Here is a 202,852-nt window from a genome sequence, read left to right on the forward strand (position 1 = left end):
GCCCAGAGCAGGCCCGGGGTACCCAGGGTCGGCGCGGGCAGCGCTTCAGGGAAGAACAGGCGGTCGAGCGAGCCACCCAGCACATAGACGAAGAAGCCCAGGCCGAACACGCCGTAAACGATCGCCGGAACACCCGCCAGGTTGTTCACCGCAATACGAATCAGGCGGGTCACCGGGCCCTGACGCGCATACTCACGCAGGTACACCGCCGCCAGCACGCCGAACGGGGTGACGATCACCGCCATGATCAGGGTCATCATCACGGTACCGAAGATCGCCGGGAAGATCCCGCCTTCGGTGTTGGCTTCACGCGGGTCGTCGCTGAGGAATTCCCAGACCTTGGCAAAGTACACGCCCAGCTTGGTGAACACGCCCATGCCGTTCGGCTGGTAGGCGTGCACCACCTTGCTCAGGTTGATTTCCACCTCACGACCATTACCGTCCTTGGCTACCAGGCTGTCGCGGCCGAAGTCCTGGTGCAGGCCGCCCAGGCGCTCTTCGATGGCCTTGTAGCGGTTGTTCAGCTCGGCGCGCTCGGCTTCGATATCGGCCTGGGCAGCGGCATCCAGCTTGCCATCCAGTTCCAGCTTGCGGGTCTGCAGGCGCAGGCGCTCAAGGCCGTAGTTGATCGCACCGATGTCTTTCTTCTCAAGCTTCTGCAGTTCGCCGGCCAGTTTGTCGGCACGCTTGAGGCGGTTTTGCAGTTCGTTCCAGGCCGCCTGGCCTTCGGCGACAACCTTGCCGTTTTCCTTGACGCTGACCAGGTAACCGTAGAAGTTGCCCCACTCGCGGCGCTCCAGGGCGATCAGCTCGACCGGCTTTTGCTGGTCGGCCAGCCATTCGCCGACCACCCAGGTGAAGTCGCTGCCGTTGAGGTCGCGGTTACCGACCTTGATCAGTTCGCGGGTCATGAACTCCGGGCCTTCGTCAGGCACCGGCAGGCCGGCGCCCTTGAGACGGGCACGAGGTACTTCTTCCTTCTGTACCACTTCGCCCACGACGATGTGATTGGCCTGGCCAGGCACGTTGTAGCTGGCTTGCAGCAGGTCGGCCGGCCAGAAGTGGCCGAGGCCGCGCACGGCGATCACGGCGAGCAGACCGATGGTCATGATCACCGCGATGGCGACCGCGCCACCGCTCATCCAGACGCCGGGGGCGCCGCTCTTGAACCAGCTTTTGAGGGAATCCTTTTTCACGGATCGCTACCTTTCTATCAAAGCGACGAGTATTTCTTGCGCAGACGCTGGCGAATCAGCTCGGCCAAGGTGTTCATCACGAAGGTGAACATCAGCAGCACCAGCGCGGCGAGGAACAGCACGCGGTAATGACTGCCACCGACTTCCGACTCGGGCATCTCCACCGCAACGTTGGCCGCCAGGGTGCGCATACCTTCGAACAGGTTCATTTCCATGACCGGGGTGTTGCCGGTGGCCATCAGCACGATCATGGTTTCACCCACGGCGCGGCCCATGCCGATCATCAGCGCCGAGAAGATCCCCGGGCTGGCGGTCAGGATGACCACACGGGTCAGGGTCTGCCACGGCGTGGCACCGAGCGCCAGCGAACCCAGGGTCAGGCTGCGCGGCACACTGAACACGGCATCTTCGGCGATCGAATAGATGTTCGGGATCACCGCGAAGCCCATGGCGATACCGACCACCAGAGCGTTGCGCTGGTCGTAGGTGATGCCCAGATCGTTGGTGATCCACAGGCGCATGTCGCCGTCGAAGAACCAGGTCTCGATGAACGGGCTCATGTACAGGGCGAACCAGCCGGTGAACAGGATCACCGGGATCAGGATCGCCGCTTCCCAACCGTCCGGTACCCGCAGGCGCAGCGACTCGGGCAGACGGCTCCAGGCAAAACCAGCCACCAGAACACCCAGCGGCATCAACAGGAACAGGCTGAACACGCCCGGCAGGTGCCCTTCAAGGAACGGCGCCAGGAACAGGCCGGCGAAGAAGCCGAGAATCACCGTCGGCATCGCTTCCATCAGCTCGATCACCGGCTTGACCTTGCGGCGCATGCCCGGGGCCATGAAGTAGGCGGTGTAGATGGCGGCGGCAATGGCCAGCGGCGCGGCGAGAATCATCGCGTAGAACGCCGCCTTCAGGGTACCGAAGGTCAGCGGCGACAGGCTCAGCTTGGGTTCGAAGTCGGTGTTCGAGGCGGTCGACTGCCAGACGTACTTCGGCTCATCGTAGTTCTCGTACCAGACCTTGCTCCACAGCGCGCTCCAGGACACTTCCGGGTGCGGGTTCTTCAAAGTCAGCGGCAGCAGCTTGCCGCCTTCTTCGATGATGATGCGGTTGGCCCGTGGCGACAGCGCCAGGACGCCCGCGCCTTCAGCGGCCGGCTCGACCAGCAGGGTACGGTGCGCGGTGCTGTGGAACACACCGAGCTCGCCATCGGCATCGAGGGCGATGAAGCCCTTGCGGCGTTCTTCAGCATCGATCTGGACGATCGGCGCCTTGCCCATCTGGAACTCGCGAATGCGCTTGAAGCGCTGCTCGCCGTCCGGATCACGGGCCATGAACCACTGGGCCAGGCCACCTTTGGAGTCACCGATGATCAGCGAGATACCGCCCACCAGCTGAGTGCTGGCAGTAACTTCGGCATTGCCGTCGTCGAGCAGCTTGTAGCGGCCGTTGAGGCTCTTGTCGCGCAGGCTGAAGACGTCGGCCTGGGCGCGGCCGTTGATTACATACAGCCACTGCTGGCGCGGATCGATGAAGATGGCTTTGACCGCTTCGGTCATCTGCGGCAACTCGATACGGCTCTGCTCGCTGGTGACTTCGCCGGTCATCATGTTTTCTTCGCGGCTCAGCGACACAACCTGCAGGTGCGCACCGGTAGAGCCGGCCACCACCAGGGTCTCGCCATTCACGTTGAGGCTGACATGCTCCAGCGCCCGGCCCTGTTCATCCAGGGTGAACGGCGCCTGGCCGTAAGGGAAGTCGATGCCCGGGCTGATGGTTTTCTTGTTGTCCGGGTAGGTGATCTTGTAGCTGTGGCTGAACGCCAGCGCCTGACCGTTGGACAAACCCAGCACCACCAGCGGGTTGCCCGGCTGATCGGCACCGATCGAGGTCACCTGGGTACCGGCTGGCACCGGCAACTCGACGCGCTTGAGCTCGGCACCGGTCTTGGTGTCGAAGAACAGCGCCTGGCCCTTGTCGGAAACCCGCATGCCGACCAGGTTCTGTTCTTCCAGGGCGATCATCAGCGGCTTGCCGGCGTCCTGCTGCAGCCAGGTCGGCTCCAGGGCCTTCTTGCTGGTCAGTTCGGCGCCCTGGAACAGCGGCACGACCACGTAGGCCAGGTAGAAGAAGATCAGGGTAATTGCCGCCAGCACGGCAAGCCCGCCCACCAGTACATACCAGCGGGTCAGGCGGTCCTTGAGCGCACGCATGCGCCGCTTGCGTTGCAGTTCGGGCGTATTGAAGTCAATCCGCACGGGGGGAGAATTTTGGGTCATTGTGGAGTTGGCCAGATCATTCATGCGCACACCCTAGCGGTCCCGTATGACAAAAACATGACAATGCAGTGACGCAAAAAAGCCCGCCGCGCAGATACCCCTGGCAGCGGACTCGCAATTTGTGGCGAGACCAGGTCAAAACCTGACCCCGCCGGTCTTTCAGTTACTTCTTCGCAACGTTGCCGTTGTGATTCAGACCCAGGTCCGCCAGGGCTTTATCAACCACTTTGGCAGGGAGCGGGATATAACCGTCCTTGACCACGACTTGCTGGCCGGCTTGCGACAGGACCAGTTTGACGAACTCGGCTTCCAGCGGGGCCAGAGGCTTGTTCGGTGCCTTGTTGACGTAGACGTAGAGGAAGCGCGACAGCGGGTAGGTGCCGTTCAGGGCGTTGGCTTCGTTGTCTTCAACGAAAGCACCGCCTTCCTTCTTGGCCAGTGGCACGGTCTTGACGCTGGCGGTCTTGTAGCCGATGCCCGAGTAACCGATGCCGTTCAGCGAGCTGCTGATCGACTGCACGACCGAAGCCGAGCCAGGTTGTTCGTTGACGTTAGGCTTGAAGTCGCCTTTGCACAGGGCTTCTTCCTTGAAGTAGCCGTAGGTGCCGGACACCGAGTTACGACCGAACAGCTGCACTGGCTTGTTGGCCAGGTCGCCGGTCACGCCCAGGTCGCCCCAGGTTTTGACGTCGGCCTTGGCGCCGCACAGGCGGGTCGAGGAGAAAATTGCATCGACCTGGGCCATGGTCAGGCCTTTGATCGGGTTGTCCTTGTGCACGAATACGGCCAAGGCGTCGACGGCAACCGGGATGGCGGTTGGCTTGTAGCCGTATTTCTGTTCGAAGGCCTGCAGCTCGACGTCCTTCATCTTGCGGCTCATCGGGCCGAGGTTGGCGGTGCCTTCGGTCAGCGCGGGTGGCGCGGTGGAGGAGCCGGCAGCCTGAATCTGGATGTTTACGTTCGGATATTCCTTCTTGTAGGCCTCGGCCCACAGGGTCATCAGGTTCGCCAGGGTATCGGAACCGACGCTGGAGAGGTTGCCCGACACACCGGTGGTCTTGGTGTAGGTCGGAATAGCTGGGTCAACAGCGGCAACCGCATTGGCGGTGGCAACGCCAGCGGCGACGAAAGTCAGGGCCGCCATCAAACGCTTCAGTTTCATGCCTTGCTCCTAGCAGGAATTGGGGTGAGATGGATCGGGCCCAAGTATCTGCAGGCCGTATGACTACTCTATGAATCGAATGTGACAATTAGATGAAAGGCCATCACCGGCTAGCGGTGATGGCCTTTTCAAAATGTTGCGAGGGTTGTGTTAGAGCGGTTTCAGCGCTTCTTCGCCGTCAGATAAATACCCACGAGCAGACCAATGGCACAGATGCCAGCAACATAGTAGGCCGGTGCCATCGGGCTGAACTTGAGCAACGCGGTCACTACCATCGGCGTCATCCCGCCAAAAATCGCGTAGGCCAGGTTGTAGGAAAACGACAGTCCGCTGAAACGTACGACAGGCGGGAAGGCTTTGACCATGACGTAAGGCACGGCGCCGACAATGCCGACACACAGTCCGGTCAGGGCATACAGCGGGAACAGCCACTCCGGGTGGGTAGGCAAGGTGTGATAGAAGGTCCAGGACGTGACCAGCAGCGCCAGGCTACCGACGATGAATACCCGGCCGGCGCCAAAGCGGTCGGCCAATGCACCGGTGCCGATGCAGCCGAGGCTGAGCAGGACGATGGCCAGGCTATTGGCCTTCAGCGAGTCGGTCGGGCTGACCTGGTAAAGACTCTGCAGCAGCGCCGGGGTCATCAAAATCACCACGACGATGCCAGCCGACAGCAGCCAGGTCAGCAGCATCGACAGGACAATGGCACCACGGTGGTCACGCAACACCGCGCGCAACGGCACCTCTTCGGCCAGCGCCTTGCGCGCCTGCATCTCGGCAAACACCGGGGTTTCATGCAACCAGCGGCGCAGGTACACCGCGAACAGGCCGAACACCCCGCCGAGCAGGAACGGGATACGCCAGGCGTAATCGGCGACTTCCTGCTGGCTATAAACAGTGTTGATCAGCGTTGCCACCAGCGAACCGAGCAGGATCCCGGCGGTCAGGCCCGCCGTCAGCGTACCGCAGGCGTAACCGGTATTGCGCGCCGGCACGTGCTCGGAGACGAACACCCAGGCGCCCGGCACTTCACCACCAATCGCCGCGCCCTGGATCACACGCATCACCAGCAACAGGATCGGCGCCCACAGGCCGATCTGCGCGTAGGTCGGCAGCAGGCCCATGATCAGCGTCGGCACGGCCATCATGAAGATGCTCAGGGTGAACATCTTCTTGCGCCCCAGCAGGTCGCCGAAGTGGGCCATGACGATGCCACCCAGAGGCCGTGCCAGGTAGCCGGCGGCGAAGATGCCAAACGTTTGCATCAAACGCAGCCATTCAGGCATTTCGGCGGGAAAGAACAGCTTGCCGACCACCGTGGCGAAGAACACGAAGATGATGAAATCGTAGAACTCCAGCGCACCGCCCAGGGCGGAAAGCGACAGGGTCTTGTAGTCACTGCGGGTCAGCGGCCTCGAAGGCTGCGCGATACTGCCGGGCACGGAGGTCATAGGTCTCTCTTGTTGGCATTTCTTATTGGGGTGCAGGCCGCCTGGCACGCGGGTTTCGGCCTGGGAAGCATCGAAAGATAGCAAATTGGCGGAAAAAGCACATAGCAGTACAAATTCAATACAAGTATTCATGACTGCATGGTCGTCGCTGCGCTTTCGGCTCTATATACTGGCCGCTTGTAGGAAAAGGTTGGGTCTTCTGAAGGATGTTGTGCGAAAACGCCGCTAGGTATGCTTAGTCGGTTTCGCAGAGTTTCCCTTCGCCGCCTGGCAAAGCGAAAGCAGCGTAGAATAGTTGTGCTGAATCGTTTTTCGAGGCGTCTGTCATAGCGCCAACCAACGAAGCGTCATGGGTCAGAGGCACCCCCGGCATGATTGAACTCGAACAAGAAGATCCTATCCCGCAAGGCGACCTGGCCTTGCAGATCACTGCATTGCCCCGTGAAACCAACGGTTTTGGCGATATCTTCGGCGGCTGGCTGGTCGCTCAGATGGACCTGGCCGGTACCGCCATGGCCAGCCGCGTTGCGGGTGGCAGAGTGGCTACCGTAGCCATCGATCGCATGGCATTCCTGGTGCCGGTGGCTGTCGGCGCGCAGTTGTCCTTTTATACCCAGACCCTGGAAATCGGCCGCAGCTCGATCCAGATGATGGTCGAGGTGTGGAGTGACGATCCGCTGTCCAGCGAATGGCGCAAGGTTACCGAAGCCGTATTCGTGTTCGTCGCCATCGACGGCAGCGGTCGCACCCGTTCGGTTCCTCCTCGTCGCTGAGACCGCTGCGCGGTAAACTCGAAGGCATGCAAGCGGTCCAAGGCCGTACGGCAAACCAACGAGATAAAGCGCATGTCCACACCCAAGGTCGAATCCGAAAAGCACGGCGAGCTCAATTGCTGGCGCATCACCAGCGACACGGCTGAATTGCTGGTCGCCCAGCAGGGCGCGCAGGTGCTGAGCTATCAGCGCCTCGGCGAGCCGCCTTTGCTGTGGCTCAGCGAACAAGCCATCTTCAGGCAGGGTAAATCCGTGCGCGCCGGGGTTCCGGTGTGCTGGCCCTGGTTCGGCATTTTCAAGCGCAACCCCGAAGCCGTGCAGGCCATGTATCACGGTGAAGACGGCCCGGCCCATGGCCTGGTGCGCGGCCGTGACTGGCAGTTGCTGGGCATCGACAGCAGCGGCGACAGCGTGCGCGCCGAGTTCACCCTGCCCGCCAGTCAGGGCGATCTCCCCGGCTGGCCCCACATTGTCGAGCTCAAGCTGACCATCGTCATGGGCGAACAGCTGAGTATCACCCTCTCCAGCTACAACCTCGACAACGTTCCGGTCACCCTGAGCCAGGCGCTGCACAGCTACTTCGCCGTCAGCGATGTGCGGCAGGTGCAGGTCGAAGGTGTCGATGGCCTGAGCTACATCGAAACCCTGGCCAACTGGGAGCAGCGCCAGCAGCAAGGCGCGCTGGGCTTTGCCGGTGAAACCGACCGCATTTATCTGCAGGCGCCCGAGCAACTGAGCATCGTCGACCCGGCCTGGAACCGCCGCGTGGTGATAACGGCCAAGGGTTCGCGTACGGCAGTGATCTGGAACCCCTGGACCGAGCGTGCCGCCGAGTTGCCGGACATGGCCGAGGATGGCTGGCAGCGCATGCTCTGCATCGAGACCGCCAACGTGGTGGATGACCTGGTGACACTGGCGCCAGGGGCGACCCATTCGCTGAGCCTGACGATCGGCAGCCAGGCGCTCTAGATCGCTATCGCGGGGCGCATGCCCCGCGATCATTCACAAATCTGCGTCTTCAACCACTCGCACCTTGGCCGCATCCATTGCATAAGCGGCATCGGCCAGGTCATTGCTGACCGTTTCCACCTTCAAGGTGCCGTTGACCCATAGCGGCGTGTAGATATCGTCGAGCTTCAGGCCCTTGGGGTAGCGCACCAGCACCAATTGGTTCGGTGGCGGTGGCGGCACGTGGATGCAGGCGCCCGGGTAAGGCACCAGGAAGAACAGTGTGCTGTTGCCCTTGGCGTCGGTTTCCAGCGGCACCGGATAACCGCCCAGCCGGATGTGCTTGCCGTTCATGGCCGGCACGGTCTTGGTCGAATACATCACCGCCGGCAGGCCCTTGCTCTGCTTAAGGCCACCCTTGTCGGTGAAGGTGCCCATGGCTTCCGGGGAGTTGTGGTCGATTTCGGGCATCTGCTCGAGGGCTTTCTGGTCCGACTTGGGCATCAGTTCCAGCCAGTCGGTTTCCGGCATTTCAGCCCGGGCCAGGCCGCTCAGCAGCAATAGGGAGAGAAGTAATACACGGTGCATGAAAAAGCTCGGCAACGAAGGAGTTCGGTGCCGAGCATTCTAGCCTGCCGTCAGCTCTTTTTGACGACCAGGCCGTAGATCACCAACAGGACAATCGCGCCCACCAGCGCGCCGAGGAAACCCGCACCCTCTCCGGCCTGATAGATGCCCAGCGCCTGGCCGCCGTAGGTCGCGGCAAGCGAACCGGCAATACCCAGCAGAATGGTCATGATCCAGCCCATGCTGTCGTCGCCCGGCTTTAGAAAGCGTGCCAGCAGACCGACGATCAGGCCGATGAAGATGGTTCCGATGATACCCATGGCAATCCCTCTGAGTTGAATGGCGCATGCCAAAGCCTAGTCAGCGCTTTGGCATCCTGCCATCAGAGGGATAGAGCAGCGGGAAGGTTCCCTTCAGCCCTTGATCAGGGCTTCGACTTGCTGGATTTTTTGCTCCAGGGTCGCCATGTCGTCGCAACGCAGGGTGGCATGGCCGACCTTGCGCCCGACCTTGAAGGCCTTGCCGTAGTGGTGCAGGTGGCATTCGTCGATGGCAATCACCTTGTCGACCGCCGGCACTTCACCGATGAAGTTGAGCATGGCGCTTTCGCCGACCTTGGCAGTCGAACCCAGCGGCAGGCCGGCAACGGCGCGCAGGTGGTTTTCGAACTGGCTGCACTCGGCGCCTTCGATGGTCCAGTGCCCGGAGTTGTGCACCCGCGGGGCGATCTCGTTGGCCTTGAGGCCGCCATCGACTTCGAAGAATTCGAAGGCCAGCACGCCGACATAGTCAAGTTGCTTGAGCACGCGGCCGGCGTAGTCTTCGGCCAGGCTCTGGAGCAAGTGGTCTTCGCTGGCCACCGACAGGCGCAGGATGCCGCTCTCGTGGGTGTTGTGCACCAACGGGTAGAAACGGGTTTCGCCATCACGGGCGCGCACGGCGATCAGCGACACTTCGCCGGTGAACGGCACGAAACCTTCGAGCAGGCACGGGACGCTGCCCAGTTCGGCGAAGGTGCCTACAACATCCTCGGCAGTTCGCAGCACTTTCTGACCTTTGCCGTCATAACCCAGGGTGCGGGTCTTGAGCACGGCAGGCAGGCCGATGCTGGCAACGGCGGCATCCAGGTCGGCTTGCGACTGAATATCGGCGAAGGCCGGAGTGGGAATGCCCAGGTCCTTGAACATGCTCTTTTCGAACCAGCGATCGCGGGCGATGCGCAGCGACTCGGCACTCGGGTAGACCGGCACGAACTGCGACAGGAAGGCCACGGTTTCAGCCGGGACGCTTTCGAACTCGAAGGTCACCAGGTCAACTTCGTCAGCCAGCTGCCGCAGGTGATCCTGGTCACCGTAATCGGCGCGCAGGTGCTCGCCCAGAGGCGCCGCGCAGGCGTCCGGAGCCGGGTCGAGGAAAGCGAAGTTCATGCCCAGCGGGGTACCTGCCAGGGCCAACATGCGGCCCAGCTGGCCGCCACCGATTACACCGATTTTCATGTTTTTGACCTCAGGCCTGGCGCGGATCTGGATGGTCCAGAACGTTGTCTGTCTGTTCAGTGCGGAACTGTTTGAGCACAGTGTGGAACTGCGGGTGCTTGGCGCCGAGGATGCTCGCCGAGAGCAGCGCGGCGTTGATCGCACCGGCCTTGCCGATGGCCAGGGTGGCTACCGGAATACCGGCTGGCATCTGCACGATCGACAGCAGCGAGTCGACACCGGAAAGCATCGACGACTGTACCGGCACGCCCAGCACCGGCAGGTGGGTCTTGGCCGCGCACATGCCTGGCAGGTGGGCAGCGCCACCGGCGCCGGCGATGATCACCTCGATGCCACGGCCTTCGGCCTCTTCGGCATACTGGAACAGCAGGTCCGGGGTCCGGTGGGCAGACACCACCTTGACCTCGTAGGGAATGCCGAGTTTTTCCAGCATATCGGCGGTGTGGCTAAGGGTGGACCAATCGGACTTGGAGCCCATGATCACGCCAACCAGTGCACTCATCGTCGAGCCTCTTCTCTTGGGCGCCCGCAGGCGCGTCAAAAAACAACAAGCCACGCGGGACGACCAGCGTGGCTTGTTATACGAATTAGGGCCGGGCATACCGACCAAAGGCCGCGCAGTATACCGCAAAGGAACGTCTTGGATGCACCCTGACGACCAACTGTCGGCCTTATTTTTCGGGGCTTTGGCTGACTTTCGGGTCAAGCCCCGGCGGCTGGCGAACCGCCCTCCAGCTTGCGCCACAGCAGGCGCACGTTGGCCTTGCGCACCAGGGCGCAGCGATACAGGCGGATTTCCAGTGGTACGTGCCACTGGCTGCCGCCGCAAATCACCAGCTCACCGCGCTCAAGCTCGGCCCGCGCCGACAGCCGTGGTACCCAGGCGATGCCCAGGCCTTCAAGGGCCATGCTCTTGAGGCTGTCGGCCATCGCCGTTTCATAGACAGTGGTAAAACGCAGGTTGCGCTGGCGCAGCAGCAGATTGACCGAACGGCCGAGGAACGCCCCAGCGCTGTAGGCCAGCAACGGCACACTGCCCTCGCCTTCCAGGTCGAACAGCGGCTTGCCCTCGGCATCGGCGGCGCACACCGGCAACATCTCGGTGTGGCCCAGGTGCAGCGACGGGAAAATTTCCGCATCCATCTGCAAGGCTGCATCCGGGTCGTAGAAGGCCAGCATCAGGTCGCAGCCGCCTTCGCGCAGGGCATGCACGGCGTCGCCGACGTTGGTCGCCACCAGGCGCGTGGCAATGTTCAGGCCGTCGTTACGCAGTTGCGCAATCCAGCGTGGAAAGAACCCCAGCGCCAGCGAGTGCGCCGCCGACACCTGGATCACCTCGCCCTGCCCGCCTTCCAGGTGATGCAGATGGCGCAGCACCTCGCCCAACTGATCAACCACCGTACGCGCCGTCACCAGAAACAACTGCCCCGCCGCCGTCAGCTCGATAGGCGTGCGTGAGCGGTTGACCAGGGTCAGCCCCAGCGCCGCTTCCAGGCTGCGAATCCGCCGACTGAAGGCCGGCTGGGTGACGAAACGGCGCTCGGCGGCCTGGGAAAAACTGCGGGTCGCGGCCAGGGCGCTGAAGTCTTCCAGCCATTTGCTCTCAAGGTTCATGGGCTCTCCAGGCATGCACCAAAATTGAACACGCTCGATCGGCAGTTGGCGTCACACCAACCTGTATGCCGTTTGTGCATAGGTTAGCGCGCAACAGCATTGGCCGCAAAATCGGCGCAAGCCTAGGATTGGCGCCATTCCGGCATGTGCCGGGCCAAACTCGAGATGATATCTATCATGTCCGCTGCTGCATCGTTCCGTGTCGAAAAAGATCTGCTTGGCACCCTCGAAGTCCCTGCTGATGCCTACTACGGTATCCAGACTCTGCGTGCTGCCAACAACTTCCACCTCTCCGGCGTTCCGCTGTCGCACTACCCTAAACTGGTTGTGGCCCTGGCCATGGTCAAGCAGGCTGCTGCCGACGCCAACCGTGAGCTGGGTCACCTGAGCGATGCCAAGCACGCTGCCATCAGCGAGGCTTGCGCCCGCCTGATCCGCGGCGACTACCACGAGCAGTTCGTGGTCGACATGATTCAAGGCGGTGCTGGTACTTCTACCAACATGAACGCCAACGAAGTGATCGCCAACATCGCGCTGGAGGCCATGGGCCACCAGAAAGGCGAGTACAAGTACCTGCACCCGAACAACGACGTGAACATGGCGCAGTCGACCAACGACGCCTACCCGACCGCGATCCGTCTGGGTCTGCTGCTGGGTCACGACGCCCTGCTGGCCAGCCTCGACAGCCTGATCCAGGCCTTCGCTGCCAAAGGTCAGGAATTCGACCACGTACTGAAGATGGGCCGTACCCAGCTGCAGGACGCCGTGCCGATGACCCTGGGCCAGGAATTCCGCGCCTTCGCCACCACCATGACCGAAGACCTCAACCGTCTGCGTTCCCTGGCGCCAGAGCTGCTGACCGAAATCAACCTGGGTGGTACCGCCATCGGTACCGGCATCAACGCCGACCCAGGCTATCAGCTCCTGGCCGTACAGCGCCTGGCCACCATCAGCGGCCAGCCGCTGGTACCGGCTGCCGACCTGATCGAAGCCACCTCGGACATGGGCGCCTTCGTCCTGTTCTCGGGCATGCTCAAGCGTACCGCGGTCAAGCTGTCGAAGATCTGCAACGACCTGCGTCTGCTGTCCAGCGGCCCACGCACCGGCATCAACGAAATCAACCTGCCGGCGCGTCAGCCAGGCAGCTCGATCATGCCAGGCAAGGTCAACCCGGTAATCCCGGAAGCGGTCAACCAGGTGGCCTTCGCCATCATGGGCAACGACCTGGCCCTGACCGTCGCGGCCGAAGGTGGCCAGTTGCAGCTGAACGTCATGGAGCCGCTGATCGCCTACAAGATCTTCGACTCGATCCGCCTGCTGCAACGCGCCATGGACATGCTGCGCGAGCACTGCATCGTCGGTATCACCGCCAACGAACAGCGCTGCCGCGAACTGGTCGAACATTCGATCGGCCTGGTCACTGCCCTGAACCCGTACATCGGCTACGAAAACGCGACCCGTATCGCTGCCATCGCCCTGGAAAGCGGCCGTGGTGTGCTGGAACTGGTACGTGAGGAAGGCCTGCTGGACGAAGAGATGCTCAACGACATCCTGCGTCCGGAAAACATGATTGCTCCGCGTCTGGTGCCGCTCAAGGCGTAACCGATGCTGTAACACGCTCACCAGGTCGAGGGACTAGACACCTCTCACCTTTTGAGGGCCCAGGGATCACTCCCCGGGCCCTTTTTTTATGCCCTCCTGCCGCACCTTCTATCCCTGTGGGAGCCGGCCTTGCCGGCGATAAAACCCGCACGGTTTCAGCTACTGCGCGGCGCCCGCATCGCTGGCAACGCCAGCTCCCACAATGGCAAGCACAGGGCATATCCGCCACGCCAAGGCAGACGCGCGGCGCTCGCATCGGTATAGTGCCCGCCCTCTTGCGTGCCAGCACCCCGGCGCTACACGCAGTAAAAGCCATTAAAAGCGAGGAACACTCCATGCTTGAAGTCATTAACGACTTCCTCTCGGGCAAGGTACTGATCGTGCTCATTGTCGGTCTGGGCAGTTACTTCACGATCCGCTCGCGTTTCGTTCAGTTGCGTTACTTCACCCACATGTTTTCGGTATTTCGCGACAGCCTGCGCAGCAGCAGCGAACAGCTCAGCTCGTTCCAGGCGCTGATGCTCAGCCTCGCCGGCCGCGTCGGTGCGGGCAATATTGCCGGTGTCGGCATCGCCGTGACCCTCGGCGGCCCCGGCGCGGTGTTCTGGATGTGGGTGACGGCGCTGGTGGGTATGTCCAGCAGCTTCATCGAATGCACCCTCGGCCAGCTGTACAAGCGTTGCGACAGCGAAGGCCAGTACCGCGGCGGCCCGTCGTATTACATCGAACATGGCCTGGGCAAACGCTGGCTGGGCATGGTCATGGCGTTCCTGCTGCTGATCACCTTCGGCTTCGCCTTCAACGGCCTGCAAGCCCACGCCGTGACCCACTCGCTGAACAACGCCTTCCAGTTCGACACCACCTATACCGGCATTGCCCTGGCCGTGCTGCTGGGCCTGGTGTTCATCGGCGGCATCAAGCGCATCGCCGCCGTCGCCGACCTGCTGGTACCGGTCAAGACCCTGGCCTACATCGCCGTGACCCTGTACGTGATCGTGCTGCAGTTCGACCAGGTACCGGACATGCTGATGACCATCGTCAAGAGCGCCTTCGGCCTGGATCAGGCCTTCGGTGGCCTGGTCGGCAGCGCCATCATCATGGGCGTCAAACGCGGCGTGTTCGCCAACGAAGCCGGCCTTGGCAGCGCACCCAACGTCGCCGCCGTGGCCCAGGTCGACCACCCGATTGCCCAGGGCGTAGTCCAGGCGTTCTCGGTGTTCCTCGACACCTTCATCATCTGCACCTGCACCGCCTTGCTGATCCTGCTCTCGGGCTTCTATACCCCGGGCTTCGAAGGCGACGGCATCGCCCTGACCCAGAACTCGCTGGCTGCCGTAGTCGGTGACTGGGGGCGGATCTTCATCAGTGTCGCCCTGGCGCTGTTCGTGTTCACCTCGATCCTCTACAACTACTACCTGGGCGAGAGCAACCTGCGCTTTCTGGTCGGTGACAACCGCAAGGCCCTGATCGGCTACCGCGCACTGGTGTTGCTGCTGATCTTCTGGGGCGCGGTGCAGAACCTGGGCACGGTGTTCGCGTTTGCCGACATCACCATGACCTGCCTGGCCTTCGTCAACCTGATCGCCCTGGCCCTGTTGTTCAAGGTGGCCATGCGCGTGCTGCGCGACTACGACGACCAGCGCGCTGCCGGGGTGAAAACGCCGGTGTTCGATTCGGCCAAGTTCGCCGACCTCGACCTCGACACCAAAGCCTGGCCAGCCAAGGTCGAAGACTCCAAGCGCTGACAGCCTGCGCGGTGATGGCGTACTGTGGTCGGTCTTCCTCAAGCTGACCACGGAGACAGGCGATGGCAACTGCGCAACCGGCCCGCAACATCATGGTGCTGTACACCGGCGGCACCATCGGCATGCAAAACAGCGCCAATGGCCTGGCCCCGGCCTCGGACTTCGAGCAAAGGATGCGCGAGCATCTGGCCGGGCAGGCCGACCTGCCCGCCTGGCAGTTCCGAGAACTGCTGCCACTGATCGACAGCGCCAACATGACCCCGCAGTACTGGCAGCGCCTACGCGCAGCGATTATCGAGGCGGTCGACGGGCAAGGTTGCGATGCCGTGCTGGTGCTGCATGGCACCGACACCCTGGCTTACAGCGCCGCGGCGTTGAGCTTCCAGTTGCTTGGCCTGCAGGCCGCGGTGCTGTTCACCGGCTCCATGCTGCCAGCCGGCGTGGCCGACAGCGATGCCTGGGAAAACCTCACCGGGGCACTACAAGCCCTGGCTGCCGGCGTCCCGCCGGGTGTGCAACTGTACTTTCACGGTGAACTGCTGGCCCCGCACCGTACGGCCAAGGTACGCAGTTTTGGCCGTCATCCATTCGTCACCCTGAAGCGCTTTGCAGGTTCTGCCACGCCGCAGCCCTTGCCGGCAGCGCTCGACTATCGCCAGCCAAAACAGCTCGCCAATGTCGCGGTGCTGCCCCTGGTGCCGGGGTTTGGCGCGCCGCTGTTGCAGGCCGCGCTCGCCAGCGGTGCACAGGGCCTGATCCTGGAGTGCTTCGGCAGTGGCACCGGCCCATCCGACAACCCCGACTTTCTCGCGGCCCTGGCTGAGGCTCGGGCACGTGGCATCGTCGTAGTCGCCATCACCCAGTGCCATGAAGGCGGGGTCGAACTGGATGTCTACGAGGCCGGCAGCCGCTTGCGTCAGGTCGGCGTGCTGTCGGGGGCCGGCATGACCCGTGAGGCATTGTTCGGCAAGTTGCAGTTGCTGCTGGGCTGTGGCTTGCCGGTTACCGAGGTACGCCGCCTGGTCGAACAGGATCTTTGCGGTGAATTGCTATAAGCGGCTGAAGGCATACAAATTGCTCGACTTGTTCGGCCAACCTGTCGAAAGAAGCCGAGCATGCTCCATTCACACCTCACCACCCTGAACGCCGTGTCGTTGGTTCTACAAGCCTTTCAAGGCCAGGGCCCTGGCGATGAAGCCTTGCTTGCCGGCAGCGGCATCAGCCCGGCAGACCTGGGCCGCGCCGACTCGCGCATCACCACCCGCCAGGAGATGCTGGTGTGTGCCAATGCCGTGGCCCGGCGCCGCGAAGTGGGGCTGGAGTTAGGCCGGCGCATGCATGTTTCCTGCTACGGCATGCTCGGTTACGCCCTGCTCTCCAGTGCCACCTTAGGTGACGCTTTGCGTCTGGCGATGCAATACCCGGCGCTACTGGGAACACTTTTCCAGCTGCGCTTGATCGACGATGGCGAGCGGGTCTGGTTCAGCGCCAGCGATTATCGCGAAGAACCACAGCTGGCAGCCTTCAATGCCGAGTTCTGCCTGACCTCGCTGAAAGTCATCTGCGACGACCTGCTTGGCCAGCCGCTGCCACTGCTGGCTGCACGCTTCGCCCACCCGACCCCGGATTACCATGCGCTGTATGGCGACAGCTTCGCCTGCCCGTTGCGCTTCGACGCCGCGGACAATGCCTTCGCCTTCGCCCGCACATGGCTGGACCAACCTCTGCCGCTGGCCGACCTGATCACCCACCGGGCCATGAGCGAGCGCTGCCGGCGGCTTAACCTGGAATTCACCGGCCGCCAGGCCTGGCTCGGGCGGATCCGCCAGCTGCTGCTCGACCAACTCGATGCAGCTCCCGGCCTGGAAGGCCTGGCGCGACAGATGAACTGCTCGTCACGCACCTTGCGCCGGCACCTGCAGGAGCTGGGCAGCAGTTATCAACAGCTGCTCGATGAACTGCGTTTCGAGCGAGCCAAGCAGCTGTTGGCCGAAGATCAGCTGCCCATCTACCGCATCGCCGAACTGCTGGGCTTCAGCGAAACCGCCAGCTTTCGCCACGCCTTCATACGCTGGAGCGGGGTTGCACCGAGTCACTTCCGCGCCTGAATACAACGGTTGCACCGCCAGGGGGCGAAATCCGGACAACCAGGTTGGCCATATTGATCCCCTTTTGGCCGTTTCCGTCGTTCTGCCCCGGACCCGCGCCACCAACAATGGAGCGACGCCAGTGACCCGGAGAACAACAAAATGCTGACGATCTATTCCGATGACCACCGCCTGCACCACGGCCGCTGCGAGCTGATCGACGGGCAACTGATGCCCTGCTTCGAGATGCCCTCGCGCGCCGACCATGTTCTGGAGCGGGTAAAAACCCGCGAGCTGGGCGCAATCAAGGGCCCTGCCGATTTTGGCCGCGCGCCCTTGCTGCGCGTGCACAGTGCCGATTACCTGAACTTCTTCGAAGGTGCCTGGCAGCGCTGGACCCAACTGGGCCACGAAGGCGACCTGCTGCCCTTCACCTGGCCGGCGCGCACCCTGCGCAGCGTCAAACCCACCGGCCTGCATGGCGAACTCGGTTACTACAGCTTCGATGCCGGCGCGCCAATTACCGCTGGCACCTGGCAAGCGGCCTACAGCGCCGCGCAAGTGGCCCTGACCGCCCAGGCTGCGATCCAGGCCGGCGCCCACAGCGCCTTCGCCCTCTGCCGACCACCGGGACATCACGCCGCCAGTGACGTCATGGGTGGCTACTGCTACCTGAACAACGCCGCCATTGCCGCCCAGGCGTTCCTCGACCAGGGCCGGCGCAAGGTGGCAATCCTCGATGTCGACTACCATCACGGCAACGGTACCCAGGAAATCTTCTACCAGCGCCGTGACGTGTTCTTCGCTTCGATTCACGGTGATCCGCAGGCCGAGTTTCCATTTTTCCTCGGCTATGCCGACGAGCAAGGCGAAGGTGAAGGCCTGGGCTGCAACGTCAACTATCCGCTGCCTGCCGGCAGCGACTGGCCGACCTGGAGCAAGGCCCTGGATGAGGCCTGTGAACGCATCGCCGCCTATGGCCCGGACGTGCTGGTGATTTCCCTGGGCGTCGACACCTTCAAGGACGACCCGATTTCCCAGTTCAAGCTCGACAGTCCCGACTACCTGAAGATGGGCGAACGCATCGCCCGCCTCGGCAAGCCGACGCTGTTCGTCATGGAAGGTGGTTATGCCGTCGAGGAAATCGGTATCAACGCGGTGAACGTACTCGAAGGTTTCGAACGCGCCCAACAGGAAGCTCAAGCATGACCCGACTCAAGCGCCTGCTCGCCCCCCTGCTCTGCAGCACCCTGCTCGCCGGTAGCCTGGAAGCTGCCGAACAACGCACTCTGCGGGTCTACAACTGGTTCGACTACATCACCCCGCAAACCCTGGTGGACTTCCAGAAAGACAGCCAGGTCAAACTCATCTACGACATCTTCGACACCAACGAAGCCCTGGAAGCCAAGCTGCTGACCGGCAACTCCGGCTACGACGTGGTGGTGCCGTCCAACGTGTTCCTGGCCAAGCAGATCGAAGCCGGGGTGTTCCAGCCGCTGGACCGCAGCAAGCTGCCGAACTGGCAGCACCTGGACCCGAAACTGATGAAGCTGATCGAGGCCAACGACCCCGGCAACAAGTTCGCCGTGCCGTATATGTACGGCACCGTGCTGATCGGCTTCAACCCGGCCAAGGTCAAGGCGGCGCTGGGCGACAATGCTCCGGTCGACAGCTGGGACCTGATCTTCAAAGAAGAGAACATCGCCAAGCTCAAGCAGTGCGGCGTGGCCTTGCTCGACTCGCCGTCGGAGATCCTGCCGCTGGCCTTGCAGTACCTGGGCCTGCCACCGAATAGCACGAAGCCGGCGGACTACAAAAAGGCTGAAGAACTGCTGCTGAAAATCCGCCCGCACGTCACCTACTTTCACTCCTCGAAGTACATGGCCGACATAGCCAATGGCGACATCTGCGTGGCCGTGGGCTACTCCGGCAGCTTCTCCCAGGCGGCCAACCGCGCCACTGAAGCGAAGAACGGCGTGGTGGTCGATATGCGCCTGCCCAAGGAAGGCGCGCCGATCTGGTTCGACATGCTGGCGATCCCCAAAGGAGCGGCCAATGCGCAAGATGCCTACACCTTCATCAACTACCTGCTGCAACCGAAGGTGATCGCGCCCATCAGCGACTTTGTCGGTTACCCGAACCCGAACAAGGACGCCACCGAGTTGGTTGCCCCGGCCATCCGTAACAACCCCAACCTTTACCCGACAGAAGAGGCCATGGCCAAGCTCTACACCCTGCAACCGCTGCCGCGGGATGCCGAGCGGGCGCGCACCCGCGCCTGGACCAAGATCAAGGCCGGGACCTGATCGTCACTCACACCAGGCCCGGCGCAAGCGGGCCAGGGCGTCGGCAATAGCGGCTTCGTCCACTGCGGCGAAGCCCAATACCAGGCCAGCACGCTTATCCACAGGGGTGAGCGAGTCCGGCAGCCAGTAATCGCTCAGGGCGTTGAGCTCGACGCCCACCGTTTCTGCACGGGCAATGAGTTCCTGCTCGCGGGCGAAACTCTCGACATCGACTTTCACATGCAGCCCCGCTGAAACTTCGGGCATCGGCCCAAGACCGGGAACATCAACCGCCCAGCCGGCCTTCAATGCGTTGCGCCGGTTCAACGCAGCTCGGCGCATGCGCCGGATATGCCGCTGAAAATGCCCCTGGGCCATGAACTGCGCCATTACCGCCTGGGTGCCCACCTCCGAATGCCGCACCGCCAGCGCCCGGCAGCGGGAAAACGCCTGCACCAGTTGCCTGGGCAATACCAGGTAGCCCAGGCGCAGCGCCGGGAAGGCAATCTTGCCGAAGGTCCCGACGTACAACACCCGCCCGGTACGATCCAATGCCGCGAGCGGCGCCAGTGGGTCACCGCTGTAGCGGTACTCGCCGTCGTAGTCGTCCTCGATGATCCAGCCGTCCCTGCGCTCGGCCCAGGCCAGCAGTTCCAGGCGTCGGGCCAGGCTCATGGTGACCCCGGTCGGGTACTGGTGGGACGGCGTCACGTAACTGAGGCGGCAATGTTCCACGGCATTGAGCGCTGTGCAGTCCAGACCTTCGTGATCCACCCCTACACCCTGCACCTTTGCCCCGGTCAGCGCGAAGGCATTGCCGGCGGCACGGTAACCGGGGTTTTCCACAGCCACTACCTCACCAGGCTCCAGTAGCAGCTGTGCACAAAGGCTGATTGCCTGCTGCGCGCCACTGGTGATCACAATTTGTTCACCCGTGCAGGAAAGCCCACGAGATCGGCGCAAATAGGTGGCGATCAGCTCTCGAAGTTGCGGCTCGCCTGCAGGATCACCATACCCAAGCGCAGCAGCTCCGGGATTTCGCCAGAAACCCGCCTGCAGCTTGGCCCAGACGTCGAACGGGAACAGGTCGAACGCCGGCAACCCGACGCGAAAAGCCCGCGGCGGACCGCTTTTAGGTTCCGGCAAATGGTTATTTTCCAGGCGGCTCAAAGGACCACTGTGGATAACTTTACTGGATAAACCCTCAGTGCTTTCAGCGGTTTTTGTGGATAACCCTGTGGAAAAACCCAGGGATAACCCTGTGGATACTTTTGTGGATAATTTTGGCAGCTGACTGACATAGGTGCCATCGCCGACCCGGCTTTCGATAAAGCCTTCGGCGTACAACTGGTCATAGGCGCGCACCACACTGTTGCGTGACAGCGCCAGCGCCGCCGCCATGTCGCGGCTGGCCGGCAGGCGCGTACCACTGCTCAGGCGGCCGTCCAGCACCCGCATGCGCAGGGCCTGATAAAGCTGGCGGCTGAGTCCCTGGCGGCGATCAAGAACGATGCCCGTTGGGTCGAACGGCAAGGTGAAGGGACGCTCGCTCATGACAATGGACCTATGAAATTAGCTGGAAATGGCTCTTACCATAGGCCAATAGCCTGCCTAGGATTGAGCCATTCGCCAAGGACAATCCATATGTTCACACCTTCGAGCCACAAGGAAACCGATCTCGACCGCCTGCATCAGCAGATCGAACAAACGCGCCTCGCCGTGCTGGTCACCCACGGCGCCCAAGGTTTGCAGGCCAGCCACCTGCCCTTGCTGCTGGATCGCAGCCAGGGCAGCAACGGCACCCTGTACGGCCACTTCGCCCGCGCCAACAAGCAATGGCAGGAGCTGGCCAACGGCGCCGAGGCGCTGGTGGTGTTTGCCGGGCCTGATGCTTACGTCAGCGCCGGCTACTATCCCAGCAAAGTCGACGACCCGCGTACGGTGCCGACCTGGAACTACGTGACGGTGCACGCCTGGGGCAAGGCCGAGGTGTATCACGACGCCGAGCACCTGCTGGCTATCGTCCAGCGCCTGAGCGATCACCATGAACAGCGCCAGTCCAAACCCTGGTCAGTGGATGAGGCGCCGGCCGACTACATGGCCGGCATGCTCAAGGCGATCGTCGGCTTCGCCCTGCCCATCGAACGCCTGCAAGGCACACGCAAACTCAGCCAGAACCGTTCGGCCATCGATATCGAAGGCGTGCGCAACGGCCTGGCCAACAGCACCGACCCCCTGGACAACCAACTGGCCGCCCTGATGGGCCAACCTTGAAGGAACATACCTATGCCTGGCGTAACCATCCGTCCCGTCACTGCCGATGATCACACTGCCTGGCTGCCGCTGTGGCAGGCTTATCAACGCTTCTACGAAACCCGGATCGCCGACGAGGTCAGCGCCGTGGCCTGGGAGCGTATGCTCGACCCAAACGAACCCACCAACGCCGCGTTGGCCTGGGTCGACGGCAAGGCGCTGGGCATGGTTCACTGGATCTATCACCGCTCCAACTGGAGCATCGAGAATTCCTGCTACCTGCAAGACCTGTACGTGCACAGCGAACAACGGGGCCTGGGTGTCGGCCGCCAACTGATCGAACACGTCTACGCTACGGCAAAGGCGGCAGGTTGCGCCAAGGTGCACTGGCTGACCCACGAAACCAATGCCACGGCCATCAGCCTGTACGAACAGGTTGCCGAGCGGCCCGGCTTCATCCAGTTCCGCAAACCGCTGTAAGCCAGAGGAGCCACCATGAGCAGCCCATTGAACTGGCATCCGGCCAAGCGCCCACAACCTGCAACACTGACCGGGCGCTTCGTGCGCCTGGAGAAACTCGACCCCAAACGCGACACCGAAGACCTCTGGGAAGTGTTCCAGGGCCCCCGGGCCGATAACAAACTGTGGGATTACCTGGCCTACGGTCCGTTCAGCGAACGCGAGGATTTCGATCACTGGCTCGACACCAACGCCGCCAGCAGCGATCCGCTGTTCTATAGCGTCATCGACCTTGCCAACGGCCAGACCCAGGGCATCCTCAGCCTGATGTCGATCGTTCCTGACCAGGGCCGCATCGAGATTGGTCATATCGCCTTCGGCGCCGCCATGCAACGCACGCCCAAGGGCAGCGAGGCCGTCTACCTGCTCGGCAAGCTGGCGTTCGCGCTGGGCAACCGCCGCCTGGAATGGAAGTGCAACAACGACAACGCCCGCTCCAAGCGTGCCGCGCTACGCTTTGGCTTCACCTTCGAAGGGGTGTTTCGCAAGCACATGGTGATCAAGGACCGTAACCGCGACACGGCCTGGTTCTCGATTACCGATGATGAATGGCCGGCGATTGCGGCGGGGTTCGAGCGCTGGTTGGCGGAGGATAACCAGCGGCCCGAGGGGCAGGTGCGAACACTGCAAGCGTGCCGCTAGGAGCGGGCAAAAAAAGGGGAGCATACGCCCCCCAGAGGTTAACCGCTTGTAGATGAGGGCGTGAAAATCAGCCCTCGATCTCGATCAGGATCTCGCCCGGGTTGACCCGGTCGCCCTTGGCCACATGAATGGCGGTGACCTTGCCGGCAATCGCGGCCTGCACTTCGGTCTCCATCTTCATTGCCTCGGTGATCAGCACTGGCTGGCCGGCCTTGACCATGTCGCCTTCCTTGACCAGCACATCGACGATGTTGCCCGGCATGGTGGTGCTGACATGGCCCGGCGCGCTGGCCTGTTTGCGTTTGCTGCTGCCGCCGCCGACGAACTCGTTGAGCGGCTCGAACACCACTTCTTCCGGCATGCCGTCGATGGACAGGTAGAAGTGGCGCTTGCCTTCGGCCTTGACGCCAACACCGGTGATGTCCACCCGGTAGGTTTCGCCGTGCACGTCGATGACAAACTCGGTCGGTACGCCTTCGCCACCAGCCGAAGCCACAGCGCCTGCTTCCGGAATCGGCAGCAGCACTTCAGGGGTCAGGGTGCCGGCCTCACGCTCCTCGAGGAATTTGCGCCCGATGTCCGGGAACATGGCGTAGGTCAGTACGTCTTCTTCCGACTTGGCCAGGGCGCCAATGTCGTTGCGCAGCTTGGTCATTTCTGGCTTGAGCAGGTCAGCCGGACGGACGTCGATGACTTCTTCGCTGCCGATGGCCTGGCGCCGCAGGTTTTCGTCGACCACACCCGGGGCCTTGCCGTAGCCGCCTTGCAGGTACAGCTTCACCTCGTTGGTGATGGTCTTGTAGCGCTCGCCGGCGAGCACGTTGAAGAACGCCTGGGTGCCGACGATCTGCGAAGTCGGGGTCACCAGTGGCGGGAAGCCGAGGTCTTCGCGGACCCGCGGGATTTCCGCCAGCACTTCGTTCATGCGGTTGAGCGCGCCCTGCTCCTTGAGCTGGTTGGCCAGGTTGGAAATCATCCCGCCCGGAACCTGGTTGACTTGCACGCGGGTATCGACAGCGGTGAACTCGCTTTCGAACTGGTGGTACTTCTTGCGCACGGCATAGAAGTACAGGCCGATTTCCTGCAGCAGTTCCAGGCTCAGGCCAGTGTCGAATTCGCTGCCCTTGAGGGCCGCGACCATCGACTCGGTGCCCGGGTGGCTAGTGCCCCAGGCAAAGCTGGAGATGGCGGTGTCGATATGATCGGCGCCGTTCTCGATAGCTTTGAGCTGGCACATGGCAGCCAGGCCGGCGGTGTCGTGGGAGTGGACGAACACCGGCAGCGACTGCTCGGCCTTCAGCGCCTTGACCAGCTCGCCGGTGGCGTACGGGGTCAACAGGCCGGCCATATCCTTGATCGCCACCGAGTCGCAACCCATCGCTTCCATCTGCTTGGCCTGGGCGACGAAAGCTTCGATGGTGTGCACGGGGCTGGTGGTGTAGGCGATGGTGCCTTGGGCATGCTTGCCAGCGGCCTTCACCGCTTCGATGGCCACGCGCAGGTTGCGCACGTCATTCATGGCGTCGAAGATGCGGAACACGTCAATGCCGTTGACCGCCGCCTTGGCGACGAAGGCTTTGACCACGTCATCGCTGTAGTGGCGGTAGCCGAGCAGGTTCTGCCCGCGCAGGAGCATCTGCAGGCGGGTGTTGGGCAGTGCCGCGCGCAGCTTGCGCAGGCGCTCCCACGGGTCTTCCTTGAGGAAGCGCACGCAGGCGTCGAAGGTTGCGCCACCCCAGACTTCCAGCGACCAGTAGCCGACCTTGTCGAGCTTGTCGCAGATCGGCAGCATGTCTTCGGTACGCATGCGGGTGGCCAGCAGGGACTGGTGGGCGTCGCGCAGGATTGTGTCGGTAACAAAGATCTTCTTGGACATTCTTATCTCCTCATAGCGGCAAGTTTTAAGCTACAAGCCGCAAGAAAAAGCCGATCCGCTTCTACTTGCAGCTTGCCGCTTGCAGCTTGCAGCTGCATTCATAGGCCTGCGTGGGCGGCGATGGCGGCAGCGATGGCCAGGGCCAGCTCTTCGGGTTTGCGCTTGATCGAGTAGTTGGTCAGTTCCGGGTGGCTTTCAACGAAGCTGGTATTGAACTGACCGCTGCGGAATTCCGGATTGCGCAGGATTTCCTGGTAGTAGGCGGCGGTGGTCTTCACCCCTTGTACGCGCATGTCGTCCAGGGCACGCAGGCCACGGTCCATGGCTTCTTCCCAGGTCAGCGCCCAGACCACCAGTTTCAGGCACATCGAATCGTAGAACGGTGGAATGGTGTAGCCGGTATAGATCGCCGTGTCGGTGCGCACACCGGGGCCGCCGGGCGCGTAGTAGCGGGTGATCTTGCCGAAGCTGGGCAGGAAGTTGTTTTTCGGGTCTTCGGCATTGATCCGGAACTGCAGGGCGAAGCCGCGGTGCTGAATGTCTTCCTGCTTGACCGAGAGCGGCAGGCCGGAGGCAATGCGGATCTGCTCGCGAACGATATCGATGCCGGTGATTTCTTCGGTGATGGTGTGTTCCACCTGCACCCGGGTGTTCATCTCCATGAAGTACACCTCGCCATCGGCGAGCAGGAACTCCACGGTGCCGGCGTTCTCGTAACCCACGGCCTTGGCCGCGCGTACCGACAGGTCGCCGATGTAGGCGCGCTGTTCGGGGGTCAGTTGCGGGCTCGGGGCGATTTCGATGAGTTTCTGGTTGCGCCGCTGGATCGAGCAGTCGCGCTCGAACAGGTGCACGACGTTGCCGAAGCTGTCGCCGAGAATTTGCGCCTCGATGTGTTTCGGGTTGACGATGCATTTTTCCAGGAACACTTCCGCAGAACCAAAGGCCTTGGTCGCTTCGGAGATCACCCGCGGGAAAGCCTGTTCCAGCTCTTCACGACTGTTGCAGCGACGAATACCACGGCCGCCACCACCGGAAGTGGCCTTGAGCATCACCGGATAACCGATGCGGTCGCCTTCGAGCAGCGCTTCATGGATGTCGGCGACGTTGCCCTCGGTGCCCGGGGTGACCGGCACGCCGGCCTTGATCATGCTGCGGCGGGCTTCGGTCTTGTCACCCATGCGGCGAATGACTTCCGCCGAAGGGCCAATGAATTTGATTCCACGTTCGGCGCAGATGTCCGCAAGTTCAGCGTTCTCAGACAGAAAACCATAACCGGGATGCAGCGCATCACAACCGGTTTCCACAGCCAGGTTCACCAGCTTGCGCGGGTTCAGGTAGCCGGCCAGGGGCTCGGCACCAATGCTGTGGGCCTCATCGGCACGTTTGACGTGCAAGGCATGGCGGTCGGCGTCGGAGTAGATCGCCACGGAACGGATGCCCATCTCGGCGCAGGCACGCACGATTCGAACAGCAATTTCACCGCGGTTGGCGATCAGGATCTTTTTTATCACTGGAGTATTCCCAAGGCCGCTAGAACAAACGAGCCGGCAACGCCGGTCGGCGCGTGACCAATCGTCGCTGGCCAGTCGCATCTTTACCCTAGCGCTGTCTCTGGATAAACAAAAATCAATATTTATTAGGGTGTGCATAAGCAAAAGCTTATAGTGCTGTTACAAGGTTTTGCCGGGGCTTGAGAGAAATGCGTAAGTCATTGATGCGTATGACATTGCGTCAACTTCAGATCTTCAATGAGGTCTGTGATTTGCGTTCCTACAGCCGGGCGGCCGAGGAGATGAACCTGACGCAACCCGCCGTTAGTCTACAAATCCGTCAACTCGAAGAACTGGTTGGCCAGCCGCTGTTCGAGTACGTCGGCAAAAAGCTCTACCTGACCGACGCCGCCGAAGCGCTGCAGCGCGCTAGCCGCGACATCTTCGGGCGCCTGGAGAGCCTCGACATGCAGCTCTCGGACATGCAGGGCTCGCTGCAGGGGCAACTGAAGCTGGCGGTCGAATCCAGCGCCAAGTACTTCGTTCCGCACCTGTTCGCCGCCTTCAAACGCCTGCACCCGGAGGTCAATCTTACCCTCACGGTAGTCAACCGGGCCCAGGCCATCCGTCGCCTCTCGGACAACCGTGATGACCTGATCATCATGTCCATGGTGCCCCAGGACATGGGCCTGGAGTTCCTGCCGTTCCTGAATAATCCGATCGTTGCCGTGGCACCGCCCGACCACCCGCTGTGCAAGCTCGACAGCCTGCGCCTGCAGGACCTTGAGCCGCACACGTTATTAGTGCGCGAACAGGGCTCGGGCACGCGCAAGGCTTGCGAAGAGTACTTCAAGGAAAAGCGCGTGCACTTCACCCAGACGTTGGAGGTGGCCTCGGCCGATGCCCAGCGCGAATGCGTGATCGCAGGCCTGGGTATCGCCCTGCTGACCCGTCACGCCCTGAACCTGGAACTGGCGACCGGCGTGCTGCGCGAACTGCCGGTCGAAGAGCTGCCACTGTACCGCAGTTGGTGCGTGGTGCAGTCCAAGGCCAAGCGGCAGTCGCCGGTGGCCCTGGCCTTTTTAGCGTTCATTCGTAGCGAACGTGCACAGATCAGCGGGCTTGTTGAGCGTTTCTCGGGGATTCTGCCGCCGATACCTGCCACACGCTGAGGGTCTGCAAGTCGGCGTAATCGGTGATCTCCTGCAGCAGGCGGCGCTGCTCGGAGTAGCTTTCGATCGCGCGGCGAAACTCCATGCGGCGCTGGTCTTTTTCCTGCTGTTTGCGGGATTTGGCGTTGGGTTGGTACGAGCCATCGAATTCACGAGCCATTGCATATCTCCCTTTTCGAGTGCGGGAGCTTCAGCCTGACGTCGTGGCATTACGGTTTGGCGGCGGGCCAATGACAAATCAATGAACCTCTAGGAGCGGGCTTGCCCCGCAATTCGCGGGGCAAGCCCGCTCCTAGAGGATGTATCAGTCGTCCATCGCCTTGATCGACTTGGGCGACAAACGCAGGCTGCGCAAGCTGCGCTTGACGCTCTTGAGGTGGTTGACCAGGCTCGGCCCGCGGGCCATGGCCACGCCCATGGCCAGCACGTCGATCACCACCAGGTGGGCAATGCGCGAGGTCAGCGGGGTGTAGATCTCGGTGTCTTCGTGCACGTCGATGGCCAGGTTGACGGTCGACAGCTCCGCCAATGGCGTCTGGCTCGGGCACAGGGTAATCAGCGTGGCGCCGCTTTCACGCACCAGGTTGGCGGTGATCAGCAGGTCCTTGGAGCGCCCCGACTGGGAAATGCAGATGGCCACATCGCCAGGCTTGAGAGTAACCGCCGACATTGCCTGCATATGCGGGTCGGAATACGCCGCCGCCGTCAGCAGCAGGCGGAAGAACTTGTGCTGGGCATCGGCCGCTACCGCGCCAGAGGCACCAAAACCGTAGAACTCGACGCGCTGGGCCTGGGCCATGGCGGTCACCGCACGCTGCAAGGCCTGTGGATCGAGGTGCTCGCGCACTTCCATCAGGGTATGCAGGGTGGTGTCGAAGATCTTCAGGCTGTAGTCGGCAACCGAGTCGTCCTCATGAATGGCGAACTGGCCGAAACTCGCGCCCGCCGCCAGGCTCTGGGCCAGCTTGAGCTTGAGGTCCTGGAAGCCGGAACAACCGATCGCACGGCAAAAACGCACGATGGTCGGCTCGCTGATGCCGACGCTGTGGGCAAGGTCGGCCATGGAGCTATGCATGACGGCCGCAGGATCAAGCAGCACGTGATCGGCAACCTTGAGTTCCGATTTGCGTAGCAGATGGCGCGACTGGGCGATGTGTTGCAACAGATTCAAGGGCAGGACTCGGTTATGATCGACTGACCGGGTTGTAGCTTTCTTGTAGTTATACTACATGACCGGCGACCCGCCCAGCTAAACGAACTAGGAGAGTGGTGGTATTGACTATCCCTTGCGACATCATGGTGTTCGGCGGCACCGGTGACCTGGCCCTGCACAAACTGCTTCCGGCGCTCTACCACCTGTATCGCGAGGCTCGCCTACACCCCGCCGTGCGCATCATCGCCCTGGCCCGCAGCAATCTGCCACGCAATGAATTCCTCAAGCTCGCCGAACGCCGTTGCCGGGCGCAGATCGCCCGTGCCGACTTCGATGAAGATGTCTGGGCGCGCTTCTCTGCCCGCCTCGACTACTTCCCCATGGACGCCTCGCAAAGCGCCGATTTTGTCCGTCTGGCACGGTTTCTGGGTGAGGCCGGCGGCCTGACCCGGATCTACTACCTGGCCACCGCACCCAACCTGTTCGTGCCAATTGCCAACCACCTCAAAGTCGCAGGCTTGGCCGATCACGATGCGCGCATCGTGCTGGAAAAACCGATCGGCCACTCGCTGGAGTCGGCGACGGCAATCAACGAGGCCTTCGGCGCCGTTTTCGCCGAGTCGCAGGTGTTTCGTATCGATCACTACCTGGGCAAGGAAACCGTGCAGAACCTCATGGCCCTGCGCTTCGCCAATGCCCTGCTCGAGCCCGTGTGGCGCAACAACCAGGTCGATCATGTGCAGATCAGCGTCTGTGAAACCCTCGGTGTAGAGAACCGCGGCGCCTACTACGATCGCGCCGGCGCCACTCGCGACATGCTGCAGAATCACTTGCTGCAGCTGCTCTGCCTGGTGGCCATGGAGCCACCGGCACAGTTCGAGGCCGAAGCGGTACGCGACGAGAAGGTGAAGATCCTCAAGGCCCTGCAACCGATCACTGGCCAGGATGTGCAGGACAAGACCGTGCGCGGCCAGTACAGCGCCGGCAAGATCGGCGGCCAGGAAGTTCCGGCCTACTACTTCGAGAAAGATGTCGACAACGACAGCGATACCGAGACCTTCGTCGCCGTAGAAGCGCATATCAACAACTGGCGCTGGGCCGGCGTGCCCTTCTACTTGCGTACCGGCAAGCGCCTGGCCAAGCGTTCGTCGCAGATCGTCATCCAGTTCAAGCCGGTGCCCCATCGCCTGTTCGAAGGTGATCAGGCCAACCAACTGCTGATTCAACTACAACCCGATGAGCGCATCAGCCTGCAGATGATGACCAAGACCCCCGGCAAGGGCATGCGCCTGGAGCCGGTGGAACTGAACCTCAACCTGGCCCAGGTGTTCGGCCAGACCCGTCGCTGGGACGCCTATGAGCGGCTGTTGCTGGATGTGCTCGAAGGCGACTCGACGCTGTTCATGCGCCGTGACGAGGTCGAGGCGGCCTGGGCCTGGATCGACCCGATCCTCACTGGCTGGCAGGAGCACTTCCAGGCCCCACGCCCCTACCATGCCGGCAGCAACGGCCCGGACCAGGCGCACAGCCTGCTGGCGCACCAGGGCCGCGCCTGGCACCTTTAAAAGCTGTAGCGGCTGGCCAGTAACCCGGCCAGCTCCTGCGCCGGTACCGGTCGGCTGATCAGATAGCCCTGCACTTCATTGCAGCCTTGCTTGCGCAGGAAATCCAGCTGTTCATGGGTCTCGACGCCCTCGGCCACCACCTGCAGGTCCAGGCTCTGGGCCATGGCGATGATTGCCCGGGTAATGGCCGCGTCTTCGCTACCCTCGCTCAGGCCACGGATAAAGGCCTGATCGATTTTCACGTAATCCACCGGGAAGCGCTTGAGGTAGCTGAGCGATGAATAGCCGGTGCCGAAGTCGTCGATCGCCAGCTTTACCCCCAGTTCGTGTAACTGGCGGAAGGTGGCGATGATGTGCTCGACGCTGTCGAGCAACTGGCTCTCGGTCAGCTCCAGTTCCAGCAGGTGCGGGGCCAGGCCGCTTTCCTCCAGCACCTGGCGCACCAGGCTGACCAGCTTGCCCTGACGCAACTGATAGACCGACAGGTTCACCGACACGCGGATCGGCTCCAGGCCCATGCGCTGCCACTCGCAGGCCTGCCAGCAAGCCTGACGCAAGACGAACTCGCCCATCGGCGCAATCAGCCCGGTTTCTTCGGCCAGGCCGATGAAGTCCGACGGCGGCACCATGCCCCACTGCGGATGCTGCCAGCGCACCAGCGCCTCGGCTGCATGCAGACGGCCAGTGGCCAGACACAACTTGGGTTGGTAGTACACCTGCAATTGGCGCTCTTCGATGGCCTTGCGCAGGTGGTTCTCCAACTGCAGGCGCTGCAGGGTGCTGGCCTGCAGGCTCTCGGTGTAGAACTGGAAGTTATCGCCCCCCAGGTGCTTGGCGTGTTGCATGGCGGTATTGGCCTGGCTGACCAACACCGTGACATCCCGCGAGGTGTCGGCCAGCAGGCTGATGCCCACCGAAGCGCTGATCACCAGCTCGTGGCCATCGACCCGCAGCGGCACACGCAATTTGTCGAGCAGGCGGCTGGCGACCCGCACCAGGCTCGACAGGTTGCTATAGGCATCGAACAGCACGGCAAACTCGTCGCCGGAAAGCCGCGCCACCGTGTCGGCCTCGGGCATGGCATTGCTGATGCGCTGGGCCATCTGCTTGAGCAAATGGTCGGCAACTTCATGGCCAAGGCTGTCATTGAGCAGCTTGAAGCGGTCCAGGTCGATGTGCAGCAGCGCCAGCCCGCGCCCGCTCTGACGCAGGCGCTCACCGGCCTCATGCAGGCGCAGGCGGAACAAGGCGCGGTTGGCGAGGCCCGTCAGCTCGTCATAGTGGGCCAGGTAACGCAGGCGCTCCTCGGACTCGCGGCGCGCCGACAGGTCGGTAAAGAAGCCGACGATGCTGGTCAGGTTGCCGCGGGCATCGCGCACGCCGTTAAGCTGCAGCCACTGTGGATAAAGCTCACCGTTCTTGCGCGCCTCGACCAGCTCACCCTGCCAGCTGCCCTGCTGCTCCAGCGCCAGTTCGATGGCCTGGGAATGCCGGCGTGCATCCCGGCTGCACGGCAGCTCCAGCAAACGGCCCTGGAGCAGTTCTTCACGGTTGTAGCCGGTAACCCGGCAAAAGGCCTGATTGACCGCCAGCAACACATAGTCAGGATCGAGAATCACGATGCCTTCGCTGGCCGCTTCGAATACGGTGGCGGCCAGGCGCTGTTGTTCTTCCTGGGCTTTTTGCGCGCTGATATCGCGGCGGGTACCGAGCATACGCAACACCCGCCCGCTGGCATCGCGCTCCACCGCCCGACCACGGTCTTCGATCCAGCACCAGTGGCCCTGGCGGTGACGCACCCGGTAGTCGATGCGGTAATCCTCGCTGCGACCCTTGAGGTGTTCGACCAGGGTGCGCTTGAGCAGCGGCACGTCATCGGGATGCAGCCGTGGCTTGAGGTGCGCGAGCATTTCCTGGACCTGTTCAGGCTCCAGGCCGAACAATTCACGCAATTGGGTATGGTGGATCTCGTCGGTTTCCAGGTTCCAGTCCCACAGCCCCAGTTCGCTGGCCTCCAGGGCCAGGGCCAGGCGCTGTTCGCTCTTGCTCAGCGCCTGGTTGGCAACATCGAGCTCCTGGCTGCGCTGGGCGACGCGCGACTCAAGTCCCACTTGCGCCTCGCGCAGTTGTTCCTCGATCAACCGACGCTGCTCGACCTCCCCGGCCAATGCCTGGTTAAGTCGTTCGCTGCGGCTTTGCGCAGCTTGCAGGTGCTCGATCAGTTCCTGATTCTGAAAGCGCCGCAACAGCCCACGCTCGATCAGCCGGTTGACCTGCCAGGCCACCACTGACAAGGCGATCAATAGAATCAGCCCAAGCCAGCCCCAGCCGCGCTGCTGTTCATCGCCATTCCAGAACAGGAAGGCAATCGGCGGCAGCAGGCAGGGCAAGGTAAAACTGAGGAAGGCCGGCAGGCTGACGGCATAGGCAACGCTGGCCGATAGCGTCGCCGCCCCCAGCAGGCCAAACACCCAGGCCTGCTGCACGAAGTTATCCACAGGCACCAGGGCTATTGCCGCGCTGGCCAGGGTCAGGCCGCTGAAAGCCGAACCGAGCAGGAACATTCGCCACCAGCTGGGCTGGGCCTGACGATCGGGCATGGCGGCATCGAAGGCGGCGACCTGAATCACCCGCAACGCCACCAGGGCCATCAGCCAGACGATCCACACGCTGACCAAAAGGTAGCGCGCCGGGCTCCAGAGCAACCAGGCACAGACCAGACCATTGAGCAGCATGAACAGGGTCGGCAGCAACGAGCCCTGGTATAGCAGGCGGGTGCGCTCGACAGCCAGTTGGGTTGCGAAGTGTTTGCGAATACTCCGGCGCGCTTCGGAAGGGGCGCTCATGGAGTCGGAACCGAGTGTCATAGGCAGTGTTCTTGTAATGGTTAGCCTTAAACGTGCACGGAGCATACACAAGCAAGCCCCCGGGCCAAACTGCTCTGGATCATAATTATTTCATCGCATTTCCCGACGGCAGGCGCTCAAGCGCGCAGGCCTTGGGCTGCAGCCGGTGACCGGCCGGTCGTCAGTGGCAAGTTTTTCTACTGTATATTTGCCCAAGGGTCGTCTGCGCCCCTAAAATGGCCGGATGCGCGATGATCTCTCTCTCCTGTTGAACTCTCTCAACGACGCCCAACGCCAGGCTGTAGCTGCGCCGGTCGGTCGTCAGTTGGTCCTGGCCGGTGCCGGCTCCGGCAAGACCCGTGTGCTGGTGCACCGCATCGCCTGGTTGATCCAGGTCGTGCAGGCCTCGCCGCACTCGATCCTGTCGGTGACCTTCACCAACAAGGCCGCTGCCGAGATGCGCCAGCGTATCGAACAGCTGATGGGCATCAACCCGGCCGGCATGTGGGTAGGCACCTTCCACGGCCTGGCGCACCGCCTGTTGCGCGCGCACTGGCAAGAGGCGGGGCTGAACCAGAACTTCCAGATCCTCGACAGCGACGACCAGCAGCGCCTGGTCAAGCGGGTAATCCGCGAGCTGGGCCTGGATGAACAGCGCTGGCCGGCGCGCCAGGCGCAATGGTTCATCAACGGCCAGAAAGACGAAGGCCTGCGCCCGCAACATATCCAGGCCAGTGGTGACCTGTTCCTGGGCACCATGCGCAGCATCTATGAAGCCTACGAGGCAGCTTGCCAGCGCGCCGGCGTCATCGACTTCTCCGAGCTGCTGCTGCGCGCCCTGGACCTGTGGCGTGACCACCCCGGCCTGCTCGAACACTACCAGCGGCGCTTCCGCCATGTGCTGGTCGACGAGTTCCAGGATACCAACGCCGTGCAGTACGCCTGGCTGCGACTGCTGGCCAAGGGTGGCGACAGCCTGATGGTGGTCGGCGACGACGACCAGTCGATTTACGGCTGGCGCGGCGCCAAGATCGAGAACATCCACCAGTACACGGCCGACTTCCCCGACGCCGAGTTGATCCGCCTGGAGCAGAACTACCGCTCCACCGCCGGCATCCTCAAGGCGGCCAACGCCCTGATTGCCAACAACAGCGGGCGTTTGGGCAAAGAGCTGTGGACCGACGGTGGCGATGGCGAGCCGCTGAGCCTGTACGCCGCCTTCAACGAACACGACGAAGCCCGCTACGTGGTCGAGAGCATCGAAAGCGCGCTCAAGACCGGCCTGGCCCGCAACGATATCGCCATCCTTTATCGCTCCAACGCCCAGTCGCGGGTGCTTGAAGAAGCGCTGCTGCGCGAACGCATTCCTTACCGCATCTATGGTGGCCAGCGCTTCTTCGAGCGCGCCGAGATCAAGAACGCCATGGCCTACCTGCGCCTGCTCGAAGGCCGCGGCAACGACGCCGCCCTTGAGCGGGTAATCAACGTGCCACCGCGTGGCATCGGCGAGAAAACCGTCGAAGCGATTCGCGAGCACGCGCGCCACGCCCAGGTCTCGATGTGGGAATCGATGAGCCTGCTGATCGCCAACAAGGCGCTCAAAGGCCGCGCTGCCAGTGCCCTGGGCGCGTTCATGGAAATGATCGAAAACCTTGCTGCCAAGGTCCTGGAGATGCCCCTGCACCTGATGACCCAGACGGTTATCGAGCAGTCCGGGCTGATCGTCTATCACCAGGAAGAAAAAGGCGAAAAAGGCCAGGCCCGGGTAGAAAACCTTGAGGAACTGGTCAGCGCCGCGCGCAACTTCGAAAACAGCGAAGAAGACGCCGAGCTTTCGCCATTGGCGGCGTTCCTCGGCCACGCCTCGCTGGAAGCCGGCGACGCCCAGGCCGACGAGCACGAAGACAGCATCCAGCTGATGACCCTGCACAGCGCCAAGGGCCTGGAATTCCCCCATGTGTTCCTGGTCGGCATGGAAGAAGGCCTGTTCCCGCACAAGATGAGCCTGGAAGAACCCGGCCGCTTGGAAGAAGAGCGCCGCCTGGCCTACGTCGGCATCACCCGCGCCATGCAGCAGTTGGTGATGACCTACGCCGAAACCCGCAGGTTGTATGGCAGCGAGACCTACAACAAGGTCTCGCGCTTCGTACGCGAGATTCCGACCGGCCTGGTTCAGGAAGTACGCTTGTCCAACAGCGTCAGCCGTCCGTTCGGCTCGGGCCAGCAGCAGAACTCGAGCAGCCTGTTTGCCAACGCCAACATCCCGCAGACCGCCTTCAATCTGGGCCAGCGGGTGCAGCACGCGGTATTCGGCGAAGGCGTGATCCTCAACTTCGAGGGTTCCGGCGCCCAGGCCCGGGTCCAGGTCAACTTCGCCGAGGGCAGCAAATGGCTGATGCTCGGTTACGCCAAGCTTGAGGCCCTGTAGGAGCGGGCTTGTCCCGTGATGCAATGTGACTTGCAAACCGCAAATCGCGGGGCAAGCCCGCTCCTACAGCGTATACAGACAATTCAGGCAAAAGCTGGAAACATTATGGCGCTGGTCATGTGTCCTACAACCTGTGCACCATGACGCGCGTGCAATCCACAAAACGGGAATACCCTTCTATGCAACGTTTTCTTAGCATCGCTTTGGCGCTGTGCATCGGCCTGACGATGAGTCTCGACGCCAACGCCAAACGCTTCGGCGGCGGCAAGAGCTCGGGCGCCGCGCCGACCCACCAGACCCGTCAGGCGGCCCCGGCTACTCCGGCTGCCTCGCCAACCGCGCCAGGTCGCGCACCTGCCGCTGCCAGCGGTGCTTCGCGCTGGCTCGGCCCACTGGCCGGTCTCGCCGCCGGTGGCCTGCTGGCCTCCATGTTCATGGGCGACGGCTTCCAGGGCATGCAGATCTTCGACATCCTGATCATGGCGCTGATCGCCTTCCTGGTGTTCCGCTTCATCGCCGCCCGTCGTCGCAAGCAGCAGCCACAAATGGCCGCCGCCGGCCACGCGCCATTCCAGCGTGAAGTGCACCAGCAGCCTGCCCAGCCGTCGATCTTCGGTGGTTCCGCTGCGCCTGCCGCCGCTGCCCGCCCGGTGATCAACGCCCCGGCCTGGTTCAACGAGCAGAGCTTCCTCGCGGCTGCCCGCAACCACTTCCAGTCGCTGCAGCAGCACTGGGACGCCAACGAAATGGACAAGATCGCCGAGTTCGTCACGCCGCAGATGCTGCAGTTCCTCAAGCAAGAGCGTGCTGACCTGGGTGATGCATTCCAGTCCACCTACATCGACGACCTGAACGTGCAGCTCGAAGGTGTCGACGACCGTGCCGACAAGACCATCGCCACCCTGACCTTCAGCGGTGTGTCGAAGACCTCGCGCTTCGACCAGGGCGAAGTGTTCAGCGAAAGCTGGAACATGGAACGCGCGCCGGGCGAAAACCAGCCTTGGCTGGTCGCCGGGATCCGTCAGAACGGCTGATCTTGAGGCATTGCACAAAAAAACCCCGGGCTTGTCCCGGGGTTTTGCTTTTAGCGCAGCGGGCTACTAGGGTATAACGCGCAGCGTGTCGTAAAGGTTAGAGGATAGAACCGTGGAAGAAGTCATCGAACAGCTCCGAGAAGCCAATGAACCGGTACCGGTGCCGCTGGAGTTGCCGGACGAAGACCAACTGGTCGAAATCGAAGAAGAGTTGTTCATCAACATTCCGTTCGTCTTCAAGGAATTCCTGCTGACGGTCAGCGACGTGGTCTACGGTAGCCTGGAGCCGGTCACCGTCACCGACTCGCAGTCGCATACCTACTTGCCGGACGTGGCAGCCAATGCCTGGGATGCCGGCGTGCCGCGCGACCTGATCCCGATCTGCCAGGATGGCGACGACTACTACTGCGTCGAAGAAGACGGCACCGTGGTGCTGTGGTCCGGTGAAGAAGAAATCGTTACCGAAGACAGCTGGGAATCGGTCTGGCACTGGGCGCGGGACGTCTGGCTGGAAAGCTGAATGAGAAATAACCGCATAAAATAATGGCTCTTGGCTATTAATGTTCGTAGAATCGCCACGCCTTCCTGCGCGTGGCGCTTCGCTACCGCTCCATCCCCTCGGACATTCGAACCGCCCCGCGCAGGAAGCGCCTCTTAGTGGTGGTTCTCCTGGTTGTTTTCCAGGGTCTCCAGCAAGGCGATCTGCATGCGTGTGTGCACGCGGATGAACCAGCGCCACAGCACTGCAACCACCACCGCCGCGACCACCACGATCAGTAACAGCAGCTCGCTGGTAGGCAGAATGCTGGCCGACAGCGCCGACAGCAGCAGGAAAATCACCAGCAGCGACAGCAGTGGGATCACCTCGGCAATCACCCGTCGAACCCGCTGGGTGTGCCGTCCGGCCATCTCCGGCTTGACCCCCATCTCCGCCAGCAGCATCGACAGCGCCTTGAGCTTGCGATACGCGGCGATCAGGAATGGCAGCGACAGCATCAGCGCCGCGCCCCAGATCAAGGCCTTCTGCTGGCCAACATCACTGACCCATTCGCTCAGGTAGTCACCAATGCGCGCGGCAAAATAGCCACCGCTGAAGAAGATCGCCACCACCAGCGCCAGGTTTACCCCCACCTGCAGCAGAATCCGTCGGATCATCGACGCCAGCAATGCCCCTTCGCCATGGGGCTGGATGCTGCGCAACCACTCGCCATACAGCGACAACACCCGCGACAGGCGCCCCGGCACAACCTTGGCCAGCTTCAACGACAGTGGGTCGGCAGCACGAATCAGGTAAGGCGTGAGCAGTGTGGTGATAGCCGAAACGGCTACCGCCACCGGGTACAAGAAGTCGCTGGTGACCTGCAGGGTCATGCCCAGTGCGGCGATGATGAAAGAGAATTCGCCAATCTGTGAAAGCCCCATCCCTACCCGTAGCGAGGTACGTCCGTCGTTACCGGCGATAAAGGCGCCCATGCCGCAGGACAGCATCTTGCCCAGCACCACGGCGATGGTGATGACCACGATCGGCCAGGCGTACTCGACCAGGATCGAAGGGTCGATCAGCAAGCCGATGGCGACGAAGAAGATGGCACTGAACAGGTCGCGAACCGGCTCGATCAGCCGCTCGATCTTCAGCAACTGACGCGACTCGGCCATGATCGCACCGATCAGGAAGGCGCCCAGGACCATACTGTATTCAAGCTTGACCACCAGCAGGCAGAAGCCAAAACACAGGCCCAGGACGGTGATCAGCAGCATCTCGTTGCTTTCGAAACGGGCCACGTAAGCCAACAGGCGCGGCACCAGCAAAATGCCGATGACCAGGGCGACGATCATGAACAGCGACAGCTTGCCGACTGTGGAGAACACTTCGCCGGAGCTCACCGTACCACTGACGGCGATGCCCGAGAGCAAGGCGATGATGCCGATGCCAAGGATGTCCTCGACGATCAGCACGCCAAAGATCAGCTGGGCAAAGCGCTCGTTCTTCATCTTCAGGTCATTGAGCGCCTTGACGATGATGGTGGTCGAGGAGATTGCCAGGATGGCGCCGAGGAACAGCGAATCCATGGTGTTCCAGCCGAACCAGCGGCCGATTTCGAAGCCGATCCAGATCATCAGCACGATTTCCAGGAACGCGGCGATGAACGCCGTGGCCCCGACTTTGAACAACTTGCGCAGGCTGAACTCCAGCCCCAGGCAGAACATCAGGAAGATCACCCCGAGCTCGGCCAGGGTCTTGATCGTGTCTTCGTCGTGAATCAGGCCAAACGGCGGGGTGTGCGGGCCGATGATAAAGCCGGCAACAATGTAGCCAAGCACTACGGGCTGCTTGAAGCGGTGGAACAGGATAGTGACCACCCCGGCAACCAGCATGATCACTGCCAAATCCTGAATAAAGCTGATGGCATGCACGGCGTGGGACTCCTTACCTGGTATCCAGAGACAAGCCGCAACTCACCCGATGAATTGTCTGATTGAGTTGCGGGTACATAGCGTTTTAAATGTAGGAAGCCCACGTTGCATGGGCCTCCTCAGGTTAACACCGCCGCTTGTCGCAAATAGCCGGTGCAATATGAAGAAACAGATCGACCAAAGCATCGCTGCAAATGGCACAAACAGCGTGACGGCAAGGCCGCTGTCAGCGTCCCGTCTACGTAGATGGGAATCGTATTGGGGGAAAGAAGCGTGAATAGCAATCGCCACCCCGCCTCAGCGCAACCTTACCGTGAGCACACTATGGAACCTGGAAACGCCCAGCTGTCGATGACCGTCCTGATGACCCCGGACATGGCCAACTTTTCTGGCAACGTCCACGGCGGCACCCTGCTCAAATACCTCGATGAAGTGGCCTATGCCTGCGCCAGCCGCTATGCCGGCCGTTATGTGGTGACCCTGTCGGTCGACCAGGTGGTCTTTCGCGAACCGGTGCATGTCGGCGAGCTGGTGACCTTCCTCGCCTCGGTCAACTACACCGGCAACACCTCGATGGAAGTCGGCATCAAGGTGGTCACCGAAAACATTCGCGAACGTTCGGTGCGCCACAGCAATAGCTGCTTCTTCACCATGGTCGCCGTCGACGATGACCGCAAGCCGGTAGCGGTGCCGCCGCGCCAGCCTGAAACCAGCGAGGAAAAGCGCCGTTTCCTGCAGGGCAAACAGCGCCGGCTGATCCGTCAGGAGTTGGAAAAACGCTATCAGGAGCTCAAGGGCGACGCCCTCTAAAAGGCCAGAGGCTGCGCTGCAAAGCGCAGCCGCGGGTGCACGATGCGGTCCTGGGCACGCACCAGCTCCAGCTCGTAGCTGGCGCAGGCCTGGGTTTCCAGCAGCACTTCGTGCACCGCGGCGGCGGTGAACTCAAAAGCCGCCACCCAATCCTCGCCCAACAGCAAGCGCGCCAGGAACAAGCCTGAAGTCAGGTCGCCAACGCCTACCGGCTGGCGGGCAAACGCCAGCAGCGGGCGGCGGATATGCCAGCTGCCTTCGGCAGTCACCAGCAGCATTTCAAAGTCTTCGGCACCACGCCCAGGATAAGCCAGGTGCTTGACCAGGATCGCCTTCGGGCCCCGCGCCAGCAGGCTGCGGGCCATGTCGACACAGTCTTGCAGCGACTCGGCACGGCGCCCGCAGAAGCTGTCCAGCTCCAGCTGGTTCGGGCACAGTACATCTGCGCTGGTCAGCGCTTCTTCAACCAGAAACTCGCTGACCTCGGCCGGGACGATACAGCCCTTCTCCGGATGGCCCATCACCGGGTCGCACAGGTACAAGGCGCGCGGGTTGGCGGCCTTGATCCGGGCCACGCCGCTGAGGATCGCCCGCCCCTGCTCGGCACTGCCCAGGTAGCCGGACAACACTGCATCGCAATTGCCCAGCTCACCGATCGTCGCAATCCCCTCTACCAGTGCAGGTATTTGCGCTGGAGCAAGCACTTCTCCGGTCCACTGGCCATACTGAGTATGGTTGGAGAACTGCACGGTATTGAGCGGCCAGACCTTCACCCCGACCCGCTGCATGGGAAACACCGCAGCGCTGTTGCCGGCATGGCCGAATACCACGTGGGACTGGATGGCGAGCAGATGCGGTGTACGTTTCATGCAGGTCTTCCGAAGCGTAGGAATGAAAAACAAGGCGCGCAGTATGGCGCTAAATGCCACCTGTACGACAGACCGGGGAGGCAGTTAAGCTGGGCATACCTCGTTGGAGCATATGTAAATGTTGACCCTGGGAAATCTCTTCGTGCTGATGCTGCTGGCCACGGCAGGCGCCTGGTTGTGGCATAACCACGGCTTGCGTGAAAAGGCCCTGGAGCGGGTCAAGCAGCACTGCGCCAAGCTTGACCTGGAACTGCTCGATGGCAATGTCGCGCTCAAGCGCATCGGTTTCGTGCGCGACGCCAACGGCCGCAAGCGCCTGGCCCGCGTGTACAACTTCGAATTCACCGTGACCGGCGAACAGCGCCACCCCGGTACCGTTACCCAGTTCGGCGCCCACACCATGCAGATCGAACTGGCGCCCTACCCGTTCGAGATCAAGACGCCTCAACACCACGACAATGTCGTCGAGATGAACCAGTGGCGTCAGGATCATAACCGCTGGCGCAACTAGGCGCGGCAGGCCAGCATGGCTTGCTTTAGTCGTTCAGGGTCTTGCGGCTCGACGAAGATCAGCTCCAGGCGCGAGTCGCGGCGCCATTCACTGCTGCTCCACAGCAACGAAGGCTGCCCTGCCAAGGCGTTGATCGACTGCCAGCCGTCCAGGCTGTGGATAACTGCCTTGGCGCGGCGCCAGTCCAAGCCCTTCAGAAAAAGCTCCACGCGGCCACGATCAAACACCTGACTCGGGTGCCATCGCCAACCTATGCTCCAACCCTCCGCGGCCTGCTGAATACTGCAAATAGGCTCCTGCGGATTTGTCCACAGGCTGCTGACAACCCCGGAAACATTGACCGCCGCCAGCTTATCCACAGCGCCGGAAAATGGCGCTGTAGCGCTTTCCACAGGCACTTCGGACAAGGGTATCTGGCCAAAATCGGTCCAGAACAGACGGGCAGCAGGTAGCTGAGAAGTTATCCACAAGCGCTGTTGTGTCTCCAACCCGGCGGATTTGTTCAGCACCAGCAACCCGGCGCTCGCCAGGGTGGATTGTTGTGCTTCAGGCAGGGCAAAACCTGCAGCCAGTTGCTCGGCATCCAGCACCAGCACTGCCGGTTGTACCGCCAACACCCCCTGCCAAGGCGGCAAACGCAGCTGCTCAAGCAACTGCAACGGATGGCCTAATCCGGACGGCTCGATAAACACCCGATGCGGCCTGGCCTTGCGCAGCAACCGACCCAGGCCGACCTGGAACGGCATGCCGTTGACGCAGCACAGGCAACCGCCGGCCACTTCACCCAGGGCAATCCCATCGTCATCGGTAGCCAGCAGCGCCGCATCCAGGCCGATCTGGCCAAACTCGTTGATCAGCACAGCCCAGCGCTCATCGGCGGGCCGCTGCGCCAGCAACTGACGAATCAGGCTGGTCTTGCCGGCACCGAGCGGGCCGGCAATCACGTGGGTAGGAATGTTCTGCAACATGGGACGGAGAGTGCCTGAAATTTTCACCACTATGCCGCTATTTCAGGCCATCCAGTCAAGGCTGAGGATCAGACGACGTTCGCCGTTCACCAGCATCGGCGAACGATGGACCAGCCCGGCGCCCTGATTGCCGAGCCATTTCTCGCCCTTGAGCAAAGCCACCTCGCCCACGGCCAACTGGCGGACGGCATTGGCATCCGGTTGTTCCCGGGCGAGCTGCGATCGGTCGACTGCGCCTTCTTCCAGCCATTCACTGCCCGGGCCGGCGTAGGTGCTCAGCAAACGCAGGGGGACATGATCGACATGAAACCGCGGGCACATGGCGTTGCTCAGCGCCTGTAACCGCAGTCCGACACGCCGGGCATCAAGCAGGCAAGCGTAGGCGGCTACCAGCCAGGCAACATCGGTCAGAAACGCCACGTGGCCCTCCAGGTCGGCATAACCGCCCAGCAAGCCACTGAGGTCCGGCAGCTGTTGCTGCTCATCCAGTACGATGACCCGGCTTTCACCGAGCGGTTGGTTCAGCGACAACAGCAACCGGGCAAAGTCCTCGATCTGCACCGGCAGACGCCGCTGCCACACCGCGAGGTTCACGCCATCCTGCAACGCCTCGGTGAGTACCTGAGGGGTTTCGCCGAATGCCTGGCGCATCACGCCGCTTCCTCGTCGAACCAGGGGCCAAACGGGTCGGACAACTGCCGCCAGCTGTGCACGCCTGCGGCCATTTCTGCATCGCTGAGCAGGCAGGCCGAGAGCTCGGCATCCAGCCGGGCGAAGTCGATGTTCTGCCCAATGAACACCAGCTCCTGGCGGCAATCGCCGCATTCGGCATTCCAGTTCTTGAGGATGGCTGCAGTACTCTGCTCATCCTGCGGCCAATGCTCGCGTGGAACAAAACGCCACCAGCGCCCGGCAAAACCATGGCGCATCATACCGCCCGCTTGCGACCAGCTCCCGGCGTCCTGGTGCTTGCTGGCCAGCCAGAAGAAGCCCTTGGAGCGCAGCAGCCGGCCGTTGTCCCAGGGCTTGTGGATAAAGTCGAAAAAGCGCTGCGGATGCAGCGGCCGGCGCGCTTGCCAGGTAGTGGCGGCAATGCCGTACTCCTCGGTTTCCGGCACATGCTCCCCGCGCAGTTCCTGCAGCCAGCCGGGCGCCTGGGCGGCGCGCTCGAAGTCGAACAGACCGGTGTTGAGGATCTGTTGCAACGGCACCTGGCCCATGACCATCGGCACAATCTGCGCCTGGGCGTTGAGACTGCGCAGAATGGCACTGAGCTCTTCGCGCTCGGCGCTGCTGATCAGGTCGATCTTGCTCAGCAGAATCACGTCGGCAAATTCCACCTGTTCGATCAGCAGGTCACTGATCGAGCGCTCATCTTCTTCACCAAGGGTTTCGCCACGGCTGGCCAGGCTTTCGGCTGCCTGATAATCACGCAGGAAGTTCAAACCATCGACCACGGTGACCATGGTGTCCAGGCGTGCCTGGTCGGCCAGACTGCGGCCTTGCTCATCACGAAAGGTGAAGGTCTCGGCTACCGGCAACGGCTCGGAGATGCCGGTGGACTCAATCAACAGGTAATCGAAACGCCCCTCACGGGCCAGGCGGGCGACCTCTTCGAGCAGGTCTTCACGCAGGGTGCAGCAGATGCAACCGTTGCTCATCTCCACCAGCTTCTCTTCGGCGCGGTTGAGGCTGACGTTGCGCTGGACCTCACTGGCATCGATGTTGATTTCACTCATGTCGTTGACGATCACCGCGACCCGCAGGTTGTCGCGGTTTTTCAGCACGTGATTGAGCAGCGTGCTTTTGCCGGCACCCAAAAAGCCGGAGAGCACGGTGACGGGAAGACGGTTGGGCATGGGGGCTATCCTCATCAGGGCGAGTGCATTCGAACGATGCATTGCGCAATGTTATATTATAACAATACAATCTCGCCAACCCACTTCGCTCAGAACATGACCAAAGGCCGACCTGAAAGATGAAATCGCGTTGCTTGTTTGCCTTCGCCGCATTGCTGCTGTGCGAGTTCGCCAGCGCGAACACCGCGCCCCTCAGCAACGGCCTGGCGCTCTGTACCCGCAGCGCAACACTGCTTGCCTGCAGCGATGCCCAAGGCAATTACTACAGCGTGCAAACCCAGGGCAGCACTACCTACCTGCGCGGCTTTGAAATAGAAGGTCGCAGGCTATGGGCACAAACCAACAGCCGTTATGGCCAGCTGACCTTTTACACAGGCGTGGCGAGCAACGGTGAAACCTGGGTCGGTTACAGCCGGCGCGTGGGTTGGACCACCTTGAACAGCGTGTCCAGTTCCACCGGGCAGCGTTTCAATCTGCGCTGCAATCGCCTGAGCGGCTGCCAATAGTCTTCCTTGAAAAGTGAACCACTGATGAGCGCTTTCACCCTTCCTGACATTGCTGCCCAAGCCACTAACAGCCAGTTGCCACTGGATTGGGTGGGCATGAGTGGTATTGCCCTGCCCCTACGGATCAATGGGCAGAATTTGCCAGCAAGTGCCGACGCGGGTGTCAGCCTTGATGATGGCGCCTCTCGGGGCATTCACATGTCACGCTTGTACCTGGCGCTGGAAGCTCTAGAACAACAAGCGTTGAGCCCTGCGTTAGTGAACGGAGTTCTGGAGCGGTTTCTCGATAGTCATATCGGGCTTTCCGCCAGCGCGTTCTTGACCCTTCGTTTCGAACTGATGCTCAAACGACCTGCCCTGATCAGCCCGTTGGCGGGCTGGAAAGCCTATCCGGTTACCCTGGATGCGCAGATAAAAGACGGAGTGTTCCACGTGGAACTATTTGTCGATGTGGAGTATTCCTCCACCTGTCCCTGCTCCGCTGCCTTGGCTCGACAGTTGATTCAGCAGCAGTTCCTCACCGACTTTGGCAATCGCAGCTTGAGCCATGAAGCTGTCTTGAGTTGGCTGGGCAGTGCCGAAGGTATCGTCGCTACCCCTCACAGCCAACGCAGTGTGGCGAAGCTGCAGGTTCGTTTGAGGCAAGGGATTAACGAACTGCCGCTAGAAGCGTTGATCAACCAGGCCGAAAATGCCTTGGGCACTGCGGTACAAACTGCGGTAAAGCGCGCCGATGAACAGGCCTTTGCCTTGGCTAATGGACAGAATCTTATGTTCTGTGAGGATGCCGCCCGGCGACTGCACGTGGCCTTGAAAACCCTGCCCTGGCTCGGCGGCTTCAACCTGCGCGTGGAACATGCCGAAAGCCTGCACGCCCACGACGCAGTCGCTCACAGCCAATGGCGGTGGTGAGGCGCTTCAGGTTCGCGGTTTGACCGTACCGCAATCATTACCCAGCCACACCGCACGGGTGTTCATGCTGCCTTGCTGTTGCACGCCGGAGGCATTGAAGGTGCCGTTGACCTTGGTCAAGAACTCGCGGTCGCTGAGGAACTGAGCCTCACCATTGCCCTGGGCTTTCGGGCAGCTGAAGGTGAACTTCCAGACATTGCCGTTGCGCTCGGTGATTTTTTGAGTACAGCCGGACTTGGGATCCTGCAGCGGGATGTCATTGGTTTTCACCTGCTCAGGCGTCAGACAGGAACGTACGCCCTGACCGGCCACGCTGATCCCTTGCTTGGCCAGGCCACCCTCGATCATCGCCCGTTGTTCAGGCGGCAGGTTCTTCAGTTGGCCGAGCATGAAGCCCATGTCCGGCAACGGCTTGCCATCGACCTGCATGTTGCTGGTGGTCAGCTCCCACAGGCCAGGTTGCAGCACCTGCGCATGCACCAACGGGCTTGCCAGGCCCAGCACCAGTGCCAGCAGCGGCAGACGATTCTTCATGTAATGACTCCTCGAAACTCCAGCCCCAAGCTGGAACACAGCTTAGACGTCAATTTGTGCTTTCGGTTGCAAGTGCTGCCATGAACATGCTCTGTTAGGGGCAGAGCCTTCGGACAGCAGGATGCGTATGGATTACCACAGCCCCTACTTCTTCGGTTACCTCATTGGCGTGATTCACCTGCTTGGCGCAATCGCCGCCTTGCACGCAGTGTTCACCGTGCGCACGGCTCAGGGGGCTATTGCCTGGGCGTTATCGCTGCTGTTCATTCCCTACTTCACCCTCATTCCCTATCTGGTATTCGGCAGCCGAACCTTCGACGCCTACATCCAGGCCCGGCGCCAGGCCAACCGCGAAATGCACGTGGCCATGGCCGACCTGAACTGGCGACCCTGGGTCGAGGAAGCCTTGGCCGCGCGCAACTCGGAATCCTATGGCGCACTGCGGGCGATGCCCAAGCTCGGGCGCATGCCGTGCCTGGCCAATAACCAGGTGCGCTTGCTGGTCGACGGCAAGGCCACCTTCGATGCGATCTTGCGCGCCATTGCTGGCGCTCGCGATACGGTGCTGGTGCAGTTCTTCATCATTCACGACGATACCCTCGGGCGGCAGTTGCAAACCCTGTTGCTAGAAAAAGCCGCCGAAGGCGTGAAGGTCTACGTGCTCTATGACCGCGTCGGCAGCCACGCCCTGCCTTCCGCCTACAGCCAGAAGCTGCGTGACGGCGGCGTGAACATCCGCGCCTTCGCTACCCGCCGCGGCTGGTTCAACCGCTTCCAGGTCAACTTCCGCAACCACCGCAAGATCGTCGTGGTCGATGGCCTGCAGGGGTTTCTTGGCGGGCATAACGTTGGCGATGAGTACCTCGGCGGCAACCCCAAGCTGTCGCCCTGGCGTGATACTCACGTACAGGTCAGCGGGCCGGTGCTGGCCTGCCTGCAGGAGTCGTTCGCCGAAGACTGGTTCTGGGCGTCGCGAAACCTACCGCCACTGATTCTGCCGGATACCTACCCGGAAGACGGTGTGCTCTGCCAGGTGTTGGCCAGCGGTCCGGCCGACCCACAGGAGACCTGCTCACTGTTCTTCGTCGAGGCCATACACGCGGCGCGCGAACGGCTGTGGATCACCAGCCCCTACTTCATCCCCGACGAGGCCGTGTTCGCTGCCTTGCGCCTGGCGGTATTGCGCGGTGTGGATGTGCGCATCCTGATTCCTTCGCGACCGGACCACCGCATCGTCTACGCCGCCTCCAGCCTGTTCGCCTTCGAGGCGGTGCGCGCCGGGGTGCGTATGTTTCGCTATGAGCCGGGGTTCCTGCATCAGAAGGTGGTGCTGGTCGATAGCGAGATCAGCGCCATCGGCAGCGCCAACCTCGACAACCGCTCGTTCCGCCTCAACTTCGAAATCATGCTGCTGACGGTGGACCGCGAGTTCGCCGACCAGGTCGAAGCCATGCTCGCCCATGACTTCGATCGAGCCCGGGAGATCACCGCCGAAGACACTCGCGACACGCACCGCCTGCAACAACTGGGGATGCGTATCGCCAGGTTGATCTCACCGATCTTGTAAGGCGCTTCAGCGGTAGAAGTCTGCACGAGTCAGCGGCAGGTCATGGCTGCCATCGGCGAAAGGTTTCACCGCGAGGATCTGGTGCAGGTTGATCCAGCCCTTGGCAAAGGCGTAGGAACAACCGGCCAGGTACAGGCGCCAGATGCGCAGGGCCTTCTCTGGCACCAGCGCGCCAGCCTTGTCGAGTTGTGCTTCGAGACGGTTGCTCCAATGTTCCAGGGTCCGCGCGTAATGCAGGCGCAGGCTCTCGACGTCGACGATTTCCAGGCCCGCCTCGCTGATCCGCGCACTGATCATCGACAGGTGCGGCAGCTCGCCATGGGGAAATACGTAGCGCTCGATAAAACTACCGGCGCCACGCCCGACCGGTCGTCCATCGGTGTGCTTGGAGGTAATGCCGTGGTTCATCACCACGCCGCCTTCGCGCACTGCCCCGAACAGCCGCTGGCAATACAGCGCCAGGTTGGCATGGCCGACGTGTTCGAACATACCGACACTCACTACCTTGTCGAAGCGGCCGTCCTGGGGCAGGTCACGGTAATCAAGAATCTGCAGCTCCACCTGCCCTTCCAGGTCTTCGGCCTTGACCCGTTCACGGGCCAGCTTGAGCTGCTCCTGGCTCAAGGTGATGCCGAACACCTTGGCGCCGAACTCCCTCGCCGCATAGCGCGCCAGCCCGCCCCAGCCACAACCGACATCGAGCAGGTAGTCGCCTTTCTGCAGGCGCAGCTTGCGGCACAGGTGCTCGAACTTGTTCTGTTGGGCTTGCTCCAGCGTGTTGGTTGCCGATTTGAAATAGGCGCATGAGTACGCCATGTCGCTATCCAGCCACAGCTGGTAGAAGGCGTTGGACAGGTCGTAGTGGTAAGAGATCGCTGCCGCATCGGTAGCCTTGTCATGCTCGGTACGCACCGGCTGATCGTCTTCTTCATCCTTGAGCAAGGCCACGCTGAGTTCGTCGCAGACACGGATCACCTCAGCGATGGAGCCTTCCAGTTCCAGCTTGCCTTCAACGAATGCCGCACCCAGTTCATCCAGGCTCGGATGGGTCAGCTGGGTGATCAGTTGCGGATCCTTGACCAGGATGGTGACCTGCGGCTTTGGTCCCAGATCGAACGCATGCCCATCCCAGAGCTTCAATCGCAGCGGCAGTTGCAGGCTTTGCAGAACAGGTGGAAGTTGCGCAAGCATGAAATGAGCCTCCTTTTTTCATCGGACGTCTGTCGAAAAGGGTAGTTCATCTACAGCAAGTTTCAGCTAATGCCGACCATAGTCTGAGCCTATCTGCCCCGTTCCAGACCTTGCGACGCCTGATCAAGCCCGCGATCAATTGTATACAATCAATCGAATTGCGGATTAGTCTTGGCGCCATTGTCGATTCTTCATCCTGGAGTACAACAATGAAAAACTATGATGTGGTGATCATCGGCGGCGGGCCTGGCGGCTACAACGCGGCTATCCGCGCTGGCCAGCTGGGCCTGAGCGTAGCGTGCGTGGAAGGCCGTTCAACCCTCGGCGGCACCTGCCTGAACGTCGGCTGCATGCCGTCCAAGGCCCTGTTGCATGCCTCCGAGCTGTATGAGGCGGCAGTTGGCAGCGAGTTCGCCAGCCTCGGCATCGAAGTCAAACCAACCCTCAACCTTGCGCAGATGATGAAGCAGAAGGACGAAAGCGTCAGCGGCCTGACCAAGGGCATCGAGTTCCTGTTCCGTAAAAACAAGGTCGACTGGATCAAGGGCTGGGGCAAGCTCGACGGCGTCGGCCGGGTCAAAGTGACCGACGACCAGGGCGCCGTCACCGAGCTGCAGGCCAAGGACATCGTCATCGCTACCGGCTCCGAGCCAACGCCGCTGCCAGGTGTCACTATCGACAACCAGCGCATCATCGACTCCACCGGCGCCCTGGCCCTGAGTGAGGTGCCCAGGCACCTGGTGGTGATCGGCGCCGGCGTGATCGGCCTGGAGTTGGGTTCGGTGTGGCGCCGGCTGGGCAGCCAGGTGACCGTGGTCGAGTACCTTGATCGCATCTGCCCCGGCACCGATGAAGAAGCGGCAAAAACCCTGCAACGCTCCCTGGCCAAGCAAGGCATGAAATTCAAGCTCGGCAGCAAGGTCACCCAGGCCAGCGCTTCGGCGCACGGGGTGAACCTGAGCCTGGAGCCTGCCGCTGGCGGCAGCGCCGAAACCCTCGAAGCCGATTACGTGCTGGTCGCCATCGGCCGGCGCCCCTACACCCAGGGCCTGGGCCTGGAAAGTGTCGGCCTTGAGACTGACAAGCGCGGCATGCTTGCCAACCAGCACCACCGCACCAGCGTGCCGGGGGTCTGGGTGATTGGCGATGTCACTTCCGGGGCGATGCTCGCGCACAAAGCCGAGGACGAAGCCGTCTCCTGCATCGAGCAGATCGCCGGCAAGGCTCATGAGGTCAATTACAACCTGATCCCGGCGGTGATCTACACCCGCCCGGAGCTGGCCAGCGTCGGCAAGACCGAAGAACAGCTCAAGGCCGAAGGGCGCGAGTACAAGGTCGGCAAGTTCCCTTTCAGCGCCAACAGCCGGGCCAAGATCAACCACGAGACCGAAGGCTTTGCCAAGGTCCTGGCTGACGCCCGTACCGATGAAGTGCTGGGTGTGCACCTGGTCGGCCCGAGTGTCAGCGAGATGATCGGCGAGTACTGCGTGGCCATGGAGTTCAGCGCCTCGGCTGAAGACATCGCCCTCACCTGCCACCCGCACCCGACCCGCTCCGAAGCCCTGCGCCAGGCAGCGATGAACGTCGACGGCAAAGCCATGCAGATCTGATCAGTCAGCCTGCACCCCTGCCCTGCCAGCCTGTGGCGTCAATCGCCGCAGGTTGAGCAGCCAGTGTGCGAACAGGCCGAAAATCAGCCCCCAAAACGCCGCCGACAAACCAAGAAATGACATGCCCGAAGCGGTCACGAGAAAGGTGATCAGCGCCGCTTCACGGTCACTCGGCACGCTCATCGCCCCGGCCAGTGCGCCGCCAATCGCCCCGAACAACGCCAACCCGGCCAGGGCCGCAATCAAGGCAGCGGGGAAGGCGGTGAACAGTGAAACCAGGGTCGCGCCGAATAATCCCAGCAGCAAATACAGCACGCCCCCCCAAACCCCGGCCCAATAGCGGCGGCCAGGGTCGTCATGAGCCTCGCGTCCGGTACAGATTGCTGCGGTGATCGCCGCCAGGTTAAGGCCATGGCAACCGAACGGCGCCAGCAATAGGCTGGTCAGGGCATTGCTGGCAATGATCGGGCTGGCAGGTGTGCGATACCCGTCGTTGCGCAACACCGCGATGCCCGGCACGAATTGCCCGGTCAGGGCCACCATCACCAGCGGCAGGCTGATGCTCAGTACTGCATTCCAGCTAAACGCTGGCGTGGTCCATACCGGCGTGGCCAGGCCGATCACCAGTGCCGAGCTGTTCAACTCACCGCCCAGCACAGCAATGCTCACGCCGCAGACCAGCACCGCCAGCACCGCATAGCGCGGGGCCAGACGCTTGAACAGCAGGTAGCTGACGAACATCGCCAGCACCAGGGTTGGCTGCGATTTCAGCGAAACGAACAGACCCGTGCCGAAGCTGAACAGGATGCCCGCCAGCATCGCTGCCGATATGGCTGGCGGCAGCTTGCCGACGATACGGTCGAAGGCGCCGGACAGCCCCACCAGCAGGATCACCAGGTTGGCGACGATGTAGGCACCGACGGCTTCGGCAAAGGCGATTCCCGGCAACAACGCTACCAGCAATGCCGAGCCCGGTGCCGACCAGGCAATCACCAGTGGCACCTTGTAGCGCAGGCTGAGGATTACCCCGAGCAGGCCGCTGCCGATGGAAATCGCCCAGACCCATGAAGACAGTTCGGCCGCCGACAGCTGGGCGCTGTGGGCGGCCTGGAAGATGATCACCAAGGGGCCGGCGTAGGAAATCAGGGTGGCGATGAAGCCGGCGACCAGGGCGGAGAGGGAGAAGTCCTGGAATATTGTTTTCATGAATTTATCCAGTCGTGGGCTTCTGAAAGGCATCGCTGGCAAGCCAGCTCCCACAGGGTTTGCACTGAACCTTGTGGGAGCTGGCTTGCCAGCGATGGATTCAACCCGGCCTCAAATGTCCTGCAACGCCCGCGGCCGCTGGCTGCGCTGCTCACTGGCAGGCTTGGGCGCACTCAACAGCTGGAAGTCAAAGTCCATCTCGGCAAAGCGCCCCTCCACACCACGAACATCGGCCGCCGCCGCATCCTCGACAAAGCGCAACTCGCCAATCAACCCGTCACGGGTGGCGTAGGCGAAGTCATCCCACAGGTACTCATCGCCCGCCAGGTTGATCTGGGTGGTCAGGTGCCGGTAGCCAGGGGCCGAGATGAAGAAGTGGATATGCGCTGGGCGATTGCCGTGACGACCGAGCTGAGTGAGCAACTCCTGGGTCGGCCCGTCCGCAGGGCAACCGTAGCCCGACGGCACGATACTGCGGGCGCGGTAGCGGCCTTCGGCGTCGGTAACGATGCGCCGGCGCAGGTTGAACTCGGACTGCGTGCTGTCGAAATACGAGTAGGTGCCCTGAGTGTTGGCATGCCACAGGTCGACCACGGCGCCAGCTACCGGCTGGCCCTGTTCATCCAGCACGCGGCCCTGGAGGAACATCACCGTGCCCGGGTCACGGCCATCGTCCATACGCACCTCGCCTTCGGCCAGCGGGGCACCCGCCACATACAACGGGCCTTCGATGGTCCGCGGGGTGCCGCCACTGATGCCGGCTTCGGCATCCTGGGCGTCCAGTTGTAGGTCCAGATAGTGCTCGACGCCGAGCCCGGCAACCAGCAGCCCGGCTTCCTGGCGCGAGCCGAGGCGGTTGAGGTAGTCGACCGCCTTCCAGAACTCGTCGGGGGTCACTTGCAGGTCTTCGATGAGGCGCGCCACATCGTTGACGATGCGCTGGGTCAGCAGCTTCAGGCGCGGACTGCCCTGGTCGTTGTGCAGGCCACTGACTTCTTCGAAGAATTTCTGGATATCGGCAGTGTGAGCAATCTTCACGGTCATGACGGGTTACCTCGAATTGTTGTTATCGGCGCTCGTTGTTCAGCGGTCGTCGCTGTGGATCGATGACGGGTGGCGGCACAGGCCGTCGACTTCGATGTCCATGTAGGGGAACAACGGCAGTTGCATCAGGGTGTCGTGCAGGGCTTCGACGCTGGGCAGGTCGAACACGCTGTAGTTGGCGTAATGCCCGGCGATGCGCCACAGGTGGCGCCAACTGCCTTCGCGCTGCAGGCGCTGGGCCAGTTCCTTCTCGTCGGCCTTGAGCTGCGCGGCTTTGGCCGGGTCCATGTCCAGGGGCAATTTCACGGTCATTTTCACGTGGAACAACATGGCGTCTCTCCTTGCTTACGTGCGGCTGAAGAACGCCAGGCGCTCTTCGTCCAGGGTCAGGCCAAGGCCGGGAGTGCGGGGTACCTGCAGGGCGAAGTCGCGGTACATCGGCGCATCGATCACGATTTCTTCAGTCAGCAGCAGTGGGCCGAACAGCTCGGTATGCCAGGTCAGTTGGTTGAGGGTGACGAAGGCATGGGCGGCAGCCAGGGTGCCGATCGAGCCTTCGAGCATGGTCCCGCCGTACAGGGCAATACCGGCGGCTTCGGCAATTTGCGCGGTACGCAGCACAGCGCGTGGGCCACCGTTCTTGGCGATCTTCAGGGCGAAGATGCTGGCGGCGCCGTCAGCCGCGAGGCTGAAGGCATCCTCGACGCTTTCGATTGATTCATCAGCCATGATCGGTGCCGGGCTGCGCTGGTTCAGGCGCACCTGGCCGGCACGGTTGATGCGCGAGATCGGTTGCTCGATCAGGTCGATGCCGTTGTCGCCCAGCACCTGGCAGGCGCGGATCGCCTGGGACTCGTCCCAGTACTGATTGACGTCGACGCGCACGCTGGCACGCTCGCCCAGTGCCCGCTTGATCGCGATGACATGGCGCAAGTCATGGGCCACTTCGTTGGCGCCGATCTTCAGCTTGAAGATCCGGTGACGGCGCAGGTCGAGCATCTGCTCGGCCTCGGCGATGTCGCCCCCGGTGTCGCCGCTGGCCAGGGTCCAGGCCACTTCCAGGCTGTCGCGTACACGCCCGCCGAGCAGCTCGCTGACCGCCAGGCCCTGGCGTTTGCCTTGAGCATCGAGCAAGGCGCTTTCGATCCCCGAGCGGGCAAAGGTGTTGCCCTTGATCACCTTGTCCAGGCGCTGCATGGCGGCGTTGATGTTGCTGGCATCCAGGCCGGTCAGCAGCGGCGCGAAATAGCTGTCGATATTCTGCTTGATGCTTTCCGGGCTTTCGTTGCCGTAGGCCAGGCCACCGATGGTGGTGGCTTCGCCGAGGCCTTCGATACCGTCGCTGCACTGCAGGCGGATGATCACCAGGGTTTGCTTCTGCATGGTGTGCATCGCCAGCTTGTGCGGGCGAATGGTTGGCAAGTCGACGATCAGGGTCGAGATGCGCTCAATCAGGGGATGACTCATCAAGGTTCTCCAGGGGCACTCAACCGAGGTCGCCGCCGCCGACCGGCAGCACCGTGCCGGTGATGTAAGAGGCTTCGTCGCTAGCGAGGAAGAGGATTGCGCCAACCTGTTCATCGAGGTTGCCGTAGCGTTTCATCAGGCTGCTGTCGAGGGTCTGATCGACGATCTGCTGGTACCAGACTTTCTCCTCGGCGCTCTGCTCGGCACTGTTGCGCGGTACCCGCCGTGGCGGTGCGTCGGTGCCGCCGGGCGCCGTGGCGTTGACCCGCACTCCGCGTCCGGCGGTTTCAAAGGCCAGGCAGGCAGTCAGTGCATTGACGCCACCCTTGGCCGCGCCATAGGGCACGCGATTGATGCTGCGAGTAGCGATCGAGGAGACATTGACGATCGCCCCACTGCCCTGCTCAAGCATGTAGGGCAGCGCCGCATGGCAGCACCACAGCGTGGGAAACAGCGAGCGGCGCACTTCCGCTTCGATCTGCGCCGCTTCGTAGTGCTCGAACGGCTTGGCCCAGAGGGTGCCGCCAACGTTGTTGACCAGCACATCGAGGCGGCCGAAATGCTCCACCGCAGCGGCCATCACTCGGCTGCACTCGCTGTGCTGTTCAAGATCGGCGGTCAAACTCAGCACGCCCTCGCCTTGCAGTTCATGCACCAGCTCCGAGCGATCCACGGCCACCAGCGTCGCGCCTTCTGCAAGCAGACGCTCGCACAGACGACGGCCGATCCCCTGCGCCGCGCCGGTAACCAGCGCGACCTTGTTGGTGAATCTGTTCATGACAACCTCGAATAAAAAAGGGACCGACCGTACCCGCACGATGCGCCCGGCCCCATAAAACGGCTTCAGGCAGCGGCGGCGGCGAATTTTTCGTAGTAGAAGTTCGCCGGGGTGATGCCCTGTTCGCGGATGTACTGGCTGACCGCCTCAACCATCGGTGGCGGCCCGCACAGGTACACATCGACATCGCCTTCGTTGAGGTGGCGCGGCTCGATGTGCTGGGTGACATAGCCCTTGAGCGGATGCTGGCTCTCGGGGTTGGCTACGCAGGCGCCAAAGCTGAAATTCGGGATGCGCGCAGCAAAGGCCTGCAGGCGGTCCAGTTCGACCAGGTCGAAGTCGTTGGTGACGCCGTAGATCAGGTGCAGCGGATGCTCGCTGCCCTCTTCGGCGATTTTCTCCAGCATCGCGGTGAACGGCGCCAGCCCGGTACCACCGGCCAGCAACAACAACGGCCGACGGATCTCGCGCAGGTAGAAACTGCCCAGCGGGCCGGCCAGGGTCATGCTGTCGCCCGCCTTGGCCAGGCCGGTAAGAAAGCTGCTCATCAAGCCGCCCGGCACGTTGCGGATCAGAAAGCTGACCTCACCGTCCTTTTGCAACGAGCTGAAGGAATAGGCGCGAGTCTGCTCACTGCCGGGCACGCCGAGGTTGACGTACTGCCCCGGCAAAAACGCCAGGCGGCTCAGGGCCTCGCCCTTGATCGACAGGGCAATGGTGCTGTCGGACAACTGGCGCACGGCGCTGATGCTGGCCTGATAGCTGGCCTGCTCGGTCTTGCACAGTTGCGACGAAGCCGGCACACGCACCACGCAATCGCTCTCGGCGCGCATCTGGCAGGTCAGCACATAGCCCTGGGCGGCTTCTTCCTCGCTCAAGGCGTCTTCGATGTATTCCTGACCGAGGTCGTAACGGCCAGCTTCGGCGAAACACTTACAGGTACCGCAGGCGCCGTCGCGGCAATCCAGCGGAATGTTGATGCCCTGGCGGTAAGCGGCATCGGCCACGCTTTCGTCAGCGGTGGCGTCGATGAAACGGGTGACCCCGTCCTCGAAATTCAAGGCGATCTTGTGCATGGCGCACCTCGCAGCAAAGCAGGATTCAGATGTGATAAACGTCGATGACCTGACGCACGTAGTCGTTCTTGAGCACTACCTTCTTGGCCTTGATCAGCGGCCGTTCGCCGCGGATATCGAGGGTGTAGAAGCTGGTGCCGAAGTGGCTGTCGACGGTCTTGTAGCGAAAGCTCAGGGTGTGCCAGTTGAAGCGCACCTTGCACAGGCCTTCGCCCTGCTCCAGCAGCTCGATATTGCTGATGTTGTGCGAGGTCCGGGTGTCGGGCATGGTCGCGCTGGAGCGTTCGGTCTTGATCCGGAACACCCGGTCTTCCAGGCCACCACGATTGCCGTACCAGATCAGCGAGATTTCCCGTTGCGGGTCTTCGGTGAGCTGGTCGTTATCGTCCCAGGCCGGCATCCAGAAGGTGGCGTCGGCGGCGTAGCACTCCAGCCACTGGTCCCAATGGCTGTCGTCCAGGTAGCGTGCTTCTTCAAAGAGAAAGTCGCGCACTTGCTCGAAGGAAATGCTCATTGCACGGCCTCCACGGGGATCAACTGCTGGTCGGCGGCGAGGGCCTTGAGCATGGTTTCCTGCCAGTACTTGTGTTGCAGCACGAACAGGCCTTCGTCTTCGGTGCGCACGCCGCTCAGTTGCGGATGCAGGTCGATTTCCTGCGCGGCGGCATCGGCGCCTTCGACCCAATGGGTGGCACCACGGGACATGTCGTTCCAGCCCCGCCCGCCCTGATAGCCCATCTGGCAGGAGCGGAATTCTTCCAGGTCATCCGGGGTGGCCATGCCACTGACGTTGAAGAAGTCTTCGTACTGGCGAATACGCTGGGCTCGCGCCTCGTCGCTCTCGCCCTTGGGGGCGATGCAATAGATAGTGATCTCGGTCTTGTCCACGGCGATCGGCCGAGCGATGCGGATCTGCGAGCTGAACTGGTCCATCAGGTACACGTTCGGGTACAGGCACAGGTTGCGCGAGTTCTCGATCATCCAGTTGGCGCGAGCCTGGCCGAAGTCAGCCGCCAGTTCGTCACGGCGCTCGAACAGCGGCCGGTCCTCGGGGTTGGCCCAGCGAGTCCAGAGCAGCAGATGGCCCTTGTCGAAGGAGTAGAAACCACCACCGCTCTTGGCCCAGCCGCCCGCGCTCATGGTCTTGACCTCATCACCGGCTTCACGCTGCTTGCGCTGGTTCTGGGTAGCGGCGTAGTTCCAGTGCACGGCGCTGACGTGGTAACCATCGGCGCCGTTTTCAGCGGTCAGCTTCCAGTTGCCTTCGTAGATGTACGAGGACGAACCGCGCAGCACTTCCAGGCCATCGGCCGACTGGTCGACGATCATGTCGATGATCTTCGCCGACTCACCCAGGTGCTCTACCAAGGGCACCACGTCCGGGTTGAGGCTGCCGAACAGGAAGCCGCGGTAGGACTCGAAACGGGCGACCTTGGTCAGGTCGTGGGAGCCTTCGCAGTTGAAGCTGGCCGGGTAGCCGGCGTCGACCGGATCCTTGACCTTGAGCAGCTTGCCGGAGTTGTTGAAGGTCCAGCCGTGGAACGGGCAGGTGTAGGACGAGCGGTTACCGCTCTTGTGTCGGCAAAGCATCGCACCGCGATGGCTGCAGGCATTGAGGAAGGCATTGAGCACCCCATCCTTGTTGCGCGCGATGAAGATCGGCTGGCGCCCCATGGTGGTGGTGAGGAAGTCGTTCTTTTCAGGAATCTGGCTTTCGTGGGCAAGGTACAGCCAGTTGCCCTCGAAGATATGTTTCATTTCCAGATCGAACAGACGGGGGTCGGTGAACATCTCGCGCTTGCAGCGAAAGACGCCCTTCTCCTGATCTTCTTCAAGCAGGGAATTAAGGTAATCGAATCCCAGGGACATGGCCGGGGCCTCCGTTGTTATTGTGTTCAGGCCATGTCAGGTTAGGGAGCGAGGGGCACGGTAAATATCCGCTTTGTGCAGACCTTTATCCGTTTTCTGCAAAGTGTCAGAGGCGGCGCTTGAGGGTGTCGGAGGGCAGTTCGCCGAATAGCGACTTGTAGTGTTCAGAAAAACGCCCGAGGTGGACGAAGCCATAGTCCATGGCCAGCTCGGTGATGTTGCGCACCTTGCAGTCGGGGTCGCTGAGGCTGGCGCGGATGCGTTCGAGTTTCTGCTGGCGGATATACAGCTTGGGCGTGGTGCGAGCGTTGCGCTCGAACAAGGCATACAGCGAGCGCAGGCTCATGCTCGCCTGCTGCGCCAGCTGCTCGCTGCAGATGTCCTGCTTGAGGTTGGCACTGATGTACTCGGCAATCCGCTCGAAGGATGCCGCCTGGCTGCTCAGGGCTTCACGGCTGACGTTGGTGTGCATCAGGGTCAGCAGCTTGCTGGCGACGATCTGGCTGTAGTGCTCCTGCACCCGCAGCATCGGCTCGTTGCTTTCGGCCTCCTGGCAGACCATCGCCAGCAGCCCGGCAAAGCCTTCCAGCGCCAACAGCTGGTAGTGATGATCGAGAAAGCGCACACCTTCGCTGGGGCGCTGCCAGCGTTGCTCGTCGCACACTGACTCGAGCAGGCGGGTGGGCAGCTTGAGGATGAACTTCTCGCAATCCGCGGAATAGGCCAGGTCGACCGGTTCGTCGGGGTTGATCAGCAGCAGCCCGCCGGGGGTCAGCAGACGCTCTTCACGGCCACGGCGCCAGAGGCAGTGGCCACGCAGCAGGATCTGCAGGTGAAAGACGTTCTCCAGCGCTGGCGACATCACCCGCACATCGCCGCCGTAGCTGATCCGGCAAAGGTCGAGGCTGGCGAACTTGCGATGGTTGAGGTACGCCTCCGGATGCCCGTAGCGCGGCAGGCGAATGCAATGGGGGCCGACATGCTGGTTGACGTAGGTCGACACCGCATGAGGGTCTGCACGCTCGAACACCCGGCTGCGTTCGCTGAGCAGGGGACTGTCCATACCCATATCGGCCATACCAGCCATACCAGGTCACTCGTTGTAGTTATGCGGCCAGTCTAAGCGATAGCACTGGCCGGCGAGCAACCTGGGGATGGACGGTGTGTTTCCAAAAGCATCGCTGGCAAGCCAGCTCCCACAGAGTTACCCACAACCCCGGTAGGAGCGGGCTTGCCCCGCGATATGGCCTACAACAACGTCCAGGTGTAACTCAGGATGACCCGGTTCTCATCAATGTCCGAACGGTAATTGGACCGTGCCATGGCATTGCGCAGCCGTATCCCCAGCCCTTTGAGCAGCCCGCTCTGCACCGCATAGCCAAGGTCAAGATCGCGCTCATGTTCCTTGCCCTCGAAGCCCAGCCCGGTGTCGACGTTGTTGCCCTTCAGGTAGCGAACCGTCGCGGTCAATCCGGGTACGCCCATGGCGACAAAGTCATAGTCATAACGTACCTGCCAGGAACGCTCATCGGTGTAGGAGAATTCATAGGTTGGCACTTCGTTGCCCAGCGGCGAGATGTTCGGGAACACCCGCGGGAAGGCATCGTCACCATAGATTGCCTGGTAGCCGACGCTGAAGGTGTGCCCGCCACGCTTGGCCGACAGCAGCGAATAGAACGCCCGGTTGTCGACATCACCAAGGCGCGCATCCCCCTGCTCCCTGGCGGTGAAGTAACCGAGGTTGGCGCCCAGGGTCCAGTCGCCCAGGGGCTGGCTGTGCTTCAAGCCCACGAAGCCTTGTTGATAGATATCTTCGAGGCGCCCGTACCAGAGGCTGGCGGTGGTGCGATTGGCGTTGAAGCTGTAGTCGCCACCGGCATAGTTGAAGGCATCGCTGTCGGCCTGGCGCTGGGGCAAGTGGCCGAGCATGGCGATCATTTTCTCGTCCCCGGCTTCGTTGCGCAGGCTGGTAGAACTCAGGTGGCCGGCCTGCAGGGTCAGGCCGGTTATCTCGGCCGAGGTCAGGCTGACGCCCTGGTAAGTTGGTGGCAGCAGGCGCGAGTCGTTGTATTGCAGGATGGGCAGATTGGTTTGCAGCTCGCCGACTTTCAGCTCGGTCTTCGAATAGCGCATTTTCAGCGTGGCGCCGACCCGGCTGTACTCATCGGCAGCGCGGCCATCGTCCTGCACCGGCAGCAAACCGGTGCCGGTGCGATCCGGGCTGCTGTCGAGCTTGAGGCCGAGCAGGCCAATGGCATCGACGCCCACCCCCAAGGGGCCCGGGGTATAACCGGACTTGAAGTTGAAGATAAAGCCCTGGCCCCATTCCTCAGCCTTTGATTGCTGGTTGGCACCGACAATGCCGGAAAAGTCGCGGCTGAAGTAGTAGTTACGCGCTTGCAGGGTAGCGCTGGCGTCCTTGATAAAACCCGGCTCGGCGGCATTGGCGCAGAAACTCAGGGCGCAGAGAAACAGCAACCCGCAGTGTGGGAAGTTGGTCATGGTAGTGGTGCTCTTGTTATTGTTGTTTTGGCTTGTAAATTTGTGGCGCCTGCATCGCTGGCAAGGCCAGCTCCCACAAGAACGCTATGTACTCCGACCACTGTGGGAGCTGGCTTTGCCAGCGATAGGGCCAACGCGATTATTTGGCTATGCCGCTGACTGCAACGCCGCCCTGCCCCTGGCAGCACCACGCCCGGCAAACACCATCATCGCCACCGCCGCTACCGCCCCCGGCAGCGCAAAGGCCATGAAATTCAGCGCCAGCGGCAGCTGAATCCCCAGCAGCATCCCACCCAGGATCGGCCCGATAATCGCCCCGCTGCGACCGATACCCGATGCCCAACCCAATCCCGTCGAACGGATCCCCATGGGGTAGTACTGGGCTACACAGGCATAGGCGAGAATCTGCGTGCCGATGGTGGTCGCGCCGGCAATGGCGATCAGCAGGTACAAGACCGGCGTCGGGCTCTTGAAGCCGAGCAGGCTGATCGACAACGCCGCCACGGCGAAGAACACCACCAGCACCCGATCGAGCTTGAAGCGGTCACCAATCCAGCCGCCGCCGACCGCACCGAAGATCGCGCCGAAGTTCAGCACCAGCAAAAACGCCAGGCTCGATCCCAGGCCGTAGCCGGCGTTGTTCATCAGCTTGGGCAGCCAGGAATTGAGGGCATAGACCATCAACAAGCAGCAGAAAAACGCGACCCAGAGCATCAACGTACTCAGCGCTCGCCCTTCGCGAAACAGCTGCGGTACCGAGCCACCGGCTTGAGTACCGGTCACCACCTCCAGACGATCACCCGCTTGTGGCTGATAGCTCGGCTCGACCCGCTGCAGCAACTGGCTGGCCTGTTCGGTACGGCCCTGGCGCACCAGAAACCCCAGGGACTCGGGCAGGTAACGCAGGATCAGCGGTAGCACCAGCAAGGGGATGATCGCCACATAGAACACCGACTGCCAACCGAAGGCCGGCAACAGCACGATGCCCAACCCGGCCGAGAGCATGCCGCCCACCGAGTAGCCACTGAACATGATCGCCACCAGGGTGCTGCGCATGCGTTTGGGCGCATATTCGTTCATCAGCGCCACCACGTTGGGCATCACCCCGCCGATCCCTAGCCCTGCCAGAAAGCGACAGAGGCCGAACTCGGCAGGGTTGCGGGCAAAGCCGTTGAGCACGGTAAAGCCGCTGAACAGGATCACGCAGAGGGTGATGGCCTTCTTGCGCCCGATCCGATCCGACAGCGGGCCGAACACCAGGGCGCCGAACATCATGCCGAACAGCGCATAGCTGCCCAGGGCACCGGCCTGCAGCGGGGTCATGCCCCACTCCTGCATCAAGGCCGGCAGCACCACGCCGTAGATGACCAGGTCGTAACCGTCGAAGATGATGATCAGCGCACACCAGAACAGCACACGCCAGTGAAAGGAATTGAACTTCGCCTGATCGATCAGGCTATTGATATCGATCGCTCGCATGAGGCGCGTCTCTTTTGTTGTTGTTATCGAAACCTGAATGGCGATACCTGCCGGGCGCGGGGCCGGGCAGTGTTCGCAAGGTCAGGTTAGGAGCAGCAGCAAGGCGCCAATAGCCGTTTCCTGCGAATCGCTATCCAGATTGCGCAGGGGCCGATGAGCGTTCAGCGGTGGCGTTTGAAGGTAACCGAAGGCAGCTCGCCGAAGCGCTGGCGATAGCTTTCGGCGAAGCGGCCCAGGTGCAGGAAGCCGTAGTCCAGGGCGATTTCGGTGACATTGCGGACCGGGCTGGAGGGGTCCTGCAGGGCCGCGTGAATCCGCTCGAGCTTGCGCTGGCGCACATACCCCTTGGGTGATAGGCCGGCGTGACGCTCGAACAGCGTATACAACGAACGCTCGCTGACCCGCGCCACCGTCATCAACTGGCTGACCCCGATATCCTGATGCAGGTTGACGTCGATATAGGCCACCAGCTGTTCGAACGAGTGGGTCTGCAACCCCGGCTCGCAACGATCGATGTTGTTGCCCAAAAGGCTCAGCAACTTGCTGGCGACGATGCGCCCGTAATGCTCCTGCACCTGCGGCAGCGACTGGGTGGATTCGGCTTCGTCACACACCAGCCCGATCAGGCCGATAAACCCCGCCAGCGCGCCAGTGGCATGACGCGCGCTGGTGAAGCGGATACCGCCTTCGGGCAGTTGCCAGCGCTGTTCCAGACAAGCCTGTTCGAGCAGGTTGGCCGGCAACTTGAGGATGAATTTTTCGCAATCGGCCGAGTAGGTGAGGTCAACCGGATCGTCCGGATTGATCAGCAGCAGCTCGCCGGGCACATAGTGATGCTCATCGCCGCGACAGCTTGAATGGCAGTGCCCTTTGAGCAAGATCTGCAGGTGATACAGGGTGCCCAGCGCCGGTGAAGTAATCCGCGCCCTGCCCCCATAGCTCAGGCGGCACAGGTCGAGGCTGGCAAACTTGCGATGGTTGATGCTCGCCTGCAGGTCACCGCTGCGCGGCAGGCGCAGGCTGTGGCCGCCAACGTGCTGGTTGACGTAGTCGGACACCGCATAAGGGTCGGCATGCTGGAACACACGGCTGCGCTCGCTCAACAGTTGGCTGCTCATGGGCTGGCCTCATTGTTATGGTCGTACGACGATATCCACAGGGTCTGGTTATCCACAAGGCAGCAGCTTGCGCCAGTGCCTGCAGGCAGTCCAATATCCGTTGGGTAGGCAACCATACCCTGGAGGTATCATGGAATTGCGTCATCTGCGCTACTTCCGGGTGCTCGCGCAAACCCTCAATTTCACCCGCGCCGCCGAGCAGCTGCACATTGCCCAGCCGCCCTTGAGCCGGCAGATCCGTCAGCTGGAAGAAACCCTCGGCGTCGAACTGCTGGAGCGTGGCAGGCCCCTGCGCCTGACCGAAGCCGGTCGGTTTTTCCACGAGCAGAGCGCTGCCTTGCTCGACCAGCTCGAACAGATCGCCGAAGGCACCCGGCGCATCGCCAACAGTGAACGGCAGTGGCTGCGAATCGGCTTTGCGCCGTCGACGCTCTATGACTTGCTGCCCGAGTTGATTCGCCAGCTGCGGCGCAATGAGGAAATGGAGCTGGGCCTGCAGGAAATGATCACCCTGCAGCAGGTCGAGGCACTCAAGGCCGGGCGCATCGATGTCGGCTTTGGCCGCATCCACATCAAGGATCCAGCCATCGAACAGGTGTTGCTGCGCGAGGAACCGTTAGTCGTTGCCCTGCCCTGCGGGCACCCTTTGCTCGGCCAGCCCCTGGACCTCAAACGCCTGGCCGACGAGCCTTTCGTGCTCTACCCCGCCAACCCGCGGCCGAGCTACGCCGATCACATCATGGCGCTGTTTACCGCCCAGGGTGTGAACATCAAGGTAATCCAGTGGACCAACGAACTGCAGACCGCGCTGGGCCTGGTTGCTGCTGGCCTGGGGATAACGTTGGTGCCAGCGTCCGTGCAAAGCCAGCATCGCGCCGACATTGTTTATGCACCACTGCCAGAAAAAACCGCAGTGTCACCGATCATACTCAGTCGCCGGGCTGGGGATAACTCGCCACAGGTCCGGCAGTGCTTGAGTTTAGTGGCACAGATGAATACCGGCCCCCAGGGCTGAAGGCCGGTTTATCCACAATCAGGCCAGGGCAGCCTGCTTGTTTTCCACAGCAAGCAAGTCAAAACGCTCGGCCAGGAATGGAGTGATATCCAGCGGCAGGGCTTCCTGATGCACGACCTTGTCGATCAGCACCCCGGTGATGGCCGAAGTGAGGATGCCGGTGCGAAAGTGTCCACAGGCATTCAGGTAACCACTGACTTCCGTGACCGGCCCCAGAATCGGTAGCTCGTCCGGCGAGCCCGGGCGCAGGCCGGCCCACGTGCGTTTCAGGTTGATCTGCGCCAGCTCCGGTACACAGCGAACCGCACCCTGAACCAGGCCGTTGATTTCCGGGAAGGTGTTGCTGACGTCGAAGCCTTTGTCCTCGGTGGTGCTGCCGATCAGGATCTCGCCGTTGTCCTTCTGCGCCATGTAGCAATCGCTGGTGGTCAGGCAGCCTTGCAGCAGCTTGGGCATGCGCTCGGTGAGGATGATCTGGCCTTTGACCGGCTTGACCGGAATCCGCAGGCCGGTGGCCCATTCGCTCAAGTCTGCGGCCCAGGCGCCAGCGGCGTTGATCAGGGTATCGCAGTGAAAGGTGCCCTCTTCTGCGGTTTGCACACCGCTGACCCGCGAGCCCTGGTGCAGCACGCCGGTGATGTTGGTGTTGTGGAACAGATCGACGCCGTTCTGGCGCGCCGCTTCCATATAGGAATCGGCCAGGCGGAACGGGCTGACCTGGTGATCGCAAAGGAACTCCAGAGCGCCATGGGCCTGATGGCTGACTGCCGGCTCCGCCTGGCGCAGGGCCTCGCGGTCGAGCCAGCGTACCTGGTCGGCCAGATGCGGAATCTGCGCGACGATGTGTTCGGCGTACAGGCGGTCTTCATCGTCGTAGATCACGTACTTGAGGCCGGTGCGCTCGAACTTGAAGTCCATGCCGTGGCGGTCGATCAGCTCGCGGTGCAGCTGTGGATAAAGTGCGTTGGACTGCAAGGCAAAGTCGAAGAACGACTGCGGCAGGATATGCGGCGTGCTCGAATCCACCGCCACTGCCGCGCCATGGGCTTCGCGCTTGTGCTTGGCCGACATCATGCGAAAGAAGATTACCCCGCAGCCCAGGCCCACCGACTCACCAATGGCCCACAGGCCGCCGGCCGAGGCGCGGGTGGCATTGCCGGGGCGCTTGGCATCGATCAGGGCGATCTTCAAGTTCTTGCGTTTGGACAGCTGGTAGGCGCAGGACGCACCGATCACACCGCCACCGGCGATGACCACATCATAGGTTCTGTTCATGCTTCAGGCTTCCGTGCCGAGTTGCTGGAATGCGGAGAATGGAATCGGGTCGATCGGGAAACGCGGGCGTAGCCAGCCTACGTCGGCGCGCCCGGTGGCTTCGCGCAGGCGATCGCTGCAGTAGCCGACGCACATGCGCCCCTGGCAGTCGCCCATGCTCACCCGGGTGCGCATCTTCAGCCCGGCCATGTCTTCGACGCCCTGCTCCAGGGCGCGGTCGATGTCGCTGCGGGTCACGTGTTCGCAGCGGCAGATCACCGTGTCGGGCTGCGGCAGGTCAATCTGCTTGGTGCCGCGGTGGGTGTAGCGTTCTACGCCAGCGCGAAAGCGCTTGATCGCCGCCAGTTGGCCGAGGTACTTCTCGCGCAATTCGATGGCCTGTTCAGCGTTGAGCACTTCGCGCTGCAGCAGGATCGAGACGGCGGCGATGCGCCCGGTGAGCATTGCCGCTTCGCCACCACGGATGCCGCCCATGTCGCCAGCCAGGTGGATATGCGCCTGGCTGCTTTGCTGCCAGACGTTGCTTTCCGGGCGCAGGTAGCCGTCTTCGTTGAAGCCGTGGTCCAGACCCAGTTGCTGGCTGAGTTGCGTGCGCGGGATAAAGCCGTAGCCCACCGCCAGGGTTTGCGCCGGTTCGCGTTGAGCGCGGGAGAGGTCTGGTTGCCAATCGTCACCGTAGGGTGCCACGGTCACTTCAGCCAGTTCGCCCTCGCCCTTGGCTTCGACGACGCCCCAGCCGTAGTACATGGGGATGCCATTGAGTTTCATGTAGCCGAGCATGCTCAGGCCATCGAGGAACAGTTGCGGCTTGTTCATCAGCGCCAGGCTTTCACGGGCGATCTTGCTGAACGGGCAGGCTTCATAGACACCGGCGACTTTCGCCCCGGCCGCGTGCAGTTGGCAGGCCACCAGCGGCAACAACGGCCCGGTACCGGCGATCACGGTACTGCCCAGGGGTTTGACCACGCCGCTCTTGATCTGCAGTTGCAGCCCGCCGAGCAGCATGACGCCAGGCAAGGTCCAACCGGCGAAGGGGACGTTGCGCTCATGGCAACCGGCCGACAGCAGCAGGTGGGAATAGTCGATCTCGTGTAGGGTTTCTTCGGCATCGAGCACCATCAGGCGCTGCTCGTCACCACCCACCACGCGGCTGTTCAGGCGCAGGTCGATACGATCGCCGCAGGCGGCAAAATCCTTGTGCAGTTTCTTCAGCGCCTTGCTGTAGCGGGCGCCCAGGTAACCCAGGTCGACGCCGCTGCGCAGCGGCCCGCGAAAGACCACGCCACCCGGACGCGAGGCTTCATCGAACAACAGGCTGGAAACACCGTGGTTGGCCAGCTCGATCGCCGCCGCCATACCCGCCGAACCACCCCCGACAATCACTGGACGCAGGCTCATGGTGCCTCCTGCCCGGCAAAGCGGTTGGTCCCGGTTTCGACCTGCATACCCGGCTGCACCACAGTCTGGCAGGCGCGGCGCTTGGGCCGGCCGTTGATCGACACCAGGCAGCAATGGCAGACGCCCATGCCGCAGAAAGCGCCGGTCAGTTGATCGTGATCGTTGCGCGCCACCTGGCGCAGGCCCACAGCGTTGAGCACGCTGAGCACGGTTTCACCGGCGGCGACAGCGACTGCCTGGCCGTTGAGTTCGATGGTCATGTCCGCCCGCGACAGGGGCTGGATATCAAGCTTTCGCTCCAGAGTCTGCATAGCTTTTCGTCCGTGAAAAAGAAACATGGACTGCGCACACTATGCCAAGCGCGCGCCTGGTCTATTGATCCAGGCCAGCTAATGGGTCTGCTTGCCGGACAAACCGACAAAAACACAAAACCCCCGATAAACGGGGGTTTTGGGCTTGGCAGGAGCGACCGTTACTCGACAGTCACCGATTTCGCCAGGTTACGCGGCTGGTCGACGTCGGTACCCTTGAGCACCGCCACGTAGTACGACAGCAGTTGCAGCGGGATGGTGTAGAGGATCGGCGCCAGGGCATCGATGATGTGCGGCACGGCGATTACATGGGTGCCTTCGCCATTGCTCATGCCGGCCTGCTCGTCTGCGAAGACGATCAGCTCGCCACCGCGAGCGCGGACTTCCTGCAGGTTGGACTTGAGCTTTTCCAGCAGCTCGTTGTTCGGCGCCACAGTGACCACTGGCATGTCGCTGTCGACCAGCGCCAGCGGGCCGTGCTTGAGCTCGCCGGCCGGGTAGGCTTCGGCGTGGATGTAGGAGATCTCCTTGAGTTTCAGCGCCCCTTCCATCGCTACCGGGAACTGCGCGCCACGACCGAGGAACAGGGTGTGGTGCTTGTCGGCGAACAGCTCGGCGGTCTTCTCGACGATCGCATCCATGGCCAGGGCTTCGCCCAGGCGGGTTGGCAGGCGACGCAGTTCTTCCACCAGCTCGGCCTCGACACCGGCGGCCAAGGTACCACGCACCTGGCCCAGGGACAGGGTCAGCAGCATCAGCGACACCAGCTGGGTGGTGAAGGCCTTGGTCGAAGCTACGCCAATTTCCGGGCCGGCCTGGGTCAGCAGGGTCAGGTCCGACTCACGCACCAGCGAACTGATGCCAACGTTGCAGATTGCCAGGCTGCCGAGGAAGCCCAGTTCCTTGGCGTTGCGCAGGGCAGCCAGGGTGTCGGCGGTTTCACCCGATTGGGAGATCGAGACGAACAGGGTGTCAGGCTCCACCACCACCTTGCGGTAGCGGAACTCGCTGGCGACTTCGACCTGGCAAGGAATACCGGCCAGGCTTTCCAGCCAGTAACGGGCAACCATACCGGCATGGTAGCTGGTGCCGCAGGCAACGATCTGCACATTGCGCACTTTGGCGAACAGCTCGGCAGCTTGCGGACCGAAAGCCTGGACCATCACGTGATCCTTGCCCAGGCGGCCTTCCAGGGTGCGTTGCACCACGGTTGGCTGCTCGTGGATTTCCTTGAGCATGAAGTGACGGTACTCGCCCTTGTCAGCCGCTTCGGCGCCTTCATGATATTGCACGGTTTCGCGCTGGACCTGGGTGCCGGCAACGTCCCAGATGGTGACCTGTTCGCGACGGATTTCGGCGATGTCGCCCTCTTCCAGGTACATGAAGCGGTCGGTGACCTGGCGCAGGGCCAGTTGGTCGGAAGCCAGGAAGTTCTCGCCGTGGCCCAGGCCGATGACCAGCGGGCTGCCGCTGCGGGCTGCCAACAGGCGATCAGGCTGCTTGGCGCTGATCACTGCCAGGCCATAAGCGCCGTGTAGCTGCTTGACCGCAGCCTTGAGGGCATCGGCCAGGTCAGGCAAAGATTTGAGGGTGTGAGCCAGCAGGTGAACGATCACCTCGGTATCGGTCTCGGAGCTGAATACGTAACCCAGGCCCTTGAGCTTTTCACGCAGTTCTTCGTGGTTCTCGATGATGCCGTTGTGCACTACCGCCAGTTCATGACCGGAGAAATGCGGGTGAGCATTGTGCTCGGTTGGGGCACCGTGGGTGGCCCAACGGGTATGGGCGATACCCAGGTTGCCGGCCAGCGGTTCAGCGCCGACTGCAGCTTCCAGCTCACTGACCTTGCCGATACGACGGCGGCGCTCGAGGTTGCCCTGCTGGGTGTAAACGGCCAGACCTGCGCTGTCATAGCCGCGGTACTCGAGACGCTTGAGGCCTTCGATCAGAATGGTTGTGATGTTACGTTCGGCGACGGCACCAACGATTCCACACATTAGTCATGCTCCTGGGTGATAGCGGCGCAAATCACGTTGATGCCGCGGGCTTCAATCTGTTCGCGTGCCTCGGTGGGCAGGCGATCATCAGTAATAAGGGTGTTGACGCTGCTCCACGGCAGCTCAAGGTTGGGGATCTTGCGCCCGACCTTGTCGGACTCGACCATGACGATCACTTCCCGGGCGACGTCAGCCATCACCCGGCTCAGGCCCAGCAGTTCGTTGAACGTGGTGGTGCCGCGCGCCAGGTCGATGCCGTCGGCGCCAATGAACAGTTGGTCGAAGTCGTACGAGCGTAGTACCTGCTCGGCTACCTGGCCCTGGAACGATTCCGAATGCGGGTCCCAGGTGCCACCGGTCATCAGCAGTACCGGTTCGTGTTCCAGTTCGCTGAGGGCACGGGCCACATTCAACGAGTTGGTCATCACCACCAGACCGGGTTGATGACCCAGCTCCGGGATCATCGCAGCGGTGGTGCTGCCACTGTCGATGATGATTCGTGCGTGTTCGCGGATACGTCCCACAGCAGCCTTGGCGATGGCCTGCTTATAAAGGGAGACCGGCTGGCCCTGATCAGTAAACAGTTCCTGCGGCAGAGTTACCGCACCGCCATAGCGACGCAGCAGCAGGCCGTTGGCTTCAAGGGCAGCCAGATCCTTGCGGATGGTGACTTCCGAGGTTTCGAAACGCTTGGCCAAAGCGTCGACGCTCACCTCGCCCTGCTCATTGAGCAAAGCCAGGATGTTATGACGACGTTGGGGAGTGTTACGTTTCGACATGGTGCCTTAAGTTTCGTTTCGAAAGATAATGATGCCAATCAAAACCTATAGCGACTCATGCGTCAAGGACGCTGAAAAGATTTTCTTAATGTGAACAACTTTCTCCACAGCACGACTTTATCCACAGAATGAAAAAGGCCGACTTATGCACAATCCCGTCGGCCTTCTTTTTCAGCTGTGGGTAACTCAGCTCTTCTTGATCTTCTCCGGCCGCTTCCAGCCATCGATATTGCGCTGACGCGCCCGACCGACCGCCAACTGCGCCGCTTCAACGTTCTGGGTAATAGTTGAACCCGCTGCGGTGGTGGCGCCGTCGAGGATATCCACAGGCGCTACCAGCGAGTTGTTCGAGCCGATGAACACGTCTTCACCCAGCACGGTCTTGAACTTGTTGGCGCCGTCATAGTTACAGGTGATGGTGCCGGCCCCAATGTTGGTACGCGCGCCGACCTCGGCATCACCCAGGTAAGTCAGGTGACCGGCCTTGGCGCCTTCACCCAGGTGGGCGTTCTTCAATTCGACAAAGTTACCCACATGGGCACGCGCTTCGAGCACGCTGCCTGGACGCAGGCGGGCAAACGGGCCGGCATCACTGCCTTCACCCATGATCGCGCCTTCCAGATGGCTGTTGGCTTTGACCACCACACCCTTGCGCAGGGTGCTGTTCTTGATCACGCAGTTCGGGCCGATGACGACGTCGTCTTCGATGACCACGCGACCTTCGAGGATCACGTTGATATCGATCAGCACGTCGCGACCAACGGTCACTTCACCACGTACATCGAAGCGCGCCGGGTCACGCAGGGTCACGCCCTGGGCCATCAGGCGGCGGCCTTCGCGCAGCTGATAGTGACGCTCCAGCTCAGCCAGCTGGCGACGGTCGTTGGCGCCCTGCACTTCCATCGGGTCCAGCGGCTGTTCGGTGGCGACCACCAGGCCATCGGCCACGGCCATGGCGATGACGTCGGTGAGGTAGTACTCGCCCTGGGCGTTGTTGTTCGACAGCCGGCCCAGCCAGTCAGCCAGGCGCGCGCCCGGGACGGCGAGGATGCCGGTGTTGCCTTCGTTGATAGCTTTCTGTGCGTCGCTGGCATCCTTGTGCTCGACGATCGCCGCCACCTGACCCTGGGCATCACGGACGATGCGGCCATAGCCGGTCGGATCATCCAGGGTCACGGTCAGCAGGCCAAGCTGCTGCGGGGTGACCTTGGCAAGCAAACGCTTGAGCGTGTCTACCTCGATCAGTGGTACATCGCCGTAGAGGATCAGCACGGTATCGGCATTCAGTGCCGGTAGGGCCTGGGCCACTGCGTGGCCGGTGCCCAACTGCTTGTCTTGCAGCACGAAGTTCAGGTCATCGGCGGCCAGTCGTTCACGTACCAGCTCCGCACCATGCCCGATCACCACATGAATACCCTGCGGCTGCAGTTGGCGGGCACTGTGGATAACATGGCCGAGCATGGAGTCGCCGGCGACCGGATGCAGCACCTTGGGCAGCGCCGAGCGCATGCGGGTACCTTGGCCTGCGGCGAGAATAACGATATCGAGAGACATTGACTGGCTACCAATCCTGGGGGGTCAGCGCTGTGACCAGAAGAAGAAATTCGGAAAAAGAAAAAGGGTAGCCGAGGCTACCCTTTAACTCAATCGCAACGGAAGTGACCGGCGAGCGCCAGATTACTTGCCTTTGCGCATTTGCTGGACGGTACGCAGCTGGGCTGCGGCCTCGGCCAGACGTGCGGCGGCGGCGCCGTAGTCGAAATCCGCGCCTTTCAGATTCAGGGCGTTCTCGGCAGCCTTGAGGGCTTCCTGAGCCTGAGCCTCGTCCAGGTCTGCAGCACGTTGCACAGTATCGGCAAGCACCTTGACCATGTTCGGCTGGACCTCGAGGAAACCACCAGAGATGTAGAACACCTCTTGGGCGCCACCCTGCTTGGTCAGCGTGATCGGACCTGGCTTCAGATTAGTGATCAGCGGGGCGTGGCCTGGAGCGATACCAAGATCACCCAGGTTGCCGTGCGCAATCACCATCTCGACCAGACCGGAGAAAATTTCCCCTTCCGCGCTGACGATATCGCAATGGACTGTCATAGCCATCTGCTTGCCTCAACCTGATTAGCGCCCCTTGCGGGGCGCCGGGATTACAGTTTCTTGGCTTTCTCGACGGCTTCTTCGATGCTGCCGACCATGTAGAACGCTTGTTCTGGCAGGTGGTCGTAGTCACCTTTGAGGATGCCGCTGAAGCCTGCAATGGTGTCTTTCAGGGAAACGTATTTACCTGGAGAACCGGTGAAGACTTCGGCCACGAAGAACGGCTGGGACAGGAAGCGCTGGATCTTACGAGCGCGCGATACCAGCTGCTTGTCGGTTTCGGACAGTTCGTCCATACCCAGAATGGCGATGATGTCCTTCAGCTCTTTGTAGCGCTGCAGAACATACTGAACGCCACGAGCGGTGTCGTAGTGCTCGTTGCCGATCACGTTCGGGTCCAGCTGGCGCGAAGTCGAGTCCAGTGGATCGACCGCTGGGTAGATACCCAGGGAGGCGATGTCACGGGACAGTACGACGGTAGCGTCCAAGTGGGCGAAGGTGGTCGCTGGCGACGGGTCGGTCAGGTCGTCCGCAGGTACGTATACGGCCTGGATCGAGGTGATCGAACCTTCCTTGGTCGAAGTGATACGCTCTTGCAGAACGCCCATCTCTTCAGCCAGGGTCGGCTGGTAACCTACTGCCGAAGGCATACGGCCCAGCAGTGCGGATACTTCGGTACCGGCCAGGGTGTAACGATAGATGTTGTCGACGAACAGCAGAACGTCGTTACCTTCGTCACGGAACTTCTCAGCCATGGTCAGGCCGGTCAGCGCTACGCGCAGACGGTTTCCTGGTGGCTCGTTCATCTGACCGTAGACCAGCGCTACTTTGTCGAGAACGTTGGAGTCCTTCATCTCGTGGTAGAAGTCGTTACCCTCACGAGTACGCTCACCCACACCGGCGAACACGGAATAACCGCTGTGCTCGATGGCGATGTTACGGATCAGTTCCATCATGTTTACGGTTTTGCCTACACCGGCACCACCGAACAGACCAACTTTACCGCCCTTGGCGAACGGGCAAACCAGGTCGATAACCTTGATGCCGGTTTCCAGCAGGTCGTTGCCGCCTGCCTGGTCAGCGAACGAAGGAGCGTCGCGGTGGATACCCCAGCGCTCTTCTTCACCGATCGGGCCAGCTTCGTCGATTGGGTTACCCAGGACGTCCATGATCCGGCCCAGGGTCGCTTTACCGACTGGTACGGAGATGGCTGCGCCGGTGTCTGCAACGTCCAGACCGCGCTTCAAGCCTTCGGTCGAGCCCATCGCAATGGTACGAACCACGCCGTCGCCCAGCTGCTGCTGAACTTCCAGGGTGGTTTCCGCGCCTACTACTTTCAGCGCGTTGTAAACACTCGGAACGCTGTCACGTGGAAATTCCACGTCGATGACGGCGCCGATGATTTGAACGATACGTCCGCTACTCATAGCTGGATCCTCTGAATATTTGAACCGTTAAACCGCGGCAGCGCCGCCGACGATTTCCGAGATCTCTTGGGTGATCGCAGCCTGACGCGCCTTGTTGTAGATCAGCTGCAATTCGCTGATCAGGTCACCGGCGTTGTCGGTGGCGTTCTTCATCGCGATCATCCGGGCAGCTTGTTCAGCTGCGTTGTTCTCGACCACCGCCTGGTAGACCTGCGACTCCACGTAACGCACCATCAGGCCGTCCAGCAGCTCTTTGGCGTCAGGTTCGTAGAGGTAGTCCCAGTGGTGCTTGAGTTCTTGATCCGGGGTTGCAACCAACGGAATCAACTGCTCGACCGTTGGGGCTTGCGTCATGGTATTGACGAACTTGTTCGATACCACGGACAGACGGTCGATACGACCATCCAGGTAAGCGTCCAGCATGACCTTGACGCTGCCGATCAGATCATTGATCGACGGCTCTTCGCCCAGGTGGCTGATCGCGGCTACGACGTTGCCGCCGAAGCTGCGGAAAAACGCCGCACCCTTGCTGCCAACCACGCAAAGATCGATCTCGATACCTTGCTCGCGGTTGACCGCCATGTCCTTGACCAGAGCCTTGAACAGGTTGGTGTTCAAGCCACCGCACAGACCACGGTCACTGCTCACGACGACATAACCAACGCGCTTTACTTCGCGTTCGATCATGAAGGGGTGGCGGTATTCCGGGTTGGCGTTGGCCAGATGACCGATAACCTGGCGGATACGCTCCGCGTAAGGACGGCTAGCAGCCATGCGCATTTGTGCCTTGCGCATTTTACTGACCGCCACTTTTTCCATGGCGCTGGTAATTTTTTGCGTGCTTTTGATGCTCGCAATCTTACTGCGAATCTCTTTTGCGCCTGCCATGTAACACCTATCAGGTTAGCAAGCGGGGGCCGCAAAGCCCCCGCTGCGGCTTACCAGGTTTGGGTGGCCTTGAACTTCTCGATACCGGCTTTGATGCCAGCGTCGATTTCGTCGTTGAAGTCACCCTTCACGTTGATCTTCGCCATCAGTTCGGCGTGATCACGGTTGAAGTAAGCGATCAGTGCTTGTTCGAAGCTACCAATCTTGGCGATTTCAACGTCGGTCAGGAACCCACGCTCAGCGGCATACAGCGACAGCGCCATGTCCGCGATGGACATTGGAGCGTATTGCTTCTGCTTCATCAGCTCGGTAACACGTTGACCGTGCTCGAGTTGCTTACGGGTGGCTTCGTCCAGGTCAGAAGCGAACTGGGCGAATGCCGCCAGTTCACGGTACTGAGCCAGAGCGGTACGGATACCACCGGAGAGCTTCTTGATGATCTTGGTCTGAGCGGCACCACCCACACGGGATACCGAAACACCGGCGTTCACTGCAGGGCGGATGCCCGAGTTGAACATGGCCGATTCCAGGAAGATCTGACCGTCGGTGATGGAAATCACGTTGGTCGGAACGAACGCGGAAACGTCGCCAGCCTGGGTTTCGATGATCGGCAGTGCGGTCAGGGAACCGGTCTTGCCAGTTACAGCACCGTTGGTGAACTTCTCGACGTACTCTTCGGAAACGCGCGATGCACGCTCCAGCAGACGGGAGTGGAGATAGAACACGTCACCTGGGTACGCTTCACGTCCTGGTGGACGGCGCAGCAGCAGGGAGATCTGACGGTAGGCAACGGCCTGCTTGGACAGGTCATCGTATACGATCAGCGCGTCTTCACCGCGGTCACGGAAGAACTCGCCCATGGTGCAACCGGCGTATGGCGCCAGGAATTGCAGTGCGGCGGATTCCGAAGCACTGGCAACCACCACGATGGTGTTGGCCAGGGCGCCGTTTTCTTCCAGCTTGCGAACGATGTTGGCAACGGTGGAACGCTTCTGGCCGACAGCAACATAAACACAGAAAATACCGGAGTCTTTCTGGTTGATGATGGCGTCGATCGCCATGGCGGTCTTACCGATCTGACGGTCACCGATGATCAGCTCGCGCTGGCCACGGCCGACCGGGATCATGGCGTCGACAGATTTGTAGCCAGTCTGTACAGGCTGGTCTACCGACTTACGCCAGATCACGCCCGGAGCAACTTTCTCGACCGCGTCGGTCTCGGTGTTGCCCAGTGGGCCTTTGCCGTCGATTGGGTTACCCAGTGCGTCGACTACGCGACCCAGCAGTTCCTTACCAACTGGAACTTCAAGGATGCGGCCGGTGCACTTGGCGCTCATGCCTTCAGCGAGGGTGTCGTAGGCGCCCAGTACTACCGCACCAACGGAGTCTTGCTCCAGGTTGAGGGCCATACCGAACACGCCACCTGGAAACTCGATCATTTCGCCGTACATAACGTCGGCCAGACCGTGAATCCGCACGATACCGTCAGAAACGCTGACGACGGTACCCTCGTTGCGGGCTTGGGAGGTCACGTCGAGTTTCTCGATGCGACCCTTGATGATTTCACTAATTTCGGAAGGATTGAGTTGCTGCATTGCTCTGCTGCCCCTTCAAACTCAAGATTTCAATGCTTCGGCCAGTTTCGCGATTTTGCCGCGAACCGAGCCATCGATTACCAGGTCGCCGGCGCGGATCACGACACCACCGATCAGGGTGGCATCCTCCGTCGCATGCAGGCGCACTTCCCGGCTGAGCCGTGCACTGAGAACCTTGGCGAGTTTGTCTTGCTGTTCTTGGTTCAACGCAAAAGCACTGGTGACTTCCACGTCCACGGATTTCTCTTGTTCAGCCTTGTACAGGTCGAACAAAGCCGAAATCTCCGGCAAAAGCAGGAGACGGTCGTTTTCCGCGGCAACATGAATGAAATTCTGTGCCTGTGCATCGAACTTGTCACCGCACACGTCAATAAACGCGGCGGCCTTTTCTGCGCTCGTCAGTCGCGGGGCCTTGAGCAGGCGCTGCATCGTGTCGTCTTCCGACACTGCAGCAGCCAGGCCGAGCATGGCTGACCAATTGGCCAGTTGCTGATGGGCCTGGGCGTGCTCAAAGGCCGCCTTAGCGTAAGGTCGGGCCAACGTGGTCAGTTCTGCCATGATCGCCCTCGCTTAAATTTCAGCGGCCAGTTTATTAACCAGCTCCGCATGCGCGTTTTGATCGATTGTGGCGCCAAGGATCTTTTCAGCACCGCCGACAGCCAGCAGACCCACTTGGGCACGCAGGGCGTCTTTGACACCGTTAATTTCCTGTTCGATCTCGGCCTGAGCCTGAGCCTTCACACGGTCAGCTTCGACGCGGGCCTGATCACGGGCTTCCTCGACGATCTGAGCACCGCGCTTCTTGGCTTGCTCAATGATTTCGGCTGCCTGAGCTTTCGCTTCGCGCAGTTGCTGACCCGCTTTGTCTTGGGCCAACTCCAGGTCGCGAGCTGCTCGGTTGGCAGCGTCCAGTCCATCCGCGATCTTCTTCTGACGTTCTTGCAATGCCGCGATGACCGGAGGCCACACGAACTTCATGCAGAACAGCACAAAAATGAAGAACGCAACGGACTGACCAATCAGGGTTGCATTAATGTTCACGCCAACACCTCGCTCGTTCTTTGTCCATCACACCAAACCACTCGAGAATTCGAGTGATTAGCCGGCGATTTGACCAACGAAGGGATTAGCGAAGGTGAAGAACAGAGCGATACCAACACCGATCATGGTTACGGCGTCGAGCAGACCGGCAACGATGAACATTTTAACTTGCAGCATTGGAACCATCTCTGGCTGACGAGCAGCGCCTTCCAGGAACTTGCCGCCCAGCAGGCCGAAACCAATGGCGGTACCCAGAGCACCCAGGCCGATCAGCAGAGCAACAGCGATAGCGGTAAGACCAACTACAGTTTCCATCTTTCCTCCCGACTTTTACGTCGTATTGGTTAGGTTTTTTAGTTTGAAGCGGTAAAACAAAATCGTTTGGTACAGCTGCCCTTGCGGACTTTTTCGACCCTTCCCCGTACCGGCGCAAGGGTCATCAGACACGCCAGGCGGTCTTAATGGTTATCTTCGTGAGCCATCGACAGGTAGACGATGGTAAGCATCATGAAGATGAACGCTTGCAGGGTGATGATCAGGATGTGGAACACAGCCCACGCCCACTGCAGCACCACGCCCAGGCCGCTGAGCCAGAGCAGGCCGCTGCCGAACATCACGGCAATCAGGATGAACACCAGCTCGCCGGCGTACATGTTGCCGAACAGACGCAGGGCCAGCGAGATTGGCTTGGCAATCAGGGTCACGAATTCGAGCAGGAAGTTGACCGGAATCAGCAGGATCTGAACGAAGATGTTCTTGCTGCCGAACGGGTGCAGGGTCAGCTCGCCGAGGAAGCCGCCGAGGCCTTTGACCTTGATGCTGTAGAAAATGATCAGGGCGAATACGCTGAAGGCCATGGCCAGGGTCGCGTTCGGGTCGGTGGTCGAAACGGCACGGAACGGAATGTGCGGATCACCGGAGATCAGGATGGCCAGCTGCGGAATCCAGTCGACCGGGATCAGGTCGACGGCGTTCATCAGGAAGACCCAGACGAAAATGGTCAGCGCCAGCGGGGCGATCACCGGGCTGCGGCCGTGGAAGCTGTCCTTGACGCTGCCGTCGACGAACTCAACCAGCACTTCTACGAAGTTCTGCAGGCCGCCAGGCTGACCGGAAGTCGCCTTCTTGGCTGCCATGCGGAACAGGAATACGAAAAGCAGACCCAGTGCGACCGACCAACCCAGGGTATCCAGGTGGAAAGCCCAGAAGCCCATTGCCTTGGCTTCTGCTGCGGAATGGGCAAAGCCCCAACCGCCGTCTGGTAGTTGACCGAAGGTCAGGTTCTGCAAGTGGTGCTGGATATAGCCCGAAGCGGTTTCTGCTGCCATGGTTGCCTCAAACGCCCTAAGGTCTCGAAAGTCTTATATTCATCAGCAGGGGCGCGAACCAGCTGACCAACTGGGTCAGCAGAAAGACACCGAAGACTGCTAACGGCGCCAATGGCTTCACTCCTGCGAACGTCAGTGCAAAAAGCACTGCCGTCAAAATCAACTTGCCTGCCTCGCCAGCGTAGAACGACTTGACGATGGCCTGCGCTGCCCTGGCTCCCGTGTAACGAAAAGCCTTCCAGGCGAAATACACATTCGGCAGCCAGGCAATCAGCCCTCCGCAGAGTGCCGAATATCCACTGACCGCCCCGTGCCACTGCCACAACGCCAAAGTTGCCAGCAGAAACACGACACATTGAGCCAACAGTACCGGAAAAACCGCCCAGCGATGGAAAGGCAAGCGGTTTGGCGTGCGGGTTTCCATCACAACTGCTCCTCGAAAGTCGACCAACCAGTCAGCTATGACTTGGCATAATTTGTGCCGACAAAATGCGCGCAGAGTATAGGGGCGGTTTAACCCCTATTCAACTGCCGGGTAGTGATTTCCGACTACGCGCTACAAAAGGAATTGTTTCAGCGGATGTGAGCAAGCACACCTTGCAACTCATCTAGTGAGTTGTAACGGATAACTAACTGGCCCTTGCCCTTGTTGCCGTGACGAATCTGTACGGCCGAGCCCAGACGCTCTGCCAGACGCTGTTCAAGGCGGGTGATGTCCGGGTCCGGCTTGGCAGGTTCTGCGGCCTCAGGCTTACCGTTGAGCCACTGGCGAACCAGTGCTTCAGTCTGGCGCACGGTCAGGCCGCGTGCGACAACGTGACGCGCCCCATCGACCTGCTGTTCATCCGGCAATCCGAGCAATGCCCGGGCGTGACCCATTTCCAGGTCGCCGTGGGACAACATGGTCTTGATCACCTCTGGCAACGAGATCAGGCGCAGCAGGTTGGCCACGGTTACCCGCGACTTGCCCACAGCATCGGCGACCTGTTGCTGGGTCAGCTGGAATTCCTGCTGCAGACGCTGCAGGGCGATGGCCTCTTCCACCGGGTTGAGATCTTCGCGCTGGATGTTCTCGATCAGGGCCATGGCGATGGCCGCTTCATCCGGCACATCGCGGACCATGGCCGGGATGGTGTCCATGCCGGCCTGCTGGCTGGCGCGCCAGCGGCGTTCACCGGCGATGATCTCGAATTTGTTGTCAGCGATCGGGCGCACCACGATCGGCTGCATCACGCCCTGGCTCTTGATCGAGTGGGCGAGTTCTTCCAGTGCCTGCGGGTCCATGTCCCGGCGCGGCTGGTACTTGCCGCGCTGGATCAGGTCGAGCGGCAGGTGTTGCAGTTCCTTTTGGTCGACCTGGACAGCCTGCTCTTCGAGCGCGCTGACGGTCGGACCACTGAGCAGTGCATCCAACCCACGTCCGAGACCCCGTTTCTTAACGGCCATGCGGATTCCTTAAGTTGTCTGTGCAGTGCGGGTTTGACGACGTTGGCGACGAACCAGTTCCCCGGCCAGTGCCAGGTATGCCAGGGCGCCACGCGATTGCTTGTCGTAGGCCAGGGCCGGCATGCCGAAGCTCGGGGCCTCGGCAAGGCGGATGTTGCGTGGAATCACGGTGTCGTACAGCTGGTCGCCGAAGTGTTCCTTGAGCTGTGCGGAAACATCGTTGATCAGGCTCAGACGTGGGTCGTACATGGTCCGCAGCAGGCCTTCGACCTTGAGCTGCGGGTTCAGCCGCTCGCCGATCCGCTTGATGTTATCCACAAGGTCGCTCAAGCCTTCCAGGGCAAAGTATTCACATTGCATCGGAATGATCACGCCATCGGCGGCGACCAGGGCGTTGAGGGTCAGCATCGACAGCGACGGCGGGCAGTCGATCAGGATGTAGTCGTAATTCTCGCGGATCGGCGCCAGCGCGGTGCGCAGGCGGCTCTCCTTCATCTGCATTTCCAGCAGGACCACTTCGGCGGCGGTCAGGTCGCGGTTGGCCGGCAGCAGCTGATAGCCGCCGTGCTCGGAGAAGTGCATGGCCTGGGCCAGGTCGCATTCGCCGATCAACAGGTCATAGACCGAATGTTCCAGGACGTGTTTATCCACACCGCTACCCATGGTGGCGTTGCCCTGTGGATCGAGATCGATCAGCAGCACGCGGCGCTTGGTTGCCACCAGCGATGCTGCGAGATTGATACAGGTGGTGGTTTTGCCCACACCACCTTTCTGGTTCGCGATTGCGAATACCTTAGCCATTCTTGCTTGTGTTCCCAGTCATGCCGTGCGGCGCAGTATCAGCAGATGGCGTTGGCCTTGGCAACCCGGAACGGTCAAGGCCTGCTCGCTATCCACTCTGAAATCTGCCGGCAATGCTACCAGCTCATCGGCAGGATGCAGCCCTTTCATTGCCAGCCACTGCGTCTGGGCGTCACCGAGGTGGCGCGTCCAGTTGGTGAAGTTCTCCATGCTGCTGAAAGCACGGGAAACAATTCCGGTGAAAGGCAGCTCCGGTTGGAACTCCTCTACCCGCTTGTGGATAACTGTGAGGTTATCCAGTTTGAGTTCAAGCTTTACCTGGGTCAGGAAGCGGGTTTTCTTGCCGTTGCTGTCGAGCACCGTGACTTGCTTGTCCGGATGCAGGATAGCCAAAGGAATGCCCGGCATGCCACCGCCGCTGCCGACATCCAGCCAGCGCTCGCTGTGGATAAACGGCATGACGCTGAGGCTGTCGAGCAGATGGCGGGAAACCATTTCGTCCGGATTGCGCACGGCGGTCAGGTTGTAGGCCTTGTTCCACTTGATCAGCAAGGCCAGGTAGGCCAGCAGTTGTGCCTGCTGGGCCTCGCTCAGCTCGACACCGAGCTGGCGGGCGCCTGTGGACAACTCTTCGGCGTGTTGAGGGGTGACCTGAGAACTCAAGCGCTTTGCTCCAACTCGCGGCCTGCGCCGCGTTTTTTCAGATGAATCAGCAACAGGGAAATCGCCGCCGGGGTCACGCCGGGGATACGCGAAGCCTGGCCCAGGGTCTCGGGCCGGGTCTGGCCGAGCTTGCCCTGGATTTCCTTGGACAGCCCGGAAATACCGCTGTAATCGATATCGTCGGGCAGGCGGGTGTCTTCGCTGGCGCGCAGCCGGGCGATTTCTTCCTGTTGCCGGTCGATGTAACCGGCGTATTTGGTCTTGATTTCAACCTGTTCGGCCACCTGCGGGTCGATCTCGGCACCGCCGGTCACTTCCATCAGCCCGGCGTAATCGATTTCCGGGCGAGTCAGCAGGTTGAGCAGGTTGTATTCATGGCTCAACGGCGTGCCGAATTTCTCGGCAATGGCCTGACCTTGGGTGGTGTCCGGGCGGACCCAGGTGGATTTGAGACGCTGTTCTTCCAGGGCGATGCTTTCGCGCTTGGCACTGAACGCGGCCCAGCGCTCGTCATCGACCAGGCCCAGTTCACGACCTTTCTCGGTCAGGCGCAGATCGGCGTTGTCTTCACGCAGGATCAGCCGGTATTCGGCGCGCGAAGTGAACATGCGGTACGGCTCCTGGGTACCCAGGGTAATCAGGTCGTCAACCAGCACCCCGATGTACGCTTCATCGCGGCGTGGGCACCAGCTTTCGCGGCCTTGCGCACGCAGTGCGGCGTTGGTACCCGCGAGCAGACCCTGGGCACCGGCTTCTTCGTAGCCAGTGGTGCCGTTGATCTGGCCGGCAAAGAACAGCCCGCCAATCACCTTGGTTTCCAGGCTGTACTTGAGATCACGTGGATCGAAGTAGTCGTATTCGATGGCGTAGCCCGGGCGCACGATGTGGGCGTTTTCCATGCCGCGGATCGAGCGGACGATCTGCAACTGCACATCGAACGGCAGGGATGTGGATATCCCGTTCGGATAGAGCTCGTGGGTGTTCAGGCCTTCGGGCTCGATGAACACCTGATGGCTTTCCTTGTCGGCGAAGCGGTGGATCTTGTCTTCGATCGACGGGCAGTAGCGTGGGCCAATGCCTTCGATGACCCCGGAGTACATCGGCGAACGATCGAGGTTCGAGGCAATGATCTCGTGGGTCCGGGCGTTGGTGTGGGTAATCCAGCAGCTGACCTGACGCGGATGCTGCTCCTTGGAGCCCATGAACGACATCACCGGGATCGGCGTGTCACCCGGTTGCTCGGTCATCACCGAGAAATCCACAGAGCGGCCGTCGATGCGCGGCGGCGTACCGGTTTTCAAGCGACCAACGCGCAGCGGCAGTTCACGCAGGCGGCGAGCCAGGGCAATCGATGGCGGATCGCCGGCGCGGCCGCCGGAGTAATTCTGCAAACCGATGTGGATAAGTCCACCGAGAAAGGTTCCGGTGGTCAGCACTACGGAGTCAGCGAGAAAACGCAGACCCATTTGCGTCACCACCCCACGTACCTGGTCCTGCTCGACGATCAGGTCGTCGCACGACTGCTGGAATATCCACAGGTTGGGCTGGTTCTCGAGAATCTCGCGCACCACCGATTTGTAGATGGCGCGGTCGGCCTGGGCGCGAGTAGCGCGCACGGCTGGGCCTTTGCGGTTGTTCAAAACACGGAACTGGATACCGCTCTTGTCAGTGGCCAGTGCCATGGCACCGCCGAGCGCATCGATTTCCTTGACCAGGTGGCTCTTGCCGATGCCACCGATGGCCGGGTTGCAACTCATATGACCGAGGGTTTCCACGTTGTGGGTCAACAGCAGGGTTTTTACACCCATGCGTGCAGACGCAAGCGCAGCCTCGGTACCGGCATGGCCGCCGCCGATGACGATCACTTCAAAACGGGAAGGGAAATCCACCACGCACCTCGTGCCTGTTTCGGGAATAGATAGGGATAACGCACAAGTATAGGGACTTACCCCCCTCTAAAGGAACCTTTTGCACAAAATTTAACCAGGCTGTGGATGAATGGCGAGTAATAGAAATTAAAAGAGAGAAATTTATTAAAGCTTTGTTTTTATGTTTATTCTTAGTCAGGCACCTTTCTGTGGATAAAGTTCTACAGGCCTTTATTTACCTTATGTACAGAGATTCAAAACCCTGTGGTCTACCCGGGATGAGCGTTCTGGATAAGCGCTTTAAGCCTGTGGATGAAATGGTCAGTTACCCACAAGCGTAGTTATCTCCAGCCTTGAAGGCCAGTTATCAACGGAGCTGAAGGTGGGTTTTCCACAGGGCTTATGTCAGAGAATTGTGGATAGACGCGCAGGCATCAGCGCAGCACGAGCACTGTGGCTGTACTGACCAGGAGAGGGGATTGGAGAAAAAGGCTGCTGCAGTCGGGTCCGTTGCAGACCCGACGGTAGATCAGGATGTTTACTTGCCGATACAGAAACTGGAGAAGATCCGCCCAAGCAAGTCATCAGAGCTGAATGCCCCGGTAATCTCGCCCAGGGCTTGTTGAGCCTGGCGCAGATCCTCTGCCAGCAGTTCACCGGCACCGGCAAGGGTCAACTGGGCGCGGCCGTGCTCCAGGTGTGCACTGGCCTGACGCAATGCCTCCAGGTGGCGCCTGCGTGCGCTGAAGCTGCTTTCGGCAGTCTGTTCATAACCCATGCAGGCCTTCAGGTGCTCGCGCAGCAGCTCAAGGCCCATGTCGCTGTCCTTGGCACTGAGGGTAATGGTGACATGGCCATCTTCACTCTGTTCCATGGCAATCGCGTCGCCGCTCAAATCCGCCTTGTTACGAATCAGCGTGACCTTGGCCGGATCCGGACGCAGATCGAGGAATTCCGGCCACAGGGCAAACGGATCACTGGCTTCCGGTGCTGTGGAGTCGACCACCAGCAATACCCGATCGGCTTCGTTGATAGCCTTGAGGGCGCGTTCGACGCCGATCTTTTCCACATGGTCATCGGTATCACGCAACCCGGCCGTGTCAACAACGTGCAGCGGCATGCCGTCGATGTGGATATGTTCGCGCAGGATGTCCCGGGTGGTGCCGGCGATATCGGTGACAATCGCCGCCTCGCGGCCAGCCAGAACGTTAAGCAGACTCGACTTGCCGGCGTTCGGCCGGCCGGCAATCACCACCGTCATGCCGTCACGCAGCAAGGCCCCCTGCCCGGCTTCGCGCTGCACTGTGGATAAATTGTTGCGCACGTCATCGAGCATACCCAGCACGTGACCGTCGGCGAGAAAGTCGATTTCTTCTTCGGGGAAGTCGATTGCCGCTTCCACATAAATACGCAGGCTGATCAATTTCTCCGTGAGGTTATCCACACGTCGGGAAAACTCGCCCTGCAGCGAGCGCAAGGCATTACGCGCCGCCTGGGCAGAACTGGCTTCGATCAGGTCGGCGATTGCCTCGGCCTGGGCCAGGTCGAGCTTGTCGTTGAGGAACGCACGCTCGCTGAATTCCCCCGGACGCGCCAGGCGGCAACCCAGTTGTACACAGCGCTGCAGGAGCATATCGAGCACAACCGGGCCGCCGTGGCCCTGCAGCTCCAGCACGTCTTCACCGGTGAAGGAGTTGGGCCCTGGGAAAAACAGCGCAATGCCTTCATCCAGTACCAGGCCATCTTCAGCGCGGAACGGGCCGTAATGGGCGTGCCGCGGCGTTAACGTTTTTCCACAGATGGCCAGCCCGGCTTGTTCGGCCAGAGGGCCGGATAGCCGCACGATCCCCACGCCCCCACGTCCCTGGGCGGTAGCGATGGCGGCAATGGTTTCACGCACAGTGTTCATGCTCGAAGGCCTCACGACAAAAACGACAGATAGCAAAACGCCCCACGAGGGGGCGTTTATCCACAGGTTAGCTGGCTAACCCGTCAAGCAGCGGCTTTCTTGGTAGCCTTTTCGATGCCGCGGGTGATGTACCACTGCTGTGCGATCGACAAGCAGTTGTTCACAACCCAGTACAGCACCAGACCTGCAGGGAACCACAGGAAGAAGAAGGTGAAGATGATTGGCATCAGCTTCATCACCTTGGCCTGCATCGGATCCGGCGGAGTCGGGTTCAGCTGCTGCTGGATGAACATGGTCGCGCCCATGATGATCGGCAGGATGAAGAACGGATCCTTGATCGACAGGTCAGTGATCCAGAACATCCATGGCGCCTGACGCATCTCGACGCTTTCCAGCAGAACCCAGTACAGCGAGAGGAAGACCGGCATCTGCACCAGGATCGGCAGGCAGCCGCCGAGCGGGTTGATCTTCTCTTTCTTGTACAGCTCCATCATGGCTTGCGACATTTTCTGCCGGTCGTCGCCATGTTGTTCTTTCAAGATCGCCAGTTTTGGTGCCACGGCACGCATGCGCGCCATCGAACGGTAGCTGGCAGCCGACAGCGGGAAGAACAGTGCCTTGATCAGCATGGTCAGGACAATGATCGACCAGCCCCAGTTGCCGAGCAGGCTGTGGATATGTTGCAGCAGCCAGAAGATGGGCTGGGCAATGAACCACAGAATGCCGTAGTCGACGGTCAGTTCCAGACCTGGGGACAACTCTTTGAGTTTGTCCTGAACCTTGGGACCGGCATACAACACGGTGCTGGTTTCGGCTTTACCGCCGGCGGCAACGTTCAATGCCGGGCCGGTGAAACCGATGATGTAATTGCCTTGGCTGTCCTTACGGGTCTGAACGATGTTGTTGTCAGACTTGTTAGGAATCCAGGCAGTTACAAAGTAGTGCTGCAGCCAGGCTACCCAGCCACCGGAAACATTTTCTTTCAGATTTCCCTTGTCGATGTCTTTCATCGACACCTTTTTGTAGGGCTCCGAACTTGTCCACAGGGCGGCACCCAGATAGGTCGCCGTACCGGTTGCGGTGCTCGAGGAAGGATCCGAGCTGGCGTCGCGCTTGAGTTGCGCGAACAGGTTACCGGTCCAGGGCTGGGCGCTCTGGTTGTCGATCAGGTAGGTGACGGTCAGGTCGTACTCACCGCGCTTGAAGCTGAAGCGCTTGATGTAGTTGACGCCGGCATCGCTGAACTTCAGGTCGACGACCAGTTGGTCCTGACCATCGGCCAGTTGATAACTTTTCTGATCAGCGGCATACAGCGGACGGCCAGACGAACGTGCATCCGGGCCGTTGGCGCCAGTCAGACCGCTCTGTGCCAGGTAAGTACGCTCACCACCGTTGTCGAACAACTGGAACGGAATGTCCGGATGGTCCTGACGGCGTGGGTACTTCGGCAGCATCAGCTGGGCGATGTCACCACCTTTGGGATCGATAGCCAGATCGAGGACATCAGTCTTGACCCGAATCAGGTCCTTGCTGACCACTACCGGGGCAAGTTCTGCTGGGCTGGATTCAGCGTTGGCGCTCGGTACATCGGCGCTGGCGCCAGTGTTACCGGCCTGCGCGGTGTCCGGCAGGGCCGGGGCAACGTTGCTGGCAGCAGTATTCTGAGTCGGCAGGGCAGCCTGGCCATAGTCCTGGTTCCAGTTAAGGACCATGACGTAGGACACGATTGCCAGGGCGACGATCAGGATCGTGCGTTTAATATCCATGATTACTCGGCTATCGAAGAAGTACGGGAAGAGGAGGCAGGTGGAACCGGGTCAAAACCACCGGCATTCCACGGATGACAACGCCCCAGGCGACGAACGGTAAGCCACCCGCCGCGTAAAAGGCCATGTGTTTCGATGGCTTCGTACGCATAGCAGGAGCAACTGGGGTAGAAACGACAGTGACTGGCCATCAGAGGACTAATGGCATAACGGTAAAACTGGATCGGAACGAGCGCCAGTTTACGCATCTTGACTGTCTACCCCCACAGAGTCGGTGTTAACCACTGGAGCGGGCCGACTGCGTGCAAGGCGCTTCCAGAGCTTGCCAAAATGTTGGTGCAATTCTGGGTTTTCAATCTCGCCCAACCCTTTGCGCGCGACGATCACGATATCCCAACCGGCAAGCGAATGCTGGTTCAGGCGAAACGAATCGCGCATCAGGCGTTTCAGGCGATTGCGTTGAACGGAGAGCTTGACGCTCTTTTTCCCGATCACAAGCCCCAGGCGGGGATGATCAAGACCGTTCTCGCGAGCAAGGATCAGCAGGCATTTCCCTGGAACCTTGCCGGTTGGGGAGTCGAAGACCGCTTTGAAGTGTCGGGGAATAAGCAGACGCTTTTCCCGACTGAAGTCCTGACTCACCACCAGTGCCGAAAAATCAAACTGCCAGGCGCTTACGGCCTTTGGCACGGCGACGCGACAGAACGGCACGACCGTTCTTGGTGGCCATACGGGCACGGAAACCGTGAGTGCGAGCGCGCTTGATGGTGCTTGGTTGGAAAGTACGTTTCATGGCGTGTTACCTGGTTCGTCGACAACGGGCCGGAATGGCCCCCGTTTTAAGAGACCGGCGATTCTAGAGAAAGCAGGGCCGTAGGTCAATTTCCAACCAGCTTTTCCTTATAGACGGAAAATCGGCTTCATTCGGGGGATCGCTCGGAGCGGGCTGACAGGTCGCGAATAACGGATCACTTAAACATAGAAAAAAAGAGAGGACTTATTTAAAGCTTTTTAGTGAATCTTATAAATCTTATGTGGACGATTTCTGTGGATAACAAGCTAGAGCCCTTGAAATACGTAATGTACAGAGGAAAGAAACCTTGTCGAGAAGAGGTGCTCTGACTGTGCTGTACCCTCGGAAAAGCTGTGGATCAAATGGCCTGTTATCCACAGGCAGGTTATCCACCGATTTCGACCCCCAGTTGTGCAAAGACCTCAGGCGCGGTTATCCACAGGGCTTATTCACATGGCCAGAACGACATTTTGGTCACTAAACTGCTGATTTATCGCCATCCTCGACGCACCTGCATGTGGATAACTGCGCTGGCGCTGGGTACAATGGGCGCTTGTTTTTGCCTCACCGGCTTTCAACTCAGGGGATATCCGTGTCAGTGGAACTTTGGCAGCAGTGCGTGGAGCTTCTGCGCGATGAACTGCCTGCCCAGCAATTCAACACCTGGATCCGTCCGCTACAGGTCGAAGCCGAAGGCGACGAGTTGCGCGTCTATGCGCCCAACCGTTTCGTTCTCGACTGGGTCAATGAAAAGTACCTGAGCCGTCTGCTCGAGCTGCTGGGTGAACACGGCAACGGTATTGCGCCTGCCCTTTCCTTATTAATAGGCAGCAGACGCAGTTCGGCGCCGCGTGCCGCGCCTAATGCACCGCTCGCCGCGGCTGTAGCCGCATCCCAGGCCCAGGCTGCGAAAACTGCGGTGGTCAACGAACCTGTAGCCGCACCCGTAGCAGCACCGGCACCGGTGGCCGAAGTCGAGGAAGCACCTTCGCGTGACAGCTTCGATTCCATGGGCGAAACCAATGCCGCCCCGGCGCCAAGCGGCCGCACCGAACAACGCACCGTGCAGGTCGAGGGTGCGCTCAAGCACACCAGCTACCTGAACCGCACCTTTACCTTCGAGAACTTCGTCGAAGGTAAGTCCAACCAGCTGGCCCGCGCTGCGGCCTGGCAGGTTGCCGACAACCCCAAGCATGGCTACAACCCGCTGTTCCTGTACGGCGGTGTGGGCCTGGGTAAAACCCACTTGATGCACGCTGTGGGTAACCACCTGCTCAAGAAGAACCCGAATGCCAAGGTGGTGTACCTGCACTCCGAGCGCTTCGTCGCCGATATGGTCAAGGCGCTGCAACTCAATGCCATCAACGAGTTCAAGCGTTTCTACCGTTCGGTCGATGCGCTGCTGATCGATGACATTCAGTTCTTTGCCCGTAAAGAGCGTTCCCAGGAAGAGTTTTTCCACACCTTCAACGCCCTGCTCGAAGGCGGTCAGCAGGTCATTCTGACCAGCGATCGTTATCCGAAGGAGATCGAAGGGCTGGAAGAGCGCCTGAAGTCGCGTTTCGGCTGGGGCCTGACTGTCGCGGTAGAGCCTCCGGAGCTCGAAACCCGGGTAGCGATCCTGATGAAGAAGGCCGATCAGGCCAAGGTCGACCTGCCGCACGATGCTGCTTTCTTTATCGCTCAGCGAATTCGCTCGAACGTGCGTGAACTCGAAGGCGCACTGAAACGGGTGATTGCGCATTCGCACTTCATGGGTCGCGACATCACCATCGAGCTGATTCGCGAATCGCTCAAGGATCTTTTGGCACTGCAGGACAAACTGGTGAGTGTGGATAACATCCAGCGCACCGTTGCCGAGTACTACAAGATCAAGATCTCCGATCTGTTGTCCAAACGTCGTTCCCGTTCGGTAGCCCGTCCGCGGCAGGTCGCCATGGCCTTGTCCAAAGAGCTGACCAACCACAGCCTGCCGGAAATCGGCGACGTTTTCGGCGGCCGCGATCACACCACCGTGTTGCATGCGTGCCGCAAGATCAACGAACTCAAGGAATCCGACGCGGATATCCGCGAGGACTACAAGAACCTGCTGCGGACTCTGACGACTTGATGAACGTCAGCGCAGCTTATTAAAGGCAAGGGACTAGACCATGCATTTCACCATTCAACGCGAAGCCCTGTTGAAACCCCTGCAACTGGTCGCAGGCGTCGTCGAGCGCCGCCAGACCTTGCCGGTACTGTCCAACGTACTGCTGGTGGTACAAGGTCAGCAATTATCGCTGACCGGTACCGACCTGGAAGTGGAACTGGTAGGCCGTGTGCAGCTGGAAGAGCCGGCTGAGCCTGGCGAGATCACCGTGCCTGCGCGCAAGCTGATGGATATCTGCAAAAGCCTGCCCAACGACGTGCTGATCGATATCAAGCTCGATGAGCAGAAGCTCGTGGTCAAGGCCGGCCGTAGCCGCTTCACCCTGTCGACCCTGCCAGCCAATGATTTCCCGACGGTGGAAGAAGGCCCTGGCTCGCTGACCTGCAACCTGGAGCAAAGCCGCCTGCGCCGCCTGATCGAGCGCACCAGCTTCGCCATGGCCCAGCAGGACGTGCGCTACTACCTCAACGGCATGCTGCTGGAAGTGTCCACCGATACGCTGCGCGCCGTCGCCACCGACGGTCACCGTCTGGCCATGTGCTCGATGCGTGCCGATATCGGCCAGGCTGATCGCCACCAGGTCATCGTACCGCGCAAAGGTATCCTCGAACTGGCGCGCCTGCTCACCGAACCGGATGGCATGGTCAGCATCGTTCTGGGTCAGCACCATATTCGCGCCACCACCGGTGAGTTCACCTTCACCTCCAAGCTGGTCGATGGCAAGTTCCCCGACTACGAGCGTGTACTGCCCAAGGGCGGCGACAAGCTGGTGGTCGGCGACCGTCAGGCACTGCGTGAGGCCTTCAGCCGTACCGCGATTCTGTCCAACGAGAAGTACCGCGGCATCCGCCTGCAACTGGCCAATGCCCAGTTGAAGATTCAGGCCAACAACCCTGAGCAGGAAGAAGCGGAAGAAGAAATCAGCGTCGAGTACAACGGTAGTTCGCTGGAAATCGGCTTTAACGTCAGCTACTTGCTCGACGTACTGGGTGTCATGACCACTGAGCAGGTTCGTCTGATCCTGTCGGACTCCAACAGCAGTGCCCTGCTGCAGGAAGCTGACAACGACGACTCCGCTTACGTTGTCATGCCGATGCGTCTGTAATTTGTCCAGCAGACTCTAGATGTCCCTCAGTCGCGTTTCTGTCACCGCGGTGCGTAACCTGCACCCGGTGACCTTCTCTCCCTCCCCCCGCATCAATATCCTGTACGGCGCCAACGGCAGCGGCAAAACCAGCGTGCTGGAAGCCGTTCATCTGTTGGGCCTGGCCCGCTCGTTTCGCAGCACTCGCCTCACGCCGGTCATTCAGTACGAGCAACTGGCTTGTACGGTATTCGGCCAGGTCGAGTTAAGCGAAGGCGGTTTGAGCAACCTGGGGATTTCGCGGGATCGGCAAGGTGAGTTCACCATTCGCATCGACGGTCAGAACGCCCGTAGTGCTGCACAGCTGGCAGAGATACTGCCCCTGCAACTGATCAACCCGGACAGTTTTCGCCTGCTCGAAGGCGCTCCGAAAATACGTCGGCAGTTCCTCGATTGGGGAGTGTTCCACGTGGAACCCCGCTTCATGGCCACATGGCAACGCCTGCAGAAGGCTTTGCGGCAGCGGAACTCATGGTTGCGGCATGGTACACTTGACGCTGTTTCGCAAGCGGCCTGGGACCGGGAACTGTGCCTGGCCAGCGCGGAAATAGATGAATACCGTCGCAATTACATCAAGGCCTTGAAGCCCGTCTTTGAGCAAACCCTGAGCGATTTGGTCGAGCTCGAAGGGCTGACCCTGAGCTATTACCGTGGCTGGGACAAGGATCGCGAACTCAGTGAAGTGCTCGCCTCCTCCCTGCAACGTGATCAGCACATGGGCCATACCCAGGCCGGCCCACAACGTGCCGACCTGCGCCTGAGACTCGGCGCCCATAACGCGGCTGACATTTTGTCTCGCGGCCAGCAGAAGCTGGTGGTCTGTGCATTGCGTATCGCCCAAGGCCATCTGGTTAGCCAGGCGCGTCGCGGCCAATGTATTTATCTGGTGGATGACTTGCCGTCGGAACTCGACGACCAGCACCGCCGCGCACTTTGTCGCTTGTTGGAAGACTTACGCTGCCAGGTGTTTATCACCTGTGTAGATCAAGAATTATTGAGGGAAGGCTGGCAGACGGAAACGCCAGTTGCTTTGTTCCACGTGGAACAGGGCCGTATCACCCAGACCCACGACCATCGGGAGTGAAGGCATGAGCGAAAATCAAACGTACGACTCCTCCAGCATCAAGGTGCTGAAAGGGCTAGATGCCGTGCGCAAGCGTCCCGGTATGTACATTGGCGACACCGATGATGGTAGCGGCCTGCACCACATGGTGTTCGAGGTGGTCGATAACTCGATCGACGAGGCACTCGCCGGCCACTGCGATGACATCACCGTAATTATTCACCCGGACGAATCCATCAGTGTTCGCGACAACGGTCGTGGCATTCCGGTTGACGTGCATAAAGAGGAAGGCGTTTCCGCCGCCGAGGTCATCATGACCGTCCTCCATGCGGGCGGTAAGTTCGACGACAACTCCTACAAAGTATCCGGCGGTCTGCACGGTGTAGGTGTGTCGGTAGTTAACGCTCTCTCCGAGCAGTTGATCCTCACCGTTCGCCGCAGTGGCAAGATCTGGGAACAGACTTACGTCCACGGTGTTCCACAAGCGCCGATGAAAATTGTTGGCGAAAGTGAAACCACCGGTACCCACATCCACTTCAAGCCATCGGCTGAAACCTTCAAGAATATCCACTTCAGCTGGGACATCCTGGCCAAGCGGATTCGTGAACTGTCCTTCCTCAACTCCGGCGTTGGCATCCTGCTGAAGGATGAGCGTTCGGGCAAAGAAGAGCATTTCAAATACGAAGGCGGTCTGCGTGCCTTCGTTGAATACCTGAACACCAACAAGACTCCGGTCAACCAGGTATTCCATTTCAGCGTTCAGCGTGAAGACGGCGTGGGTGTGGAAATCGCCCTGCAGTGGAACGACAGCTTTAACGAGAACCTGTTGTGCTTCACCAACAACATTCCGCAGCGCGACGGTGGTACTCACCTGGTCGGATTCCGCTCGGCGTTGACCCGTAACTTGAACAACTACATCGAGCAGGAAGGCCTGGCCAAGAAGAACAAGGTTTCGACCACCGGCGACGACGCCCGTGAAGGTCTGACCGCGATCATCTCGGTGAAGGTGCCAGATCCGAAGTTCAGCTCGCAGACCAAAGACAAGCTGGTGTCCTCGGAAGTGAAAACAGCCGTGGAACAGGAGATGGGCAAGTACTTCTCCGACTTCCTGCTGGAGAACCCGAACGAAGCCAAGGCAGTTGTCGGCAAGATGATCGACGCCGCTCGTGCCCGTGAAGCTGCACGTAAAGCGCGGGAAATGACTCGCCGCAAAGGTGCGCTGGATATCGCCGGCTTGCCGGGCAAACTGGCGGACTGCCAGGAGAAGGACCCTGCTCTTTCCGAACTGTACCTGGTGGAGGGTGACTCCGCGGGTGGCTCGGCCAAGCAAGGCCGTAACCGCAAGACCCAGGCGATCCTGCCGCTCAAGGGCAAGATCCTCAACGTCGAGAAAGCACGCTTCGACAAGATGATCTCGTCCCAGGAAGTGGGCACGCTGATCACCGCGCTGGGCTGTGGTATCGGCCGCGAAGAGTACAACATCGACAAGCTGCGTTATCACAACATCATCATCATGACCGATGCTGACGTCGACGGTTCGCACATCCGTACCCTGCTGCTGACCTTCTTCTTCCGTCAGCTGCCGGAACTGGTCGAGCGTGGTTACATCTACATCGCTCAGCCGCCGCTGTACAAGGTCAAGAAAGGCAAGCAAGAGCAGTACATCAAAGACGACGACGCCATGGAAGAGTACATGACTCAGTCGGCTCTGGAAGATGCCAGCCTGCACCTGGACGAATCCGCACCACCTGTTTCCGGCGTCGAGCTGGAGCGTCTGGTCAACGAATTCCGTACCGTGATGAAAACTCTCAAGCGCCTGTCGCGCCTGTACCCGCAGGAGCTGACTGAGCACTTCGTCTACCTGCCGGCGGTCTCGCTGGAGCAGCTGGGCGACCACGCTGCCATGCAGGAATGGCTGGGCAAGTTCGAAGAGCGCCTGCGTATCAGCGAGAAGTCCGGCCTGCTGTACAAGGCCAGCCTGCGCGAAGACAAAGAGCGCAACGTCTGGCTGCCGGAAGTGGAAATCACCTCCCACGGCCTGGCCAGCTATGTCACCTTCAACCGTGACTTCTTCGGCAGCAACGACTACCGCACCGTCACCGCCCTCGGTGCACAGCTGAGTACCCTGCTGGGTGAAGGCGCCTACGTGCAACGTGGCGAGCGCAAGAAAGCCATCACCGAGTTCAAGGAAGCCCTCGACTGGCTGATGACCGAAAGCACCAAGCGCCACACTATTCAGCGATACAAAGGTCTGGGTGAGATGAACCCGGATCAGCTGTGGGAAACCACCATGGACCCAACTGTGCGCCGCATGCTCAAGGTGACCATCGAAGACGCGATCGCTGCCGATCAGATCTTCAACACCCTGATGGGCGACGCCGTTGAGCCACGTCGTGAGTTCATCGAGAGCAACGCTCTGGCAGTGTCCAACCTGGACTTCTGATCAGGTGTAGGTTCAAAAATGCAACATCATCAAGCCCGCTCACGCGGGCTTTTTGTTGCGTTGGCTTCCATGTGTTGAGCTGCTCGGTTTAGCGCGCTTCTTCCTCGTCCTTTACTTCGCTCCAACTGCTGTCGGGGTCGAAACGCGTAATCGCAGCAGCTTGCTTGGCGCTGTCACGACCGAGGTCTTTCTCGAACAGTTCGCCGTCGTGGCTGATCATGAAACTCATCACGCCAGTGTCGCCGTAGTCTGCCGGCCAGGCGATCACGGCAAAGCCGCGCGTCATGCGATCGCCAATCATGTAGTCATAGGCGCCGCCAGGCGCCGAAGGGCCTTGGCCAGTGAGGATGCGATAGTGGTAGCCGTGCCAGTCGTCGCCAGTCGCGGTATCTCCAAAAAGCGGTCCGAGCGGACTTTCTTCGACACCGCCCTCTTCCGGCCAGTACAGGCCGTCGAACTGCCCGTCGCTACTGATGAACTTCTGCGCGTATTCGAGGACCCCATCGTCATTACGATCAATCTCGGCGTAATCCATCTGCGCGTCGTGATAGGCACGCGCCGCTTGAATTGTCGCCAGTTCGTCGCGTCCGATGCGGCGCTGGCGGATTTCCTCGGCGCCAGCTTTGGTGTCGAATGCCCAACCGCCAGTATTGTGTCTGATGGGAATCGGGAACATCCAGGGCGTGTCGCCGACGACCAGATGTGCACGCTTCGGGTTGTCGGACTGAACCTGATGTTTTTCCTTGTAGAGGGAGAGAAAGGCATCAACATCTTTACGATCGACGTTCTTGGTCGGGATATAACTCTTCCAGTCGTTGCCGAGCAAGTTCGCCAACTGTTGGCTATCGGCCTTTTCACTTCCAAGCGCCTGCACCAGTGCTTCGCCGGCGGCCTCCGGGGTTGGGAAGTGTTTCTGAGCGAAACTGCTGGATGTCCAGAACAGGAGCAGAACCAGCACAATTCGACTAGCAGCATTCATGACTGACTCTCCTCTCAACGGCGACGGCCGCCACCGCTGGGTTGCATCCGCGCGGGTCGTTGCACCTGGTGGCCCGCAGACGCTGCGGACGGTCGGCTGGCGCTCCGTTGGCTGATCTGGCCACGATTACTCGCGCTGCGTGACTGCGAAGGGTTGCGCACCCCGGCCAACGCATTGTTGCGGGGCGCCTGGGCGCTAACATGTTGCTGGCGAACTTGTTGGCGGACTTGTTGGTTGCGCCCCGGCTGCTGAGGCTGGCGGTTCTTCTGGGGCGCCTGCGCACGTTGGCGAGCCTGACCGTCATTTTTCAGTTGGCGGTCGGCGACCTGGGCGCGCTCGCGTGCGTTGCCGGACGGGTTGATGCCCTGCTTTTCCAGGCGCTGTTGGGCGCGCTCGCGGTCGGCACTCTGCACCCGTTGGCGGGCTTCAAGGTTACTGGTTGCCGGTGCTTCGATGCCGCGCTGTGCCAGGGTTTCACGGGCTCGCGCGCGATCTTCGACCCGGGCCGGCGTGTCTCCGCGGTAGGCAGTGCGCTCTGCGCTGCCGGGTAAGCGCCGGTCGAACTGGGTTCGACTGGCTTGGTCGCGGTACGGGACGCCGTCGCGATACGCAGGATTATGGCGCCAGTTGTTCTGGTTGGCATCGAGCCTGCGGTTGACGTTGTTGATATTGTTGTAGCGATTGACGTTGATATCGACGTCATGATCGTCCCAGTCACAATCCCCCCACAGTGAATTGACGATCGCTATTCCAGCACCGAAAGCCAGGCCGGTCGCTAACGCCGTGCCGATGGCATACCCCGGTGGTGGCGGATAATACGCTGGAGGGTAGGATGGCGAGGACCAACTGCCGTACACCACAGAGGGGTTGTAGCTTGGCACGTATACAACCTGCGGGTTGGTCGGCTGGATAACGATAGTCTGTGCCGGCGCGGTACCTTGCACCACCGTGGTCGTGCCGCCTGCGGGGGCGCTTGACGGTTGCACGATAACGGTCTGCTGAGCGTTGGACTCCAGGTGGCCAGCAGCCTTGGCCTTGGCGCGCAGGCGCTGCACCGAGTTCATCACCGCGTCGGGCTGGGCGAGAAAGGCATCACCGACTCGTTGCACCCAGACCGGGTCCTGGCCAAGTGTGGCCAGCACCTGCGGAAAAGCCACCAACGATTGCACGCTGGGGTCCCAAGGTTGGTCGGCGACCTGCTTGACGGCGGCATCACCGCTGACGTTCGGATGCGCCTTGGACCAGACAACCGCGTCGGCGACATTGCCTGGATAGGTGGTGGCCATCAGCACCTGAGCCAGTAAAGCGTCCGGATACAACGCCAACGGTGCAAGCATTTGATCAAGCTGTTCGGCGTTGAACACCGCCTCGCTTGGCGCCGTCGGAGCGGCCGGTACAGCCGGTACAGCCGGTACAGCCGCTGCAGCCGCTGCAGGCGCCGTGGCGGTTGCCTTAGGTTGCGCATCCTCTTCGGAACAGCCAAAAAGCGCGAGTATGGCGATGGTGAGCAAGATCGCCCTGTGAAGGCAGGCAGACATGACGATGCTCCTGTGGCAGAAAAGACAGAGCGGAACGTCAGGCGCCCGGGCACCTGGTTACCGACTCGGCAATCGACGCATGGAAAGCTCTTCGCAGCGGGTGAGCAGTTTCAGCGTAGAAGAAAAAGCCGGGGTTTGTTGTTTCTGCGTCGGGCTCAAAGGCCCAATTCGCGCAGGCGTCGGTACAAGGTGCGTTCACTCATCCCCAGATGACGCGCCAGCTCACTGCGCGATCCATTGAAGCTGTCCAGGGCCTGGGCCAGCTGCCCGAGGTTGTCTTTGGATCGACGGCTCATGCTTGGCATCGGCCCAAGCACCGAACCGAGCTCCGCAGGCAGATGCTCGGCACGAATCAGTCCGTCGTCGGCGAACAGCCGCGCCCGCTCGAGGATATTGCGCAGCTCGCGAATGTTGCCGGGATAGGCGTACAAGTTCAGCCGTTTCATCGCTTGTGGATCGACCTGCGGCGCTGCAGAACCTGCCATTCGTTGCAGCAGGCTCTGGATCAACAACGGCAGATCATCGACCCGCTCGCGCAACGCCGGCAGGCGAATGGGGAAGCCGCTAATTCGGTAGTACAGGTCTTCACGGAAAGTGCCCGCCGCTGCCATTTCCTTGAGTGGTTTGTGGGTGGCCGAGACCAGTCTGAAATCTGAGTGAACCGTGCGCAGGCTGCCAACCGGGCGAAAGCTGCCGGACTCGATCAGGCGCAGCAGTTTGACCTGCATCGGCAACGGCACTTCGCCGATCTCATCGAGGAACAAGGTGCCGCCATGGGCGGCTTCCGCCAGGCCGATCTTGCGCTGGTGGGCGCCGGTAAAGGCACCCTTCTCGTAACCGAACAGTTCGCTCTCGAACAATGACTCGGTCAGGCCGGTGCAATCGACCACCACCAATGGGCCGTTTGCCCGTGGACTGCCCAAGTGCAGCGCGCGGGCAAACAGCTCCTTGCCGGTACCGGATTCGCCCTGGAGCAATACCGGGATTTGCGCAGGTGCCGCACGCTGAAGGCTCGCCAGTGCGTCCTGGAACGCCGGTGAGCGCCCGACCAGGCCGTGTTGTTGGGGCTGAGCCGAAGCGACGGTGATGCTGGTCAGGCGCTCGACAAAAGCTACCACCTCACCCTGCTTGTCGAGGATAGGGCGTAACTCGACGTCCACATGCTCCGGCCCGCGAGGGGTGTGGTGCACATGCAACACACGCTCGGGCAGCCGACTGTCCCAGGCCTTGCGCATCGGGCAGTGTTCACCGGCCTGGTCGCAAGGGACGGCGTAGTGGTGGGACACCCGGTGGCACTTGGCGCCAATGGGCGGCTGGCCGTCAATGCCGAACTGGCGTCGGTAGGCACCGTTGGCGGCAAGAATGTTGTAGTCGGTGTCCAGCACGATGGTCGGCTGGGCGTCGTGTTCGAGGTAGGACACCAATGCCTGTACGGCAGGATGAGGAGCAACAGCAGTAGAGAAAGACATGGCGACACCTGGGCAAGCACGGGCAAAGCTTAACTGAAGGTGCCAGGGACTGCCAAAAACTGCCAGGTGCTGCCATGTCACTGCCAACTATGCTGACAGTCTGGCAGCGATGAGCGATATGCCGCCTGAAATACCGCCGTAACCATTGGGAAAAGGCCTACCTATTCCGTGGCACATATCTTGATGACAGCCTGTCCACTGCCAGCAAGGCTTCATACCTGGCACCTGTGATGAATTCGGAGCGTAGTAAATGATCATCGGCGGCAACTTGTATGTGGAGGCACTGTTCGACAGTGTGACTTCGACCATCAGCTACCTGGTGATGGACCGTAGCAGCGGCGACTGTGCCTTGATCGACAGTGTGCTGGATTACGATCCAAAGTCCGGGCGCACCACCAGTGCTTCGGCAGACAAGCTGATTGGCCGGGTGACTGAACTGGGCGGCAAGGTTCAGTGGATTCTGGAAACCCACGTACACGCAGATCACCTGTCTGCGGCGGCTTACCTCAAGCAGGCCCTGGGTGGCCAGATCGCCATTGGTAGCCAGATCACCCAGGTGCAGAAAGTCTTCGGCGCGCTGTTCAATGCCGATACCGGTTTTGCCCGCGACGGTAGCCAGTTCGATGTGCTGTTCGACGATGAGCAGCCCTTCACCATCGGCAACCTGCAAGCGCGTGCCCTGCACACGCCCGGGCATACCCCGGCCTGCATGACCTACGTGCTGGAGATCGAAGGACAGAGCATCGCCTTCGTCGGCGATACCCTGTTCATGCCTGACTACGGCACCGCCCGTTGCGACTTCCCTGGCGCCAGCGCGCGCACCCTGTACCGCTCGATCCAGCGCATCCTCGCCCTGCCCGCCGAGACGCGCTTGTTCATGTGCCACGACTACCTGCCGGGTGGCCGAGAACTACGTTACATGACCACGGTGGCCGAACAGCGCGCCAGCAATATCCATATCCATGAAGGCATCAGCGAAGACAGCTTCGTCGCCATGCGCGAAGCCCGCGACGCCACCCTGGAGATGCCGGTACTGATCCTGCCCTCGGTGCAGATCAACATGCGCAGCGGCCAGCTGCCCGAACCTGAAGAGAACGGAGTGCGCTACCTGAAGATCCCGCTCAACGTGCTCTGAGCTTCACCCCAGAATTATTATTAGAAGGACCCTGCCATGCATGCTCAACCCTCCCCTGCCGAGGTGCCGAAAGGCGACCATCATAAAGTGCTGATCGTCGGTGCCGGTGCCGCCGGTATCGCCGCCGCTTCCAGCTTGATCTGCCGCGACCCTTCGCTGGATGTCGCAATCATCGACCCGGCTGACGTTCACTACTACCAACCCGGCTGGACCATGGTCGGCGCTGGCATCTTCCAGGCCCCTTCGACGGCACGTACCATGGCTTCGACCATTCCTGGTGGCGTGCAGTGGATCAAGGCGCGGGTCGAGACATTTGACCCGCAGGCACAAACGGTCACCCTGAATGACGGCCGTCTGCTCAGTTACGAGCAATTGGTGGTTTGCCCAGGGCTGAAGCTCGATTGGGACGCCATCGAAGGCCTGAGCGAAACCCTCGGGCGCAATGGCGTGACCTCCAACTACCGCTACGACCTGGCGCCCTACACCTGGCAATTAGTGCAGAATCTTCGTGAAGGGCGGGCACTGTTCACCCAGCCGCCGATGCCGATCAAGTGTGCCGGTGCACCGCAAAAGGCCTTGTACCTGTCTTGCGATCACTGGTTGCGCAACGGTCGCCTGGGGAACATCCAGGCACAGTTCTTCAATGCCGGTGGCGTACTGTTCGGTGTGCCCGACTATGTTCCAGCGCTGATGGAGTACATCGACAAGTACGCAGTCGACCTGCAGTACGCCCACCGCCTGGTTGCTGTCGATGGTCCGAGCAAGCGGGCGACCTTCGTGCGCACCCTGCCCGATGGCAGCAGCGAAACCCGGGTTCAGCCGTTCGACATGCTGCATGTTGTGCCGCCGCAGGTCGCTCCCGATTTCATCCGTAACAGCCCGCTGGCTGACCAGGCCGGCTGGATCGATGTCGACCCGGCCACCCTGCGTCACCAGCGCTACGCCAACATCCACGCCCTGGGCGATGGCATCAATACCAGCAATGCCAAGACCGCGGCGGCTGCACGCAAACAGGCGCCGGTGGTTGCCAATAATGTACTGGTGGCGCTGGGGCGCCTGCCCAACCTCGCCCACTATGATGGCTATGGCTCCTGCCCGTTGACCGTCGAGCGCGGCAAGATCGTGCTCGCTGAGTTCACCTATGGCGGCAAGCTGGCGCCGAGCTTCCCGCGCTGGTTGCTCGATGGTCGCCGGCCGACGCGCCTGGCCTGGCTACTGAAGGCACAGATCCTGCCGCCGCTGTACTGGTGCTGCATGCTCAAGGGCCGTGAGTGGCTGGCCAAACCCCGGGTTACCGCCGAGGGCCTGCGGTGATCGAGCATCAGTTTCTTGCGGCAGGTTTGGGAGCGATCATTGGTGCGGTGCTGGCGCTGACCGGCGCCGGCGGCGGCATTCTTGCCGTGCCCTTGCTGGTATTCGGCCTGGGCTTGTCGATGGTCGAGGCGGCGCCAGTCGGCCTGCTGGCCGTCGGCATGGCGGCGGCGGTGGGTGCCCTGTTGGGATTGCGCCAGGGCCTGGTGCGTTATCGCGCGGCGCTGTTCGTGGCGTTGATCGGCATTGCTATCGCGCCCTTCGGCCTGATGCTTGCCCATCGTTTGCCGAACGGGCCATTGGCCCTGACCTTCGCCCTGGTGCTGGTCTATGCCTGTGCACGCATGCTGCTCAAGGCTCGCCGGGAGCTTCGCGGCGAGCCGCCATTGGGCCAGCGCATGGTCATGCCCTGTGTGCTCAACCCTTTGCAGGGGCGTCTGCGCTGGACCCTGCCCTGCGCCCGCGCACTGGCCTTTACCGGCGCGCTGTCCGGCTTGCTTTCGGGGTTGCTGGGTGTTGGTGGCGGCTTCGTAATCATCCCGGCGCTGAGCCGCTACACCAACCTGGACATGAAGAGCATCGTTGCCACTTCGCTGGCGGTGATCGCCCTGGTGTCCACCGGCAGTGTGGTCAGCGCGACGGTCGGCGGCGTCATGCATTGGGCGGTGGGCGCCCCCTTTGCCGGCGGCGCCGTGCTCGGGCTGCTGCTGGCTCGCCAGGTCGCCAGCAAACTGGCCGGGCCGCGACTGCAGCAAATGTTCGCGGGTGTGGGTATCTGCGCGGCATTGTTGCTGGCGGTCAAAACCCTGGGCAGTTGATGCCCTACTCCGCCAGCAAGGCGTCCTGCTCTTGCGCGCACAGGGCCAGGAGGAAATCCCAGACCACGCGCAGGCGCACTGACTTGTGCAGCTCACGGCGGGTACAGATCCAGTAGCTGCGCTGGATGGTCTCGCTGGGCAACACCCGCACCAGTGCCGGATCGTGGCGGGCCATGTAGTTGGGCAACACGGCGATGCCCAGGCCGGCGCGAGCGGCCTGTTGCTGGGCGATCACGCTGGTGCTGCGAAACGCGACATTGGGTGCCCGGCAGAAGCTGTTCAAAAACAGTAATTCCTGGCTGAACAGCAGGTCGTCGACGTAGCCGATCCAGCTGTGCTTGGCCAGGTCTTCGCGATGATTGAGCGCCGGCGCCTGGGCCAGGTATTCGGGGCTGGCGTACAGCGCCAGGCGGTAGTCGGTGAGTTTGCGAGTTATCAACAGGTCGGCGTTGGGCCGCTCAAGGTGAATGCTGATTTCCGCCTCGCGGTTGAGGATGCTGACAAACCGCGGTACTGCCACCAGCTCCACCTCAAGCCCCGGGTAGCGCTCGAACAAGCTGCCCATGCGCGGGGTGAAGAACATGATGCCGATGCCTTCGGTTACCCCCAGGCGAATCTTGCCCAGCGGGGTGATGGCCTGGGTGATCTCTTCCTGAGCCAGCAGGGCAACGTTTTCCATGGCTTCGGCGTGCTTGAGCAGGGCCTGCCCGGAAGGCGTCAGTTCGTAGCCCTGGGCATGCTGAACGAACAGCGCGGTGCCCAGGCTTTGCTCGATATTGTCGATATGCCGGGCCACGGTGCTGTGGGTGGTGTTGAGGCGTTTGGCCGCGGTCAGCAGCCGGCCGCTGCGCTGCAACTCGAGAAAAAACCGCAGATCATTCCAGTCGAACATGCTTTTCCTTGTGAATCAGGTGTTCACGGACGTTGTGTTAAAACGCACAGCACTTGAGTGAAATCTAACGTTTTCATCCCGAAATTAATCAATAACATGGGCTGGGACAAGAATAATAATCAGGCGCGAGGTTGCCCATGCCATCAGCCGATCCTGTCTACGACTATGTGGTGGTGGGTGCCGGCCCTGCCGGATGCCTTCTGGCCAATCGTTTATCCGCCGAGCCAGGCTGCCGGGTGCTACTGCTCGAAGCTGGTGGGCGCGACAACTACCCCTGGATTCACATTCCGGTGGGCTACCTCTATTGCATCGGCAATCCCCGCACCGACTGGTGTTTCAAGACCCAAGCGCAACCCGGCCTTAATGGCCGTGCCCTGGGTTATCCACGGGGCAAGGTGCTCGGTGGCTGTTCGTCCATCAACGGCATGATCTACATGCGCGGCCAGGCTGGCGACTACGATCGCTGGGCCGAGCAAGGCAATGCCGGATGGGCCTGGAAGGATGTGCTGCCACTGTTCAAGGCCAGCGAAAACCACTTTGGCGGCGCCAGCGAAGCCCATGGCAATGAAGGCGAGTGGCGGGTCGAGCAACAACGCTACTCCTGGCCGATCCTCGATGCGTTCCGCGAAGCGGCGGCGCAGAGCGGCATCGCCAGCGTTGCTGACTTCAACACCGGGGATAACCAGGGCTGTGGATACTTTCAGGTCAACCAGCGTTCCGGCATTCGCTGGAACTCGGCCAAGGCCTTTTTGCGCCCGATCCTCAAACGTCCCAACCTGACCGTGCTGACCGATGTGCTGGTTGACCAGGTAGTGCTGGAAGACGGCCGTGCTTCCAAGGTACGTGCCCGCTGGCAAGGCAACTGGCAGAACTTCAGCGCACGCCGGGAAATCATCCTGTGTGCAGGCTCCGTGGGTTCACCCGGGATCCTGCAGCGCTCCGGCATTGGTCCGCGCGGCTTGCTCGAGAGCCTGGGAATAACTGTTCGTCACGAGCTGCCCGGCGTTGGTGGCAACCTGCAGGACCATCTGCAACTGCGTTTGATCTATCAGGTTACCCAGGCGCGAACCCTCAACCAGGTCGCAAACAGCCCCTGGGGCAAGCTCGGCATGGGCCTGCGTTACCTTTACGATCGTAGCGGTCCGCTGGCGATGGCGCCGAGCCAATTGGGGGCTTTTGTTCGTTCCGGGCCCGAACAGGCTTCGGCCAACCTGCAGTACCACGTGCAGCCCCTGTCGCTGGAACGCTTCGGCGAGCCACTGCACCGCTTCCCGGCGTTTACTGCTTCGGTGTGCAACCTGCGCCCGGCCAGCCGCGGGCGTATCGATATCCGTTCGGCCAACCCGGACGATGCACCGCTGATCGATCCCAACTACCTGAGTGACCCCGAAGACCTGCGCGTTGCCGCCCAGGCCATTCGCCTGACCCGCAAGATCGTCCAGGCCCCTGCCCTGGCTGCCTTCAGCCCGCGCGAATACCTGCCCGGCCCGGACCTGCAAAGCGAAGAGCAACTGCATGAAGCCGCCGGGCAGATCGGCACTACGATCTTCCACCCGGTGGGTACTTGCCGCATGGGCAACGGGCCGCTGGATGTGGTCGACGACCAGCTGCGGGTGCACGGCGTGCCGGGGCTGCGCATCGCCGACGCCTCGATCATGCCGCAAATCGTCTCCGGCAATACCTGCTCACCGACCCTGATGATTGCCGAGAAGGCGGCGCAATTGATTCGCCAGGGGACGTTATCCACAACCAGCATCGACGAAAACACCGCCGTACCGACGCCCTGACCAGGGTGCGTAGCAACAACGGCGCCGGACGCAGTCTGCCGGCGCCGACAGTGGAACAACAAGAATAATCACTGGGGCCTGCAGGCCGAGGACAGCAACGATGTCGGATTACATTCAAGAGCAGGGCGCTGCAACGGCGAGCAATAGTCGCCGGGAAGAACGCAAGATCATTTTCGCGTCATCCCTCGGGACGGTTTTCGAGTGGTATGACTTTTTTCTTTATGGGGCGCTGGCCGCGGTCATCAGCAAGCAGTTTTTTGCCGGGGTGAACGACACCACTGCCTTTATCTTTGCCTTGATGGCCTTCGCCGCCGGTTTCCTGGTGCGGCCCTTCGGCGCGCTGGTGTTCGGCCGCCTGGGCGACATGATCGGACGCAAGTACACCTTCCTGGTCACCATCGTGCTGATGGGCCTGTCGACCTTTGCCGTTGGCCTGTTGCCGACCTATGCCAGTATCGGCATTGCTGCACCGATCATTCTGGTGGTGTTGCGCATGCTTCAAGGCCTGGCGCTGGGCGGCGAGTACGGTGGCGCAGCCACTTATGTTGCCGAGCATGCACCACCCGGCAAGCGCGGCTTCCACACCGGTTTTATCCAGTCCACCGCAACCCTCGGCCTGCTGCTGTCGTTGCTGGTGGTACTCGGCAGCCGCTATATCAGCGGCGACCAGTTCGAAGTCTGGGGCTGGCGCTTGCCGTTCCTGCTGTCGATTGTGCTGCTGGGGATTTCCACCTGGATTCGCATGAGCATGCATGAGTCGCCAGCCTTCGTGAAAATGAAGGCTCAGGGCAAGACCAGTAAAGCGCCGATCCGCGAGTCGTTCGGTTCCTGGCCCAACCTCAAGGTGGTGCTCACTGCGCTGTTCAGTATCAACGCCGGCCAGGCGGTGACCTTCTACACCGCGCAGTTCTATGTGCTGTTCTTCCTCACCCAGATGCTCAAGATGGACCCGGCCCAGGCCAACACCCTGCTGATCATCAGCGTGGTGATCGGCGCGCCGTTCTTCGTGTTTTTCGGTTGGCTGTCGGACCGGGTCGGGCGCAAGCCGATCCTGATGCTCGGCTTGCTGCTGGCCACGGTGCTGTATTTCCCGCTGTTCAAGGCCCTGAGCTACTACGCCAACCCGCAGATCGACGCGGCCAGCCGTCAGGCGCCAATCGTGGTGATGGCCGACCCGCAAGGCTGCACCTTCCAGTTCGACCCGGTGGGCAAGGCGCGTTTTGACAGCCCCTGCGACAAGGTCAAGACCTTCCTGGTCAAACAGGGCCTGCCCTACAGCTCGGCTGAAGCGGCCGCTGGCGCCGAGGTGGTGGTGAGTATTGGCGAGCAGCAGATCAGCGGCTTTGACGAAGCCGCCATGCGCGCTGCCATCGACAAGGCCGGCTACCCGGCCAAAGCAGACCCTGCCAGCGTCAACCAGCCGATGGTGGTGCTGCTGATCGTGGCCATGATCCTGATCGCGACCATGACCTACGGCCCGCTGGCGGCGGTGATGGTCGAACTGTTCCCGACCCGTATCCGCTACACCTCGATGTCGCTGCCCTACCACATCGGTAACGGCTGGTTCGGCGGCTTCCTGCCCACCGTGTCCTTTGCCCTGGTGGTGTACACCGGCGACATCTTCTACGGGCTCTGGTACCCAGTGTTGATCACCGGCATCAGCCTGGTGGTGGGGCTGTTCTGCCTGAAAGAAACCCGTGACGTGGATATCGACAAGGTGTGAGGATTTGCAGGCACAAAAAAACCGGCGTAAGCTCCGGTTTTTTTATGCCGCGAAAAAACTTATGCACGATTTTCAGAAAACAGTCATACAGAGAAATAAGTAGCTAAATTAATCACTTAGCGGATTTTTCGCTGAGAAATCCAAATACTGTACACAAGTTATCCACAGATCGGTCAGGCCACGCCTTGCGCTTGGTTTGGCGCTGCTGCAGGCAGTGAGCCGAGGTCACGCTGGGTTTGTTCGTTCCACGCAGCAGCACGGTCGTTGAGCTCGGCAATGGCCCGTGGGCCGCTACCTTCGGCAAACATCGGGGCGCCAATCACCACCTCGATTGTGCCGGCGCGCTTGCCCCAGCCCTGCTTGGGCCAGAACTTGCCGGCGTTGTGGGCGATTGGCAGCACCGGCAGGCCAGCGTTCACCGCCAGCGCGGCACCGCTGCGCGAGAACTTGCCGATCTGGCCAAACGGCACGCGGGTGCCTTCGGGGAAGATCAGTACCCAGACGTTCTCCTTGAGCAGCTTGTCGCCCTTGCTGGCAACTTGCTTCAAGGCCGCCTTGGGGTTGTCGCGGTCGATGGCGATCGGCCGCAGCATGGCCATGGCCCAGCCGAAGAACGGCACATACAGCAGTTCACGCTTGAGCACCTGGCTCAAGGGCGAGAAATAGGCGGAAAGGAAAAAGGTTTCCCAGGTGCTCTGGTGGTTGGAGAGGATCACGCAGGGTTGCTTGGGGATGTTCTCAGCCCCGGTGACCTTGACCTTGATGTTGAGAAACACCCGTACCAGCACCAGCGCAAAGCGGCACCAGTAGACGTTGATGAAGCGGTAGCGGGCGCTGAATGGCAGAAACGGCGCGATAAAAAAGCTCAGGGTGCACCACAGCAAGGAGCTGGTACCCAGCAGCAGGTAAAAAAGAAAAACTCTGATCGCCTGCAAGATCGACATAGCGGCATGTACCGTTGCGGGCTTGCCCGCCTAGTAAAAGTGCGCCTGTTTTGCAGACGCGCTAGTTGTGGATAAGTTCTCTGGCGATGGCTGCCAGATCATCGAAAATCAGCGTGTTCTCTGGAATTCCCTTGCTCAGGGTCTTCTCGCCTTTTCCGGTTTTTACCAGAATCGGTTGAGCATCGACGGCCAAAGCGGCTTCCAGGTCACCCTTACTATCACCGACAAACCACACGCCGGCCAGATTCACGTCGTAGTGCGCGGCAATGCTGGTGAGCATGCCCGGCTTGGGTTTGCGGCAGGCGCAGCCCTCATCGGGCCCGTGCGGGCAATAGACGATCAGCCCGACTTCGCCACCCTGCTCGGCCACCAGCTTGCGCAGTTGCGCATGCATGGCGTCGAGAGTAGCCAGGTCGTAGTAGCCACGGGCAATGCCGGACTGGTTGGTGGCAACCGCCACCGTCCAGCCGGCCTTGCTCAACTGCGCAATCGCTTCGATCGAACCCGGGATCGGAATCCACTCGTCCAGCGACTTGATGTAGGCGTCGGAGTCCTGGTTGATAACCCCGTCCCGATCGAGAATCAGCAGTTTCAAGACTTACCCCAGCAGCGAAATGTCGGCCACGCCCAGGAACAGACCGCGCAGGCGGCTGAGCAGGGCATAACGGTTGGCGCGGACATTGGCGTCGTCGGCGTTGACCATCACCGCCTCGAAGAAGGCGTCGACCGGTTCACGCAGGGCTGCCAGGCGCGCCAGCGATTCGCTGTACTGGCGCGCGGCAGCCATTGGCTGCACGGCCTGGTCGGCTTGCTGGATGGCCGAGTACAGGGAGAACTCGTTGGCGTTGTCGAAGTACTTCGGCTCGACCGTGGTGGCGACAGCGCCTTCGGCCTTGCTCAGCAGGTTCGACACGCGCTTGTTCACCGCGGCCAGGGCAGCGGCTTCCGGCAGTTGGCGGAAGGCCTGGACGGCCTGCACGCGCTGGTCGAAGTCCAGGGCCGAGCCTGGCTTGAGGGCACGCACCGACAAGTAGGTGGCAACGTCGATACCCTCGTCTTCGTAACGGGCACGCAGACGATCGAAGACGAACTCCAGTACCTGCTCGCCCAGGCCGGCGGCCTTGACCTTGGTACCGAACTGGCTGACTGCGAAGTTCACCGCTTCGTTCAGGTCCAGGTCCAGCTGTTTCTCGATCAGGATGCGCAGTACGCCCAGCGCTGCACGACGCAGGGCATAGGGGTCCTTGCTACCGGTCGGGAGCATGCCGATACCGAAGATACCCACCAGGGTGTCGAGCTTGTCGGCGATGGCCACAGCCGCGCCGGTCAGGGTCGACGGCAGTTCGGCACCGGCACCGCGCGGCATGTACTGCTCGTTCAGGGCCAGGGCAACGTCTTGCGGCTCGCCGTCGTTGAGCGCGTAGTAGTAGCCGGCAACACCCTGCATTTCAGGGAACTCGCCGACCATTTCGGTGGCCAGGTCGCATTTCGACAGCAGCCCGGCACGCGCCGCACGTTGGGCGTCGCCGCCAATGCGCTGAGCGATGAAGGCAGCCAGCTTGGCAACCCGCTCGGCCTTGTCGAAGACACTGCCCAGCTGGGCCTGGAACACTACGTTCTTCAGGCGCTCGTTGAAGCTTTCCAGCGGCTGCTTCTTGTCTTGCTTGAAGAAGAATTCGGCGTCGGTCAGGCGTGGGCGCACGACCTTCTCGTTGCCTTCGACGATCTGCTTCGGATCGCGACTCTCGACGTTGGCCACGGTGATGAAGCGCGGCAGCAGCTTGCCGTCGGCATCCAGCAGGCAGAAGTATTTCTGGTTGTCCTGCATGGTGGTGATCAGGGCTTCCTGCGGTACTTCAAGGAAGCGTTCCTCGAACGAGCACACCAGCGGCACTGGCCATTCGACCAGGGCGGTCACTTCATCGAGCAGCGCTGGCGGCACGATGGCGCTGCCTTCCTGTTGCATTGCCAGTTCGGCGGTACGCTTGCTGATCAGCTCGCGGCGCTCGGCAAAATCTGCCAGGACGTACGCCTTGCGCAGGTCTTCCTGGTAGTTGGCCGGGGCGCTGATGCGCACGTTTTCCGGATGGTGGAAGCGGTGGCCACGGGATTCACGACCGGCAGTCTGCGCCAGCAGGGTGCAGTCGACCACTTCGTCACCGAGCAGCATGACCAGCCACTGGGTTGGACGCACGAACTCTTCCTTGCGCGCACCCCAGCGCATGCGCTTGGGGATCGGCAGGTCGTTGAGCGAGTCTTCGACGATGGTTGGCAGCAGGCTGGCGGTGGCCTTGCCCGGGATGTGCTGGGAGAAGCGCAGCTTGGCGCCGCTCTGGTCGATATCCGACAGCTCTACCCCACACTTCTTGGCAAAGCCCAGGGCGGCCTGGGTTGGGTTGCCTTCAGCATCGAAGGCGGCCTGGCGTGGCGGGCCGTCGAGGTTGACGCTGCGGTCCGGCTGCTGGGTGTCGAGGTTGCGGATCAGCACGGCCAGGCGGCGCGGCGCGGCGAACACCTGCTTGTCGGTGTAGTTCAGGCCAGCGGCCTGCAGGCCTTTCTCGATACCGGCGAGGAAGGCGTCACCGAGGCTGCTCAGGGCCTTGGGTGGCAGTTCTTCGGTGCCCAGTTCAACCAGGAAATCTTGAGCACTCATTGTGCAGCCTCCAGCTTAGCCAACACTTCATCACGCAATTCAGGGGACGCCATCGGGAAGCCCAGCTTGGCGCGGGCTTGCAGGTAGCTCTGGGCTACGGCCCGGGCCAGGGTCCGTACGCGCAGGATGTAACGCTGACGCTCGGTCACCGAGATGGCGCGGCGGGCATCGAGCAGGTTGAAGGTGTGCGAGGCCTTGAGGACCATTTCATAGGTCGGCAGCGGCAGCTCCAGCTCGATCAGGCGGTTGGCTTCGCTTTCGTAGAAGTCGAACAGTTCGAACAGCTTCTCGACGTTGGCGTGTTCGAAGTTGTAGGTCGACTGCTCCACTTCGTTCTGGTGGAACACGTCGCCGTAGGTCACCTTGCCGAACGGGCCGTCGGTCCAGATCAGGTCGTAGACCGAATCCACGCCTTGCAGGTACATGGCCAGGCGTTCCAGGCCGTAGGTGATTTCACCGGTGACCGGGAAGCATTCGATGCCGCCCACTTGCTGGAAGTAGGTGAACTGGGTGACTTCCATGCCGTTGAGCCAGATTTCCCAACCCAGACCCCAGGCGCCGAGGGTCGGCGATTCCCAGTTGTCTTCGACGAAACGGATGTCGTGCACCAGCGGGTCGAGGCCGATGGCTTTCAGCGAGCCCAGGTACAGTTCCTGGAAGTTCGCCGGGTTCGGCTTGAGGACCACCTGGAACTGATAGTAGTGCTGCAGGCGGTTCGGGTTTTCGCCATAACGGCCATCCGCCGGACGACGGCTAGGCTGCACATAGGCGGCGTTCCAGGTTTCCGGGCCGACGGCGCGCAGGAACGTGGCAGTATGGAAAGTGCCGGCGCCTACTTCCATATCGTAGGGCTGAAGCACCACACAACCTTGCTCGGCCCAGTAGTTCTGCAGGGCGAGGATCAAGTCTTGGAAGGTACGCACGGCTGGCGTAGGCTGGCTCACGAAATTCACCTGTTTCTAGGGCTGCGAATATAAAGAGCGGGAGTATAACCCGATTCGCGCAGGCCTCTACCCTTGGAGCCTTATGCCACGTTGCTTTTGGTGTACCGACGATCCGCTTTACCAGGCTTACCACGACCAGGAATGGGGCACGCCGCAGCGTGATCCTGGCCAGTTGTTCGAGATGTTGCTGCTCGAAGGCTTCCAGGCCGGGTTGTCGTGGATCACTGTGCTGAAGAAACGCGAACGCTACCGTCAGGTGCTGTTCGGCTTCGATCCGCAGCGCCTGGCACAAATGAGCGATGAAGAGATCGAAGAGCGCATGCTCGACCCGGGCATCATCCGCAACCGCCTCAAGCTCAATGCCGCGCGGCGCAATGCGCGGGCCTGGCTGGCGCTGGAGAACCCCGTTGAATGGCTTTGGTCGTTCGTCGGCGGCGCACCGAAGATCAATCATTTCGGCCAGCGCAGCGAGGTCCCGGCAGTCACCGATGAGGCCAAGGCAATGAGCAAGGCACTGCAGAAAGCCGGCTTCACCTTTGTCGGCCCGACTATCTGCTACGCCTTCATGCAGGCCACCGGCATGGTCATGGATCACACCCGCGATTGTGATCGCTACGCCGCTCTGCTGCGCTGAGGGTTACAATGGCCGGCTTGCAGAAAGAGGAACCAGCCTGTGGATAAATTCAAGGGCGCCTTGATGGTCGGGGCGTTGCGGTTGTTTGCCAAACTCCCCTGGGGCGCGGTACAGCGAGTCGGCGCGGCCATCGGCTGGATCATGTGGAAGGTGCCGAACAGTTCGCGCAACGTCGTGCGCATCAACCTGGCCAAATGCTTCCCGGAAATGGACCCGGTTGCCCGTGAGCAACTGGTTGGCCGGACCCTGATGGACATCGGCAAATCCTTTACCGAAAGCGCCTGTGCCTGGATCTGGCCGGCCCAGCGCTCGCTCGACCTGGTGCGCGAGGTCGAAGGCCTGGACGTGCTTGAAGCTGCCTTGGCGTCGGGCAAGGGCGTGGTCGGCATCACCAGCCACCTGGGCAACTGGGAAGTGCTCAACCACTTCTATTGCAGCCAGTGCAAACCGATCATTTTCTATCGCCCGCCCAAGCTCAAGGCGGTTGATGACCTGTTGCGCGAGCAGCGCGTGCAGCTGGGTAACCGCGTGGCCGCTTCCACCAAGGAAGGCATCCTGAGCATCATCAAGGAAGTGCGTAGAGGCGGTCAGGTCGGCATTCCGGCAGACCCGGAGCCGGCCGAGTCGGCGGGGATCTTCGTGCCGTTCTTCGCCACCAAGGCGCTGACCAGCAAATTCGTGCCAAACATGCTCGCTGGCGGCAAGGCAGTCGGGGTGTTCCTGCATGCCCTGCGCCTGCCGGATGGCTCTGGCTTCAAGGTGATCCTGGAAGCGGCGCCCGAGGCGATGTACAGCGAAGACACCGAAACCTCGGCGGCGGCCATGAGCCAGGTGGTCGAGCGCTATGTGCGGGCGTATCCGAGCCAGTACATGTGGAGCATGAAGCGCTTCAAGAAGCGTCCGGCGGGAGAGCCGCGCTGGTATTGAGCTCCCTATCGCAGGCAAAGCCAGCTCCCACAGGATCGAGTTTGGCCATCAATTGTGGGAGCCGGCGTTGCCGGCGATGGACCGCGAAGCGGTCCTAAACAGCCTTGTCGAGCTTCTTCAGAAACACCGTCATCTCTTTCTCGGCCTGCTTGTCGCCATGGGCGCGAGCCGCTTCCAGCCCCTGCTCCCAGGCCTTGCGTGCACCCGCCAGGTCTCCCTGTAGCTGATGCGCCTTGCCCAGCAGCTTCCATGCCGCCGAATACTTCGGGTCGTGCTCAACGCAGCGCTGCAAGTGCACGGCCGCCTCGGCGCCATTGCCTTCATCGAGCCAGGCCTTGCCCAGGCCAAAGCGCAACAGGGCGTTATCCACACCCTTGGCCAGCATCTTTTCCAGTGATTCGCGCATTCCAGGTCCCTCTTTAGAAGAAGCTCAACCCTACATGGAACAGCTTCTCGACGTCACGGATGTACTTTTTATCCACAACGAAGAGGATCACGTGGTCGCCGGCTTCGATCACCGTGTCGTCATGGGCGATCAGCACTTCTTCGTCGCGAATGATCGCGCCGATGGTGGTGCCCGGTGGCAGGGCGATGTCTTCGATGGCCTTGCCGATCACCTTGCTCGACTTCGAGTCGCCGTGGGCAATCGCCTCGATGGCCTCGGCCGCACCGCGGCGCAGCGAGTGCACGCTGACGATATCGCCGCGGCGCACGTGAGCCAGCAGGGTGCCGATGGTGGCCAGCTGCGGGCTGATGGCGATGTCGATTTCGCCACCCTGGACCAGGTCGACATAGGCCGGGTTGTTGATGATGGTCATTACCTTGCGCGCGCCCAGGCGCTTGGCCAGCAGCGAGGACATGATGTTGGCCTCGTCATCGTTGGTCAGGGCCAGGAAGATGTCGGCTTCGGCGATGTTCTCTTCGAGCATCAGGTCGCGGTCCGAGGCGCTGCCTTGCAGTACCACGGTGCTTTCCAGGGTGTCGGACAGGTGCCGGCAGCGTGCCGGGTTCATCTCGATGATTTTCACCTGGTAACGGCTCTCGATGGCCTCGGCCAGGCGCTCGCCGATCTGCCCGCCGCCGGCGATGACCACGCGCTTGTTGGTCTCGTCGATGCGCCGCAGCTCGCCCATCACCGCACGGATGTGCGCCTTGGCGGCGATGAAGAACACTTCGTCGTCGGCCTCGATGACCGTGTCGCCTTGGGGCAGGATCGGCCGGTCACGGCGGAAGATCGCTGCCACGCGGGTGTCGACATTGGGCATGTGCGCACGGATCTGGCGCAGTTGCTGGCCCACCAGCGGTCCGCCGTAGTAGGCCTTGACCGCCACCAGTTGGGCCTTGCCTTCGGCGAAGTCGATCACCTGCAAGGCGCCGGGATGTTCGATCAGACGCTTGATGTAGTGGGTTACCACCTGCTCGGGGCTGATCAGCACGTCGACCGGGATGGCGTCGTTGTCGAACAGGCCGGCGCGGGTCAGGTAGGCCGATTCGCGCACCCGGGCGATCTTGGTCGGGGTGTGGAACAGGGTATGGGCGACCTGGCAGGCCACCATGTTGGTCTCGTCGCTATTGGTTACCGCCACCAGCATGTCGGCATCGTCGGCGCCGGCCTGGCGCAGCACGGTCGGAAAGGAGGCGCGGCCCTGCACGGTACGGATGTCCAGGCGGTCGCCGAGGTCGCGCAGGCGGTCGCCATCGGTGTCGACCACGGTGATGTCGTTGGCTTCGCTGGCCAGGTGTTCAGCCAGCGTACCGCCGACCTGCCCTGCGCCGAGGATGATGATCTTCATCCGCTGTTCCCTTCTCTTGTTATCCGCGCACGGCGGCGATTTTGATCAGCTTGGCATAGTAGAAGCCGTCGTGTCCGCCTTCCTGGGCCAGCAACTGGCGGCCATGGGGCTGGCGGATACCGGCCTGGGTCGCCAGGTCCAGCTCGCGGGCACCGGGGGTGCGGGCGAGGAAGGCCTCGATCACTTCGGTGTTTTCCGTCGGCAAGGTCGAGCAGGTGGCGTAGAGCAGGATGCCGCCGACCTCGAGGGTTGGCCACAGGGCGTCGAGCAGCTCGCCTTGCAGGCTGGCCAGGGCGGCGATGTCGTCGGCCTGGCGGGTCAGCTTGATGTCTGGATGGCGGCGGATCACCCCGGTGGCTGAACACGGCGCATCGAGCAGGATGCGCTGGAAGCCTTTGCCATCCCACCAGCTGGCGGTGTCGCGGGCGTCGCAGGCGATCAACTGGGCGTCGAGGCCCAGGCGATCGAGGTTCTCGCGCACGCGGGTCAGGCGCTTGGCCTCAAGGTCGATAGCGACCACGGCGTCCAGCCCCGCTTCAGCTTCCAGCAGGTGGCAGGTCTTGCCACCCGGGGCGCAGCAGGCGTCGAGCACGCGCTGGCCGGGGGCCAGGTCGAGCAGGTCGGCGGCCAGTTGTGCGGCTTCGTCCTGGACGCTGATCCAACCCTGGTCGAAACCGGGCAGGCCGCGTACATCGCAGGCTTCGGCGAGCAGGATGCCGTCGTCGCTGAACTCGCAGGGTGCGGCTTCAAGGCCGGCTTCACGCAGCAGTTCGAGGTAGGCATCGCGGCTGTGATGGCGGCGGTTGACCCGCAAAATCATCGGCGGGTGGGCGTTGTTGGCGGCGCAGATGGCTTCCCATTGCTCAGGCCAGAAGGCCTTGAGCGATTTTTGCAGCCAGCGCGGGTGTGCAGTGCGCACCACCGGGTCGCGTTCCAGCTCGGCGAAAATCTCGCTGCTTTCCCGTTGCGCACGGCGCAGCACGGCGTTGAGCAAGCCCTTGGCCCAGGGCTTTTTCAGCTTGTCGGCGCAGCCTACGGTTTCGCCGATGGCGGCATGAGCGGGGATGCGCGTGTAGAGCAGCTGATACAGGCCGACCAGCAGCAGCGCCTCGACATCAGTGTCGGCGGCCTTGAACGGCTTCTGCAGCAGGCGCTCGGCCAGGGCCGACAGCCGTGGCTGCCAGCGCGCGGTGCCGAAGGCCAGGTCCTGGGTCAGGCCACGGTCACGTACTTCGACTTTGTCCAGCTGACTTGGCAGCGAGCTGTTCAGCGATGCCTTGCCACTGAGTACTGCCGCCAGGGCGCGGGCGGCTGCCAGACGTGGATTCATTGGCCAAGTACCGTGCCGGTGGCGAATTTCTCGCGGCGACTGTTGAACAGGTCACTGAAGTTCAGCGCCTTGCCGCCAGGCAGTTGCAGGCGGGTCAGGCACAGCGCCTGCTCACCGCAGGCGACGATCAGGCCGTCCTTGCTGGCAGAGAGGATTTCCCCTGGGTTGCCCGAGCCTGTGGATAAGCTGGCGGTGAGCACCTTCACGGCTTCGCCGTTGAGGGTGCTGTGGCAGATCGGCCATGGGTTGAAGGCGCGAATCAGGCGCTCCAGCTCAACCGCCGGACGGCTCCAGTCCAGGCGCGCTTCGTCCTTGTTCAGCTTGTGTGCATAAGTGGCCAGGCTGTCGTCCTGGACTTCACCCTGCAAGGTGCCAGCGGCGAGGCCCGCAACGGCCTCGAGCACGGCTGGCGGGCCCATTTCGGCGAGGCGGTCGTGCAGGGTGCCACCGGTGTCGCTGGCACTGATCGGGGTGCTGACCTTGAGCAGCATCGGCCCGGTGTCCAGGCCCGCTTCCATGCGCATCACGGTGACGCCGCTTTCGCTGTCACCGGCTTCGACCGCACGCTGGATCGGCGCGGCGCCACGCCAGCGCGGCAGCAGCGAAGCATGGCTGTTGATGCAGCCCAGGCGCGGAATATCCAGCACCGCCTGGGGCAGGATCAGGCCATAGGCGACCACCACCATCAGGTCCGGCTGCAGGGCTGCCAGTTCCGCTTGTGCCTCGGCGTTGCGCAGGGTCGGTGGTTGCAGGACCTGGATGCCGTTATCCACAGCCAGCTGCTTGACCGCGCTTGGCATCAGTTTTTGCCCACGACCGGCCGGACGGTCCGGCTGGGTGTAGACCGCCACCACGTCATAGGGGCTGTCGATCAGGGCCTTGAGGTGTTCGGCGGCAAACTCTGGGGTGCCTGCGAAGACAATGCGCATGGAGTTCTCGCTTAAAAAGAAAAAGGCTTGCCGGAGCAAGCCTTTGGGAAGAGGAGATCAAGCTTGCTGGCGATGCTGTTTTTCCAGCTTCTTCTTGATCCGGTCGCGTTTGAGCGTCGACAGGTAGTCAACGAACAGCTTGCCGTTGAGGTGGTCGCATTCGTGCTGGATGCACACCGCCAACAGGCCTTCGGCGATCAGCTCGTACGGCTTGCCGTCGCGGTCCAGCGCCTTGACCTTGACCCGTATCGGGCGATCGACGTTCTCGTAGAAGCCGGGCACCGACAGGCAGCCTTCCTGATACTGATCCATTTCGTCGGTCAGCATCTCGAGTTCGGGGTTGATGAACACCCGTGGCTCGCTGCGGTCTTCGCTCAGGTCCATGACTACGATGCGCTGGTGCACGTTGATCTGGGTGGCGGCGAGGCCGATGCCAGGGGCTTCGTACATGGTTTCAAACATGTCATCGATCAACTGGCGAACGCCGTCGTCGACTTCGGTCACCGGTTTGGCGATGGTACGAAGGCGCGGGTCCGGGAATTCGAGGATGTTCAGAATGGCCATAAGCGTATGAGCTGCACTGTGCGATGAATTACAAACATGAGTACACATAATAAAGGGATTCGGCGCATTCGGCACCTGGCAAAGGTCAGCTAAGGTTTCAGGGGGCTTTTTCACCCGTGTCTGCAAGCCTGAAGGACTGCCCTCGAGGGAAATCCTTCAACCGGTTGTCAAAGTATTATCAACAGAGTTATCCACAGCTTCTTCACGGCTGGCCCAGGCTGCCCGATCAAGGATGATCGTCATGTCGCAACCCTTATCGCCGGCGTGTTCACCCGCCGAACTCGAAGCGCGCTTGCGTCTTCATTTGCTGCCGTCCCTGGGGTCGCGGCGTTTTCATACCCTTATCCAGGCCTTTGGCAACGCCTCTGCGGCACTCAGTGCGCCGGCCGCTGCCTGGCGCGTGCTGGGCGTGCCAACGGAGAGCAGCGATGCCCGGCGCAGCCTTGAAGTGCGTGACGGCGCGGCAGCGGCAATGCGCTGGCTAGAGGCCCGCGACCAGCATTTGCTGATGTGGGATGACCCCTGCTACCCAGGCTTGCTGGCCGAACTGGGGGACGCCCCGCCGCTGCTTTTTATCGCCGGCAACCCGGCCATTCTGGAAAAACCGCAGTTGGCGATCGTTGGCAGTCGAAGGGCGGCGAGGCCTGCGCTCGATACAGCAGCGGCCTTCTCTCGAAGTCTTGCCCGGGGTGGTTTTGTCATTACCAGCGGCCTGGCCCTGGGGGTCGATGGCGCTGCGCATCAGGCTGCCCTGGACGCCGGCGGGCAGACCATCGGTGTGCTGGGTACCGGGCTGCAAAAATTTTATCCACAGCGCCACAGAGCGCTGGCGGCGGCGATGATCGAGCGAGGTAGCGCGGTGGTCTCCGAGTTTCCGCTGGATGCCGGGCCTGTGGCCGGTAATTTTCCCCGGCGAAACCGGATCATCAGCGGCCTGTCGCTGGGAGTGCTGGTGGTCGAGGCGAGTCTTGCCAGTGGTTCGCTGATTACCGCGCGACTGGCGGCTGAGCAAGGCCGCGAGGTGTATGCCATTCCAGGCTCGATTCACCACCCCGGCTCCAAGGGCTGTCACCAGTTGATTCGTGATGGCGCCTTGTTGGTGGAAACCGTCGACCAGATCGTCGAAACCCTGCAGGGCTGGCAGCGCTTGCCGCCCTTGCAATCGCCTGTAACCGCCAGCCATGCCCTGGTCGACTTGCTGCTGGCCGCGCCGCAAACCACCGAGGGCCTGGCCAGTAGCAGTGGCTGGCCGTTACCCAGGGTGCTGGCCGCGCTGACCGAGCTGGAATTGGCCGGAAGGGTCTGTAATGAAGCTGGGCGTTGGTTTGCCCGGCCCGGCTAAGTACACTGCTCATCTGCCTTTATGCGGAGTGAAAGCAATGGTGAGCAGTTGGCGTGTGCAACAAGCCGCGCGTGAAATTCGGGCAGGTGCGGTGATTGCCTATCCGACCGAAGCGGTCTGGGGCCTGGGTTGTGACCCTTGGAACGAAGAAGCGGTGGATCGCCTGCTGGCGATCAAGTCGCGTTCGGTCGACAAGGGGCTGATCCTGATCGCCGATAATATCCACCAGTTCGACTTCCTTTTCGAGGATTTCCCCGAAACCTGGCTGGACCGCATGTCTGCGACCTGGCCGGGGCCGAACACCTGGCTGGTGCCGCATCAGAACCTGCTGCCGGAGTGGATTACCGGGGTGCATGACACGGTGGCGTTGCGCGTTAGCGATCACCCGGTCGTGCGGGATTTGTGCGCACTGGTCGGGCCGCTGATTTCCACGTCGGCCAACCCGCAAGGTCGCCCGGCTGCCAAGACCCGTTTGCGCGTCGAGCAGTACTTCCGCGGGCAGCTGGACCTGGTGCTCGGTGGCGCCCTGGGTGGGCGGCGTAACCCGAGTGTGATTCGTGACCTGGCGACCGGTGAGATTGTGCGGGCCGGCTGAGGGCCTCATCGCTGGCAAGCCAGCTCCAGTAGGAGCGGGCTTGCCCCGCGATCAATTCACCCCCGCTTCAAGGCAGCAACACCGTCGACCCCACCGTCCTGCGCGCCGACAGCTCGCTCTGTGCCCTGGCCGCCTCGCTCAGTGGATAACGTTGCTGGATATCCACAGCCAGCTTGCCGCTGGCAATCATCGCAAACAGATCGTCAGCCATCGCCTGGGTGTTCTCGGCGTTATTGGCATAGCTGGCCAGGGTTGGCCGGGTGACATACAGCGAGCCCTTTTGCGCCAGGATCCCTAGGTTGACCCCGCTCACCGCGCCAGAGGCATTGCCGAAGCTGACCATCAGCCCACGCGGCGCCAGGCAGTCCAATGAAGTCAGCCAAGTGTCCTGGCCGACGCCGTCGTACACCACCGGGCATTTCTTTCCGTCAGTCAGTTCCAGTACCCGCTGGGCCACGTCTTCGCGGCTGTAATCGATGGTCGCCCAGGCGCCCAGGGCTTTGGCTCGCTCGGCCTTCTCGGCGGAGCTGACAGTACCGATCAACCTGGCCCCCAGGGCTTTGGCCCATTGGCAGGCCAGCGAGCCGACGCCACCTGCTGCGGCGTGGAACAAGATGGTTTCGCCCGGTTGCACCGCGTAGGTCTGCTTGAGCAGGTATTGCACGGTCAGGCCCTTGAGCATCACCGCCGCCGCTTGCTCGAAGCTGATGCTGTCGGGGAGTTTGACCAGGTTGGCCTCAGGCAGCACATGCACTTCGCTATAGGCGCCCAGCGGGCCGCCGGCATAGGCGACGCGGTCGCCGACCTTGAGCCGGGTGACTTGCTCGCCCACCGCCTCGACCACTCCGGCGCCTTCAGTGCCCAGGCCCGATGGCAGTGACGGCGGCGCATAGAGACCGCTGCGAAAGTAGGTATCGATGAAGTTCAGGCCGATCGCCTGGTTACGCACGCGGACCTGCTGCGGGCCGGGCGCCGCCGGCTCGAAGTCGACCAGGGTCAGGACTTCGGGGCCGCCGTGCTGGCTGAACTGGATACGCTTGGCCATCTGCACTCTCCTGAAGGTACCGGAAAACCCCTATCGGACGCCTTTGCTTGATCGCCGTCAACTGCGGCCCGCCTGCCGCCGGTGGTATGCTACGCGCCGAATTTGCCTTAGCCCGCTTCCAGGTGACCTGATGACTAGCCGCACCGAGGCCGTGAAAGCCTACCTGCTCGACCTGCAAGACCGTATCTGCACCGCCCTCGAAAACGAAGACGGCGGCGCCCGCTTTGTCGAGGACGCCTGGACGCGCGAGGCCGGCGGTGGCGGGCGAACCCGGGTGATCGGCGACGGCAAGGTCATTGAAAAAGGCGGGGTGAACTTCTCCCACGTGTTCGGCAGCGGTTTGCCACCCTCGGCCAGTGCCCACCGGCCGGAGCTGGCTGGGCGCGGTTTCGAAGCCCTGGGCGTGTCGCTGGTGATCCATCCGCACAACCCGCATGTGCCGACTTCCCACGCCAACGTGCGGTTTTTCATCGCTGAGAAAGAAGGTGAAGAAGCCGTCTGGTGGTTTGGCGGCGGCTTCGACCTGACCCCTTACTACGGCAACGAAGAAGACTGTGTGCATTGGCACCAGGTTGCCGAGCGCGCCTGCGCGCCTTTTGGCGCCGACGTCTATCCGCGCTACAAAGCCTGGTGCGACCGCTACTTCCACCTCAAGCACCGCGGCGAGCCACGGGGCATTGGCGGCCTGTTCTTCGATGACCTCAACGAATGGGACTTCGACACCTGCTTCGCCTTCATCCGCGCCATCGGCGACGCCTATGTCGAGGCTTACCTGCCGATCGTCCAGCGCCGCAAGGATCAGCCCTATACCGCCGAGCAGCGTGAGTTCCAGGAATACCGTCGCGGCCGCTATGTCGAGTTCAACCTGGTCTACGACCGTGGCACCCTGTTCGGCCTGCAATCGGGCGGACGTACCGAATCGATCCTCATGTCGCTGCCACCGCAAGTGCGTTGGGGGTACGATTGGAAGGCCGCGCCAGGCAGCGAAGAAGCACGTCTGACCGAGTATTTCCTGCAGGACCGTGATTGGCTTGGCGAGGCCAGGACCAGCCACTGAACCGCTGTGGATAACTTTCCGGCCCTGCCCGACCTTGACCCAGGAACCGCGTGAATGGACCAGTACGTTGTATTCGGCAACCCGATCGGCCACAGCAAGTCGCCGCTGATCCACCGCCTGTTCGCCGACCAGACCGGCCAGCAGCTGGAGTACAGCACGCTGCTGGCGCCACTGGATGATTTCAGCATGTGTGCCCAAGGCTTTTTCAAGCAGGGCCTGGGCGCCAACGTCACCGTGCCGTTCAAGGAAGAAGCCTATCGCCTGGTCGATAGCCTGACGCCACGGGCCAAGCGTGCGGGGGCGGTCAACACCCTGAGCAAGCTCGCCGACGGCAGCCTGCAGGGCGACAACACCGATGGTGCCGGCCTGGTGCGCGACCTGACCGTCAATGCCGGCGTGCAACTGACCGGCAAGCGCATCCTGCTGCTCGGCGCCGGCGGTGCCGTGCGTGGGGTGCTGGAGCCATTGCTGGCGCACAATCCGGCTTCGCTGGTGATCGCCAACCGCACGGTGGAAAAAGCCGAACAACTGGCCCGTGAGTTCGCCGACCTGGGGCCGGTGGCTGCCAGCGGTTTCGACTGGCTTGAAGAGCCGGTCGACCTGATCATCAACGCCACTTCGGCGAGCCTTGCCGGCGAGTTGCCGCCGATCTCCGCCAGCCTGATCGAGCCGGGTAAAACCGTGTGCTACGACATGATGTATGGCAAGGAGCCGACGCCTTTCTGCCGCTGGGCCAGCGAGCACCAGGCCGCCAAGGTCCTGGACGGCCTGGGCATGCTTGCCGAACAGGCCGCCGAGGCGTTCTTCATCTGGCGTGGCGTGCGCCCCGACACTGCCCCGGTGCTGGATGAACTGCGCCGCCAGCTGGCGCGCGGCTAATCTTTGAAGCGGATCGGGCAGTTCGCTGCCCCTTCGAGCTTGTGCAATTCCTCGATCACTTGCGGGCGCGCCCGTTGTAGCGTCAGGCTGCCGCCCGCACGGCCCAGCCGCCGGGCTTCGCGGTGGAGCATGTCGACCCCGGAATAGTCGATGAAGTTGATCTGCCGCGCATCGATCACCACCTGCGGGCCCTGGCAGCGTTGCAGGCGTACCTGCAGGTAATGGCTGGCGCCGAAGAAGATCGAGCCACCCACCCGCAGCACATCGGCATCGCCTTCACGAGACTGCTGCACCCGTGGCCGCGAAGTACGCTTGAGGTAGAAAAACAGCGACGCCAGTACCCCGGCGTAGATTGCTGTTTGCAGCTCCAGCAGCAAGGTGGCGGCAGCAGTCAGGGCCATGACCAGAAATTCCGAGCGGCTGACCCGAAATAGTGCGCGGATCACCCGACGATCCACCAGTCCCCAGCAGATCAGCAGGATGCTGCCGGCCATGGCCGGGATCGGGATATGTGCGATCAGTCCCGCCCCTGCTACCGCAAATAAAGTTACCCACAGGGCGGAAAACACTCCGGCCAAGGGCGAACGGGCGCCAGCGTCATAGCTGAGCCCGGAGCGGGTGAAGGAACCGGACGACAGGTAGCCGGAGAAGAACCCCCCGACCATGTTCGACAAGCCCTGGGCGCGGATCTCCTGATTGGCATCGATGAGCTGTTCGGAGCGTGAAGACAGCGAGCGGGCAATCGACAGGCTGGTAACCAGACCGAGCATGCCTACCGCGACGGCGCTGGGTAGCAGACGCAGGATCAGTTCCAGGTCCAGCAGTGGCAACGGGCTCAGCGGTGGCAACTGGCCGATGAAGCCGGGGACCAATTGCACGTGGCCAAAAACGCCTGGCAGCGACCAGACCAGCAAGCTGGCAACCGCCAAGGTTATCAACAGGCCGGGCCAGCGCGGGCGCATTACCTTTACCGCAACGCCCAGCAGTACGGTACCCAGGCCCAGCAACAGTGAAGGCCAATCCACCTCCCCGGCGTGATCCAGCAAGTTTTGCAGGGTTTTCAATGCCGTGGCCTGGCTGGGCAGGTTCATCCCCAGCAAGTTGGGCAGTTGCCCAAGCGCGATCACCACCGCAGCACCCAGGGTGAAGCCCAGCACCACCGATTGCGAGACAAAATTGACCAGCGCACCAAAGCGCAGCAGCCCCAGCAACCACTGAAACACCCCGGCGAGGAAGGTCAGCAGCAGGATCAGGGTGATGTAGTCACTGCTGCCAGCGACCGCCAGCGGGCTGACGCTGGCATAGAGGACGATTGAGATCGCTGCCGTCGGCCCGCAGATCAGGTGCCAGGACGAACCCCACAGGCAGGCGATCATGACCGGCACAATCGCCCCGTACAGCCCGTACTCGGCAGGCAGCCCGGCGATCAGGGCGTAGGCGATTGATTGCGGCAGCGCCAGGATCGCCCCGCTCAGGCCGACCAGTAGATCGCGGCGCACACTGGCCCGGGTCTGGCGCGGCAGCCAAGTGAGAAACGGCAGCAGTTGGTGGCGGTCGGGCCAGGCCATGAAGGGTCTCTATCGCAGGTGGAAGCTGTTCAGGGTGCGATGTCGGGCGCTTGGGTGCAAGCCGGGTCAGAAGACAAAGTTCACGTGTTCGCCGTGGTGCAGCTTCAGCTCCAGGGCATCAACCATGGCGGCCGCCACCCGGGCCAGGCGTTGCAGTGGCTCGGCCAGGCCCGGCTCAAGGGTGCCGTGGGTCTGGTGAAAATGCTCGATACCCAGGCCAGCAACCTGTTGTGGAGTATTGACCAAGGTCCAGTGCAGCGGGCTGCGCTGCAACAGGTCGACGATCTGGTCGGCGCAGGCCCGTTGCTGCTCGCTGTGCCCTTCGCTGTGATCCAGCACGTCGAAATCGCCCACCAGCAGCAGCCGGCGTATAGTTGTGCGGGCCATGCCGGCGATCAGCGCTTGGCTCATGCGCAGCTGCGCGGCAAAGTCGTCAGGCGCCAGTGCCGCCAGCAGGCAGATCACCGCCGAACCGCCAGCTACGCTTTGTTCAGCCTGATCGGGGTTGTTCAGGCCGCCGCTCTTGAAGTGCAAGCCGGGGCGTGGCGCCAGGCTGTTGAGGTCATCGACCACGGCGATCACCTCGTGCTGGCGCTTGAGCAATTCGGCCATCAGGGCGCTGCCCAGGCTGCTCAGTCCTCCGAGCAGGGCCAGTTTGAACACTGGGGTTTCGGCATTTTTCACCAGATCACTCCATTGGCGGCGGGTGATCATTTGACCCGCGCAGCGCGCTGCGGGTTCGTTATGATTCAGGAGTTTTCGTGCAGAGGATCAAGGGTTATCACGCCCATATCTACTATGACGCCAGCACCATGGAACAGGCCCGGCAACTGTGTGAAGAAGCCGCTCGGCTGTTTCCGGTGAGCATGGGCCGCATGCATCAGAAGCCGGTCGGACCGCACCCGGACTGGAGCTGCCAGCTGGCCTTCGGGCCTGAGGTGGTGGGCGTGGTGTTGCCCTGGTTGGCGTTGTATCGCCATGGGCTGGTGGTGTTTCTGCATCCGCTGACCGGGGATGAGCTGGCCGATCATCGCGATCATGCGATCTGGATGGGAGCGGTGCGACCGCTGGATCTGACGATTTTTAAGTAGTTTACGGCTCCGGGGTAGGAGCGGGCTTGCCCCGCGATTGCGATCTGTCTGATGGACCGCAATCGCGGGGCAAGCCCGCTCCCACAGGTATCAAGCCTTGCGCGCACCCCGCACACCCTGGGCCAACGCCGAGCACAGCTCGAGCACATCACCCACGGCCTGTTCGGCATTCTTGGCATTGGCAATCTTGTCCACCAGCGCCGAGCCTACCACTACACCATCTGACAGTTTGGCAATGGCAGCTGCCTGCTCTGGCGTGCGGATACCGAAGCCGACGCTGATCGGCAGGTCGGTGTGCCGGCGCAGGCGCTCGATGGCGCTGCTGACGTGTTCGGTGGTCGCTGAACCGGCACCGGTCACGCCGGCAACCGACACGTAGTAGACGAAGCCCGAGCTGCGCTCAAGCACGCGCGGCAGGCGCACGTCGTCGGTGGTCGGGGTGGTCAGGCGGATGAAGTCGATACCTGCGGCCTGGGCCGGGGTAGCCAGCTCGGCATCATGCTCTGGCGGCAGGTCGACGATGATCAGGCCATCCACGCCCACTGCCTTGGCCTGGGCCACGAAGGCCTCGACACCAAAGCGGTGGATCGGGTTGTAGTAGCCCATCAGCACGATCGGCGTGGTCTGGTTGCCGACGCGGAACTCGCTGACCATCTGCAGGGTTTTCGCCAGGGTCTGGCCGGCTTCCAGGGCGCGCAGGGTGGCGAGCTGAATTGCCACGCCGTCGGCCATCGGGTCGGTGAACGGCATGCCCAGCTCGATCACGTCGGCGCCAGCAGCCGGCAGGCCTTTGAGGATCTCCAGCGAGGCATCGTAGCCAGGGTCGCCGGCGGTGATGAAGGTGACCAGTGCGGAGCGGCCTTCGGCCTTCAGTTCGGCGAAGCGTTGTTCAAGACGGCTCATGCCTGTTTCTCCTGGGCGGCCATATGGCTCATCACGGTTTGCATGTCTTTGTCGCCGCGCCCGGACAGGCACACCACCATCAGGTGATCCTTGGGCAGGGTTGGCGCGCGTTTGATCGCTTCGGCCAGGGCATGGGAGGTTTCCAGGGCCGGAATAATGCCTTCCAGGCGGCAGGTGGTGTGGAACGCGGCCAGGGCTTCGTCGTCGGTGATGCTGACGTACTCGACGCGTTTCACTTCGTGCAACCAGGCGTGTTCAGGGCCGATGCCGGGGTAGTCGAGGCCGGCGGAAATCGAGTGGGCGTCGGTGATCTGGCCGTCGGCATCCTGCAGCAGGTAGGTGCGGTTGCCATGCAGTACGCCCGGCACGCCACCGTTGAGGCTGGCGGCATGCTTGTCAGTGTCCACGCCATGGCCACCGGCTTCGACGCCGATGATCTGCACGCTGGCGTCATCGAGGAAATCGTGGAACAGGCCCATGGCATTGGAGCCGCCGCCGACGCAGGCGATCAGGCTGTCGGGCAGGCGCCCTTCCTTGGCTTGCAGCTGTTCGCGGGTTTCTTTGCCGATGATCGACTGGAAGTCGCGGACCATTGCCGGGTACGGGTGCGGACCGGCCACGGTGCCGATCAGGTAGAAGGTGTCGTCGACGTTGGTGACCCAGTCACGCAAAGCCTCGTTCATTGCGTCCTTGAGGGTGCCGGTACCGGCGGTGACCGGGACGATTTCGGCGCCCAGCAGCTTCATGCGGAACACGTTGGCTTGCTGGCGCTCGATGTCGGTGGCGCCCATGTAGATCACGCAAGGCAGGCCGAAGCGTGCGGCGACGGTGGCAGTGGCCACACCGTGCATGCCGGCGCCGGTTTCGGCGATCAGGCGTTTTTTGCCCATACGCTTGGCCAGCAGTACCTGGCCAATGCAGTTGTTCACCTTGTGCGCGCCGGTGTGGTTGAGCTCTTCACGCTTGAAGAAGATCTTCGCGCCGCCGCAATGTTCGGTCAGGCGTTCGGCGAAATACAGCGGGTTGGGCCGGCCGATGTAGTCGCGCTGAAAGTACGCCAGTTGCTCGAGGAACTCCGGGTCGGCCTTGGCCGCCTCGTATTCGCGGGCCAGGTCGAGCACCAGCGGCATCAGGGTTTCTGCCACGTAGCGGCCGCCGAATGCGCCAAACAGGCCGTTGGCATCGGGGCCGGCGCGGAAGTTGGTCTGGGTCATGGGTCGCTCCAGGGCGGTAGTGAAGTCGGGAATGGCTTTACTCTAACCACGACACGCGCAACTGAAAACCGATAAGATTGCGACAACATGTCAGGAAAACTCACACGTCATGCGCCAGGACCTGCCTCCCCTCAATGCCCTTCGGGCCTTTGAAGCCACTGCCCGGCTCAACAGCGTCAGCCAGGCGGCCGAGCAGCTGCACGTTACCCACGGTGCGGTAAGCCGGCAATTGAAGGTGCTTGAAGAACACCTTGGGGTGGCGTTGTTCGTCAAGGAAGGGCGCGGCCTTAAACTCACAGATGCGGGTGTGCGTTTACGCGATGCCAGCAGCGACGCGTTCGAGCGTCTGCGCGGGGTGTGCGCCGAACTGAGCCAGAGCAGCGCCGATGCGCCGTTCGTCCTCGGCTGTTCCGGTAGCTTGCTGGCACGCTGGTTCATCCCGCGGCTGGGCCGGCTGAAGGCGGACCTGCCGCAACTGCGCCTGCACCTGTCGGCCGGTGAAGGTGATCTCGACCCGCGCCGCCCGGGGCTGGACGCCCTGCTGGTGTTTGCCGAGCCACCGTGGCCGGCGGACATGCAGGTTCATGTGCTGGCCCAGGAGCGCATTGGCCCGGTGCTCAGCCCGCACTTCCCCGGCTTCAACCGCTTGCAGCAGGCGCCGGCTGAGGCGCTGCTGGCTGAAACACTGTTGCAGACCACCTCTCGCCCGCAAGCCTGGCCAAGCTGGGCCGCGCAGCAGGGTATAGACCCGCAGGCGCTGCGCTACGGGCAGGATTTCGAGCATCTGTATTACTTGCTGGAGGCGGCAGTGGCGGGGCTGGGTGTGGCGATTGCACCGCAACCGCTGGTAGCCGACGATCTGCGGGCCGGCCGTCTGGCTGCACCCTGGGGATTTTGTGAAACACAGGCCGCGCTGGCCCTGTGGGTGCCGCGACGCGCCGCAGACGGGCGCGCCGAGCAGTTAGCCGGCTGGTTGCGCGCCGAGCTGGCGCGCCAGGCCGCTTAGTTACCGCGTTTGCACAGCAGGTACGCGGCCAACAGGCCGAGGGCGCCAACGGCGACACCGGCAGTGGTCCAAGGGTGCTCCTGGGCATAGTCGCGGGTGGCGAGGCCAGTCTGGCGGGTCTTGGTTTTGACGTCTTCGTAGGCATCGCTGAGCAGGTTGCGCGAATGGCGCAGGGCATTCTCGGCGTTGCCCTTGAGCGTCTTCAAGGTTTTGCGCGACTCATCCGAGGCATCGTCCTTGAGGCTTTCCAGGGACTTGAGCAGGCTTTCGATTTCCGCTTCCATGCTTTGCAGCGAAGCTTTGCGCAGCGAGGTGTTGGCCATGGTGACTCTCCTTCGAGGTTGAGTTGAGCTGTGTAGTTTCCGACTACAGGGTGTTGGGAAAGTGCAGTCGAACTTTTAGCGGTATTTACCCCTCGCAGGTAAATCAGCCCGGCGCTGCTAGGCTCTATCTCACATTAAAAAAGGAGGTTGCCATGTCAGATCACCACACCTACAAGAAAATCGAGCTTGTCGGCTCGTCGCCTACTTCCATTGAAGAGGCGATCAACAACGCCCTGGCCGAGGCAGGCAAAAGCATCAAGCATCTTGAATGGTTCGAGGTGGTCGACACCCGTGGCCATATCAAGGACAACAAGGCCGCGCATTTTCAGGTCACGCTCAAGGTGGGCTTTCGCATCGTCAATAGCTGAAGCGGCGACACTGGCTTGTGCGGGTCAATTGCGTTACACAGTCTGAGGCGCCCGGCCCTCCTGGCGCCCTTCTCTACTTTGATCTGAACAAGGAAAGCGATCGATGAAGAAGTTAGTAGTAGCGATAGGTTTGATGACGTTGGCGGGTACCGCGTTGGCGGCCGGCAAGCCATGTGAAGAGCTCAAGAGCGAAATAGCAGCCAAGCTCGATGCCAAAGGCGTCAGCGGCTATTCGCTGGAGATCGTCGATAAAGGCGCTGCCGCTGGTGGCAAGGTCGTGGGTAGCTGCGAAGGCGGTACCAAGGAAATCGTCTACAAGCGCGGCTGATCGATATTGAATCCATCGCGGGGCAATCCCGCTCCTACCTGATTGTAGGAGCGGGATTGCCCCGCGATAGGGCCCTCAGCCGCCCAGCACCGTCTGCGCCAGCAGCTCATAAGACCGAATCCGGTCCGCATGCTCATACAGATCGCAGGTAAAGATCAGCTCATCAGCCTCGGTTTGCTCCAGCAGCACCTCAAGCTTGGCGCGGATTTTCTCTGGGCTACCCACCATCGCCAGGCCAAGGAAACTGCCCACCGCTTCACGCTCATGAGGCAGCCACAGGCCGTCCATGGTCTCTACCGGCGGACGTTGCACCAGGCTTTGGCCGCGCATCAGGGCGAGGATGCGCTGATACACCGAGGTGGCCAGGTAATCAGCCTGTTCATCAGTCTCGGCCGCCACCAGGGGTACGCCGAGCATCACGTAGGGCTTGTCGAGCACGGCCGAAGGCTGGAAGTGGTTGCGGTACACACGAATCGCTTCGTGCATGTAGCGCGGGGCGAAATGCGAAGCGAAGGCGTAGGGTAAACCGCGCATTCCGGCCAATTGCGCACTGAACAGGCTCGAACCCAGTAACCAGATCGGTACTTCAGTACCGTATCCCGGCACGGCAATGACTTTCTGATCCGGTGTGCGCGGGCCCAGGTAACGCATCAGTTCTTCGACATCATCGGGGAAGTCGTCCGCACTGCCAGAGCGTTCGCGGCGCAGGGCGCGGGCGGTCATCTGGTCGGAGCCGGGTGCGCGCCCCAGGCCCAGGTCGATACGCCCGGGGTAAAGACTGGCCAGGGTCCCGAACTGTTCGGCGATCACCAGCGGCGCATGGTTGGGCAGCATTACCCCGCCGGCGCCAACGCGAATGGTCGACGTACCACCGGCCAGGTAACTGAGCAGTACCGAGGTTGCAGAACTTGCGATGCCATCCATGTTGTGGTGCTCGGCCACCCAGAAGCGGTTGTAGCCAAACTTTTCGACATGTTGCGCCAGGTCCAGCGAATTGCGCAGGGACTGCGCCGGGCCGCTGTCGGCACGCACTGGTACCAGGTCGAGGGTGGAGATCTTGATATCCGCAAGTCGCTTCATGGGCGTTTGAGCCTCCTGGGCAGTCGATTGGCCGAAATAACCCAACGGCCTTTCTAGCTCTGTATGGGCACATCTGCAGGAATCAATGCCAGGGTTTGTAATCCGTCTGAACTTGCCTGAGTCAAGGATCTCTGAATTTAAGGCAAGGCGCGATATCACGCGTCCCACGGAGCTCAGGAGGCATTATGAAAAAAACAGCATCGGCTATCTGGCAAGGTGGCTTGAAGGACGGCAAGGGCCTGCTTTCTACGGAAAGTGGCGCCCTCAAGCAGAACCCCTATGGCTTCAACACCCGCTTCGAGGGCCAGCCGGGCACCAACCCGGAAGAATTGATCGGTGCGGCGCATGCCGGCTGTTTCTCCATGGCCCTGTCGATGATGCTCGGTGAGGCCGGATTGACCGCAGAACGCATCGATACCATTGCTGAAGTGACCCTCGACAAACTGCCAGATGGCTTTGCCATTACCGCCGTGAACCTGATCCTAAAGGCCAAGGTGCCCGGGGCCAGCGAAGCGCAGTTTCTTGAGATCGCCAACAAGGCCAAGGCCGGTTGCCCGGTATCGAAAGTGCTCAACGCGAAAATCAGCCTGGATGCGACGCTGCTGAGTTAAGGCAGAACCGGGACGCGCTTCTTGTGGTCAAATGAGGGTCGGTAGAACGTCTGCCGCCACAAGGAGCTGTCCCATGATCCGTGTTGCAATCGCTGTGCTGGCTTCGCTGCTGGCAACGTCTGCGTTGGCCGCGACCAAGAACTGTGAAGAGCTCAAGGCCGAGATTGAGGCGAAGATCCAGGCCAACAACGTGAGTTCCTACACCCTGGAAATTGTCAGCAATGACGAAGTCAAAGACCAGAACATGGTGGTTGGCAGCTGTGAAAACGGCACCAAGAAGATCATCTATCAAAAGAATGATCGCTAGGTATCAGGGTGTGCAGAAGATGTCGTTCGATTCCTCGGCCACGACCTTGCGCTGAGCGTCATAGAGGTAGGCGCTGGGCTGCATGGCCGGTGCCCGGGCTTCCAGGCGGTAGCGCTGACCGGCCTCGAAATGGGCGAATTTGACCGTCAGGTAACAGGTACGCTCGGTCGGGTCGGTGCTGAAACCACCGGAGTAGATTTCGTAATCGAACCTCACCACCAACTCGTGTGCGCCGGGCGTGACCTGGAAGAACCGGCCATCGGTCAGGCGCTGGCCATCAAGCCGTTCGGCCATCACCAGTTTGCCCGGTGTGATGGTGTAAAGGTCGACCCAGGCCTGCTTGTTATCCACAGGTGGCAGGGGGCTGGCGCAAGCTCCCAGGGTACTGATTGCGAGCAGCATCATAGGCTGGCGCATGGCGAACTCCGACGTGCGGGTTACAAAGCATAAGCATAGCGCCATTCACGCCTTTAGGTACGCTGGCAGCCCGCCGGCTGGCCTTTGCCGACCACTTTGCGCTGTTCGTCATAGAGCTTGGCCCAGGGGCGGAATCCGATGCTGCCGGCCTCAAGCTGATAACGCTGGCCGGCACTGAAATCCTTGAACTTCACATTCAGCTGGCAATCGCGCCACAGCGGCTCGTCGACCGGGCCGATATTGCTTGGGGTAACCGGGAAGAGATAGCGCACGGTCAGCTCATGGCTGCCTGGCGGTACCTCGAAATAGCGTTTGTCGGCCCAGGCACGTTCGTCAATTTCCATGGCATGCAGGGTGTCATCCTGGCCCGGTGCGAGGTCGATCCAGGCCTGGTTGGGGTCGGGATCGGGCAGGCCGGCGCAGCCGGACAGAAGCAGAAGACCGCTGATGACAAGCAGTGTACGCATGGCAAAACTCCAGCCGGGCAGGATAGTCTTGAAGCTGACGAGTACTTGAGCGGATGACGGGATACGAATGCTTCGACTATTTTTTTTGTTGCGCTCAAGTCATGTGTCACTCGACCACATTTTTCGCTACTTGGTTCCCTTCCTGGCCATTGGACTGCTGAACGGTTGCACCAGTGTCAGTTACTACGGGCAACTGGCCAGTGGTCAGTGGCAGTTGTTGCAGGCACGCCAGCCGGTCGCCGAACTGGTAGCCGACCCGGCCACCGACAGCGCATTGCGCCAGCATTTGTTGCATGCCGAGCAGGCCCGGGCCTTCGCCAGTGCGCGTTTGAAGCTGCCGGACAACCGCAGTTACCGGGTGTATGCCGACATCGGCAGGCCCTATGTGGTCTGGAATGTGTTCGCCACACCGGAGTTTTCACTTGAGCCGCAAACCCATTGCTTCCCCATCGCCGGCTGCGTTGCCTACCGCGGTTATTACAGCCAGGGTGCGGCGCGAGGAGCGGCGGCGCTGCAGAAACAGCAAGGGCTGGATGTGTATGTGGGTGGCGTTGAGGCTTATTCGACCCTGGGTTGGTTCGACGACCCGATCCTCAGTTCGATGCTTGGTTGGGGCGATGAACGCCTGGCCACGGTGATCTTCCATGAGTTGGCCCACCAACGGGTCTATGTGCAGGACGACACTGCGTTCAACGAGTCCTTCGCCACGTTTGTCGAGCAGGAAGGTACCCGTCAATGGCGAGCGGCGCGGAGTCTGCCAGCGCTGGCCGAGGCTGGCAGCCAGCAGCGCGAGCAGTTCGTCGGCTTGGTGCTGGCCAGCCGCGAACGGCTCAAAGCCTTGTACGCGGCGCCGCTGACCGAGCCCGCCAAGCGCGCTGGCAAGCAGGCCGAGTTCGAACGCTTGCGCCGTGAGTACCGGGCCTTGCGCGATAGCCAATGGGGCGGTGTCGGGCGCTATGACGCCTGGATCAATGCGCCGATGAACAATGCCAAGTTGCTGCCCTTTGGCCTGTATGACCAGTGGGTGCCGGCGTTTGCGCAGCTGTTTGCCGAGGTGGGGGGCGATTGGCAGGTGTTTTATCAGCGAGTAGAAGCTTTCGGGCGGCTGCCCCTTGAGCAGCGTCAGCAGGCGCTGAAAAGCATCGCGGGGCAAGCCCGCTCCTACAGTGGGAGCGGGCTTGCCCCGCGATAGGGGCCTCAGCCGCGCTGAAAAGCCTGATGCAGTTCCGCCAACGTAGCAAAGTGATAAGCCGGCTGCTCCGCTGTCAGCTCTTCATGGCTACCAAAGCCATAACCCACCGCTACCGCTTCCAGGCCGTTGCTGCGCGCGCCGATCAGGTCGTGCTTGCGGTCGCCGATCATCAGGGTGTGCGCAGGGTCCAGGGCTTCTTCGGCCAGCAGGTGGCGGATCAGCTCGACCTTGTTGGTGCGGGTGCCGTCCAGCTCGCTGCCGTAGATCACCTTGAAGTGCCGGGCAAAATCGAAGTGCCGGGCGATCTCGCGGGCAAACTCCCAGGGTTTGGAGGTGGCGATGTACAGGGTGCGGCCCTGCCCTTGCAGGGTTTCGAGCATTTCACTGACGCCGTCGAACACCTGGTTCTCGTACAGGCCGGTGACCTTGAAGCGCTCGCGATAGAAGTTCACCGCGTCCCAGGCCTTGGCCTCATCGAAGTCATAGAACTGCATGAACGCCTGCAGCAACGGCGGGCCGATGAAGTGTTCCAGGCGCGTCAGGTCCGGCTCATCGATGCCGAGCTTGGCCAGTGCGTACTGGATCGAGCGGGTGATGCCCAATCGCGGATCGGTCAGAGTACCGTCGAGGTCGAAGAGGATGTTTTGCTGGTGCATGGCAGTCTCGAATAGGCTGTGGGCAGGTTCACTCGGGCAGGTGGTAGCCTTCGGCCAGGTGCTGATCCTTGAGTTTGACGTAGTTGCCGGCGCTGTAGGGGAAGAACGCGCGCTCCTTCTCGGTCAGGGCGCGAGCTTGTTTGACCGGGCTGCCGACATAGAGAAAACCGCCTTCCAGGCGCTTGCCCGGAGGCACCAGGCTGCCAGCGCCGATGATCACTTCGTCTTCGACGATTGCACCATCCATGATGGTGCTGCCCATGCCGACCAGGATGCGGTTGCCCAGGGTGCAGCCATGAAGCATGACTTTGTGACCGATGGTTACTTCATCGCCGATCAGCAGCGGGAAACCATCCGGGTTGAACGGCCCGGCATGGGTGATGTGCAGCACGCTGCCGTCCTGGACACTGGTGCGCGCGCCGATGCGGATGCGGTGCATATCGCCGCGGATCACCGTCAATGGCCACACCGAGCTGTCGGCGCCGATCTCGACATCGCCCAGCACCACGGCACTGCGGTCGACAAAGGCACGCTCGCCAAGCCTGGGAGTGTGATGCTGGAAGCTACGGATGGCCATGATAGGAATTCTCTTTGGTATGGATAGGGCTGCGGTCGGCGTCGATTGTAATTAAGATGGGGAAGTGTTTCTTCTGCCAAGGTGTTTAACCGTGAGTGCGAACAACCCGCTTCTGCAGTCTTATGACTTGCCGCCCTTCTCGGCGATCCGTGCCGAGCATGTGCAGCCGGCGATTGAACAGATCCTGGCCGACAACCGTAAAGCCATTGCCGACATCCTCCAGGCCCAGGGCAAGCACCCAAGCTGGGCCGGCCTGATCCTGGCCATGGACGAACTCAACGACCGCCTGGGCGCCGCCTGGAGTCCGGTCAGTCACCTCAATGCCGTGTGCAACAGCGCCGAACTGCGTGAAGCCTACGAGGCCTGCCTGCCGGCGTTGAGCGCCTACGCCACCGAAATGGGCCAGAACCGCGAGCTGTTCCAGGCCTATGAAGCGTTGATCGCCAGCCCCGAAGCCGCCGGCTTCGATGTGGCGCAAAAGACAATTCTCGAACACGCCCTGCGTGACTTCCGCCTGTCGGGTATCGACCTGCCGGCCGATAAGCAACAACGTTATGCCGAAGTTCAGAGCAAGCTCAGCGAACTGGGCAGCCGCTTCTCCAACCAGCTGCTGGACGCCACCCAGGCCTGGACCAAGCACGTCACCGACGAAGCGGCACTGGCCGGCCTGACTGACTCGGCCAAGGCACAGATGGCTGCCGCCGCCCAGGCCAAGGGCCTCGATGGCTGGCTGATCAGCCTGGAATTCCCCAGCTACTACGCGGTGATGACCTACGCTGAAGATCGCGCCCTGCGCGAGGAAATCTACGCCGCCTACTGCACCCGCGCCTCCGATCAGGGCCCTAACGCCGGCCAGTTCGACAACGGTCCGGTGATGGGCGAGATCCTCGATCTGCGTCAGGAACTGGCTCAGCTATTGGGCTACCAGAACTTCGCCGAGCTGAGCCTGGCGACCAAGATGGCCGAGTCCAGCGATCAGGTGCTGAGCTTCCTGCGTGACCTGGCCAAGCGCAGCAAGCCGTTTGCCACCCAGGATCTGGCCCAGCTCAAGGCCTATGCCGCCGAGCAGGGGTGCCCGGACCTGCAAAGCTGGGACAGCGGTTTCTATGGGGAAAAACTCCGTGAACAGCGCTACAGCGTTTCCCAGGAAACCCTGCGTGCCTACTTCCCGATCGACAAGGTGCTGACCGGCCTGTTCACCATCGTCCAGCGCCTGTACGGCATCGAGATTGCCGAGCTCAAGGGCTTCGATAGCTGGCATCCGGATGTGCGCCTGTTCGAAATCAAGGAGCACGGCCAGCACGTCGGGCGCTTCTTCTTCGACCTCTATGCCCGTGCCAACAAGCGCGGCGGTGCCTGGATGGACGGCGCCCGCGACCGTCGCCTGACCGCTGACGGCCAGTTGCAGAGCCCGGTGGCCAACCTGGTGTGCAACTTCACCCCGGCCGCCCCTGGCAAGCCGGCGTTGCTGACCCACGACGAAGTCACCACCCTGTTCCACGAGTTCGGCCATGGCCTGCATCACCTGCTGACCCGTATCGAGCATGCCGGTGTTTCCGGTATCAACGGTGTGGCCTGGGATGCGGTCGAGCTGCCGAGCCAGTTCATGGAAAACTGGTGTTGGGAGCCTGAAGGCCTGGCGCTGATTTCCGGCCACTACGAAACTGGCGCAGCCCTGCCCCAGGATTTGCTGGAGAAGATGCTGGCGGCGAAGAACTTCCAGTCCGGGCTGATGATGGTTCGCCAGCTGGAATTCTCGCTGTTCGACTTCGAACTGCACGCCAGCCACGGCGACGGCCGCGGTGTACTGCAAGTGCTCGAAGGCATCCGCGACGAGGTCTCGGTCATGCGCCCACCTGCGTACAACCGCTTCCCCAACAGCTTTGCGCATATCTTCGCCGGTGGTTATGCGGCCGGTTACTACAGCTACAAGTGGGCTGAAGTGCTGTCGGCCGACGCCTTCTCGCGCTTCGAAGAAGAAGGCGTGCTCAATGCCGACACCGGTCGCGCGTTCCGCGAAGCGATCCTGGCCCGTGGCGGTTCCCAGGAGCCGATGCTGCTGTTCGTCGACTTCCGTGGCCGCGAGCCGTCAATCGATGCACTCTTGCGCCATAGCGGCTTGAGTGAGGAAGTGGCGGCATGAGTGATGGGCCTGTGATAACGAAAAAGCGCTTTATCGCCGGGGCGGTCTGCCCGGCGTGCAGCGAGCCGGACAAACTGATGATGTGGAGCGAAGACAGCGTTCCGCACCGTGAGTGCGTGGCCTGCGGGTTTTCCGACACCCTTAACGAGCAAGGGTTGTCGGTGCCCAAGGAACTGGGGACCCGGGTCAACAAGGTCGAGGTGAAACCGGCTGCGGCTACGGTGCAGACGGTACAGTTCTTCCCTAATCCGAAGTTGAAGAAGTCAACCGAGTAAACGCGCCAGCGCCAGCGTTTTCGGCTGGTGCCCAGCGGTACTGGAATCGAACGCAAGCCCCGTGTACTGTATATAAAAACAGTATTCGGGGTTTTTCATGTTCAATCCTCAAGGACCGGTGCGGGGTCGTGGCACCGCGAGCAATCCCCATAACCGCTTCGCCCCGAATCGCTCGGTGGCCGAGGATGACGGTTGGTACCAGGAAGTGCCCCTGACCCAGGGCACTGAAGTACGCATCGAAACCGCCAAGAGCATCATCACCCGCAACAACTCGCCCGACCTGCCTTTTGATCGTGCGATCAACCCTTATCGCGGCTGCGAGCATGGCTGTATCTACTGCTATGCGCGGCCCAGCCATGCCTATTGGGACCTGTCGCCGGGGCTGGACTTCGAAACCAAGCTGATTGCCAAGACCAACGCCGCCGCCGTGCTCGAACAGCAATTGAGCAAGCCGGGCTATGTGTGCGCGCCGATCAACCTGGGCTCCAACACCGACCCCTACCAGCCCATCGAACGCGAGCAAAAGCTGACTCGCCGACTGCTGGAAGTGCTGCTGCGTTATCGCCATCCGGTCACCATTGTCACCAAAGGCTCGTTGATCCTGCGTGACCTTGACCTGCTTGCCGAACTGGCCCAGCAGCGTCTGGTGCAGGTGATGATCAGCCTGACCACGCTGGACGACGAACTAAAACGCACCCTGGAGCCCCGGGCAGCAGCACCCAAGGCACGGCTGCGGGCAATCCGGGTGCTCACTGAGGCTGGTGTTCCGGTGGGGGTGTTGTGCTCGCCGATGATCCCGATGATCAACGACAGCGAGCTTGAGCACTTGCTCGAGGCGGCCAAGGCCAACGGCGCCCTGAGCGCGGCCTACATGATGTTGCGCCTGCCGCTGGAGGTCGCGCCGCTGTTCGAGCAATGGCTGCAGGACCATTACCCGCAACGGGCCAATCATGTCCTGAGCTTGATCCGCCAGAGTCGCGGTGGTGAGTTGTACGACAGCCGCTTCGGTGCGCGCATGCGCGGCGAAGGGGTATTTGCCGAGTTGCTGGCGCAACGCTTCAGCAAGGCGATCCGCCGCCTGGGGCTGAACCGGCGCGAAGGCTACGCGCTTGATTGCAGTGCGTTTTGCCCCCCTGGCGGGCAGATGTCACTGCTCTGATTTCAATAATGGGTATTGGCCATTAATGTTTTTTTGATATTATCCTGGCAACTCTTTGAATCTCTGGAACGCCCGTACTAGAGCCTCGCAATTCAGTTTGAGTTAAGTTTCGCCGAGTAGCGTAGGAATTCAGCCAGCAACTGATGTGATTGTTGGCGCGCGTATTTCATCCAACTGTCATACGCCGTTTGAATCATCAACCCGGTAAAATGGACTTAACCTAAAACCGTCAAAGAGGATGAATCATGCCCGTCAAGGACCCATCCAAGGCCGTCCCGGAAACCCCCACCGAGAGCGCCGATGCCGCCCTGAAGCATATCGTCGACGGCTTTCTGCGGTTCCATCACGACGTTTTTCCCGAGCAGCAGGAGCTGTTCAAGAAACTCGCCACCGCGCAAAAGCCCCGTGCGATGTTCATCACCTGTGCCGACTCGCGCATCGTGCCCGAGTTGATTACCCAGAGCTCCCCTGGCGATCTGTTCGTGACCCGCAACGTCGGTAACGTCGTGCCACCTTACGGGCAGATGAACGGCGGCGTATCCACCGCCATCGAATATGCTGTGCTGGCCCTCGGCGTACACCACATCATTGTCTGCGGTCACTCCGATTGTGGCGCCATGCGCGCGGTGCTCAACCCCCAGAGCCTGGAGAAGATGCCGACGGTCAAAGCCTGGCTGCGCCATGCCGAGGTCGCCCGCACGGTGGTCGAAGACAACTGCTCCTGTGGCAGCGAGCATGAAAGCATGCAGGTGCTGACCAAGGAAAACGTCATCGCCCAGCTGCACCACTTGCGCACCCACCCTTCGGTGGCCTCGCGCCTGGCGGCTGGCCAGCTGTTTATTCACGGCTGGATCTACGACATCGAAACCAGCCAGATCGAAGCCTACGACGCGGCAAGCGACAGCTTCCTGCCCCTTGCCCAAGGTCAGCCGATCCCCTGCGCAACACCCAGAGGACGCTACTAAGCGTTCCAGACACCCCCGCGAATAGCTGATTGACGGCCGCACCTGCCTGGTGCGGCCTGGTCATCGGCTGCCTTGAATTTCCCTGACTGCCTTGCCGGCGCCCGCTGGCGGTGTGTGCCTGCGCGTGTGTCAGGGGTTGTGCCAGCGGCCATTGGAATGGCCATGAATCGTGAAAGAAGGAGTGACAGGGTGAACAAGACACAAGTGAAAGCGGCTTTGCCGCGTGAATTGCTGGCCTCGGTGGTGGTGTTCCTGGTCGCCCTGCCCTTATGCATGGGCATCGCCATTGCCTCGGGCATGCCGTCGGCCAAGGGCCTGATCACCGGGATCATCGGCGGCATTGTCGTCGGTTGGCTGGCCGGCTCGCCGTTGCAGGTCAGCGGTCCGGCAGCCGGCCTGGCGGTGCTGGTGTTCGAACTGGTGCGCCAGCATGGCGTGGCGATGCTCGGCCCGATCCTGCTGTTGGCCGGCCTGCTGCAATTGCTCGCCGGGCGCTTGCGCCTGGGCTGCTGGTTTCGGGTCACGGCGCCGGCGGTGGTGTACGGCATGCTCGCCGGTATCGGCGTGCTGATAGTGTTGTCCCAAATGCATGTGATGTTCGACAGCGCCCCCCAACCCTCGGGCCTGGCCAACCTGCTGGGCTTTCCGGCAACCCTGACTCAGGCGCTGCCGTTGGAAAGCCGGGGCAATGGCTGGCAGGCCGGTGCGCTCGGGCTTGGCACTATTGCCATCATGTGGGCTTGGGAGCGCTTGCGCCCGCAGTCGCTACGATTCGTTCCGGGGGCCTTGCTTGGCGTGGCCTTGATGACCGCAATCAGCATCTGGCTGGCATTGCCGGTGAACCGCGTCGAAGTGCCGGCGAACCTGAGCGAAGCCATCGACTGGCTGCGCCCGACTGACCTGCTCAACCTCGCCGACCCGAACCTGCTAGTCGCCGCCTTCGCCCTGGCCTTTATAGCCAGCGCCGAAACCCTGCTCTCTGCCGCTGCGGTCGATCGCATGCATAACGGCCAGCGTTCGGACTTCGACCGTGAACTGTCGGCGCAGGGGCTGGGCAACATGCTCTGTGGGGTACTCGGTGCGTTGCCGATGACCGGGGTAATCGTGCGCAGCTCGGCCAACGTCCAGGCCGGCGCGCAGACGCGCCTGTCGGCGATCCTGCACGGGGTCTGGTTGCTGGCCTTCGTGGTGGTGTTGAGCAGCGTGCTGCAGCAGATTCCGGTGGCGAGCCTGGCCGGTGTGTTGGTCTACACCGGGGTCAAGCTGGTCGACTTCAAGGCCTTTCGCGGGCTCGGGCGCTATGGACGCATGCCGATGTTGACCTATGCCGCGACTGCGCTGGCAATCATCTTCACCGACCTGCTCACCGGCGTGTTGCTCGGTTTTGCCCTGACCCTGCTGAAGCTGGCGCTCAAGGCCGCACGCCTGAAAATCAGCGTGGTCAGCCTTGATCAACCGGGCCATCTGGAGCTGCGCCTGAGCGGCGCGGCGACCTTTCTCAAGGTGCCCGCGCTGGCCCAGGTGCTTGAAGGCATTCCGCCCGGGACCACCCTGCATGTGCCACTGGCCAACCTCAGTTACATCGACCACTCCTGCCTGGAGCTGCTCGAGGACTGGGGGCGGGCCAACGCCGGCAAGGGTTCGCGGTTGCTGATCGAGCAGCGACGACTCAAGCGCCGGGTCGAGGGGCGAGTGCGCACGACGGCGGGGTTGGGGGCCTGAGGTGATTCATCGCGGGGCAAGCCCGCTCCTACCGGGAGCCGGCTTGCCCCGCGATGCTTTTTTCAAGCCGGCTGATCCAGCTCCAGGCCCACACCCAACTGCCGCGACAGGCATGGCCAGCGCTTCCAGGCTTCGCCAGTGTCCGGGCTGCTGAGCTTGTCGCGGTACTGTTCGACTGACTCCAGGGCAAAGCTCTGGTCATTGAGCATCTCATCCACCGAGTGGTGCACCACTTCATCCAGCTGGTTGGCAAAGTCTTCACCAATCAGTTGATGGGCGATCAGGTTGGCCACGGTGGTGTCCAGCGGGATCAGCGGCTGGTTGAAGTGCTTGATGTACAGATCGTTAACTTCTTCCACCAGGCGGTGGGCCAGGTAGGCCTCATCCAGCAGGCAGCCCAGGCCCAGGTGGGTATTGGTGATGGTGGGCGGTTGCAGGAAATACTGTTCGGCGATTTTCAGCACCGGTTTGATCTGCGACTCGATGCCGGCTTCGCGGGCAACGTCATTGGCCGCTTCCAGCAATTCCGGAACCTGATCGATATAAGCGCCGACGAAGCGCGCCAGGGCGCCTTGGGCATCGGCCTCTGGCAAATGGATTGAAGGATGCAGGTGGGGCAGCTGTTTTTCGAGTTGCTCTTTCAGTTGGCCGGTTTCGGTCTCATGTTGACGGGCACGGGTGATCTGCTCGCGCAAAGCGGCGATGTTCATGACAACTCCAGGGTAAAGGCGTGACAAACGGAAGACATAAGGTAGCTCGGTTCTGAAAATGGCTAAGACGCATTTGGCATAACCATTAACAACTTAATATTCGCCAATTATATCGAAATGCCATCATTGTGCCCCAAGCCAGGTAATTCGCGGCTTTGCGCGCAAACGTTCAACTTCTTCTGATGTTTTCCTTGCGCGCGTTGCGAGGCCGGGGTCGCTGTCTATACTCCGGTTTGAAAGTGATTCGCTGATGAGGCCCGACTGCAGTTCGCAGGGGCTCGGTCGTCGAAGTTCGCAGTCTTGGCCGCCGTACCCTTAGCCGTAGGTCCACGCCTCCGGGATAACAAGAACGATAAGGGGAACCCGCAATGATGCGACATCCACATGTCTGGATGGGCCTCCTGTTGTGGTCGGTATTCGGTCAGGCGCACGCCGCCTGGACCGTGAACATGGCGCCAGGGGCGACTGAAGTCAGCAACGCAGTGTTCGACCTGCACATGACCATCTTCTGGATCTGCGTGATCATTGGTCTGGTGGTCTTTGGCGCAATGTTCTGGTCGATGATCATCCACCGTCGCTCCACCGGCCAGCAGCCTGCGCATTTTCACGAGCACACCTGGGTCGAGATCATGTGGACGGTAGTGCCGTTCCTGATCCTGGTGGCCATGGCCATCCCGGCGACCAAGACCCTGATCGATATCTACGACGCCAGCGAATCGGACGTCGACATCCAGGTCACCGGTTACCAGTGGAAATGGCATTACAAATACCTGGGCCAGGACGTCGAGTTCTTCAGCAACCTGGCCACCCCCGCCGAGCAGATCCACAACAAAGCCCCCAAGGATGAGCACTACCTGCTCGAAGTCGATCAGCCGCTGGTGCTGCCGGTGGGGGCCAAGGTGCGCTTTCTGGTGACCGCCGCCGACGTTATCCATTCCTGGTGGGTGCCGGCCTTTGCGGTCAAGCGTGACGCCATCCCCGGCTTCGTCAACGAAGCCTGGGCCCGGATCGAGAAGCCCGGCATCTACCGCGGCCAATGTACCGAATTGTGCGGCAAGGACCATGGCTTCATGCCGGTGGTGGTCGAGGTTAAGTCCAAGGCCGACTACGACACCTGGCTCGGCGAGCGCAAGGCCGAAGCGGCCAAGCTCAAGGAGCTGACCAGTAAGGAATGGACCCTGCAAGAGCTGGTCGAGCGCGGCGACAAGGTCTACCACACCACCTGCGTGGCCTGTCACCAGGCCGAAGGCCAGGGCCTGCCACCGATGTTCCCGGCGCTCAAGGGGTCGAAGATTGCCACCGGGCCGAAGGAAGATCACCTGAGCATCGTCTTCCACGGCAAGCCGGGCACGTCCATGGCCGCCTTCGGCAAGCAGCTCTCGGAAGTCGATATCGCCGCCGTGGTGACCTACGAGCGTAACGCCTGGGGCAACAACAAGGGCGACATGGTCACGCCAAAAGACGTGCTGGCGATCAAACAGGCAGAAAGCAAATGAGCCGGGTTGACGCGTATCCGCGCCCCAGCCAACGGACTGCAGGAGACAGGACATGAGCGCAGTGATCGACGACCACAGCCACGGTCATGAGCACGCCCACGGGCCGGCCAAGGGCCTGATGCGCTGGGTGCTGACCACCAACCACAAGGACATCGGCACCATGTACCTGTGGTTCAGTTTCATGATGTTCCTGCTGGGCGGCTCGTTCGCCATGGTCATCCGCGCCGAACTGTTCCAGCCTGGCCTGCAGATCGTCCAGCCGGAATTCTTCAACCAGATGACCACCATGCACGGCCTGGTGATGGTCTTCGGTGCGGTGATGCCGGCCTTCGTCGGCCTGGCCAACTGGATGATCCCGCTGATGATCGGCGCGCCCGACATGGCCCTGCCGCGGATGAACAACTTCAGCTTCTGGCTGTTGCCGGCAGCTTTCCTGCTGCTGGTCTCGACCCTGTTCATGCCCGGCGGCGGGCCGAACTTCGGCTGGACCTTCTACGCCCCGCTATCGACCACCTATGCGCCGGAAAGCGTGACCTTTTTCATCTTCGCCATCCACTTGATGGGCATCAGCTCGATCATGGGCGCGATCAACGTTATCGCTACCATCCTCAACCTGCGTGCCCCGGGCATGACCCTGATGAAAATGCCGCTGTTCGTCTGGACCTGGCTGATCACCGCCTTCCTGCTGATTGCGGTGATGCCGGTGCTGGCGGGTGTGGTGACCATGATGCTGATGGACATCCACTTCGGCACCAGCTTCTTCAGCGCCGCCGGCGGCGGTGACCCGGTGCTGTTCCAGCATGTGTTCTGGTTCTTCGGCCACCCCGAGGTGTACATCATGATCCTGCCGGCCTTCGGCGCGGTCAGCTCGATCATCCCGGCGTTCTCGCGCAAGCCGCTGTTCGGCTACACCTCCATGGTCTACGCCACCGGGGCGATCGCCTTCCTGTCGTTTATCGTCTGGGCCCACCATATGTTCGTGGTCGGCATCCCGGTGGTCGGCGAGTTGTTCTTCATGTACGCCACCATGCTGATCGCGGTGCCCACCGGGGTAAAGGTGTTCAACTGGGTCAGCACCATGTGGGAAGGCTCGCTGACCTTCGAGACACCGATGCTGTTTGCCATCGCCTTCGTCATCCTCTTCACCATCGGTGGCTTTTCCGGGCTGATGCTGGCGATCGCCCCGGCGGACTTCCAGTACCACGACACCTACTTCGTGGTTGCTCACTTCCACTATGTGCTGGTGCCCGGTGCGATCTTCGGCATCTTCGCCTCGGCCTATTACTGGCTGCCGAAGTGGACCGGGCATATGTACGACGAAACCCTGGGCAAGCTGCACTTCTGGTTGTCGTTCGTGGGCATGAACATGGCCTTCTTCCCCATGCACTTCGTGGGCCTGGCCGGCATGCCGCGCAGGATTCCGGACTACAACCTGCAGTTCGCCGACTTCAACATGATCTCGTCAATCGGCGCCTTTACCTTCGGTGCCACGCAGATCTTCTTCCTGTTCATCGTCATCAAGTGCATTCGCGGCGGCGCCCCGGCGCCGGCCAAACCCTGGGATGGCGCCGAAGGGCTGGAATGGTCGGTACCGTCACCGGCGCCCTATCACACCTTCCAGACTCCTCCGGAAGTGAAATGAACGGCTCCGGCCCGAGGATGCAGCCATGAGTGAAGGGACCTCGCTCAAACGCCTGGTTTGGCGGCTGATGCTGCTGACCGTGGTGATGTTCGCTTTCGGTTTTGCCTTGGTGCCGATCTACGACGTGATGTGCAAGGCCTTTGGCATCAATGGCAAGACCGGCGGGCAGTACGAAGGCACCCAGGTCAGCGACCCCAACCGTACGGTGAAGGTGCAGTTCATGTCGACCAACGCCAGCGACATGGTCTGGGACTTTTATTCCACCGCCGACCAGATCGACGTCAACCCGGGGGCGGTCAACCAGATGGTGTTCATCGCCCGCAACCCGACCGACAAACCCATGAGCGCCCAGGCCATTCCCAGTATTACTCCAGCCGAGGCGGCGGCGTATTTCCACAAGACCGAATGCTTCTGCTTTACCCAGCAGGTGCTGCAGCCGGGTGAGCGCATCGAAATGCCGGTGCGCTTCATCGTCGACCGCGACCTGCCCAAGGATGTGAAACACCTGACACTGGCTTACACGCTGTTCGATATCACCGCTCGCCACCCGCCGGTTGCACACCTGGCGGACCCGGTTGCACAGGGCGCCCGATAAGGAGAACACCAAGATGGCTTCCCATGAGCACTATTACGTCCCGGCGCAAAGCAAGTGGCCGATCATTGCCACGGTCGGCATGTTCATCACGGTGTTCGGCCTGGGCACCTGGTTCAATGACCTGAAGGCCGGGCGGCCGGAATCCCACGGGCCGTGGATCTTCTTCTTCGGTGCCCTGTGCCTGGCCTACATGCTGTTCGGCTGGTTCGGCGCGGTGGTCAAGGAAAGCCGCGCCGGGCTCTACAGCCCGCAGCTGGACCGCTCGTTCCGCTGGGGCATGTCGTGGTTCATTTTCTCCGAGGTGATGTTCTTCATCGCCTTTTTCGGTGCGCTGTTCTATGTGCGCAACCTGGCCGGGCCCTGGCTCGGTGGCGATGGTGCCAAGGGTGTGACCCACATGCTCTGGCCGAACTTCGAGTTCGCCTGGCCGTTGCTCAATACCCCAGACCCGAAACTGTTCCCGCCGCCCAAGGACATCATCGACCCCTGGCACCTGCCGCTGATCAACACCATCCTGCTGGTCAGCTCCAGTGTCACCGTGACCATCGCCCACCATGCCCTGCGCAAGAACCACCGCGGGCCGCTGAAGGCCTGGCTGGCGCTGACCATCCTGCTCGGCCTGGGCTTCCTGGTGCTGCAGGCTTACGAGTATCACGAGGCCTATACCGAACTGGGGCTGACCCTGGGCTCGGGCATCTATGGCGCCACCTTCTTCATGCTCACGGGGTTCCATGGTGCCCACGTGACCATGGGCACCTTGATCCTTTTCGTGATGCTGGTGCGGATCATGCGCGGGCACTTCAACGCCGACAAACACTTCGGTTTCGAGGCGGCCAGCTGGTACTGGCACTTCGTCGATGTGGTCTGGGTGGGGCTGTTTATCTTTGTTTATGTGCTGTAGCCGGGTTCAGAACGGCGCGTGGGACACCAACTGGCCGCTATAGAAACCCCAGGTCACCAGGGCCAGGGTCAAGGCGGCCAGGGTGACGCGAACAGTCAGGGCTTTAAGCAGGCGAGTCGACTGCCCGTCGTCCTTGACCAGAAAGAACAGGCCGCTGAACAGGCTGGCGATGGTCGCCAACAGCATCAGGACAATCGCGGCTTTCAGCATGGCGAAACTCCGGGGGGATGCAGTGATGAGTACAAGTATAGCGACTGACCTTTCGAGGGCCCGGTGACGCGCTTTCGCCCCGGCATCGTGCCGACCCTGGTGGTGCTGTTGCTGCTGCCGGGGTTGATTGCGCTCGGCTGCTGGCAGCTCGGGCGTGCCGAGCAGAAACGCCAGCTGCTGCAGGCCTACGCCGAGCGTAGTGCCGGCGACGCGGTAGGCAGTGCGCAGTTACTGCAGATCGATGATCCGGCATATCGCCGGGTGCACCTGTATGGCCGTTTTGATGGTCAGCACAGCCTGTTGCTGGATAACCGCATGCGCGATGGCCAGGTCGGCGTCGAGCTGCTGCAACCCTTTCTCGACCAGGCCAGCGGCCTGTGGCTGTTGATCAATCGCGGCTGGTTGCCCTGGCCGGACCGGCGCATACCCGTGCAGTTCAGCACGCCTGATCAGCCTTTGAGCCTGGACGCCTCGGTGTATGTCGCCCCGGGCGCCACCTTTCAATTGCAGGCCGACCCGGCAGGCGGCAGCTGGCCGCGGCTGATCACCGCCATCGACGCCAGCATGCTGTGGCCGCTGTTGGGCCGCGATGGTTTCGCCCACGAATTGCGCCTGGAACCGGGCCCGGCCAGCTACCGGCTGGACTGGCCGGTAGTCGCTCTGGGCCCGGAAAAACACCTGGGTTACGCCGTGCAGTGGTTTGCCCTGGCGTTGGCCCTGGGGCTGCTCTACCTCTATTTCGGCTGGCATAACAACAAGGAGAAACAGCATGGGAGCCGTCACAAGTCCACTCAACATGTCTGAAGGCAAGGTCCCGCGCAGTCGTGCGCGCGGGCGGCTGCAGCTGCTGCTGATCCTGCTGGTGGTACTCGGCCCGATGATCCTTGCCACCAGCATGTACAAACTCAAGTTCTGGGTGCCCGACAGCCGTAGCTACCACGGGGAAATGATCGGCAACGGCCAGACCCGCACCGACCTGGGGGTGAGCGCTGACGAGGGGCGCTGGCAACTGCTGGTGAGTACGCCCAAGGATTGCGCACTGGACTGCCAGCAACTGGTGTACCTGGCCCGGCAGATCCAGATCGGCCTGGGCCGCGATGCCAGCCGCGCCAGCCATGCCCTGGCCGCCGCCCAGCCATTGGCCAGCGACTACCAGGCCAAGCTGGACCGCGAGTACCCGCAACTGCAGCGTTACTCCCTGGACCTGTCGCGCTACGGCGCGGTCAGCCAGGGCAAACAGGATGCCCAGCTGTGGATCATCGACCCGCACGGCAACCTGGTGCTGCGCTACGACGCCAGGGTCAAGGGCAAGGACTTGCTCAACGACCTGCGCCACCTGCTGAAGCTGTCCAACATCGGGTAGGACATCGCCATGGCCAGACCAGGATTTCGCCTCGCCGTCTTCGCCACCCTGCTGGCACTGGTTGTCGTGTTGCTCGGTGCCTATACCCGCCTGACCCACGCCGGCCTGGGTTGCCCGGACTGGCCGGGCTGCTATGGCTTTATCAGCGTGCCCAAGACCGAAGCGCAACTGGCCCACGCCGAGCTGCACTTCCCCGACACTCCGGTGGAGGCGCACAAGGGCCGCAACGAAATGGTCCATCGCTACTTTGCCGGCACCCTGGCGCTGGTGATCACGCTGCTGGCCCTGCAGGCCTGGCGCCGTCATGGCCGCGATGGCCAGCCTTATCGCCTGCCCCTGCTGTTGCTCGGCGTGGTGTTCGCCCAGGCGGCCTTCGGCATGTGGACGGTGACCCTCAAGCTCTGGCCGCAGGTGGTTACGGCACATCTATTGGGCGGCTTTGCCACCTTGAGCCTGTTGTTCCTGCTCAGCCTGCGCCTGTCGCGGGCCTTTGCACCCTTGCCCAAGCTGCCTTTGAGCGTGCGCCGGGTGGCGGCGCTGGGCTTGCTGGTGGTGATCGGCCAGATCGCCCTGGGTGGCTGGGTCAGCGCCAACTACGCGGCAGTGGCCTGTATTGACCTGCCGACCTGCCATGGCCAGTGGTGGCCGCAGGCCGATTTTGCCAACGGCTTTCACCTGACCCAGCACATCGGCCCCAATTACCTCGGCGGCCAGCTCGACAGCGATGCGCGCACGGCGATTCACATGAGTCACCGCCTGGGTGCCTTGCTGGTGACCGCAGTCATGCTGACCCTGAGCTGGAAGCTGCATCGCCATGGCTTGAGCAGGCTGGCCGGGTTGGTGCTGGTGGCGCTGGCAGTGCAGGTGACCTTGGGGGTCAGCAACGTGCTGTTCCACCTGCCGCTGGCTGTGGCCGTGGCGCACAACGCCGGTGGCGCCATGTTGTTGCTGAGCATGGTGCTGGTCAATTACCGCATTCGCCTGGTTGCCCAGGCCAAAGTTCGTCGGGTCAGCCAGGGCTGGCGCCTGACCCCGCTGGCTAGCGGCGGAGTCGTTCATTATCTGGGAGATAACTCATGGCGACGCTTCTGAGCGAGCGCAGGCTGCAAGCAGGTTGGCGTGATTACCTGGAGCTGACCAAACCCAAGGTGGTGGTGCTGATGCTGATCACCTCGCTGGTCGGTATGTTCCTCGCCACCCGCGCCGGGGTTCCGTGGACCATCCTGTTGTTCGGCAACCTTGGCATCGCCTGCTGCGCCGGCGGTGCTGCGGTGGTCAACCATGTGGTGGACCGGCGTATCGACGCGCTGATGGCGCGTACGCATAAACGCCCGATTGCCGAAGGCCGAGTGGCACCGGCGGCGGCACTGGCCTTTGCCCTGCTGCTGGCGACAATGGGCATGGCCCTGCTGCTGGTCTTCACCAATGCCCTGACCGCCTGGCTGACCCTGGCCTCGCTGCTCGGCTACGCGGTGATCTACACCGGCTTTCTCAAGCGCGCCACGCCGCAGAACATCGTTATCGGCGGCCTGGCCGGCGCCGCCCCGCCACTGCTGGGCTGGGTGGCAATCAGCGGGCATATCAGCGCCGAGCCATTGCTGCTGGTGCTGATCATCTTCGCCTGGACGCCGCCGCACTTCTGGGCCTTGGCCATTCACCGCAAGGAGGAGTACGCCAAGGCTGATATTCCCATGCTGCCGGTGACCCACGGCGAACACTACACCAAGGTGCATATCCTGCTGTACACCCTGGTTTTGCTGGCGGTCAGCCTGCTGCCCTACGCCATCCACATGAGCGGCCCGTTGTACCTGGCCTGCGCCCTGGCCCTGGGCGGGCGCTTCCTGCAGTGGGCCTGGGTGTTGTACCGTGGCAGTCGGCCGCACGCGGCGATCAAGACCTTCAAGTACTCTATCTGGTACCTGTTGCTGCTGTTCATCGCGCTGCTTGTTGACCACTACCTACTGTTGAACCTATGACTCGAACCCAGAAAACCGTCTTTATTCTCGTTGCCCTGGTCGCCGTGATCCTCGGGCTTACCGTCAACAAGGTGCTCAATGGCCGCAGCGAGGGTAATCCTACCGAGCTGATCGATGCCGGCATCATCCTGCTGCCACAGAGCCGCACCGTGCCTGCCGTGGAGATGACCGACGAGCAGGGTCGGCCGGTGGTGATGGACGAGCTCAAGGGCAAGTGGTCGCTGCTGTTCTTCGGCTACACCTTCTGCCCGGACATTTGCCCGACCACCCTCGCCCAGCTGCGCCAGGTGAAAAGCGAGCTGCCCAAAGAGGCGGTAGACCGATTGCAGGTGGTACTGGTCAGTGTCGACCCGAACCGCGACACCCCGGCACAGCTGAAGCAGTACCTGGGCTATTTCGACAAGGATTTTCGCGGGGTGACCGGCTCGCTGGAGAACATTCAGAAGCTGGCCAATGCGGTGAGCATTCCGTTCATTCCGGCCGATACCAGCAAGCCGAACTACACGGTTGATCACAGCGGCAACCTGGCACTGCTGGGGCCGGATGGCAAGCAGCGCGGGTTTATCCGGGCGCCGTTCAACAACCAGAAGCTGGTTGCTCAATTGCCTGGGCTGGTTAAGCGCGACTGAAAGCATCGCGGGTCAAGCCCGCTCCCACAAAACCTGTGGGAGCGGGCTTGACCCGCGATAGGTCTTTGAATCAGAACGCCGGCTTGACCGCGCCCTTGTACTTCTCTTCGATGAACTTCTTCACTTCCGGCGTGTGCAGGGCTGTTACCAGCTTCTTCACAGCGTCCGCGTCCTTGTTGTCTTCGCGGGTCACCAGGATGTTCACGTAAGGCGAATCGCTGCCTTCGATGACCAGTGCATCCTTCTCAGGGTTGAGCTTGGCTTCCAGCGCGTAGTTGGTGTTGATCAGCGCCAGGTCGACCTGGGTCAGCACGCGCGGGATGGTCGCGGCTTCCAGCTCACGGAATTTCAGGTTCTTGCTGTTCTCGGTGATGTCTTTGACGGTCGAGAGGATGTTCTTGTTGTCCTTGAGCTTGATCACACCGGCCTTGTCCAGCAGCAGCAAGGCACGACCGCCGTTGGTGGCATCGTTGGGGATGACCACGGTGGCAGTCGAAGGCAGCTCGTCGAGCTTCTTGTACTTGCTCGAGTAGGCGCCCAGCGGCTCCAGGTGCACGCCGGCAACGCTGACCAGATCAGTGCCCTTGGCCTTGTTGAACTCATCCAGGTACGGCTGGTGCTGGAAGAAGTTGGCGTCCAGGCGTTTCTCGGCGACCTGTACGTTCGGCTGGATGTAGTCGGTGAATACTTTCACCTTCAGTTCCACGCCTTCTTTGGCCAGGGCCGGTTTGACGAACTCGAGGATCTCGGCGTGCGGCACCGGGGTGGCGGCGACGGTCAGGGTCTCGGCCTGGGCCGAGAAAGCCGCGACGGCGGCGACAACAGCAAGCAGCTTTTTCATCAAATCACTCCTTGTGAGGGCCGATCCGGCCCCCGGTGCGTCGGCTAGTGCCGACCCATGGGGTTACTTACGGGAAAAATGCACAACCAGTTTGTCGCCCACGCTCTGCAGGACTTGAACCAGGACCAGCAGCAGAACCACGGTGACCACCATCACATCGGTCTGGAAACGTTGGTAACCGAAGCGGATCGCCAGGTCACCCAGGCCGCCAGCGCCCACTACACCGGCCATGGCGGTGTAGGACACCAGGGTAATGGCAGTGACGGTAATGGCCGCGAAGATGCCCGGGCGGGCCTCGGGCAGCAAGGCGTTCATGATGATCTGGCGGGTAGTGGCGCCCATCGACTGGGTGGCTTCGATGATGCCGCGGTCGACTTCACGCAGCGCTGTTTCCACCAGGCGGGCGAAGAACGGCGTGGCTCCAACCACCAGTGGCGGGATGGCCCCGGCGACGCCCAGCGAGGTGCCGGTGATCAGCACGGTGAAGGGGATCATCACGATCAGCAGGATGATGAACGGCAGCGAGCGCAGGATGTTCACCACCAGCGACAGCAGCGCGTACACGCCCTTCTGCTCGAACAGCTGGCGCGGGCCGCAGAGGAACAGCAGCACGCCCAGCGGCAGGCCGAGCAGCACGGTGAAGAACAGCGAGCCGAACAGCATGATCATGGTGTCGATGGTGGCCAGCCAGATTTCGGCCCAGTCGACGTTGGCAAAGAAACTCAAAGCGTCCATCAACGCAGTACCTCCATATGAACATCAGCCGCAGTGAAGCGGGCAAACGCCGCTTCCATGTCGCCGCCAGTGACGGCCAGGGTCAGCTGCCCATACGGGGTGTCCTTGATACGGTCGATGCGGCCAGCCAGGATGCTGTAGTCCACACCGGTTTCCCGGGCCACAGTGCCCAGCAGCGGCGCGTAGGTCGAGTCACCCTGGAAGGTCAGGCGCACGATGCGCCCTGGCACGTGGGCGAAGTCGTCGCGCTGTTCGCTCTCGTCGATCTGTTCATCTTCCTGGACAAAGCGCTTGGTGGTCGGGTGTTGCGGATGCAGGAACACATCGGCCACCGGGCCCTGCTCGACGATCTGCCCGGCGTCCATTACGGCCACGCGGTCGCAGACCCGGCGGATCACGTCCATTTCATGGGTGATCAGCACAATGGTCAGTTTCAATTCGCGGTTGATCTCGGCCAGCAACTGCAACACCGAAGCGGTGGTTTGCGGGTCAAGGGCGCTGGTGGCTTCGTCACACAGCAAAATCTTCGGTTTGGTAGCCAGGGCGCGGGCGATGCCGACGCGCTGCTTCTGGCCGCCGGAGAGCTGCGCCGGGTACTTTTTCGCGTGATCGGACAGGCCGACGCGGGCCAGCAGTTCGTTGACGCGGGTGTCGATTTCCTTGCGCGACAGCTCGCCGGCCAGGGTCAGTGGCAAGGCCACGTTGTCGGCGACAGTCTTGGAGGCCAGCAGGTTGAAGTGCTGGAAGATCATCCCGACTTGCTGGCGGAATCGGCGCAGATCGTTGGCGTTGAACGCAGTGACGTCTTCGCCGTCGACGATGATCTTGCCGCCGCTCGGCGCTTCCAGGCGGTTGATCAGGCGCAGCAGGGTACTTTTACCGGCACCGGAATGGCCGATCAGCCCGAACACCTGGCCGTCTTCGACGCTCAGGTTGGTCGGGTGCAGTGCGGGAATATCCCTACCGGCTACGCGGTAGGTTTTATGAACATTTTGAAACTCGATCACGTAGCGAACCTTGTGGGGCGCATGGGAATGGGGTCAGCGGTTAGCCGGGCGCGCATTTTAGCCTGTTCGTATAGAGGTTCTTAGCATTTATTTCGCAATTGACCAATGCTACTGGAATAACGCGATCAGTGGTCAATCCGAAGGAACGCCTGCACAAGCCATCAGTCCCTACTGAATAGGGCCCACCGTGGGGTCGAACCGCAGGACTGATTGAGTGAGGAGAGCACACTGATGCCCAGCAAGAAGAACCCGCCCAAGGAAAGCCAACTCGCCGGTACCCAGACCCCCGACCGGGCCAATACCAACGCCAAGCTGCAAAGCCTGGAGGTGTTTCGCAGTGACGCCACCGGCCAGGCTCTGCGCACCAATCAGGGGGTCAAGGTTGCCGACAACCAGAACACCCTCAAGGCTGGCGACCGTGGCCCGTCGCTGCTTGAAGACTTCATCATGCGTGAGAAGATCACGCATTTTGACCACGAGCGCATCCCTGAACGCATCGTGCATGCCCGCGGTACCGGGGCCCATGGTTACTTCCAGGCCTACGAATCTCATGCCGCCTTGACCAAGGCCGGCTTCCTGCAGGACCCGGAGAAAATTACCCCGGTGTTCGTGCGTTTTTCCACCGTTCAGGGCCCACGGGGTTCTGGTGATACCGTGCGTGATGTGCGCGGTTTTGCCGTCAAATTCTTTACCGATGAAGGCAACTTCGACCTGGTGGGCAACAACATGCCGGTGTTCTTCATTCAGGATGCCATCAAGTTTCCCGACTTCGTCCATGCGGTGAAGCCTGAGCCGCACAACGAAATTCCCACCGGAGGCTCGGCCCACGACACTTTCTGGGACTTCGTTTCGCTGGTGCCGGAGTCAGCGCACATGGTGATCTGGGCGATGTCCGACCGCGCCATTCCGAAAAGCCTGCGGACCATGCAGGGTTTCGGTGTGCACACCTTTCGACTGATCAATGCCGAAGGCAAGTCAAGCTTCGTCAAATTCCATTGGAAGCCCAAGGCTGGTGTATGTTCGCTGCTCTGGGACGAAGCGCAGAAGCTGGCGGGTAAAGATACCGACTACCACCGCCGCGACCTCTGGGAAGCGATCGAAACCGGCAATTACCCGGAATGGGAGTTCGGCGTGCAGATCGTTGCTGAAGAAGACGAGCACACGTTCGACTTCGACCTGCTCGACCCGACCAAGATCATCCCCGAAGAGCTGGTGCCGGTTACGCCGCTGGGCAAGATGGTGCTCAACCGCAACCCGGACAATTTCTTTGCCGAAACCGAACAGGTTGCCTTCTGCCCCGGGCATATCGTTCCCGGCATTGATTTTTCCAACGACCCGCTGCTGCAGGGCCGTTTGTTTTCCTACACCGATACCCAGATCAGCCGGCTCGGCGGGCCGAACTTCCACGAGATACCGATCAACCGCCCGCTGGCGCCCAACCACAACGGTCAGCGTGATGCATTGCACCGGACCACCGTGGACAAGGGCCGCACTTCCTATGAACCCAACTCGATCGACGGCGGTTGGCCCAAGGAGACCGCGCCAGCAGCCAGCGATGGTGGCTTCGAGTCGTACCCGGAACGCATCGAAGCGCACAAGGTGCGCCAGCGCAGCCCGTCGTTTGCCGACCACTTCTCCCAGGCACGGCTGTTCTTCCAGAGCATGAGCCCGACCGAGCAGGAACACATCGTCAGTGCCTACAGCTTCGAGCTGGGCAAGGTTGAGCGTGAGTTCATCCGCGCCCGCGAGGTCAACGAGATCCTCGCCAACATCGACCTCAAGCTGGCCGCGCGCGTGGCGGCGAATCTGGGCCTGCCGGCGCCGAAGAAAGGCACGGTGGATGTGCCTGCGCCAAGCCTCAAGGAGTCCCCTGCCCTGAGTCAGATGAACCTGCTGGGCGAAGGCATCAAGGGCCGCAAGGTCGCAGTGCTGGTGGCCGATGGGGTGGATGCCGCCAGTGTCGATGGCCTGGTCAAGGCGCTGGAAGCCGAGAGCGCACAGATCAAGGTACTTGGCCCTACTTCGGCGCCGGTCAAGACCGCCCAGGGCAAGCCGTTGGCAGTGGATGCTTCGATGCAAGGCATGCCGTCGGTGATTTTCGATGCAGTCTGGGTGCCGGGCGGCAAGGCCTCACTGCAGGCCCTGGCGGGTGATGGTGTAGCGGTGCACTTCCTGCTCGAAGCCTACAAGCACCTCAAGCCGATCGGCTTGGCCAGCGAGGCGCAAGCCGTGCTCGACAAACTGGGGCTCAAGGTCGACAGCGGTTTGCTGCTAGGCAACGATGACAAAGCTTACAAGGCCTTCATCACTGCAATCAGCAAGCATCGGGTGTGGGCGCGTGAGGCTGCAGCGAAAGCCATTCCGGCTTGAGGCAGGAACCGGGTGCCCGCCTGGGCACCCTTTTTGTTACGGGCGGCGCGGGATCAACACCGCCTGGGCAGGCTGATTGCGATGAATCTCGTGGCTTTGCTGCAAGGCAAATTCACTGTCGAGTTTTTTCACCCGTTTGCCCAGCAGGGTTTGCAGCCAGGGCGCATCCTGCTTACGCGGAACCTGGAACACCACCTCGCACTGGTAATTGACCACATCGGCGGCGATGTCATCCAGTTGCTTGCGCATTTCGCGAATATTCGTAGTTTTCAATGCAACGACCGTGTTGGGCGCGGTCGGGTCGATCAGTTTGGCGGCCGGGCGGGCTTCGGCGGCCTTCAGGGCAGCCTCGGCTTTATCGAGCTCGGCCTTGCGCGCCTGGGCGATAGCGCCGTTGACACCACCGGTCAGCGCTGGTGCCTTGGGCATCAGCGCGCGGGCGCGGGCCAATGCGGTGGCAGCCGCATTCACATCACCCTTTTGCAGGACGATCTGGCTGCGTTGCAGATAGGCTTCGGCCAGCTGACGCTGGTATTGCTCGATCCGGCTGTCATTTGGCGCTTGGCTTTGCAGGGTAGCGAGTTGATCTTCGGCAGTGGCCAGCTCGCTGCTGGCGATGCTTTGCTCCAGCTGCTGCCAGGCATCAGGCTGGGCAGGCACGGCGGCGTTGTCGGCCGGGGTGCTGGAGCACGCGGCGAGGATCAGCGAAAACGCGGCAAGGAGCAGATAACGGGAGGCGAACGGCTTCATTCCTGCGACTCTCTATTTGCGCAAAAAGCGAGCAAGTCTACACCCAGTCCGCAGACTCGAAAATAACTCTTCAGGACCCTGCGCGTTTTTAATGTCGCAGGGTGCAACCGCCGAGGCTGCACCCCACGCCTTCAGCGCCGGGGCAGTGCCAGGCTTAGCAAGAATAGCACTGCGGCGCAGACCACGATGGACGGCCCGGCCGGGGTGTCCTTGAACCACGATAGCGCTAGCCCTCCGCAAACCGCAGTCACCCCCAGCAGGCTGGCGCCCAGGGCCATCTGTTCCGGCGAGCGAGCGTGACGTTGCGCCGCAGCGGCGGGAATGATCAATAGCGAAGTGATCAGCAGCACGCCGACGATCTTCATCGCCACGGCGATCACTACCGCGATCAGCAGCATCAGCGCCAGGCGCAGCGCGGCGACAGGCAGGCCTTCGACCATGGCCAGTTCTTCATGCACGGTGACCGCCAGCAGCGGGCGCCACAGCACCACCAGCAACAGCAGCACTGCGGCGCTGCCGCCGAGAATCCAGGCCAGATCCCCCGGGCTGATGGCCAGCAGGTCGCCAAACAGGTAGGCCATGAGGTCGATGCGCACATCGTGCATGAAGCTCAGTACCACCAGGCCAAGGGAAAGCGTGCTGGGCGCAAGAATCCCCAGCAGGGTGTCCGAGGCCAGCGGCTGACGCTGTTGCAGGGTCACCAGCAGGATAGCCAGCAACAGACAGCCGACGGTTACCGCCAGGGCCGGGCTGACATCCAGCACAAAGCCCAGGGCGACGCCGAGCAGCGCGGCATGGGACAGGGTGTCGCCAAAATAGGCCATGCGCCGCCAGACCACGAAGGACCCCAGAGGGCCTGCGACCAGTGCCAGAGACAAACCTGCGAGCAGGGCGTAAAGCAGAAAATCAGCCATGCTTGCAGTGATCTCCGTGGACATGGCCGCCTTTGGCCGGGGTAACCACCGAGCCGTGCAGGTCGTGGGCGTGGTCGTGGTGGTGGTGATAGATCGCCAGACTCGGCGCGTTGCTGCCGAACAGCTCAACGAAAGCCGGGTCGCCGCTGACCTGCTCCGGATGGCCGGAACAGCAGACGTGACGGTTCAGGCAGACCACCTGGTCGGTGGTGCTCATGACCAGGTGCAGGTCGTGGGAAACCATCAGCACGCCGCAGCCATGACGGTCGCGCAGGCGGGTAATCAGGCTGTACAGCTCGGACTGGCCGGCGACGTCGACGCCTTGCACCGGTTCGTCGAGTACCAGCAGTTCAGGTTCGCGCAGCAACGCCCGGGCCAGCAATACACGCTGCATCTCACCGCCGGAAATGCCCTGGATCGGGCTGTCGATGACCTGTTCGGCGCCGACTTCCTTCAATGCCGACAGCGCCGCCGCGCGGTCAACGCCGGGTACCAGGCGCAAAAAACGCAGGACCGAAAGCGGCAAGGTGGCATCGACCTGAAGCTTTTGCGGCATGTAGCCGATGCGCAGCCGTGGCTTGCGCCAGACCTTGCCGGTATGCGGCTTGAGCAGGCCCAGCACGGCGCGCACCAAGGTGGTTTTGCCGGCACCATTGGGGCCGATCAGGGTGACGATCTGTCCGGGCTCCACGGCCAGGTCGATGCTGTCGAGTACCGCCTGGCCGGCGAAGCTCACGCCCACCTGTTCGAGGCGAATCAGCGCATTGCTCATCAGGCGCTCCGGCAGTTGCCGCACAGGCCAACCACTTCGACCGTCTGTGCTTCGACACTGAAACCGACCTCTTTGGCGCTGGCGACGATGGCGTCGCTGATGCTGCTTTGCTCAAGCTCGATGGCCACGTGGCATTCGCGGCAGATCAGGAACTGCCCCTGGTGCGCATGCTCGGGGTGACTGCAGCCGATAAAGGCGTTGAGCGAGGCAATGCGGTGCACCAGGCTGTTTTCCAGGAGGAAATCCAGCGCCCGGTACACGGTGGGCGGCGCCGCCCGGCGACCGTCCTGCTCGCTCAGCACGGCAAGGATGTCGTAGGCACCCAGCGGCTTGTGGCTCTGCCATACCAGCTCCAGCACGCGCCGGCGCAAGGCGGTCAGGCGCACACCCTGGCGTGCGCACAGCGCATCGGCCTCGGCCAGGGCGCTGTGCACGCAATGGGAGTGGTCGTGGGGGCGGTTGGCCAGCGGGGTTTTAGGCATGAGCGGCGACGGTTCTGATTGGAGACGTTATTATGTTACCTGTTTCAGCCCCTGTGAGTGGTCATCGTGTCCCGATTTTTTGCCCTTTTTGTCGCTTTTATCGCCACCTTGGCGATGGCCCAGGCACAGGCCGAAGTGCGTGTGCTGACCAGCATCAAGCCCCTGCAACAGATCGCTGCAGCGGTTCAGGATGGCGTCGGCACCCCTGAAGTGCTGCTGCCGCCAGGCGCCTCGCCGCACCATTACGCCCTGCGTCCTTCCGACGTACGGCGCGTGGGTGATGTCGAGTTGCTGTACTGGATCGGCCCGGACATGGAAGGCTTCCTGCCTCGTGTGCTCAAGACCCGCAGCAAGCCAAGCGTCGCCGTGCAGGACCTGCCTGGCCTGCACCTGCGCCACTTTGGCGAAGATAGCCACTCCCACGACGAAGATGGCGACGATCATGACCACGATCACCGCCCCGGCAGCCTCGATGCGCACCTGTGGCTGTCGTCGGTCAACGCCCGGGTGATTGCGGCGAAGATGGCGGCTGACCTCAGCGCTGCCGACCCTGCCAACGCGGCGCGCTACCAGAGCAACCTCAAGGCCTTTGGCGAGCGCCTGGATACACTCGACCTGCGCCTGCAAAAGCGTATGGCGGGTATCAGCGGCAAACCGTTTTTTGTCTTCCATGAGGCTTTCGATTACTTCGAATCGGCCTATGGCCTGAAACACACCGGGGTGTTCAGCGTGGCTGCGCAAGTGCAGCCAGGTGCTCAGCACGTGGCGGCGATGCGCAAGCGTCTGCAGGAAGTGGGCAAGACCTGTGTGTTCAGCGAGCCGCCACTGCGGCCACGGCTGGCCGAAACGCTGACGGCGGGGCTGCCGGTGACCCTGGCTGAGCTGGATGCGCTGGGCGGGACCGCGCCAGCCAGTGCCCAGGGCTATGAGCAGTTGCTGGAGACGCTGGGGAATGATCTGGCGGGGTGCCTGGAGAAGTTGTGACGCCCTGATCGCGGGGCAAGCCCGCTCCGACCTATTGTAGGAGCGGGCTTGCCCCGCGATGTTTCACAACGCAAACGGCAAAGCGATTTCCACCTGCTGCCGCGCCGCCAGGCGCACTTCAAAGTCCGCCGGATCGTGAATCAGCACGTCCATCCCGGCAAACGACTCGGCAGCAATCAAGCGCGACAGCCAGAAGCGCACGCAGGCAATGCGCAACATCACCGGCCACAGGTTGGCCTCGGCCGAAGTGAACGGCCGCAGCGCCGCATAAGCCCCCAGCAACGCCCGCGCCCGCGGGCCGTCGATGAGCCCGGCATCATCGCAGCACCAGTCGTTCAGGGTGATCGCCAGGTCGTAGAGCATCGGCCCCGAGCAGGCGTTGTAGAAGTCGATCAGGCCGGTCAGGTGGGTGCCTTCGAACAGCACGTTGTCGCGGAACAGGTCGGCATGCAGGTTGGCCCGGGGCAGCGCCATGATCTGCGCCTTGTGCTCGCCCACCTCGTCCAGGCAAGCCTGCAGCAGCTGGCGTTGTCCGGCGTTCAGGCGCGGCATCAGTTCGGCGCCGGTTTCCAGCATCCAGTCCAGGCCGCGGTCGGTCTTGCGCTCCAGGACCTTGTCACGGGTGGCCAGGTGCAGGTGCCCGAGCAACTCGCCCACCTGCACGCAGTGCTGATTGTTGGCGGTCTTGATGTGTTTGCCCGGCAGCCGTGGCTGCAGCAGCGCAGGCTTGCCGGCCAGCTCTCGCAGGGCCACGCCGTCGTTGCCACGCAAGGCGTACGGTACCGGCAGATCGGCCTCATGCAGCACATCGAGCAGTTCGATGAAGAACGGCAGGTCCTGGATCGGCCCGCGTTCGACCAGCGTCAGCACGTACTCCCCTTGTTCCAGGCTGACAAAGAAGTTGCTGTTCTCGGTACCGGCGGCAATGCCCTGGAAGTCCCGCAGGCGGCCCAGGCCGTACGGCGCCAGAAAGGTTTCCAGCTCAGGCCGGGTCAGGGGGGTGAAGACTGACATGATCAAAAATTGCCCATACGGGCACTTCAGCAGGGAAGTGCCAGGTTGATGTAAAGGGTACGGCTTACCACTCGAAGATTTTCCACGACGGGATCAGCATGTCCGGTTGGTCGGAGCGGATGAAATTGCCCTCCGAACCATCAGCGCGTACCAGGAAGTAAGGTTTGCCGCCTTTCGGGGTCACCTTGATTGCATACAGGAAGCCATTTTGCCGGTATTCCTGGATGGTTTTGTCGCCTTCCGTGCGAATGGTTACATCCGGATCAGCCGATGGCGCGTCGTCCGCTGCCAGGGTGACGACCGGAGTGACTGCCAACAGGCTGAGCAGCAACAGGCGATTTAGTGTACGCATGATAACCTTGTCCCTTTGTCGTCAATGTTCCGGACATTCTAGCGCCGGGCCCGTCGAAAAGGTTGATTCTGCACATGAGCCAAGCTCCCCTCGTCCTGGTGGACGGTTCCTCGTACCTGTACCGCGCCTTTCACGCGCTGCCACCACTGACTACCTCCAAGGGCCTGCCAACCGGCGCGGTCAAGGGCGTGCTGAACATGCTCAAGAGCCTGCGCAAGCAGTATCCGGACAGCCTGTTCGCGGTGGTCTTCGACGCCAAGGGCGGCACCTTCCGCGACGAAATGTTCGCCGAGTACAAGGCCAACCGGCCGAGCATGCCCGACGACCTGCGGGTGCAGATCGAGCCGTTGCACGCCAGCGTGCGTGCCCTGGGCTACCCGCTGCTGTGCGTCGAAGGCGTGGAAGCCGACGACGTTATCGGCACCTTGGCGCGCAGCAGCGCTGCGGCCGGGCGTCCGGTGATCATCTCCACCGGCGACAAGGACATGGCGCAGCTGGTCGACGGCCACATTACGCTGGTCAACACCATGACCGGTAGCGTGCTCGACGTGGCTGGCGTGCACGAGAAATTTGGCGTCGGTCCTGAGCACATCATCGATTTCCTCGCCCTGATGGGCGACAAGGTCGACAACATCCCGGGTGTACCGGGGGTAGGCGAAAAGACCGCGGTGGGCCTGCTGACCGGTATCGGCGGCGGCCTGAGCGACCTTTACCAGAACCTCGACAAGGTTCCGGCCCTGGCCATTCGCGGCGCCAAGACCCTGCCGGCGAAGCTTGAAGAGCACCGTGACGCGGCGTTCCTTTCCTATGAGCTGGCAACCATCAAGATTGACGTGCCACTGGACGTTGAAGTCGATGCGCTGGTCTGCGGCGAGCCAGACCGTGACGCGCTGCTGGCGCTGTATACGGAGATGGAATTCAAGAGCTGGATCGACGAAGTCCAGCGCGACGCCAAGCGCGCCGGCCAGGAGGTGGTGGTCGAAGCGCCGCAGGAAGTGGTCGAGGCCCAGTACGAAACCATCCTCGACCAGGCCCGATTCGACGCTTGGCTAGAGAAGCTGCGCCAGGCGCCACTGTTCGCTTTCGACACCGAAACCACCGGGCTCGATGCCCAGCAGGCGCAACTGGTCGGCGTGTCGTTCGCGGTCCAGGCCCATGAAGGCGCTTATGTGCCGTTGACCCATTCCTACATGGGCGTGCCCGAGCAGCTCGACCGCGACAGCGTGTTGCTGGCGCTCAAGCCGCTGCTGGAGGACCCGACCAAGGTCAAGGTGGCGCAGAACGCCAAGTACGACATGAACATCCTGGCCCACTGCGCCATCGGTGGTGGCGACATTGCCAACGGTATCCAGATGCAGGGCGTGGCCTACGACACCATGCTCGAGTCCTACGTGCTCGACTCCACCGCCACCCGTCATGACATGGACAGCCTGGCGCTCAAGTACCTGAACCACACTACCATCGGCTTTACCGACATCGCCGGCAAAGGTGCCAAGCAGTTGACCTTCGACCAGATCACCCTGGAACAGGCCGGCCCCTATGCCGCGGAAGACGCCGACGTGACCCTGCGTCTGCACCAGACCCTGCAGCAGAAGCTTGCGCAGATTCCAAGCCTGCAATCGGTGCTGGCCGACATCGAGATGCCGCTGGTACCGGTACTGGCCAAGATCGAACGCCAGGGCGCGCTGGTCGATGCCAAGCTGCTGGGCGTGCAGAGTATCGAGCTGGGCGAGAAAATGGCCGAGCTGGAACGCCAGGCCTTCGAGATCGCCGGCGAGGAGTTCAACCTCGGTTCGCCCAAGCAACTGGGCGTGATCCTCTACGACAAGCTCGGTATGCCGGTGCTCAACAAGACCGCCAAGGGCCAGGCTTCCACCGCCGAAGCGGTGCTGGCGGAACTGGCCGACATGGACTTCCCGCTGCCCAAGGTGCTGATGCAGTACCGCTCCCTGAGCAAGCTCAAGAGCACGTACACCGATCGCCTGCCAGAGCAGATCAACCCCCGCACCGGGCGTATCCACACCTCCTACCATCAGGCGGTGGCGGCCACCGGGCGCCTGTCGTCCAGCGACCCGAACCTGCAGAACATCCCGATCCGTACCGCCGAAGGCCGGCGTATCCGTCAGGCCTTCGTTGCGGCCCCGGGCTACAAACTGCTGGCGGCGGACTATTCGCAGATCGAGCTGCGGATCATGGCCCATCTGGCCCAGGACGAAGGCTTGCTGCACGCCTTCCGCAACGACCTGGACGTTCACCGTGCCACCGCTGCCGAGGTATTCGGCGTTGAGCTGGAGCAGGTCACTACCGACCAGCGACGTAGCGCCAAGGCCATCAACTTCGGCCTGATCTACGGCATGAGCGCCTTCGGCCTGGCCAAGCAGATCGGCGTCGACCGTAAACAGTCCCAGGCCTACATCGATCGTTACTTCGCCCGCTACCCCGGCGTGCTGGCCTACATGGAGCGCACCCGCGCCCAGGCGGCCGAGCAAGGTTATGTCGAAACCCTGTTTGGCCGGCGCCTGTACTTGCCGGAGATCAACGCCAAGAACCCGGCCCTGCGCAAAGGCGCCGAGCGCACTGCAATCAACGCGCCGATGCAGGGCACGGCGGCCGATATCATCAAGCGCGCCATGGTCGCTGTGGATAACTGGCTGACCGATTCGGGCCTGGATGCCCGGGTAATCCTCCAGGTGCACGATGAACTGGTGCTGGAGGTGCGCGAAGACCTGGTCGAGCAGGTGCGCGAGCAAATTCGTCCACACATGAGCGGGGCTGCCCAGTTGGATGTTCCGTTGCTGGTTGAGGTCGGAGTGGGGGCAAATTGGGACGAAGCGCACTAAAAATGCGCTGAAAATCGGGGAAAAGCTGCGGCATATCGTCGCGGCTTCTGGCCTGGCTAGATGGAATCAGTGCCGGAAATTTCCCATCTATCGCAAATAGTTTTTAAACGTCCGGAACTAAACCGGTGAACCGCGACTCAGAGTAACTGAATGGCTGGTGAAGCCCTTCGATGCTCCTATGTTGTGTTAAGTGTTGGCAGATATCTGGACCCCGCCCTAGCGGTCCGGAAACTTGAACCCCGAACTTCCCCCTCCCCATACGAAGTCCGGGGTTTTTTTTGCCCGGCGTTTGCCGGGCAGCCCTTATTCGGCGGGCTTGTCCGGCAGTTCCATCCAGCGCGCCAGCACCCCGTAGGCCTCTTCCAGGCCCTGACGCTTGGGCGCCGAAAACAGCTGGATCGACACGCTGTCGCCCCAGCCTTTGCGAATTTCCGACTGCACTTTGAGCAGGGTGTTCTTGGCTGCACCGAAGGTCAGCTTGTCAGCCTTGGTCAGCAGGATGTGCATCGGCATGCCCGAGGCGCGCGACCAGTCGAGCAGCATCATGTCGAAGTCGGTCATCGGATGGCGCACATCCATCATCAGGATCAAGCCCTTCAAGGCCTCGCGGCTGCCCAGGTAGGCCTCCAGGTGGCGCTGCCAGTGCTGCTTGAGCGGGATTGGCACCTTGGCATAACCGTAACCCGGCAAGTCGACCAAACGCCGTTCATCGTCCAGACTGAAGAAGTTCAACAGCTGGGTGCGCCCCGGGGTTTTCGAGGTGCGCGCCAGGCTGGCGTGGGTCAGGGTGTTCAGGGCGCTGGACTTGCCGGCGTTGGAACGGCCGGCAAAGGCCACTTCATAGCCCTGGTCGGGCGGACACTGGTCGACCTTGGCAGCACTGATGGCGAATTTGGCCTGTTGGCAGAGGCCGAGGATGGGGTTTTTGACTTGCATGGGATATCCGGTGTGGGCGTTGCCAGAGGCAGGCTCGGCAAGCGGTGTCGTTTCCGTTTCAGTAACGGGAGTATATAATGCCCCAGATTTTGTGTGCGCATTATCCCAGCGTAGGAGGATGTGCACGGGGGCATCGGATTCAAGCTTGCGCATTAGAACGCAGTGCAGCCCCCAACCCTGAAAGGTCGTTCGCATGACGAAATGGCTGCTTGTTGTCGGTGTCTTGATACCGTTATTCAGCGCTCAGGCTACACAGGATCCCGAGGCGTTGTACAACCGCACGTGTGCGGCTTGTCACGCCGGGCAGCTGCCACAGGCACCGAAAGCAGGTGATCGTGCGGCTTGGGAGCCAAGACTGGCGAAGGGTATGGAGATGCTGGTGGTGCATGTCACCCAGGGTTTCAAGGCTATGCCAATGCGTGGATTGTGCATGGACTGCAGTGCCGAGGACTACCAGGCAATCATCCAGTGGATGAGCCAAAGTCCCGATACATAACTCTTTCACCCTTAGCCGTAGTTGGATTAGCTGATGAACAAACTACTCGTGAGTCTGCTGTTGACCTTGGGCATCACCGGTGCAGCCAATGCCGCAGAGCCTATCAAAGGGGATGCCGCTGCTGGTCAGGCCAAAACTGCTGTATGTGGCGCTTGTCACAATCCGGACGGCAACAGCCTGGCGCCGAACTTCCCGAAACTTGCAGGCCAGGGTGAAAAGTACCTGGAAAAGCAATTGCATGACATCAAGTCGGGCAAGCGCACCGTGCTGGAAATGACCGGCATGCTGGCCGCCTTCAGCGACCAGGACCTAGCGGATATCGCCGCTTACTTCTCCAGCCAGAAAGGCAGTGTCGGCGCGGCTGATCCGAAGCTGGTCGAGCGTGGCCGCGCCCTGTTCAACGGCGGCGACGTCGAGAAAGGCCTGCCGGCCTGCACCGGCTGCCACTCGCCTAACGGCGCAGGCATTGCCCTGGCCGGCTTCCCGCACCTGGGTGGCCAGCACTCCAGCTACGTAGCCAAGCAGTTGACCGACTTCCGCGAAGGCAACCGTACCAACGATGGCGATGCCACCACCATGCGCACCATCGCTGCCAAGCTGAGCAACAAGGACATCGAAGCGCTGTCCAGCTACATCCAGGGTCTGCACTGATCCGCGCTTTAACGCTGGGTTAATACTGCGGCGCAAAGATGAAAAGGGTGGCTTCGGCCGCCCTTTTTTGTGCCCGCTGCCGTTACACTAACGAACTCGGGCCTGCCTCGACCTGTCCTGCGACCGGTCGCGCCAAGGCGACTCAATAGACTGCTCAGGAGTAAAGCATGCGTAATCTGATTCTCGGCGCCGCGCTGGTCACCGCCAGCCTCTTCGGCATGACTGCCCAGGCGGCAGAACCGGTACCCTCCGACCGGTATACCGAGCTGCAGAACCCGGTTCCGGTGTCGGTACCTGGCAAGATCGAAGTGGTCGAACTGTTCTGGTATGGCTGCCCGCACTGCTACAGCTTCGAGCCGGTGGTCAATCCATGGGTCGAGAAGCTGCCCGAGGACGTCAATTTCAAGCGGATCCCGGCGATGTTCGGTGGCCCTTGGGATGCCCACGGCCAGATGTTCCTGACCCTCGAAGCCATGGGTGTTGAACACAAGGTTCACGCTGCGGTGTTCGAAGCCATTCAGGTTCAGCGCAAGCACCTGACCAAGCCTGAAGAGATGGCTGACTTCCTCGCCACTCAAGGTGTTGATCGCGACAAGTTCCTCGCCACCTTCAACTCCTTTGCCATCAAGGGCCAAGTGAAGCAGGCCAAAGATCTGGCCCAGAAGTACGGCATCACCGGCGTACCGAGCATGGTTGTCAACGGCAAGTACCGCTTTGACCTGGGCACCGCCAAAGGTCCGCAGGGCGTGCTGAATGTCGCTGACTACCTGATCGCCAAGGAGCGCGCCGCTAAGTAAGCGGCGCCAGCCATGCGCCGCTGGAGAACCGAGCGTGGCGTTGGCCTGCATGATCCGCAGGTCAACGAACATCACTTGCAGGCCAACGGCCTGCCAGAGGATGGCCGGCTGCGGCTGCTCAGTTTCAACATCCAGGTCGGCATCAGCACCGAGCGTTACCGCCATTACCTGACTCGTGGCTGGCAGCACTTGCTGCCGCACACCGGGCGGGCCGGCAACCTGCAGAAAATCGGCGACCTGCTCGCCGATTTCGACCTGGTCGCCTTGCAGGAGGCCGACGGCGGCAGCCTGCGCTCGGGCTACGTCAACCAGGTCGAGCACCTGGCCCAGCTCGGTGCTTTCCCTTACTGGTACCAGCAGCTCAACCGCAACCTCGGTCGTCTGGCCCAGCACAGCAATGGCGTGCTCAGCCGCCTGAAGCCGCAACTGCTCGAAGATCACCCGTTGCCGGGCCCTGCCGGGCGTGGGGCAATCCTGGTGCGTTTCGGCGAGGGTGAAGACGCCCTGGTCGTGGTGATGATGCACCTGGCCCTTGGCTCCAAGACCCGAGCCCGGCAGCTTGCCTACATTCGCGAACTGATCGGCGGCTACCGCCATCAGGTACTGATGGGTGACATGAACACCCATGCCACCGACCTGCTCGAACACTCGCCGCTGCGCGATCTGGGCCTGATCGCGCCCCAGATTCAAGCCACCTTCCCCAGCTGGCGGCCACAGCGCTGCCTTGATCATATTCTGCTCAGCCCGAGCCTGACCCTGGAGCGGGTCGAGGTTCTGGCCCAGCCTATTTCCGATCATCTTCCGGTCGCGGTTGAGATTCGTTTGCCTGATGCCCTTGCTGTGGATACGCTGCCCGCTTTGAGCTAATTGCCATTACCCTCTGCGGACCCAGGCATGACCGACGAAGCCCAGCGCTGGAAAGAGAAATACCTCAAGAGTATCGAGCAGCAAGAGAAGCTGGAGCGCCGTTGGGAGGCCCGTCTCGACCTGTTGCGCCGTGGTCTTGTGCGCAGCACGCTGGCCGCTGAAGGCAGCGACCGCGCGGTGGACCAGTGCATGAAGGAAATGCGCGAGGTGATCCGCACCGACAACATGGACGCCGCCCTCGCCGGCTTGATCCCGCGCCTGGAAAAGGCCGTGCTCGATTCCGAGCAGCGCCGGGAAACCCGTATCGCTCAGGTCACCACTGCCCTCGCCTCGCTGGTCAGCCAGTTGCAGACCCTGCCCTTGCCCAGCGACGTCAGCCGACCGCTGAAAAAATTCGCCAAGCAGGTCGAGGCCCGCGCCAGCCAATCCCGGGAAATGCCCCTGCTGCTGGGCGAGTTGAGCGGCTTGCAGGGCCAAGCACTGCTGGCGCTGGAGCGGCCTGAAGAGGCGCATCGGCCCGGCTTGCTGCAGCGTTTGTTCGGAAACCGCGAAGCCGAAGCAGAAGCCGAAGCCTTGCAACCGGCGCTCGCAGGAACAGCAGTGGCTGTACCTGAGGCCAGAGAGCAGCTTGCGCCGATGCCGCAAGCTGTTGTGGAAACTGCACCGCAAGAGCCCGTCGATATCGATGAGTTGCAGCCCTTGTCGGCTGCTCAAGCGCTTGTGCCCGAGGCGTTCGAGCCCGCAACGGTCGAGGCTGAAGCTAACGAAGAGCCACCGCTTACGGCTGCGCCCGAGCCCGAGCCCGAGCCAGTTCTAGAGCTGCCAACAGAGCCCGAACCCGAACTGCCAGCGCCGGTCGAGTCCATCATTTTGGACAGTGAGCAGGATGTATTGGCGTTACTCGAACATAGCCCGGACGATCCCCCCGCTCACCAGCCAGAAGCCGAGGCTGTCGACGATGAGGACGCCCAGTACGCCCTGCCCGATGGCACCGAGCCCACTTACAGCTCGGTCGCAACTCATATTGAAGAGACTCTGCTTGGCTTGCTCGACGACCTGACCCTGCCCGAACGCCACAAGGCCCAGGCGCAATCCATGCGCGAGCGCCTGGAGCACGGCCTGAACTGGTATGAGCTGCTGCCGGTGCTGGATGATCTGGCAGTGCTGATGCTGGCGATCAACGACAGTGGCCAGCACGAATTCGAAGCCTACCTGCAGCAACTCAACGAACGCCTGGAGTCATTCCAGAGCCACCTGCACGAAGCCAGCGAAGGCCATGCCGACAATACCTCGGCAGCGCGCGACCTCGACAGCCAGCTGCGTGAGCAAGTCGATGGCCTGCAAAGCAGTGTGCAGGGCGCAGCCGACTTGGGCAGTCTCAAAAACATCCTCGAAAACCGCCTCGAAGGCTTGCTCGGTACCATGGACGAGCACCAGCAACAGCGCGATCAGCGCGAGCAAGAGATGGCCAGTCGCCTGCATGGCTTGGCCGAACGGGTGGCAAGCATGGAGCAGGAAGCCCTGGGCTATCGCGAGCACCTTGAGGAGCAGCGTCAGAAAGCCCTGATCGACCCCCTCACCGGCCTACCCAACCGCGCCGCCTGGTCGGAGCGGGTCGATCAGGAAGTGCTGGAGTGGCAAGAAAGCGGTGGCCACCTGCTAATGGCGATCCTCGATCTTGACCATTTCAAGCGTATCAACGACAGCTATGGCCACCTGGCTGGCGACAAGGTGCTGAAGATTGTCGCCAGCGTCCTGCGCAAGCGCCTGCGCAGCCGTGATTTCATCGCCCGCTTTGGTGGTGAGGAGTTCGTCTTGCTGATTCCGCAAACCTCGCTGCCTGCTGGCTGCCAACTGGCGGAAACCTTGCGCGCAGCCATTGAAGCCTGCCCGTTCCACTTCAAGGGCGAGCGGGTGACCATCACCTTGTCGATCGGTATCAGCGCATTTCGCAGCGGTGAGCGCAGCGAGGTGGTGCTCAAGCGGGCGGACGAGGCGCTGTACCGGGCGAAACATCTTGGTCGAAATCGTGTCGAACAGGGCTGAGTGGCAACATTGGGGATACGGTAAGCTTACGCTTTGCAGACTCTCATCACAGTGCCCTCTCCATGAAAGCGTTTTTCACCGCCCTCCTGCTGCTGACCCTGGCAGGTTGCGCCACTGGCCTGCGGATCGATCGCAGCCACACCTCCGCCAACCAGGACGAACGGATCCAGTTCGTCGTCCTGCATTACACCAACGCGTCGCTGGAGCGTTCCCTGGCCTTGCTGACCCACGGTGAAGTCAGCAGTCATTACCTGATTGGCGATTCACCGGCGACCGTCTATCAACTGGTCGACGAGGGCCGCCGTGCCTGGCATGCCGGCGACAGCCAGTGGGATGGCCGCACCTGGCTCAATTCCACCTCCATCGGTATCGAGATCGTCAATCCGGGTTTTACCGACACGCCAACCGGGCGGGTCTGGCAGCCGTACACCGAGGCACAGATCGAAGCGCTGATCGTCCTGCTCAAGGACATCGTCAAGCGCAACAACATCAAACCCCGCTACATCATCGGCCACAGCGATATCGCGCCGCTGCGCAAACTCGACCCGGGTCCGATGTTCCCCTGGAAGCGCCTGGCAGACGCGGGGCTTGGGGTCTGGCCGAACGCACAGGCCGTGGCCCGGCAGCAGGCGTACTTCAATGTCAATCCGCCGAGCATCACCTGGTATCAGCAGCAGTTGAAGCGCTTTGGCTATGCCATCGAGCAGACCGGCGAATACGACGTCAGCACCAAGCACGTGTTGGCAGCCTTCCAGATGCGCTTCCGCCCCCAGCGTTTCGATGGTGTGCCGGATGCACAAACAGCGGCGATGTTGCAGGTGCTCAACAGCAGTCGTTAACCGGCACCGCCCAACGGGCAGGCTGACTTGGCTGGCAGTTGCTATACCTCTTGGTATTCAACTGGATGCTTATTGATGTCAGCTGCCCTGTCCGTGCTGCGCCACCTGCTCTATCGTCCCTGGTTATTGGCCATACTCGCGGCTACGGCCAGCGCGATCCTGTTGCTCATGGCCAGCGTTGGCGTGGCCATGCACCAGATACAGCAAAGCGAAATCGAGCAGATGAACGCCAAGGGCGAGCGTTTTCTCGTGCGCCTGGAACAGATATTCGGCCAGTTGCGCGAAGGCGTCGATCAGCTTCAGGCCCAGCCTTTGCGGGGCTGCGACGCCAATATGCTAGCGGCCTTGCAGCAGGTCGGCTTCAGCTACCGTTTCGTTTATGAAGCCGCCTACGTCGATGGCACTATCGCTTGTTCCAACCGCATCGGCGAGCGCACCATCAATCCGTTACGCCCTGCCGATATCCAGGGCCCTACCTACAGCTACTGGCTCAACACCACCACTGAACCCGATGACAACCTGGCGGCGTTGATGCTTGGCCGTGGCAAATTTCTCGTCGCCACTTCCCGTGGGCACCTGACCGATGTGGTCGACCTGCCGCCGGAGGGCAGCTTGCTAGTGGTGCTGGACAACGGTGCACGTGCAGTTCCGGTACTTGGCCCGCCGCAAGTATGGCCGCCGTCAACCGACTGGCCGCCGGCCTCCAACGATTCCCTGCTGGAGCTGTCGGACCGGCTTATCTACCGTATGCCGACCAAGTCGCCGGACTATCAGCTTGTGCTGATCGCCCCGCGGGCCAGCTTGCCGTTGAAGATGAACGGCATTCTCTGGCTACTGTTCCCAGGCAGCCTGGTGCTGGCTTGGTGCATTGGCTGGTTGGTGCTGCAGCTGGTTCGCCAGCGTCGCTCGATGAGCTCGGAGCTGCAGGGCGCCTTGCGCCGGGGGGAGTTGCAAGTGCTCTACCAGCCGATCTTCGAACTCACCAGCCGCCGCTGCGTGGGGGCTGAAGCCCTGGTACGCTGGCGACGGCCGGATGGCACGCTGACCAGCCCGGACTTGTTCATCCCGCTGGCGGAGAACACGGGGCAGATCCGTCAGATTACCGACTTCGTCCTGCAGCGAGTGCTGGAGCAATTGGGCCAGTTGCTGCGCGCCAATCGCCAGCTGTACATCTCGGTAAATCTTGCCGCTTGCGATGTCATGGTGCCGAGAATCGGTCGGGTAGCCGCGAGGTTGCTGGCTTTGCACCATGTGGCGGCCAGCCAGATTGCCTTCGAGGTCACCGAGCGCGGGCTGATTGATGTAGTGGTGGCCCGGGATAACCTGCAAGCCTTGCGGGCGGTGGGGCATCAGGTGTTGATCGATGATTTCGGCACCGGCTATTGCAGCCTGGCCTACCTGCAAACCCTGCCGGTCGATTGCCTGAAGATCGACAAGGCCTTTATCGATGCATTGGGCCATGACGCGGCCAGCAGCGGGGTGGCGCCGCACATCATCCGCATGGCCCACGCCCTGCAGTTGCGGGTGATTGCCGAGGGTATCGAGTACGAAGACCAAGCCTTGCTGCTGAACAGTGAAGGGGTCAATTACGGCCAGGGCTGGCTGTTCGCTCATCCGCTCAACGCCCGCCAGTTCATCGAGCTGATCACCCGCGGCCGGCGTCTCGGGCCTCGTCGCATCGACGATGAAGCCTGAGCCGCAGGTGAATCAGACCGGCAAGGCCATATAGAACTGGGTGCCCTGGCCTGGCCGCGAATACACCCCCATGCGCCCGCCGTGCAGCTGGACGATCTCCTTGCACAGCGCCAGGCCCAGGCCTGCACCGCCCTTTTTGCGCCCGACCTGGACGAAAGGCTCGAAGATCCTGCCCTGCTGGCCGTAGGCGATGCCCTCACCGTTGTCTTCGATGCTGATGATCACCCGCTCGGCGTGACGGCGTGCATGCAGACGGATGCGCCCGGCATTCGGCGTATGGCGCACGGCGTTGTCGAGCAGGTTGTCCATGACCCGGTCCAGCTGCGCGGGGTCGGCCTGGATGCGCGGCAGGGGCGCAGTGAGTTCGACCTGCAACTCGATCTGCTTGTCGTTGGCCGCAGCAGCAAAACGCTCGCAGGCACGGCCCAGCAGTTCGTCGATGGCACAAGGGGTGAGTTCGAGCTTTTGCAGGCCGCTCTGGTAACGGGAGAAGTTCAGCAGGTCATTGATCAGCTGGTTCAGGCGCTGCATCTCTTCGCCGATGGTGTCGGACAGGTCCGCCTCCCGCGAATCAGGGGCAAAGCTCAGGCGCTCACGCAGCAGGCCGAAAGCCATGTGCATGCCGGTCACCGGCGTGCGCAGCTCATGGGAGGCACGCAGGACGAATTCACTGCGTACCCGTTCGAATGCGCGTTGTTCGGTGACATCGTGCAGCACCATCACCGCGCCGAGGATTTGCCCTTGTGGATGGCATACCGGTGTCAGGCTGTAGGAAAGCAGCCGGGATTCTTCATCTATTTCCAGGCTGAGATCATCGGGCACCCGGTCCAGGGTGCCGCCGCGCAGCACCAGGCGCAGTTGTTCGTCCAGCTCCGGGCGCTGCAGGGCATCGCCAAGCCCGGTGCACAGGCGTGCATCTTCCCAGCCCAGCTGGCGTTGGGCGACCGGGTTGAGGTGCTCCAGATGGCCCTGGCGATCGATGATCAGCAAGCCGTCGTCGATGCTGTCGAGCACCGCTTGCAGACGCTGCTGGCCGGCCAGTACTTCGTCGATGTTGGTTGCTTGATGCTTGCGCAAGGCTTCGGCCATCAGGCCAAAGCGGCGGGTCAGCTGGTTCAGCTCCAGGGCGTGGGCGACCGGCAAGGTCACCTCGAAGTTGCCTTGGCCGATCTGGTCGGCGGCCTTGGCCAGTGCTTCGATCGGCTGGCCGACGCGGCGGGCGATGCCATGGGCTGTAACAAAACCGAGAATCAATACTGTCAGGCCAACCAGGCCGAGCAAGCCGCCAATCAGCAGGGCGCGGTCATGGGCTTTCTGCTCGCTTTCGTTGATGTGCTGCAAGGCGCGTTTATGCGATTCGACCAGATCGGCACGCAGTACGTTGAAGGCGTGGCCCAACGGTTGGTCCGCGCCCAGACTCTTGGAAGGCGAGCTACTGCTACGGTAGGCCTGGAGGAAGGCCTGGTAATCGATACTGGCTTTGGCAAAGCCCTGATCGCCAGGGCTGTCGTCGTCATGGTTGATGCCTTCGTCCAGCAGTTGCTGGAACTGCCTTTGCAGCCCTTCGAGGGCTGGTTTGTCCTGGGAGTCATCCAGCAGCAGGGTCAGTTGCTCGCCCAGGTTCTGCCGTAGCTTCAGGCCCAGGTCGAGGGTCACCGAGTTTTCCCGCACCAGCGCCTGTTGCGCGTTGGCCATCTGCAGCACGCTGACCAGGCCCAGCAGCAAGCCGAACAGCGCGACAGTGATCAGCGCTGAAATGCTGAGGAAAAGCCGCGTGCGCAGCTTCATCGCCAGTTTCACAGGTTGTACTGCTTGCGTTTGCGGTACAGGGTCGAGGCATCAATACCGAGGGTCTTGGCGGCCTGGTCGAGGGTTTCACTGGTGGCCAGTACCGCACCGATATGGGCGCGTTCCAGTTCATCCAGGCTCAGCGCCGCGCCAATGCGCGGGGCATTGCTGGCCGGTTGTTCGGCCATGCCCAGGTGGCTGATCTCGACGCGCTCCTGGGCACAGATGATGCTCGCCCGTTCGACCACGTTGCGCAGCTCGCGGATATTGCCTGGCCAGCGGTAATTGAGCAGCGCGGCGCGCGCTTCGTCGCTGAACGCGCGTGCCGGTCGCGAGTATTCCTTGACGAAGCGGGCGAGGAAACGATCGGCCAGGGTGAGAATGTCTTCGCTGCGCTCGCGCAATGGCGGCAGGTGCAGGGTGATGACATTCAGACGGTACAGCAGGTCTTCCCGGAAGCGTCCTTCGCGGACCATGTCCTCAAGGTTGAGGTTGGTCGCGGCCAGAATCCGCACATCGGCACGGCGGGTCACCGGGTCGCCGACCCGCTCGTATTCCTTGTCCTGGATAAAGCGCAGCAGCTTGGGTTGCAGGGTCAGCGGGAAATCGCCGATCTCGTCGAGGAACAACGTACCGCCGTCAGCCTGGTTAACCCGGCCCAGGGTACTTTCGCTGGCACCGGTAAAGGCACCGCGGCTGTGGCCGAACAGCTCGCTTTCCATCAGCTCGGCGGTCAACGACGGGCAGTTGATGGTCACGCAGGCTTTGCGCGCACGCTTGCTCCAGCCGTGAATGGCGCGGGCCAGTTCACCTTTACCGGTACCGGACTCACCGAGAATGAGGATGTTGGCGTCGGTGGTGGCGACCTGGCGGGCAGTTTCCAGCACTACCATCATCGCCGGGCTGTGCGAGTCGAGGCCGTCCTTGGGTTTGCGGACTTCGCCTTCCAGTGCTTCCAGGCGTGCCGACAGCTGACGGACTTCCAGTTGCTTGGCAGTGGCCAGGCGCAACTGGTCCGGGCTGCACGGCTTCACCAGGTAATCGGCGGCACCGGCCTGGATTGCATCAACCGCGGTGTCGACCGCCGAATGCGCAGTGACGATCACCACGCGCATCCACGGCGCCTGGATACGCATCTGCGCCAGTACATCCAGACCGTTGTCCTCGCCCAGGCGCAGGTCGAGGAAACACAGGTCGAAGACTTGTCGTTGCAGCAGGGTTTCGGCCTGCGCCGCACTGTTGGCGGTGGCCACACTGTAGCCTTCATCTTCGAGACAGTAGCGGAAGGTTCGCAGGATGGCGGACTCATCGTCGACCAGCAGAATACGGCCTTGATGTTCCTGGGCTGGCTCCATTTCCTACGCTCCTTTGAGAATGATCTAGGTTAGTGTCGGAAAAATCGGGCAAGTTGCATGGTTCATTCTGATTCATTCCGCTGTCTGCATGGTAGCCGTTCGCCCAGCACTTATCTAACCCACTGAAAAGTCAGCGGTTGTTTACCCGCAAGGAACTGGCACGGGCTCTGCGAAGACAAAAGACTCTGACCCATCGGAGGCTTTGTCATGTCCGCGCCCTATCCGTTGGCAGTCGCTACTGCCCTGTTCCTGCTGCTGCCGATGGCCAGCAGCGCCGCCGAATCGCCTTCTTCCAGCGTGCAGCAGGCCCGCCAGGAAGGCGCCTTGCAAACTGCATTGGCGCTCAACCGCTTGCTCAACCCGTTCAAGATCGAGGTCAAGGTCCAGGGCAGCACGGCGCATTTGCAGGGTGAGGTGGAAAACGAGGTCGAGCGTCAGCTGGCCGAACGTATTGCCCTGGCGACCCGCGGCATCGAGGCGGTGCAGAACGACCTGCAGCTAAATGCCGAACTGGTCGAACAACCGCTGGAGCTGCGCGCCTATGCCCAGCGCCTGGAGGACGCGACCCTCGCCTCCATTATTCGCGCGCGCCTGCTGTGGAGCACTCATACCCAGGCAGCCCCTATAGAAGTAGACAGCCGTGAAGGTGTGGTCACCCTGCGCGGCCAAGTCAGCAGCGCCGAAGCCAAGGAGCTGGCGGGCGTACTGGCAAGCTCCACCGAGGGCGTTTACCTGGTCAACAACCTGATCAGCCTGGGTGCCGCGGATATGGCCAGGTTGCGCGAAGAGCGCCAGGAGCTGGTTGCCGATCCGCAGCTCAGCGACGCCTGGATCAACGACAAGGTGCAGACCAGTTTCATGTACAGCCGCAACCTCGATGGCCCGAACATCAAGGTGGCGACCCAGGATGGCGTGGTGCGCTTGTCTGGCGAGGTGGTCAGCAGCGAGCAGAAGACCATTGCCGTCGAGGTCGCCCGGCAGATTCGCGGCGTTCGCGGGGTCGATGCCGACATGCTCAAGGTGGCGAGCAAGGTCCCGGGCTGATCATGCAAAACGCACGAGCGCCTGCGCCCGATCGTGCAGGATACGTTTCGGTCGGGATCCAAATATATGGATAACATATTGATTTTTAACGATAAAAAATTGTTTTAAAGGCTGGCATGCAGGCTGCAATGACTACATCAAGTCAACAGTAAACGCAGCAGGAGGAGCACGGCATGAACCGCTACCCCGCCACCCTAGTGCAGGTTTCTTCGCTTCAGCTGCGCCAAGGCCTGTTTTTCAGCCTGGCGCTGTTGCTGACCCTGATTGCCGGTCAGCTCTATAACAGCTGGGAAACCGCGCACAGTGCCGAGCAGCTGGCTGCCCAGGCAGCGCTGGTGGCGCAGGTTCAGGCGCAACGCTCCATTGCACCGCTGCAGGCCCGGGTCGCACTGTCTACGCCAGTGACCACTCCAGCCGTTGTTGATAACGCTGCACCCCGTGATCGCTGGGTGTTTTAAGCGAGCACCCAAGGACCTCTTCTAAAAACGGTAAGGAGAATCACCATGTTGAGTTGGGCCATCACCTTCCTGATTATCGCCATTGTCGCTGCCGTGCTGGGCTTCGGTGGTATCGCCGGCGCCGCTACCGGTATCGCGAAGATTCTGTTCATTATCTTCCTGGTGCTATTCGTGGTGTCCTTCTTCTTTGGTCGCCGCGGTAGGGGCTGAGTATGAGCACAACGCTAGGCAGAGCCCTGGTTGCCGCCCTGATCATGGGCGGCAGCGCAGTGGCAATGGCGGCCAATGACGGCCAGGTCCGGGCCAATCAGGTTCTTGGCTCGGACCCTGAATACCGGGAAACCTGGCAGGACGTGGTCAAAAACGAAGAGCGCTTGCCCGAATGGGTCCTCAACCTGAGCGGTACCTCCGAGCAACAGATGTCGGCGGTTGAGGAAGATGGCGACAAGTATCTGGTCGGACCGTTGTGCGAGTCCGAGCAGAAATGCCTGAACAAGCGCCTGATCGTTGCCTTCAGTTGGGACAAGGACGAAGCCTACGGGATGCTGGTTGAAGTACCCGAAGGGTTGCCGTCCGACAAGTCGCCCACACGCCACGCCGACTACCGATGGCTGGGCAAGCCGGACGAAGGCATGCAGGCCCTGCTCAAGGAGCAACTCAAGCGGGATCCGAACTGGTACTGAGGTGTTGCTCACACATCAGTACATATATAGAAGCTGAACCTTTTTCCATTTCAGGCTTCTATGCTGCGCCACCCGAGGAAGGCAGGCGCATGACCAAGGGGCCGGGCTGCTCTGATTGTTTCAGGATCGGAGGGGCCTAGGGGTACAGGGAGTACCTCCGATGAGGGCCGGGTCAGGTGCAGCGGTAGCGGAAGTTCCGGGTCGGGTAACTGCCTTCAGGCAGAGGTGCCCGACCGGGCTTCCGTAGCGCTCTTTGAGGCAATCGCCTTTTCCTCGCAGTAAATTCGTTTTTCCTACCGAAGCAGTCGACGCATATTTTTGCCCGACCGTACATCGATATTTTTTCACCCCGCCGCCCTACCAAAGTCGAAGCAATTTCACCCATTCGGATTGTCGAACAAAGGCCTTTGCCTTGCAGGTGGATACCTCTATATCTGCCGGATTATGGCGCTTTGGCCATCGTCGGAATTCCGAACGGTAGGCGAATAACCCATTGTGACGTACGATTTGGCCGATAAACCTCATGCCGATTCGGCATAGGGTAGTCGTTTACGGCATTAGACGGAGCCCCCCCACGTCGGAATAGTTGCGCCTTTTTTCGCTGGCCTGAGCGTTCCTACGCTCGCTTGCGGTGACCTTTTACGATGTCATCGGCAGATAACAAAAACGATACGGATCGCTGGCAACAGCTCTGGATCGCGGTTATCAGCCTGGTGGCCGTTTCCACTTGAAGAAAGGTAACGACATGAAGAAGGCAAAGCTAAGCCTCGCCTGGCAGATCCTCATCGGTCTGGTACTGGGGATTGCAATCGGCGCTTTACTGAACCATTTCAGTGCAGAAAAGGCATGGTGGATCAGCAACGTCCTGCAGCCTGCAGGTGACATCTTCATTCGCCTGATCAAGATGATCGTCATCCCGATCGTGATTTCGTCGCTGATCGTGGGTATCGCCGGGGTTGGCGATGCGAAAAAACTCGGCAGTATCGGCCTCAAGACCATCATCTACTTCGAGGTGGTGACCACCATCGCCATCGTCGTCGGCCTGGTGCTGGCCAACCTGTTCCACCCGGGTGCCGGCATCGACATGAGCACCCTGGGTACCGTCGACATCTCCAAGTACCAGGCCACGGCGGCCGAGGTTCAGCATGAGCATGCGTTCATCGAGACCATCCTCAACCTGATCCCGTCGAACATCTTCGCAGCGCTGATGCGCGGTGAGATGCTGCCGATCATCTTCTTCTCGGTGCTGTTCGGCCTGGGCCTGTCGAGCCTGCAGGCAGACATCCGCGACCCGCTGGTGAAAACCTTCCAGGGCGTCTCCGAAGCCATGTTCAAGGTCACTCACATGATCATGAACTACGCACCAATCGGTGTGTTCGCGCTGATCGCGGTGACCGTCGCCAACTTCGGCTTCGCCTCGCTGCTGCCGCTGGCCAAGCTGGTGCTGCTGGTGTACTTCGCCATCGCCTTCTTCGCCTTCATGGTCCTTGGCCTGATCGCCCGCCTGTTCGGCTTCTCGGTGATCAAGCTGATGCGCATCTTCAAGGACGAACTGGTCCTGGCCTACTCCACCGCCAGCTCCGAGACCGTGCTGCCGCGCGTGATCGAGAAGATGGAAGCCTACGGTGCGCCGAAAGCCATCTGCAGCTTCGTGGTGCCGACCGGCTACTCGTTCAACCTTGACGGTTCGACCCTGTACCAGAGCATCGCGGCGATCTTCATCGCCCAGCTGTATGGCATCGACCTGTCGTTGAGCCAGCAGTTGCTGCTGGTGCTGACCCTGATGGTCACTTCCAAAGGCATCGCCGGTGTACCGGGCGTGTCCTTCGTGGTCCTGCTGGCCACCCTGGGCAGCGTTGGTATCCCGCTGGAAGGCCTGGCCTTCATCGCCGGTGTCGACCGCATCATGGACATGGCCCGTACTGCCCTGAACGTGATCGGCAACGCCCTGGCGGTACTGGTTATCGCTCGTTGGGAAGGCATGTACGACGATGCCAAGGGCCAGCGCTACTGGAACTCGCTGCCGCACTGGCGCAGCAAGGAAGCCGTACCGGCTGGCAAGCCTGCCAGCAAGTAAGCGCTAACCGGCTGCACGAAAAGCCCCGACCTGGTCGGGGCTTTTTTGTTGACCCTATCGCGGGTCAAGCCCGCCCCTGCAGTGTGGGAGCGGGCTTGACCCGCGATGGAGACGGTGCCTGAGTCGACGTTTATGGCGCGAAGCCAACCCGGCCCGCTATCATTTGCGCCATCTTTGGGGGGAACAACGGATGCTCAACGGCCTTTGGCTTGGTTTTTTCTTGGTCGCCGCCGTCTCGGCACTGACACAATGGTTGGTGGGCGGTAACGCCGGGATCTTCGCGGCAATGGTCGAAAGCATCTTTGCCATGGCCAAGCTCTCGGTCGAGGTCATGGTCCTGCTGTTCGGCACCCTGACCCTGTGGCTGGGCTTTTTGAAGATTGCCGAAAAGGCCGGCGTGGTCGAGTGGCTGGCCAAGGTCCTCGGCCCGTTGTTCGCCCGGCTGATGCCGGAAGTCCCGCCCGGCCATCCGGCCCTGGGCCTGATTACCCTCAACTTCGCCGCCAACGGCCTGGGCCTGGACAACGCCGCTACGCCCATCGGCCTCAAGGCCATGCGCGCACTGCAGGAACTCAACCCCAGCTCCACGACCGCCAGCAACGCGCAGATCCTCTTCCTGGTGCTCAATGCTTCCTCGCTGACCCTGCTGCCGGTGACCATCTTCATGTACCGCGCCCAGCAAGGGGCAATGGACCCGACCCTGGTGTTCCTGCCGATCCTGCTCGCCACCAGCGCCTCGACCCTGGTCGGCCTGTTGTCGGTGGCGGTGATGCAGCGACTTCGGCTATGGGACCCGGTAGTGCTGGCTTACCTGATCCCGGGCGCCCTGCTGCTGGGCGGGTTCATGGCCTTTCTCGGCACCCTGTCGGCCACGGCGCTGGCGAGCCTGTCATCGATTCTCGGCAACCTGACGTTGTTCGGCCTGATCATCCTGTTTTTGGTGATCGGTGCGCTGAAGCGGGTGAAGGTCTATGAAACCTTCGTGGAAGGCGCCAAGGAGGGCTTTGACGTCGCCAAGAGCCTGTTGCCCTATCTGGTTGCCATGCTCTGCGCCGTCGGCGTGCTGCGCGCCTCAGGGGCTCTGGAGCTGGCTCTGGATGGCATCCGTCATGCGGTCGAGTGGCTGGGCTGGGATACCCGCTTTGTCGAAGGCCTGCCCACAGCCCTGGTCAAACCGTTTTCCGGCAGTGCGGCACGGGCGATGCTGATCGAAACCATGCAGACTCACGGCGTGGATAGCTTCCCGGCCCTGGTGGCAGCCACCATCCAGGGCAGCACCGAAACCACCTTCTACGTGCTGGCAGTGTACTTCGGCGCCGTCGGCATCCAGCGCGCCCGCCATGCAGTAGGCTGTGCGTTGCTGGCGGAGCTGGCCGGAGTGGTCGCGGCGATCTTCGTCTGCTACTGGTTCTTCGCCTGAAGCTGACCGGCCTGGACTACCGTCCAGTCGACCAGTTGCTTCATCAACTGGTCGCTGGCCGTGCCAAAGCTGCTGACCACCGCTGAAACCTGCTTGTCGCTCACCGGCTGGCGCACCTCAAAGCGCCGGCTGGCGAGGATGCGCTGGCTGCGGCCCTGCACCAGGCGCGCGTCGTAGCGGATCACCACCGCCAGGCCATCGGCGCTGTACTCGCTCTGGAAGGCCTGCAGTTCACCGGCAATTTCATAATCGCTTTGCAGGTTGCTGTCGTCGGCGCTGAGGCGCTGCACCCGGCCGTCACGCTGGAAGGCATCGAGCATGCGATTGCGCAGCAACGTCGGCGCCGGGTCGCTCCAGCGTGCACCCTTGTAGCTGCTGATCAGGTCGCCTTGCGGCACCACGGCGATACGCGGGCTGTTCAGGACATCGCTGGCGATCGGCTTGTTCACCCGCAGCGACCACAACGTGCTGTGCGGCACAGTCCGGGTGCTTTGCGCCGAAGGCAGGCGGTAGATGTCGGCAGGTTCGGCCTGGGGCAGGATCGAGCAGGCGCTGCTCAGGCTCAGCGCAGTGGCCAGGACGAGGTAGCGGCAGGTATGGCTCATGGCTCGAACTCCTTGTTTTTGTCACGGCCCAGCAGGTAGCCGCTGGGGTTGGCTTCCAGGCGCTGGGAGATACCTTTGAGCGAGGTCAGGGTATCGCGCAGCTCGCGGATTGCCGGCGCCAGTTGATTGAAACCCTGGGCGCCGCCGTCGATGGCTTCGCGGTTGTCATTGAGCAGGCTGTTGATGGTCGCGGTGCTTTGCGCCAGCGACTGCATGGCTTGCTCTGCGCTGCCGAACATCTGCTTGCCTTGGTTGCTGAGCAGGCCGTTGGCGTTGCGCATCAGTTCGCTGGTCTGCTCGAGCATGGCCCCGGCCTGCTTGCCGACCTGGGCCAGTTGCTGGATGGCCTCGCGGATGTCGCCACGCTGGTCGTTGAAAGCTCCGGTGGTCTGTTCGAGGTTGTTCAGGGTGTTGCTCAGGCGGGCGACGTTGTCCTGGGAGAACAACGCGTTGGCGTTGTGCACCAGGGCGTTGATGTTGGTCATCAGGTCGCTGCCGTCATCCAGCAAGCGGGCAATCGGCGACGGTGAGGCGATGATCACGGGCAGTTTGCCATCCTTGCCCTTGAGCTCCGGGCTTTGTGGCGTACCACCGCTGAGCTGGATGAACGAGGTGCCGGTGATGCCGGTGAGGGTCAGTTTGGCCTGAGTGTCCTCCTTGATGGGGGTATCGGCGCTCAGGCGCACCTGGGCCAGTACCCGGCGCGGATCACTGGGGTCCAGGCGCAGGCTGGTCACGTCACCGACCTTGATGCCGCTGTACTGCACCGAGCTGCCCCGGGACAAACCGGAGACGGCTTCGTTGAACACCACTTCGTAGTCCTTGAAGGTGCTGTCGACGCTGGACTTGGTCAACCACAGGCCGAACAGCATGGCGCCGGCCACCACCAGTACGGTGACCAGGCCGATCAAAACATGATGTGCACGGGTTTCCATCTCAGAGCTCCTTGGGCGCTGTAGCGGCCTGGTACGCCGCGCGGCCACGCGGGCCATGAAAGTAGTCGTGAATCCAGGCGTCGTCGGTGTCTTCGACCTGGGCAATGGGCCCGGCAACCAGCACCTTTTTCTGTGACAGCACGGCGACGCGATCAGTGATGGTGTAGAGGGTGTCCAGGTCGTGGGTGATCAGGAACACGCTCAGGCCCAGGGCGTCGCGCAGGGTCAGGATGAGCTGGTCGAAGGCCGCCGCGCCAATCGGATCAAGGCCGGCGGTGGGTTCGTCGAGAAACAGGATGTCCGGGTCCAGGGCCAGCGCCCGGGCCAGCGCCGCGCGCTTGATCATCCCGCCTGACAGCGACGACGGATATTTGTCTGCCGCGGAAATCGGCAACCCGGCCAGGGCCAGCTTGACCCCGGCCAGGTGCTCGGCATCTGCGCGGCTCAGGCCCGCGTGCTCGATCAGCGGCAAGGCGACGTTTTCGGTGACGGTCAGTGACGAGAACAACGCGCCCTTCTGGAACAGCACGCCGAATCGCCGCTCGACCAGTGAACGCTGCTCGTCGCTGGCGCTGCTCAGGTCCTGGCCGAACACCCGCACCTGGCCTTCGTTGGGCCGGCGCAGGCCGACGATACTGCGCAGCAACACCGACTTGCCACTGCCCGAGCCGCCGACCACCGCGAGGATTTCGCCGCGGTACAGGTCCAGGTCGAGTTGCTCGTGCACGCTCTGGGTGCCGAAGCGGTTGCAGATGCCCCGGGCTTCGATCACCGTCCCGCGAGCGTTGCCGTTGGCCTCTTTCACCAGCCCATCTCCATGAAAAACAGTGCCGCCACGGCATCCAGAACGATCACCACGAAGATCGACTGCACCACGCTGGAGGTGGTGTGGGCGCCGACCGATTCGGCGCTGCCGCTGACCTTGAAGCCTTCCAGGCAGCCGATGGCAGCGATCAGGAAGGCGAAGAACGGTGCTTTCACCAGCCCGACCAGGAAGTGCTGCACACCGATATCGCTTTGCAGCAGCGACAGGAACATCGCCGGCGAGATACCCAGCGACAGCGCACAGACCACCGCCCCGCCGATAATGCCGCAGAGCATGGCGACAAAAGTCAGCAACGGTAGCGCGATCAGCAACGCCAGCACCCGCGGCACCACCAGCAACTCCACCGGATCGAGACCCAGGGTGCGGATGGCGTCGATCTCCTCATTAGCCTTCATCGAACCGATTTGCGCGGTGAAGGCGCTGGCAGTACGCCCAGCCATCAGGATTGCGGTCAGCAGCACGCCGAATTCACGCAGGAACGAGAACGCCACCAGGTCGACGGTAAAAATGCTGGCACCAAAGCTGGCCAGCACCGTGGCGCCGAGAAAGGCCACCACCGCACCGACCAGGAAGGTCAGCAAGGCGACGATGGGCGCGGCGTCCAGGCCGGTCTGTTCGATATGCGCAACCACCGAGGTAACCCGCCAGCGCTTGGGCTGGAACAGACGCAGGAACAGGGTTTGCAGGATCAGGCCGATGAAGCCGAGGATCTGCAGGGTGTCTTGCCACAGGATGTCGACCGCGCGGCCGATACGGCTGAGCAGTTGAATCAGCACCGAGCGTTCCGGCTGCTTTTGCGGGATGCAGAAGTCCTGCACCGAGCAATACACAGTCTTGAGCAGCGCCTGGCTGGCAGCGGGCAAGTGTGTGGCGGTTTCGGTCAGCCGCGCCAGGCGCTCGGCACCGAGCAGCTCGACCAGCAAAGCCGCACCGGCGGTGTCGAGCTTGCCAAGCTGGTCGAGATCGACCTCGGTAGAGGGGTCATACTGGCCGGCCAGGCTGTCGCTACTGCGCTTGAGGCTGGCGTAGTTGGCCAGGGTCCAGTCACCGGTGATCCGCAGCCGTGGCGGGCTGCTTGCAGTATCCAGGGTGGCGCTGGCGTGTGTAGTCATAGGCTCCATGCAGTCCGACCAACGGTTCGCAGCCTCAGAGCATAGCGTTACTCGGCCGCAAGCGCTTGACCATCGTCAACCACGCGAAAGCGCAGCACGCCGATGACCTGGCCGTCTTCGGTCAGCACCCGCACCTGCCAGCGCCCGACCGGGTTGCCGGGGAAGTTCTGCTTGTGGGTCCAGGCCCGGTAGCCTTCCTTGCGCCCGCCATGAATGTCCAGGGCGATACGGTCGACCTCTTTGCCCTCGAATTGCCAGACATGGTAGATCCGCTCGTTCAGCCCACGAGGGGCCTTGATCGCGGTAAAGGCGTAGAGACCACTGCGTATTTCACTGGCTTTGATCTGCTCCAGGCTTTTGCCAGGCGTGCGGTTCTCGACCTGGGTGCTGACCGCCACTTCGGTCATCCACAGGGTCGCTGGTGGCACCCAGGAGCGCAGCATCCAGCCGCCGGCACCGACGGCCAGGGTCATCACCACCAGCACAATCCCACGGCGCCAGTGGCTGATCGGGAAGCTGCTGGCCAGGCTCGGGAACGACAGCAGCATGGCGATGCCCAGGGCCAGCTTGAAGCTCTGCGAGGTGGTCAGGTGCAGGATGATTGGCAGCGCGGTCAGCAGCGCGGCAAACAAGGTCAGGGTATGCAGCGCCAGGTACAGCCAGCGCCGCGGGGCCAGCCACTTGTAGTACAGCGGGTCGATGATCGATATCAGTCCGGCTGCGGCGAGTATGCCGGTAAACACCAGCTGGCCACTGTTCCAGGTGGTGGTCACGAAGAAGAACGGCAGGACGAAGAACAGGCTTTCCTGGTGGATCATCTGCGTCGCGTAGCGCAGCAGCGGCTGGGGGATTTCGCGCTTGAAGACCTTGGTGAAGACCTTGGTGAAGGTGTTCTCCATCATCAGCCAGATCCAGCTGATGAGCATGACGATGGCGATCCAGCTGGCCAGGCTCTCCTGGCGATCGACCAGAATGAAGCTGCCGACACCGGAAATGAAACCACCGAGGGCGATGACTCCGGGATAGCGCTTGATCAGCTCGATCAGGCGCTGGAGGTAAAGAGGCATGAAGGTGTTCGCAAGGTCAGGTAAAAACCTTCACAGGATACTCTGTAGGAGCGGGCTTGCCCCGCGATGATTTCAGCGGGAACGCCGCCGCCCCCAGATCAACACCCCGGCCAACAACACCCCCACCGCCAGCGCCACCCACCCATACAGCTCGTCAAAACTGAGCAGCGGCTTCTCGATCCGCACATAGCCAGGCTCGGCCAGTAACTGTTGCAGGGCCCGGTTGGCATCTTCCAGGCTGATTCTGCGCAACGCCCGCACCGGATCGGCAAAGCGCCCGTCGGCGTAATCGTTCAGCGCCCCCCAGTAATAATCGGCCAGGACGCTGTTGCCCTGGGTGGTCCAGGCTTCGCGGTCGATGGCGGCCTGTTTGATGCGCTGGAACGTTGCCGGGTCCAGGCCATCCTTGCGCAGGCGCTCGAGCATGGCGGCCAGGGCCTGCTCGGCGGCATCGACATCGGCGCGGTCCAGATCGGCATTGAGCACCATCAGCCCGGTGTCACCGAAGCTCTCGCGCTGGCTGAACGGGCCGTAGGAAAACCCGTGCTTGAGCCGCAGTTCGTCGTACAACGCCCAGTCCAGGTAGCGCTGCAGCAGGTCCCAGGTCTGGCCGTGGTCGTTGTCCAGTACCGGTTCGAGGAATAGCCAGTGCAGGCGCGCACTGTCGCCCAGCCAGCCACGGGTCAACTCACGGCGGGCTTCGGCTTTGTGCGTGACACCGTCGAGCACCCGGCGCTCACCCGGCTCGACCGCTGGCAGCTCGCCATAGGTGCGCTCCAGATAGGCTGGCAGCAGGCGGTCGAGGCCGCCGACAACGATCAGGGTCATGTTGTTGGCCGCGTACCAGTGCTCGCGCAGGTCATTGACCTCTTCCAGGGTCATGTCCTCGATCGACGAACGTTCGGCGCACTTGAGCCCCAGCTCCACTGCCAGTTGGTCGCTGGCGCGATGGCCGATGTCCTGGCGGTCGAGCCAGCGCTGCAGGTGCGAGTAATGGCCACCGTCTTCACGTTCGACGATGCGCTTGGACAGCTCCAGGGCTTTTTCATCGATCCGGGTGTCGTTGATCACCGCCAGCAGCAGGTCGAGTACCTTGCGCTGGTTGCGCGCCGGCGCTTCGATGACGAAGGTGGTGTCGGCACTGCTGGTATAGGCATTCCACTCCCCGCCCAGTGCCTGCATGCGTTCTTCCAGGCCGCCCTCGCCGCTGTCGTCGATGCCGCTGAACAGCAGGTGTTCAAGCAAGTGCGGCAGCTCCTGGCGCTCGCAGGGGAAGTCATCGAAGCCAACACCCACCACCAGGCGAATCGACACATGGCTGCGTTCATAACCCGACTTGAGCACCACCTGCAGGCCATTGGGCAGCAGGTAGCCTTCGACCTGGGAGCGGTCGATGGCAAAGCCGGGCGCGCAGCCCAGCAACAGGCAAATGAACATCAGGCAACGCATGGCGAGCTTCCTTGCGGGAGTTCTTGAGGTGAAGCGGTCAGGGTGAGTGAGCGTCGTCCGGCACGCTGTCGAGCAGCAGGCCGCCGGTATCGGCGCCGCCCAATACCACATAGGCACTGCTGCAGAACAAGGAGTTCAATCGTTTCATGTCGGCGATCAGTTCCAGGTGCAATGAGCTGGTCTCGATACTTTGCACCACTTTACGTTGCAGTCGGCTGACATGGGCGTGGGCCAGGCGTCGTTCCTGGGCGCGGAAGCGGCGTTTTTCCCGCAGCAGCTGGCGGGCGCTTTCCGGATCGGCGCTGAGAAACACCGACAGGCCCAGGCGCAAATTGGCCAGCAACTGGCTGTGCAAACCGGTGAGCTCTTCCAGGCCGACGTCGGAAAACTCCCGGCGCTGAGAGGTCTTCTGCTGTTGAACCTTGCGCAGCATGCGCTCGATCAGGTCGCTGGCAAGCTTGAGGTTGATCGCCAGCTCAATGATCTCGGCCCAGCGCCGGCTGTCCTGCTCGCTGAGGTCTTCGCGGGGCATTTGCGCCAGGTACAGCTTGATGGCGTTGTACAGGGCCTCGACGTCTTCGCCCAGGGCGCGCATCTGCTGGGTCATGGCGGTCTGGGTGCCGCGCAGCACATTGAGCATGGCATCGAGCATGCTGTCGACCAGATCGCCCATGCGCAGGGTTTCGCGTACCGCGTTGGCCAGGGCCAGGCTTGGCGTAGTCAGCGCGGTAGCGTCCAGGTGCCGTGGGCGGGCACGGCCGTTGGCTTCTTCGCGCTCAGGCAGTAACCAGCTGCACAGGCGGCCCATGGGCGTCACCGTCGGCAACAGGATCAGGCAGCGCAAGGTGTTGTAGAGCAGGTGAAAGCCGATGACCAGTTCCTGGGGGCTGAAACTCAGGCTGTCCATCCACGCCACCAGCGGATTGAGCACGGGAATGATCAGCACCAGGCCGATCAGCTTGTACAGCAAACTGCCCAGCGCCACCTGACGGCCTGCGGCGTTCTGCATGCTGGTGCTGAGAAAGGCCAGCAGGCCACTGCCGATGTTGGCGCCGATCACCAGGCCGATGGCCACCGGCAGGCTGATCAACTCGGCACCGGCCAGGGTTGCGGTGAGCAGCACGGCGGCCAGGCTCGAGTAGGAGATCAGTGCAAACAGGGCGCCGACAAGGGCATCGAGGAGGATATCGCCGGTCAGCGAGGCGAACAGCACTTTCACCCCCTGGGCATGGGTGATCGGCGCCGCCGCTTCGACGATCAGCTGCAGGGCGAGGATGATCAGGCCCAGGCCGATAGCGACGCGGCCCATTTGTCCGGCGCGAGTCTGCTTGCGGGAAAGAAAGAAGATCACCCCGAGAAAGATCAGCAGCGGCGACAGCCACGACAAGTCAAATGTCAGCACCCGCGCCATCAGCGCGGTACCGACGTCGGCACCGAGCATGATCGCCAGCGCCGGGGTCAGCCCCATCAGGCTCTGGCCGACGAACGAGGTCACCAGCATCGCCGTGGCGTTGCTGCTTTGCACCATCGCCGTCACCAGAATACCGGCGACAAAGGCCAACGGCCGCTTGGACATGTTCTGGCTCAGCACCCGACGCAGGTTCGAGCCATACACCCGCAGGATGCCGGTACGCACGATGTGCGTGCCCCAGATCAGCAACGCCACGGCGGAAAGCAGATTGAGCAGGGTCAGCATTGAAAAGGCCCCCTGTTATGCGCCCCAGTGGGGCAAATGGATGATGCCGTGAGCCTGTCCTGCTACCAGGCGGTTTTTCCCAGTGCCCACTTAAGCTGTAGTCGGCCAATGGCCGTGGCGCCAGCATCGCATAGCCACGGCAGGCTTTGAAACAGCACTGTCATGAAGCTGGATGAAAAAAGGGCCCCGCAGGGCCCTTTTCAACAGCACCGGGATTACTGACCCGGGATGTCCTTGCGAAGTTTCACCGGATCGCTCTGTTGCTTTTTCTTGGCCATGGCCGTGCGCATCTTGATGTTGATCGCTTCGACTGCCAGCGAGAACGCCATGGCGAAGTAGACATAGCCTTTCGGTACGTGCACGTCGAAGGATTCGGCGATCAGCACGGTACCGACCACGATCAGGAACGACAGGGCGAGCATCTTCAGCGACGGGTGCTTGTCGATGAAGTTACTGATGGCGCCGGCACAGAGCATCATCACCAGCACGGCGACGATAATCGCCGCGATCATCACCGGTACGTGGGAAACCATGCCCACGGCAGTGATCACCGAGTCCAGGGAGAAGACGATGTCGATGATCGCGATCTGGATGATGGTGTAGAAGAACTTGCCGCCGGCGCCGCTTGGCTCGTCGCTGGTTTCGTCTTCACCTTCCAGGCCGTGGTAAATCTCCTGAGAGCTTTTCCACAAGAGGAACAGGCCGCCGAAGAACAGGATCAGGTCGCGCCCGGAAATGCCCTGGTCGAACACTACGAACAGATCGGCGGTCAGGCGCATTACCCAGGTGATCGACAGCAGCAGGAGGATCCGGGTGACCATGGCCAGTGCCAGGCCGAAGATCCGAGTGCGCTGCTGCATGTGCTTGGGCATGCGGCTGACCAGGATCGAGATCATGATGATGTTGTCGATACCGAGAACGATCTCAAGCGCCGTCAGAGTAAAAAAGGCAACCCAGATTTCTGGGCTGGTCAGCCATTCCATGTGTATTCCTTCGAACGATGTAAGCAGAACGCCCCAGGCAATGGGGCGCGGCTACGGTTAGGTGATTCTGTTGTCTTATAGGCTACTGAACAGGGGGAAAATTCCCATGAGCAGCGCGGCGAGCATTATGCACAGGCAGACCAGCACTGCCCACTTCAGGGTGAAGCGCTGATGATCGCCGAACTCAATGCCGGCCAGGGCCACCAACAGGTAGGTAGAGGGTACCAGCGGGCTGAGCAGATGCACGGGTTGGCCGACGATCGACGCGCGGGCCATCTCAACAGGCGAGATGCCGTAATGGCTGGCCGCTTCCGACAGCACCGGCAATACCCCGTAGTAGAAGGCGTCGTTGGACATGAAGAAGGTGAACGGCATGCTCACGATCGCCGTGATCACCGCCAGATAAGGGCCCAGCGCATCCGGGATGACCGCCAGCAGGCTTTTGGACATGGCGTCGACCATGCCGGTGCCGGAGAGGATACCGGTGAAGATACCGGCGGCGAAAATCAGGCCGGTCACCGCCAGGACGCTGCCGGCATGGGCGGCGATGCGGTCCTTCTGCTGTTGCAGGCACGGGTAGTTGACGATCATCGCGATACTGAAGGCGATCATGAACAGCACCGGCAGCGGCAACAGGCCCATGATCAGCGAGACCATCAGCAAGGCGGTCAGGACGCCGTTGAACCACAGCAGTTTGGGACGGCGGGCATCCGGGAACTGCGAGACGCTGATTTCACTGTGATCGATTTCATCGCCCGGCAGATGCAGTTCGCCCAGGCGAGCGCGCTCACGCTTGCCGTACATGTAGGCAATGGCCAGCAGGGCGACGACACCGGCGAGCATGGCCGGGATCATCGGTACGAAGATATCCGACGGGTCGACATGCAAGGCACTGGCGGCGCGAGCGGTCGGGCCACCCCAGGGGGTCATGTTCATGATGCCGCCGGCGAGGATGATCAGGCCGGCCATGATCCGCGGGCTCATGCCCAGGCGGCTGTACAGCGGCAGCATGGCCGCCACGCAGATCATGTAGGTGGTGGCGCCGTCGCCGTCCAGCGACACTACCAGGGCCAGCACTGCCGTGCCGACCGAGACTTTCAGCGGGTCGCCTTTGACCAGCTTGAGGATCTTGCGTACGGCCGGGTCAAACAGGCCGGAGTCGATCATCAGGGCGAAATACAGGATAGCGAACATCAGCATGACCCCGGTCGGCGCCAGTTTGCTGATGCCTTCGAGCATCATTGGGCCGATCTTGGCGGAAAAACCGCCGAACAGGGCGAAAAGAATCGGTACCAGAATCAGCGCGATCAAGGCCGACAGGCGCTTGGTCATGATCAGGTACATGAAGGTGATGACCATGGCGAAGCCGAGGAAGGTCAGCATGGGAGTACTCCAGGCGTAGCGCGTCGAAGGAAGAACGATTCGGGCGGATCAGCGCGCGGGGCGCGGCGCGTGGAATAGCGGAGGGATGGCTGCAGGGAGGCGGTCGTAGGAAAGCATCAGTATCACCATTGTTGTTGTTAATTGGGCCGGGCGCTGTATGAAAGACACAGGGCCCTGGCTGACCGGTCTGGTGCCGGTAGTGGAGGCAATCCTAAGGCGGGAAGCTTTCAGCCAGCTTTCGCTGGCCCAAAGCCGACGAGAGGTGCATTGTTGGCTGTAAGCCAATAGGTAACAGGAGGGAGCGATGCGCGATTCGTACGAAGGCGGCTGCCATTGCGGCGCCCTGCGCTACCGGATTCAAGGCCCGTTGACGGATGTTGCCCACTGCCATTGCTCGGTTTGCCGGCGGGTCAGTGGTGGCTTGTTGATCACCTGGTTGACGGTGAACTGTGATGATTTCCAGTGGTTGAGTGGTACGCCGCAACGCTATGACTCATCGGCCAGTTGCGTGCGATATTTTTGCAGTCGTTGCGGTGCCCATGTGGCCTTGACCACTGATCTGAGCCCGCAGAGCATCGACGTCACCGTGACGACGCTCGACCAGCCGGAGCTGGCGCCGCCCAACCGGCACATCTGGATCGACAGCCGCCTGTCCTGGCTGCACCTGGATGAACAGTTGCCTGAAGAGCATGGCGAAACCCTGTGATCAGGGCAGTTGCAGACCGCCGCCGGCCTTGTGCAGTGCGCGCAAATGTTCGCCCACCTGCTTGATGTTGGCCTCGACCGCTTTGATTTCAGCCGCGCGTGTCGGGCCGAGCAAGGCGCGCACCTCCTTGTCGAGTTCGGCGCTGAGGGTTTGCAGCTGTTTTTGCCGCTGGCTGGTTTCACTCAGCAGCTTTTCCCGCTCACTGGCCTGGGGCAAACCGTAGCCACTGCTGCCCAGCAGTTCCGCCGGGCGGCTGAGAAAACCGCTGTTGGCGAGAATCTGCTGCAGGGTGTTGTTAGCCTTGCCGACGCTGGCGTCATTGAGCTCCCGCCCGGTCAAGTAGCGCTGCTTGACCTCGTCCTGGGCCAGCAACAGCTGGCGGCGCAGGCTGGCTTGCTCCAATAGCAGCAACGCCGCGCTGGTGCGCAGGTCGGCTTGGGCAAACCACTGCTGGCGTTGTTCGGCAGATTGTTCCAGCCAGGCTTCGACGCTGTCCTGCTTGATCGGCAGCTGCTGCTTCAGTACCAGGAACATCGCCTGGTAGCGGTCGCGGTAGGAGTCGAAGCGGTAACCCAGGCGTAGCGCCTCGCGCGGGTCGTCGAGCACGCTGACGTCAGCCAGGCCGCGGCCTTCGAGTACTTCGAGCAAGCCATTGGGAACGATGCTGTCCAGATTGTTCAGGCGTGGGTTGGCGGTGCCGCTACGCAATAGCTTGAGGGTTTCGACCGCGCAGTTGTTGGACAGGAAGTAATAGTTGCCGTCGTAGCTCCAGTGCATCTCGGCGGCCTGCCGTACCAGGCTTTCCAGTTCGTTACGGTTGAGCCTGAGCGGGATAGAGGCGAGGCTGCGCAGTTCAGTCTTGGTGTATTCGTCGATGACCTGGGCCAGTGGCAACACGAACAGCCGCGACGGGTAGGCACCGGTCAAACCGTCCCAGCTCGACAGCTGCACATCATTGACGAACGCCCGGTACGACAGCACCAGGTGCTGGTCCAGGTCCAGGCGGCAGTCCGGCCCGCGCGGGCGCCCTGGGGCGCAGATCACCAGGCGCAGCATGCTGTGGCCCCAGCGGCTGACCCAGTTCTGGTTGGCTTCGGCCAGCAGGTAATCCACGGCATAGACCCGCTCGGGGTCGATCTCGCCCAGCGGCGATTTGGCAAAGTCATTGCCGGCGTTGAGGAACGGCAATGCGCTCGGGCATGGCGGATGCTCGGGCGCCCAGTCGAAATGCTCCTTCAGGTAAGCCTGCAAGGCCGGGCGGCGGCAGGCAAAGCTTGGGTCGAGCAGGAAGTACTCCATGTTGACCGCAATGAATTCCTTGGGGCTGCTCAGCTCATAGCTGTCGGGGCTGCGTGCCACCTGGCGGTTGTGCTGTTCGCGCTCGCCACGACGGCCGACATATTGCGGCCAGCCAGCCAGGTCGAGCAGGCGCGGGTCGTCACTGAGGGTAAAACGGCGTTCGGTCTGGCCACGGCACTGTTCGGGCAGGCCGACTTTGCCCTGGCTGTTCTGCTGTCGGGTGCACTGGGTGATTAGCCGACGTTGCGCACCCTGCCACAGGCGGGCGCGGTCATAGATGTGGGTCAGCTCATGCAGGACGGTGGCCAACAACTCCTGGCGTACGGTGCCGTGGGGGCGGCCGGTCTTCTGCGTGGCGGCGCTGCCATCGGCAAGGCCCGGCAGCAGGCGGCTATTGAGCTCCAGGGTGGAGACCAGCGATGCCTGGCCGTAGGCGTCGGCCGGCATGCGGCTGCTCCAGCTGACCTGGATGCGTCGGTCAAGGCGGGTCTTGAAGCTCGGCGGCAGTGCCTGCAGGGCTTCGTCCAGCAATGCCTGGCTGGCCCGCTGTTGCTGCGGGTTCAAGTCATCGGCCTGCAGCACCAGCTGCAGGTCGGCCAGTGCCGGGCTGCCGAACAGTATCAGCAGGCAACCCAGCAGCCAGGCACGCACCGGCTTCACAGAGCGAGAATGGCTTCAGCCAGGACCTGGTCACTGGCCTGGCGTGCTTCAGGAACACGCTGGCGCAGGGTATCGAAGGCGGCTTCGAGTTGTGCGCCACGGATCTCGCCACGGCTGGCGACATAGCTGGCGGCATCGTCGCGGGCTTCGCGCACGACTTTGGAATCGCGAATCGAAGTAGTGGTGTCGGAGGTGAAGTCGATCGAGCGGCCGAAGGCGCGAACGATGATGTTGCTGGTGGCCACCAGGGTTTGTGCCTGGGCCACATCGGCCAGCAGCAGAAGGCCAAGGGTGGCGGCAATCAGCGGGTTACGCATGGAGCATCTCCGGGAAAACAGAAGTAATCATTGGACGAGAATTGCCTGCGCCAGTTCAAGGTCGCTGGCATGAAGTTCCGGGTTGGCCTGGCGCAGCCGGTCCAGTGCAGCCTCAAGGCGAGCGCCCCGCCATTGACCGTCGCTGCCCACAAAGGCAGCGGCATCGTCATGGGCGGCCAGCAGCAGTTTGCGATCGAAGGGCGCCGACGTCACTTTGCTGGTGACGTAACCACTGACGACAAGGTTGTTGGTGGTCAGGTCCAGCGCCTGGGCGGCACCGCTCCAGCAGAATACGAGCAACAGCAATGACAGATAACGCATGGGTCTCGAACGGCAGCTGAATCAGGCGGCAAAGGCTATCCCAATGCGCTGGTGAGGACCAGCGCAGAGGGCCCGGCTTAGTTGCACGTTGTTACATGCATGGGCCGGAAGCGAGTGCTTCAGAGCGCCAGGATGGCCTGTGCCAGTTGAGCGTCGCTGGCCTGCAGGGTTGGGGTCTGCTGGCGAATGTGGGCGAAAGCGCTCTCCAGTTTCGCGCCGCGGATGTCACCGTGGCTGGCAACGAAGCTGGCGGCGTCGTCACGGGCGGCCTGGACGATCTTGTCGTCACGGAACGAGGACGACACATCGGAGGTGGCATCAGTGGAGGCGGCGACGCCACGAACGACGGTATCGGTGGTGACGACAAAGCTGGTGGCGTTGGCAGTGGAAGCCAGGGCCAGCAGCAGCGCGGCGCCAAACAAGCGTGAATGGAACATGGTCGATCTCCTGGATAGGCTTTTTGGTGGTTCTTATGTCAGACGCACGCTCAGCTTGTTGCGCTACTTATTACCAAGCTGGGTACGCTAAGGGTATCACGCGATAGGAACCTGAGGCTTGGACCACCTCGTCGCAAGATTTATCAACTGTACCGGTCATATTGATTAAATGTATAACTGTACCTGTCGTGGTGTCAGCCGCTCTATCTCGGGCCTTTAAACGACAAAACCCGTCAGCAGTCACCTGCGACGGGTTTTGGGGAATTCGAGGTGCCGGCCTTGGCCGGCGAGCCCTGCATTAACGCCAGAAAGGCTTGCTCAGCTCTTCGTAGCGTTGTGCTTCGCTGATACCGGCATCAGCCAGCAGACGCGAGTCCAGGCGAGCCAGTTGGTGGCGGCTGGCAATACGGCGTTGCCACAGCATCAGGTTGGCCAGCAGGCGCAGTGGCAGCGAGGCCTTGGATTGTTCGGCGGTGTTTTCGAAAACCAGATCGGAACTGAGGGTACGTTCCATGATGTCATCCTTCCGCTTGTGGCGGCATTAGGTAGTGATTTAACTGATGCCAATGATCCTCCTCTGCCGTCCATAACAGTAGATACAGTTCACCTGCATTGTGATGGGCCAGTTAACTGTTTTAAGCGACTGTTGCACTCGGAATAGGCGCAACTGTACTGGTCGGCACTGAAATGGTGCATTTCTGCTCGGAGAAGGGACAAGAGGGCGGAAAATGGTGGTGAAACCACCGGTACAGTAGAACAGTTTTTGCCAAAATAAATAAATCAGTTGTCCGGCCGGTTGGCATTGCGCACAACCGGCCGGTTACTGTGCAGGTCAGCTGGCGAGCATGCGCCCGGTTTCTTCCAGGTTTTCGTGCCAGGCCAGGGCTTCGCGCAGGATGTGCGGCGTGTGGCCGCCGCGTTCGCAAGCACGGGTGAAGTAGTCGTTCAGCGCGTCGCGGTAATCCGGGTGCACACAGTTGTCGATGATCACCCGGGCACGTTCGCGTGGTGCCAGGCCACGCAGGTCAGCCAGGCCCTGCTCGGTGACGAGGATGTCGACGTCGTGCTCGGTGTGGTCGACGTGGCTGACCATCGGCACCACGCTGGAAATCGCCCCGCCCTTGGCAATCGACTTGGTGACGAAGATCGCCAGGTGCGCGTTGCGGGCGAAGTCGCCCGAGCCACCGATGCCGTTCATCATCCGCGTGCCGCAGACGTGCGTGGAGTTGACGTTGCCGTACAGGTCGAACTCAAGGGCAGTGTTGATGCCGATGATGCCCAGGCGGCGGACCACTTCAGGGTGGTTTGAAATTTCCTGCGGGCGCAGGACCAGTTTGTCCTTGTAGCGCTCCAGGTTACCGAAGACGTCGGCGTTGCGGCGGGTCGACAGGGTGATCGAGCTGCCCGAAGCGAAGCTCAGCTTGCCGGCGTCGATCAGGTCGAAGGTCGAGTCCTGCAGTACTTCGGAGTACATGGTCAGGTCTTCGAACGGCGAGTCGATCAGGCCGCACATCACCGCGTTGGCAATGCTGCCGATACCGGCCTGCAGCGGACCGAGCTTGTTGGTCATGCGCCCGGCGTCGACTTCCTGCTTGAGGAAGTTGATCAGGTGGTTGGCGATGCCCTGGGTTTCGTCGTCTGGCGGCAGCACGGTGGACGGCGAGTCCGGCTGCTCGGTGATGACGATACCGACAATCTTGGCCGGGTCGATCGGGATCGCGGTGCTGCCGATGCGGTCATCGACTTTTACCAGCGGGATCGGCGTACGGGTCGGGCGGTAGGTCGGGATATAGATGTCGTGCAGGCCTTCCAGGTTGGCGTTGTGCGCCAGGTTGATCTCGACGATCACCTGTTTGGCGAAAATCGCGAAGCTGGCCGAGTTGCCCACCGAAGTGGTCGGCACAATGTGGCCTTGCTCGGTGATGGCGACCGCTTCGATGACCGCGATGTCCGGCAGCTTGAGCTGCTGGTTGCGCAGCTGCTCGACGGTTTCCGACAGGTGTTGGTCGATGAACATGACCTTGCCGTCGTTGATGGCCTTGCGCAGGGTGCTGTCGACCTGGAACGGCATGCGACGGGCCAGTACACCGGCCTCGGTCAGCTGTTTGTCGAGGTCGTTGCCCAGGCTTGCGCCGGTCATCAGGCTGATTTTCAGGGGCGACTGCTTGGCGCGCTCGGCCAGTGCATGGGGCACGGCCTTGGCTTCACCGGCACGGGTAAAACCGCTCATGCCGACGGTCATGCCGTCCTCGATCAGGCCAGCGGCATCAGCCGCACTCATTACCTTGCTGTGCAGGGAGGACAAGCGGATACGATCACGGTACATGGATTGTTATCTCGGGCTACTAAAGCTAGATGCGCAGTCTAGTGTTTTCGCCTGGCTTCGTCCCGCGACCAAGGTCGAATGCGAAGCCCTGAAATAGAGCCTTCTGTCGGCGGGCCGGGCATGAAAAAGCCCCAGCCGGTACCGCGCTGGGGCTATTTGTCACAGCAGGTTGAACGGCTTATTCGACCGCTTTGACCATGTCTTCGATGACCTTCTTGGCGTCGCCGAAGACCATCATGGTCTTGTCCAGATAGAACAGTTCGTTATCCAGGCCGGCGTAGCCGCTGGCCATCGAGCGCTTGTTGACGATGATGGTCTTGGCCTTGAAGGCCTCGAGGATCGGCATGCCGGCAATCGGCGACTTCGGATCGTTCTTCGCTGCCGGGTTGACCACGTCGTTGGCGCCAAGTACCAGCACCACGTCGGCCTGGCCGAACTCGGAGTTGATGTCGTCCATCTCGAACACCTGGTCGTATGGCACTTCGGCTTCGGCCAGCAGTACGTTCATGTGCCCGGGCATGCGCCCCGCCACCGGGTGGATCGCGTACTTCACGGTCACGCCGTTGTGGGTCAGCTTCTCGGTCAGCTCTTTCAGTGCGTGCTGGGCACGGGCCACCGCCAGGCCGTAGCCGGGGACGATGATCACGGTGTCGGCGTTGCTGAGCAGGAAGGTCGCATCGTCGGCCGAACCGGATTTCACCGGGCGGGCTTCCTTGGCGCCCGCCGGGCCGGCCGCTTCTGCCGCGCCGCCGAAACCGCCGAGGATCACGTTGAAGAACGAGCGGTTCATCGCCTTGCACATGATGTACGAGAGGATCGCACCGGACGAACCGACCAGGGAGCCGGCAATGATCAGCATCGAGTTGTTCAGCGAGAAGCCGATACCTGCTGCCGCCCAGCCCGAGTAGCTGTTGAGCATCGACACCACCACCGGCATGTCGGCGCCGCCAATCGGGATGATGATCAGCACGCCCATGATGAACGCCAGGATCAGCATCAGGGCAAAGGCGCTGTAGCTGCCGGTGAACGTGAACACCAGGCCCAGGCCGATGGTGGCAAGGCCGAGTACCAGGTTCAGTTTGTGCTGTCCGCTGAACTGTACCGGTGCGCCCTGGAACAGACGGAACTTGTACTTGCCCGAGAGCTTGCCGAATGCAATGACGGAACCTGAGAAGGTGATCGCACCAATGGCGGCACCGAGGAACAGTTCCAGGCGGTTACCGCTAGGGATCGGGTCGCTGATACTGGCGACGATGCCCAGCGATTGCGGCTCGACCACTGCGGCAATGGCGATGAACACCGCGGCCAGACCGATCATGCTGTGCATGAAGGCGACCAGCTCGGGCATCTTGGTCATTTCAACGCGCTTGGCCATGATCGAGCCGGCAGTACCGCCGACCAGCAGGCCGACAATGACGTAGCCGATACCATCGGTGGCCAGTTCAGCTCCGAGCTTATAGATGAGGCCGATGGTGGTGATCACCGCCAGGGCCATGCCGAGCATGCCGAACAGGTTGCCGCGCCGCGACGTGGTCGGGTGCGACAGACCCTTGAGCGCCTGGATGAAGCATACCGAGGCGACAAGGTAGAGAAGTGTTACCAGGTTCATGCTCATGTTTACTTCTGCCCCTCTTGCTTCGCTGCGCCCTTGCTTGGGGCTTTCTTCTTGAACATCTCCAGCATGCGCCGGGTGACGAGGAAACCGCCGAATACGTTGACCGCCGCCAGGGCCACCGCGAGGGTGCCCATGGTCTTGCCCAGCGGTGTGACGGTCAGCGCGGCGGCCAGCATGGCGCCGACGATGACGATGGCGGAGATGGCGTTGGTGACCGCCATCAACGGGGTGTGCAGTGCAGGGGTGACGTTCCAGACCACGTGGTAACCGACATAGATCGCCAGCACGAAGATGATCAGGTTATAGACGCCGTGAGAGATCAGCATGTCTTCCATTGTCTGGCTCCTTATCCGTTCTTGCGGATGACCTGGCCGTCGCGGCACATCAGGCACGCGGCGACGATGTCGTCTTCGAGGTTGATCGTCAGCGCGCCGTCCTTGTCGAACAGCAGCTTCATGAAGTCGAGCAGGTTGCGTGCGTACAGGGCCGAGGCATCGGCGCCGACCTGGGCTGGCAGGTTGGTCGGGCCGACGATGGTCACGCCCTGCTCCACCACCACCTGGTCGGCGACGGTCAGCGGGCAGTTGCCACCCTGGGCTGCGGCGAGGTCGATGACCACCGAGCCGGGTTTCATCTGCGCCACGGTTTCGGCGCTGAGCAAGGTGGGTGCCTTGCGGCCGGGGATCAGTGCGGTGGTAATGACGATATCGGCCTGCTTGGCGCGCTCGTGCACCGCCAGGGCCTGGCGCTGCATCCAGCTGGCCGGCATGGGCCGGGCGTAACCGCCGACACCTTCGGCGCACTCGCGCTCTTCATCGGTCTCGTAAGGGACGTCGATGAACTTGGCACCCAGCGACTCGATCTGCTCCTTCACTGCCGGACGCACGTCCGAGGCTTCGATCACCGCACCCAGGCGCTTGGCCGTGGCGATGGCCTGCAGCCCGGCGACACCGGCGCCGAGGATCAGCACGCGCGCGGCCTTAACGGTACCGGCAGCGGTCATCAACATCGGCATGAAGCGCGGATAGTGGTGAGCCGCGAGCAACACCGCCTTGTAACCGGCAATGTTTGCCTGCGACGACAACACATCGAGGCTCTGGGCTCGCGAGGTGCGCGGCGCAGCTTCGAGGGCAAAGGCGGTAATGCCGCACTCGGCCATCTTGGCGATGGTTTCGTTATTGAACGGATTGAGCATGCCCACCAGGACAGTGCCGCTCTTGATCTGGGCCAGTTCGCTATCGTCAGGGGCTACAACCTTCAGAACCAGCTGAGCTCCAAACGCATCGGCAGCGCTGCCAATAGTGGCGCCTGCTGCTTCATAGGCACTGTCCGGAACGCTGGCGTTGATGCCGGCGCCGCTCTGGACGGTGACCTGATGCCCCTGGCCAATCAGTTTCTTGATGGTTTCCGGGGTTGCAGCAACCCGTGTTTCGCCCGTCTGCGTTTCGAGAGGAACACCAATGTGCACGTCATTTCTCCTGCGTGATCTTTTGTTGGTAAACCAGTGCACTGCGGATGGTGCGCTGGGGCGGCCGATCAGCACGATCCCGCCGAATTCAAGCGGGGCGCGGCATTTTGCAGGTGATTCCTGAATCGCTTCAACCAGTTTTGAAGGGTGACGGCAATCAAACTACAAGTCACCCTGTGACCGAATGTCGCAATAACAGGCCTGGAGCCCGCCAAGCGCGGGCTTCAGGGAGATTACGGTAAAATTTGAAAATTTTCCGCCGAATTTGCTGAATGCCTGGCTAAAAGCGCGATTTATGCTGTGAAGGCCGCATAAACAGCAGGGTTAAGGGCTTTTGTGAGGGCCTCTGAAACAGTTGGCCTAAATGCGACATTTCCTTATATCTGTAGGGTTTCAGTTTTGCTGACTACGGGGTCAAGTTATAGCTGTCGTCCTTATGCGCTGCGGCGTAGCGGCTCGCCTCTCCCACCAGCCAGTCGCGGAAAGCGCGCAGCGAAGCCGATTCCACCTTGCGCTCGGGGATCATCAGGTAATACGCCTTGATGCTCGACAGCGCGTGCGGGCTGGCCACCACCAGGCGCCCTTCTGCCAGTTCGCGCTGGATCAGGAAGGGCGGAATCAGCGCCACGCCCATCTCGTGCATGGCGGCCTGTGCCAACATCGAGAATAGCTCATAGCGCGGGCCGGTCATGTCGCGGGCGACATTCATCTCCAGGCTGTTGAACCACTGACGCCAGGCATAGGGCCGGGTGGTCTGTTGCAGCAGCGGCAACTGGGCGATCTGCTCGCCCGTGAGCTGCTTGTTATTGCCAAGCAACGCCGGGCTGCACACCGGCACGGGGTTCTCGCCCATCAGCCGATGGGACTCGGTGCCCGACCAGTCGGCATCACCGAAGTAGATCGCCGCGTCGAAGCTGGTATCGGCGAACAGGAATGGCCGGGTGCGGTTGGTCAGGTTGACCGTGACCTCGGGGTGGCGCTGCTGAAAGTCCTTGAGCCGTGGCAGCAGCCATTGGGTGCCGAATGTCGGTACCACCGCCAGTTCGATGACGTTGGCGCCCTGCTGGCCCATTACCGACAGGGTGTCGCGCTCCACTGCGTCCAGCTGGGTGGCGACCCGGCGGCTATAGGAAAGCCCGGCTTCGGTGAGCTTCACCCCGCGGCGGGAGCGGCGAAACAATTCGACATTGAGAAACTCCTCGAGCCCGGCGATTTGCCGACATACGGCGCCCTGGGTCAGGGATAGCTCCTGGGAAGCCTTGGTAAAGCTCTCGTGGCGGGCTGCAGCCTCGAAGCAGACCAGGGCCGCCGTACTGGGGATCTTGCGCCGCATGTACATCAACCTCACTAATATGGCGTAAAGATGGCCTTTAGGGCCATTACGAAGTGAGAAATTATCACAAGAGCATGCGCAATCCTCGTTTGTCTCGTCGCCTGAACGGGCCTAGGATCAAGGCACAACAACTCTGGTCCCATTTCTCGAGGATTCGCTCATGGCCGGTAAAGCAAGCTTCAACTGGATCGACCCGCTGTTGCTCGACCAACAGCTCACTGAAGAAGAGCGCATGGTGCGTGACAGCGCTTATCAGTTCGCCCAGGACAAGCTGGCTCCGCGCGTGCTGGAAGCGTTCCGTCACGAGCAGACCGACCCGGCGATCTTCCGCGAGATGGGCGAAGTCGGCCTGTTGGGCGCGACCATTCCCGAGCAGTACGGCGGCAGCGGCCTGAACTACGTGTGCTACGGCCTGATTGCCCGGGAAGTGGAGCGTATCGACTCCGGCTACCGTTCAATGATGAGCGTGCAGTCGTCGCTGGTCATGGTGCCGATCAACGAATTCGGTACCGAGGCACAAAAGCAGAAGTACCTGCCCAAGCTTGCCAGCGGCGAGTGGATCGGCTGTTTCGGCCTGACCGAACCCGACCACGGCTCCGATCCGGGCTCGATGATCACCCGCGCCAAGAAGGTCGACGGGGGCTATCGCCTGAGCGGCAGCAAGATGTGGATTACCAACAGCCCGATCGCCGACGTGTTCGTGGTCTGGGCCAAGGATGATGCCGGCGACATTCGTGGTTTCGTCCTGGAGAAAGGCTGGCAGGGCCTGAGCGCCCCGGCGATTCACGGCAAGGTCGGCCTGCGCGCCTCGATCACCGGCGAAATCGTCATGGACAACGTGTTTGTCCCCGAAGAGAACATCTTCCCGGATGTGCGCGGCCTCAAAGGTCCGTTCACCTGCCTGAACTCTGCGCGTTATGGCATTTCCTGGGGTGCCCTGGGCGCCGCCGAGGCCTGCTGGCACACCGCGCGCCAATACACCCTGGACCGTAAGCAGTTCGGTCGCCCGCTGGCAGCCAACCAGCTGATCCAGAAGAAGCTGGCCGACATGCAGACAGAAATCACCCTGGCCCTGCAAGGCTGCCTGCGCCTGGGCCGGATGAAGGACGAAGGTACCGCTGCGGTCGAAATCACTTCGATCATGAAGCGCAACTCCTGCGGCAAGGCCCTGGACATCGCCCGTATGGCTCGCGACATGCTGGGTGGCAACGGTATCTCGGACGAGTTCGGCGTTGCCCGTCACCTGGTCAACCTTGAGGTGGTCAACACCTATGAAGGTACCCATGACGTGCACGCGCTGATCCTTGGTCGCGCACAGACCGGCATCCAGTCCTTCTATTAATAAGGAGCCAGCCATGGGCGCGCTATCTCATCTGCGGGTGCTGGATCTGTCGCGAGTGCTGGCCGGGCCCTGGTCCGGGCAGATACTCGCCGACCTCGGCGCCGAAGTGATCAAGGTCGAGCGCCCGGGCAGCGGCGATGATACGCGCGCCTGGGGGCCGCCCTTCCTTAAGGACGCCTACGGCGAGAACACCAGCGAGGCTGCCTACTACCTGGCGGCCAACCGCAACAAGCGTTCGCTGACCATCGACTTCACCCAGCCCGAGGGCCAGCGCCTGGTGCGCGAGCTGGCAGCGAAGTCGGATGTGCTGATCGAGAACTTCAAGGTTGGTGGCTTGGCTGCCTATGGGCTGGACTATGAAAGCCTGAAGGCGATCAACCCGCGCCTGGTCTATTGCTCGGTCACCGGCTTTGGTCAGACCGGGCCCTACGCCAAGCGCGCCGGCTATGACTTCATGATCCAGGGCCTGGGCGGGCTGATGAGCCTGACCGGCCGGCCGGAAGGTGAAGAAGGTGCGGGGCCGGTGAAAGTCGGTGTCGCGCTGACCGACATCCTCACCGGGCTGTACTCGGCCGTGGCGATCCTGGCCGCCCTCGCCCATCGTGACCGCGATGGCGGCGGCCAGCACATCGATATGGCGCTGCTCGACGTGCAGGTTGCCTGCCTGGCCAACCAGGCCATGAACTACCTCACCACCGGCACGCCACCGCGGCGTCTGGGCAATGCTCATCCCAACATCGTGCCTTACCAGGATTTCCCTACTGCCGACGGCGACTTCATCCTCACCGTGGGCAACGACGGGCAGTTCCGCAAGTTCGCCGAAGTGGCTGGCCAGCCGCAATGGGCAGACGATCCGCGCTTTACTACTAATAAGCAGCGGGTTGCCAACCGTGCCGAGCTGATCCCGCTGATCCGCCAGGCCACGGTGTTCAAGACCACCGCTGAATGGGTCGCGCAGTTGGAGCGGGCGGGTGTGCCGTGCGGGCCGATCAACGACCTGGCGCAGATGTTTGCCGATCCGCAGGTCAAGGCGCGGGGCCTGGCTATCGAGATGCCTCACCCGCTGGCCGGGCAGGTGCCGCAGGTGGCCAGCCCGATTCGCCTGTCCGAGACGCCGGTGGAGTATCGCCATGCACCGCCGTTGCTGGGGGAGCATACTGAGCAGATCCTGGGCGAAGTGCTTGGCTTGGCGGCATCGGAGATCGAGCGTCTGCGGGTGGCCAAGGTGGTCTAAAGCTTCAAGCTATAAGCTGCAAGCTACAAGTTGAGCGCGGTGCCTCTGCTTTTACTTGCAGCTTGAAGCTTGTGGCTTATAGCTAAAACGCCGCCGCTGAAACAAAGTTGAAATAAGTCCTTGACGCCCCTGTGGATCTGTCTATAATTCGCCCCACTTCCGGCGCAGTCGGAACTGAAAACTCCTTGAGTTTCAAAGAGTTAGTGGTTCCAGGGTTATCCGGAAGGGCTTCGATCGAAAGATCGACAGCGGTGAAAAAGGCTGTTGACAGCGGTTTGAAACGCTGTAGAATTCGCCTCCCGCTGACGAGAGATCGCAGCGAGTCAAGTGGTTGAAGTTGAAAGGCTTTTTAATCGAAAGCATCTGAAAAACTTCAAAATAAACGCTTGACAGGCTCTGAGGAAAGCGTAGAATGCGCGCCTCGGTTGAGGCGAAAAGCTCTTAACCAACCGCTCTTTAACAACTGAATCAAGCAATTCGTGTGGGTGCTTGTGAGCTCAGACTGATAGTCAAAAAGATTATCAGCATCACAAGTGGCTACACGAAAAATCGAAAGATTTGAAAGTAAGTCATTTGAGATTGCTGAGCCAAGTTTAGGGTTTTCTCAAAACCCAAGCAGTATTGAACTGAAGAGTTTGATCATGGCTCAGATTGAACGCTGGCGGCAGGCCTA

At 61.7% G+C, this 202,852-nt stretch carries 193 protein-coding genes (1 of these 193 cut by a window edge); 78 read left to right on the plus strand and 115 right to left on the minus strand.

The features are described 5' to 3' along the window. From pstA to JV241A_RS26420, 4 genes are all read right to left on the minus strand, one after another. Window positions 1-1,142, minus strand: partial view of a phosphate ABC transporter permease PstA gene (pstA, locus tag JV241A_RS26405; RefSeq protein ID WP_177414932.1) — the 5' portion only. The gene continues 475 nt to the left of window position 1, outside the view; the window shows 1,142 of its 1,617 coding nt (coding positions 1-1,142); it begins with the start codon at window positions 1,140-1,142; its stop codon lies beyond the left edge, outside the window. A gap of 71 nt (window positions 1,143-1,213) precedes the next feature. Continuing rightward, on the minus strand, window positions 1,214-3,502 hold the full coding sequence (locus tag JV241A_RS26410; protein ID WP_115084639.1) for an ABC transporter permease subunit: 2,289 nt from the start codon (window positions 3,500-3,502) through the stop codon (window positions 1,214-1,216). 139 nt (window positions 3,503-3,641) lie between these two features. Beyond that, window positions 3,642-4,640, minus strand: a complete 999-nt coding sequence (locus JV241A_RS26415; RefSeq protein WP_010225946.1) for a phosphate ABC transporter substrate-binding protein PstS — start codon at window positions 4,638-4,640, stop codon at window positions 3,642-3,644. Window positions 4,641-4,801: 161 nt separating this feature from the next. Beyond that, on the minus strand, window positions 4,802-6,091 hold the full coding sequence (locus JV241A_RS26420; RefSeq protein WP_115084638.1) for an MFS transporter: 1,290 nt from the start codon (window positions 6,089-6,091) through the stop codon (window positions 4,802-4,804). A 371-nt stretch (window positions 6,092-6,462) separates the two neighbouring features. Here JV241A_RS26420 and JV241A_RS26425 point away from each other — a divergent pair, with 371 nt between their 5' ends. Both JV241A_RS26425 and JV241A_RS26430 read left to right on the plus strand, forming a co-directional pair. Further along, window positions 6,463-6,864: an acyl-CoA thioesterase gene (locus JV241A_RS26425; RefSeq protein WP_009402429.1), complete on the plus strand. Its 402-nt coding sequence runs from the start codon at window positions 6,463-6,465 to the stop codon at window positions 6,862-6,864. A gap of 72 nt (window positions 6,865-6,936) precedes the next feature. Next, complete coding sequence (locus tag JV241A_RS26430) at window positions 6,937-7,833, plus strand: D-hexose-6-phosphate mutarotase (protein WP_115084636.1); 897 nt, start codon at window positions 6,937-6,939, stop codon at window positions 7,831-7,833. A 33-nt stretch (window positions 7,834-7,866) separates the two neighbouring features. Here the strand turns inward: JV241A_RS26430 and JV241A_RS26435 are convergent, their stop codons facing one another. From JV241A_RS26435 to JV241A_RS26455, 5 genes are all read right to left on the minus strand, one after another. Beyond that, the gene (locus JV241A_RS26435; protein WP_166675759.1) at window positions 7,867-8,400 is read right to left on the minus strand and encodes a DUF3299 domain-containing protein; all 534 of its coding nucleotides are present in this window, start codon (window positions 8,398-8,400) and stop codon (window positions 7,867-7,869) included. 50 nt (window positions 8,401-8,450) lie between these two features. Then, window positions 8,451-8,699, minus strand: coding sequence for a GlsB/YeaQ/YmgE family stress response membrane protein (locus JV241A_RS26440; protein WP_010222807.1), 249 nt, complete (start codon window positions 8,697-8,699; stop codon window positions 8,451-8,453). A 93-nt stretch (window positions 8,700-8,792) separates the two neighbouring features. Beyond that, window positions 8,793-9,875, minus strand: a complete 1,083-nt coding sequence (locus JV241A_RS26445) for a 5-(carboxyamino)imidazole ribonucleotide synthase (RefSeq protein ID WP_115084632.1) — start codon at window positions 9,873-9,875, stop codon at window positions 8,793-8,795. A gap of 10 nt (window positions 9,876-9,885) precedes the next feature. Next, a complete protein-coding gene (gene purE, locus JV241A_RS26450; RefSeq protein ID WP_115084630.1) occupies window positions 9,886-10,377 on the minus strand; it encodes a 5-(carboxyamino)imidazole ribonucleotide mutase in 492 nt (163 codons plus the stop codon). A gap of 200 nt (window positions 10,378-10,577) precedes the next feature. Continuing rightward, the gene (locus JV241A_RS26455; RefSeq protein WP_010222804.1) at window positions 10,578-11,489 is read right to left on the minus strand and encodes a LysR substrate-binding domain-containing protein; all 912 of its coding nucleotides are present in this window, start codon (window positions 11,487-11,489) and stop codon (window positions 10,578-10,580) included. A 177-nt stretch (window positions 11,490-11,666) separates the two neighbouring features. Between JV241A_RS26455 and aspA the strand changes: the two genes are divergently transcribed. The 6 genes from aspA to JV241A_RS26485 all read left to right on the plus strand — a co-directional run bounded on the left by aspA (window position 11,667) and on the right by JV241A_RS26485 (window position 19,229). Beyond that, window positions 11,667-13,091: an aspartate ammonia-lyase gene (gene aspA, locus JV241A_RS26460; protein ID WP_045199650.1), complete on the plus strand. Its 1,425-nt coding sequence runs from the start codon at window positions 11,667-11,669 to the stop codon at window positions 13,089-13,091. Window positions 13,092-13,426: 335 nt separating this feature from the next. Next, complete coding sequence (locus JV241A_RS26465; protein ID WP_115084628.1) at window positions 13,427-14,836, plus strand: alanine/glycine:cation symporter family protein; 1,410 nt, start codon at window positions 13,427-13,429, stop codon at window positions 14,834-14,836. A gap of 62 nt (window positions 14,837-14,898) precedes the next feature. Further along, window positions 14,899-15,891 (plus strand): asparaginase, encoded by a 993-nt coding sequence (locus JV241A_RS26470; RefSeq protein WP_115084627.1) that lies wholly within the window; start codon window positions 14,899-14,901, stop codon window positions 15,889-15,891. Between the two features lie 60 nt (window positions 15,892-15,951). Then, a complete protein-coding gene (locus tag JV241A_RS26475) occupies window positions 15,952-16,944 on the plus strand; it encodes an AraC family transcriptional regulator (RefSeq protein ID WP_134065234.1) in 993 nt (330 codons plus the stop codon). A 141-nt stretch (window positions 16,945-17,085) separates the two neighbouring features. Continuing rightward, window positions 17,086-18,132 carry a histone deacetylase family protein gene (locus JV241A_RS26480; protein ID WP_134065236.1) on the plus strand — a complete coding sequence of 349 codons (1,047 nt, stop codon included), beginning with the start codon at window positions 17,086-17,088 and terminating at the stop codon, window positions 18,130-18,132. Continuing rightward, entirely contained in the window at window positions 18,129-19,229 is a 1,101-nt protein-coding gene (locus JV241A_RS26485) for a polyamine ABC transporter substrate-binding protein (protein ID WP_115084624.1), read from the plus strand. The genes JV241A_RS26480 and JV241A_RS26485 overlap by 4 nt, the downstream gene beginning before the upstream one ends. Before the next feature lie 3 nt (window positions 19,230-19,232). Here the strand turns inward: JV241A_RS26485 and JV241A_RS26490 are convergent, their stop codons facing one another. Further along, window positions 19,233-20,762: a PLP-dependent aminotransferase family protein gene (locus JV241A_RS26490; protein WP_134065238.1), complete on the minus strand. Its 1,530-nt coding sequence runs from the start codon at window positions 20,760-20,762 to the stop codon at window positions 19,233-19,235. Window positions 20,763-20,852: 90 nt separating this feature from the next. Here JV241A_RS26490 and JV241A_RS26495 point away from each other — a divergent pair, with 90 nt between their 5' ends. Genes JV241A_RS26495 through JV241A_RS26505 form a run of 3 tightly spaced genes read left to right on the plus strand, consistent with a single transcriptional unit; the run spans window position 20,853 to window position 22,622 of the window. Continuing rightward, entirely contained in the window at window positions 20,853-21,482 is a 630-nt protein-coding gene (locus JV241A_RS26495; RefSeq protein WP_115084622.1) for an FMN-binding negative transcriptional regulator, read from the plus strand. A 12-nt stretch (window positions 21,483-21,494) separates the two neighbouring features. Next, entirely contained in the window at window positions 21,495-21,941 is a 447-nt protein-coding gene (locus JV241A_RS26500; protein ID WP_115084621.1) for a GNAT family N-acetyltransferase, read from the plus strand. A 15-nt stretch (window positions 21,942-21,956) separates the two neighbouring features. Next, a complete protein-coding gene (locus tag JV241A_RS26505) occupies window positions 21,957-22,622 on the plus strand; it encodes a GNAT family protein (RefSeq protein ID WP_115084620.1) in 666 nt (221 codons plus the stop codon). Window positions 22,623-22,689: 67 nt separating this feature from the next. On the opposite strand, the gene oadA is transcribed toward JV241A_RS26505, so the two are convergent. Both oadA and JV241A_RS26515 read right to left on the minus strand, forming a co-directional pair. Beyond that, the gene (gene oadA, locus JV241A_RS26510; RefSeq protein ID WP_115084619.1) at window positions 22,690-24,498 is read right to left on the minus strand and encodes a sodium-extruding oxaloacetate decarboxylase subunit alpha; all 1,809 of its coding nucleotides are present in this window, start codon (window positions 24,496-24,498) and stop codon (window positions 22,690-22,692) included. Window positions 24,499-24,596: 98 nt separating this feature from the next. Further along, window positions 24,597-26,012, minus strand: a complete 1,416-nt coding sequence (locus tag JV241A_RS26515) for an acetyl-CoA carboxylase biotin carboxylase subunit (protein WP_010222792.1) — start codon at window positions 26,010-26,012, stop codon at window positions 24,597-24,599. 203 nt (window positions 26,013-26,215) lie between these two features. Between JV241A_RS26515 and JV241A_RS26520 the strand changes: the two genes are divergently transcribed. Continuing rightward, window positions 26,216-27,163, plus strand: coding sequence for a LysR family transcriptional regulator (locus JV241A_RS26520; RefSeq protein WP_162471128.1), 948 nt, complete (start codon window positions 26,216-26,218; stop codon window positions 27,161-27,163). On the opposite strand, the gene JV241A_RS26525 is transcribed toward JV241A_RS26520, so the two are convergent. Both JV241A_RS26525 and hexR read right to left on the minus strand, forming a co-directional pair. Next, a complete protein-coding gene (locus JV241A_RS26525) occupies window positions 27,105-27,323 on the minus strand; it encodes a hypothetical protein (RefSeq protein ID WP_026001293.1) in 219 nt (72 codons plus the stop codon). The two genes, JV241A_RS26520 and JV241A_RS26525, sit on opposite strands and share 59 nt — an antisense overlap. Window positions 27,324-27,467: 144 nt before the next feature. Then, on the minus strand, window positions 27,468-28,334 hold the full coding sequence (gene hexR / locus JV241A_RS26530) for a transcriptional regulator HexR (protein WP_010222789.1): 867 nt from the start codon (window positions 28,332-28,334) through the stop codon (window positions 27,468-27,470). Window positions 28,335-28,438: 104 nt separating this feature from the next. On the opposite strand from hexR, the gene zwf reads away from it, so the two are divergent. Beyond that, a complete protein-coding gene (gene zwf, locus JV241A_RS26535) occupies window positions 28,439-29,881 on the plus strand; it encodes a glucose-6-phosphate dehydrogenase (protein WP_115084618.1) in 1,443 nt (480 codons plus the stop codon). On the opposite strand, the gene JV241A_RS26540 is transcribed toward zwf, so the two are convergent. Then, entirely contained in the window at window positions 29,878-32,748 is a 2,871-nt protein-coding gene (locus tag JV241A_RS26540; protein WP_115084617.1) for an EAL domain-containing protein, read from the minus strand. The genes zwf and JV241A_RS26540 overlap by 4 nt on opposite strands. Before the next feature lie 223 nt (window positions 32,749-32,971). Between JV241A_RS26540 and uvrD the strand changes: the two genes are divergently transcribed. From uvrD to JV241A_RS26555, 3 genes are all read left to right on the plus strand, one after another. After that, complete coding sequence (gene uvrD / locus JV241A_RS26545; RefSeq protein ID WP_115084616.1) at window positions 32,972-35,155, plus strand: DNA helicase II; 2,184 nt, start codon at window positions 32,972-32,974, stop codon at window positions 35,153-35,155. A 179-nt stretch (window positions 35,156-35,334) separates the two neighbouring features. Next, entirely contained in the window at window positions 35,335-36,189 is an 855-nt protein-coding gene (locus tag JV241A_RS26550) for a TIM44-like domain-containing protein (RefSeq protein ID WP_115084615.1), read from the plus strand. 112 nt (window positions 36,190-36,301) lie between these two features. Further along, window positions 36,302-36,709, plus strand: coding sequence for an SMI1/KNR4 family protein (locus JV241A_RS26555; RefSeq protein ID WP_115084614.1), 408 nt, complete (start codon window positions 36,302-36,304; stop codon window positions 36,707-36,709). 134 nt (window positions 36,710-36,843) lie between these two features. Here the strand turns inward: JV241A_RS26555 and JV241A_RS26560 are convergent, their stop codons facing one another. Beyond that, window positions 36,844-38,604 carry a cation:proton antiporter gene (locus tag JV241A_RS26560; RefSeq protein WP_115084613.1) on the minus strand — a complete coding sequence of 587 codons (1,761 nt, stop codon included), beginning with the start codon at window positions 38,602-38,604 and terminating at the stop codon, window positions 36,844-36,846. A 324-nt stretch (window positions 38,605-38,928) separates the two neighbouring features. Between JV241A_RS26560 and JV241A_RS26565 the strand changes: the two genes are divergently transcribed. After that, entirely contained in the window at window positions 38,929-39,414 is a 486-nt protein-coding gene (locus JV241A_RS26565; protein WP_010222782.1) for an acyl-CoA thioesterase, read from the plus strand. Here JV241A_RS26565 and pdxY read toward each other — a convergent pair. Next, window positions 39,411-40,283, minus strand: a complete 873-nt coding sequence (gene pdxY / locus JV241A_RS26570) for a pyridoxal kinase PdxY (protein WP_134065240.1) — start codon at window positions 40,281-40,283, stop codon at window positions 39,411-39,413. The two genes, JV241A_RS26565 and pdxY, sit on opposite strands and share 4 nt — an antisense overlap. Before the next feature lie 118 nt (window positions 40,284-40,401). Between pdxY and JV241A_RS26575 the strand changes: the two genes are divergently transcribed. Beyond that, window positions 40,402-40,794, plus strand: a complete 393-nt coding sequence (locus tag JV241A_RS26575) for a DUF3301 domain-containing protein (RefSeq protein WP_010222780.1) — start codon at window positions 40,402-40,404, stop codon at window positions 40,792-40,794. Here JV241A_RS26575 and JV241A_RS26580 read toward each other — a convergent pair. From JV241A_RS26580 to zigA, 3 genes are read right to left on the minus strand one after another with little or no spacing between them, the layout of a single operon-like run. Beyond that, window positions 40,791-41,762, minus strand: a complete 972-nt coding sequence (locus JV241A_RS26580; protein WP_134065242.1) for a CobW-like GTP-binding protein — start codon at window positions 41,760-41,762, stop codon at window positions 40,791-40,793. The genes JV241A_RS26575 and JV241A_RS26580 overlap by 4 nt on opposite strands. 42 nt (window positions 41,763-41,804) lie before the next feature. Then, the gene (locus JV241A_RS26585; protein ID WP_115084610.1) at window positions 41,805-42,413 is read right to left on the minus strand and encodes a DUF1826 domain-containing protein; all 609 of its coding nucleotides are present in this window, start codon (window positions 42,411-42,413) and stop codon (window positions 41,805-41,807) included. After that, a complete protein-coding gene (zigA, locus tag JV241A_RS26590; protein ID WP_115084609.1) occupies window positions 42,413-43,621 on the minus strand; it encodes a zinc metallochaperone GTPase ZigA in 1,209 nt (402 codons plus the stop codon). Before zigA ends, JV241A_RS26585 begins: the two co-directional genes overlap by 1 nt. A gap of 119 nt (window positions 43,622-43,740) precedes the next feature. Here zigA and JV241A_RS26595 point away from each other — a divergent pair, with 119 nt between their 5' ends. Together JV241A_RS26595 and folE2 are read left to right on the plus strand one after the other, a co-directional pair. Then, window positions 43,741-44,127 carry a glutamine synthetase gene (locus tag JV241A_RS26595; RefSeq protein ID WP_134065244.1) on the plus strand — a complete coding sequence of 129 codons (387 nt, stop codon included), beginning with the start codon at window positions 43,741-43,743 and terminating at the stop codon, window positions 44,125-44,127. 24 nt (window positions 44,128-44,151) lie between these two features. Beyond that, the gene (gene folE2, locus JV241A_RS26600) at window positions 44,152-45,039 is read left to right on the plus strand and encodes a GTP cyclohydrolase FolE2 (RefSeq protein ID WP_115084607.1); all 888 of its coding nucleotides are present in this window, start codon (window positions 44,152-44,154) and stop codon (window positions 45,037-45,039) included. 6 nt (window positions 45,040-45,045) lie between these two features. Here the strand turns inward: folE2 and JV241A_RS26605 are convergent, their stop codons facing one another. Next, complete coding sequence (locus JV241A_RS26605) at window positions 45,046-45,573, minus strand: DUF3617 domain-containing protein (RefSeq protein WP_115084606.1); 528 nt, start codon at window positions 45,571-45,573, stop codon at window positions 45,046-45,048. A 127-nt stretch (window positions 45,574-45,700) separates the two neighbouring features. On the opposite strand from JV241A_RS26605, the gene cls reads away from it, so the two are divergent. Next, window positions 45,701-47,140, plus strand: a complete 1,440-nt coding sequence (gene cls / locus JV241A_RS26610; RefSeq protein WP_115084605.1) for a cardiolipin synthase — start codon at window positions 45,701-45,703, stop codon at window positions 47,138-47,140. 6 nt (window positions 47,141-47,146) lie between these two features. Here the strand turns inward: cls and cfaB are convergent, their stop codons facing one another. After that, window positions 47,147-48,331, minus strand: a complete 1,185-nt coding sequence (cfaB, locus tag JV241A_RS26615) for a C17 cyclopropane fatty acid synthase CfaB (protein WP_115084603.1) — start codon at window positions 48,329-48,331, stop codon at window positions 47,147-47,149. Window positions 48,332-48,540: 209 nt separating this feature from the next. Here cfaB and lpdA point away from each other — a divergent pair, with 209 nt between their 5' ends. Continuing rightward, window positions 48,541-49,941, plus strand: coding sequence for a dihydrolipoyl dehydrogenase (gene lpdA / locus JV241A_RS26620; protein ID WP_134065246.1), 1,401 nt, complete (start codon window positions 48,541-48,543; stop codon window positions 49,939-49,941). Here lpdA and JV241A_RS26625 read toward each other — a convergent pair whose 3' ends face one another. The 12 genes from JV241A_RS26625 to JV241A_RS26680 form a co-directional block, all read right to left on the minus strand. Continuing rightward, on the minus strand, window positions 49,942-51,147 hold the full coding sequence (locus JV241A_RS26625; protein ID WP_134065248.1) for a benzoate/H(+) symporter BenE family transporter: 1,206 nt from the start codon (window positions 51,145-51,147) through the stop codon (window positions 49,942-49,944). Between the two features lie 111 nt (window positions 51,148-51,258). Next, a complete protein-coding gene (catA, locus tag JV241A_RS26630) occupies window positions 51,259-52,191 on the minus strand; it encodes a catechol 1,2-dioxygenase (RefSeq protein WP_134065250.1) in 933 nt (310 codons plus the stop codon). A gap of 39 nt (window positions 52,192-52,230) precedes the next feature. After that, window positions 52,231-52,521 carry a muconolactone Delta-isomerase gene (gene catC / locus JV241A_RS26635; protein WP_115084596.1) on the minus strand — a complete coding sequence of 97 codons (291 nt, stop codon included), beginning with the start codon at window positions 52,519-52,521 and terminating at the stop codon, window positions 52,231-52,233. Window positions 52,522-52,536: 15 nt separating this feature from the next. Beyond that, on the minus strand, window positions 52,537-53,658 hold the full coding sequence (locus tag JV241A_RS26640) for a muconate cycloisomerase family protein (protein ID WP_134065252.1): 1,122 nt from the start codon (window positions 53,656-53,658) through the stop codon (window positions 52,537-52,539). Between the two features lie 19 nt (window positions 53,659-53,677). Next, window positions 53,678-54,436 carry a 1,6-dihydroxycyclohexa-2,4-diene-1-carboxylate dehydrogenase gene (locus tag JV241A_RS26645; protein ID WP_115084592.1) on the minus strand — a complete coding sequence of 253 codons (759 nt, stop codon included), beginning with the start codon at window positions 54,434-54,436 and terminating at the stop codon, window positions 53,678-53,680. 65 nt (window positions 54,437-54,501) lie between these two features. Then, window positions 54,502-55,512: a benzoate 1,2-dioxygenase electron transfer component BenC gene (gene benC / locus JV241A_RS26650; protein ID WP_134065254.1), complete on the minus strand. Its 1,011-nt coding sequence runs from the start codon at window positions 55,510-55,512 to the stop codon at window positions 54,502-54,504. A gap of 25 nt (window positions 55,513-55,537) precedes the next feature. Then, window positions 55,538-56,026, minus strand: coding sequence for a benzoate 1,2-dioxygenase small subunit (benB, locus tag JV241A_RS26655; protein WP_134065256.1), 489 nt, complete (start codon window positions 56,024-56,026; stop codon window positions 55,538-55,540). Beyond that, a complete protein-coding gene (benA, locus tag JV241A_RS26660; RefSeq protein WP_134065258.1) occupies window positions 56,023-57,381 on the minus strand; it encodes a benzoate 1,2-dioxygenase large subunit in 1,359 nt (452 codons plus the stop codon). Before benA ends, benB begins: the two co-directional genes overlap by 4 nt. A gap of 106 nt (window positions 57,382-57,487) precedes the next feature. Then, the gene (locus JV241A_RS26665; protein ID WP_134065260.1) at window positions 57,488-58,444 is read right to left on the minus strand and encodes an AraC family transcriptional regulator; all 957 of its coding nucleotides are present in this window, start codon (window positions 58,442-58,444) and stop codon (window positions 57,488-57,490) included. A gap of 185 nt (window positions 58,445-58,629) precedes the next feature. Beyond that, on the minus strand, window positions 58,630-59,883 hold the full coding sequence (locus JV241A_RS26670) for an OprD family porin (protein ID WP_134065262.1): 1,254 nt from the start codon (window positions 59,881-59,883) through the stop codon (window positions 58,630-58,632). Between the two features lie 147 nt (window positions 59,884-60,030). Then, window positions 60,031-61,362, minus strand: coding sequence for an aromatic acid/H+ symport family MFS transporter (locus JV241A_RS26675; RefSeq protein ID WP_115084584.1), 1,332 nt, complete (start codon window positions 61,360-61,362; stop codon window positions 60,031-60,033). Window positions 61,363-61,523: 161 nt separating this feature from the next. Further along, the gene (locus JV241A_RS26680; RefSeq protein ID WP_115084583.1) at window positions 61,524-62,480 is read right to left on the minus strand and encodes an AraC family transcriptional regulator; all 957 of its coding nucleotides are present in this window, start codon (window positions 62,478-62,480) and stop codon (window positions 61,524-61,526) included. A gap of 130 nt (window positions 62,481-62,610) precedes the next feature. On the opposite strand from JV241A_RS26680, the gene JV241A_RS26685 reads away from it, so the two are divergent. Continuing rightward, entirely contained in the window at window positions 62,611-63,495 is an 885-nt protein-coding gene (locus JV241A_RS26685; RefSeq protein ID WP_134065264.1) for a LysR family transcriptional regulator, read from the plus strand. Window positions 63,496-63,513: 18 nt separating this feature from the next. Here JV241A_RS26685 and hcnC read toward each other — a convergent pair whose 3' ends face one another. The 24 genes from hcnC to rpmH form a co-directional block, all read right to left on the minus strand. Then, window positions 63,514-64,770, minus strand: a complete 1,257-nt coding sequence (gene hcnC, locus JV241A_RS26690) for a cyanide-forming glycine dehydrogenase subunit HcnC (RefSeq protein WP_115084579.1) — start codon at window positions 64,768-64,770, stop codon at window positions 63,514-63,516. 3 nt (window positions 64,771-64,773) lie between these two features. Further along, on the minus strand, window positions 64,774-66,168 hold the full coding sequence (hcnB, locus tag JV241A_RS26695; protein WP_134065266.1) for a cyanide-forming glycine dehydrogenase subunit HcnB: 1,395 nt from the start codon (window positions 66,166-66,168) through the stop codon (window positions 64,774-64,776). After that, on the minus strand, window positions 66,165-66,479 hold the full coding sequence (gene hcnA, locus JV241A_RS26700; RefSeq protein WP_038997941.1) for a cyanide-forming glycine dehydrogenase subunit HcnA: 315 nt from the start codon (window positions 66,477-66,479) through the stop codon (window positions 66,165-66,167). Before hcnA ends, hcnB begins: the two co-directional genes overlap by 4 nt. A gap of 161 nt (window positions 66,480-66,640) precedes the next feature. Then, entirely contained in the window at window positions 66,641-68,476 is a 1,836-nt protein-coding gene (glmS, locus tag JV241A_RS26705) for a glutamine--fructose-6-phosphate transaminase (isomerizing) (protein ID WP_134065268.1), read from the minus strand. After that, the gene (locus tag JV241A_RS26710) at window positions 68,476-69,255 is read right to left on the minus strand and encodes a DeoR family transcriptional regulator (RefSeq protein ID WP_134065270.1); all 780 of its coding nucleotides are present in this window, start codon (window positions 69,253-69,255) and stop codon (window positions 68,476-68,478) included. Before JV241A_RS26710 ends, glmS begins: the two co-directional genes overlap by 1 nt. 186 nt (window positions 69,256-69,441) lie before the next feature. Then, a complete protein-coding gene (gene glmU / locus JV241A_RS26715; RefSeq protein ID WP_115084570.1) occupies window positions 69,442-70,809 on the minus strand; it encodes a bifunctional UDP-N-acetylglucosamine diphosphorylase/glucosamine-1-phosphate N-acetyltransferase GlmU in 1,368 nt (455 codons plus the stop codon). 123 nt (window positions 70,810-70,932) lie between these two features. Next, on the minus strand, window positions 70,933-71,352 hold the full coding sequence (locus tag JV241A_RS26720) for a F0F1 ATP synthase subunit epsilon (protein WP_038997917.1): 420 nt from the start codon (window positions 71,350-71,352) through the stop codon (window positions 70,933-70,935). Window positions 71,353-71,396: 44 nt separating this feature from the next. Beyond that, a complete protein-coding gene (gene atpD / locus JV241A_RS26725) occupies window positions 71,397-72,773 on the minus strand; it encodes a F0F1 ATP synthase subunit beta (RefSeq protein WP_115084568.1) in 1,377 nt (458 codons plus the stop codon). Between the two features lie 27 nt (window positions 72,774-72,800). Then, complete coding sequence (atpG, locus tag JV241A_RS26730; protein WP_038997915.1) at window positions 72,801-73,661, minus strand: F0F1 ATP synthase subunit gamma; 861 nt, start codon at window positions 73,659-73,661, stop codon at window positions 72,801-72,803. A 50-nt stretch (window positions 73,662-73,711) separates the two neighbouring features. After that, window positions 73,712-75,256 carry a F0F1 ATP synthase subunit alpha gene (gene atpA, locus JV241A_RS26735; protein WP_038997914.1) on the minus strand — a complete coding sequence of 515 codons (1,545 nt, stop codon included), beginning with the start codon at window positions 75,254-75,256 and terminating at the stop codon, window positions 73,712-73,714. 21 nt (window positions 75,257-75,277) lie between these two features. Then, complete coding sequence (locus JV241A_RS26740) at window positions 75,278-75,814, minus strand: F0F1 ATP synthase subunit delta (protein WP_115084566.1); 537 nt, start codon at window positions 75,812-75,814, stop codon at window positions 75,278-75,280. Window positions 75,815-75,826: 12 nt separating this feature from the next. Then, on the minus strand, window positions 75,827-76,297 hold the full coding sequence (locus JV241A_RS26745; protein ID WP_010222733.1) for a F0F1 ATP synthase subunit B: 471 nt from the start codon (window positions 76,295-76,297) through the stop codon (window positions 75,827-75,829). 57 nt (window positions 76,298-76,354) lie between these two features. After that, entirely contained in the window at window positions 76,355-76,612 is a 258-nt protein-coding gene (gene atpE / locus JV241A_RS26750) for a F0F1 ATP synthase subunit C (protein ID WP_003097235.1), read from the minus strand. Between the two features lie 143 nt (window positions 76,613-76,755). Further along, window positions 76,756-77,625, minus strand: a complete 870-nt coding sequence (gene atpB, locus JV241A_RS26755) for a F0F1 ATP synthase subunit A (RefSeq protein WP_115084564.1) — start codon at window positions 77,623-77,625, stop codon at window positions 76,756-76,758. A gap of 16 nt (window positions 77,626-77,641) precedes the next feature. Further along, window positions 77,642-78,049 (minus strand): F0F1 ATP synthase subunit I, encoded by a 408-nt coding sequence (locus JV241A_RS26760; protein WP_010222722.1) that lies wholly within the window; start codon window positions 78,047-78,049, stop codon window positions 77,642-77,644. A gap of 149 nt (window positions 78,050-78,198) precedes the next feature. After that, the gene (locus tag JV241A_RS26765) at window positions 78,199-79,071 is read right to left on the minus strand and encodes a ParB/RepB/Spo0J family partition protein (RefSeq protein WP_045199401.1); all 873 of its coding nucleotides are present in this window, start codon (window positions 79,069-79,071) and stop codon (window positions 78,199-78,201) included. Between the two features lie 9 nt (window positions 79,072-79,080). After that, a complete protein-coding gene (locus JV241A_RS26770; protein WP_010222720.1) occupies window positions 79,081-79,872 on the minus strand; it encodes a ParA family protein in 792 nt (263 codons plus the stop codon). Window positions 79,873-79,890: 18 nt separating this feature from the next. After that, window positions 79,891-80,535, minus strand: a complete 645-nt coding sequence (rsmG, locus tag JV241A_RS26775; RefSeq protein ID WP_115084562.1) for a 16S rRNA (guanine(527)-N(7))-methyltransferase RsmG — start codon at window positions 80,533-80,535, stop codon at window positions 79,891-79,893. Beyond that, window positions 80,532-82,424, minus strand: a complete 1,893-nt coding sequence (gene mnmG / locus JV241A_RS26780; protein WP_115084996.1) for a tRNA uridine-5-carboxymethylaminomethyl(34) synthesis enzyme MnmG — start codon at window positions 82,422-82,424, stop codon at window positions 80,532-80,534. Before mnmG ends, rsmG begins: the two co-directional genes overlap by 4 nt. A gap of 517 nt (window positions 82,425-82,941) precedes the next feature. Continuing rightward, entirely contained in the window at window positions 82,942-84,312 is a 1,371-nt protein-coding gene (gene mnmE / locus JV241A_RS26785) for a tRNA uridine-5-carboxymethylaminomethyl(34) synthesis GTPase MnmE (RefSeq protein WP_115084559.1), read from the minus strand. A gap of 83 nt (window positions 84,313-84,395) precedes the next feature. Then, the gene (yidC, locus tag JV241A_RS26790) at window positions 84,396-86,078 is read right to left on the minus strand and encodes a membrane protein insertase YidC (RefSeq protein WP_115084557.1); all 1,683 of its coding nucleotides are present in this window, start codon (window positions 86,076-86,078) and stop codon (window positions 84,396-84,398) included. Between the two features lie 2 nt (window positions 86,079-86,080). After that, window positions 86,081-86,326 (minus strand): membrane protein insertion efficiency factor YidD, encoded by a 246-nt coding sequence (gene yidD, locus JV241A_RS26795; protein WP_080764817.1) that lies wholly within the window; start codon window positions 86,324-86,326, stop codon window positions 86,081-86,083. Further along, window positions 86,319-86,723, minus strand: coding sequence for a ribonuclease P protein component (rnpA, locus tag JV241A_RS26800; protein WP_010222710.1), 405 nt, complete (start codon window positions 86,721-86,723; stop codon window positions 86,319-86,321). Before rnpA ends, yidD begins: the two co-directional genes overlap by 8 nt. Window positions 86,724-86,736: 13 nt before the next feature. Beyond that, window positions 86,737-86,871, minus strand: coding sequence for a 50S ribosomal protein L34 (gene rpmH / locus JV241A_RS26805; RefSeq protein WP_002551315.1), 135 nt, complete (start codon window positions 86,869-86,871; stop codon window positions 86,737-86,739). A 592-nt stretch (window positions 86,872-87,463) separates the two neighbouring features. Between rpmH and dnaA the strand changes: the two genes are divergently transcribed. Genes dnaA through gyrB form a run of 4 tightly spaced genes read left to right on the plus strand, consistent with a single transcriptional unit; the run spans window position 87,464 to window position 93,670 of the window. Next, window positions 87,464-88,981: a chromosomal replication initiator protein DnaA gene (gene dnaA / locus JV241A_RS26810; protein WP_115084556.1), complete on the plus strand. Its 1,518-nt coding sequence runs from the start codon at window positions 87,464-87,466 to the stop codon at window positions 88,979-88,981. Between the two features lie 40 nt (window positions 88,982-89,021). Then, entirely contained in the window at window positions 89,022-90,125 is a 1,104-nt protein-coding gene (dnaN, locus tag JV241A_RS26815; protein WP_038997897.1) for a DNA polymerase III subunit beta, read from the plus strand. Window positions 90,126-90,144: 19 nt separating this feature from the next. Beyond that, window positions 90,145-91,248 carry a DNA replication/repair protein RecF gene (gene recF / locus JV241A_RS26820; protein WP_134065272.1) on the plus strand — a complete coding sequence of 368 codons (1,104 nt, stop codon included), beginning with the start codon at window positions 90,145-90,147 and terminating at the stop codon, window positions 91,246-91,248. A 4-nt stretch (window positions 91,249-91,252) separates the two neighbouring features. Continuing rightward, window positions 91,253-93,670: a DNA topoisomerase (ATP-hydrolyzing) subunit B gene (gyrB, locus tag JV241A_RS26825; RefSeq protein WP_115084554.1), complete on the plus strand. Its 2,418-nt coding sequence runs from the start codon at window positions 91,253-91,255 to the stop codon at window positions 93,668-93,670. Window positions 93,671-93,758: 88 nt separating this feature from the next. Here gyrB and JV241A_RS26830 read toward each other — a convergent pair whose 3' ends face one another. The 3 genes from JV241A_RS26830 to JV241A_RS26840 form a co-directional block, all read right to left on the minus strand. Next, window positions 93,759-94,649: a DUF2950 domain-containing protein gene (locus tag JV241A_RS26830; protein WP_134065274.1), complete on the minus strand. Its 891-nt coding sequence runs from the start codon at window positions 94,647-94,649 to the stop codon at window positions 93,759-93,761. Window positions 94,650-94,663: 14 nt separating this feature from the next. Continuing rightward, window positions 94,664-96,187, minus strand: a complete 1,524-nt coding sequence (locus JV241A_RS26835; RefSeq protein ID WP_134065276.1) for a DUF3300 domain-containing protein — start codon at window positions 96,185-96,187, stop codon at window positions 94,664-94,666. Window positions 96,188-96,342: 155 nt separating this feature from the next. Next, a complete protein-coding gene (locus JV241A_RS26840) occupies window positions 96,343-97,656 on the minus strand; it encodes a sigma 54-interacting transcriptional regulator (RefSeq protein WP_134065279.1) in 1,314 nt (437 codons plus the stop codon). Window positions 97,657-97,906: 250 nt separating this feature from the next. On the opposite strand from JV241A_RS26840, the gene JV241A_RS26845 reads away from it, so the two are divergent. The 3 genes from JV241A_RS26845 to JV241A_RS26855 are packed head-to-tail and all read left to right on the plus strand — an operon-like array spanning window position 97,907 to window position 100,920. Then, window positions 97,907-98,791 carry an MBL fold metallo-hydrolase gene (locus tag JV241A_RS26845; RefSeq protein ID WP_115084545.1) on the plus strand — a complete coding sequence of 295 codons (885 nt, stop codon included), beginning with the start codon at window positions 97,907-97,909 and terminating at the stop codon, window positions 98,789-98,791. A gap of 36 nt (window positions 98,792-98,827) precedes the next feature. Then, window positions 98,828-100,105: an FAD/NAD(P)-binding oxidoreductase gene (locus JV241A_RS26850; protein ID WP_134065281.1), complete on the plus strand. Its 1,278-nt coding sequence runs from the start codon at window positions 98,828-98,830 to the stop codon at window positions 100,103-100,105. Beyond that, window positions 100,102-100,920 (plus strand): sulfite exporter TauE/SafE family protein, encoded by an 819-nt coding sequence (locus JV241A_RS26855; RefSeq protein ID WP_115084541.1) that lies wholly within the window; start codon window positions 100,102-100,104, stop codon window positions 100,918-100,920. The genes JV241A_RS26850 and JV241A_RS26855 overlap by 4 nt, the downstream gene beginning before the upstream one ends. A gap of 4 nt (window positions 100,921-100,924) precedes the next feature. Here JV241A_RS26855 and JV241A_RS26860 read toward each other — a convergent pair whose 3' ends face one another. Next, the gene (locus JV241A_RS26860; protein WP_115084539.1) at window positions 100,925-101,812 is read right to left on the minus strand and encodes a LysR family transcriptional regulator; all 888 of its coding nucleotides are present in this window, start codon (window positions 101,810-101,812) and stop codon (window positions 100,925-100,927) included. 137 nt (window positions 101,813-101,949) lie between these two features. On the opposite strand from JV241A_RS26860, the gene JV241A_RS26865 reads away from it, so the two are divergent. Continuing rightward, window positions 101,950-103,599 (plus strand): GMC family oxidoreductase N-terminal domain-containing protein, encoded by a 1,650-nt coding sequence (locus JV241A_RS26865; protein ID WP_134065283.1) that lies wholly within the window; start codon window positions 101,950-101,952, stop codon window positions 103,597-103,599. Between the two features lie 100 nt (window positions 103,600-103,699). Continuing rightward, window positions 103,700-105,322 (plus strand): MFS transporter, encoded by a 1,623-nt coding sequence (locus JV241A_RS26870; RefSeq protein ID WP_115084535.1) that lies wholly within the window; start codon window positions 103,700-103,702, stop codon window positions 105,320-105,322. Between the two features lie 173 nt (window positions 105,323-105,495). Here the strand turns inward: JV241A_RS26870 and JV241A_RS26875 are convergent, their stop codons facing one another. The 4 genes from JV241A_RS26875 to glyQ form a co-directional block, all read right to left on the minus strand. Next, window positions 105,496-106,266 (minus strand): lysophospholipid acyltransferase family protein, encoded by a 771-nt coding sequence (locus JV241A_RS26875; protein WP_115084533.1) that lies wholly within the window; start codon window positions 106,264-106,266, stop codon window positions 105,496-105,498. A gap of 61 nt (window positions 106,267-106,327) precedes the next feature. Beyond that, window positions 106,328-106,861 (minus strand): D-glycero-beta-D-manno-heptose 1,7-bisphosphate 7-phosphatase, encoded by a 534-nt coding sequence (gene gmhB / locus JV241A_RS26880; protein ID WP_115084531.1) that lies wholly within the window; start codon window positions 106,859-106,861, stop codon window positions 106,328-106,330. Between the two features lie 3 nt (window positions 106,862-106,864). Continuing rightward, complete coding sequence (glyS, locus tag JV241A_RS26885; RefSeq protein ID WP_115084530.1) at window positions 106,865-108,919, minus strand: glycine--tRNA ligase subunit beta; 2,055 nt, start codon at window positions 108,917-108,919, stop codon at window positions 106,865-106,867. Then, window positions 108,916-109,863, minus strand: coding sequence for a glycine--tRNA ligase subunit alpha (gene glyQ, locus JV241A_RS26890; RefSeq protein WP_115084528.1), 948 nt, complete (start codon window positions 109,861-109,863; stop codon window positions 108,916-108,918). Before glyQ ends, glyS begins: the two co-directional genes overlap by 4 nt. 82 nt (window positions 109,864-109,945) lie before the next feature. Between glyQ and JV241A_RS26895 the strand changes: the two genes are divergently transcribed. Together JV241A_RS26895 and JV241A_RS26900 are read left to right on the plus strand one after the other, a co-directional pair. Next, the gene (locus tag JV241A_RS26895) at window positions 109,946-110,497 is read left to right on the plus strand and encodes a DNA-3-methyladenine glycosylase I (RefSeq protein ID WP_115084526.1); all 552 of its coding nucleotides are present in this window, start codon (window positions 109,946-109,948) and stop codon (window positions 110,495-110,497) included. A gap of 39 nt (window positions 110,498-110,536) precedes the next feature. Next, window positions 110,537-111,424 carry a lysophospholipid acyltransferase gene (locus tag JV241A_RS26900; RefSeq protein ID WP_115084525.1) on the plus strand — a complete coding sequence of 296 codons (888 nt, stop codon included), beginning with the start codon at window positions 110,537-110,539 and terminating at the stop codon, window positions 111,422-111,424. A 94-nt stretch (window positions 111,425-111,518) separates the two neighbouring features. Here the strand turns inward: JV241A_RS26900 and JV241A_RS26905 are convergent, their stop codons facing one another. The 5 genes from JV241A_RS26905 to def are packed head-to-tail and all read right to left on the minus strand — an operon-like array spanning window position 111,519 to window position 116,040. Beyond that, entirely contained in the window at window positions 111,519-111,830 is a 312-nt protein-coding gene (locus JV241A_RS26905; protein ID WP_134065285.1) for a tetratricopeptide repeat protein, read from the minus strand. Window positions 111,831-111,843: 13 nt separating this feature from the next. Further along, on the minus strand, window positions 111,844-113,217 hold the full coding sequence (trkA, locus tag JV241A_RS26910; RefSeq protein ID WP_010222685.1) for a Trk system potassium transporter TrkA: 1,374 nt from the start codon (window positions 113,215-113,217) through the stop codon (window positions 111,844-111,846). Window positions 113,218-113,236: 19 nt separating this feature from the next. Beyond that, a complete protein-coding gene (rsmB, locus tag JV241A_RS26915) occupies window positions 113,237-114,547 on the minus strand; it encodes a 16S rRNA (cytosine(967)-C(5))-methyltransferase RsmB (RefSeq protein WP_134065287.1) in 1,311 nt (436 codons plus the stop codon). Beyond that, window positions 114,544-115,476: a methionyl-tRNA formyltransferase gene (gene fmt, locus JV241A_RS26920; RefSeq protein WP_134065289.1), complete on the minus strand. Its 933-nt coding sequence runs from the start codon at window positions 115,474-115,476 to the stop codon at window positions 114,544-114,546. The genes rsmB and fmt overlap by 4 nt, the downstream gene beginning before the upstream one ends. A gap of 57 nt (window positions 115,477-115,533) precedes the next feature. Then, window positions 115,534-116,040 (minus strand): peptide deformylase, encoded by a 507-nt coding sequence (gene def / locus JV241A_RS26925; protein WP_134065291.1) that lies wholly within the window; start codon window positions 116,038-116,040, stop codon window positions 115,534-115,536. 241 nt (window positions 116,041-116,281) lie between these two features. Between def and dprA the strand changes: the two genes are divergently transcribed. Further along, window positions 116,282-117,382: a DNA-processing protein DprA gene (gene dprA / locus JV241A_RS26930; RefSeq protein ID WP_134065293.1), complete on the plus strand. Its 1,101-nt coding sequence runs from the start codon at window positions 116,282-116,284 to the stop codon at window positions 117,380-117,382. Window positions 117,383-117,419: 37 nt separating this feature from the next. Further along, on the plus strand, window positions 117,420-117,977 hold the full coding sequence (locus tag JV241A_RS26935; protein WP_115084515.1) for an L-threonylcarbamoyladenylate synthase: 558 nt from the start codon (window positions 117,420-117,422) through the stop codon (window positions 117,975-117,977). Window positions 117,978-118,044: 67 nt separating this feature from the next. On the opposite strand, the gene JV241A_RS26940 is transcribed toward JV241A_RS26935, so the two are convergent. Continuing rightward, on the minus strand, window positions 118,045-119,022 hold the full coding sequence (locus JV241A_RS26940) for an NADPH:quinone reductase (protein ID WP_134065296.1): 978 nt from the start codon (window positions 119,020-119,022) through the stop codon (window positions 118,045-118,047). A 130-nt stretch (window positions 119,023-119,152) separates the two neighbouring features. Here JV241A_RS26940 and hemF point away from each other — a divergent pair, with 130 nt between their 5' ends. Together hemF and aroE are read left to right on the plus strand one after the other, a co-directional pair. After that, a complete protein-coding gene (hemF, locus tag JV241A_RS26945; RefSeq protein WP_115084511.1) occupies window positions 119,153-120,079 on the plus strand; it encodes an oxygen-dependent coproporphyrinogen oxidase in 927 nt (308 codons plus the stop codon). Between the two features lie 54 nt (window positions 120,080-120,133). Then, window positions 120,134-120,958, plus strand: a complete 825-nt coding sequence (gene aroE, locus JV241A_RS26950) for a shikimate dehydrogenase (RefSeq protein WP_115084510.1) — start codon at window positions 120,134-120,136, stop codon at window positions 120,956-120,958. Here aroE and JV241A_RS26955 read toward each other — a convergent pair. Then, window positions 120,955-122,526: a SulP family inorganic anion transporter gene (locus JV241A_RS26955; protein WP_134065298.1), complete on the minus strand. Its 1,572-nt coding sequence runs from the start codon at window positions 122,524-122,526 to the stop codon at window positions 120,955-120,957. The two genes, aroE and JV241A_RS26955, sit on opposite strands and share 4 nt — an antisense overlap. 66 nt (window positions 122,527-122,592) lie before the next feature. Next, on the minus strand, window positions 122,593-123,210 hold the full coding sequence (locus tag JV241A_RS26960; protein WP_134065300.1) for an NAD(P)H-binding protein: 618 nt from the start codon (window positions 123,208-123,210) through the stop codon (window positions 122,593-122,595). Between the two features lie 77 nt (window positions 123,211-123,287). Here JV241A_RS26960 and JV241A_RS26965 point away from each other — a divergent pair, with 77 nt between their 5' ends. Then, complete coding sequence (locus JV241A_RS26965; RefSeq protein ID WP_134065302.1) at window positions 123,288-123,617, plus strand: DOPA 4,5-dioxygenase family protein; 330 nt, start codon at window positions 123,288-123,290, stop codon at window positions 123,615-123,617. A gap of 90 nt (window positions 123,618-123,707) precedes the next feature. Here JV241A_RS26965 and trpA read toward each other — a convergent pair whose 3' ends face one another. Both trpA and trpB read right to left on the minus strand, forming a co-directional pair. Further along, the gene (trpA, locus tag JV241A_RS26970) at window positions 123,708-124,520 is read right to left on the minus strand and encodes a tryptophan synthase subunit alpha (RefSeq protein WP_115084504.1); all 813 of its coding nucleotides are present in this window, start codon (window positions 124,518-124,520) and stop codon (window positions 123,708-123,710) included. Further along, window positions 124,517-125,734 (minus strand): tryptophan synthase subunit beta, encoded by a 1,218-nt coding sequence (gene trpB, locus JV241A_RS26975; protein WP_038997863.1) that lies wholly within the window; start codon window positions 125,732-125,734, stop codon window positions 124,517-124,519. The genes trpA and trpB overlap by 4 nt, the downstream gene beginning before the upstream one ends. Window positions 125,735-125,843: 109 nt before the next feature. On the opposite strand from trpB, the gene JV241A_RS26980 reads away from it, so the two are divergent. Further along, on the plus strand, window positions 125,844-126,740 hold the full coding sequence (locus JV241A_RS26980) for a LysR family transcriptional regulator (protein ID WP_166675760.1): 897 nt from the start codon (window positions 125,844-125,846) through the stop codon (window positions 126,738-126,740). Here the strand turns inward: JV241A_RS26980 and JV241A_RS26985 are convergent. Then, window positions 126,737-127,063 carry a DUF883 family protein gene (locus tag JV241A_RS26985; protein ID WP_115084500.1) on the minus strand — a complete coding sequence of 109 codons (327 nt, stop codon included), beginning with the start codon at window positions 127,061-127,063 and terminating at the stop codon, window positions 126,737-126,739. The genes JV241A_RS26980 and JV241A_RS26985 overlap by 4 nt on opposite strands. Before the next feature lie 152 nt (window positions 127,064-127,215). Between JV241A_RS26985 and JV241A_RS26990 the strand changes: the two genes are divergently transcribed. Both JV241A_RS26990 and JV241A_RS26995 read left to right on the plus strand, forming a co-directional pair. Next, window positions 127,216-127,431, plus strand: coding sequence for a dodecin (locus JV241A_RS26990; protein ID WP_010222667.1), 216 nt, complete (start codon window positions 127,216-127,218; stop codon window positions 127,429-127,431). Window positions 127,432-127,534: 103 nt separating this feature from the next. Continuing rightward, on the plus strand, window positions 127,535-127,759 hold the full coding sequence (locus JV241A_RS26995) for a DUF1161 domain-containing protein (protein ID WP_115084499.1): 225 nt from the start codon (window positions 127,535-127,537) through the stop codon (window positions 127,757-127,759). Between the two features lie 75 nt (window positions 127,760-127,834). Here JV241A_RS26995 and JV241A_RS27000 read toward each other — a convergent pair whose 3' ends face one another. Continuing rightward, on the minus strand, window positions 127,835-128,839 hold the full coding sequence (locus tag JV241A_RS27000) for an LLM class flavin-dependent oxidoreductase (RefSeq protein ID WP_115084497.1): 1,005 nt from the start codon (window positions 128,837-128,839) through the stop codon (window positions 127,835-127,837). 185 nt (window positions 128,840-129,024) lie between these two features. Here JV241A_RS27000 and JV241A_RS27005 point away from each other — a divergent pair, with 185 nt between their 5' ends. Both JV241A_RS27005 and JV241A_RS27010 read left to right on the plus strand, forming a co-directional pair. Then, complete coding sequence (locus JV241A_RS27005) at window positions 129,025-129,450, plus strand: OsmC family protein (RefSeq protein WP_093377662.1); 426 nt, start codon at window positions 129,025-129,027, stop codon at window positions 129,448-129,450. A gap of 73 nt (window positions 129,451-129,523) precedes the next feature. Further along, window positions 129,524-129,757: a DUF1161 domain-containing protein gene (locus tag JV241A_RS27010; RefSeq protein ID WP_038997857.1), complete on the plus strand. Its 234-nt coding sequence runs from the start codon at window positions 129,524-129,526 to the stop codon at window positions 129,755-129,757. 3 nt (window positions 129,758-129,760) lie between these two features. Here the strand turns inward: JV241A_RS27010 and JV241A_RS27015 are convergent, their stop codons facing one another. After that, the gene (locus tag JV241A_RS27015; protein ID WP_115084495.1) at window positions 129,761-130,174 is read right to left on the minus strand and encodes a hypothetical protein; all 414 of its coding nucleotides are present in this window, start codon (window positions 130,172-130,174) and stop codon (window positions 129,761-129,763) included. Window positions 130,175-130,227: 53 nt separating this feature from the next. Continuing rightward, window positions 130,228-130,641 (minus strand): hypothetical protein, encoded by a 414-nt coding sequence (locus JV241A_RS27020; RefSeq protein ID WP_115084493.1) that lies wholly within the window; start codon window positions 130,639-130,641, stop codon window positions 130,228-130,230. A 67-nt stretch (window positions 130,642-130,708) separates the two neighbouring features. Between JV241A_RS27020 and JV241A_RS27025 the strand changes: the two genes are divergently transcribed. Continuing rightward, window positions 130,709-131,833, plus strand: coding sequence for an aminopeptidase (locus tag JV241A_RS27025; RefSeq protein ID WP_115084492.1), 1,125 nt, complete (start codon window positions 130,709-130,711; stop codon window positions 131,831-131,833). A gap of 5 nt (window positions 131,834-131,838) precedes the next feature. Here the strand turns inward: JV241A_RS27025 and JV241A_RS27030 are convergent, their stop codons facing one another. Beyond that, window positions 131,839-132,489, minus strand: a complete 651-nt coding sequence (locus JV241A_RS27030) for an HAD family hydrolase (RefSeq protein ID WP_115084490.1) — start codon at window positions 132,487-132,489, stop codon at window positions 131,839-131,841. Window positions 132,490-132,517: 28 nt separating this feature from the next. Then, complete coding sequence (locus JV241A_RS27035; RefSeq protein WP_115084488.1) at window positions 132,518-133,066, minus strand: gamma carbonic anhydrase family protein; 549 nt, start codon at window positions 133,064-133,066, stop codon at window positions 132,518-132,520. A gap of 91 nt (window positions 133,067-133,157) precedes the next feature. On the opposite strand from JV241A_RS27035, the gene prlC reads away from it, so the two are divergent. From prlC to JV241A_RS27060, 5 genes are all read left to right on the plus strand, one after another. Next, entirely contained in the window at window positions 133,158-135,209 is a 2,052-nt protein-coding gene (prlC, locus tag JV241A_RS27040) for an oligopeptidase A (RefSeq protein WP_010222657.1), read from the plus strand. Beyond that, window positions 135,206-135,484: a YheV family putative zinc ribbon protein gene (locus tag JV241A_RS27045; protein ID WP_115084485.1), complete on the plus strand. Its 279-nt coding sequence runs from the start codon at window positions 135,206-135,208 to the stop codon at window positions 135,482-135,484. The genes prlC and JV241A_RS27045 overlap by 4 nt, the downstream gene beginning before the upstream one ends. A gap of 97 nt (window positions 135,485-135,581) precedes the next feature. Further along, entirely contained in the window at window positions 135,582-136,643 is a 1,062-nt protein-coding gene (locus JV241A_RS27050; protein ID WP_115084484.1) for a PA0069 family radical SAM protein, read from the plus strand. A gap of 245 nt (window positions 136,644-136,888) precedes the next feature. Beyond that, window positions 136,889-137,608 carry a carbonic anhydrase gene (locus JV241A_RS27055; protein ID WP_115084482.1) on the plus strand — a complete coding sequence of 240 codons (720 nt, stop codon included), beginning with the start codon at window positions 136,889-136,891 and terminating at the stop codon, window positions 137,606-137,608. A 162-nt stretch (window positions 137,609-137,770) separates the two neighbouring features. Beyond that, window positions 137,771-139,330, plus strand: coding sequence for a SulP family inorganic anion transporter (locus tag JV241A_RS27060; RefSeq protein ID WP_166675761.1), 1,560 nt, complete (start codon window positions 137,771-137,773; stop codon window positions 139,328-139,330). A 62-nt stretch (window positions 139,331-139,392) separates the two neighbouring features. On the opposite strand, the gene JV241A_RS27065 is transcribed toward JV241A_RS27060, so the two are convergent. Continuing rightward, the gene (locus tag JV241A_RS27065; RefSeq protein WP_134065308.1) at window positions 139,393-140,040 is read right to left on the minus strand and encodes a hypothetical protein; all 648 of its coding nucleotides are present in this window, start codon (window positions 140,038-140,040) and stop codon (window positions 139,393-139,395) included. A 368-nt stretch (window positions 140,041-140,408) separates the two neighbouring features. On the opposite strand from JV241A_RS27065, the gene coxB reads away from it, so the two are divergent. Genes coxB through JV241A_RS27085 form a run of 4 tightly spaced genes read left to right on the plus strand, consistent with a single transcriptional unit; the run spans window position 140,409 to window position 144,674 of the window. Beyond that, a complete protein-coding gene (gene coxB / locus JV241A_RS27070; RefSeq protein ID WP_115084477.1) occupies window positions 140,409-141,536 on the plus strand; it encodes a cytochrome c oxidase subunit II in 1,128 nt (375 codons plus the stop codon). A gap of 52 nt (window positions 141,537-141,588) precedes the next feature. Then, complete coding sequence (ctaD, locus tag JV241A_RS27075; protein WP_115084475.1) at window positions 141,589-143,178, plus strand: cytochrome c oxidase subunit I; 1,590 nt, start codon at window positions 141,589-141,591, stop codon at window positions 143,176-143,178. 25 nt (window positions 143,179-143,203) lie between these two features. After that, a complete protein-coding gene (locus JV241A_RS27080) occupies window positions 143,204-143,773 on the plus strand; it encodes a cytochrome c oxidase assembly protein (protein WP_115084473.1) in 570 nt (189 codons plus the stop codon). Window positions 143,774-143,786: 13 nt separating this feature from the next. Beyond that, a complete protein-coding gene (locus tag JV241A_RS27085) occupies window positions 143,787-144,674 on the plus strand; it encodes a cytochrome c oxidase subunit 3 (protein WP_115084472.1) in 888 nt (295 codons plus the stop codon). 6 nt (window positions 144,675-144,680) lie between these two features. On the opposite strand, the gene JV241A_RS27090 is transcribed toward JV241A_RS27085, so the two are convergent. Beyond that, window positions 144,681-144,884, minus strand: coding sequence for a twin transmembrane helix small protein (locus JV241A_RS27090; RefSeq protein WP_010222642.1), 204 nt, complete (start codon window positions 144,882-144,884; stop codon window positions 144,681-144,683). 63 nt (window positions 144,885-144,947) lie between these two features. On the opposite strand from JV241A_RS27090, the gene JV241A_RS27095 reads away from it, so the two are divergent. Genes JV241A_RS27095 through JV241A_RS27115 form a run of 5 tightly spaced genes read left to right on the plus strand, consistent with a single transcriptional unit; the run spans window position 144,948 to window position 148,852 of the window. Continuing rightward, window positions 144,948-145,688: an SURF1 family protein gene (locus JV241A_RS27095; RefSeq protein WP_134065310.1), complete on the plus strand. Its 741-nt coding sequence runs from the start codon at window positions 144,948-144,950 to the stop codon at window positions 145,686-145,688. Continuing rightward, the gene (locus JV241A_RS27100; RefSeq protein WP_134065312.1) at window positions 145,654-146,247 is read left to right on the plus strand and encodes a hypothetical protein; all 594 of its coding nucleotides are present in this window, start codon (window positions 145,654-145,656) and stop codon (window positions 146,245-146,247) included. Before JV241A_RS27095 ends, JV241A_RS27100 begins: the two co-directional genes overlap by 35 nt. Window positions 146,248-146,256: 9 nt before the next feature. Further along, complete coding sequence (locus JV241A_RS27105) at window positions 146,257-147,339, plus strand: COX15/CtaA family protein (RefSeq protein WP_134065314.1); 1,083 nt, start codon at window positions 146,257-146,259, stop codon at window positions 147,337-147,339. Beyond that, on the plus strand, window positions 147,324-148,223 hold the full coding sequence (cyoE, locus tag JV241A_RS27110; protein ID WP_115084465.1) for a heme o synthase: 900 nt from the start codon (window positions 147,324-147,326) through the stop codon (window positions 148,221-148,223). The genes JV241A_RS27105 and cyoE overlap by 16 nt, the downstream gene beginning before the upstream one ends. Then, window positions 148,220-148,852: an SCO family protein gene (locus JV241A_RS27115; RefSeq protein WP_134065316.1), complete on the plus strand. Its 633-nt coding sequence runs from the start codon at window positions 148,220-148,222 to the stop codon at window positions 148,850-148,852. The genes cyoE and JV241A_RS27115 overlap by 4 nt, the downstream gene beginning before the upstream one ends. A gap of 70 nt (window positions 148,853-148,922) precedes the next feature. On the opposite strand, the gene JV241A_RS27120 is transcribed toward JV241A_RS27115, so the two are convergent. The 3 genes from JV241A_RS27120 to JV241A_RS27130 all read right to left on the minus strand — a co-directional run bounded on the left by JV241A_RS27120 (window position 148,923) and on the right by JV241A_RS27130 (window position 151,435). Then, a complete protein-coding gene (locus JV241A_RS27120; protein ID WP_115084461.1) occupies window positions 148,923-149,693 on the minus strand; it encodes a MetQ/NlpA family ABC transporter substrate-binding protein in 771 nt (256 codons plus the stop codon). Between the two features lie 63 nt (window positions 149,694-149,756). Next, a complete protein-coding gene (locus tag JV241A_RS27125; protein WP_115084460.1) occupies window positions 149,757-150,428 on the minus strand; it encodes a methionine ABC transporter permease in 672 nt (223 codons plus the stop codon). Beyond that, the gene (locus JV241A_RS27130; RefSeq protein WP_115084458.1) at window positions 150,428-151,435 is read right to left on the minus strand and encodes a methionine ABC transporter ATP-binding protein; all 1,008 of its coding nucleotides are present in this window, start codon (window positions 151,433-151,435) and stop codon (window positions 150,428-150,430) included. Before JV241A_RS27130 ends, JV241A_RS27125 begins: the two co-directional genes overlap by 1 nt. 231 nt (window positions 151,436-151,666) lie before the next feature. Here JV241A_RS27130 and katE point away from each other — a divergent pair, with 231 nt between their 5' ends. After that, window positions 151,667-153,805, plus strand: a complete 2,139-nt coding sequence (gene katE / locus JV241A_RS27135) for a catalase HPII (RefSeq protein ID WP_134065318.1) — start codon at window positions 151,667-151,669, stop codon at window positions 153,803-153,805. A 36-nt stretch (window positions 153,806-153,841) separates the two neighbouring features. Here the strand turns inward: katE and JV241A_RS27140 are convergent, their stop codons facing one another. From JV241A_RS27140 to zur, 4 genes are all read right to left on the minus strand, one after another. Beyond that, window positions 153,842-154,555: a PA5502 family lipoprotein gene (locus tag JV241A_RS27140; RefSeq protein ID WP_115084454.1), complete on the minus strand. Its 714-nt coding sequence runs from the start codon at window positions 154,553-154,555 to the stop codon at window positions 153,842-153,844. A 131-nt stretch (window positions 154,556-154,686) separates the two neighbouring features. Next, window positions 154,687-155,469, minus strand: a complete 783-nt coding sequence (gene znuB, locus JV241A_RS27145; protein WP_115084452.1) for a zinc ABC transporter permease subunit ZnuB — start codon at window positions 155,467-155,469, stop codon at window positions 154,687-154,689. Beyond that, window positions 155,462-156,241: a zinc ABC transporter ATP-binding protein ZnuC gene (gene znuC / locus JV241A_RS27150; RefSeq protein WP_115084451.1), complete on the minus strand. Its 780-nt coding sequence runs from the start codon at window positions 156,239-156,241 to the stop codon at window positions 155,462-155,464. The genes znuB and znuC overlap by 8 nt, the downstream gene beginning before the upstream one ends. Further along, complete coding sequence (gene zur / locus JV241A_RS27155; protein WP_115084449.1) at window positions 156,241-156,723, minus strand: zinc uptake transcriptional repressor Zur; 483 nt, start codon at window positions 156,721-156,723, stop codon at window positions 156,241-156,243. Before zur ends, znuC begins: the two co-directional genes overlap by 1 nt. 66 nt (window positions 156,724-156,789) lie before the next feature. Here zur and JV241A_RS27160 point away from each other — a divergent pair, with 66 nt between their 5' ends. Then, a complete protein-coding gene (locus tag JV241A_RS27160) occupies window positions 156,790-157,707 on the plus strand; it encodes a zinc ABC transporter substrate-binding protein (RefSeq protein ID WP_134065320.1) in 918 nt (305 codons plus the stop codon). Between the two features lie 63 nt (window positions 157,708-157,770). On the opposite strand, the gene JV241A_RS27165 is transcribed toward JV241A_RS27160, so the two are convergent. Continuing rightward, the gene (locus JV241A_RS27165) at window positions 157,771-158,721 is read right to left on the minus strand and encodes a homoserine kinase (protein WP_115084993.1); all 951 of its coding nucleotides are present in this window, start codon (window positions 158,719-158,721) and stop codon (window positions 157,771-157,773) included. Window positions 158,722-158,785: 64 nt separating this feature from the next. Then, complete coding sequence (locus tag JV241A_RS27170; protein ID WP_115084447.1) at window positions 158,786-159,073, minus strand: DUF2782 domain-containing protein; 288 nt, start codon at window positions 159,071-159,073, stop codon at window positions 158,786-158,788. A gap of 74 nt (window positions 159,074-159,147) precedes the next feature. Here JV241A_RS27170 and polA point away from each other — a divergent pair, with 74 nt between their 5' ends. Next, window positions 159,148-161,913: a DNA polymerase I gene (gene polA / locus JV241A_RS27175; protein WP_134065322.1), complete on the plus strand. Its 2,766-nt coding sequence runs from the start codon at window positions 159,148-159,150 to the stop codon at window positions 161,911-161,913. A 303-nt stretch (window positions 161,914-162,216) separates the two neighbouring features. On the opposite strand, the gene yihA is transcribed toward polA, so the two are convergent. Then, window positions 162,217-162,849 carry a ribosome biogenesis GTP-binding protein YihA/YsxC gene (gene yihA / locus JV241A_RS27180; RefSeq protein WP_115084443.1) on the minus strand — a complete coding sequence of 211 codons (633 nt, stop codon included), beginning with the start codon at window positions 162,847-162,849 and terminating at the stop codon, window positions 162,217-162,219. A 193-nt stretch (window positions 162,850-163,042) separates the two neighbouring features. On the opposite strand from yihA, the gene JV241A_RS27185 reads away from it, so the two are divergent. The 7 genes from JV241A_RS27185 to JV241A_RS27215 all read left to right on the plus strand — a co-directional run bounded on the left by JV241A_RS27185 (window position 163,043) and on the right by JV241A_RS27215 (window position 170,240). Then, window positions 163,043-163,345 carry a c-type cytochrome gene (locus JV241A_RS27185; protein ID WP_038997819.1) on the plus strand — a complete coding sequence of 101 codons (303 nt, stop codon included), beginning with the start codon at window positions 163,043-163,045 and terminating at the stop codon, window positions 163,343-163,345. Window positions 163,346-163,378: 33 nt separating this feature from the next. Further along, window positions 163,379-163,996: a c-type cytochrome gene (locus tag JV241A_RS27190; RefSeq protein ID WP_045200661.1), complete on the plus strand. Its 618-nt coding sequence runs from the start codon at window positions 163,379-163,381 to the stop codon at window positions 163,994-163,996. A gap of 167 nt (window positions 163,997-164,163) precedes the next feature. Continuing rightward, window positions 164,164-164,793, plus strand: coding sequence for a thiol:disulfide interchange protein DsbA (gene dsbA / locus JV241A_RS27195; RefSeq protein WP_115084442.1), 630 nt, complete (start codon window positions 164,164-164,166; stop codon window positions 164,791-164,793). Between the two features lie 12 nt (window positions 164,794-164,805). Beyond that, window positions 164,806-165,660, plus strand: coding sequence for an endonuclease/exonuclease/phosphatase family protein (locus JV241A_RS27200; RefSeq protein WP_115084441.1), 855 nt, complete (start codon window positions 164,806-164,808; stop codon window positions 165,658-165,660). A gap of 27 nt (window positions 165,661-165,687) precedes the next feature. After that, window positions 165,688-167,706: a GGDEF domain-containing protein gene (locus JV241A_RS27205; RefSeq protein ID WP_134065324.1), complete on the plus strand. Its 2,019-nt coding sequence runs from the start codon at window positions 165,688-165,690 to the stop codon at window positions 167,704-167,706. Window positions 167,707-167,768: 62 nt separating this feature from the next. Further along, window positions 167,769-168,545 (plus strand): N-acetylmuramoyl-L-alanine amidase, encoded by a 777-nt coding sequence (locus tag JV241A_RS27210; RefSeq protein WP_115084439.1) that lies wholly within the window; start codon window positions 167,769-167,771, stop codon window positions 168,543-168,545. 75 nt (window positions 168,546-168,620) lie between these two features. Continuing rightward, window positions 168,621-170,240, plus strand: a complete 1,620-nt coding sequence (locus tag JV241A_RS27215; RefSeq protein WP_115084438.1) for an EAL domain-containing protein — start codon at window positions 168,621-168,623, stop codon at window positions 170,238-170,240. A gap of 12 nt (window positions 170,241-170,252) precedes the next feature. On the opposite strand, the gene JV241A_RS27220 is transcribed toward JV241A_RS27215, so the two are convergent. Beyond that, window positions 170,253-172,028, minus strand: a complete 1,776-nt coding sequence (locus tag JV241A_RS27220; protein ID WP_134065352.1) for a KinB sensor domain-containing domain — start codon at window positions 172,026-172,028, stop codon at window positions 170,253-170,255. An 8-nt stretch (window positions 172,029-172,036) separates the two neighbouring features. Continuing rightward, window positions 172,037-173,383 carry a sigma-54-dependent response regulator transcription factor AlgB gene (gene algB / locus JV241A_RS27225; RefSeq protein WP_115084437.1) on the minus strand — a complete coding sequence of 449 codons (1,347 nt, stop codon included), beginning with the start codon at window positions 173,381-173,383 and terminating at the stop codon, window positions 172,037-172,039. 261 nt (window positions 173,384-173,644) lie between these two features. On the opposite strand from algB, the gene JV241A_RS27230 reads away from it, so the two are divergent. From JV241A_RS27230 to JV241A_RS27255, 6 genes are all read left to right on the plus strand, one after another. Further along, the gene (locus tag JV241A_RS27230) at window positions 173,645-174,427 is read left to right on the plus strand and encodes a BON domain-containing protein (RefSeq protein WP_240047908.1); all 783 of its coding nucleotides are present in this window, start codon (window positions 173,645-173,647) and stop codon (window positions 174,425-174,427) included. Window positions 174,428-174,600: 173 nt separating this feature from the next. Next, a complete protein-coding gene (locus JV241A_RS27235) occupies window positions 174,601-174,885 on the plus strand; it encodes a hypothetical protein (protein WP_115084435.1) in 285 nt (94 codons plus the stop codon). Window positions 174,886-174,930: 45 nt separating this feature from the next. Beyond that, the gene (locus JV241A_RS27240; RefSeq protein ID WP_010222609.1) at window positions 174,931-175,095 is read left to right on the plus strand and encodes a DUF1328 domain-containing protein; all 165 of its coding nucleotides are present in this window, start codon (window positions 174,931-174,933) and stop codon (window positions 175,093-175,095) included. A 2-nt stretch (window positions 175,096-175,097) separates the two neighbouring features. Further along, entirely contained in the window at window positions 175,098-175,568 is a 471-nt protein-coding gene (locus JV241A_RS27245) for an inhibitor of vertebrate lysozyme family protein (protein WP_115084434.1), read from the plus strand. Between the two features lie 745 nt (window positions 175,569-176,313). Beyond that, complete coding sequence (gene gltP, locus JV241A_RS27250) at window positions 176,314-177,645, plus strand: glutamate/aspartate:proton symporter GltP (protein WP_038997805.1); 1,332 nt, start codon at window positions 176,314-176,316, stop codon at window positions 177,643-177,645. A gap of 190 nt (window positions 177,646-177,835) precedes the next feature. After that, window positions 177,836-179,065, plus strand: a complete 1,230-nt coding sequence (locus tag JV241A_RS27255; RefSeq protein ID WP_115084433.1) for a spore maturation protein — start codon at window positions 177,836-177,838, stop codon at window positions 179,063-179,065. Here the strand turns inward: JV241A_RS27255 and JV241A_RS27260 are convergent. From JV241A_RS27260 to JV241A_RS27300, 9 genes are all read right to left on the minus strand, one after another. Beyond that, window positions 179,047-179,670 (minus strand): ABC-type transport auxiliary lipoprotein family protein, encoded by a 624-nt coding sequence (locus JV241A_RS27260; RefSeq protein WP_115084432.1) that lies wholly within the window; start codon window positions 179,668-179,670, stop codon window positions 179,047-179,049. The two genes, JV241A_RS27255 and JV241A_RS27260, sit on opposite strands and share 19 nt — an antisense overlap. Next, on the minus strand, window positions 179,667-180,605 hold the full coding sequence (locus JV241A_RS27265; protein WP_115084431.1) for an MlaD family protein: 939 nt from the start codon (window positions 180,603-180,605) through the stop codon (window positions 179,667-179,669). Before JV241A_RS27265 ends, JV241A_RS27260 begins: the two co-directional genes overlap by 4 nt. A gap of 1 nt (window position 180,606) precedes the next feature. After that, a complete protein-coding gene (locus JV241A_RS27270; RefSeq protein WP_166675764.1) occupies window positions 180,607-181,377 on the minus strand; it encodes an ATP-binding cassette domain-containing protein in 771 nt (256 codons plus the stop codon). Between the two features lie 29 nt (window positions 181,378-181,406). Continuing rightward, a complete protein-coding gene (locus tag JV241A_RS27275) occupies window positions 181,407-182,552 on the minus strand; it encodes an ABC transporter permease (RefSeq protein WP_115084429.1) in 1,146 nt (381 codons plus the stop codon). Window positions 182,553-182,590: 38 nt separating this feature from the next. After that, window positions 182,591-183,610 (minus strand): DUF5924 family protein, encoded by a 1,020-nt coding sequence (locus tag JV241A_RS27280; RefSeq protein ID WP_134065328.1) that lies wholly within the window; start codon window positions 183,608-183,610, stop codon window positions 182,591-182,593. Between the two features lie 72 nt (window positions 183,611-183,682). After that, on the minus strand, window positions 183,683-185,059 hold the full coding sequence (locus JV241A_RS27285) for a pitrilysin family protein (protein ID WP_134065330.1): 1,377 nt from the start codon (window positions 185,057-185,059) through the stop codon (window positions 183,683-183,685). Window positions 185,060-185,096: 37 nt separating this feature from the next. Then, window positions 185,097-186,755 carry a Na/Pi cotransporter family protein gene (locus tag JV241A_RS27290; protein WP_134065332.1) on the minus strand — a complete coding sequence of 553 codons (1,659 nt, stop codon included), beginning with the start codon at window positions 186,753-186,755 and terminating at the stop codon, window positions 185,097-185,099. Window positions 186,756-186,970: 215 nt separating this feature from the next. After that, complete coding sequence (locus JV241A_RS27295) at window positions 186,971-187,738, minus strand: TerC family protein (RefSeq protein ID WP_115084425.1); 768 nt, start codon at window positions 187,736-187,738, stop codon at window positions 186,971-186,973. A 75-nt stretch (window positions 187,739-187,813) separates the two neighbouring features. Continuing rightward, window positions 187,814-189,121, minus strand: coding sequence for a CitMHS family transporter (locus JV241A_RS27300; protein ID WP_115084424.1), 1,308 nt, complete (start codon window positions 189,119-189,121; stop codon window positions 187,814-187,816). Between the two features lie 304 nt (window positions 189,122-189,425). On the opposite strand from JV241A_RS27300, the gene JV241A_RS27305 reads away from it, so the two are divergent. Continuing rightward, a complete protein-coding gene (locus tag JV241A_RS27305) occupies window positions 189,426-189,827 on the plus strand; it encodes a GFA family protein (RefSeq protein WP_115084423.1) in 402 nt (133 codons plus the stop codon). On the opposite strand, the gene JV241A_RS27310 is transcribed toward JV241A_RS27305, so the two are convergent. The 10 genes from JV241A_RS27310 to JV241A_RS27355 form a co-directional block, all read right to left on the minus strand. After that, window positions 189,828-191,786 (minus strand): DUF4105 domain-containing protein, encoded by a 1,959-nt coding sequence (locus tag JV241A_RS27310; RefSeq protein WP_134065334.1) that lies wholly within the window; start codon window positions 191,784-191,786, stop codon window positions 189,828-189,830. Continuing rightward, the gene (locus JV241A_RS27315; RefSeq protein ID WP_010222593.1) at window positions 191,783-192,103 is read right to left on the minus strand and encodes a DUF2388 domain-containing protein; all 321 of its coding nucleotides are present in this window, start codon (window positions 192,101-192,103) and stop codon (window positions 191,783-191,785) included. Before JV241A_RS27315 ends, JV241A_RS27310 begins: the two co-directional genes overlap by 4 nt. A gap of 27 nt (window positions 192,104-192,130) precedes the next feature. Further along, complete coding sequence (locus JV241A_RS27320; protein ID WP_115084421.1) at window positions 192,131-192,424, minus strand: DUF2388 domain-containing protein; 294 nt, start codon at window positions 192,422-192,424, stop codon at window positions 192,131-192,133. A gap of 119 nt (window positions 192,425-192,543) precedes the next feature. Then, window positions 192,544-192,861, minus strand: coding sequence for a DUF2388 domain-containing protein (locus tag JV241A_RS27325; protein WP_010222591.1), 318 nt, complete (start codon window positions 192,859-192,861; stop codon window positions 192,544-192,546). A 298-nt stretch (window positions 192,862-193,159) separates the two neighbouring features. Beyond that, a complete protein-coding gene (locus tag JV241A_RS27330; protein WP_010222590.1) occupies window positions 193,160-193,375 on the minus strand; it encodes a DUF1127 domain-containing protein in 216 nt (71 codons plus the stop codon). 318 nt (window positions 193,376-193,693) lie between these two features. Next, the gene (locus JV241A_RS27335) at window positions 193,694-195,187 is read right to left on the minus strand and encodes an acetyl-CoA hydrolase/transferase family protein (RefSeq protein ID WP_134065336.1); all 1,494 of its coding nucleotides are present in this window, start codon (window positions 195,185-195,187) and stop codon (window positions 193,694-193,696) included. Between the two features lie 178 nt (window positions 195,188-195,365). Further along, entirely contained in the window at window positions 195,366-196,802 is a 1,437-nt protein-coding gene (locus JV241A_RS27340) for an NAD(P)(+) transhydrogenase (Re/Si-specific) subunit beta (protein WP_115084419.1), read from the minus strand. Between the two features lie 2 nt (window positions 196,803-196,804). After that, window positions 196,805-197,137, minus strand: a complete 333-nt coding sequence (locus tag JV241A_RS27345) for an NAD(P) transhydrogenase subunit alpha (protein ID WP_115084418.1) — start codon at window positions 197,135-197,137, stop codon at window positions 196,805-196,807. Between the two features lie 11 nt (window positions 197,138-197,148). Next, on the minus strand, window positions 197,149-198,270 hold the full coding sequence (locus tag JV241A_RS27350; RefSeq protein ID WP_038997785.1) for a Re/Si-specific NAD(P)(+) transhydrogenase subunit alpha: 1,122 nt from the start codon (window positions 198,268-198,270) through the stop codon (window positions 197,149-197,151). Window positions 198,271-198,676: 406 nt separating this feature from the next. Then, a complete protein-coding gene (locus tag JV241A_RS27355; RefSeq protein WP_115084991.1) occupies window positions 198,677-199,603 on the minus strand; it encodes a LysR family transcriptional regulator in 927 nt (308 codons plus the stop codon). A gap of 160 nt (window positions 199,604-199,763) precedes the next feature. Here JV241A_RS27355 and JV241A_RS27360 point away from each other — a divergent pair, with 160 nt between their 5' ends. Together JV241A_RS27360 and JV241A_RS27365 are read left to right on the plus strand one after the other, a co-directional pair. Then, a complete protein-coding gene (locus JV241A_RS27360; RefSeq protein WP_010222582.1) occupies window positions 199,764-200,945 on the plus strand; it encodes an acyl-CoA dehydrogenase in 1,182 nt (393 codons plus the stop codon). Between the two features lie 13 nt (window positions 200,946-200,958). Continuing rightward, window positions 200,959-202,179: a CaiB/BaiF CoA-transferase family protein gene (locus JV241A_RS27365; RefSeq protein ID WP_134065338.1), complete on the plus strand. Its 1,221-nt coding sequence runs from the start codon at window positions 200,959-200,961 to the stop codon at window positions 202,177-202,179. The last annotated feature ends 673 nt before the right edge of the window (window positions 202,180-202,852 follow it).

The organism is Pseudomonas sp. JV241A (assembly GCF_900275665.1).
In the GTDB taxonomy this organism is placed as follows: Bacteria; Pseudomonadota; Gammaproteobacteria; order Pseudomonadales; family Pseudomonadaceae; genus Aquipseudomonas; species Aquipseudomonas wadenswilerensis.

Bases quoted from the DNA above. Each gene is read 5' to 3' on its own strand.
- dprA (WP_134065293.1), top strand. From the start codon at position 116,282: ATGTCGCAACCCTTATCGCCGGCGTGTTCACCCGCCGAACTCGAAGCG.
- JV241A_RS26520 (WP_162471128.1), top strand. From the start codon at position 26,216: ATGCGTATGACATTGCGTCAACTTCAGATCTTCAATGAGGTCTGTGAT.
- fmt (WP_134065289.1), bottom strand. From the start codon at position 115,476: ATGCGCATTGTCTTCGCAGGCACCCCAGAGTTTGCCGCCGAACACCTC.
- JV241A_RS26465 (WP_115084628.1), top strand. From the start codon at position 13,427: ATGCTTGAAGTCATTAACGACTTCCTCTCGGGCAAGGTACTGATCGTG.
- JV241A_RS26980 (WP_166675760.1), top strand. From the start codon at position 125,844: ATGCGCCAGGACCTGCCTCCCCTCAATGCCCTTCGGGCCTTTGAAGCC.
- JV241A_RS27280 (WP_134065328.1), bottom strand. From the start codon at position 183,610: ATGCCTCTTTACCTCCAGCGCCTGATCGAGCTGATCAAGCGCTATCCC.
- zur (WP_115084449.1), bottom strand. From the start codon at position 156,723: ATGCCTAAAACCCCGCTGGCCAACCGCCCCCACGACCACTCCCATTGC.
- JV241A_RS27240 (WP_010222609.1), top strand. From the start codon at position 174,931: ATGTTGAGTTGGGCCATCACCTTCCTGATTATCGCCATTGTCGCTGCC.
- JV241A_RS26585 (WP_115084610.1), bottom strand. From the start codon at position 42,413: ATGCGCCAGGCATTCGGCGAAACCCCTCAGGTACTCACCGAGGCGTTG.
- recF (WP_134065272.1), top strand. From the start codon at position 90,145: ATGTCCCTCAGTCGCGTTTCTGTCACCGCGGTGCGTAACCTGCACCCG.
- JV241A_RS27365 (WP_134065338.1), top strand. From the start codon at position 200,959: ATGGGCGCGCTATCTCATCTGCGGGTGCTGGATCTGTCGCGAGTGCTG.
- JV241A_RS26830 (WP_134065274.1), bottom strand. From the start codon at position 94,649: ATGAATGCTGCTAGTCGAATTGTGCTGGTTCTGCTCCTGTTCTGGACA.
- JV241A_RS27290 (WP_134065332.1), bottom strand. From the start codon at position 186,755: ATGCTGACCCTGCTCAATCTGCTTTCCGCCGTGGCGTTGCTGATCTGG.
- JV241A_RS27235 (WP_115084435.1), top strand. From the start codon at position 174,601: ATGAACCGCTACCCCGCCACCCTAGTGCAGGTTTCTTCGCTTCAGCTG.
- JV241A_RS26760 (WP_010222722.1), bottom strand. From the start codon at position 78,049: ATGGAAACCCGCACGCCAAACCGCTTGCCTTTCCATCGCTGGGCGGTT.
- JV241A_RS27210 (WP_115084439.1), top strand. From the start codon at position 167,769: ATGAAAGCGTTTTTCACCGCCCTCCTGCTGCTGACCCTGGCAGGTTGC.
- coxB (WP_115084477.1), top strand. From the start codon at position 140,409: ATGATGCGACATCCACATGTCTGGATGGGCCTCCTGTTGTGGTCGGTA.
- JV241A_RS26645 (WP_115084592.1), bottom strand. From the start codon at position 54,436: ATGAACAGATTCACCAACAAGGTCGCGCTGGTTACCGGCGCGGCGCAG.
- JV241A_RS27355 (WP_115084991.1), bottom strand. From the start codon at position 199,603: ATGCGGCGCAAGATCCCCAGTACGGCGGCCCTGGTCTGCTTCGAGGCT.
- JV241A_RS26860 (WP_115084539.1), bottom strand. From the start codon at position 101,812: ATGTTCGACTGGAATGATCTGCGGTTTTTTCTCGAGTTGCAGCGCAGC.
- JV241A_RS26480 (WP_134065236.1), top strand. From the start codon at position 17,086: ATGCTGACGATCTATTCCGATGACCACCGCCTGCACCACGGCCGCTGC.
- JV241A_RS26550 (WP_115084615.1), top strand. From the start codon at position 35,335: ATGCAACGTTTTCTTAGCATCGCTTTGGCGCTGTGCATCGGCCTGACG.
- glmU (WP_115084570.1), bottom strand. From the start codon at position 70,809: ATGTCTCTCGATATCGTTATTCTCGCCGCAGGCCAAGGTACCCGCATG.
- JV241A_RS27000 (WP_115084497.1), bottom strand. From the start codon at position 128,839: ATGAAGCGACTTGCGGATATCAAGATCTCCACCCTCGACCTGGTACCA.
- JV241A_RS26835 (WP_134065276.1), bottom strand. From the start codon at position 96,187: ATGTCTGCCTGCCTTCACAGGGCGATCTTGCTCACCATCGCCATACTC.
- gyrB (WP_115084554.1), top strand. From the start codon at position 91,253: ATGAGCGAAAATCAAACGTACGACTCCTCCAGCATCAAGGTGCTGAAA.
- folE2 (WP_115084607.1), top strand. From the start codon at position 44,152: ATGAGCGCTTTCACCCTTCCTGACATTGCTGCCCAAGCCACTAACAGC.
- JV241A_RS27305 (WP_115084423.1), top strand. From the start codon at position 189,426: ATGCGCGATTCGTACGAAGGCGGCTGCCATTGCGGCGCCCTGCGCTAC.
- hemF (WP_115084511.1), top strand. From the start codon at position 119,153: ATGACTAGCCGCACCGAGGCCGTGAAAGCCTACCTGCTCGACCTGCAA.
- JV241A_RS27105 (WP_134065314.1), top strand. From the start codon at position 146,257: ATGGCCAGACCAGGATTTCGCCTCGCCGTCTTCGCCACCCTGCTGGCA.
- JV241A_RS27190 (WP_045200661.1), top strand. From the start codon at position 163,379: ATGAACAAACTACTCGTGAGTCTGCTGTTGACCTTGGGCATCACCGGT.
- JV241A_RS27215 (WP_115084438.1), top strand. From the start codon at position 168,621: ATGTCAGCTGCCCTGTCCGTGCTGCGCCACCTGCTCTATCGTCCCTGG.
- JV241A_RS27265 (WP_115084431.1), bottom strand. From the start codon at position 180,605: ATGGAAACCCGTGCACATCATGTTTTGATCGGCCTGGTCACCGTACTG.
- JV241A_RS27245 (WP_115084434.1), top strand. From the start codon at position 175,098: ATGAGCACAACGCTAGGCAGAGCCCTGGTTGCCGCCCTGATCATGGGC.
- benB (WP_134065256.1), bottom strand. From the start codon at position 56,026: ATGAGCATTTCCTTCGAGCAAGTGCGCGACTTTCTCTTTGAAGAAGCA.
- JV241A_RS27015 (WP_115084495.1), bottom strand. From the start codon at position 130,174: ATGCGCCAGCCTATGATGCTGCTCGCAATCAGTACCCTGGGAGCTTGC.
- JV241A_RS27050 (WP_115084484.1), top strand. From the start codon at position 135,582: ATGTTCAATCCTCAAGGACCGGTGCGGGGTCGTGGCACCGCGAGCAAT.
- hcnB (WP_134065266.1), bottom strand. From the start codon at position 66,168: ATGAGCCTGCGTCCAGTGATTGTCGGGGGTGGTTCGGCGGGTATGGCG.
- JV241A_RS26670 (WP_134065262.1), bottom strand. From the start codon at position 59,883: ATGACCAACTTCCCACACTGCGGGTTGCTGTTTCTCTGCGCCCTGAGT.
- JV241A_RS27055 (WP_115084482.1), top strand. From the start codon at position 136,889: ATGCCCGTCAAGGACCCATCCAAGGCCGTCCCGGAAACCCCCACCGAG.
- JV241A_RS26505 (WP_115084620.1), top strand. From the start codon at position 21,957: ATGAGCAGCCCATTGAACTGGCATCCGGCCAAGCGCCCACAACCTGCA.
- JV241A_RS27325 (WP_010222591.1), bottom strand. From the start codon at position 192,861: ATGTTCCATTCACGCTTGTTTGGCGCCGCGCTGCTGCTGGCCCTGGCT.
- JV241A_RS27200 (WP_115084441.1), top strand. From the start codon at position 164,806: ATGCGCCGCTGGAGAACCGAGCGTGGCGTTGGCCTGCATGATCCGCAG.
- JV241A_RS27100 (WP_134065312.1), top strand. From the start codon at position 145,654: ATGGGAGCCGTCACAAGTCCACTCAACATGTCTGAAGGCAAGGTCCCG.
- catC (WP_115084596.1), bottom strand. From the start codon at position 52,521: ATGTTGTTCCACGTGAAAATGACCGTGAAATTGCCCCTGGACATGGAC.
- JV241A_RS26740 (WP_115084566.1), bottom strand. From the start codon at position 75,814: ATGGCAGAACTGACCACGTTGGCCCGACCTTACGCTAAGGCGGCCTTT.
- JV241A_RS26490 (WP_134065238.1), bottom strand. From the start codon at position 20,762: ATGAGCGAGCGTCCCTTCACCTTGCCGTTCGACCCAACGGGCATCGTT.
- oadA (WP_115084619.1), bottom strand. From the start codon at position 24,498: ATGTCCAAGAAGATCTTTGTTACCGACACAATCCTGCGCGACGCCCAC.
- aspA (WP_045199650.1), top strand. From the start codon at position 11,667: ATGTCCGCTGCTGCATCGTTCCGTGTCGAAAAAGATCTGCTTGGCACC.
- cyoE (WP_115084465.1), top strand. From the start codon at position 147,324: ATGGCGACGCTTCTGAGCGAGCGCAGGCTGCAAGCAGGTTGGCGTGAT.
- JV241A_RS26525 (WP_026001293.1), bottom strand. From the start codon at position 27,323: ATGGCTCGTGAATTCGATGGCTCGTACCAACCCAACGCCAAATCCCGC.
- JV241A_RS26485 (WP_115084624.1), top strand. From the start codon at position 18,129: ATGACCCGACTCAAGCGCCTGCTCGCCCCCCTGCTCTGCAGCACCCTG.
- trkA (WP_010222685.1), bottom strand. From the start codon at position 113,217: ATGAAGATCATCATCCTCGGCGCAGGGCAGGTCGGCGGTACGCTGGCT.
- JV241A_RS26685 (WP_134065264.1), top strand. From the start codon at position 62,611: ATGGAATTGCGTCATCTGCGCTACTTCCGGGTGCTCGCGCAAACCCTC.
- JV241A_RS27025 (WP_115084492.1), top strand. From the start codon at position 130,709: ATGCTTCGACTATTTTTTTTGTTGCGCTCAAGTCATGTGTCACTCGAC.
- JV241A_RS26455 (WP_010222804.1), bottom strand. From the start codon at position 11,489: ATGAACCTTGAGAGCAAATGGCTGGAAGACTTCAGCGCCCTGGCCGCG.
- yidD (WP_080764817.1), bottom strand. From the start codon at position 86,326: ATGCGTAAACTGGCGCTCGTTCCGATCCAGTTTTACCGTTATGCCATT.
- JV241A_RS26445 (WP_115084632.1), bottom strand. From the start codon at position 9,875: ATGAAAATCGGTGTAATCGGTGGCGGCCAGCTGGGCCGCATGTTGGCC.
- JV241A_RS26575 (WP_010222780.1), top strand. From the start codon at position 40,402: ATGTTGACCCTGGGAAATCTCTTCGTGCTGATGCTGCTGGCCACGGCA.
- JV241A_RS26850 (WP_134065281.1), top strand. From the start codon at position 98,828: ATGCATGCTCAACCCTCCCCTGCCGAGGTGCCGAAAGGCGACCATCAT.
- yidC (WP_115084557.1), bottom strand. From the start codon at position 86,078: ATGGATATTAAACGCACGATCCTGATCGTCGCCCTGGCAATCGTGTCC.
- JV241A_RS26870 (WP_115084535.1), top strand. From the start codon at position 103,700: ATGTCGGATTACATTCAAGAGCAGGGCGCTGCAACGGCGAGCAATAGT.
- polA (WP_134065322.1), top strand. From the start codon at position 159,148: ATGAGCCAAGCTCCCCTCGTCCTGGTGGACGGTTCCTCGTACCTGTAC.
- zigA (WP_115084609.1), bottom strand. From the start codon at position 43,621: ATGCCCAACCGTCTTCCCGTCACCGTGCTCTCCGGCTTTTTGGGTGCC.
- JV241A_RS27085 (WP_115084472.1), top strand. From the start codon at position 143,787: ATGGCTTCCCATGAGCACTATTACGTCCCGGCGCAAAGCAAGTGGCCG.
- JV241A_RS26410 (WP_115084639.1), bottom strand. From the start codon at position 3,502: ATGAATGATCTGGCCAACTCCACAATGACCCAAAATTCTCCCCCCGTG.
- JV241A_RS26875 (WP_115084533.1), bottom strand. From the start codon at position 106,266: ATGTCGATCTTGCAGGCGATCAGAGTTTTTCTTTTTTACCTGCTGCTG.
- atpD (WP_115084568.1), bottom strand. From the start codon at position 72,773: ATGAGTAGCGGACGTATCGTTCAAATCATCGGCGCCGTCATCGACGTG.
- JV241A_RS27170 (WP_115084447.1), bottom strand. From the start codon at position 159,073: ATGCGTACACTAAATCGCCTGTTGCTGCTCAGCCTGTTGGCAGTCACT.
- catA (WP_134065250.1), bottom strand. From the start codon at position 52,191: ATGACCGTGAAGATTGCTCACACTGCCGATATCCAGAAATTCTTCGAA.
- JV241A_RS27060 (WP_166675761.1), top strand. From the start codon at position 137,771: ATGAATCGTGAAAGAAGGAGTGACAGGGTGAACAAGACACAAGTGAAA.
- JV241A_RS27285 (WP_134065330.1), bottom strand. From the start codon at position 185,059: ATGCGTTGCCTGATGTTCATTTGCCTGTTGCTGGGCTGCGCGCCCGGC.
- JV241A_RS27260 (WP_115084432.1), bottom strand. From the start codon at position 179,670: ATGAGCCATACCTGCCGCTACCTCGTCCTGGCCACTGCGCTGAGCCTG.
- JV241A_RS26985 (WP_115084500.1), bottom strand. From the start codon at position 127,063: ATGGCCAACACCTCGCTGCGCAAAGCTTCGCTGCAAAGCATGGAAGCG.
- atpG (WP_038997915.1), bottom strand. From the start codon at position 73,661: ATGGCAGGCGCAAAAGAGATTCGCAGTAAGATTGCGAGCATCAAAAGC.
- JV241A_RS26955 (WP_134065298.1), bottom strand. From the start codon at position 122,526: ATGGCCTGGCCCGACCGCCACCAACTGCTGCCGTTTCTCACTTGGCTG.
- uvrD (WP_115084616.1), top strand. From the start codon at position 32,972: ATGCGCGATGATCTCTCTCTCCTGTTGAACTCTCTCAACGACGCCCAA.
- JV241A_RS26565 (WP_010222782.1), top strand. From the start codon at position 38,929: ATGGAACCTGGAAACGCCCAGCTGTCGATGACCGTCCTGATGACCCCG.
- dnaN (WP_038997897.1), top strand. From the start codon at position 89,022: ATGCATTTCACCATTCAACGCGAAGCCCTGTTGAAACCCCTGCAACTG.
- JV241A_RS26440 (WP_010222807.1), bottom strand. From the start codon at position 8,699: ATGGGTATCATCGGAACCATCTTCATCGGCCTGATCGTCGGTCTGCTG.
- JV241A_RS27080 (WP_115084473.1), top strand. From the start codon at position 143,204: ATGAGTGAAGGGACCTCGCTCAAACGCCTGGTTTGGCGGCTGATGCTG.
- JV241A_RS27020 (WP_115084493.1), bottom strand. From the start codon at position 130,641: ATGCGTACACTGCTTGTCATCAGCGGTCTTCTGCTTCTGTCCGGCTGC.
- JV241A_RS27300 (WP_115084424.1), bottom strand. From the start codon at position 189,121: ATGCTGACCTTCCTCGGCTTCGCCATGGTCATCACCTTCATGTACCTG.
- JV241A_RS27005 (WP_093377662.1), top strand. From the start codon at position 129,025: ATGAAAAAAACAGCATCGGCTATCTGGCAAGGTGGCTTGAAGGACGGC.
- JV241A_RS26500 (WP_115084621.1), top strand. From the start codon at position 21,495: ATGCCTGGCGTAACCATCCGTCCCGTCACTGCCGATGATCACACTGCC.
- JV241A_RS26990 (WP_010222667.1), top strand. From the start codon at position 127,216: ATGTCAGATCACCACACCTACAAGAAAATCGAGCTTGTCGGCTCGTCG.
- katE (WP_134065318.1), top strand. From the start codon at position 151,667: ATGCCCAGCAAGAAGAACCCGCCCAAGGAAAGCCAACTCGCCGGTACC.
- algB (WP_115084437.1), bottom strand. From the start codon at position 173,383: ATGGAGCCAGCCCAGGAACATCAAGGCCGTATTCTGCTGGTCGACGAT.
- JV241A_RS26765 (WP_045199401.1), bottom strand. From the start codon at position 79,071: ATGGCCGTTAAGAAACGGGGTCTCGGACGTGGGTTGGATGCACTGCTC.
- trpB (WP_038997863.1), bottom strand. From the start codon at position 125,734: ATGACCCAGACCAACTTCCGCGCCGGCCCCGATGCCAACGGCCTGTTT.
- JV241A_RS26935 (WP_115084515.1), top strand. From the start codon at position 117,420: ATGGTGAGCAGTTGGCGTGTGCAACAAGCCGCGCGTGAAATTCGGGCA.
- JV241A_RS27065 (WP_134065308.1), bottom strand. From the start codon at position 140,040: ATGAACATCGCCGCTTTGCGCGAGCAGATCACCCGTGCCCGTCAACAT.
- znuB (WP_115084452.1), bottom strand. From the start codon at position 155,469: ATGGCTGATTTTCTGCTTTACGCCCTGCTCGCAGGTTTGTCTCTGGCA.
- JV241A_RS26995 (WP_115084499.1), top strand. From the start codon at position 127,535: ATGAAGAAGTTAGTAGTAGCGATAGGTTTGATGACGTTGGCGGGTACC.
- cfaB (WP_115084603.1), bottom strand. From the start codon at position 48,331: ATGCTTGCGCAACTTCCACCTGTTCTGCAAAGCCTGCAACTGCCGCTG.
- hcnA (WP_038997941.1), bottom strand. From the start codon at position 66,479: ATGCAGACTCTGGAGCGAAAGCTTGATATCCAGCCCCTGTCGCGGGCG.
- JV241A_RS27125 (WP_115084460.1), bottom strand. From the start codon at position 150,428: ATGGACGCTTTGAGTTTCTTTGCCAACGTCGACTGGGCCGAAATCTGG.
- JV241A_RS27360 (WP_010222582.1), top strand. From the start codon at position 199,764: ATGGCCGGTAAAGCAAGCTTCAACTGGATCGACCCGCTGTTGCTCGAC.
- JV241A_RS27340 (WP_115084419.1), bottom strand. From the start codon at position 196,802: ATGAGCATGAACCTGGTAACACTTCTCTACCTTGTCGCCTCGGTATGC.
- pdxY (WP_134065240.1), bottom strand. From the start codon at position 40,283: ATGAAACGTACACCGCATCTGCTCGCCATCCAGTCCCACGTGGTATTC.
- rpmH (WP_002551315.1), bottom strand. From the start codon at position 86,871: ATGAAACGTACTTTCCAACCAAGCACCATCAAGCGCGCTCGCACTCAC.
- JV241A_RS26680 (WP_115084583.1), bottom strand. From the start codon at position 62,480: ATGAGCAGCCAACTGTTGAGCGAGCGCAGCCGTGTGTTCCAGCATGCC.
- JV241A_RS27205 (WP_134065324.1), top strand. From the start codon at position 165,688: ATGACCGACGAAGCCCAGCGCTGGAAAGAGAAATACCTCAAGAGTATC.
- JV241A_RS27185 (WP_038997819.1), top strand. From the start codon at position 163,043: ATGACGAAATGGCTGCTTGTTGTCGGTGTCTTGATACCGTTATTCAGC.
- trpA (WP_115084504.1), bottom strand. From the start codon at position 124,520: ATGAGCCGTCTTGAACAACGCTTCGCCGAACTGAAGGCCGAAGGCCGC.
- purE (WP_115084630.1), bottom strand. From the start codon at position 10,377: ATGAGTGCACTGGTTGGCGTGATCATGGGCTCCAAGTCCGATTGGTCC.
- JV241A_RS26710 (WP_134065270.1), bottom strand. From the start codon at position 69,255: ATGTCGAAACGTAACACTCCCCAACGTCGTCATAACATCCTGGCTTTG.
- dsbA (WP_115084442.1), top strand. From the start codon at position 164,164: ATGCGTAATCTGATTCTCGGCGCCGCGCTGGTCACCGCCAGCCTCTTC.
- JV241A_RS26475 (WP_134065234.1), top strand. From the start codon at position 15,952: ATGCTCCATTCACACCTCACCACCCTGAACGCCGTGTCGTTGGTTCTA.
- JV241A_RS27115 (WP_134065316.1), top strand. From the start codon at position 148,220: ATGACTCGAACCCAGAAAACCGTCTTTATTCTCGTTGCCCTGGTCGCC.
- JV241A_RS27230 (WP_240047908.1), top strand. From the start codon at position 173,645: ATGGCCAGCAGCGCCGCCGAATCGCCTTCTTCCAGCGTGCAGCAGGCC.
- znuC (WP_115084451.1), bottom strand. From the start codon at position 156,241: ATGAGCAATGCGCTGATTCGCCTCGAACAGGTGGGCGTGAGCTTCGCC.
- atpA (WP_038997914.1), bottom strand. From the start codon at position 75,256: ATGCAGCAACTCAATCCTTCCGAAATTAGTGAAATCATCAAGGGTCGC.
- JV241A_RS27035 (WP_115084488.1), bottom strand. From the start codon at position 133,066: ATGGCCATCCGTAGCTTCCAGCATCACACTCCCAGGCTTGGCGAGCGT.
- JV241A_RS26905 (WP_134065285.1), bottom strand. From the start codon at position 111,830: ATGCGCGAATCACTGGAAAAGATGCTGGCCAAGGGTGTGGATAACGCC.
- yihA (WP_115084443.1), bottom strand. From the start codon at position 162,849: ATGCAAGTCAAAAACCCCATCCTCGGCCTCTGCCAACAGGCCAAATTC.
- JV241A_RS26845 (WP_115084545.1), top strand. From the start codon at position 97,907: ATGATCATCGGCGGCAACTTGTATGTGGAGGCACTGTTCGACAGTGTG.
- benA (WP_134065258.1), bottom strand. From the start codon at position 57,381: ATGTCCCTGGGATTCGATTACCTTAATTCCCTGCTTGAAGAAGATCAG.
- JV241A_RS26640 (WP_134065252.1), bottom strand. From the start codon at position 53,658: ATGAGTCATCCCCTGATTGAGCGCATCTCGACCCTGATCGTCGACTTG.
- cls (WP_115084605.1), top strand. From the start codon at position 45,701: ATGGATTACCACAGCCCCTACTTCTTCGGTTACCTCATTGGCGTGATT.
- JV241A_RS26625 (WP_134065248.1), bottom strand. From the start codon at position 51,147: ATGAAAACAATATTCCAGGACTTCTCCCTCTCCGCCCTGGTCGCCGGC.
- JV241A_RS27345 (WP_115084418.1), bottom strand. From the start codon at position 197,137: ATGGAAGACATGCTGATCTCTCACGGCGTCTATAACCTGATCATCTTC.
- JV241A_RS27275 (WP_115084429.1), bottom strand. From the start codon at position 182,552: ATGGAGCCTATGACTACACACGCCAGCGCCACCCTGGATACTGCAAGC.
- JV241A_RS26540 (WP_115084617.1), bottom strand. From the start codon at position 32,748: ATGACACTCGGTTCCGACTCCATGAGCGCCCCTTCCGAAGCGCGCCGG.
- mnmE (WP_115084559.1), bottom strand. From the start codon at position 84,312: ATGAACACTGTGCGTGAAACCATTGCCGCCATCGCTACCGCCCAGGGA.
- JV241A_RS26470 (WP_115084627.1), top strand. From the start codon at position 14,899: ATGGCAACTGCGCAACCGGCCCGCAACATCATGGTGCTGTACACCGGC.
- JV241A_RS27320 (WP_115084421.1), bottom strand. From the start codon at position 192,424: ATGCGTTATCTGTCATTGCTGTTGCTCGTATTCTGCTGGAGCGGTGCC.
- JV241A_RS27330 (WP_010222590.1), bottom strand. From the start codon at position 193,375: ATGGAACGTACCCTCAGTTCCGATCTGGTTTTCGAAAACACCGCCGAA.
- rsmB (WP_134065287.1), bottom strand. From the start codon at position 114,547: ATGAATCCACGTCTGGCAGCCGCCCGCGCCCTGGCGGCAGTACTCAGT.
- hcnC (WP_115084579.1), bottom strand. From the start codon at position 64,770: ATGAACAGAACCTATGATGTGGTCATCGCCGGTGGCGGTGTGATCGGT.
- JV241A_RS26435 (WP_166675759.1), bottom strand. From the start codon at position 8,400: ATGCACCGTGTATTACTTCTCTCCCTATTGCTGCTGAGCGGCCTGGCC.
- JV241A_RS26430 (WP_115084636.1), top strand. From the start codon at position 6,937: ATGTCCACACCCAAGGTCGAATCCGAAAAGCACGGCGAGCTCAATTGC.
- JV241A_RS27010 (WP_038997857.1), top strand. From the start codon at position 129,524: ATGATCCGTGTTGCAATCGCTGTGCTGGCTTCGCTGCTGGCAACGTCT.
- JV241A_RS26720 (WP_038997917.1), bottom strand. From the start codon at position 71,352: ATGGCTATGACAGTCCATTGCGATATCGTCAGCGCGGAAGGGGAAATT.
- glmS (WP_134065268.1), bottom strand. From the start codon at position 68,476: ATGTGTGGAATCGTTGGTGCCGTCGCCGAACGTAACATCACAACCATT.
- JV241A_RS27335 (WP_134065336.1), bottom strand. From the start codon at position 195,187: ATGTACCGTGATCGTATCCGCTTGTCCTCCCTGCACAGCAAGGTAATG.
- JV241A_RS27255 (WP_115084433.1), top strand. From the start codon at position 177,836: ATGCTCAACGGCCTTTGGCTTGGTTTTTTCTTGGTCGCCGCCGTCTCG.
- JV241A_RS26415 (WP_010225946.1), bottom strand. From the start codon at position 4,640: ATGAAACTGAAGCGTTTGATGGCGGCCCTGACTTTCGTCGCCGCTGGC.
- JV241A_RS27030 (WP_115084490.1), bottom strand. From the start codon at position 132,489: ATGCACCAGCAAAACATCCTCTTCGACCTCGACGGTACTCTGACCGAT.
- def (WP_134065291.1), bottom strand. From the start codon at position 116,040: ATGGCCATTCTGAACATCCTCGAATTCCCGGACCCGCGCCTTCGTACC.
- JV241A_RS26665 (WP_134065260.1), bottom strand. From the start codon at position 58,444: ATGGACAGTCCCCTGCTCAGCGAACGCAGCCGGGTGTTCGAGCGTGCA.
- lpdA (WP_134065246.1), top strand. From the start codon at position 48,541: ATGAAAAACTATGATGTGGTGATCATCGGCGGCGGGCCTGGCGGCTAC.
- JV241A_RS26895 (WP_115084526.1), top strand. From the start codon at position 109,946: ATGCCACGTTGCTTTTGGTGTACCGACGATCCGCTTTACCAGGCTTAC.
- JV241A_RS26840 (WP_134065279.1), bottom strand. From the start codon at position 97,656: ATGTCTTTCTCTACTGCTGTTGCTCCTCATCCTGCCGTACAGGCATTG.
- JV241A_RS26940 (WP_134065296.1), bottom strand. From the start codon at position 119,022: ATGGCCAAGCGTATCCAGTTCAGCCAGCACGGCGGCCCCGAAGTCCTG.
- JV241A_RS27120 (WP_115084461.1), bottom strand. From the start codon at position 149,693: ATGAAAAAGCTGCTTGCTGTTGTCGCCGCCGTCGCGGCTTTCTCGGCC.
- JV241A_RS26420 (WP_115084638.1), bottom strand. From the start codon at position 6,091: ATGACCTCCGTGCCCGGCAGTATCGCGCAGCCTTCGAGGCCGCTGACC.
- JV241A_RS27045 (WP_115084485.1), top strand. From the start codon at position 135,206: ATGAGTGATGGGCCTGTGATAACGAAAAAGCGCTTTATCGCCGGGGCG.
- JV241A_RS26595 (WP_134065244.1), top strand. From the start codon at position 43,741: ATGAAATCGCGTTGCTTGTTTGCCTTCGCCGCATTGCTGCTGTGCGAG.
- JV241A_RS26865 (WP_134065283.1), top strand. From the start codon at position 101,950: ATGCCATCAGCCGATCCTGTCTACGACTATGTGGTGGTGGGTGCCGGC.
- JV241A_RS27165 (WP_115084993.1), bottom strand. From the start codon at position 158,721: ATGTCAGTCTTCACCCCCCTGACCCGGCCTGAGCTGGAAACCTTTCTG.
- JV241A_RS26580 (WP_134065242.1), bottom strand. From the start codon at position 41,762: ATGTTGCAGAACATTCCTACCCACGTGATTGCCGGCCCGCTCGGTGCC.
- JV241A_RS26770 (WP_010222720.1), bottom strand. From the start codon at position 79,872: ATGGCTAAGGTATTCGCAATCGCGAACCAGAAAGGTGGTGTGGGCAAA.
- JV241A_RS27090 (WP_010222642.1), bottom strand. From the start codon at position 144,884: ATGCTGAAAGCCGCGATTGTCCTGATGCTGTTGGCGACCATCGCCAGC.
- JV241A_RS26605 (WP_115084606.1), bottom strand. From the start codon at position 45,573: ATGAAGAATCGTCTGCCGCTGCTGGCACTGGTGCTGGGCCTGGCAAGC.
- glyS (WP_115084530.1), bottom strand. From the start codon at position 108,919: ATGAGTGCTCAAGATTTCCTGGTTGAACTGGGCACCGAAGAACTGCCA.
- JV241A_RS26425 (WP_009402429.1), top strand. From the start codon at position 6,463: ATGATTGAACTCGAACAAGAAGATCCTATCCCGCAAGGCGACCTGGCC.
- JV241A_RS27295 (WP_115084425.1), bottom strand. From the start codon at position 187,738: ATGGAATGGCTGACCAGCCCAGAAATCTGGGTTGCCTTTTTTACTCTG.
- benC (WP_134065254.1), bottom strand. From the start codon at position 55,512: ATGCACAAGATCGCCTTGAATTTCGAGGACGGGGTCACCCGTTTCATC.
- atpB (WP_115084564.1), bottom strand. From the start codon at position 77,625: ATGGCAGCAGAAACCGCTTCGGGCTATATCCAGCACCACTTGCAGAAC.
- JV241A_RS27140 (WP_115084454.1), bottom strand. From the start codon at position 154,555: ATGAAGCCGTTCGCCTCCCGTTATCTGCTCCTTGCCGCGTTTTCGCTG.
- atpE (WP_003097235.1), bottom strand. From the start codon at position 76,612: ATGGAAACTGTAGTTGGTCTTACCGCTATCGCTGTTGCTCTGCTGATC.
- JV241A_RS27315 (WP_010222593.1), bottom strand. From the start codon at position 192,103: ATGCGTAACCCGCTGATTGCCGCCACCCTTGGCCTTCTGCTGCTGGCC.
- JV241A_RS27220 (WP_134065352.1), bottom strand. From the start codon at position 172,028: ATGAAGCTGCGCACGCGGCTTTTCCTCAGCATTTCAGCGCTGATCACT.
- JV241A_RS26495 (WP_115084622.1), top strand. From the start codon at position 20,853: ATGTTCACACCTTCGAGCCACAAGGAAACCGATCTCGACCGCCTGCAT.
- JV241A_RS26675 (WP_115084584.1), bottom strand. From the start codon at position 61,362: ATGCGAGCGATCGATATCAATAGCCTGATCGATCAGGCGAAGTTCAAT.
- gltP (WP_038997805.1), top strand. From the start codon at position 176,314: ATGAAGAAGGCAAAGCTAAGCCTCGCCTGGCAGATCCTCATCGGTCTG.
- ctaD (WP_115084475.1), top strand. From the start codon at position 141,589: ATGAGCGCAGTGATCGACGACCACAGCCACGGTCATGAGCACGCCCAC.
- aroE (WP_115084510.1), top strand. From the start codon at position 120,134: ATGGACCAGTACGTTGTATTCGGCAACCCGATCGGCCACAGCAAGTCG.